This is a genomic window from Acinetobacter sp. 251-1, from assembly GCF_030329305.1.
Taxonomy (GTDB): domain Bacteria; phylum Pseudomonadota; class Gammaproteobacteria; order Pseudomonadales; family Moraxellaceae; genus Acinetobacter; species Acinetobacter piscicola_A.
The window spans coordinates 1-176,648 of the sequence record NZ_JACANS010000008.1 but is presented as its reverse complement, the minus strand read 5'-3'; the positions used below and the strand labels follow the sequence as shown (position 1 = coordinate 176,648).

Sequence of the window (176,648 nt, the reverse complement as noted above, 5' to 3'; positions counted from 1 at the left end):
CAACCAAGTCATTGTTTTATCAGAAGTTTTAATCTTCATCACCGCCGATGGATGTGCATTCTACAGTATTTCAGATATGACGCAACCCCTTTTTTGATTTATTTTTTAAAAAGCTTATCGCTTGCTTGTTTATTCTACAATTTTAGCTGTTTTTGTTATTTTTTGAGCGTACATGGCATGATATTCATTGCTTCATTCGCTTTTTTTTCGTCATTTTCTTTTTCTTGCCACTTTAAAGGACGACAATCAATGTATTCACAGTAGCCACTTTCTCCTGTTTCTTCAATTCCATCAATATTTACACAATATTTAAAACTACCGACATAACCTGCTGCTAGACCAAATTTATAATCACCACGGCTTTCTGCATGGATTTCTATTTTTCTATTTCCATTTTGAAAAGTCCAATAAAACTCTCGTGGTAAGTACATTTCTTGGTGATTAGGTGTTTTTACTTTTGGATACACTCGCAAAATTTTGAAATGAACATCTTCATCAAACATCTCAGCGATTGAAGTTTGCGCATCTCTAAAATAAATACGCGACTGTACGATTTGATTAAAGTTATTACGAATCTGTCCTAACAACAATTGACGTTGATTTTGCAGGTTAATAATTTGATAGGTAAAAAAACACAAAGGTAAATAAGGAATATTGATTGCGCGAGCATATTCAAATGAACCCATTTCATCAATGTTGTAACTTTGTCCCTTGTAACTCAGTTCACCTCGACAATGACACAGCAAAGACCAATGATTAAAAATACCTAATTTCAGTTTGGTGAAATGTGAAATGATCGGGGTAGTTTGAATTTTAAGATCAAAACTCAGCTCGTCATCTTGGCGTGTTAATCGAAAAAATGGAAAAGTACCTTGTAATATTTCTTTATTTGCAAATTGATAAAAATCTGATTTGAAGTTGCAATCATTTTCAATGGAATAAGAAGAAAAATGCCCAGCCATATGCGCACTACAACTTACAATAATCGTTGCTGTATCCAAAGCTGTAGTGTGAATCGCATCTTGATTACGTAATATAGGAATGTTGGATTGCCCAATGATGCTCAGGAAATTGAGGTAATATAAAGGTGCGGGTAGATTAGGAATCATCAATCCTTGATGAATAATTTTAAATCGTCCACGTTGTGGATGATAATCGAGCTTCAGCGGAAAAGGAGCTTGATTGAGCTGTTTGGATTCATCGATAAAATTCATGAACAACTGCATATCAAACTCCTATTTTTTTATTAGCTCACCGCATTTTTTCTAGCCAGAAAAGTGGTTATAAATCCAGACATGGCATAGATAATTGAAATAATAAGAATGCCTACAGGAATATTATAGGTCACTGCTGCCAAAATAAATACAGCGATTGGTAACACGAAAAATGGGACACGTTTACGATCAACAGTTTTAAATGAATAATATTTGATATTGGAAATCATCAATAATCCTACAGCGACAATAATCACAGCATTGACAATTTGAATACCGATATCTTTCAAATCAAAAATAGCGGGAAAATCTCGTCCAACCCAGACCAATGAAATGATCATCACAGCAGCTAATGGACTTGCAACGCCAATAAAATAGCGTTTATCGACTACACCGATTTGCACGTTAAAACGTGCTAAACGAAATGCAGCACATGCGGTATAGACAAAACATGCAGCCAAACCGATGCGACCGAGATCATGTAAACTCCAACTGTACATTAGGATTGCAGGTGCAACACCAAATGCCAGTAAGTCAGAGAGCGAATCAAATTGTTCACCAAATGCACTTTGCGCACCTATTGCACGGGCTACACGTCCATCTAAACCATCAAATAAAGCAGCAAGGAAAATTGCATAAATCGCTTGGGTAAAATCACCATTCATACTGGCAATAATTGAGTAAAAACCCGATAACAATGCAGCAGTGGTGATTAAATTTGGCCACAAGTAGATCCCGCGACGTTTGACCTTTTCCCCTTCATAGGTATGCTCCACTTCTTCGACTTCAAAGGTAATGCCGTCAAAAGCATGATCATCGTGCGAAGAAGGATTGCTTTCAGGTTTATTTATATTTGTCATTGTTCGATCCTACTGTGACCTTTTTCATCAATTTTGCTTATTCGCCAACTAACCAACGTACTGCTGCATGACCACCATTTTCACTCATACGTAAATGTGGAAATAGCCATTGTAAAGCTTCATCAGCATCTTCAGAGAATTTCCAAGGTGGATTAATCACCAATAGACCACAACCATTTAAACCTACAGGCGTGTCATCTGGCCAGACACAGACTTCACACACCAACTGACGGCGAATACCTGTTTTGATCATTTTCTTTTCAAAGCGTTCAATCATGGCACGATCTTTAATTGGATACCAAACTGCAAAAATACCTGTAGGCCATTTTTTATAAGCTGCAACTAAAAGTTCTACCAATTGAGGAAAATCTTTACGTTCCAACTCATATGGTGGATCAATCATGACCAACCCACGTTTTTCTTTCGGTGGAATCACACCAAGTAAGCCTTCATAAGCATCACGCTCATGTAAGCCTGCACGTTTGTCACGAATATTATAATAAAGCTGTTGAAATACATCTCGTTGCATTTCAAAAATAGTGGCTTTATCTGTTTCACGCATACCTTCAAGTGCAAACCACGGCGAACCTGGATATGCCCCTTTGCCTGAACCTGCACGCATATCTTCAACAATTTTAAGATATTGTTTTACGCCTTCAGGCGCATTACGCTTAATCGAGTCATCTAATTTAACCAAACGGTGAATACCATTTAAAAATTCACCTGATTTTTGTGCTTCTGCAGTCGATAAATCGTATCTACCCGCACCACCATGCGTGTCTACATAACGATATGGTTTATCTTTGCCATTTAAACGTGCCAAAATTTGCAGCAATAACACATGTTTCATGACATCAGCAAAGTTGCCTGCATGGAAATGGTGACGGTAATTCATGTTTTGATTCATTCCTAAGTTCAACAACTATTTTAGCACGAAAAAATATTTCTTCACTGTCCCGTTCTTGTTCTAAAATAAAGCCTTTATTTTTTCGTTATTTTTTGGATATGTATGGATGTGATCTTTCTCCCAAAGTCTTGGAATGTTGATCAAATTTTAGATGATTTAGATCAACACGGTTTCGCCATTATTGATGATGTTTATCCCACAGACTATTTACAAGCACTTGTACTCGAATGTACCACCCACCTTAATGAATTTCGTGCTGCTGCCGTTCAAAATGGTGTCATCAGCAATATTCGTAGTGATCATATTTTATGGATCAATGACAATTTAGACATTGCCCAACAACATATCGACACATTAAAACAACTCTCCAATACATTAAATCGTTATTTTTATTTAGGAATCAATGAAGTAGAAGCACATTTTGCTTGTTATAATGCAGGCGAATTTTATACTTTACATCGTGATAATCCACAAGGTAAAAATGGTCGAATGATCTCCGCTGTGTATTATTTACATAAGCAATGGCAAGATGATTGGGGTGGTCAATTACATCTACAAGATAAAAATAATCAATGGCACTATATCCACCCTAAACCCAATCGTCTTGCGATATTTCAGAGTGATTTATTACACGAAGTCATTGAAGCTAAACATCAGCGTTTATCCATTACAGCATGGCTGCGTTCAGATCAGCAACTATTATAAGTTTTACGCTTTGTTCTTTTTAGCTGCTCATTATCTTTAAATTTAAATATTCATCCTCATATATAGCGCTATTGAAAAATGAGGATGAAGGCGCATGTTTGAAAATACAAAACAAATCATTGCACGTATTGGTGAAACAGACCAAATGTATTTGCAAGAAAACACGCCTGAACTCGCTTTGGAACGAGCTGACTTACGCTTGCAATTGGTGGTACTTAGCCATGTACGCCAAGAACAAATTCATTTTCTACAAGAAGCCATTGTATTGCTTGAAAGTGCACGTGTGGAATATGAAGAAATGCCGATGAGTTTATATCTCAAATTGTCGCTACATTTAGCTAAAGCCTATATGTTGTATTTTGAAATTACTCAAGAAAATCGTTTTGCATTAATTACGCAGCAAATTTTAAAACCATTAACACCGCATGAGCATAATGAAATTTATTTCTTCCTTGCTTATGCCTCTGCGGTTAAAAATGAATTGGCCTTAACACGACATTGGCTCAGTAAATATGTGAAAACTGAACAATGTGATGTAGCATTATTGCAAGAACATCCTGCCTTTAAACAGGTACGTCAAAACACATGGTTTAATGATTTAATTCAAAATAAATTACATTAAGCTTTGAATTTAAAACAAAAAAAGATGGTGAAATACCATCTTTTTTTCAGTTTGAAATAAATACTTTTAAGCCGTTTGTAGTTTATAGGCATCCATGTGTAATTGTTGATTTAGTTCATCAATCCACATTGCCCAATCATCATCTTGAACCAAATGACTGATTAAAAAGTCACGTTGTGATTTATTCCAAAATGGCGCGTCATGCAAATTTTGACTAGATGTTAATTGATGAGTACGAATATAGAGCTCAATTGCAGCAGGACTATTTGCCAAACCGAGCTGAGAAAATAATAAGGCTAAAGATGGTTGAGTGTTCATGAGCTTCCTGCCCTCCCTCGGTAAATTTTTATCGTTCAAACATTTATGAAGCTTATCCAATAAATTTATATCAATAAAATTGTATTTCCTTATACAACCAACTTATAAGAATTTAGACAAAAAAAATAGTCCTAAGACTATTTTTTGTTGTTTCAATTTGTGATTAATTTTCACACACTTATAGAAAGCATAGACATTCTATTTAAAATCTAAGACTTATCTGCCAATAACTCGTTCAGTTCATCAATCACCAAAGCCCAATCGTCATCTTTACGCCAATGGCTTGCAATAAACTCACGCTGTGAATCACTCCAAAAACTCGCTTCATGTAGCATCGCCCCTTGTGGTAGCTGATGTGTTGCAACAAATTGATCAATTGAAGCCTGATCTGAATCCAATCCCAATTGATCAAATAACAATTTAAGTGTCGGTTGTTCATCAAACATATTATTTTCCTGCGTTGCTTATTGTTAAAGTTTAAATTGACGATATCATTTTTAAAATTAACTGTTTTTTATTCTAAATTCAGCATGATCTTGCTTTATTCTTGTTATTGTTTGTTAATCATTTTTATCAACGAATACCAATAAAAAGCACCCCAAAATGGAGTGCTTTTTTTAATTCAATCTAAAAGATCAACGATCTTAAAAATTCAATTATTTAACCATGTCAGCAACTGCTGCACGTTCGCCTTCTAACTCTTCTAAAGTGAAGTTGATACGTTCACGGCTGAATTCGTCGATTTCAAGACCTTGAACGATTTTGTACTCGCCATTTTCGCAAGTTACAGGGAAACCGAACATTACACCTTCAGGAATACCATAAGAGCCATCAGAAGGAATACCCATCGTTACCCATTCACCGTTTGTACCAAGCGCCCAATCACGCATATGGTCGATCGCAGCGTTTGCAGCAGATGCAGCAGAAGATAAACCACGTGCTTCGATGATCGCAGCGCCACGTTTACCAACAGTTGGAAGGAATACATCTTTGTTCCATTCTGCATCATTGATTTTGTCTTTTAAGCTTTCGCCGTTTACTGTCGCAAAACGGTAGTCAGCATACATTGTTGGAGAATGGTTACCCCAAACAGTCATGTGTTTGATGTCAGAAACTGCAACGTTCGCTTTTTGAGCAAGTTGAGTTAACGCACGGTTGTGGTCAAGACGTAACATTGCTGTGAAGTTTTTCGCAGGAAGATCTGGTGCAGATTTCATTGCGATATAAGCGTTAGTATTTGCAGGGTTACCTACAACAAGAACTTTAACGTCACGGCTTGCAACTTCATTCAATGCTTGACCTTGACCGATGAAGATTTCACCGTTCACTTTAAGTAATTCAGCACGTTCCATACCTGGACCACGTGGACGTGAACCAACTAAAAGTGCATAATCAGCATCTTTAAATGCAACTTTAGGATCATCAGTACCGATCATGCCTTCTAATAATGGGAATGCACAGTCGTCTAGTTCCATCATTACGCCTTTAAGCGCAGCTTGAGCTTTCTCAAATGGAACTTCTAATAATTGAAGGATAACTGGTTGGTCTTTACCAAGCATTTCACCACTAGCGATACGGAATAATAAGCTGTAACCGATTTGACCTGCAGCGCCAGTAACGGCAACACGAACTGCTTGCTTCATGTAATTATCTCCAATTGAGGATCGTTAATGTGATTAAAGGACTATTTCCATTTAATCGAATTATCATAAACGCCAAAGATTGTACTCCAATCTTTGGCGTTATGCATTTAAAAGAAAATGATTTTCAACAAAAGTATTATAGGAAAAATAAATAAGTGCTTTCAAAACCTTAATAGGCACCTTTTATGGAAAAACTATTTGGGCAATTTGAAACTAATTGACTTGAGCATTGTTTATATTGACCATTTACTTTGTAACAGACTTCGATTTCAGTCAAAATTGTGCTTGATCGACTGCTTTGGCAAATAAAATTCAGACTATTTGAAGGCAAACTTGGGTTCAGTTTAGTAAATTGTGCTTTTAATTGATTGTGATACACCACTCGACTGTCTGCACTGGTCAGATCAGCAGGAATTTTTAATTTTTCAGCCAAATTAATCATTGTCCTAAAATATTGGCTCGCATTCATGGGGACACACCCTCCAACACTCGCCCAAAGTTGGGTTCGTGCATTTTGATCGGGCATCACACGAGCAACAACTTTAGATTGTAGTGGCGTAAGTGTTGCAGATGAAGATGTTTGGCAATCTTTTTGTGTGGTTTCAGGGAGTAAACCTGTAATGGTCAGTGAATAGCCTTCTAAACATTTACGTTGCTTTTGTTTAGAGCTATCCAAAGCACAAACCGCTGGCGTCAACTGTATTTGCATTACATAACCTTGTGGTCGTGCGGGTGCAGCAGATGCATCCATTTTAAATAAGAAAAATCCTGTGCAGATCAATACCCACACACGAATTTTTCTTTTCAAGCGATTCAACACAACGTTCTTCATTGTAACCATGCACACAAAAATTTATTACAAAATCATCCAATTCTGTTATTCAAAAGCCCGAATGGCAATATTTGGCATACGGCTTTCAATGACTTGTGGTCCTTGCCCGAGTAACATGCCGTAATGTACCGCATTGGTCATCACATTTTTTACATAATCGCGTGTTTCATTCAGTGGAATCGCCTCAGTATATTGATCTGCGGCTAAACTGCGATCATTTGGCTGCCAACGTTTAGCACGGTTTGGGCCTGCATTATACCCCGCTGTCGCTAAAACAGGATTATTACTTAACTGTTGTTGAATCATAGATAAATAATATGTGCCATAGCGAATGTTGGTATTTGGATCACTCAGTGCGGCAGGATTATAGGTTTCACCCATTTGTCGTGCAACTTGCTTTGCTGTCCCTGGCATGATTTGCATCAGACCACCTGCCCCCACATGTGAACGAGCCGCAGTGACAAAACGACTTTCTTGACGCATCAAACCATATGCCCAAGCAGGGTCAATGCCAACATTACGACTGTGACTGACAACCAAAGATTGATGTGGTGTGGCATAACGATACGTATAGTTATGCTTTTTCTTAGTTCGATCTGCTGCATAAATTGCACGATCATACCACCCCATATTCGTCGCACGTTGTGCAGCAGCAAGCAATAAACCATCATCTTGTTTTAAATACGCTTGGCGCACTGCCCAGTTCCATTCACGATTGGTATAACTCGGATTGGCATTGATATTTTTTAAGGCAAATGCACGGCGGAAATGAATATCTTGATTCAAACGTTGCACATCGCTTGACGATGGTTGTTCCTGACTCAAACCGTCATTATATTTTTGACCAATATGATCTCTTGCTAAGAGATTATGGTAATCATCGCCTGACATTGCCAAACGTTTAAAAATTTCTTCGGCAGTCTTTTTCGAGGATTTATCACCCCGTTGTTCAGATGCACGTGCTAACCAATATTGCCAACGATCTTCTTGTTTCTGCGTGACACTCATGCTGTCTATAGCACGAATGACACTTTCCCAAGCGCCAAAACGAATGGCTTGTCGTGCATAAATCTCAGCCTCTTCTGCACTAAATGGCACACCATAACTGGCATCTAAACTTTCTAAGACTTGGCGATTGAAATTATTTTTCATCACCGTTGTCCCGCCAATATAACCGACTGTACGGTATAAATACTTTTGTACTGTATCTGGCACACCCTGAGCAAGGCGTGGCACAGACTGTAAGGCAGAGGTTAAATCAGTGTCCGCAGCACGCCCTAAAGCAAATATCATATAAGCATAATCTGTAACATTAGCTTTAGGTGCTGTCCATAAATAATTTAATGGATTGGCTTGAATCTGATTAAGTTGTGCCAATGAAAGATTAACACCGATCGACTGTGCGGTAGCAATGGCTTGTCCAGACTGCCCCGCACGAAGCTGTGCATAGAGTCGCTGTTGACGATCTTCAGCCGTCAATAACGGACTAGACAACATTAAACGACCTAAGCCATTACATGATTCAGGTTGAGAATTGGTCGCCAACCAAACATCTTTAAACTCAGCAAAGACTAAGGAATCGCCTGTTTTGGCACGTACTTGTGCCATAGCACAACTTTCTGCTTGGTCTGGATTAGACACATAAGCCAAAACAGGTTGAGCACTCGCAAAGTCGGCTTGTTTCACTTTTTCTTCGACATAATCTGCAGCAAGCTTTTCTGCCATAGCAGACTGTGGGTAACGCTGTGCAAAGCTCACAATATTTGCAGCAGGTTGAAATGCTAAATTTGAATTTAACGAGAAATATTCCGGGTAATATCCTAATGCATCATTTTGCATGCTGATACGATATTGTTCTAGGGCACTTGGATTATTGGCGTTGCGAAGCGCGTCATTGAATTGTTCTTCTACAGCCTGCGTGACTTGTAAACCTGCACATGCAACTAAACCTAAAACACACGATGTTATTTTATTTTTTTTGATTGATTTTTGATTTAACACGTTTTCTCTCACCAAGGTATTGTTATCTTGCATGGTTAACCTTTTTCAACATCGCACGAAATAACGTGTAGTTTAATTATTCTCATGCTTTTCTACTGTTCTGTTGTGTAACCTTATGATTCAACGTTATTAATTTTATCCATTTTTCGTTCTTTTTTAGCATGATTTGAATATTCATCTTACTGTATAGATTTTTATTATGGCTTTGTATGTAAATACTGTAAAATGCGCTACTTTATTGGTTTGACGAAACGTCACTCCATTTAATTTTTGGTTTTATATAGGATAAACACCTCCATGACGGTTCAAACCTTCATCCCCAATGGTGCCAAAGCTGCCTCAGAAAACACTGTTCTCCAGCCACAGCACACCCCAGCAGACGGTACAGTGAAAAAACTGTATATCGAAACGCAAGGGTGTCAGATGAATGAGTATGACAGTCATCGTATGGCAGATCTTTTAGGCGATTCACACGGTTATGTACTGACCACTGATCCTAAAGATGCAGATATTCTCCTAATGAATACCTGTTCAATTCGTGAAAAAGCACAAGAAAAAGTGTTTTCTGAATTGGGTCGCTGGCGCAAACTGAAAGAACAAAATCCAGATTTAGTGATTGGTGTCGGTGGATGTGTTGCTTCGCAAGAAGGTGACAATATTCAAAAACGTGCGCCATATGTCGATATGGTTTTTGGTCCACAAACCTTACACCGTTTACCACAAATGCTTGATCAACATCATGATCAAGTCGAAAAACCAAAAAAAGAAAAAATTAAATTGGTCGATATTTCATTTCCAGATATTGAAAAATTCGACTTTTTACCTGAGCCACGTGTGGAAGGTTTTAAAGCTTTTGTTTCGATCATGGAAGGCTGTTCAAAATACTGCTCTTTCTGTGTTGTACCATATACACGTGGTGAAGAAGTTTCTCGTCCACTTGATGACGTTTTAGCTGAAATCGCAGGTTTAGCTGAAAAAGGCGTGCGTGAAATTAGCCTTTTAGGTCAAAACGTGAATGGTTACCGTGGTGAAACCTTTGAAGGTGAAATCTGCACCTTTGCAGATTTACTGCGTTTAGTCGCGGAAATTCCAGGGATTGGTCGTCTACGTTACACAACTTCACATCCACTTGAATTTAATGATGATTTGATTCAGTGCTACCGTGACTTGCCACAAATGGTTTCACATTTACATTTGCCTGTACAAAGTGGCTCAAATGATGTGTTACAAGCAATGAAACGTAACCATACTATCGATGTTTATATCGATAAAATTGCGAAGTTACGTAAAGTTCGCCCAGATATGCATTTATCTTCAGACTTTATTATTGGCTTCCCTGGTGAAACTGATGCAAATTTTGAAGAAACTTATCAGTTTATTCAAGATTTAGATTTTGACCATTCTTATAGTTTTATCTATTCAAAACGTCCAGGTACGCCAGCATCTGAACTTGCAGATGAAACGCCTGAGTCTGTCAAGAAAGAACGCTTGGCTAAAGTTCAACAATGGATTAAACAATCCAGTATTGAAAAAACTGATGCCATGCTTGGAACCATCCAACGTGTTCTAATTGAGAGTGTTTCCAATAAAGATCCTAATTTATTGGTTGGAACTGCAGACAATACACGTTTAGTAACATTTATTGGCGATGCGAATTGGGTGGGACGCTTTGCAGAGATTGAGATCACAGAGATTAAAACCTTAAATTTAGTTTATGGTGAACTCTTGAATCTTGAGCCTGACGTGTCGTAATGTAGAGCTATCCATTAAGCTTATAAAAAGGATATCTCTTGACTGCCGAAATTCGACGTACAGTAGCTTTTCCTGGCATTTCTATGGAACGTTTAAAAAGCATGCTTGGTGCTTATAACAGCCATATGAAACAAATAGAACAACGTTTAGAGGTCAAAATCTCCCATCGAAGTGAAGCTTTTTTTATCGATGGGAAATTAGATGCTGTTGAAAGAGCAGAAATTTTATTGCAACGTTTATATGACGAAGCTGAATTTTCTGCTCAAATTAGTGCAGATACCGTTCACCTCATGATTCAAGGCAGTCAAACTGACCGAGAGTTACAAGCTGATTTATCAGATAACGAACATACAGGGCTTGAAGCCATTTGGCTGCAAACTCCTAAAGGGCGTGTTAATCCACGCGGCATCAACCAAAAACGTTATGTACAACGTATTTTACAAAGTGACATTTCTTTCGGGATTGGTCCTGCAGGTACGGGTAAAACCTATCTTGCTGTTGCTGCCGCAGTCGACATGCTTGAGCGCAACGAAATTCAAAGAATTTTACTCGTCCGTCCTGCTGTTGAAGCGGGTGAAAAGCTGGGTTTTTTACCTGGCGATTTAACTCAAAAAATTGACCCCTACTTACGCCCACTTTACGATGCCTTGTATGAAATGCTTGGCTTTGAAAAAGTCGCAAAATTAATTGAGCGTCAAATCATTGAAGTTGCTCCCCTCGCCTATATGCGTGGTCGTACTTTAAATCATTCTTTTGTTATTTTGGATGAAGCGCAAAATACCACACCTGAACAAATGAAAATGTTTTTAACGCGTTTAGGTTTTGGTTCACGGGCTGTCATTACGGGGGATATTACCCAAGTTGACTTACCACGTGGTCAACAATCAGGTCTTGCGCATGCACTGCGTGTACTTGAAAATGTCAAAGAGATTCATATCACACGTTTCCATTCTCGTGATGTTGTCCGTCATCAATTGGTGCAAAAAATTGTTGAAGCTTATGAAGGATGGGAAGGTGAACAACACCGTTTAAGTTCTGCTGCACGTGCTGAGCGTAAAGCGCTACAACAAGCCCTCATCGCAGATAATGATCTCAAAGCAGATGCACAGGACTAAAACGTTATACATGGTTAAAGTTAAGGATTCATTTTGAAACTTAGTTTATCGTTACAACAAGCGTTTGAGGCACCTGAATTGGTGCTCAAACGTGCCTATGTGAAAAAAGTCGTTGAAACGACACTGCGCTTTATTGATACGCAAAGTGATTGTGAAATTGGTATTGCCTGCGTCGATGTCGATGAAAGTCACAAACTCAATTTAGAATATCGTGGCAAAGACAAACCGACTAATGTGCTGTCTTTCCCAAGTGATTTGCCTGATGAAATGGCTCAAATCTTAGATACATTCCCCATTGGTGATTTGGTGATTTGTATTCCTGTGGTTTTACAAGAAGCGTTTGAACAAGAAAAAACACCGATTGAGCATTTCACCCATATGCTGGTGCATGGCACTTTGCATTTAATGGGTTATGACCATGAAACTTCTGAAGCTGATGCTGAGGAAATGGAAGCTTTAGAAATTGAGATTTTGGCAAAATTAGGTTTCGATAATCCTTACACCATCAAAGAAAGTTAATATCAACTTTCCTTGCAAGATAAGTAATGTCAACATTGCTTATCTTGCTTTTATTTGAGAATAGGAAAATCGTTACACTTATACGGTAAAATTACAAAAGTTAGTTCTATCACCGCAAACACCTTTTATCTATACTGTCAAAGTCCCTAAAAATATTAGATAATTCATCACTTAAATCATGTTCGACCGCCTATTCAACGAGTTTTTAGATGCCCTCAAACGCAGTATCTATTTAAGTATGGGTGCGCCAGAGAATCACGATTTAGATTGGGATATCCTTGCAGCTTCAATATTGAGCAAGCTCTTTATTGTCGTCATCTTAATCGCATTTTTTTGGCTACTGAGTCGGGTTTTACGGCTTTTTGTTCGCTATATATCTAAAAAGTTTAATACTAATCCAATCATTACAAACATCATCAACAATACCATTCACTTTTTTTGGTTACTTGCCTCAGTCATTACGATTCTTTCGCAATTTGGTTTGTCTGAAAAATACTTACAAGCCGTTTCACGCGCTGCGATTGTTTCCTTGATCTTTTATATGATTTGGATGCTATTTACCAAACTCACTATGCGTTTCTTAGATCGTTTTTATATTGATGATTCGTTAAAACAACTGTTACGTAACATTATTTCTGTGCTCCTCGTCATTTTTGGCATCGCAGCCATCATGGCACAGTTTGGCTTTAATATTATTTCGATTATGGCAGGTCTTGGGATTGTCGGGATTGCAGTGAGTTTCGCCGCTCAGTCCACATTGTCTAATTTTATTGCAGGTATTACAATTTTAATAGAACGCCCTTTTCATATTGGCGACTGGGTGCGTATTAATAAATTTGAAGGAAAAATTACGCAAATTTTACTCAGAACGACCCATATTCGTAACCGTGATAATTTATTGATTATTATTCCAAACTCAACCGTTGCCAATGCCGAGGTCACCAATTTAACTGCGCATGAAAGAATGCGTTTTGAAAGTTATTGCCGTATTTCACTGCATGAAGATATTGAAAAAGCACGTCAAGCTATTTTAATGCGTTTAGACCAAGAAGATGAATATTTAAAAACCCCTGCACCGAGTGTTGATGTGCGTGAATTTGCAGAATCAGGCATCGTGCTGATTGTGCGTTATTGGCTCGAACCCTATCAAATGGAGCGCTTACCTCGTATTCAAGAAAAGTTACTAGAACACGTCAAAGAAGCCCTGCAAGATGCCAAAATTGAAGTACCCTATCCACATCTGCAATTACTGCCTCAACCTTTTTCAAAGCAAAATGAAAATGAATGAAATACATGAATGAACAAAACACGTTAACCACATTGTGGACAATTCAAGACTATTCTTTTTATGAGCAAATTTTGCAAAATCAAACTATTTACCCATACTATTCAGACCACGTAGATCGACATTGTGTACATGGCTACCAATGGCTTATCCAGCAAATGAATATGCGTATTGGGGCTTCATCTCAATATGCCAGTTGCCCAATTTGGGCATGGTATCAATGGCAATCATCGACACAGAAGCGCCCTGATTTGAGATATTCAGGACATTTAAGCAAAGGAAGCAAAGCGGTTCGCATCGAATTTCAAAAGAAAAGCCATGAGATTTTATTGTCTGATTTTGATTTATGGCATTATCCTTATTCTTTTAAATCATATATCCCTTGTTCAACAGCAGATGAAATTCAATTTAATGAAAAATTAAAAAAATTAGGGCTAGAAGATACTGATTTTTATCAATTACCTAGAGACATTAAACAAGAGATAAAAACCAGTTGGCAACATTGTTTTGATTTAAACTTTGACCATACTGAGTACAGCCGTATCGCTGAAAATAAATGTATTCAAGCCACTCTTTGGTCACTGAGCATTGATGAAATCGTCACAGTCGATGAATTTATTGCTCGTTAAAATGTCCTCAATGCACTTCAAACTCAGATTCAGCAGGATCAAAACGCCAAGTTCGTATAATTCTCAGCTCAGAAATATCTTTCATATTGGCATCAAAATTTCCAAACGGCGCACCTTTACGCACTGAGTTTTTTGCAGCTTCATCTAAAATTGGATGCCCTGAACTTTCAATCAAACGAATCGCACGAATCCCGCCTGAAGCATTCAAGATCACCATTAAACGAACTTCACCCGATAAGCGTTGTTGTTTTGCCTCATCAGGATAATAACGGTTACCATACAATTCTACTTTGGCACGAAACTTCTCCAAATAAGCTGCTGAAGCGTCTTTTTTCGCTTGAATACCATCCACAGTTTTAATTTTTTGCTGTTTACTAAAATTTTGCTGTTTTTGTAAATATTGTGCTTCTAAACTCGCCACCATGGCTGCTTTGGCTTGAAATTGACTTTGCAGCTCATCCATGGCTTTTTTACGTTCATTTTGTTCTGCTTGTTTCTGCCAACTGAGCACAGTCATCAATACTTTTTCTTCAAACTTTAATTCACGCTTTTGCTGTACTTTTTCCAACGCTTCTAACTCTTGCTCACCAGCGCTTAGATCTTTTGTCTGTGCGGGCATATCACTCGACATACGGTGCTTTTCACGAAATACACCAGAGCCTTGTTGATCTTCTTGCGCTAAAAAGTCTGCATCTTTGACTTCATCTGCACTTGGGCGCAAGGTCACAGCAATGTCTTTGCTATGATGTAAATCATGTTCTTTGGGCTCAGCAAACTGTAATGAAATAAAAACCAGATGCAGTGCAATCGCCACTACGAAAGCACTTAAGAAGATATTGTCTTCCCACCAAGGTAAAAAAGCCTTAGATGAAATCTTCATTTTTTTAAACATGACAATTGACCGCCATTCCCCAACTGAATCAAAAATAAAACTATTTTAGCATTACACTTTTAATACTTTTCAGTGCTGCTTTTAATAGAAAATATATCATTAGAATAAAACGTTAAAATGGTGCATCTAAATTTGCTAAACTGCAAGAATAAAGCTTGGAAATTTTAAACAAATCGACAAGATACACCGAATAAAATGAAGCTGATTTGGAACTCACTTATGCCGTCGCTACTTTCTAAGATTGCTCAACGTATTCAACGTATTTACCAAAAAGCTGGGGATTTTATTGAAGAAGAACGTGAGTTCCCTATATCACAGGTTTTTCTCAATGCTACTTTTCAACGTTTTGTCACTGACAATGTTGAAATTTTAGAAGACTTACATGCTGACTTACATAATGATTGGCTACGTTTATATGCAACATTGAATGTTAAAGGCATGCATCTAGTCTTAGGCGTAGATCTTAAACTCATTCAAATGGAATTTAACAAAGACATGCAACTCATCGTCTTTGAACAAATTAGCAATACCGAAGTCATTGAAGCAACTTATCCCAATTTTTTCTATAAGCTTGGGGTTAATGCTGCATTATTTTTCTATCAAAAAATTCTAAAAAAAGACCCTTTGGGCATGATTTTAGAAAAATTTAATGTATTGACTGTCAAAGATGAACTTTTGCATTTAGACCTTAATCGTTGGCTTGGTGACAAACGCTCAATTATGGATACCCTAAACAAAGTCCATATTAATCATGCTGAACTGAGAGAAACTGAACTTGTGGTCATTGGCAATGTCAATCTCATGGCACTATTTAACAAAGTAGGGAGTAATGACTGGGATGACGACTCCGCCGAGGATGATTTTATTGAAACGGATGTCACACCAATTCAACAAAAATAGCTTAAGCCCATGTTTAAAATGAAAACTTTGAAATAGATGTATGCAAAATAAATACACAAATTCACATATTTTGCTTAAATTCTAAGTTTTTCTCCTTAATTCAGTCGCATAATAGCCACATCGCGTCAATTGCATAGGATATTCCTTATGGCAACACAATTAATGAAAAAAATGAGTCTTACCACAGGGCTTGTTGCAGCTATATGCTTCACAGGTTTTTCAAGCCATGCTCTTGCCATGAGTCCATTCCAAGCCACTTACCAATTTTCCTATAATGGTAAAAATATGGGTTCGGCTACCCGTACCTTGAGCAAAAATGGTAACAATTGGAGTTATGTATTTGCAGCTAAAGCAGCAGCCATTGCCTCTGCCACAGAAACCAGTAATTTTTCTTTAAACAATGGTCAAATCCAATCCAATAACTTCAGTCGTACCAGTAAAATTTTGGTTCATAATGACACTATGACCATCAAGTTTAATCCAAGTACCAAAACTATTAACACCAATAAAAGTAATAAAGCCCGTTCTTTTGCTTGGAAAGCAGGTGCATTGGATGAGTTAAATGCTGAGTTACAAGTTCGTGAAGACTTAAAAGGTTCAGGCTTAAAATCAAGCTACCTCATTGCAGATGCTAAAGGTTTAGACACACGTCATTTTGTCAAACAAGGTAATGAGTCTGTCAAAACCAGCTATGGGACCTTCGATACTATTAAAGTCGTACTCACTCATGATAACAAAACCAAACAATCGATTTTTTGGTTAGCACCGAAGTTGGATTACTTACCTGTAAAAATGTCACACCAAGATGGTAAGACATCTTATAATCTTTCTCTGACAGGCTATAAAAAATAAGCTATTTTCCACTTTTCGTGAAATTGAGCTTGCTTTTTTCTTGGTGCTTTTTAAAATACGCCTTTGCTTGAAAAAGCACCTTGCCCTTAGAGGATTCTTCCCGTGTACGCACTAGAACAGAAAATCTTGGCTGAAGGTATCGTTCTATCTGATCAGGTTCTGAAAGTCGATTCTTTTTTAAACCATCAAATTGATCCTGTTATGATGCAGCAAATTGGTCAGGAATTTGCGCGTCTATTTAAAGATGCAGGTATTACCAAAATTATTACGATTGAAGCTTCAGGTATCGCGCCAGCAGTAATGGCAGGACTTGAGCTTGGTGTTCCCGTGATTTTTGCACGTAAATACCAATCTTTAACGTTAAAAGATGACCTATATCGTTCTAAAGTTTTCTCATTTACTAAACAAGTTGAAAGCACCATTGCGATCTCAAAAAAGCATATCAGTGCAGGTGATAAAGCCCTTGTTATTGATGACTTTTTAGCAAATGGTCAAGCTGCTTTAGGACTTGCTGATCTTATCCATCAAGCGAATGCTGAAGTTGTCGGTATTGGCATCGTGATTGAAAAATCATTCCAATCAGGTCGCCAACTACTTCTTGATAAAGGTTACCGTGTTGAGTCTTTGGCACGTGTTGAATCTTTAGCAAACGGTACAGTTACTTTCGTTCAAGAATAACTGTAACTGTTTAAAATTGGGCGCTTTAGGCGCTCTTTTTTATTTCTGATCGAAAGGATAAATACTTTATTCATTCATTTCTTAAGTTGACTCGACTATATTATTTACAAATACAAAAATTAGGTCATCGCCAGAATGGATTCACTCACACAGCAACTGACGCATTTATTAAATGTGCAACAAATTGACCAATATCTTTTCCAAGGTCAAACCAATCAACTTTTTGGTTCACATTTATTCGGCGGACAAATTTTAGCACAAGCTTTGATTGCTGCCTCTAAAACTACAGACCGCCCTGCACACTCACTCCATGCTTATTTTATTCGTAGTGGTCGCACCGATTTACCGATTTTATTTAAAGTTGAAAATTTACGAGATGGTTCAAGCTTTTCAGCACGACAAGTTCACGCATTACAAGATGGTAAAGTCATATTTTCAGCAATGCTGTCTTTTGCGCAACCAGAACAAGGTTTAGAGTTTCAAATTTCAGCACCTGACTATCCTCACCCTGACACACTCATCCCTGAACAAGAGCATAAAATGATGATTGTGAATGATATTCCTGAAAGTCGCCGTGCCATTGTGATGCAACAATTTAACTTATTAATCCACCCTGTTGAATTTGCGAATCCATTTCACCCCATCAAAGCAGGTACAAAATATGCTGAATACTTTAGAAGTTTTGATAAAATTGAAGGTGAATTAGATACTATTGCAATGCATCAAGCCATTGCAGCTTATTATTCTGATTATAATTTACTCACCACATCTTTACGTCCGCATGGTGTAAGTTACGCCAACGGCGGTGTGCGCAGTGCAAGTTTAGATCACACCATACATTTTCATCATCATTTTCGGGTCGATGAATGGATGCTATATGACATGTATGCCACGCGCTCTAGCCAAGCACGCGGTTTAAATTTTGGTGAAATGTGGCAAAATGACCGTTTGGTATGTAGCGTTAGTCAAGAAAGTTTGATGCGTCAACGTACGTTTAGATCAAATCAGTAAAAATGATGAAAACCAAAATTATTCTTATGTCGGTGCTCTTATTGGCATGTACGGGGTTGATTGTATATTTCTTTACCCCAACCAAAACGATTTATTTACATCCTGAGGCAATAGGAACTTTGTATGATCAGCATACTAGACGCCCTTTAGCGTATAAGACGGGAGATATTGGTTATTACATAGCTGCGGATCATCGCTTCGAAAAAACCTTATCTGCTCAAGGTGCTTTTCAACTGCCTGCTTTTGAAATTCATTATAAATTTTTTAGACCCAATATGCGTAAGCTAGAAGGTCCTTTACAAATTTATATCGCCTTTGAAGGCTATGAAGGGAAAATTTATGATTATTCAGAAGTGTACTGGCAGCAAGTCCCTGATGAAAAAAATTCACCGCATATTTTCAATAAAATCAATGTCGGAAAAATTTATTTAAACCCTAAAAAATAATCAAAAATTTCTTTGTATTTGTTACATGAATGATAAAAATCAAGTGTTTGAATGAGTTACAATTTAGATGTCATAAGATTGAAATCATGACTTCAATTCAATCTAATAATGAATAGCATCAACAGAATAGACAAAGGCAAATGGACTTTATCCGAAATGAGTACTGATCAATGACTGATGAAATGGTTGTAATCTGCCCTAAATGTGGTTCAAGTGAAATCGAAACACGTAATCATGAACAACTACTGCAAAAAGCAGGTGGCGTACTGCTTAGCTCAGCGGGCGCAGCAGCAGGAACTGTCGGCGGAGCTGCTTCAGGTGCATCGATTGGCGCTGCGATTGGAACTGTTGCAGGACCATTAGGCGTGATTATGGGAGGCACGATTGGGACGTTTGTCGGTGCAATCAGTGTCGGAATCACAGGTGGATTTTTAGGACATCGCTTTGGTAAGAAAGCGGGGGTGATGGTCGACCAGAATATTTATTTAGATTATGTATGTAAAAAATGTAAGCATCGTTTTAATATAACGACCAATACAAATGCAAATCAAAAACAACTCAAATAGAGCCCCATTCAGAAAAATACTTTGTGCATTACAAGATTCAATTTTAGAAAGTGAAAGTCACTCACTTTCTAATTTCATCCAAAATGAAATGAAATGAAATTACTTTGATCTCTCTGCCTTCTATTGAATCATCGAATGAATAGCATTGATCAAAAAACCATTAAAAAGTCTTAGGATCAATTTTCATATCATTAAATTGGGTATTTTTAATCATTTTCCGATTTTCTAAATCAGCATTTTGAACATATTTTTTTGTTTTAATTCGTATTCAATACATAAAATAATGGCTCTCTAATCAACTCATATAAATACTGTAGACCAGAGAACCTTGCACACATATTAAAGTGCCATTTTTTTCACCACTTTACCCAAGCGTTTGCCTTGTGCTTCACATAAAACTTTTTCATCTTGGCTTAAACTTAAATCATGACGTGGACCACTCACATGAGTTGCACCATACGGCGTCCCCCCTGTTTTTGTATTCGACAATGCAGGCTCTGCATTGGTTAGACCCATGATCATCATGCCATGATGGAACAATGGAGGCAGCATCGTTAACAGTGTACTTTCCTGACCACCATGCATTGAACCCGAAGAAGTAAAGACACACGCAGGTTTATTATGTAAAGCACCATTGAGCCAAAGACTTGTGGTCTGATCCCAAAAATATTTCATTTCAGATGCCATATTGCCAAAACGTGTTGGTGAACCTAAGGCTAAACCTGCACAATTTTGTAAATCATCCAAAGTACAATAAATATCACCTTCTTCTGGAATACTGGCTTGCGCTTCTGTCACCACGGTTGATAAATTGGGTACGGTACGTATTTTTACAGCAACCCCTGCTGCTTCAATACCATTGGCAATTAAATGTGCCATTTCTTTGGTTGCACCATATTTACTGTAATACAGAACTAAAACATACATTTGCATAATTTTTTAAAGATGTAAAAAAGAAAACTATACGGTATTTTTCTGTATTTTTGGTTAAGCTGTAACAGTAAATCTAGATAAACATGATGAAAATAAATTGAGATAGACAAAATATGATGAATTTACTGAAAAAGCTCCCCTTTTATGACAAAACTTGGTTTCAGTTTATTCTGTTTGTGATTCGTCGTTTTGAAGCGGATCGTTGTCGTGATCAAGCAGGCTCTTTAACCTATACCACGTTATTTGCTGTTGTCCCGATGTTGACGGTTTTTCTAGTGATTATCTCCTCGATTAAAGCACTTGAACCCGCTCGACAGCAGTTGCAACAAATGATTTATAGTAATTTTTTGCCAAAAACCAGTATTGCTTTTGACAAAGCCTTTAACGTTTTTACGCAAAACTCGAGCAACTTAACCGTAATCGGGATACTTTTCCTCTTCATCACCACCGTGATGATGCTAACCAGTATTGAATCAGTCTTTAATCGTATTTGGCGTGTCCAAGAAACCCGCAATGGTATAGTCGGCTTTATGCGCTATTGGACGATTATTTCTTTAGGACCAATTTTGCTCGGCAGTGCATTTGTGATTTCATCAACTCTTGCATCAATGAATGTACTCAGTAACAACTTTGCAGGTTACCAAGTGGATGGCACAGCATTATTATGGATTATCTCTTTTGCCTTAACGGTGCTCGGCTTTTTCATTTTATATTGGACTATTCCAAACCGTAGTGTACCCGTAAAAGCTGCAGCAATTTCAGGTCTATTTAGTGCCATTGTTTTTGAATTACTGAAAAATTTGTTTGGTTTCATTATGACCAACTTTACCAGTTATACCATTGTTTATGGTGCTTTTGCCGCAGTACCTATTTTCCTATTATGGATTTTTATGTCATGGAATATTGTATTACTAGGGGTTGAAATCAGTTATGCACTTACTGCATTTCATACAGGTAAAATCCAAACTCGTCATCCTATTTTAATGTTATTAGACGTTTTAGAGTTATTTTATCAGAAGCAAAAAAGTGGCAAAGCTGTGAGTGATGCAGAAGTGCTAAAAATTTTGGGCCGTGGTGAAATTGGGCGTTGGCCTGCTTATGTCAGCATGCTAGAAAAACAAAATTTAGTGACACGGACAGACAATAACGAATATGTATTGGCACGTAATTTAGACACTATTGATTTTTGGACATTTTATACTGCCTTACCTTATCCACTACCACGCCGTCAGGACGTTGGAAATATTCACCCTGATGATGTTTGGATGCAACGTATTGGTCCTGCCTTGATTGAGTCGGATGAATACTTGGCTGCGAAATTGTCAATTCCACTTTCAACAATTTTAGAGAATAAATAGCAAAATCAAATCTCTTCTGAGATGATCCATTGTTTTAAGCTCAATGGATCTACTGGTTCCACTTTAAGCGGTATTAGTTCTTGTTTTGTTAACCATTGTTAATGATCTATACGGTGAAAAGAGGCAGCATCTAAATGATATAAATAACCATAAGTGCGACCTTGTAAACTGACCACTAAAATTGCCAATAAAAAAGGGCTGTAAAACTACAGCCCTTTTCATCTTAAAATATTGACCCATATAATTTTTCAACTATGCATTGATATGAATCACATGCTGAAAAATTATATGGCTTGCTGCTCTCGATTTTCACTCTCAAGATAAGCCTCCAAAGAGTCATCTAAAGCATATAACCACGGTGTATGATGCGGTTTCGACATTTTACCCGTCATGACAGAACGATAAGTTTTATCTCTAAAGTTCATAATGCCTTCTTTTTTATGCTTTTTCCATTGCATAAAAATATCATTTACGGCATCAATGTCAAAACTAGGATAATCGGTGGCTGCTATCAATTGTTTGATATATTCGCCTTGGAATTTCACCATTTGCTCAGGCGTTTTTAACTTACTTTCACGTGCCATCCACATTTGAGAGTGTGCTTGCATGTCAGCCGATGGAGGTAATTCAATTTTCCCCATGATAATGTCACGCACATACCAAGCTTGTGCATCGAACATATTGAAGGTATACCACTGGTCTTGCATACCCAAATAAAATAGTTTTGGATTATTTTCCCAAACCACGCCTTGATATAAAGATTGTGGATACAAGCAATTGTGCGTTTTGAGTCGTAAATCTTCCGCCATATAAGGAAAATGGTGCAAATAACCCGTACACAGGATAATCGCATCAATTTTGGCAGAACTTCCATCACCAAAATAGGCTGTATTTTCATCTACTTTTAGCAGATGCTGCTTTTCAGACCAGTTTTTTGGCCATTTATAACCCATCGGTTGACTACGATAACAACTATAAATTTGCTTTGCACCATATTTATAACATTGTGAACCAACATCTTCGGCAGAATAGCTACTTCCAACAAGCAGCACTGTTTTACCTTTAAATTCAACAGCATCACGAAAATCATGTGCATGTAGAATTCGACCATTGAATTGATCAAAACCTTCATATTCAGGAACTTTAGGTGTAGAAAAATGTCCTGAAGCAACTACCACATAGTCAAACTGTTCCGAATACACTCGATCTTGTGTGTGGTCACATACGTAAACTGTAAATTTTTCCGTTACTTGATCATATTCAACATGACGTACTGCTGTATTAAAGCGAACCTGATTTTTCACACCAGCCTTTTCAACACGTCCTTTGATGTAATCCCAAAGTACCGCACGTGGAGGATATGAAGCGATTGGCTTTTTAAAATGTTCATCAAACGTATAGTCTGCGAACTCCAATGCTTCTTTTGGTCCATTAGACCATAAATAACGATACATACTTCCGTGTACCGCTTCGCCATGTTGATCTACACCTGTACGCCAAGTGTAATTCCATAGTCCGCCCCAATCGTTTTGTTTTTCGAAACATACAATTTCTGGAACTTGTAGACCTTTGGACTTTGCTGATTGAAATGCTCTTAATTGAGCCATGCCACTAGGACCTGCTCCGATAATTGCAATTCGGGTCATTGCTATCTCCATTAGTTTTTGAGTTCTTTGAAAAAGCTCCTAAAATGATGAGTTTAGCTAGCATTCAGATGCTACAGACATCATTTTTTATGATAAAAAAATAAGAACAAATAGAATCTGAATTTCAAGATCAACATCATCTTTTAAATTAGGATGCAGAGACAAATGAATATGAGTTCTTAGAGAAAAGTACATTGTTTATCCAACAAGATATCTCTAAATAAGAATAAAACTCATACAAAGAATAGACACCATATCACAAAAATAGATTTTATTTACCGACATCCATCAATTTAATGAATAATAATTTGTTACAACAGTTTCTAAATATTTCAAATAGTTATTTTTAACAATCGTAAAAAAAGCAGATCAAGTTATACTTAATCTGCTTTTCATCCATCGAATCTGTACTGAATCAAAATCAAAACAACATCAAATTCAGATGTAATTCCAAGTTCATGAATGAATTACTTCACAAAGCTTTTCCAAACGAAATCTTGATTTTGACCATTCAATGTCATCGTCAGTTGATCACCTGAAGCCAATGCACCCACACCAGCCGGTGTACCAGTCATCACTACATCACCTGGCTCTAAACTGAAAACTTGGCTTATATCCGCAAGCAAATAACCGATGTCGAAAATTAATAACGACGTATCCCCCTTTTGACGGACTTGCTCATTCACGGCAAATTCGAAAGTAATTGCATCCCAAGCTTTGACTTCATCGACACTGACCCAATCGGCAAGTACGCATGAACCATCAAATGCTTTCGCACGTTCCCAAGGTTGACCTTTTTTCTTTAAGTCGTCTTGCATATCACGCAAAGTTAAATCTAGCCCAAGCGTGATAGCACCAATAGCTTCTAAGGCTTTCTCAGGATTAGTTTCACCCTTTAATGGCTTGTCTATACGTAAAGTTACTTCACATTCATGGTGCAAACTGCCCCAATTTTCATTCCAAGAAATACCTTCTTGTAAAGAAATCAAACTACTGGGTGGCTTAATAAATAAAACAGGACGATCTGGTGTTGCATTACCTAATTCTGCAATATGCGCTGCATAGCTACGACCGACACAGACAATTTTGGATGGACGTGTACTCATAATCTTCCCTTTTTCATATTAGTTTTGTTCGTATTAGGTTATTTTTTAAACGTATTAGCAAATCGTGTTTGATCAGCTGAGTCTGCAAAAGCACGTTTCGGTACAATAATCACAGTACGATTTTTCAACTCAATCATATAAGTTAATTTGCCTTCCAAAAAATGTTGTACATCACTATATTGGAAAGGTTTTTTAGGACGACCACTAGAAAAAATTTCTGCATGATCTTGAAATAATTCAATTCCTTGCTCACTTTTACCAAATTGGTATTTAATAAACTGGCGTTTAAACATCATGGGTAAAAACCAATAACGCATCAAGCCTTGCAGTAGCAAAAAGAATAGACCTAAAAAAACATAGTAACGTCCAACTGTTGCCATACCCAAATACACGCCATATCCTATAATTGCAATGCTGACCAAAGGCGTTAAAAAACGTGAAATTTGCTTTTTGCCTAAGGTTGCAAGCTTAAAACCGTCTTGTGATTCTTCTAGATTAAGATAATAACGTGCAGATAATGCAGGCTGAGTGTCTGACATAGTGCTTCAATACAAAATTTAACGATGCCAAGATATTACACCAGAAATGACATTTAGCACTGCGTTTTCATGTTAATTTACATGCTTAATTTTAAAGTTTAGGTCAATTCAAAAAAGATCATTTTCATGTAAAAGATAAATCTAAAAATGCAGTACAAAAATAAGGATGCAAGGATGAAAATTATTCAAAAAACCCTATGTACATTACTTTGTGTAAGTGCAAGTTCGTTCAGTTTTGCCCAACTTGTGACATGGAGCGACAACATTCCGAGCAGTCTAAAACCTTTTCAAAATAGTGCACAGCAACTTGCGAGTTATGTACAGGATGATATTTTTATCTATCCTCAAGCAGCAACCAAAACAAGTTTACCCACATTAAAAGCCAACCCGAACCCAACTGCACGCTTCACCTCTGCGGCTATTATTGTGCCTGTTAGTAGCCAAGAGGTAGCAAAAACTTTAAGCAATTACACTCAATATGTCGGCTTATTTCCAACCTTAAAAACAGCAAAGTTGCTTGAACAAAAAGGCAATGTCAGCAAAATGCAATATCGCGTATCAATTCCGACACCCATTCCTGTACTAAATTTTAACGAAGATATCGTGATGCAACATCAAGTCTCTAGCAACAGTATTTCCACAATTGTCATTGATGCACCACTCCCCTATGCAGTTGGCAAATTAGAATGGTTTAGCTTAGGGGATAAAAAAACCCTTGTGACACTGACCCAATGGGGTGACACAAATCAACCTAAAGGATTCTTATTTAAACAAATTTTAAATGCAATTCCTGAAGCCAAACTTGGGATTCCAACAGGTACAGGTGCTTTTGTTCTAGAGTCATTACGACAACGCTTTGGAACAAAAAATGTCATTGCACTGAATGCTGGACAATTACCTGAACCTAAACTGAGTGCTGCTCAACTACAGAAAATTGATGCTTTAAGTAAAAATACAGGACAACCCGTGAGCATTGTGAACATGCCGACAACCGTACCTTATACGCATGGACGGGAGATGTTACGCTTTACCACTACCTATCAATCCTTTAAAGAAACACCGCAACAATTACAAAAATGGCTACAACCCACTTCTTACCAAAGTGTTTTTCCGCGTCAAATCAAGAAAATCACCACATCATCCCTCACAGCACAAGGGCAAGATACCGATTTTAAAGTCAGCATCGGTCTCGGCGTAGTTAGCATTCCCTTTGACTTTAAAATGCATTTTAATTTTCCAAAAAGCAATGAAAATAACTTTTTCGCCAATGGCGGTGATTTACGTTATCTCAAAGGGCAAGTCCAACTCAATCCGCAAGATACAGGTACATTTATGCGTGTAACGACAGCCGTCAAAGTCGATGAAAAAGCACCTTTCTTACTCAGAGCTGCACGTAGTTTGCCATATTATGATATGTTACCTGCCGTAGGTGGAAATGCTGTATTTACTCAAAAAATTAGAGCGCAAAGCAAATCATAGGACAAAATAAACATGTTACAGGGACGCAGTCGATATTTAGTCAGCACATTCGCATTGTTATTGATTGGATGTGAAAAAATGCCTGAATATCAAGTCCCTATTACCCTTGAACCGCAATATACTTTTGTTGCACCTCAACACATACCTGAATTAGATCGGCATGGTTATCTATTATTTAATACCACCGCCTTCAGTCAGAAACCATTACATAAAATTTATGATGAATATCGCTTTCATTATGCCCACTTTAAATGCCCAATGAACGACAAATTTGAAGTGAGTGGCTCTATTGCTGCAGATGAACTGGAAGACAATCCGATCATTTATGAAAATCATCATTTTAAATATGATGTTTTATTTACGATCTGCCCTGAAAATGACGCATCCAAATTAGAATGTATCTATGACTTTAAACAATTAAAAGCATTGCCTAAAGAACTTTCTTGTCGTGTCATTTTTGGACGAATGTTTGGGCGTAGTGCTGTAATTTCAGAAAATATTAAAATGGATATTTCACAGCTTGAACATGCAAAAGTGTATGAACCACCTCAGCTTAAAGAAAATCAATAATATATTTTTTAGACACAAAAAAACCGCAATTAAGCGGTTTATTGTCAATTTAACATCTGTCGATGATCAAGTTGGTGCGCTCAGAGAGATTCGAACTCCCGACCCCTTAGTTCGTAGCCAAGTGCTCTATCCAGCTGAGCTATGAGCGCGACGTCTTGATGGGACGCATTATACGCCTTTTCACTTTATTGAAAAGACTTTTATATAACTTTTACAACTGAATGTATATGAATTAAACATTCATACAATATATTGTTGATTATTCATTCAAAATAGATTGTATGCAATAACAATTATTCCACTAACAAATCTTTCGGATTGATTGTGTCACCATAAACAGGTTTTAAGGTTTTTTCATAGGCTTGTTGGATCACACCTTCTTTAGCTAATTTCTCTAAATCTTGATTCAACCAATCTAATAATTCCTTATCGCCCTTTTTCACTGCTGGTGCAATCAAATCATGCTGACCTAAACTGGTGATTCCCACGGTATAGTTAGGGTTTTCTTTTGCCCAAGCCAAAACCAATAAATTGTCGTGTGCCAAAGCTACACCGCGACCATCTTTCAAAGCATCGAAAGTTTCCGTATTTTGTTCGTACTTCTGCAATTTGATTTCAGGATGTGACTTGGTAAAGAATGAATCTGCTGTCGTGCCTTTATTGACCAATAAAGTTTGGTCTTTCAATTGTGCCACATCTGTAATCGGTTTGGCTTTTGGAGAAACAACGCCTAAAGATACTTTCAAATATGGCTTAGAGAAATCAACCACCTCCTGACGTTCTGGTGTGACTGTGAAATTGGCGAAAATAATATCTACCTTATCCGCCTTTAGATATTCAACACGATTAGCTGCCTCAGTTAAAACAAACTGAACCTTGTTTTCGTCACCCAATAAATCTTTCGCAACGTGCTTAGCAATTTCAACATCGAAGCCTTGATTTTTCCCATGCGCATCCAAATAACCAAAAGGTGGCTTATCGCTAAATACTCCGATACGTATTACACCATTTTTCTTAATTTGCTCGATTGTTGAAACTGTTTTTTCTGTGTCTGTCGTCTTATCAGGTGAAGTAGAATTTTTATTACATGCGACTAAACCTAAACTCAATACAGAAGCGACCAAGAGTTGCATTACATTTTTTATCGCGATGTTCATTTTATTTTCCTCTTATTGATTCAAAATTATTTTGCTGTGACATCTAAAAAGACTTTTGCATCAACGCTTTCACCATAAATTGGCTTTAAGGTTTGGTCATAAATCTTCTGGATTTCACCATTTTTTTGTAGTGTCAAAATTTCTGTATTGAGCCAATTAAGCAGTTGGGTATTGCCTTTTTTCACAGCAGGTGCAATAAAGTCTTCATTGCCAATTTGTTGAATTCCTGCGGTAAATGTTGGATTTTCTGCTGCCCAAGCCAATGCATAGGTACTGTCTTGAGAAATCGCATCACCACGCCCATCCTTCAAAGCATTAAAAGCATCGGTATTTTGTTCAAATTTCAATAAATTGATTTTTGGATAATTTTTGGTGAAATAAATATCAGAGGTCGAGCCTTTATTCACAATCAAAGTTTTAGCTTCAAGCTGTTTGATATCGGTAATGGCTTTGGCTTTTGGTGAAACAATACCTAAAGCTGCTTTTAAATAGGGCTGTGCAAAATCCACAACTTCCTTACGTTCGGGCGTGACAGAAAAACTGGCAAATACCGCATCTGCTTTACCCGATTTTAGAAACTCCACCCGATTCGCCGCCTCAGTCACCACAAATTCAATTTTTGACTCATCACCTAATAGGTCTTTGGTGACTTTCTTAGCTAAAGCGATATCGAAGCCCTGCGGCTTACCTGTGCTGTCGACATAACCAAAAGGAGGGTTGTCAGCAAATACTGCGACACGAAACACACCATTCTTTTTCACTTGTTCTAAAGATTGATCTTCTGCAGATTGTTGCTTGGTCTGATGGTCTGTAGGTTTCTGACAGGCAGTGAGAGAACCTGCAAGTAAAATTGTACTTGTCCAAATACTCATCGCTTTTAAGTTTTTTAATACAGTCATTTTTACAACTCTAATTCTAGTAATTCAACATATTTAAAAATGCTTTAGCACGTTCAGTTTTCGGCTGTTCAAAGAACTGTTCAGGTGTGGCTTGTTCGATGATTTTGCCTTTGTCCATAAAAATAATCCGATCTGCAACCTTACGAGCAAAGGACATTTCATGGGTCACGATCAACATGGTCATGCCATCATGAGCGAGTTTTAACACCACATCTAAAACTTCACGCACCATTTCAGGGTCTAATGCTGCAGTAATCTCATCCAAAAGAATCACTTGCGGTTGCATCACCAATGAACGAACAATCGCAATACGTTGCTTTTGTCCACCTGAAAGTTGGCGCGGATAATCCAATTTACGATCATACAAACCCACACGTTTCAGCAGTTCATCTGCAACTTTTTCCGCTTCTGCACGACTCCTTTTTTGAACTTTCAAAGGGCCAAGTAGAATGTTATCAATCACATTCATATGCCCAAAAAGCTCATAATTTTGGAATACCATGCCAATCTTTTGACGGACATCGACCCACGGTACATCTTGTCCAAGTACACCTAAACCCTGCAACGTGATCGAGCCACTTTGGATTTTTTCTAAGCCATTTACACAGCGCAATAATGTGCTTTTTCCACAGCCTGAAGGCCCAAGAATAACAACGACCTCACCCTGTTCTACGTCCAAATCAATCCCTTGTAAAATATGACTTTCTGCAAATGATTTCTGTAAATGTTGTATAGATAACAAAGCCATAATGAATCTTTACTCCCAAACTTTTTCTAAATGGGTCGCTAAACGTGACAAGGGGTAACAAATAATGAAATAGAAAATAAAGATTAAACCGTAAATCCACAGTGAAGCATTCGGCACAATTAAAAGTGAATTTTCAATAATTTGTTGTCCCACTTTAATCACTTCAATCACACCAATAAGTACCGCTAAAGAACTGGTTTTCACCATTCTGGTAAATAAGTTGATTGCACCTGGTGTAACTCGTTTTAAGCTCTGTGGAAAAATGACATAAGTTAATGTTTGAATTGGGTTGAGTCCGAGCGCATAAGCTGAATCACGTTGATGTTGATCTATAGATGTTATTGCAGCACGGACGAGGTCGCCCATTTCCGCTGTACCCCATAGGACAAATACAACGATACAAACAACCGTTGCGGAAAATTGCCAATTAAACCAAGTAGCAAAACCAAAATAGAAAACAAAAAGCATCACTAAAATAGGAATAATACGGATGGCTTCTAAATACAGTCGGCAAATGCTTTTGACGAAAATGTTTTTTGAGGTCATGATCACCCCAAAAATTGCACCGAAAATTGCTGAAAAGAAGACTGAAATAAAGGCGATTTTCGCTGTGACCCAAAGCCCTTCGAATAATCGTTCAAGGTGTGCAGGTTGAAATAAATACTCAAATCCCATGGCTCACCTTCCGACTACGATATTCCAAATAACTACTCAGAATAGAAACAGGCAATAAAATAATGAGATAAGACATGACCAATAAAAATAAGGCTTCAGTGGTTTTGTAATCCATACCAATCAAGTCTTTAGTAAGGAATAAAAGTTCTACTACGGCGATTGCACTGACCACGGAACTTTCTTTAATCAGGAATAAACAATTCGCCCCTATGGCCGGTATTGAAACAGCAAGTGCTTGTGGGAAAATCACGTATTGAAAGACTTGAATTTGACTCAAGCCGATACTTTCACCTGAATCAATTTGTCCTTTGGCAACAGCCTGTAAACCTGCACGAAAGGCTTCAGCCATATAGCTTCCACCTAGAAAGGTTAAACCGATAACACCACAGGTAAATCCATCAATTTTTATGCCGAGTTTAGGTAAGCCGTAATAAAGGAAAAATAGCTGAATCAGTAAGGGTGTATTACGTGAGAGTTCAATATAAAATTTGGCAATTTTGTCAAATACACGAACATGATAGGTGATCAAAATACTGCAAATTAAACCCACGATGATTGCAAGTAAGATACTGATCACTGAAATTTTTAATGTGGTCAAAGTTGCTGAAACAAACTGTGGCATCACACTGTAGATATATTGCCAATTCAAAGAAGTCGTCCAAAATATTATTGTTTTGCTTTGTGCTAAAGCAGAAATAGTGATTTTGGATTATCTTACTGTGATTATTTTTACTAAAGAAATATGTTAATAGAATAAGTATTGCTAAAATAATGCAGTGCATTCACACAAGCGATATAATTTCCACAAATTCAATTTTTACCAACAAATAAAATTTTAATAAAAGGAAAAAATGAAAGATTCTGAAAATGCAGTAGATATAAAGTTAATTTTTCAATTTTTCATGTGCTGTCTCGTTGCCATTGTCTTTTTATCATCAACTTACCTAGAGTTTTCAGATTATGCTCAAACGATGCATAATTTAAAACACAATGTCTGGGTCAAAAAATCTATGAACATCACGCCCCAAATGGAAATTGAAATATTTCATTATCGAAACAATCATTCCGACATCATTTTTAAAGAGAACCAAGAAGAAATATTTTCAAAATCCTGTAATGGACAACTCGAACTGATTTGTAAATACGTTGAAAAACAAGAAATTCAAATCATTTCTTTGGACTTTTATACTTATCCAGACGAAAACACGAATACTTATAATGAATTTCTTCTCAACACTATTTCATTTAAAGACCAACTAGGACGTCTGCAATTATTTCCATATATGTCATATCCACCTAGTTCCCCTCAATATATAGCCGAAATAAAAACAGACTTTCGAAGTTTTTTCATCATGGCTTTTATTAAACATTTATTTTTTGCATTGATGTTTTTAATGTTTAACATGTCTTTCAATATATTTAAAAAATCTATCAATAAGTTGATTAACTATTTAATCATTGCCGCTTTTTCTGTGAGCTTTCTAACTTTTGTAATTCGCTATCTTTTGATTTAGTTAACTATTCAACTTAACCAGCATTCACCAACTCTAGTTGCTCCATACAGAATGCGCAGAAAATTACAGTTTCATGTTCTAAACTTTGAATTTGCAGTTCGTAAACGAAACCCGCCATTGTTCTGTTACAACCATCACACTGATGTAAGTTGAAATGACAAATAAAATCAACATGCTGGTAAATATAATATCCATCTGTATATTTTTTCATGTGCTTTATTCATCTACTAATCCTTGTTATTATTTTAAAACGATTACAGCCCAATTTCCCGTCTACTCTATACAACAACGACAAGAATCGACGCGTAATTTTTATATAAATTTAATGATACTTTAAAACGACATGAATGAACTTCCCTCTCAGCAAAACGAAGAATATAAAAAATTCTCTTCTATTTTACCTGCCGTAGTAATGTCAATTGCCTTATTCTTTTTCATTCATAGTTGGAATGATGACAGTCGCCATGAATTACATATGATCAGAGATCAAAATTGGAAAGTTGTAAGTTTTGAAATAATACCACCCTATTCCTATCAAATATCAAAAATTAAAAGTGAATATTCTTTTGAATTTTATAAAAATACCACCTACTTTGTTAATAAACTAAATTATTGAAAGTAAAAACCACAGACACAAAAAAACCGCAACATGTGCGGTTAATTCTTCAAGTTGGTGCGCTCAGAGAGATTCGAACTCCCGACCCCTTAGTTCGTAGCCAAGTGCTCTATCCAGCTGAGCTATGAGCGCATTACCTGTGTGTCGTAAACGACGTCGTTACTTTGAGAATACTTAAATTGGTGCGCTCAGAGAGATTCGAACTCCCGACCCCTTAGTTCGTAGCCAAGTGCTCTATCCAGCTGAGCTATGAGCGCATCGTAAGTATTCGTTGGCGGTGAGAGAGGGATTCGAACCCTCGATACAGTTGCCCGTATGCATCCTTAGCAGGGATGTGGTTTCAGCCACTCACCCATCTCACCGTAACGAGCCGCCATAATACAAACTAAAACATCATTCGGCAAGTCATGATTTAAAAAAAATGCAGTTTTTTTGCCTGATTACATATTTTTTAAACAATTTTTATAAATTTGTACTTTTTTTAATCCAAACAGCGCTTTAATCCAATGAATTTTTTGATAAATCTGCATAAATTTAAATTTAAAACAGTTTATTGCAATCAATTACGTGCAGTATTTGCCTGTTTGACTTATGCTAATCCTACCTTCTGACTAGAAACCACATACATGATGAAAAATTGGGTCGATCCTGAAGCGAAAGCTGAAGCCGAACGTTACGACAATCCTATCCCAAGTCGTACCCTTATCCTTGAAACGATTGAACAAAAACAAGAACCTCAATCACACGCAGATTTAGTAGATCTGTTTGAAATTGCTGATCAAAAAAGTATAGATGCGCTGAGCCATCGTTTAAGCGCAATGGTGCGTGATGGTCAGCTGATGAAAGATGGTTTTAAATACCAACTTATGGCGGATCAACCGATTTTAGATGCTACGGTATACGTTAACTCCAAAGGTTTAGGCGTTGCCAATATCGATGGTAAAAAAGAAGAATTTTTACTGCCTGAACGTGAGCTACGCCAAGTCTTCCACGGCGACCGTGTCAAAGTTCAACAGACTTCCGTAGACCGCAAAGGCAAAGCATGGGGCTATATCACCGAAGTCACGCAACGCCGTGTGAAACAGTTGATTGGTAAAGTCGCTGAGTTTGAAGATGAGTATTTCATTCAACCCGCAAATCCCAATGCACATCAACCAATCACATTAGAAAAAGAATTGATTGAGCATGCCAAAGCCAAAGTGGGTGATTCAATTCGTGTCGAAATTGATGACTATCCAACACGGGATGAATTTGCCACAGGTCATGTCATTCAATCTATGGCAGACAAAGCGGATACCGAAATCATTATTCCTCAAACCATTTTGGAATATGGTCTACCGTATGAATTTCCTGAAGAAGTGGTCAAAGAAGCTGAAAGCTTTAAAGAGCCTTCAGAAAAAGACCGTGTAGGTCGCATCGATCTACGTGATTTACCGCTTGTCACCATTGATGGGGAAGACGCACGTGACTTCGATGATGCAGTCTATGCGGAAAAACGTCCGGGTGGCGGTTATCGTGTCGTTGTGGCTATCGCAGATGTCAGTCATTATGTGCGACTTGGTCAACCTTTGGATGATGAAGCACAAGAGCGTGGCACTTCGGTGTATTTCCCACATTTTGTGTTACCAATGTTACCTGAAGCACTGTCTAATGGTTTATGTTCACTCAATCCAAATGTCGACCGTTTATGTATGGTCTGTGACTTGAATTTGAGTCGTGCAGGCCGTGTGACCAAGTTTGAATTCTACCCTTCTGTGATGCATTCAAAAGCACGTTTGACCTATACCCAAGTTGCACAGTATTTAGATGGTGACAGCAAAGCAGTACCTGAAGACCGCAATGTTCGCAAATCATTAAATACGCTTTATCAACTCTATGAAACACTCAAAGGTTTACGTGCTGAGCGTCATGCAATGGAATTTGAAACCGTTGAAACCTATATGACCTTTGATGAGTTAGGCGGAATTAAAGAGATTTTGCCTCGTTCACGTAATGTCGCACATAAACTGATTGAAGAATGTATGTTGCTTGCCAACGTGGCAGCAGCAGAATATTGCTTAAAAAATGAAGTGCCAATGTTGTACCGTGTACATGAAGCACCTGAATTTTCACGCATTCAAAAAGTTAAAGACTTTGTCAAATTACTGGGTTTACCTTTCCCTGATCAACCCACACAAGCTGATTATCAGAACGTCATTGAAGCAACCAAAGACCGTATCGATGCGCCAAGTATTCATGCCGTGTTATTACGTTCAATGATGCAAGCGTATTATGGTGCAAAAAATGTCGGTCACTATGGCTTAGCGTATGAAGCCTATACCCACTTCACATCTCCGATTCGCCGTTATCCCGACTTGTTATTACATCGTGCCATTAAAGCGAGTTTAACCAGCAAACAATATCCGCTTTCAGGTGCAGCATTGGATGATGCAGGTGAACACTTCTCTGCAACTGAACGTCGTGCCGATGAAGCATCTCGTTCTGTCACCTCATGGTTGAAATGTCACTATATGCATCAGCATATTGGTGAAGAATTTGTTGGTGTGATCAGCGCCACCGCTGAGTTTGGACTATTCGTCACCCTGAAAGATTTGTATGTGGACGGTATGGTACATGTCAGCCAACTTGGTGATGACTATTTTGTCTTTGATCAAGCGAGTCAAACCTTAGTTGGGCAAAATCGTGGACAAGTCTTTGGTTTAGGCGATGAAGTTAAAATCAAAGTTGCTGGGGTCAACCTTGAAGAACGCAAGATCGACTTCGAGCTTTTACAACAGCTTTCTCATGCAGGGCGTGTGATTCGTAGTCGTGCGCCACGTGTGGCAAAACCTGTAGCCAAAGAAGAAGTTTTCGCTGAACGTCCTGCGAAAAAGAGCAGCTCTGAATCTTCGAATGTCAGTGAAGATGGAGAACGCCCCATTCGAAAGAAAAAATCCAAAGGAAAACCTAGCACTTACAGCAAAAAGCCTGCTAAAAACACTGCAACGAAGTCTGAAACGAAGACTAAAGATAAAGTAAAGAAAAAGGCAAAAGCGAAAAAGAAAAAGTCCAATGCAAAGACGAAAAGTGAATAATTAGATGTAACAATAAGAGCGCTTCGGCGCTCTTGTTTTTTATAATTGTCCAAAATTTATTACCATATTATGGTTTTAATTTATTGCCAAAGCTTGATTTCCCCTATCAAAAGCCCTACATCTATCCATAACGAAGCATATATTTGGCATAAAGACATGACATTAGAAAAGGCGACTTTACCTGTACCCCAATTCGATCAAATCACTTTAGAGAAACTAAAACAAAATATTGAACAAGCCATTCAAGATGGACAAGATTTCTTAAATAAACTTCAGCAAGTACCTGAAACGTTACAGCAACAACTGCAAGTATTAGAAAAAATTGATACGCTTGAAAATAACATGAGTGAGTCATGGGGGATTTTGTCACACCTAAATGCCGTGATGAACAACTCAGAAACCCGTGAAGTATATCAATCGTTATTGCCGAGTCTAAGCGAATATTACACACAACTGGGTCAGCATGTTCCACTTTACCAAAGCTACCAACATGTATTTGACAATGCGATTTTTAACGACCTGCCCGCCGCTCAACAAAGTGCCATTAAACTCGCTTTACGTGACTTTAAACTGTCTGGTGTCGCTTTAGAAGGCGAAGCAAAAAAACGTTATGCAGAAATTTCAGCACGACTTTCACAACTGTCCTCAGATTTTTCTAACCATGTATTAGATTCAACCCAAGCATTTTTCTTACCGTTAAATGAACAACAACTCAAAGGTTTACCACAAAGCAGTATCGAACTATTAAAACAGTACGGTCAACAACGTGAATTAGACCAAGCTGTTGCCACTTTAGATATTCCATCTTATTTAGCCATCATGACCTATGCTCAAGATCGTGATTTACGTGAACAGCTTTATAATGCCTATACCACCCGTGCTTCAGACTTAGCAGCCGATCCACAATATGACAATGCCCCTGTCATGGTTGAAATTTTAAGTTTACGTCAAGAAATGGCAAAACTTTTAGGCTTTGACAACTATGCAGAATATTCATTAGCTTCAAAAATGGCACCTGATGTTGAAACCGTCAATCAGTTCTTGGTTGACCTCGCAGAACACGCACGTGCACCTGCTGAAAAAGAAATCGCTGAACTGAAAAGCATTGCAGCACAAGATGGCATCAGTGAATTACAAGCATGGGATACCACGTATTATTCAGAAAAACTCAAAGTTCAGCAGTTCAATCTTTCACAAGAAGATTTAAAACCTTATTTTCCAGCACCAAAAGTGATTCAAGGCTTATTTAATGTCGTGAATCGTCTCTATGGTATCGATGTGATCGAACGTGAAGCACCACTTTGGCATCCAGATGTACATTATTACGAACTTGAAGATCAAGGTTCAGTAATTGGTGGTTTCTATTTTGACCTCTATGCACGTAGTGGCAAACGTGGTGGCGCTTGGATGAGTGGTTTCCGTTCACGCATGCAAACTGAATCAGGCCTGCAAAAACCAATTTGTTATATGGTTGGAAATTTTACCCCACCTGTTGGTGATCAACCTGCTCTGCTGACACATGATGAAGTCAATACATTATTCCATGAGTTTGGACATGGCTTACACCACATGTTAACAGAAGTGGATAATATTGCGGTGGCAGGCACACACGGCGTAGCATGGGATGCTGTTGAGCTACCAAGTCAGTTTATGGAGTTTTGGACTTGGGACAAAGACAGTCTAGACCTGCTTTCTGAACATATTGAAAGCAAGCAAACCTTATCTGAAGAGTTATTAAAATCTTTACTTGATGCACGTTTCTTCCAATCTGGAATGCAAACTTTACGTCAAATTGAATTTGCCTTGTTTGACCTTAACATCCACAAACTTACACCTGCTTTGGATGCAAAACAGATTCAAGCCACTTTAGATGACATTCGCCAAAAATTTGCTGTTGCCCCTAGCACAACAACAAACCGTTTCCAAAATAGCTTTAGCCATATTTTTGCAGGTGGCTATGCCGCAGGTTATTACTCCTATAAATGGGCTGAAGTTCTTGCGAGTGATGCCTTTGATCGTTTTGAAAATGAAGGTGTTTTCAACACTCAAACGGGGCAAGAATTCCGCAAAGCCATTTTAGCAGTGGGGGGAAAAGATACTGCTCTAGATGCTTTTATCAATTTCCGAGGTCGTGAACCTAAAATTGATGCATTGTTACGTCATCAAGGTTGGACGAATGCCTCTAAAAACGCTTAAACTACGCATGTAAAATTAATTATGTGGTGAGTGTATGAATATCAAACGTCGTTTCATTGCAGGGGCTAAATGTCCAAGATGTGAGGCGATGGATCGAATCGTCATGCTCACCACTGACGATGCTGAATGGATTGAATGTATCGAGTGTGATTATTCTGAAAACCGCCCTACTTATGTAGATGCGCCTGAAGAATCTGCTGCACCTGATGAAATTGGGGTCATTCAATTCAAGCCTCGTTCTTCAAAATAAATTTGGATTAAACATGCAATTAGATACAAGAAATAATTCTAAACTGATGTGGTTTATTGCTGGGGGATTGATCATTATTGTAGCTTTAGCCAGTGCATTATTTTGGCTTAAAGCAGATCAAGATCAAACAAAAACTGTAACGCCTGCAGAAACCAAAGCACCCGCTAAGGCAGCAGCGCCACCATTGGCACAGCCTGTAGAACAAACAGCTGTATCAGAGGCAAGTACACAGACCTTGGTCGACTCCTCTATTTTACAAGAGCCTGTTTCTGAAAATGAAAGTCTTGCTAAAGAAGAAATTGCAAAACTTGATGACATTCAAACACAATTAAAAGATCAACAACAGTCTTTAGAATCACAACATGCTGATGCAGATCAATTGATTAAACTCAAAGAAGAGCAATTAAAACTACTTGAACAACAACTTGCTGCTGAACAAAAATAGTCTTAATACTCCAATTAAAAAACACTATTCAACTCCATTTGGATGGTGTTTTTTAATTGCTCACCACTTCTGCACTTTATCTTAGCACTACACTTTCCATCAAAAACAAATACAACTATACGTATTAGCCGCATCATTCCAATTACAGCTATAAACCACCTGATTTTACAGCACTGGTCCTTTGCATTATCTTAAGATCAATCATAGACATTCATTAATAAAAACTGTTTTTATACAAACGGACATGCAAGTGATGTGATCCCATGAGGCAACTTTAAAGCTTGATTTAAATAGAATCGACTGAAAACAAAAAAGCACCCGAAGGTGCTTTAATGAAATGAAGCTGTTACTTATTGGTATACCAATCAAACATATTGAGTAAGTATGGAACAAACGTCACAATCACAAGAGCAGAGAACAAGACGATCATCGGCAATAACCAACGTTCATAACGATAATAGAAGCTTGTATACTTCTCTTTCGCTTCCGCATCTGCGGCGGCGACCTCCTCATCCCCAACAGAGAGCCTCGTCAGCAAGTGGTTGAGTGCAACAGGTGGTGTCACATAACCAAACTCGAAAGCAACCAATACAATCATCCAGAAATGAATCGGATGGATGCCATTCTCATACGCTACAGGTGCAATTGTTGCAGCCACCAAAATCACCGCACCAAATGGATCTGTCGTCATACCAATAATCGCAAGCAAGATCGCAAGGAATGCCAATGAAAGCATGATGCTACCTAAATGCGTCGGTACCATTGTCACGATTTCACTACGCTCGATCAGACCACCCATACTCGCTGAAAGTGCCATTAGAATGATCAAAGCACCGATATGTCCAACACTTTCAGATGAGGCGAACCAGATCGATTGACCAAAGCTACGTTTATGTTCAGCCGCACTACCATGTGTGCGTAAATATTCAGAGTTTTTCGCATGTTCTTGTGCTAAAGCAGTATTGTACTCAGGCACAGGAACGCGGTCCCCCCAATATTTATCAAATAAAATATAAGCCAATAGCATAATTGGAAGAATCACAGGGGCTGTAAATTCATCCATTTGCGTATCTAAGCCATAGCTATAGAAACCCACAACCAATGCGGTAATCACCACATATGGAATCACAGGAACCAAAGCTTTTAACATGCCTGGGACTGCAATTTTTGGTGAATTAATACGGAATTTATCTTCTGCAAGGTATAAAGACACACCAAGGAAAATAAACGCAGTTAACCAGAAGACATAAATACCATGATTAAATAACTCATCAGAAGTAACATGACGGCTATCTAACATCGAAATCAAGATCACCAATAGACATGGACGTAATACAACACCCAGTGAACCAGACATCGCTGAGACTGCAAGTGCATACTGACGGCGTGCACCAGAGTTCCATACTTCACGATAGATAATCGCACCCGCTGCCACAACGAAGATCCCTGAAGCACCTGTATACGCTGTTGGAATCGCAGCAGCAATCAAAATGATCCAAGTTAATGTTTCTGGCGCAAGGTTCCATGGACGTAAGATCGCAAGGAATACGTCCATGATTCGTGTTTGTGTTAGTAACATACCTGCCCAAATAAATAGGGCTAAGTTCAGGAAGATTCCTGAGAATTCAACCAACTGACCAAGGTAAATACCTTGCCCCATTGGATAATCCATAAAGAAGGTAAATGCAATACCCGTAACAATCGCCATAATGGCATATAACGGAATACTGATGAGCGCAAGCCCGATATTTCCACCTTCTTTAGCAGTTTTTGGAATCGCAAAAAACTGATACAAACTAATCAATGTCACACTGACAAACAAGATCAACCATAGCCAATATCCCCAAATCGTCTCATAAGTTGACTCTACCCCTGAGCTCATAACAGACTGATATTGACTCCAGACAGAGTATGTCAATAAACCATTACCCAAAATCATGGCAATTGAATACACTCTGAAATCGAGTTTCGTTGTTGGTGGACGTAAACTAATATGATGCATTTTCAACGACGCAGTAATCGATGAAATCATGACCATAAACAGTAAGATCAAGACACGGTTTTCTGTACCGAACTTAAACAACCAGAAAAATCCCGTTTCCATCGTACGATAAGAACGAATAGAAGGATGCTGCTCCATATGCTTCATTGACTTATCATAAAATGCAAATTTTTCTTCACATTCAGTTTTAGCCGCTAAAAAAGATTGACGCACATCAGCTTCAGATGTCACCCCAAAGAAACTGGCATCTGGATCGCTTGCCTCAGCCTTCATACGCTCTTGCACAAGCGCATCAATATTTGGATTTCGTTCACAACTTGGTTTAGTGGGTTCAGCTCTTAAAAAGGAATATTGCATTCCTATTTTTTCGTCACCGTATAGACGTTCGCCTATACGTAACATTTGCCCATGAATCATTTCCCCTGTACCAATCAATAAGGTCAACAAGAGAAGTAGAAGAACGAGAAAAGTTGAGATCCCTTCTGTCCATATACGACCAATCAGCCCTAAGCCTGATTTATTTTCTGCACTATCATTCATGATAATTCCATTTTTATCTCTAATCTTATAAATCTTTTATAAGACTAATTTTTTTATAAGTTATGAGTAACGCGGAAGTCCTCATTTCCTATTTTTATGTCCACTTGCAAATCTGCATGTTTTTTTAAATTAAAAGAATGGCAGTGTTACATTTTTTTTCATGCATTTTTGTCAAGTATAAAACGATAAATGTAAATTAACGCACTTAAGTCTATGCATTAATAAGCAATTTAAGATAAAAAAACAATAGATTCGCTCCAAATAGCAGAGAAATATTTTTATTACTACCTCTTAAATACATCCTCATTTTATATAGAGCATAAATTGCAAAATAGGAGGCTTATCTTTTAAATGATCTTCGTTAAGATTTATTCTTATTTTCTATAAAAAGCTGCTGATAGAGCAAATACATTACGGCTAAAATTGCTCCCCAAAATGTACCCACCAAATGCGCCTCAACCAAAACTGGACTACCTATGAGCTGCGCTGTACCAATTTGACCAAACGTATTTTCCCAAATGAGTTTTGCAACCACCAAACATAAAACCAATACCGCAAAATTGCGCTCTTTACGAAATTTTAAATAGAAAAATGCAGCAGCAACATATAAACCATGCAATACACCCGATAGTCCAGCATAAGCTTCAATTTCAGGATAAAAATAATAAAAACTTAGGCTACATAAAGGAGCTAAAATCAAAAGCAGTAAAATAATAAAACGATTTTGAATATGCGGAAATATAAAAGGCAAACATGCAAATGCAATCATATTTAAGGCAAAATGAATCCAACCCACATGTACCCAATGTGCAGTCCACCATCGCCAAATTTCACTAAAAAATGTATAACGCCAATAAATGAAAGTGGACTGGAAAATTTGCAAACAAGCAGCAATACATATGCAACTTGCAATCAAGATCATACGTTTCTTGAGTTGTATTTCTTGCATATCCAGTTCCTCTAAAAAAACAAGAAAAGCCGAAGCTTTTCTTGAGTATAAATACAAAAATTAAATTTCAATGTGTATTTTTGCAGTTAAGGTGTTGCACTTTCTGGCGTAGCTTCTTCAGTCGGTGCAGCTGTTTCTTGTTGAGCTGGAGCAGCACCAGAATCCTCCGTTGCAGGATCACCTAATCCCTCAAATAAAGAATCATCGCCTGTTGCACCTTGCTCATCCCAGAATACAGTCATGCCATCATCTGCTGCACGCACACCTGTATGTTCAGTCCAATAACGGTCTGCAATCGCTTGTACCATTTGCCCTGCCATTGCATCAATCAATCTAAACTCTGGATTAACAGGTTTATCTTCTTCACGAGATGCAGCATAAGTTCGTAATGCTTCACGAATACGTGCATCATCACCACTGGCTTGAGCAGATACAGCATATAAAGCATGGGCTAGACGCACACCTTTTTGTTCACCGATTTGCATAGACTGTTTCAAAGTTTGATATGGATCAGGCTTACCTTCATCCGCACCAGGTAATAATGTCCAAATCACTGCACGTGTCGCCATTGGCGCACCCCAGAATTTATTATTATCCAAACACGTCATACCACGTTCGACAATTGCTGCGATATCCTTTGGAACGTTTGCTGCACCACCTGAATTAATATCATTGGTCATCGCTTGCAAACCACTAAGCATTCCCAAGAGATAAATGGTCTGATCTAAATCTTTTTTCATCGTTGGGCAAGAATCACCCAATGTATATTTATATTTGGCTTGCCAACGTTCAGCAAATAACTGATAGCCGGCATACTGACGATTTGCAGCCAATGCAGCCCAACGTTTTTGCTCTACTCGTGCATCTTGCGCTTCCGATACTTTACCGTCTTTTGAAGCACGTAAATAACGCAACTCCGCATCTAAAGCACGATTTTCAGCACACATCCCTGCCGCAGAGTACAGCAATACAGCCATACGAGTTGGATCAGCCCCCATATCTTTGGTTGCCATCACAGCGGGGGTTAAAGCACTACCGGATTGGCATGCCATATCTGCATCATTACCTGCTAAAATGGGTGGCACAATATGATTTTCACTAAAGCCTAAAGCGACATTTGCCCCAGACTTAACCACATATGAACAACCAGATAAAATGGATGAAGCAACAATGGCAGTCACCATAAATTGCCCAATTTTTTGGACTTTAGACATACTTCCTGTCCTCTATGTAATTGTGTTTATGTCCTTTTTACTTAAAATATCAGATGCTCTATTTGATGAAAAGAGCAATAACTCTAATTTTATTAATATAATTTGCCACAATACACATAGAAATGAATTGACCGCACAATAAGAACTAGCAAATTTTAGGCAAAAAAAAGTAGCATTGCGACGGTTCAGCACATGCTACTTATTAAACAATAAACCCTCAAGAGAGTTTGTTACTTTTGAGCTTTCTTTTCTCAATCTGTTCCCTCAGCACAGTTCCTAGTCTTCCTACCACAATCGCAAGAATAATTGCGACCACTAGAAACAACCATTGTTGAACTTCAGTCATCTCGAAATTCCTCATTTGCTGTTGGTAGGTTTAATGTACAGGTAAAGTTTAAAATTCATAAATAGAATTGTCTAACAATCCATTTTTTTGCTTAGTTTGTGTGATTTTAGTCTAACAATCGATTTTTTTGTACTTAATACACATTATAAGATATTATTTTTAAATAATTTTATAAAATTCAACCCAATTAAAAAATGTCCAACAATTAACCTAAGTTTGCATGTGCTTTTAACATTTTCCAGCTTTTTAAGTCACATTGATCATGCCAAATAATAATATTTGATGACTTATTGAGCGCATTAATATCCTCAAAATAGATCACAATATAAAAAAGATGATCCACCATTTTTTTGATTTTCACCTGTTGAATGACTGTGTCTTGCGTCATTTTGACCGACCAAAGATCTACATCCAACTGTTCAAATTGCTCGATTATTGCCTGCCTATGCCAAAAATACGCTGAAATAAGCAACAGAAAGACCGCAACCAACCAAATACCAAGACTCAAAATTTGAAATAAAATTATGCTAATCACAAGACCGAAAAAAAACTGAAACCCATATTTAAATCGACTAGGTTTCAGTTGAAAACACAGATAAAAATTAGAATTAACCGTGGACATATTTTTTTAATTTAATAATAAGTTGTCTTAATTCAGGTTTTGGTGGCTCAGAAACCTCCATAAACCAATCTAGCAAATCAGGGTCTTCCTGATCCACTAACTCTTTAAACAAGCCTTTCTCTGTCGCATCTGCTTGTAAATAATATTGCTTCACATAAGGATCAAAATAAACATCTATTTCTTTTAAACCACGACGTGCACGATAAATGACTTTACGCTCTTCCAAAGTTAATTCTTCAAACATTGATTTTCCCCGAAGATGATAGTGAGCAGTATTTTACCTGATTCCATCATAAATACTTGAGTATATATGTCGATTGGCGAAATATATCAATATTTAATATCAAATGAGCATTCACCTCATTGAGACTAGCTGAATGTTCACTTAATTTATAAATATTAAACAATAATTTGGAATAAAAAACATGCAATCAGGCGCAATTCGTCCATTGGCAAATATGCTACCTCGCAATTTATTTAATGCTGAACATGAAGCATTTCGTGAAACAGTCCGTAAGTTTTATGAGAAAGAAGTCGTACCCAATATCGCCAAATACGAAGAACAACAACATGTTGACCGTGATTTATGGAATAAAGCAGGCGAAATGGGCTTATTGTGTGCAACCATGCCAGAAGAATATGGTGGTTATGGTGTAGACCGTTTATACAGTATGATTTTGATTGAAGAACAAGCCTATGCAATGGATTCTTCAACAGGTTTTTCATTACATTCTGACATTGTTGCAAACTATATCAACAACTTTGGTAATGAAGAACAAAAGAAACATTGGTTACCCAAAATGGCATCAGGTGAAGCAGTAACTGCCATTGCAATGACCGAACCTGGCACAGGTTCTGATTTACAAGGTGTACGTACAACAGCCGTTTTAGATGGCGATGAATATGTCATTAATGGTTCGAAAATCTTCATTACCAATGGTTATTTATGCGACATGGCAATTGTCGTGTGCAAAACAGGCAATACAGACAAAGGTTCTGCTAACTTATCTTTGATCATTGTTGAAGCTGACCGCGCAGGATTTAGCAAAGGTAAACCACTCAACAAAATAGGGATGAAAGGTCAAGATACCTGTGAGTTATTCTTTGAAGATGTCCGTGTCCCAAAAGAAAATTTACTGGGTATGGAAGGCATGGGGTTTATCATGCTTATGAAAGAATTGGCTTGGGAGCGTATGCTCGTTGCGATTATCTGCCAAGCAGGTGCTGAAGCTGCATTTGCACATACCGTGCAATATACGAAAGATCGTAAAGCATTTGGCAAACCCATCGGTGCGTTCCAAAACACACGTTTTAAACTTGCTGAAATGCGGGCTGAAATTGACTTCTGTCGTGCTTATTTAGATCGTTGTATGGAACTACAACTTGAAGGCTCACTTGGTGTAGATGCAGCCGCAGCCGCTAAATATAAAATTTCTGAATTATTCTCAAATGTTGTCGATGAGTGCCTACAACTCCATGGTGGATATGGCTATATGCTCGAATATCCAATTGCTCGTGCTTATATCGATAACCGTGCAAACCGTATTTATGCAGGGACCAATGAAATTATGAAGGAATTGATTTCTCGTTCACTTTAAATACGGTCAATGCTGTCTTCATATAGAACTTAAAGCATCTTCCTATTAGAAGGGAGATGCATTCTCATTAAAATTTATTTTTATAAAAAAAGTGATCAGTTTACTTAATATTCACATTTAAACATTTATTCAATCGCAATATTTAAGTAATTCTTTTTAAAAATCTTTCAACCACTTCTAAAACTTCATGCTGTTTTTCTTGATGAGGAAAATGTCCACAAGCCTCAATAATCGCCAATACATTTTCACCCTGCCCTCGCTCAACGAAACGTCTCGGTTGCGCTAAAGTTGCATATTCATCATGTTCGCCATGAATCGCCAAAAGGGGACATTGAATTAAAGTCAAATACTCATCCAAATTCCATGTTACAAAATCAGGTGAAAGCCATGTTTCTGTCCATGCATCTAATACCCATTGTGTTTTGTCTGCATGGTATTTAGCTAAACGATTAAATAATTTTTCATTTTTAAAATTTTCTTTAGCTTGCCTAATCCCTGCTAAAGTCACGTCTTCTACTTGAGATTGCGCAGACACTGTGATTAAAGCTTGGCATTGCCTTGGGTAAAGTGCCGCACAAACACTAGCCATACCACCACCTACACTATGCCCCATTGCAATAAAAGTATTGATTTGAAAATGATCTAACAGAATAGGCAATATTGATTTGGCTTCTTGTGCAACAAAATCAATAGCTAAGGGATGATCTAATGCAGAGGAACAACCAAATCCTAAACGATCATAAGCAATGACACTACGCCCTGTCACCATTGCCAATTTTTCAGGAAAATCACGCCACAATTCCACACTTCCCAGTGATTCATGAAATAAAATAATCGGTGATTTTTGCTCAAAAGTGCAATCCTTATGCCAATGCTGTGCAAATAATTCAGCCTTTTCAATTTTAATTCTATGCACTGAATGTATAAGCTGCATCATGTATTCATCCTAAATTTATAATGAAAGCTGAATATTTTTAGCATATTTTATCGTAATAAAAATGAACCCTTTGGTCTTGAAAATAAAAAAGGAGCTTGCGCTCCTTTTCTGATTCCCTATTTTAATTAAGAAACCAATTTAGGCTTTTTTGCCGCTTGTGCTTCACGCTTACGAAATTTCAACACACCATCATCAAACTTAGCATGTTTCAATTCTTTACGGTCTGCAAGATAGTTGTTCGTCACTTTCCAAGGTGCATGTTTACCTTGTTTAGGCATCACATCAGCAGCACGTGCAATATAACCCGATGATAAGCTTCCCATAACGGTGTCTTCCATCAATTCAGTTGCATCACCTTGTGGAACCACCTCATCATAGCCTTTCTTATCCATATAATTGAGGAGACGAGTAATATAATCCGCTGCAATATCAACTTTAAGTGTCCACGATGCATTAATATAACCAATAATCATCGCCATATTTGGGACATCACTCACCATCACACCTTGATACAACATATGTTGTGAGGTATTTAGCGGTTTACCATCTAATGTTGCTTTAATACCACCTAAAATCTGAATTTCCAAACCTGTTGCAGAGACGATAATATCTGCATCCAAATGCTGACCTGATTTAAGTTGAATGCCTGTTTCAGTAATTTTTTCAATATGATCCGTTTCAACACTCGCTTTACCAGAACGTAAAATCTTAAATAAATCACCATCAGGCACGACGCATAAACGTTGATCCCATGGATTATAGCTTGGCGTAAAGTGTTTCATATCCACTTTACCTTTTAGCTGCATTTCAATTGATTTTAATAGCAATTTACGCAGTACTTTAGGCTGCTTTTGTGCAAGTGCATAAATACCACGTTGCATACCAATATTACGTGCTCGCGTCAATTTATAGGCTAAATCTTCAGGCAATACTTTGCGCATTTTGTCATACACAAAATCCACCGATGGAATTGATGCAATATAGGTAGGTGAACGTTGTAACATGGTCACATGACCTGCACCCCCTTTTGCCATTGCTGGAACCAAGGTAATTGCTGTTGCACCACTACCAATAATCACAACTTTTTTACCTGCATAATCTAAATTTTCAGGCCAAAATTGTGGATTAACAAACTCACCTTTAAAGTTTTCTTTACCAGGATAATCAGGCTGATAACCTTGGTCATAGTTATAATAACCGGTACAACCTACCACAAAGTTTGCTATCCAAGTCTGTAATTGACCATTCGGATCTTCAATTTCCACAGACCATTTTTTTGTTACCGAATCATAATTCGCAGTGCGTACCCGATGATTAAAATGAATTTTATCCTTAAGTTTAAATTCATCAACAACTTCAGAAACATAACCTTTAATTGAAGCACCATCTGCAAGTACATTTGCTTTTTGCCAAGGCTTAAAATTAAAACCAAAAGTCGACATATCCGAATCTGAACGAATACCAGGATATTTAAATAAATCCCAAGTACCACCAAAACTATCTCGGCGCTCAATTATTTCAAACGAACGTTGTGGCGAATTTTTAGATAAATGTGCAGCTACTCCAATACCAGAGATCCCTGCGCCTACAATGAGAATATCAACTTGCTTTTCCATTTTCTTTTTATAACCTTTTTAAGAGTACATTTTTATTAAAACATAAATTTGACAATACACAATGTCAAGTTTGACTTTTTCTGACAAAATGCATGTCACTTGAGGACATTTTTAATATTTTGTCTAACAATTATTATTCCGAAGCATAAAAAAGGTCGGTATAAAAACCGACCTTTTCAAGAACAACCGAAGTTCTTAGAGAAGTATTAGTTTACTTCACGATCTACAAGTTCTACATAAGCCATTGGTGCAGCATCACCTGCACGGAAACCAGCTTTAAGAACTCGCAGATAACCACCGTTACGTTCTTTATAACGAGGGCCTAGAACGGTAAATAATTTACCAACAGTTGCTGCTGAACGAGTACGAGCAAACGCTAAACGACGGTTTGCAACAGTATCGTTTTTAGCTAAAGTGATTAAAGGCTCAGCTACACGACGTAACTCTTTTGCTTTAGGAACAGTAGTTTTGATTAACTCATGTTCAAACAAAGAATTCGCCATGTTTTGGAACATCGCTTTACGATGACTGCTTGTACGGCCTAATTTCACACCACTATTACGATGACGCATGGTGATAGTCCTACTTAATTAACGGCTACGATAGGCAAAACGATCGTCCATACGCAAACTAGCTGGTGGCCAGTTTTCTAAACGCATGCCGAGTTGTAAGCCTTTTGAAGCCAGAACATCTTTGATTTCAGTCAACGATTTTTTACCTAAGTTAGGAGTTTTTAATAACTCAACTTCAGTACGTTGTACTAAATCACCAATGTAGTAAATATTTTCTGCTTTCAAACAGTTAGCAGAACGAACAGTAAGCTCTAGATCATCTACTGGACGAAGCAAGATTGGGTCAACTTCTTCACGAGGTTCTTGAGCCACTGGCGCTTGATCTTTCTGAAGATCAACAAAAATTGCAATTTGTTGTTGCAAGATTGTTGCCGCTTTGCGGATCGCTTCTTCTGGATCTACAGTACCATTGGTTTCAAGATCAATGACCAATTTATCAAGGTCAGTACGTTGTTCTACACGCGCATTTTCTACGGTATAAGAAACACGTTTGATTGGGCTATAAGAAGCATCTAACTGTAAACGACCCACTGGGCGAGTTTCGCCTTCAGGGAAGCGTGAGTCAGATGTTTCATAACCACGACCTTGAGCAACTTTCAAGCGCATTTTTAATGAGCCTGTAGCACTTAAAGTGCCGATCACATGTTCAGGGTTAACCACTTCAACATTATGTGGCAAACGAAGATCAGCAGCAGTTACATCGCCAGGACCTTGTTTTTCTAATGTTAAATATGCTTCGTTTTGATCGAACAGCTTAATAGACAATCCTTTTAGGTTCAGCAAGAGCTCGACGATGTCCTGCTGCAAGCCTTCTAAAGTACTGTACTCGTGCTCGACACCTTCTATTTCCACTTCAACCACAGCAGCGCCAGGCAAAGAAGATAATAGAATGCGACGTAAAGCATTCCCCAGAGTATGACCAAAGCCACGCTCTAAAGGTTCTAGAATCACTTTCGCCGAGGTCCCGCTTGCCGCTTCGACCTTGATCGCTTGCGGAGTAAGAAACTCGTTTGCAGTACGCGTCATTATTGCTACCTCAAGGATTATTTAGAATACAATTCTACAATCAAGCTTTCGTTGATTTCAGCAGGTAAATCAGAACGATCTGGTGCAGCTTTAAATGTACCTTCAAGTTTCGAATGATCTACTTCGATCCAAGGAGAAGTACCACGTTGAGCAGCTAATTCAATTGCGTTTTTAATACGTAATTGTTGTTTAGCACCTTCGTGAACTGCGATCACGTCACCCGCTTTAACTTGGATAGACGCGATATTAACGCGACGACCATTTAAAGTGATTGAACGGTGAGATACAAGCTGACGAGCTTCTGCACGTGTAGAACCAAAGCCCATACGATAAACAACGTTATCTAAACGGCTTTCAAGCAATTTCAACAAGTTTTCACCTGTTGCGCCTTTAACACGAGCAGCTTCTTTATAGTAATTACTAAATTGACGCTCTAACACACCGTACATACGACGTACTTTTTGTTTTTCACGTAATTGTAGTGAATACTCAGATTGTTTACCACCACGAGCCCCGCCATGTTGACCAGGCGCTTTAGCAGCTTTTTTAGTTTTGACGTCAAAAGGTTTAACGCCAGATTTTAATTGCAGGTCTGTCCCTTCGCGGCGAGAGAGTTTGCATTTTGGACCAATATAACGAGCCATGAATGTTTCTCCTTACACGCGACGTTTTTTAGGTGGACGGCAACCGTTGTGCGGAATTGGAGTCACATCGGTAATGCTGTTAATTTTATAACCCACTGCACCTAATGCACGAACCGCAGATTCACGACCAGGACCAGGACCTTTTACAAGGACGTCCAAGTTTTTCAAACCGTAATCTAAAGCAGCTTTACCAGCAACTTCAGCAGCTACCTGAGCAGCAAACGGAGTTGATTTACGTGATCCACGGAAGCCTTGTCCACCTGAAGTGGCCCAAGCCAATGCATTACCTTGACGATCAGTAATCGTAACAATGGTGTTATTAAAAGAAGCGTGAATGTGTGCAACACCTTCAGAGACGGTACGGGTGACCTTCTTGCGTGTGCGAGTATCTTTAGCCATCTTTTAGCTTCCAGAAATCTTATTTCTTAATAGGTTTGCGCGGACCTTTACGGGTACGTGCGTTAGTTTTGGTGCGTTGTCCGCGAACAGGCAAGCTGCGACGATGACGAAGACCGCGGTAGCAGCCTAAATCCATTAAACGTTTAATGTTCATGGAAATTTCGCGACGTAAGTCACCTTCGGTTGGAACCTTAGCAACTTCAGCACGAATCGCATCAAGCTGAGCATCATCTAATTCACGAATCTTAGTAGTTGTAGCAACACCCGCAGCAGCTAAGATAACTTTAGCAGTATGGCGACCAATACCAAAAATATACGTGAGAGAGATAACAGCATGCTTGTTATCCGGAATGTTTACACCGGCAATACGAGCCATTCAAATTTCTCCAAAAAGGCAGTAGAGATAATCAACCGCCCCACAAAAATCTTGAGGGGCGGATAATAACCTAATTAGCCTACTGAAATCAACAGGTCTTAATTAAATTAACCTTGACGCTGCTTATGACGAGGTTCAGCGCTACAAATTACGCGAATAACCCCATTACGACGGATAACTTTACAGCTACCACAAATTTTCTTTACAGAAGCTTGTACTTTCATGATGAAACCTCTAAGTGCGCTTATCCTTTAGGATGAGCAGTCGTTTTTCTCATTAACGTTTGATTGTCATATTGGCGTGAAGTGAGATGTGCTTGTAGCTGAGCCATAAAGTCCATCACAACAACAACAACGATCAACAATGATGTACCACCAAGGTGGAACGGAATACCAAAAGAACTTTGCAGAATCATTGGCATCAAACAAATCACAGTAATATAAATCGCACCAATAAACGTCAAACGATTAAGAATATGATCTAAGTAACGAGCAGTTTGCTCACCTGGGCGAATACCAGGTACATAAGCTCCGCTGCGTTTCAAGTTCTCTGATACTTCTTTAGGGCTAAATACAAGTGCCGTATAAAAATAACAGAAAAAGATAATTAACGCACCAAAGAGCACCAAATACAAAGGTTGTCCAGGCGACAATACGAGTGCCAAATCTTGAAGGCTACGTTTTACAATTCCTGCATTTGGATCAGCACTACCCAACCATTGACCTAAACTTGCAGGGAACAACAATAACGAACTTGCGAAAATTGCTGGAATCACCCCTGCCATGTTAATTTTCAATGGCAAATGTGTTTGCTGTGCAGTGAATACACGACGACCTTGCTGCTTTTGAGCATAGTTAACAGGTATGCGGCGTTGCGCTTTTTCAATAAACACAATCGCTGCAAGTACAGCAACCGAGAGCAATCCAAAAATAGCCAAACCAATTAAACTTGACTGACCATTATCTACCGAAGTAAATGCTTGAATTACTAGGTTTGGTAAGCCAGCAACAATACCTGCGAAGATAATCATCGAGATACCATTACCAATACCGCGCTCTGTAATTTGCTCACCCAACCACATTAAGAACATGGTACCCGCAACTAACGATGTTAGTGCTGGAATGTAAAATGCCAGTCCAGAAGTCAAAGTAATACCTTGACTAATTAGACCTGCACACATCCCGATACCCTGAACAAATGCGAGTAAAAGTGTGCCATATCGTGTGTATTGATTAATCTTACGCTTGCCCTGCTCGCCTTCTTTCTTTAATGCTTCCAGCGAAGGAACAACCGTTGACATTAACTGCACGATAATCGATGCAGAAATGTATGGCATGATCCCTAACGCAAGAATTGACATTCGCTCTAATGCCCCGCCTGAGAACATATTAAACAAGCCTAAGAAGGTACCCTCATTAGCCTTGAAAAAACGTTCTAAAGCGACATTATCGATACCTGGTAGCGGAATATGCGCTCCTAGTCGAAAGACCACCAATGCACCAATTAAGAACATTAATCGGCGTATAACTTCACGATATTTCACATGAAACGGTTGACCTTTCATCATATTCACATGACCTGAAGAACTAGGAGACATACTCACTCGCGATTACTCCTCGACTTTACCGCCAGCAGCTTCTACAGCAGCTTTAGCGCCTTTAGTCAAAGCAACACCTTGTACAGTGAACGCACGAGTAATTTCACCAGAAAGAACGATACGAGCACGTAACATATCTTTACGTACAACATTCGCAGCTTTCAAAGTTTCAAGTGAAACAATATCACCTTCAACTTTAGCAAGTTCTGACAAACGTACTTCAGCAGTTTTCAAAGCCAATTGGCTAGTGAAACCGAATTTAGGTAAACGACGATATAACGCAGTTTGACCACCTTCAAAGCCTGGACGAACGCCACCACTTTTACGTGATTTTTGACCTTTGACACCACGGCCACCGGTTTTACCAACGCCAGAACCGATACCACGGCCTAAACGACGGTTTTCACGTTTTGCACCTTCAGCAGGTGCAAGCTCATTTAAACGCAGAGTCATGGCTTATTCCTCTACACTAACCATATAGTAGACTTTGTTGATCATACCACGGTTAGAAGGAGTATCTACTACTTCTACAGTATGACCAATACGACGCAGACCTAAACCTTGTAGGCAAAGTTTGTGATTTTTCAAACGATGCGAAGCAGATTTAGTCTGGGTAACTTTAATCGTTTTCATGATTGATTACCCTAAAATTTGTTCTACTGAAAGACCACGTTTTGCAGCAACTTTCTCTGGAGAAGTCATATCACGCAAACCATTAAAAGTCGCGTTTACAACGTTTGCAGCGTTTGTAGAACCATAACATTTAGTCAATACGTTACGTACACCAGCAGCTTCAAGTACCGCACGCATAGAACCACCAGCGATTACGCCAGTACCTTCTGATGCAGGTTGCATGAATACACGGCTAGCGCCATGACGCGCATTGATTGGGTGTTGTAAAGTACCGTCAACAAGATCAACAGTGATCATGTTACGACGTGCAGCTTCAAGTGCTTTAGAAATAGCAGCTGGAACTTCACGTGCTTTACCACGACCAAAACCTACACGACCATTACCATCACCAACCACAGTCAATGCTGTGAAAGAGAAGATACGACCGCCCTTAACAACTTTGGCTACACGATCAACGGCAACCAGCTTTTCAACAAGACCTTCGTTTTGTTCAACTTTAGCCATGATTAGAACTCCAAGCCGTTTTCACGAGCAGCATCAGCCAAGGCTTTGATACGACCATGATATTTAAAACCAGAACGGTCAAACGCTACTTTAGTAACACCAGCAGCTTTCGCACGTTCTGCGATTAAAGCACCTACTTTAGTAGCTGAATCTACATTACCTGTAGTACCGCTACGTAAAGATGCATCCAAAGTAGAAGCTTGCGCTAATACTTTGCCACCATCTGCTGAAATAACTTGCGCATAGATGTGACGCGGCGTGCGGTTTACACACAAACGAGTCGCACCCAATGCACGAATGTGCAAGCGTGTGCTTTTTGCACGACGCAAACGGGATTGTTTCTTTTCGTTCATAAGAACCTCGCGCCTTATTTCTTCTTAGCTTCTTTACGAAGAACAACTTCGTCAGAATAACGAACACCTTTACCTTTATAAGGCTCTGGTGGACGGTAACCACGGATATCTGCAGCCACTTGACCTAAAGCTGCTTTATCAGCAGATTTAAGAATAATTTCAGTTGCAGTTGGAGTTTCAGCAGTTACACCTTCTGGAAGGTTGTAGTCGATTGGGTGTGAAAAACCAAGGTTAAGGTTAACAACGTTACCTTTAACCGCAGCTTTATAACCAACACCAATGAGTTGTAACTTGCGTTCGAAACCTTCGCTAACACCTTTTACAAGGTTGTTAAGAACAGCGCGAGCAGTACCAGCTTGCATCCAAGCGTCTTTCGACTCAGCTTTAGGAGCAATGTGAAGTTGACCTTCTTCCTGTTTTAGCTCGACCAGCGCATGCAGGTTGAAAGACAACGTACCTTTGCTGCCTTTCACTTCGACCTGCCGGCCGTTCTGAGTAACTGTTACACCATTAGGTACAGTTACTGGGGCTTTAGCCACACGAGACATGAGGAATCACCTATTAAGAAACAAAAGCAATAACTTCACCACCAACGCCCGCAGCACGTGCAGCGCGATCAGTCATGATGCCTTTGCTTGTAGAAACAATTGCAATACCTAAACCTTGCTTAACGCTAGGAAGTGCATCTTTACCGCGATATTGGCGTAGACCTGGACGGCTTACACGTTTCACAGTATCAATAACTGGTTTGCCTTCGAAATATTTTAAAGTAATAGTCAAAGTAGCTTTGCCTTCATTATCAGCAACTTCTACGTTTGAAATATAACCTTCTTGTTGAAGTACGTTCGCAATCGCAACTTTCAACTTAGAGTTTGGCATAGAAACAGTTTGTTTCTTTGCCATTTGTGCGTTACGAACACGTGTTAACATGTCGGCAACGGTATCTTGCATACTCATTTATAGTCGCTCCTTACCAGCTTGCCTTAACAACGCCCGGTACATCACCTTGCATTACTGTGTCACGTAATTTGTTACGGCTTAAGCCGAACTTACGGAAGTAACCATGAGGACGACCAGTTAAACCACAACGGTTACGAAGACGCACTGGAGATGCATTACGTGGTAATGCTTGTAACTTCATCATCGCTTCGAAACGCTCTTCATCAGTTGCATTTACATTTGCAATCGTTGCTTTTAATTCAGCACGTTTTGCAGCAAATTTTGCAACTGTTTTTTCGCGTTTCAATTCGCGATTAATCATACCTTTCTTAGCCATATCGACCTCTTATTTGAATGGGAAGCCGAAACCACGCATAAGCGCACGGCCTTCGTCATCAGTGCGAGCAGTCGTAGTGATGGTGATGTCCATACCACGAATACGATCGATCTTATCAAAATCGATTTCAGGGAACATAATTTGTTCCTTGAGACCCATAGAGTAGTTACCACGACCGTCAAATGATTTCGCAGAGAAACCACGGAAGTCACGGATACGAGGGATCGCAATTGAGATCAAACGGTCTAAGAATTCGTACATTTGTTCGCCGCGTAAAGTAACTTTACAACCAATCGGCCAACCATCACGGATTTTAAAACCAGCGATTGATTTACGAGCTAAAGTTAATACTGGTTTTTGACCAGCAATAGCTTGCATATCAGCTAAAGCGCCATCTAACAATTTCTTGTCAGCTGAAGCCGCACCAACACCCATATTAATGGTAATTTTTGTGATGCGAGGAATCTCCATCACGTTCGCCAAACCAAGTTCTTCTTTCAACTTAGCTCGGATTTCGTCGTTATAACGCGTTTTAAGTCTGGCCATAGCCTATTTCAACCTATTACTTCGCTACCGCCACTGATTCACCATTTGACTTGTAAACGCGAGTTTTCACGCCTTCAGACACTTGGTAACCAACACGGTCAGCCTTTTGGGTTGTAGCATTAAAAATTGCCACGTTTGAAATATGAAGCGAAGCTTCTTGTGTAACGATAGCGCCTTCAGCACCTGTTGCACGGTTCGGCTTTTGATGCTTCTTAACCAAGTTAAGGCCTTCTACCATAACACGGTCATTAGAAACAGACAGAACAGTACCCTGTTTGCCTTTTTCTTTACCTGCGATCACAATTACTTGATCGCCTTTTCTAATCTTAGCCATGATTGCCTCTATTATAGAACTTCAGGAGCCAATGAAATGATTTTCATGAACTGTTCAGTACGAAGTTCACGAGTCACTGGTCCGAAAATACGAGTGGCAATCGGAGCCTTGTTGTTGTTCAAAATAACTGCAGCATTGTCATCAAAACGGATCACAGAACCGTCTGGACGACGAATACCGAATTTAGTACGAACCACAACAGCATTCATCACGTCACCTTTTTTAACACGGCCACGTGGAATTGCTTCTTTTACAGTAACTTTAATAATGTCGCCAACAGAAGCATAACGACGATGTGAACCACCTAGTACTTTGATACATTGTACGCGGCGAGCACCACTGTTGTCTGCTACGTCGAGCATACTTTCGGTTTGAATCATTGCCCTACTCCAAAACCGAGTCGCATCACCGGTCGAAATTTCGAAAGGCTCAAAGAGTACTCGAAATTAACCAATGATGCAACAAGAACGTTAATTACTCAGCAGCAGCTTCAACTACTTCAACTAAAGTCCAAGACTTAGTTTTAGAAATTGGGCGGCTTTCTTTGATGCTTACTAGGTCGCCAACTTTAGCAACGTTGTTTTCATCATGAGCGTGTAATTTAGTTGAACGGCGGATTGATTTGCCATACAACGGGTGTTGAACGCGGCGTTCAATAAGAACAACAATAGACTTGTCCATTTTGTCACTTACGACTTTGCCAGTTAACGTGCGAACTGTTTGCTCACTCATTGTCCGTTCCCCTGTTTTTCGGTAAGGAGTGTCTTGATACGAGCAATAGTTTTACGAGTAAGCGCAACTTCATGCGATTTACCCAATTGACCAGTTGCTTTCGCCATACGAAGACGGAATTGGTTAAGCTGTTGCTCATCAAGCAAAGCTGTCAACTCTTCTACCGATTTTTCACGTAGATCTTTAGTTTTCATTACATCACCGTCTTAGTAACGATAGTGGTTTTGAACGGAAGTTTAGCCGCTGCAAGCGCAAACGCTTCACGAGCCAATTCTTCACTAACACCATCCATTTCGTACAAGATCTTACCTGGTTTGATTTGACAAACCCAGTATTCCACAGAACCTTTACCTTTACCCATACGAACTTCTAATGGTTTTTCAGTAATTGGTTTGTCTGGGAAAACACGGATAAAGATCTTACCACCACGTTTAACACGACGACTAATTGTACGACGACAAGCTTCAATCTGACGCGCAGTCATTTGACCACGTTCAATAGATTTAAGCGCAACAGTACCAAAAGATACAGTGCTACCGCGATGTGCTAGACCAGTGTTACGGCCTTTTTGTACTTTACGGAATTTAGTACGTTTAGGTTGCAACATGGATTATTCTCCTTTTTCAGCAGAACGATCATTGCGACGACCACGACGCTCTTGACCTTCACCACGACCACGACCACGTTTAGCTGGACGCTCTTCAGCAGGAGCAGGGTTCATGACTTGTTTCATGCCACCTAAGATCTCACCACGGAAAATCCATACTTTAACGCCGATCGTACCGTAAGTAGTCTCAGCACGCATAGTTGCGTAATCAATATCAGCACGAAGCGTATGCAAAGGTACACGACCTTCACGATACCATTCAGTACGTGCAATCTCTGCACCACCTAAACGGCCTGAAACTTCAACTTTGATACCTTTAGCGCCAGCACGCATTGTGTTTTGAACCGCACGCTTCATAGCACGACGGAACATTACACGTTTTTCTAATTGAGAAGCAATTGCTTCAGCAACTAGACGCGCGTCTAAGTCTGGACGATCAATTTCATTGATACTTACTTGCGCAGGAACACCCATAATATTGGTAAGTTCACGCTGTAATTTCTCAATGTCTTCGCCTTTTTTACCGATCACGATACCTGGACGAGCAGTGCTAATTGTTACTTTAGCAGCGCCTGTAGGACGTTCGATAAGAATATTGCTGATCATTGCATTCTTAAGTTTTTTAGTCAAAAACTCACGAACTTGCAAATCTTTAAGCAAGTATTCAGCGTATTGTTTCGGATTCGCATACCAGTTAGCGTTATGACGTTTCACAACACCTAGGCGGATACCGATTGGATGAACCTTCTGACCCATATCAAACCCCTACCTTAACGGTGATGTGACAAGTACGCTTAGTAATACGATCTGCACGGCCTTTAGCACGTGGCATAATACGTTTAAGGCTCATGCCTTCATCAACGTAAATCGTAGTTACTTTAAGATCGTCTACATCTAAACTGTTATTATGTTCAGCGTTTGCAATTGCAGATTCCAATGCCTTTTTAACCAAAACTGCAGCTTTTTTGTTGCTGAAGTTAAGGATGTTAAGCGCGTGAGCAACAGATTTGCCACGGATTAGGTCTGCAACCAAACGAGTTTTTTGTGCCGAGATAGCGGCACCGCGTAATTTAGCAGTAACTTCCATCATAGCACCTTAACGTTTAGACTTCTTGTCAACACCGTGACCACGATAGGTACGAGTTGGCGCGAATTCACCTAATTTATGTCCAACCATATGTTCAGATACAATCACTGGAACATGGTTACGACCATTATGTACAGAAATTGTTAAACCAACAAAATCTGGGAGGATCATCGAACGACGCGACCAAGTTTTGATCGGCTTACGAGAATTACTCGCTACAGCCGCTTCAACCTTAGCGAACAAGTGCGCATCGACGAATGGGCCTTTTTTCAGAGAACGAGGCATTGTCAGATTCCTTTACTTGTTACTTAACGCGACGGTCGCGAATGATCATCTTAGTCGTACGCTTATTGGTACGAGTCTTGTACCCTTTCGCTTTTTGACCCCATGGGCTTACAGGTTGAATACCTTTATTACGCCCTTCACCACCACCATGTGGATGGTCTACTGGGTTCATCGCCATACCACGAACGGTAGGACGAACGCCACGCCAGCGTGATGCACCTGCTTTACCAAGTGAACGAAGGTTGCTTTCTGAGTTAGATACTTCACCTAACACAGCGCGACATTCAACGTGTACTTTACGCATTTCGCCTGAACGTAGACGAATAATCGCGTAAGAACCGTCACGACCTAACAACTGAGCAGAAGTACCAGCAGAACGTACTAATTGTGCGCCTTTACCGATTTTAAGCTCGATGTTATGTAATGTAGAACCGATTGGCATGTTGCGAAGTGGCAAGCAGTTACCTGTACGAATTGGAGCATCGTTACCAGATTGTACTTTATCACCAGCACGAAGGCCTTTAGGTGCAATGATATAACGACGTTCACCGTCAGCATAAAGCACAAGTGCAATATGAGATGTACGGTTAGGATCGTATTCAATACGCTCTACAGTTGCAGGAATACCATCTTTGTTACGTTTAAAGTCAACAAGACGATAGTGCTGCTTATGACCGCCACCAACGTGACGAGTTGTAATGTGACCGTTGTTATTACGACCACCAGTACGTTTTTTAGCTTCTACCAACGGTGCATAAGGCGCGCCTTTGTGAAGATGGCTATGAACCACTTTCTCTACAAAGCGACGTCCTGGAGACGTTGGCTTACATTTTTGAATAGGCATAATTCTCGTCCTTACTCCGCTGCGTTTTCAGCGGTATCGCCCAAGTCAGCCATTTCAACATCTTGGCCAGCTTTCAGGGTGACGTATGCTTTTTTAACATCAGAACGACGTCCTAATGTACGACCAAAGCGCTTAGTCTTACCTTTAGTGATAGTCGTGTTAACTTTAACAACTTCCACACCAAACAATTGTTCAACTGCTTTTTTGATTTCAAGTTTGTTTGCATCAAGTGCAACTTTAAATACTTGAACACCAGCAGTCTCACCTAAAACTTGTGCTTTTTCTGAGAATACAGGTCCTTGGAGGACTTGATAGATACGTTCGTTGTTCATCCGAGTTCTACCTCAATTTTCTTAGCAGCAGCAACAGACATTACAACTTTATCGAACGCGATCAAGCCAACAGGATCGATCCCAGCAGCATCAACCACATCAACGTGTGGAAGGTTACGTGCAGCTAAATATAGATTTTCATCTACAGCTTCAGTAACGATTAATGCGCGAGTAGCGTTCAAGTCGTTAAGTTTTGCAAGCAATTCTTTAGTTTTAGGCGCTTCAACAGCAAACTCTTCAACTAATACAAGACGATCTTGGCGAACAAGTTCAGCTAAGATACATTGCATTGCACCGCGGTACATTTTACGGTTCACTTTTTGTGACCAATCTTGTGGACGAGCAGCAAAAGTTTTACCACCACCAACCCAGATTGGGCTACGAATAGAACCAGCACGAGCGCGGCCAGTACCTTTTTGACGGAATGGTTTTTTACCACCGCCAGAAACGTCTGCACGTGATTTTTGTGCTTTTGAGCCTTGACGACCACCAGCTAAATAAGCTGTAACAACTTGGTGTACAAGCGCTTCATTGAATTCACGACCAAACGCAACTTCAGACAATTCAACAGCAGAGCCGGAAACAGTATTTAAATTCACGTTATTTCCCCTCAGGCCTTGATAGTAGGACGAACAGTTACGTCGCCACCAGTAGCACCAGGAACCGCGCCTTTAACAACAAGAACTGAACGTTCAACGTCGATAGCAACGATTTCAAGACCCTGTGTAGTTACACGTACATCACCTAGGTGACCAGGCATTTTTTTGCCTTTGAATACGCGACCAGGAGTCTGGTTTTGACCTGTAGAACCGATTACACGGTGAGATACAGAGTTACCATGTGTAGCATCTTGCGTACGGAAGTTCCAACGCTTAACACCACCTTGGAAACCTTTACCTTTAGATTGACCAGTTACGTCAACAACTTGACCTACTGTGAACAAGTCTACACCGATAGTTCCACCAACTTCACGACCTTCAAGATCAGCTTCTGTAGCACGGAATTCTTGAACTAAACGACCAGCTGCAACACCTGCTTTCGCAAAGTGACCTTTCTGAGCGTTAGTTACGCGAGATTCGCGACGTTCACCAGTAGTGATTTGAATCGCTTGATAACCATCAGTTTCAAGCGTTTTGATTTGAGTGATACGGTTAGGATCAACCTCAATCACTGTTACAGGTACAGAAACACCAGCATCTGTAAAGATACGTGTCATACCGCACTTGCGACCGACTAAACCAATAGCCATGTGCATAAACCTCTAAAAAAGCGGCTTAATTAACTTAGAGCGTTAATTAACCGAAAGCCTTAACCCAATGCGATCTGAACATCAACACCAGCTGCAAGATCCAATTTCATCAACGCATCTACAGTTTTATCTGTAGGCTGAACGATATCGATCAAACGTTTATAAGTGCGGATCTCATATTGGTCACGCGCATCTTTATTTACGTGTGGTGATGTTAAAACGTTAAAACGTTCAATGCGTGTAGGCATTGGAATTGGACCACAAACTTGCGCACCAGTACGTTTTGCTGTTTCTACGATTTCTTGAGAAGATTGATCAATTAAACGATGATCAAAAGACTTAAGACGGATACGAATTCTCTGGTTAGACATACCAGTTAACTCCAAGCCAAATATATAAAGAATCACTCCTGACGCATCTCACCCCACTAAAAAGGCAAGTGTCAAGAGCAGTGAAAATCACTAAGGTCGTGATCGATGCCACGACTGTAACGATCTGGGTAACTTTCTTCGTTACCCAACCCTTCGTATTAAAGGGTCGCCCATTATAACGATTGTTTAACGCTTAAGCAAATATATTTAGCATTTTTTAATTGTTTTTAAATAGTTCATCAAAATCAATCTGCTTAAATCTCAAGCAGACTTTTTAATGTCTTAAGACATAATCAATCGCCTGATTTAAGATTTGATGACCTGCCATAAAATCATCTTTTGGCGATATTTTTAAACTCTCTAATGGCTGCACATAATGCCCTTGAAAGACTTGCTGATCTTCTTCATGTTCAATAAAGAGCCCTAAACTTTGTGGGGTAATTTCAGGATGGAACTGGAAACCCAATACATTTTTCCCAATCTGATACAGCTGATTTCTACAAATTTCGTTTTCAGCCAAACGTACAGCACCTTTAGGAATATCAAAGGTTTCACTGTGCCATTGCATGACTCGCATTTTCTCAGGCAATTGAAAACAAAACTCAGGTGTGGCCGTACTTTTATATACGGTTGTCCAACCCAGCTCTTGCATTGGATTACGATAGACATTTGCACCTAAAGCATTGGCGATCAGCTGCCCACCTAAACACAAACCAATTGCAGGTTTCTCTGTTGCCAAATATCGGCGTATCCAACGCTTTTCAATTTTTAACCAAGGATAATTCGCTTCATCATTCACACTCATTTCACCACCCATAATGATCAGCAGATCCACATCATCGACTTGAGGCAGAGCCTCTATATCTAATGCGAAATCCTTAGGTAAGGCATAAAATTCAGTTGCTGTAATGTGTGCATTTAGGGATTTTAAATAGTCATAACATGCGCCAAAATCTTCGCCTGCAATATGTCTAAAATAATGTACTTTTAATTTTTTCATCTGAGCACCATTTTTGTCATAATGTCTTTGATCATGATTTTAATTAAGCAAAAATGAAGCCAAATCCTTTTTAATTTATAAATATTCACATTTTAAAACTTTGCGCTACATGCTTTCTGTGTTTCTCTTTAATCATCTTTTATTGGTATCTAGAGCCTTGTTGTGAAACTTCATCCGCAAACTGCTTTGGTTCATGCTGAACGTAAAGCACCTCAATGGATCAACACGATTCAACCCCCAATCTATCGTGCATCTACCATTATTTTTAATGATACAACAGCATTGTTTGATCGGCATTGGACTGATCCGTATGACTATAGTTATGGTACGCACGGTACACCTAGCACGTTCACACTAGGCGATAATATTGCCCAAATCGAAGGTGGTGAATATTGTCTATTATGCCCAAGTGGTCTATCTGCAATTAATTTAGTCAATGCTTGTTTTCTAGCAACAGGAGATGAGGTCTGGGTTGCAGACAATATTTATGGTCCTAATATGGAACATTTGCGCAATTTAGAATCACGTTATGGCATTATCGTTAAAGTGTATAACGCAATTGATATTAATAGTTTTCAACCCACAGAGAAAGCCAAACTGCTTTGGTTAGAAGCAGCTGGATCAGTCACTTTAGAGTTTCCCGACCTGATCAATTTGGTAAAAAAAGCCAAAGCCAACAATATACTCACAGCACTTGATAATACGTGGGGCGCAGGTTTAGCCTTTAATGCCTTTGATTTCAGTCAGGAGCATTTAACTGTAGATATGACTGTACATGCCTTGACTAAATATCCAAGCGGTGGTGGTGATATTCTCATGGGCTCTGTGGTCACGCGTGATCAAGCTTTACATCACAAGCTGTTTCGCGCACATGCGATTCAAGGCATTGCGATTTCAGGTGATGATGCTGCACAAGTCCAACGTAGCCTAGCATCTATGCAACTTCGTTATGAAAAACAATCTCAAAGTGCTATAAAAATTTTACAATGGTTAAAAACACAAGATGCTTTTGCACAAGTGCTTCATCCTGCTGACCCTGATAATATCAGCCATGCTTTTTGGAAAGAAACTTGCCAAAATGAGCAAAGTGCGGGTTTAGTCAGTGTCATTTTTAAAGCTGAATATGACATGACTGCTATTCGTAAATTCTGTGACCATTTAAAGTTATTCAAACTCGGCTTTAGTTGGGGCGGTCCTGTGAGTTTAGTGATGTTATATAACTTAAATGATATGCGCCATTTGGAACATTCACATTTGCAAAAGGGTTTGTTGGTACGTTTCTGTATCGGCTTGGAAGATGCGGATGATTTGATTGAGGATATTGAAAATGGATTGAAGGCACTTCTAGGTTAATTTATCACACTCCTCATCCTAACCTTCTCTGAGCCACACATGGCGCAAGAGAAGGAACTTTTCATTAGCCACTCATTCATAATAAAAACAGTTTTACTACACCTTTAATTCATGGCATTTTGTATAACAACAATGAGATAAAAATTGAATTCAACAAAATACTCAAACTCAAATTAAAGCTATAGGAATAACAATGGGTACACCAATCGTCATCGCAAAAAAAACTTCAGATACTTCACAAGACATCGTATTACATTCACAATTTGCTAACCGACATGGCTTGATTGCGGGAGCAACAGGTACAGGTAAAACCATCACCTTAAAAGTCTTAGCTGAAAGCTTTTCTCGTATTGGTGTACCCGTATTTTTAGCTGATGCCAAAGGTGATGTGTCGAGTATTGCTAAAGCAGGATCAAGCAATCCTAAATTTGATGAACGTATTCAAAGCTTAAGCATTGAAAGTATTCCTTTTGCTGCATCTCCTACAATTTTTTGGGATCTCTTTGGTGAACAAGGACATCCGATTCGTACCACAGTTTCTGAAATTGGCCCTTTACTTCTTGCACAAATATTGAATTTAAATGAAACGCAAGAAGGTGTGCTCTCGGCTGTATTTCGTATTGCTGATGATCAAGGTTTACTTCTGATCGACTTTAAAGACCTCAAAGCCATCCTCAGCTATGTCAGTGAAAATGCAGCTGCGCTAAAAACTGAATACGGCAACCTCTCTCCTGCCAGTCTTGGTGCAATTCAACGAAATTTGTTAGCACTTGGTGATCAGGGCGGTGATCGCTTCTTTGGTGAACCAAGCTTAGACATTATGGATTTCATCCAAACAGATTCAAATGGACAAGGTTATATCAATTTATTGGCTGCGGATAAATTAATCAATACCCCAAAACTCTATGCAACATTCTTACTTTGGATGTTATCTGAGTTGTTTGAAAAACTACCTGAAGTCGGTGATATGGATAAGCCCAAATTGGTATTTTTCTTCGATGAAGCGCATTTATTATTCAACAATACAAGCCCTGCATTACAAGAAAAAATTCAACAAGTGGTACGCTTAATTCGTTCTAAAGGTGTCGGGATTTATTTTATCACCCAAAGCCCATTAGACATTCCAGAAGATGTACTTGGACAATTAGGTAATCGTGTACAACATGCGCTTCGTGCATTCACACCAAAAGATCAAAAAGCAGTCAAAACCGCAGCAGATACCTTCCGCGCAAATCCTGAGTTTAAAGTCGATGAAGCGATCACCGAACTTGCTGTAGGCGAGGCTTTAATTAGTTGTTTAGATGAGCAAGGCACACCTCAAGTTGTGGAACGTGGCATGGTCATGCCGCCTTACTCATCATTTAGTCCAATCACCTTAGATGAACGTAAAGCACTCATGACACAAAGTATCGTTGCCGGCGTATATGAGGCTGAAGTGGACCGTGATAGTGCCTATGAAATACTACAACGTAAAGTCGCTGAAAGTACTCAGCAACAAGCTGCTATCAAAGCCGCTGCAGAACAGGAAAAACAACAGCAGATTATAGAAAAACAACAAGCCAAAGCACAGCAACAGCAGGAAAAAGAAGAAGCCAAAGCAGCAGTGGCAAGAGCTAAAATGACTCAGGATGTACTCGGTACATTCGCCAAAAGTGCAGCACGCAGCCTAGGGGGGGCAACAGGTCAAAAAATTGTGCGTGGTCTGCTTGGCTCATTATTTGGCGGGAAATAATCCCTTCTCTTATTTTTATAATTACTGATTAAATAAGGAGTATTTAACTATTCCTTATTTACTTTATGGTTTTTATTTCAAGAAAGCTTGCTATTTCCCTCTTAAAAATGTATTTTAAATACATCTTATAAACGCAAATAAAAAAAGGCCTCCCATGACCCCTCAACATATCGAACTTGTTAAATCTACAGTGCCTGTACTACGTGAAAATGGCGTTGCCTTAACGCAATATTTTTATAACCGCATGTTGAATAATAATCCTGATCTAAAAAATGTCTTTAACATGGATCATCAAAGTAGCGGTCGCCAACCTCGTGCACTCGCTGCTGCAGTTTTAGCTTATGCAGAACATATTGAAAACCCAAGTGTTTTAGCTAAAGCCATTGAACACATTACGACTAAACATGTCAGTCTAAATATTCAAGCAGATCAATATGCAATTGTGGGTGAAAATCTTTTACATTCAATCAGTGAAGTTTTAGATGTCCCATTTGAATCAGAATTAATTGCTGCGTGGAAAGAAGCATACTTACAACTTGCAGATATTTTAATTAATGTCGAAAAAGCGAAATACGATGGCTTAGCAACACAAGAAGGCGGCTGGAAAGGTTGGCGTGAGTTTGAAATTACTGCACTAGAAAATACGGAGACAGGTAAGAAATTCACACTAAAAGCAAAAGATGGTCAAAGCCTCCCTGCTGCTGAAGCGAGTCAGTACATTTCAGTAAAAGTACAAGTGCCAAATCACAACATTCAACAACCTCAACAGTTTACTTTTGCAACAGCACAAAACAATACTGAATATCAAATTGAAGTTAAACCTGTAGAGACAGCAACTGAATATTCTGTTGCAAATATTCTATTAGAAAGTTACAAAGTTGGTGACAGCTTAGAAGTCACTGCGCCATTAAAAGGCTAAGCTAAACTTCTGTGTACTTAAATAGGTCAAACGATGTTTGACCTATTTGATTGATTTAAAAATTTATACTCTTACCCAATCATTTTTCAATATTCTATTTTGATCTCTTTTCATCATTCATTCAGTCAGATTTATTTTCAATTTTTTTGCTTTCAACAAGTTTCACGTTAACATAGTCTTAAACTCACCAACTGAAAGCGTTATGCAGTTAAATAAATTTACCGATTACGCACTTCGCCTCGTCTTATATACAGCAAGACCTAAAGATACGCCCTATACCATTGCTGAAATTGCCAAAGACTTACAAGTTTCAGAAAATCATTTGGTTAAAATTGTACATTTTATGGCAAAAAAAGATTGGCTCATCACCACGCGAGGTAAAGGCGGGGGCATTCGCTTAAATCCTAGTGTTCACAGTTTAAAATTAGGCGAGATGGTTCGCATTTTACAAGGTCAAGTCCCAATCGTAGAATGCAATACTCCGCCCTGCGTTTTACGTCGTAATTGCGGATTAAAAGGTATCTTAGATCAAGCTGTTGAGCAGTTTTATCAAGTATTAGATCAATATACGGTTGCAGATGTGTTACATCGTTCTAATGGTGCAGCGCCATCGCAAAATTCACCTATTGCATTGATTCAACTCGGATGATGCTTGTTATTTTTGAATTTATAGCAAGAAATTCGTCAGATGCAGCTTGATCATTTATACTAGGCATAATTTTTAGTTTGAAGTTGAATTATGCATCGCAGCAGTGGAAAGTCGAAAAACAGTAAAACAGCAAATGCGCCTCGGCAGAAAATTAGCTACGAAAAAAAAGTCGATTCAGCTATTTCTGAATATGCGAGTACAGCACTCAATTGGCTACGCAAAGCTGAGTTTTTAATGAGTGCACCCAAACTCGACCTATGTGTAGAAGACACGGGGTATGAGGTTGCATTTGCAGGTCGTTCAAATGCGGGGAAATCTAGCGCAATTAACGCCATCACCAACCAAAAACAACTCGCACGTGCGTCAAAAAAACCTGGTCGTACCCAAATGATCAACTTTTTTAGTTTGGGAAATCCAGATCAACGTTTGGTCGACTTACCAGGTTATGGTTATGCAGCCGTTCCCGAAGCAATGAAAATTGTTTGGCAGAAAGAATTGGAAAATTATCTGATTCATCGCAAAAGTTTACAAGGCTTAATTTTACTGATGGATATTCGCCATCCTTTACAACATTTTGATGTCATGATGTTGGAATGGGCATACTCTCGTCAGCTATTTGTGCATGTATTACTCACCAAATCTGACAAACTCAATCGTGGGCCTGCCAATAAAGCACTTTTAGAAGTGAAACAAGAATTGAAAAAAATGAAATTAAATTTTTCTATTCAATTGTTTTCATCTTTAAATAAAGAGGGCTTAGAAGAATTAGCAAGCATCATGGGTGGTCGTTTAAATTTCACGTTAAACAACCCAACAGGTTTTGACTTAGACAGCATTCCAGAGTTCTCTGATGATGAGATAGAAGAGACTGACTTAGCAAAATTTAATGAAAACTTAGTGAATAATGTAGACCAGATCAAATAATTTTGTAATTGTCTGACCAAATACATCACCTATTGATATTTGAATGTCCTAAATTGCTAATAACTATTTAGGACATTTTTTTATACTAAATATAAAATGTGTAGTAACAGATTAAAAAAATTAGGACACTGTAATGAAATTATTATCGAAATTAAAAAACAGTAAGATTGGATCGTCTATTCAGTATCATATCAAACCACGAAAGGTGAAGTTTGAATGGCAGGAAACCCCTATTGATTGGATCCCAAATCAGCCTTTTGCAAGCTATTTTATTAATGAAATTAACAATATTTTGCCTGCGGGTGAATTTTGGTTCTGCCGCCTTTATAACCGTGTATTACCTAAAGTCACTGACGAAAAATTAGCAGAAGATGTTCGTGCTTTTATTCGCCAAGAAGCCATGCATGCTCAAGCACATACATCCGCAAATAAAGAATATTTAACCGTGCGGAATATTGATATTCAACGCAACCTAGATGTGATGGACTTTCTATTTGGTAAGTTATTAGCAGATCAGCCTTTAGGTTTAAAAATTCCTGAGGCTCTTGATCATCAATGGGATCTGTTCCGTTTAGGCGTTGTCGCGACTGTAGAACACATGACCTGTGTTCTTGGTAAATACGCACTTTACAATAAAGAATGGGCACGCCTTGGTGCTGATGAAAATATGCTAGATCTTGTGAAATGGCATGGTGCTGAGGAAATTGAACATCGTACAGTCGCATTTGATTTATACCGTCATTTAGGTGGTGGTTATATTTCACGTTATTATCAAAGTGTGCTTGTGATTATTGCTGTACTTGGGCTTTGGGTCGACGGCGCAGCACATATCATGGGTCAAGACCCACGTTTTGCTGACAAGAAGCCTGCTGTCTATAAGCCTTGGGTTTGGAAAGAATGGGCGAGTATTGCTCAAAAAGATAATCGCTTATTGCCACATCCACTTTGGTTGGTTTCACAACAACTTGGTTATTTGATGCCTTGGTATGATCCTGTACATGAAGCGAAAACTGAAGATGCAATTGCATATTTAGATCAGTCTCCTGCTGCTAAGCGCGCACTCCCTAAAGTTGCCTAAACAACACAAAATCACAATTGAGTTCAAACATAAGATCTGTATGCACAAAGTATGCAGATCTTTTTTTATTGCTCGATTTAATCTATTTATAATGTTAAATTACAACAAATATCACAATAAATGAGAAATTCGTGATGAATAGCATTATTTTATTTTTCCAAAAACTCTTTGGAATATTCAAAGCCTCAAGTCAACAACTACAGGCTGAACACACATCTAACATCAATCAATCAACCTCTGCGATTTCATATTCAGAACAACTTATTCCTGCACTTAAACATGATCATCAAGCCTTGATCAACTTATATGGTCAAATTTCATACTATATTTTATCGCAAAAATATGACGCAATTCAGCAGAATCTAGATACACTCAAAACTGAGTTTAATCGTCATATCATGCAGGAAAATGTCAGTTTTTATTGTTATCTTGAGCAAAAATTTATTCAAAATCCTGAACAGCTCGAAACCATCAAATTTTATCGTAAAGAAATGAACGGTATTTCCCATGCCTTTATTAAGTTTATTAAAAAATGGCAAACAACCGCTATTTGTGATGATAATATTGAAGAGTTTCGCACTGAATATGAAACCATTGGTCAAGTATTAGCACAACGAATCAATCAAGAGGAAGACCATCTTTATACAATGTATCAACCCTCATAAGCTCTAATCATAGGATTACATTTCCCGAGTATGGCGATCTACCACCACACTGATCATCATATCGCCTTGTACATTAACCACAGTTCTCACTGTGTCCAACAAGCGATCTATTGGTAGTAAAATTGCAATTGCTTCAGCGGGTAAGCCTACTGATTGCAATACCATAATCATCGTGACCATGCCAGCACTTGGAATCCCTGGTGCTCCTAAAGATGCAATCATTGCTGTCAAACAAACAATCACTTGTTGTCCAATACTCAGATCTAACCCCATCAAATTTGCAATAAATAAGGCGGCTGCAGCCTCATATAGTGCCGTACCATCCATATTTAATTGTGTACCCAATGGAATCACAAAACCTGCTGTCTGAGGTCTCACACCTAAATTTTCCTGTGCACACTTCATCGACAGTGGCATTGTTGCTGAACTTGAACTGGTCGCAAATGCAGTAATTAATGCAGCACGTGTACCTTTAAAAAAGGTGATTGGATTCATTTTGCCAAATATCCACAGCAGTAAAGGTAAGACCACTGCCCCATGAAAAATGGTTGTTCCTGTTACCACCGCAGCAAATTCTGCTAAACGGCTCAAAATTGAAAGATCTTCAGTAGAAATCAGCTTCGCCAATAATGCAAAAATACCGATTGGTGCGAGCTTCATTACCCAACTCACAAGCAGCATCATCACTTCAAAGAATTGCAAGCTTAAGGCACGAATGCTGTTAAATTTCTCTCCACCTTTCACCAATGCCGCCCCTAAAAACAGTGCAAAAACAACAACTGCAAGAACGTTGCCCTCTGCAAATGCTTTAAAGGGATTAATTAAAGTATTTTGAATAAAATTGGTAAAAAATGAGCTTGGGGTTAGAGTATCTGGTGTTTGATGACGATTCATTGCATCTTGAAATAACGCAATGTCTACCCCTTTACCCACATCAAATAAATGAGCACAGGTGAGACCTAAAATCAGCGCTAAAGTTGTTGTCGTTACACAACATGCTAAAGTGATTTTCCATGTACGACTGAGTTGCCCACCCGCCTGTAAGTTGGACACCCCCACCACAATCGAGCTAAAAATAAGTGGCACGAGCAGCATTTTGAGTAAACCAATAAAAATACTACTGGCTATCCCTAATGCATAAATACTGGTGTCAAAAAATTGGGTTTCAGGAAATTGGTTGAGTAGAAATCCAAATGCGACTCCTAATATTGCAGCAATTAATATTTGCGTATTTAAGCTCATCTTCACTGACTATTTTTCTTGAATTAGCAGAACTATGCCATTGAAAGCATGAACAATCGAGCATTTTTTGTGACAAGTGTTGCACTAAAAACACAAAAGCCATCAAAAATTGATGGCTCTTTATATATTTTTATAAATAAAATAAAAAACTTAACGTTGCTCGATTTCACGCATACGCATCAAGCCTTCTTGCACTGTGCTACAGACCAATTCACCATTTTGCCACATACGTCCATGATTCAAACCACGAGAACTTGCAGTCACCGTTGCATCCATGTCATATAACATCCATTCATCAGCTTTGACTGGTTTATGGAAATAAATTGCATGATCAATACTGGCAATCTGAATACTTGGACTTAAATACGTCATTCCGTGTGGACGTAATGCTGTCACCATAAAGGAATAATCTGAGTAAAATGCCACAATTGACTGGTTTAAAGCCACATCATCTGCAAGTTGTTGTGGCAGCTTTTCATAGGTTTTCATATAAAATGCATTTAATGGCGCTTCAGGTTGTGGCTGAAATGGATTACCGATATTAATCGGTTTAATTTCTACCTGACGTGGGCGCATAAATGCTGCACGAATATTTTCAGGAATAAAACTGATTAAATTTTCTTTTAATTCTTGTTCCGATTTCAACTCATTAGGCGCTGGATAATCAGGTTCAGCAACTTGATAGTTCAAACCTTCTTCAGGGGTAGCAAAGGACACCATCGCTGAAAAAATGGTACGTCCATGCTGTATAGCACGCACTTGGCGACTTAAAAAGCTTTTACCATCACGCAGTTTATCAACTTCATAAATAATCGGGGCATTAATATCGCCCCCATAAAGAAAATAGGCATGCATCGAATGTGCAGGACGGTCTGCGGTATAAGATGCTGCACGCAATGCCTGACCCAGCACTTGACCACCAAAGACACGCTTACCCACAAGGTTACGACTTTGCCCACGAAAAATATGTTCTTCAAGCTTTTCCAGTGTAAGTAAATCTACGAGATCTTGGGTTAAAGCATTCATATAAAACCTATTCTTATTTGGGCTATAGTGAAGTAAAATTCCACATTGGCCTGAAACTTTAGATAATAGTGGTTATTCTGCCATAATTTCAGAGTGATTTACTAAAGTTTCATAAACAATGTCGTCACTTATTTTTTTGTTATAATTCTTAAAAATACGATTTTTAACGATAAAATTGCATACGATCGTCATGATTTATTAGAAAATGACATATTGTTTAATGGCAATTTTTTAATATTTAATGGGTTTTGACCCAATACAATATGTCTAGGTGCTAGGAGTAAATATGTCCAAGAATGGTTTTGGTCAAATGTATCGTCGGCTTTCCAGTAAGCTACTTGACCTTGTGGTCACACCACATGTTCTTGGAGAGGTTCCTACCCCAGAGACTCCCCTCTTAGCCCATGAAAATAACCAAGAGCTTGCTGTAACACCTCCCACAAAAGTTGTGTGTTACGTTTTACAAAATTATTCACGTAGTAATGCGTTAGTTGTAGATGCGGAAACACGCCGTTTAAATTTACAACCTGCACTCGACCCGATTCAACTTGAAAGTCAAAAAGAAAAAGCCGCTGTTATATTTTTACAAAATAATGATGATGTACAGTTTTTAGGACAGCACAGCCATGCTTTTCCACCTCGTCTTGTACGTTTAATTGACTTTATTGAACAACATCCTGACGTGAATGTTGAACTGATTCCAGTGACTGTGTTATGGGGACGTTCACCTGATAAAGAAGATTCATTATTTAAACTTCTATTTACAGATACATGGGCAACACCAAGTAAAGTGAAGCAGTTGGTGAATATAGGCGTGCATGGTCGTCAATCCTTTATTGAATTCCATGAAGCAAAATCTTTACGTAGCTTAGTGAACTATGCAAAAGAACAGCATCCAAATGTTTCTCCTGTTACTTATATTGTCAATCAACTGAATGATTATTTAGACCGTCAGCGTGAAGTGGTACTTGGTCCTGACTTATCAGATCGCCGTAACGTGATGCAATCTTTAATCAAATCACCCGATGTACAGGATGCCATTCGTAAAGAAAGTATCCGCTCAAAGATTAGTATGATTGAAGCAGAGCGCAAAGCGGTTGGTTTTGTCAATGAAATTGCATCTGACTATTCTGCATCAACGGTTCGTTTTGCAGAAAGAGCTTTAACACGTCTATGGACGCAGTTATATGACGGTGTAGAAGTTCATAACTTCAGTACAGTACGAGAGTTGGTTAAAGACTATGAAGTCATTTATACCCCATGCCACCGTAGTCATATCGATTACTTACTGCTGTCTTATGTGATCTATAAACGTGGCTTGATGGTGCCATATATTGCAGCAGGTGATAACCTCAATATGCCATTTGTTGGGCAAATTTTACGTGGTGGCGGTGCATTCTTTATTCGTCGTTCATTCCGTGGGAATGCGCTTTATACATCTGTATTCAAAGAATATTTATTTAATATTTTATCACGCAATACCCCATTAGAATACTTCATCGAAGGTGGTCGCTCACGTACTGGTCGTTTATTGCCACCGAAAACAGGGATGTTAGCCATGACAGTACATGGCCATTTACGTGAAAAAGCCAAACCGATTGTCTTTATTCCAACCTATATCGGTTATGAGCGTTTGATGGAAGGTGCGACCTACGTCGGCGAAATGAATGGTAAGGCTAAAGAATCTGAATCGATCTGGGGTATTATTCAAACCCTGAAAAAGATTGAGCGTATCTTTGGACGTGTACATGTCAATTTCGGTGAACCTGTTTTCTTGGATGATTTACTGAAACAACACGGCGCAGATCAGATCAAAATTGAACACAATGACGATCCGATTCCGCAAGAAATTTCCAATGCGGTCAATAGTTCTGCCAATGCGATTCTGGAAAATATCAACCGTGCCGTGGTGATCAATCCTGTTTCGTTATTGTCACTGATTTTATTAGCGACACCGAAACACACGCTTGATGAAGGTATTTGTGTTAAACAGCTCGATACGTATCGCAATTTGCTGACTGCAATTCCGTATGACGGTCGTACTCAAGTTACCCCTCTTTCGGGCAAAGAAATTATTGCTTATGGTCTAAAACTGAAATTAATTAAACGTGTTCAACACGTACTTGGCGATATTATTGCGATTGAAGACAATCAGGCTGTTTTACTGACTTATTTCCGTAATAACATTTTACATGCCTTTGTTTTACCTTCACTTATTGCTGCATTGGTTGAGCATAATGGGAAAATCAGTAAGGCTGATTTGCTCAATGTGATTCGTACGCTTTATCCATTCTTAAAAGCTGAATTATTCTTGAAATGGAAAGACAGTGAAATCAAAGCGCAAGTAGAAGAGTATGTAAATGCGCTAGCCGAAGCGAATTTGATTTTTGTCGATGATGAAGATTTTATCTACTGCCCTGTGCCAAACTCGGAAGATCATAATCAGCTTGCTGTATTGGCTGCACCTGTACGTCAAAGTCTTGAGCGTTATTACATGACTCTGGCTTTGATCACGCAACGTGGTTCTGGCAATATTTCAATTCGTCAGGTTGAAGAATTGAGCCATTTGGTCGGTCAGCGTTTGTCTGTGTTGTATGAGTTCAACTCACCTGAGTTTTTTGATAAGGCGTTGTTCCAAAGCTTTGTGAAAGTGTTGACTGAACAAGGTTATATCAAGACCAATGAAGACAATGCGATTGTATTTGATGCGCAATTCCGTAATGTTGCACAATATGCCAACTTGGTGTTGGATGATGTGACTTTGCAAATGTTGCAACATATCACGTCATTTACTGATGATGAGTTAAAAGAGGCGCTAGATGCTTTAGCTGCACAACAAGCGAAGAAGCGTTTGAAACGGAAGAAGAAGTAATTTTTTTGCGTTCCCTCTCCTCTTCAGAGGAGGGGGTTTAAAAGTAAAGTTTAGAAATATTGTTTTTATGATCAGAAACTTGAATTGAGAATTTTATATGGAAATTAATATATTTACAGATTATGGTGAAGTTGATCAAAAAATTATTGAAAATTATGCTGAAAAATTAGGATTTAAATTTCCAAAATCTTATATAGAACTTTTAAGAAAACATAATGCACTTAGACCATCCGACAATTTTTTTGAAATTTTTGATGAAAATAATAATAGCATAGCAGGAGGCAGTATCTACTTTTATGGTTTCGGTTATGAAGATTTTGAAATTTGGGATGATGAAGATCGCTTACGATATCAAAATTCTATAAAAAGCTACGATGCGATAGAATTAAATCAACCCGATGAGTGTATGTATAAAAATATGATTGTATTTGCTCAATGCGCCAATGGTGATTACATTGCGTTTGATTACAATCCTAATTTAAATTCTAATAATCCTAAAATCGTATTTCTATCACATGATGAATTCACGAAAGATATAGATGAAGAATATAAAATGTTAGCAGTGACTATTGCTAATGATTTTGAGTCATTTATGTCTTTATTAAAGAAAGATGATTTTTAAATAACTCAAAAAACAATATGGTATATCATAAATTTTTTTTACAAAGAAAGTTTCCAAATCTTTCAGTAAATTGCTGATTATCTTGAAAAAACTATCAGAACCGATTAAATCCATTTTTCATCTTTATTGCCATATAGAAGATTATGGAATATATGAATTACACAAGGCTGTTAAAGCCCCAACTTGGGCCATTGATATCTTTACGATTAAAAAGCAAATTATTGAAATTCTAGAAAATCCTGCAGAGTATATGGAAAGTATTCATAAACTGACAGGAAATGAATTTGATACACATAAAGAATTAAAAGAATGGCTCATTACAATTAAAAATGTGATTTTGTCTGTATAATTTTTAGATATCACATATTTTACAAAATCTTCCTAAACGTCAAACTCATTCTCGCCTGATTAGTTGCAAATTTAGGAATAGCATGTTGCCATTCTTTCTGTATACTTTGAGTCATATAAAGCAGACTTCCTGAAGCCAATAAATACTCTTTGTTAATTTCAGGATGACTTATTTTTCTAAATTTCAACATTCGCTCACTACCTAAAGACACGATCGCAACACCTGTTTGAGGGTACAGAATATCTGTTTGATCAGAGTGCCATCCCATACGTGCCTGACCATTTTCATAAAAATTAATCAAACAATTATTCGGCTCAAAACCCAGTACATTTTCAATCTGAACAATTAACGGTTTTAACTCCTCTAAAAAAGTCACTTCAGGATAAGACATTTGAGAATAATTATAAGCCTTACCAAAACTTGCCGTTTTACGCGCGGTCATGCGACTATCCCATACAATTTTATGACTTAAAACCTCGAATAATTTTTGTGGGTCTTCTATAAAGTTATCAATATAAAGAATATCTTTCATTTTCTTATAAACACTTGAATCTAATCATTATGAAATATCACTATAACAAGTTTAATGCTCAAACTTAAATCCTGATTAATCTAATCTCCCCGCAAAAATCCTCTTCCCCGTTTCCCTATCACTCTCCAAAACCAACTCAGGCAACCCCATCTCACGTTGAATCTTTAAAATTTTCTCATGCAAAGGCTGAGGATGATTATCGGTACAAATATATGATTTTTCAGGATGTTCCACGTGAAGCAAACGCGCTAAGAAATTGGCAAGATCATCAATATGAATCCGATTTGACCAATGAATATTCGGATAAGTTTTTGTTATTTGAGCAATTTTCACCATTCTTTCAGATGAAATCCCATAAATCCCTGTCGGACGTACAATTACACATTCATTTGGATAAGCCTGTTGCCATAAAGCTTCCATTTTTAACAGCAAATGACCTTGTTCATCACTAGGGATCGTTGGCGAATCATCATTGATGATTTCACCATTATTCTCACCATACACACGTGTAGATGACACCACGATAATTTTCTTTACAGGATGATCTTTTAAAGCATTTACAATGGGTTTTACAGAATCCACATAAGTGTGCGTGTAAGCTTCCACAGAACTTAAAGTGCTATTTCGAGATGGTGCAAGTAACACATAAACCGCATCGACAGGTTTGATTTGCGATAAATCGAGCTGATGAATGTCTTGAATCAAATGTTCAGCAAAATCATCCTCTTTCGCGCTACGGCTCACTGTGGTAATTTGGTGATCTTGTTGAAATAATTGTTTAGCAACACGCTGCGATGTTTTACCATAACCGATAAATAGAATATGCATCAAACCACCTATTCGTAAAACTGATCAATCAAGATCACTAGAACCTAAGTTGAGGGGACATGGCTGCCGTCCATCAATTGCAAGGGGTTGGCAATGCCGCCGCTGCTTTACTTGAAAAACTGAATATTTTCACAACAGATGATCTGCTGTTTCATTTACCACGTGACTATGAAGATCGTAGCACGATCATCCCGATGAACCAATTACAGGTTGGGCGTAGCTACCTCATGGAAGGCGTGGTCAAATCGATTGATATGCCACCCGGAAAGCGTAAGTCGATGGCGATTCTGTTACAGGATGATTTCGGCAAAGTCACCTTACGTTTTTATCATATTTATAAAGCCTTGATGGATCGTGCCAAAGCAGGCAACCGTTTAAGAATCTTTGGTGAAGTTCGAGTCGGCGCACGTGGTTTAGAGTTATATCATCCTGAAATACAGCTCATCACCGAACATACGCCTTTACCACAAACTGAACTCACGGCAATTTACCCTGCGACCGAAGGCTTGACGCAACCTAAACTGCGTGACTATGTCAAACAAGCACTGAACCATCATGCCGATGATTTACCTGAGCTATTGCCTGAGAAATTTACCAATGGCTACGCTATGAAACAGGCGCTTGAATATATTCACCATCCTCCTGTCGATGCCAATATGTTGCAACTGTCACAAGGTTCACACCCTGCACAGCAACGGCTGATTTTTGAAGAATTGGTGGCACACCAAATCAGTTTATTGACTCGTCGTGCTTATATTCAGCAAATTTCAGCACCATCATTTTCACCAAGTAAAACTTTTGCCAAACAACTTTTGGCAAGTTTGCCTTTTGAAATGACAGGTGCACAAAAGCGTGTGTCGAATGAAATTGCCAAAGATTTAAAACAAAACAAACCGATGTTACGCCTTGTTCAAGGTGATGTCGGCGCAGGAAAAACCTTAGTTGCAGGTGTTGCCGCCTGTCATGCTCTGGAAGAAGGTTGGCAAGTTGCCTTGATGGCACCGACTGAAATTTTAGCCGAACAGCATTATCTAAATTTTAAGAAATGGTTTGAGCCACTGGGTTTAAATGTGTCATGGCTTTCAGGCAAGCAAAAAGGCAAAGCACGTACAGCAGCAGAACAGACTATTAAAGAAGGTACGGCGAATGTCATCGTCGGGACACATGCGTTGTTTCAGGACAATGTCGAATTTGCCAAACTCGGTTTAGTCATCATTGATGAACAACATCGTTTTGGGGTCGATCAGCGTTTAGCCCTGCGCAACAAAGGTCAGGACAACACCACGCCACATCAATTGGTGATGACCGCAACACCGATCCCACGAACTTTGGCAATGTCTGCTTATGGCGACTTAGATACCTCAGTGATTGATGAACTCCCTCCCGGACGTACTCCAATTCAAACCGTGACCATCCCCCTTGATCGTCGCGAAGAAGTTTTACAACGTATTGCCAAAAACTGTGCCGAAGGTAAACAGGCGTATTGGGTCTGCACGTTGGTTGAGCAGTCTGAAACTTTGGATGCACAAGCGGCTGAAGCCACGTATGCAGAAATTAAAGAGCGTTTTCCTGAACTGAATATTGGACTTGTGCATGGCAAAATGAAAGCCGATGAAAAGCAATCTGTGATGCAACAATTTAAGGACAATGAATTACAGTTACTCATTGCAACCACAGTGATTGAAGTCGGTGTAGACGTTCCAAATGCCTCCATTATGGTCATTGAAAATGCTGAACGTTTAGGACTTTCACAACTACATCAACTCCGTGGGCGTGTTGGGCGTGGTGCAACAGCAAGTTTCTGTGCGCTTCTTTATAAAAATCCGCTGTCGCAAAATGGGCAGGAGCGTTTACGCATCATGCGTGAAACCAATGATGGTTTTATCATTGCCGAAAAAGATTTGGAAATACGGGGTCCGGGTGAATTACTTGGAACCAAACAGACAGGAGATATGGGTTTTCGTGTCGCCAAACTGGAAAGAGATGATCATTTGCTCAATCAAGCGCATCATGTCGCTCAACAAGTGCTAAAAGACTATCCTGAAAATGCAGAAGCATTACTGAAAAGATGGTTACCTGAAGCACCTAGATATGCGTATGTTTAAATACCTCTTTACAAAATAAAAGAAAAAATCACAAAGGAATTTGCTATCGCGTTAGGCGACATGGATGTCGCCGTTGGGCAAGGGCATCATGGACGTGCCCTTTGCCCAACAAAGAGGTTTTGTTACTTTTGTCCAGTCAAAAGTAAAGAATTGCCTACACAAATTCATTTAAACTTTTCACTGTAAATTAAGGCAGTGCAAACCTTAAATTTATATTACCCAACTTTGATTGAATGGTATTAGAATCAATATTCAAAAATAAAAAAGAACAAAAACATGCTCCAATTTATCAACCAAATACTCTACAAAGGCATACAAAGCATTTCTCCTTGCCTACTTTGCGGTATCGACCGTCAGCAACAGCATTCACTCTGCAATGATTGCTGGGAAAAACTTCCGTGGTTTAAACAACATACTATACGCCATGAACAAAATATCCTTTGCGCACATCACTATAATTTTCCAATCAATCGCATTATTCAAACCTATAAATACGAACAACAACTGCAATATCAAAACTTACTTGCTCACAGTCTTTTAAATTTAAGACTTCCAAAAGTCCAAGCCATCGTGCCCATGCCAATTTCTACAGAACGCTTAAAAGATCGTGGCTATAACCAAATGCTGCTCATTGCCAAAATTATGGCAAGAGAACTCAAAGTCCCTGTCTGGCAACCTGTGATTCGTGCAGCACAACATTCACAAAAAGGTTTAAGTCGGATTGAACGACTAGAAAATATTGAAAACCAATTTCAAATCATCCCCGCTGAAAAACGAAAATATAAAAAAGTATTGATTATTGATGATGTAGTGACGACAGGAAGTTCAATTCATGCACTCAACCAAGCACTAGAAAAATTAGGTTGTCAGCAGATTTATAATGTATGTATCGCTGTTGCTGGAACAAAATAGCCCTCTCTGCCTTTGAAAGATGAGAAGCATTGCTTCACAAGTAAAGAGGGTACTTAGCCAAGATTCTCCCTACACCACGGAATCACGACTTCATTGGTTAATGGAGCAAGCCAAGTTGGATCTTCATCCAAAGCAATCCATTTCATCTCTGCAATTTCAGCATCAATTTTCGGCGCTTGATCTAAGGTGACGTGATAAACATAGCTCACCAATTGATGCCCTGCTTCATTGGCTGCACGCGTTTCAAAACGACCAATAAATTGCTGAATATTTGCTTTTGTACCAATTTCCTCTGCAATCTCACGCAACATGGTGTGTTCAGGTGCTTCATTTTCTTCTAACTTACCACCCACCTGCATAAAGAAGTCAGTATTTTTCTTTCGAACCAACAGCAATTGATTTTGATCATTTAAAATAATGGCAGCAGCAACAGTAATAACGTTCATGATGACTAAAAATAAAAAAACACAATATATTGTGTTTTAGATAAATGCAAAATGTAAATAATCGCTGTGTTTTAATTAGTCAAATTTTTTATCTGCGTCATCCAATTTAACCAATTCTTCACGGTCTTTTACCCCCCATTTGGCTTCAGGTGCTTGATAATTTTCAAATTTCAATAAAATTTCATCCAAAGCATCGGAATAGATCAATTGATCTGTAAACCTTGCTTTAGAAAAACCTTTATCCGTGGTCAATTGGATAAATTTTAATAAGTCATCATAAAAACCTTCGACATTTAAAAATGCACACGGCTTTAAATGAATCCCAAGTTGTGCCCATGTCCATTGTTCAAAAATTTCTTCGACTGTACCTGCACCACCCGGCAATGCAATAAATGCATCCGCAAGTTCAGACATTTTCGTTTTACGTTCATGCATATTCTTTACAATATATAATTCAGTTAAATGTGGATGTGCAAGTTCTCGCTCAACCAAACCTTCTGGAATCACCCCAATGACTTTGCCACCAACCGCTAAAGCACTATCTGCAATAATCCCCATTAGGCCAGAACGTGCACCACCATAGACTAATGTTTTACCTTGATTGGCGATTGTTTCGCCAGTCAGTTTTGCAGTAGCTGCAAAAATTGGATCTGTACCAAGAGATGAGCCACAAAAAATTGCAATAGAATTCATGAATTTAACCTATTTTAAATTTTATTATGCAACAATTGTAAAATGTATCACAATTTTTTTTTACAAAAGAGCAATGTAATCCGTGTTTTTACTGAAATCCTTGTCTAAAATACACGCATTGATTGAACACTACAGCGCAAGGAAGAAAAGACACTATGCTTGAAGCCTTTTACGCCACTGAGCGCGGTAGCTTGGAAGATGCCACCATTAATGGTGGATTTGATCTATATCCTGAACTGGTCTGGATTGATCTTATTGCACCCTCACAAGAAGAACAAGAATGGGTTTTAGATGCTTATGAGCAAAATTTTCCAACGCTAAAATCATTGGAAGACATTTCATCATCTGCTCGATTTTATCGTGATGATGATGGGATTTTGCATATCAGTACTTATTTTTTAACGAAAAATAAAAATTATCAAGTTGAAGATGATCCTGAAGACTCATCCAACATGCTTGCCAATGTACAAACGGTTGCTTTTATTTTACATAAAGATCGTTTATTTACTTTGCGTGGCGAAAAACTTGTTGCTTTCCGTGCTTTCCGTGCACGTGCACGCCGTAATGACTACGATATTGACTACAAAGATCCAACTTGGATTTTATTGGGTTTACTCGAAGCCAAATTAGATGAACTTGCGGATATCTTAGAAGATGTCCACAAGGACTTAGAACTATATTCAACCGAAGTACTCAATGTACGTCATCGTGAACAAATTTTAGATTTGGATGACATGATTACTCGCTTAGCACAAAAAGAGGACATGATCGGAAAAGCACAACTCTGTCTCATCGACTTACGCCGAGTTTTGACCTTTCTTTCTCGTCCTCGTGCTTTGGGCAGTCATATTTATGATGCAGATATTCGAGAGCTCAGTGAAGATGTTCGCTCATTGGTTGAACATGATGCTTTCTTGTTTCAAAAAGTTCGATTCCTACTCGATACAACGTCAGGATTCATTAACACCGAACAGAATGATACGATTCGTCGATTCTCGATTCTACCTAGTATGCTTGCACCTCCGATGCTCATTGCCAGTATTTATGGAATGAACACTGAAGTTTTACCTTTTGCTCATGGTACAACGAGTTTTTATGTGGTCATTAGTATTTTGATTGCATTCTTTGTTGGACCACTGATTTACTTTAGATGGAAAAAATGGATTTGAGCAAGCTTTGAAGCATTTCTTCAAAGCGAAGCGCAAAAAACACACCGAATCTACAATCCTGTTAGTATGTTTTTACATCTATTCTATAAAGCAAACTTCAAAATGCTACAGTTGTAAAAGAAAAGCACCTTTCGGTGCTTTTCTTTTTACTTTAATAATTTAAATCAATTTTAAATCATCTTGTAAATGACAGGCTTGAATGATCTTCATCATTTTTTCAGGAACAGCTTTAAATTGTAAGCCTTGCGTATTTGGTGTATGGCGTAACCATTGCACTAAAACAGACAAAGCTAAGGTACTACCATGTTCCAACTGCGATAAATTTACAGTCATTGGAAATGTTTTCTCAGCCTGAATGATTTTCAAACCATTTAAATAATAGTTTTCAGCATTCTCATAAGCGATCTTACCACTTACATGTAATTCCTGATTTTTAAATTCAATCACTCACGACCACCTATCTTGATCTTACTTTTTATTAACTGCTGCATCTGCATCTGGTTCAAATGTCGCAATCGCTTTGTCAATATTACCGCCATTACGTTTCACATTTGCAGCAAACTGATTACGGAATTGCAAACCTAAATCAATGCCTGAAACATTGATGTTACGGATTTTCCATTGTGAACCATGATCAGCCAACTGGAATGACACAGGAATTTTTTCGCCTTTATTATTAAAGTCGATGGTCACTACAGGATTCTTACTATTCGTTGCTTTAAATGGGCGCATGGTGTACGTTTGATTGGTATATTTAGCAAAAGCTGAACCATAATTTTCAATCAATGTATTACGGAAATTTTGCTCAAACTTAGCACGTTGTGCCGCATTACTATACTGATTGGTCGCATAAGTACCCATCACAATACGTGTAAATGCTTGACCATCTACGTACGGATCAAGATTCTGACGTACAATTGCTTTTACTGCTGCAGGGTTATTTTGCAGTTTTGCATGATCTGTTTTTAAACGTGTAATCAAACCATCTGCAACACGTTTCACAAATGCTGATGGTGCTTCTGCAGGGGCTGCATTCGCAGCAGTTGCCAACATAGTTGCCAATACTGTTGCTGTAAAAGTTTGTTTCATTAAAATATTCATCTTTCAATATTTCCTCTAATGCTTATTCAACAAAAGATGTTTGAGCATCTGTCGTTTCATTTGATGCAGGTGCGTCTTGTGAACCTGATGCACCCTCTGATGATTTCCCTGCACCACCAGTAATAAATTTCGAAATAAGGTCTTCCAGATCCATTGTACCTTGGGTATTTGTGACACTTTCACCGCGTTTTACATAGTTTAAACCACCACCAGGAACAATTTTGAGGTATTTCTCACCTAAAAGACCATTGGTTGCAACCATTATGTAAGCATCTTCATCAATACTGGTAATGGATTTCATGTTACTCAATAGTTGCTGTTCCATTTCTTTTTGTTTCTTTACATCAGCAGCTTGATAATCTGAGCTATAACGCAATTCTTCTAACGCATTTTGCTGTACTGTTTTTAATTGCGCTGGGCTAAAACTGGTTAATGAACCATCAAGATCAAATTTTACAGTCGCTAAACGTGTGACAGGGTCTAAAGAAATAGATTCAACTTGACCAATTTTCACACCGCTCATGGTCACTTTGGCACGTGGTTTTAAACCATTTACATTGTCAAAGGTTGCAGTCATGCTATAACTATCTTTCAGCGTGTTGCCAACTAAGCCACTCACTTTCATCGCCAAGAAAAATAAAGCAATACCGAAGACGATGACAAAAACACCTACGGTCAACTCACTTGTACGTGATTTCACTAAACACCTCCGAACATGACCGCAGTCAACACAAAATCAAAACCTAATACACATAATGATGAATACACGACTGTACGTGTTGTCGATGTTGCAATACCTTCTGATGTTGGCTCACAAGCATAACCTTGATATACCGCAATCCATGTACAAATTAAGGCAAAAACTAAACTTTTAATAATCGTGCCATTGAGTACATCTTTGTAAAATTGGGTACTACTCATGATGCCACTCCAATAAGAGCCTTCATCTGCCCCCAAAAAGTCAACACCGACCATTTTACCACCCATGATTCCAATCGCAGCAAAAATCACAGACAGCATCGGTAAACTAATAATACCTGCCCACAAACGTGGAGAAACCACACGTTTTAATGGATCTACACCAATCATTTCCATACTAGACAGCTGTTCTGTCGCTTTCATCAAACCAATTTCAGCCGTTAATGCTGAACCTGCTCGACCCGCAAATAGCAGCGCTGCAACCACAGGTGCTAATTCACGTAACAACGTCAATGCAACAGCCGCACCCAACATCGCTTCACTACCAAAAGTGACCAAGATGTTATACATCTGCAAGCCAAGTACTGCACCGATAAACAAGCCCGATACAGCAATGATCAAGAAGGATAAAACACCGACTCGATACATTTGATAAATAAAAAGTTTCACACCTAAAATCGTAGGCATTGAAAATAAGACACGTAACAACATTTGAGTTGCAACGCCTATGCCTTGAATACGTTCTAAAACACGTCTACCCAATAAGGCAATTGCATTCATGAAATGACCTCATTGCTTAAATAGGCTTGATGGCTAAATTGATAATCAACAGGACCTTCAACCGATCCTGTCAGGAACTGACGTACAAATGGCGATGCATGTTCACGCAATTGTGCAGGTGTCCCCTCGCCTTGTACTTTCCCTTCAGCAACCACATAAATATAGTCTGCAATAGATAAAGTTTCATCCACATCATGTGAAACAATAATCGTGGTTAAATCCAAAGCTTCACGTAATGAACGAATTAAACGGGTGAGTACCCCCATCACAATCGGATCTTGTCCTGCAAACGGTTCGTCATACATAATTAAATCAGGGTCTAATGCAATCGCACGAGCTAACGCAACACGGCGATTCATCCCGCCTGATAGCTCCGCTGGCATCAACTTCTCTGCACCACGTAAACCGACAGATTCTAATTTTAAAGCGACAATTTCAGCGATTAAATTTTCTGGTAATTTTGTATGTGCTCGAATGGGAAAGGCAACATTTTCATATACGGACATATCTGTAAATAATGCACCGCTTTGGAATAACATGCCCATACGTGCGCGCGCTGCAAATAATTCACTTCGAGACATTGTAGCAATATTCTGACCATCGAGTAATATTTCACCTTGATCTGGTGTTAATTGTCCACCGATCAAACGCAGTAATGTGGTCTTTCCTGTGCCAGATGGCCCCATAATTGCGGTAATTTGTCCACGACGAATTTTTAAATTTACATTGTCATATATGACACGCTCCCCTCTCTTAAAGCTTAGATTTTTAACGTCAATTAAAGCTTGAGCATCGGGATATAATTGATTATTCATAGCTGAACGTTTTCCTGCATTCATCAGCTCGCATACTATACGCTGAAATCAAATTTTTTGTTGTAATTAAAGATAAAGAACGTATTGTATTTTTCAAATAAGAATTTGGAAACGATATTTTTATAAGAACATTGCAATGAGATTTTATTTATTCTTTCACTCATTCAAAGTATTCATGGTTATTTAAACCAAACTACTATAAATAAAATACACAATGTTGGAAATCAATAGAATCGAAAAAATATATAACATAATTTCCCCATAACTTTCTTTAATCACAGTACTGACCTAGCGTTGAATTTGTCATACTATAGCATAAATGTGATAAGAATCACAAATATTAAAATAAAAGCAAAAGAAATAGACATAAAAAAACCAGCATAAATGCTGGTTTTTAGATCTATAGGTCTTAGTCGTTAAATTTACGACGACGATCACCGCCTTCACGACGTGGTTGATCTTCACCGAATGAACGCTTAGGACGGTCATCACCAAAAGAGCGTTGTGGACGATCACCATTAAACTCACGACGTGGACGATCTTCACCAAATGAACGCTTAGGACGATCACCGAAGCTACCTTCACGACGTGGTTTGTAATCTACACGATTACCACGGTTGTCATCATTTGAGTCAAAACGTGGTTTATCATTGAAACCACCTTCACGACGTGGGCGATCATTGCTGAACTCGCGACGTGGACGGTCTTCAAAACCACCTTCACGACGTGGACGATCATTATTGAACTCACGACGTGGACGGTCTTCAAAACCACCTTCACGACGTGGGCGATCGTTGTTGAACTCGCGACGTGGACGGTCTTCACCACCGAATGAACGTTTTGGACGATCTTCGCCATAAGATGGACGATCACCACGTGGTTTATCATCGAAGCTACGACGTGGACGGTCTTCACCACCTTCACGGCGTTTGAAGTTAGATTCGCCTTCAAAACGGCGACCGCCATCACGACCACGACCGCTACCAAAGCCACGACCACCATCACGACGACCGCCACCATTGCGACCACGACCATCACGGCTACCGCGTGCAGGCGGTGGAGATGGCTCTAAACCTTCAATTTCAGAAACATCTAAACGAGTTTCTAAATAGTCTTCTAAAGCACGAATTTTGCCACGCTCACGATAAGTCGCCAAAGTAATCGCTTTACCTGTACGACCTGCACGACCTGTACGACCAATACGGTGTACATAGTCTTCGTTTTTCATTGGAAGACCGAAGTTGATCACGTGAGAAATCGTTGGTACGTCTAAACCACGTGCTGCTACATCAGTTGCAACTAAGATTTTTGCACGACCTTCACGGATTGAACGTAAACGACGGTTACGTACAGTTTGTGGCATTGCACCATGAAGCGCAACAACAGATAAACCCGCTTCTGTTAACTCTTCAGCAAGCATGTCTGTGTCTTCTTGTGTAGACGCAAATACAACGGCTTGATCCAAATCTTCTTCATTTAACCAATGGGTAAGCAATTTTTTCTTATGCTCAAAACCATCAGTCCAATGTAAAGTTTGGGTAATGTCAGTATTAGTAGAATGACCTGTTTCAATTGCAATACGTTCAGGATCATTCATCATGCGTTCAGCAAGGTTAATGATACGTGGTGCAAATGTTGCAGAGAACATTAATGTTTGTTTACGGTTAGCAGCTAAGTCGCTAATTGCTTCTAGGTCTTCAGAGAAACCTAAATCCAGCATACGGTCAGCTTCATCCACAATTAAAGAATCAACTTTATCAAGTTTGATTTGACGACGGTTTACAAGATCAAGTAAACGACCTGGAGTCGCAACAACAACTTGCGCACCTTTTAATTGTTGGATTTGTTTACCAAATGGCATACCCCCCATGATTGCAGCAATACGAACACCTTTCATGTGACGTACAAATGCAATTGCGTCTTGACATACTTGTTGTGCAAGTTCACGCGTTGGAGAGATCACCAAAATATTTGGTTGTGTTACTGCTTTCATACGTTCTTTAAAAGGAACAAAAGTGTCTTGTCCTGCTAAAGCGTTTAATGTAGGCAGTAAAAATGCAGCAGTTTTACCAGAACCCGTTTGGCTAGATACTAAAAGATCTTTACCTTCTAAAGCCGCTGGAATTGATTGTTCTTGAACAGGAGTAGGTGTAGTAAAACCAAGAGATTCGAGTGCTTTATGTAATGACTCGTCTAAAGGAAAATCAGCAAAAGTTTTGCTCATAGAGATATTCACCCCGAATGTGGGTGCTCCATTAAAAATATGGTCTGATGGACATCGGCAAAAAGCGGCACAGCAATTATCGCTGAAAATATAGAATCAGCGGCGATCCGAGAACGACGATGCGTATAACGCACATTTGATTACAGCCGCAACCTGAAGGAATCGCTTAAGCGATTGGGTGGGGCGCGAAATATTGTCCTCTCTTGGACCGGACGCGCATACACAATATAGAAGAGAATGTTCAGGTAATGAACGAAATTTAGTGCGTGGGCGGAGTATAGCAGAATTTAAAATAATGTCACGAAGTTTTATTGTTTTTTCCTGTGAAAAATGTCACCCTACCAATCGTCATAACATTAGCAATAAACATTATCTACATAAAGCCTTTATACTCATTAAAAATAACCCTATCGATGAGTTTTCTAAATGAATAAACAAGAATTACTCAATGAGATACAAAAGCTAGAATTTCCAAACACCGACTTTATTATCGTTGGTGGAGGTGCTTTAGTCATCAGAAATCTTCGAGAAACTTCTGACCTTGATATTGTCGTAACCGCTGAATTATTTGAAAAACTAAAAAAAGATCATCAATGGAGTTATACAATTCGCCCAAACGGCAAACCAAAACTCTTTAAAGATTTCATTGAAGTTTATCTTGATGTAAATACGGACGATTTCCAAAGAAACACATCACAGTTATTTGAACATGCAGACATTTTCAACCAAATACAATTTATTGATTTACAAACATTAATGCAGTTAAAGCAAAGTTATGGAAGAGAGAAAGACCTTCACGATATTGAACTTATTCAGACTTATCTTGCTACTCAAAAAATGAAATATGCATAAAAAAAGCCCTCATTCACATGAAGGCTTTTCAAAACTCAAACTACAAAAGCATAAATTACTTCGCAGCTTCACCCCAAGCAGGAACAACTTGTTGCATCAGTGGTTTTAACATTTTCATCGAACATGCGATCACTTGACCGTTTTCCATAGAATCAGAACCACCACGCGCATCAACCACTGTACCGCCCGCTTCTTTCACGATCAACTCGCCTGCTGCGATATCCCAAGGTTTCAAACCAAGTTCAAAGTAACCATCTAAACGACCAGCAGCAACATAAGCTAAATCCAATGCAGCAGAACCTGCACGGCGGTATTGCGCGCCTGCTTCAGTTACGTTTAACAATGATTCAAAATGGTTTTTCGCATAAGAAACCACTTCACCATTACGAATTTTACGGTAAGCATGACCTACGCCCATGAACGTATTTTCAAGGCTGTCTTTCACGTTTACACGGATACGGCGTTGGTTCAACATTGCACCGCGACCACGGCTTGCAGAGAATAGCTCATCTTTCACAGGGTCATAAATAACACCGTGTTGAGTAATTCCTTTATGTTGAACTGCGATAGAGACACAGAAATGAGGGAAGCCATTGATAAAGTTTAAAGTACCATCAAGCGGATCGATCACCCAACACCAATCGGCATCGTGACCTTTACCTTCTTGCATACCAAACTCTTCACCAAGGAAGCTGTGATTTTTATAACTTTTACGAAGAGTATCAATCGTCAATTGCTCGATGTAACGATCTACACGAGTCACAGGACCATCAATACCTTTTTCTTCGACTTGTAGATCGAGTTTATGACGATTTTGATGCGCTTTTAAAAGCTCTTGACCAACTAATTGAGCCGCACGCGCAGCCATCACCACCATAGGTTCCATTGAACACCCACTACAAATTTGAAGATACTGATAAAGAATAATGCATAAAAGCGCCGACATTTTAACAAATATCGACGCTTTTGGGGAAATTTTGTTTCTAAAATTTTACATTTTCAAATTTAGAAAAAATCTATCATATTTTAAACAGGTTGCGTAAGCTTTAACCAAGCCTGTTCAATTGAGTTCTGAATGCCGTTGGCATCCAAACCACAATCTTGCAACATTTCAGCATGCGTCGCTTGAGGTAAGAACTCATCAGGTAGACCTAAATTCAAAATAGGTTTAACAATTTGTGCTTGAGCAAGGAGCTCATTAACTGCACTACCCGCACCCGCCATTACCGCATGTTCTTCTACAGTGACAAATAAATGAGTTTTATCCGCTAAGTCACAAATGATTTGTTCATCCAATGGTTTTACAAAACGCATATTCACCACGCGAACTGCGATATGCAACTGAGTAGCAAGTTGTTTTGCAGATTCAATTGCAGGCTGAACACGACTACCAAAAGCTAGAATGCTAATGCCTCCTTCATACTCGGTATTAAACTCAGCAACAATTTCAGCTTTACCAATTTCAAGTTCAGTGAGTTGTTGTTGAATCTCGACACCTAAGCCATTCCCACGTGGGTAACGAACTGCTGTTGGACCTTTGTGTAGATAGGCTGTATGCAGCATTTGACGACATTCATTTTCGTCTTTTGGTGCCATGATCACCATATTTGGTACAGTGCGCATATAGGCATAATCATATGCGCCTGCATGTGTAGGGCCATCTTCACCCACCAATCCAGCACGGTCGATGCCAAACGTCACATCCAAATTTTGCAACGCTACATCATGAATCAACTGGTCATAACCACGTTGTAAGAATGTTGAATAAATTGCAACAACGGGTTTTAAACCTTCACATGCCATACCTGCTGCCAAAGTCACAGCATGCTGTTCTGCAATCGCAACATCAAAATAACGTTCAGGAAATTGTTGTGCGAACTTGACCATGCCTGAACCTTCACACATTGCAGGTGTGATGGCGAGTAATTTGTCATCTTGGGCAGCTTCATCACATAACCATTGCCCAAATACATCTGAGTACTTTGGTGCAGTGGTTTTAGAGGGTGCTGTATTTATTTTACTAATTGCATGATATTTAATTTGATCTGCTTCCGCAGGTGCAAAGCCTTTACCTTTCACTGTATAGATGTGAATTAGACGAGGACCTTTACGTTTTTTCAGTGCATTAAACACTTGTACCAATTGTTCGACATCATGACCATCAAACGGTCCAAAATAGTCAAATCCAATGGCTTTAAATAAGTTATCGGCTGCATCTGTTGCAGATTCATGCAAACGTGAGTTGTAATCCCATTCAGGACAGTCTTGCACAAATGCCTGGCCGTGTTCATCAATATTGATAAACTGACCCTGTTCCCAAATTGAAGCAAGGTGCTTTGCAAAACCACCTGTGCTTTGGGAAATTGACATATCATTGTCGTTCAAGACCACCATCAAATCTGCATTGTGGGCAACCGCATCATTCATGGCTTCAAAAGCCATTCCTGCCGTCATTGCACCATCACCGACAATAGCAACCACTTCGCGAGCTTCTTTTTGATAACGACTGGCCAAAGCCATCCCCAAGCCTGCTGAAATAGCAGTGGATGAATGACCGACACCAAAGGTGTCAAATTCAGATTCTTCACGTGCAGGAAAAGCGGCTAAACCATCTTTAGAGCGAATTGTCGTCAGTTGTTCACGGCGACCTGTTAAGGCTTTATGTGGATAGGCTTGATGCCCTACATCCCAAACTAAACGGTCTTTCGGTGTTTCAAAACAATAATGTAGTGCAACCGACAACTCGATTACACCCAAATTTGCACCAAAATGCCCGCCACTTTGACCAGCAGCATACAAAATAAATTGACGCAATTCGTCTGCGACCTGTGCCAATTGGCTTTGCTCAAGTTGACGTAATTGTTGAGGATAATGGATCCCATCCAACAATGGCGTTACAGGACGTTGACTAGGTATTTCAGTATACAACATATGTGGCAAAGCCTTCTAAAGCCTGGCAAATCTAAGCGAGGTACACGGGTTAGCATGATTGAGAAATCGAATCATATCACATTCGATCAGCCACATTTATAATGATGCGTCATTGAATTCAATCCAATGATGCAAGTATGTTCATGATCGTGATTATCCTGAATAATCTATCTCTAGATCAACTATTATTGTCTGCTTTATACAAAAAAGAAAATTTTATCGCAAAGTTATCTATAAAAACTTGTTTGACAATTCTACCAATGTCCAAGCATTACGCTATACTTTAGTCAATTTCTAAACAAAAAATGGAAAATTCTGTGCCAATAGCGTTTGTTGCCACTTCAAAATTACCTACTGCTTATGGTGATTTTAAAATTTCTGTATTTCAGGATCCTCAGACGGGCGAAGAGCATGTTGCTCTTTCTAAAGGTTTGGAAAATGCGCCTTCTGAACCCGTTTTAGTTCGTATTCATTCCGAATGTTTAACGGGCGATGCCTTCGGTTCTTTAAAATGTGATTGTGGCCCACAACTGCATAACACCATGAAAATGATGAATGACGCAGGTCAAGGCGTGATTTTATATTTACGTCAGGAAGGTCGTGGTATTGGTTTGACCAATAAAATCCGTGCTTATGCTTTGCAAGATCAAGGACATGACACTGTAGATGCCAACTTGCTGTTAAATCTACCTGCCGATGCACGGACTTATGAAATGTGTAGCATCATGCTCGATCATTTACAGGTTAAACACGTCAAACTCATTACCAATAATCCTTTGAAATTAAAGGCGTTAACTGATCTTGGCATTGATGTCATTGATCGTGTACCCTTGACCGTAGGCTTAAATGAATTTAATGCAGATTATTTAAAAACCAAACATGATCGTATGTCACATATGTATGATAAAGATGATTTTTAACTACTAGCGACTTTAAAAGCCATTTCATTTAAAAATTAGAGATTAAGCAAATAAAATTCACTTCCATTTTATTTGCTTCCTAACTTTTTATTTAACGATGAGTCAGCGAGTGAATATCGCAACACCAAAACTAAAACAATTCGTTGAGATATTAATAGCATTTAAATAACACGCTGTGATTGAGTAAATGGCTTTTCATATATAAAACATCAGCGTTACAGAAATGAAATAACATCAAAACAAATGCTTAAACTGTATGCATGATGCATATAAAATTTATGTTAAATTCGCTATTTATTTCACTGACCCACACGACAAAAAAGAAATCAGTCAAAAGCCTTACTTTTTTTATGGTTTTGTGTTTTTATATACTCAATACAGCATTTTTTGAATTCAAATCTTCCCAATGAGGGTCATCATGCAGAATCCAACTTCAGCTGATATTCAGCGTGTCCGTGAATTTCTCCTCGACTTACAAGCCCGTATCTGTGCAGGCTTAGAAACTCGTGAACTTGAAAGCGGTGGTACAGCAACATTTGAAATCGATGAATGGGAACGTCCAGAAGGTGGCGGTGGTCGTTCACGTGTTTTACAAAATGGTACGGTAATTGAAAAAGGCGGTGTGATGTTCTCACACATTAACATTTCAAAACTACCTGCTTCTGCAACAGAACGCCATCCACAAATTGCAGGTGCAAAAGCCCAAGCACTCGGTGTGTCTTTAGTGATTCATCCTAAAAATCCAAATGTCCCAACCTCTCATGCCAATGTACGTTTATTTGTCGCTGAACCTGAAGGACAAGATCCGATTTGGTGGTTTGGTGGTGGTTTTGACTTAACGCCATTTTATCCCAACGATGAAGATGTTTTAGCGTGGCATCAAAAAGCCTCTGATCTATGCGCCCCTTTTGGTGAAAATGTGTATGCTGAACATAAAAAATGGTGTGATGACTATTTCTATTTAAAACATCGTGATGAGCAACGTGGTGTAGGTGGATTATTCTTCGATGACTTAAATCAATGGGATTTCGAGAAATGTTTTGAATATATCCAAGCGGTCGGTAATGGTTATTTAGAAGCAATCTTACCTATTTTCCAAAAACGTCAAAATCAACCATTTACCAAAGCGCAACGTGATTTCCAATTGTATCGCCGTGGTCGCTATGTTGAATATAATTTAGTGTATGACCGTGGAACACTGTTCGGCTTACAAACAGGTGGCCGCATTGAGTCGATTCTCGTCAGTATGCCACCGCTTGCAGCATGGTCATATCGTCCCGAATGGGATGAAGATTCAGCAGAAAAACGCTTAACCGACTATTATTTAAAACCTAAAGATTGGCTTGCTGAATTAAAATAATTTTGATGCCAAATATAAACAGAAATCTCTTTAAGGTTTCTGTTTATGCTTGTAATGCGCTCTATTTTTGATTTCATTCTTACAAAACACACGCATATCCACATAGTTTGTCACACTTTCACTACGCCTTTGCCATCTTTTCATGCTGAAATGGCGTACACTAAAACTCACACCTAATCCCACGACATGGACAGCAAAATCAATTTTTATTTGCTATTTTGTATGCCCTACACTCAGGAAGTTGAGATGCAGACAAAACGTATTAACCTTAACTGTGCGGTATTTTGCATACTTTTCATTGCCCTCATGAGTGCGATCAGCACAGTGATTTTTTCTGAAAAGCCCTTGAATGATCATTTTGGTTTTAGCCTGATGTTCTTTGCAATTATCGGTTTATGTTTAAATATGTCTTATATTTTTATGAACACGATTCGAGATATTTGTAACCCATAATTTTTTAGTCTTTTCAATGTTCTTGTTGAGATTTAGGCTTTAGAGCAATGCGTTTTTGACGTATATTAAGCCCTCATTTTAGCCCAAGGATGTTGCAACATGCGCAAACAGTTTGCCGTTATTGGTAATCCTATCGAACAATCTCGCTCCCCTGAACTTCATCATGCTTTTGCTGAAAAAACAGGAATTGCACTCGATTATGTCAAACGTTTTGCGCCTTTAGATGGTTTTGAAGACAGTGTTCAGGCTTTTTTTGCAGATCATGGCAAAGGCATGAATGTCACTGTACCATTTAAAGAACAAGCTTTTGCCTTATGTCAGCATCTTTCTGAACGTGCAAAAATTGCGAAAGCCGTCAACACTTTATGGATGGAAAATGGCGAACTGCATGGCGACAACACGGATGGGCAAGGTCTAGTCGAAGCCATTCAGGCACTCGATTGGACATTAGACCAGACCTCAATTTTAATCATTGGTGCAGGTGGTGCGACCCGTGGCGTGATTTATCCATTGGTACAAGCTGGTGTAAAAAAAATAGTCATTGCCAATCGTACTCTTGCACGTGCTGAGCAATTAATTGCTGATCTACAAGATGCAGTTCCTGAGGCAACATTATCTGCCTGCGCTTTAGATGATCTCAATGGACAATTTGACATTGTCATCAATGCAACCTCAGCAAGCCTTTCTGGTGATGCTTTGGTTTTACCAGAAAGTTTACAGTTTAATGCAGCTTATGAAATGGCATATGGCAAAGCTTCAAGCTTTTTAGACCAAGCCAAAGCACGTGGTGTCGCAACTTCTGAAGGTTTTGGCATGTTGGTTGGGCAAGCGGTAGAAGCATTTTATATTTGGCATGGGGTGAAGCCGAATATTAAAGATTTTCTCTAAAAAATTGTTTGGATTTTTAATAAAAAGAACCTCCGTAGAGGTTCTTTTTACAGCATTTAAAATTTTATTTTAAATTTGCATCGCTCAAGGCAATGTAGGTTTCTTTAAATAGTGCATAATCAATAAATTCCACTGAATTCTCAGTTAAATTTGCAATAACATTGTCTTTAAACTTATTATTTTTCAATGCCACATAGGCTTTACCCAGCGTCTTTACCGTTTTCTTAAACTCATCTTGTTGCAATGCCTCAAGACCATTTTCTTGCTCAAATTTTTCTGCATAATAATGTGCAAATACGGCTTCTGTGGTCTTGTATTTCTTCAACAATTGCTGCATTTCAATCACGCTTTTTTGTGCCGTCATTGCTGCAACCACAACATCATCAACATCATTACCTAAATCATGGTCAAACTGCTCATCTTCTTCTAAATGATGCTTTTTCTTTAAAGCCTCAATGTGTTTTAAAGCTTGCCCTTTCGGATTGTAAATATCTTCATCGCTGTAAGAATAAGCATATACGGCAGCAATCTCTTGTAAATCTTGTGCAGAATACTGTTTTACAATCTGTGCTGAATCATGCGTAAGTTTGGCAATAAATACGGCCTTATAGGTTTTTTCATAAGACTGTGTTTGTTGATAAACTTTATTGGCTAACTGCTGTAATGAGTCAGAGAAATCAATGACTTTACCTTCTTCTGAGGCTTTTCCAAAGCCGCCAAACAATTTTTGCATTGGGCTGCCTTTAAAGACTTCTTGGAATGACTTGGCTTGATTTAAACTTTGACGATCAATTTTGTTCGCATTGCCATAATTTTTAAACTGCATATCAAATTTGACATTTAATTTACGTTGAAAATCATCTAAGTCATAGTTTAAATCATAGTCTGCTTTGACCATGCGTCCCTTTTCATCGAGTGAAACATCTATAATAAAAGGGTTACGCTTTTCTTGCGAAACTAAAACGGCATCAATCTCTTTTTGATTCTCTAGCCACAATTGCTTAAATTGCTGTGCAGTAACCAATTCATCTTTTGAACCCAATGATGCAAATTTTTCAGTTAATGCCTTATTCTTTTCAGATAACTGCATTTCGACCAAAGACGGTGCTGAAGTCGCTTCAAAGACATCTATGTCATAAGCATACTGACAATAAGTTACATCACCGATTCGTAAGTTTGTTTTATTTTGTGTTAAATCTTCACATTGTTGTGAAGTCAATAATACACCTTCTTCAGATTCCTCATCTGTTTGTGCTGACGCTTCCTCATCTTCTTCACTACTCGCCATCGCATCTGCAGCTGTTGCATCCATTGCAGCCGCTACCGCAGCATCAGCCGCTGCTGTTGCTGTTTCTGCTGTTGCGATGTCGTCATCTTCATCAGAAATATCTAAAACCGTTTTATTCACTGCTTCATAGAGTTTATACATCGCAGCAGTGGCTTCATCACGCTCCTCTTCTGCCGCATGCTCAGCCTCTGCTTCTGCAACCGCTTGTGCAGCTAAGTTTTCAATTGCTGACTGTTCTGCCGCTGCTGCATCTATGCCAAAGACAGCATGCATTAAATAATCACGATTGACCGTGCCATATAAACTTGCCTGTAAGAAAAACTCTTCAACACTGCCATTTAAACGAATTTTTTCAACAATCCCTTGCTGCTTTTCAGCCGTACTCACACGTAAATTTTGTACTTGCTTTGGGTCAGCCAAAACATAGCTTGTCGCACTTGATTGTTTTAAAAATTCAATCAGTGCCTTATTGTTTACTTTCGAAATTTGATCTTTATATTTTGAAAAATCTAAATAAGCATACTTATCTTGATCTTGTGGATTTGCCAAATAAGGCATCAATGAAAAAATTTGGGTATAAAATTTATAATCACTAAAATCAATCACTGTCGGAATTCGTACTGCAACCAATAAGTTCGGTTTTTTATACTGCGATGACAGATTAAGTGACGCTATTTTTTGCCGATAATTGACTGTCCCGTCATACTGAATATTTAAATCATTCAGCATACTTTCAACAAAACTTGAACCTTTCCCCAATACATCCGACAGGGAGGATACATCTTGCTTGGCAAGACTTTGATATAAAGCTTGCTGATCTTCATGTGTTAATTTGATCTGTTGTGCTTTTAAATACTGATCTAATTTTCTTTTAATCTCAGCATCTAAACTTAACTCTGGATTGGCATAAGTGTTTGTTTTTACATCCTGACTTTGAGCTAAATTGACCTTGACCTGACCTGAATAATCAAAACTTGGATACTCATAAATTGCGTTTAACGCCTGTGTTGCACGTATAGATGACGTTATATCTGATTGGTTAGGATTGGTTTTAATGACATGAGATGAACATGCACCCAAACTCAAACTAAAAAGACTTAAAGTTAAATATTTTAATCGCATAAGATTGTCTAACACCTTGAATAATTATAATTACCAATAGCAATATTTAAAATAATATTTTAAAAATTGATTAAAACTATAGCAAATAATTAGCTAAATGACCTGCATTATTTATAACAAATTAGCCTTTCTGACATTTTATTTATTGACAATTATCAATGTAATTCTATCTGATTTATGAATAATAAAATTATCGATCAAAGATCCACAACTATTTTTAAATTAGGATTAAAGACATGCCAGCATATAAAGCCCCGCTCCGTGATATTCGCTTCTTAATGAATGAAGTTTTTGACTATCCTGCACACTACAAAACACTTTCGATCGGTGAAAATGCCGATGCCGATACCGTAGATATGATTTTAGAAGGTGCAGCCGATTTTTGTGAAAATGTACTTTCTCCTTTAAACCAATCAGGTGATGAAGAAGGCTGTCATTTTAAAGATGGCGAAGTGACTACACCTAAAGGCTTTAAAGAAGCCTATGAACAATTTGTTCAAGGTGGTTGGCAAGGTCTGTCTTATCCAGAAGAATTTGGTGGTCAAGGCTTACCAATGTCTCTTAATCTTGTAAAATCTGAAATGATGGGGACTGCAAACTGGTCATTCACCATGTACCCAGGTTTAAGTATGGGTTGTATGAATACCATCATGCAATTTGGTACAGAAGAACAAAAAGCGACTTACATGCCTCATCTTACGGCGGGTACTTGGTCAGGCACGATGTGCTTAACTGAACCACAATGTGGTACAGACTTAGGTCAAGTAAAAACTAAGGCTGAGCCAAATGCAGATGGGACTTATGCAATCACAGGGACAAAAATCTTTATCTCTGCAGGTGAGCATGATTTAACTGAAAATATTGTTCACATCGTACTAGCACGCCTTCCAGATGCACCTGCGGGTACTAAAGGTATTTCGTTATTCATCGTACCTAAATTCATCCCAACTGCGGATGGCGGTGTAGGTGAACGTAATCCTGTAACCTGTGGTTCGATTGAACACAAAATGGGGATCCGTGCTTCTGCAACTGCTGTACTCAACTTTGACGCAGCAACAGGTTACTTGATTGGTGAAATCAATAAAGGTTTACATGCCATGTTTACCTTCATGAACACAGCACGTATCGGTACTGCGGTTCAAGGTTTAGCGCATGCTGAACTTTCTTTCCAAGGCGCTTTACCATACGCAAAAGATCGTATGTCTATGCGTGCACTTTCAGGTAAAAAAGAGCCTGAAAAAGTGGCTGACCCGATCATTCACCATGCTGATGTACGTCGTATGTTATTGACGCAAAAAGCGATTGCTGAAGGTGGTCGTTCAATGATTTATCATGCGGCTCAACTTGCAGATAAAATGGCTGATGCTCTTGCACAAAACGACCAAGCAAAATTTGATGAATATGATGACAAACTTGGTTTCTATACCCCAATCCTCAAAGGTTTCTTAACTGAAATGGGCTTGGAAGCTGCAAACCACGGTATGCAAGTCTTTGGTGGTCATGGTTATATCAAAGAACATGGTATGGAACAGATCGCACGTGATGCGCGTATTTCTACCTTATATGAAGGGACAACAGGGATTCAGGCACTTGACTTGATCGGTCGTAAAGTACTGCTTTCTTCTAAAGGTAAAGTTGTTCGTGAATATACAGGTGAAATCCTGAAATTCTGTGGTCAACATGCACGTAATAAATACATGCGCCGTTTTGCATGGGATCTAACCAAGATCTGTGCACAATGGAATGCGTTAACTGTACGTATCATGCTTGCTGCACGTAAGGACCGTGACATCGTCTCTTCTGCTTCTGTAGACTTCTTGATGTTCTCTGGTTATTCAATGATGGCGTATTATTGGGCACAGCAAGCGGCTGTTGCTTCTGAAAAATTAGCGTCTGGTACAGGTTCAGAAACTCCTGAATTCTATAAAGCAAAAATCAAAGTGGCTGATTTCTACTTTGAACAATTGTTACCACGTGCACAAGGTCATGCAGAGTCTATGGTGAATCCATCTAAGACCATGATGGCGCTTGAAGCAGATCATTTCAGCTTTGATTACTAAGTTTTGAGTCATTTGAAAATTTAAAAGACCGCTTCGGCGGTCTTTTTTTCTCATTCAGTATTCATCGAAATTTAAAATTCAAACTATTGCAAAATTATCTTTAATCACAAGTTATTTTAGGTTTACTTACTTCACTAGCGGAAACCAAATAGGTAATATCTAGTACTGAAGGATCTATAGAAGAATATAATGAAAAGTTTTTTATTTTGATCTTTGCATTTCCTTCATATAAACAACCTTTTTTACCATTTATTGGTAAATTAAGTATCTTATGAGCCTCTCTAGAATTTTTAAAACAAAAGTTGGCACTTACAGGAGATGGCGCAGCCTTAAGCTGTTTGAGTGAAAGATTAAAACAGACAGGGTTTTCTATACCCATAACTGTATAATCCTCATAATTTCTAGAATATTGCCCAATAAGAATTGCTTCCCCACTGTATAACGGCTCTTCATAATCTTGACCAACCCCTATTAATTTAAATGTTTGTGCTTGAGCAAAAACAGATATAAACGGCAATATAAAAAAAACACTAACAATATTTTTTTTCACGCTTATTCCTCTTCTTCTAAAAACTAACACAACTAAATAATTTTATTAAACCAAATAAATATAATTACATCATCATAAGTTACCTACTAAAAATTAGTCATCTTTCGGCGCAGGTTCTTTCACTGTTTTTAATAGTTTAAATTTATTATGTTCAAAGAGATAAAATCGAGTGGTGATACTCTCCACTTCCCAATTTTCATTATTATGTTCTTCTTGAGTGACCAATAGACGGCTGTTTGCCCGTGAGTCGATCACATCTTCCTGACTTCCCTCACCACCAAAACCGCCCTCCAGCAACTTTCCTGTCCGTTTATTGATAAAGGCATAACTACGGCAACTCGCACCACAACCCCACATGGTGATCACATATTCACCTGCAAAATTAGGCTTTTCTTTTAATGCATCACGTAAACGGGTGCGAAACATTCGGGCACTTTCATCCCTCATATCCAATTGTGCAGTTTTACCCGTATAAGGTTGAACAGGATAATCCTTAAATTGAGGGACATTGGTTTTAGCATAGCTCAATGTCATTCCCATCAATGAGAATAACAATGCAATCAATATTTTTTTCATTGTTATATTCCTAGTCAAACAGCATTTATATCGTTGTTTATACATTAAACATACGGAGAATATGGCTCATCCAATGTTGCTATCCAACATTGAAATGCATCTGACATTTCTTTCTTTTGTTCTTTGCTAACATTAGCATACGAATAAAATCTTTCATAATCTTTTCGATGTTGACTGCTTTCAATTCTCTTTGCCAATGCATCAATAAAAGCTCGACCATTTTTTAAATAACTTTGAATCGCCTCTTCATCCAAAACAATCGTCTTTTCATATTCTGCTACTCTCAAATCGATAATAACGTTGAGATACATCCTCGCATCATCTTTATACAACTCCCAACGATGTGGCTCTATTTCTATTAATTGCATCATTTATTTTCTCCAATACCGATTTATTAAAGAAACGCTTCTAAAACTGAATTTAAAAATAAATGTCCTTTGTTGGTACAATTTAAAATATCAGGATCATTCACCATCAACTGACGCTGTTTTAAAGAATCTAAAATCTCTAAATCTTTTAAATCCAAACCTGTACGTTCTGCATATAAATCTGCTTTTACGCCATCCATCAAACGCAGTGCATTCATCATAAATTCAAAAGGCATATCTTCATTTTCAATACGTTTAAATTGCAAATTTTCCGCAGGCACTTTGGCTAAATAGTCTTTCGGCAAACGGGTTTTCTGAAAACGATACACGCCATCCGCTTGAGTCACTTTGCCATGTGCTCCTGCCCCGATCGCCAAATAATCGCCAAATTGCCAATAATTCAGATTATGTGCTGAAGGTTGTTCTTTACGCCAAGCAGACACTTCATAGTTGATAAATCCATTGGCTTTTAAGTACGCTTCGCCCTGTTCCTGAATATCTTCCAACACATCATCGACAGGTAAAATCGGCTGTGTACGGAAAAATACGGTATTGGGTTCAATGGTCAGTTGATACCAAGAAATATGCGTTGCACCACTTTCCACCGCAAGTTTTAGATCATTTAACGCTTGTTCTAAAGTCTGTTTAGGCAAGCCATGCATTAGATCCACATTGACACGTTCAAAGCCTGCTTGTTTGGCATGTTGAATCGCCAAAATTGCATCATCATTGGAGTGAATACGTCCCAATTTTTTTAAATGCTCGGTATTAAAACTTTGTACCCCTATCGATAAACGGTTAATGCCTACATCCAGATAATCTGTAAATGGATCATGCTCCACCGTACCAGGATTGGCTTCCAACGTGATTTCACAGCCTTGTTGAAATGGAATCAGAGCTTTTAATTGGGTAAATAACCATTGATAACCCTGCGCTGAAATCAGTGAGGGCGTACCTCCACCAATAAATACGCTATGAATTTCACGTCCCTGCGCAAAATCAATTTGAGTTTTAAAGTCCTCAACCAATGCCTGTAAATATTCCTGTTCCAAATCTAAAGACAATTTTCCATCAGGCACGGCATGCGAGTTAAAGTCACAATAAGGACATTTACGCACACACCACGGCATATGAATATAGAGAGAAAGTGGAATATTTTGAGGATTTAAATCAGCCAAGGAAGAAGCTCAGAGAAATTTGGAGAATAGTGAATTTTAGCATGAGTCAGGGTGATTCAAATCAGAGAAATGAAAATGATTTTTCAGCTAAGATCTTTATAATTTAAGAAAACAATTACAAGAGCACTACAACATGGAAATCGATCATATTTTACACCACACTCCAAAATTAGAACTTAACGATGCGGTGCTATCGCAGGCGACATGGATGTCGCCGTTGGGCAAGGGTGATATGGATATCCCCTTTGTCCAACAAGGGATTTTTGTTACTTTTTATCCCTAAAAAGTAAGGCATCGCCTACGCAAAAAAATTCGAACTTTGTAATATCAATGAGGCACTGCAGAATAATATTCTACTCATTTCTTTGATGATCAAGTTAGCATACTTTTTTAGAACACCACTGATTTTAGACCACTGCTTCCACTGATTTTTTACTATTAGACTGTATCTATCATTCGCACATTGCTTAACTTTCCATTAGACTAAAATTCAGACAGGGAACACAGACAATAAAAATATGATGAAGCTCTCGAGCCAAATGCTTTTGTTATTGCCTCTTGCGATGGGCGTTGGCATTGCCATGACCTTTCAAACTGCACTGAATTCACAATTACGAGAATATTTACACTCCCCCATACAAGCTGCCCTTTTGTCATTTTTAGTTGGTACAATAGTCCTCGCTATTTTTGTGTTTTTTCAGTCTGTACCCAAACCCACATTGCAAAATTTGGGGCAAATTCCATGGTATTTATGGCTAGGTGGATGTCTAGGCGTATATGCCATCAGTATCAGCATTTATACCGCGCCCAAACTCGGCTTTTTAACCTTGTCTGGTCTGATTATTTTTGGGCAAATTTTGATGTCGATGGTTTTTGATCAATTTGGTTTACTCGGTGTCGAAAAAACACAACTCAATTGGCAACGTCTTTTAGGTGGCGTGGTGATTTTTATTGGTGTGCTTCTCACTCTACAACGCTAACCATTTTTTATTCTAAGCACATTTAAAACGAGTAATTTCTGTGTCTGAATCCATAAAAGCCACAACTACCCGCTTTGAATTAAAGCAACTGTTTCACTTGATGCTCCCGATTTTGGTCACTCAGTTTGCCTACGCAGGTTTCGGACTGATTGACACCATTATGGCAGGACATATGTCTGCCGAAGACCTCGCCGCGATTGCTGTCGGTGTCGGCTTGTGGATTCCAATCATGTTGCTGTTCAGTGGCATCATGATTGCAACCACACCTTTGGTGGCTGAAGCCAACGGCGCACGTACACCTGAAAAAATTCCGAGTATCGTGCGCCAATCCCTGTGGGTAGCTTTGGTGCTTGGTATTATTGCCATGCTGATTTTACAAGCCATGCCCTTATTGCTGCCGCTGTTTGGTGTGCCTGACTCATTATTGCCTAAAGCAAGTCTGTTTTTACATGCCATTGCTTTTGGTATGCCTGCTGTCACCATGTATGCAGCGCTGCGTAATTATTCAGAAGCATTAGGTTATCCACGTCCTGTTACATTGCTCAGTCTGATGGCTTTGGTGGTACTGATTCCGCTGAATTTTATTTTTATGTATGGCATTGGCCCCATTCCACACTTAGGCAGTGCAGGCTGTGGTTTTGCTACCGCCATTTTACAGTGGCTGATGTTTATTGTTTTAGCCATCTATGTGTTTAAAGCCAAACGCTATCAAAAGACTCAACCACTCACGCATTTTGAAAAAATTAATCCTGTTTTGATCAAACGGATTTTAAAGTTGGGTTTCCCGATTGGACTTGCGATCTTTTTTGAAGTGAGTATTTTCAGTACAGGGGCTATTGTCCTAAGTACTTTGGGTGAGGTCACTATTGCAGCACATCAGATTGCGATTTCGGTGACATCACAACTGTTTATGATTCCAATGTCATTGGCACTTGCCTTAACGATTCGAATCGGAACTTATTATGGTGAAAAGAATTGGGTGGCTATGCGTAAGGTGCAAAAAGTCGGCATGTTGACTGCTACAGTATTTGCATTCATTACCATGTTACTCATGTGGTTGCTGCGTAATGAAATTGTGGCGGTCTACACCTCAGATTATGAAGTTGCTCAAATTGCAGTGTATTTAATTTTATTCGCAATTGCCTATCAACTGATGGATGCATGGCAAGTCAGTGCTGCAGGATGTTTACGTGGCATGCAAGACACTAAAGGTCCAATGTGGGTGACGATGCTTGCCTATTGGGTGATTGCTTTCCCTGTCGGAATTTATCTAGCACGTTATACCGAATTGGGTGCTGCAGGTGTATGGACGGGCTTAATTGTCGGTTTAAGTATCGCTTGTGTGTTATTGCTGATGCGTTTGTTTATGAATAATAAAAGACTCAGTCAGCAGACCCATTAAACTTGTAATATGATTCACTCTGTGTTGTCGGATGTGGTAGCAATTATAATTTTGCCATCGCATCCTTCAATCCTAGCGGAACTTCACTGTCATCCCCCACTTCTTTCACAATGGCTTGCCCAACAATCACATTCTGACCATTAAATGTCATGGTCGGTGAACCATAAAGTTCATAGCCTTCATTCAGTGCTTTGGTGACTCTGGCACAAAAATTCACATCATCCTGACCTGTTAAATAACGATAAACTTTCATAGTCACTCACCACATTTTCAACTAAAATCATTGTAACGCGAAACAAAGCGTACACAATGAAAAATCCAAGCAATGCTGCTTTTAGAAAAATAGCAAAGTAGAAACAATATCTTAACAATTTAAAGTAGGCAGTTTAAGAATAGTCGCCTATGATCAAAATGAGAAAAAACTTCATCAAAGTTTAAGGATTTGTCTGAATGTCTAAAAATTCAAGTACACCAGGTCGTCGTTTTATGAAACTTGCAGGGATGACCGCAAGTATTGCGACCAAAACTGTGTCCAATTCCATTCGCAACTTTAATGCTGATGAAGATCAAAAAAATGAAGCTCGCAGTAAGCTGCTTCAAGACATTGGTTTACAAATTGCTGACACCTTAGGTGAAATGAAAGGTGCAGTAATGAAAGTTGGACAACTCGCTTCACAGTACAAAGATATTTTTCCACCTGAAGTGGCAAAAGCCATTGCAAAACTGCAACGCCAAGCCCCTGCCATGCCCTTTGCTGACATCAAAAAACAGGTCGAAAAAGAATTAGGCAAACCTTTAGAGCAAGTCTTTACAAGTTTCGAAGAACAACCTTTTGCCGCTGCATCTATTGGGCAAGTGCATAAAGCAACCCTACCGAATGGCACAGAAGTTGTGGTTAAAGTGCAATATCCGGGTGTAGATGAGGCTTGTGAAAGTGACTTAAAACAAGTCCGTTTGGCGCTGCGCTTAATGGGTGTGTTAAAAGTCGATAAAAAACTACAAGACCGTTTATTTAAAGAAATTCAAGACAGTTTGCATGAAGAACTGAACTATGAAATTGAGGCACAGAACTTACAAGTCTTTAAAACATTCCATCAAAGCTTAGACAACAAAATTATTATTCCTCATGTTTATCCTGAATATTCAAGTAGACGTATTCTGACGCTGAGCATGGAAAAAGGCGACAATATTGAAACTGCAAGTACATGGGACTTGGCGATTCGCAATGAAATCGGTGAACGTTTAATTCGTGCATTGGGACAGCAAATGTTCTTTTTAAAACGTTTTCACTGCGACCCACATCCTGGTAACTTTGCTTTCCGCGCCGATGGTAGCGTGATTATTTATGACTTTGGTGGCGTAAAAACCCTTTCTACAGAGATCATTAGCCATTTTAAAACTTTAGTGCGTGCAGGTCGTAAAGCTGATATTAGCACCATTGAAAATGAATTAATCGCTTTGGATGCCCTTGCTGAAAAAGGTAAATTTCCTGAAGATTTATATAAAGAATGGTTAGAAGTTTTATTACGCCCACTGACTACACATTATGATTTTGCTGAAAACTCAGCACATCATGATGGCATAAAACTGGTGAAAAAATCACTGAAATATTGGGATGTTTTCAAGCCCTCACCCGATACACTCATGGTCAATCGCACAATTTCAGGACATTATTGGAACCTGATCCAACTCAAAGTCCACGATGATTTAAGCGATGTCTTTGAAGAATTAGTTCCTCAGTAAAATTAAGATTTTATTCATGTTTGGTTAATTATTTTTTAAGCAGCTCCGATTAAAGTAAAACCATATTTTGAAGTCTAAGCAAACTATCCTCCTGCTTAGGCTTCTTTTTTTTGCCTTATTTTTTGACCCATCTTTTCAACATGGTCCTTAACAAACTTAGAATGAACTTTACATTTTAGATGTTATGTTATAACATTTCTTTTATCAAAAAAATTTATTGGAGAATAATATGCGTCCCAACATCCATCCTGAATACCGCCAAGTTTTATTCCACGACACCAATGCCAATGCGTACTTTGTGATTGGCAGTACGATTCAGACCAAGCAAATACGTGAATACGAAGGGCAAGAATATCCTTATGTGGCCTTGGATATTTCAAGTGCTTCGCATCCGTTCTACACAGGTGAAGTCCGTCAAATCAACAATGAAGGACGTATTGCAAGCTTTAACAAACGTTTTGCACGTTTTAAACGCTAATTTTCACCCACATATTTGAGTTTAATTTATTCACGGTAGCCTAAAGCACTCCTCCCTTTAGGCTTTTTTTTATTTTCCATTTAACATCATTTGAAACAGATAAAAACCGATGGCTAAACAAATAAGACCAACAATGACGCTTGAAATGGTATATGCCAAAGCAAGTGGAAATTGTCCTTGACGAATGAGCTGAAATGTCTCCAAACCAAAGCTAGAAAATGTGGTAAAACCACCCAAAATTCCGACCATTAAAAAGAGACGCGTTTCTTGCTGTAAAATTGGATATTTCTGTGTAAATGCAAAAAACACCCCTGCTAAAAAGCAACCTAAGAGATTAATCGACCATGTTGCCCATGGAAATAAACTCTGGGGTTTAACAATGATGAGTCCTGCACCATAGCGTAAGCTTGCACCGATTGCCCCCCCACATGCGACCAATAACCAATTCATTTCAATCGTCTCACGTGTGTATAAATCCAATGTTATCCACAGAATAGCACTTGACTCATCAAGAATCTAATCAGGTTTTGATTTAAAACCATGCAACTGAAACAAGAAAAATCATTTAATTTTAAGCTGTCATGCCCTTCCCATTATTTTTCTTTCTTTTTCATATCTACTGATGCATTGACCGTAGTTTCATTCGATATAGATTCAACAGGATTTTCGCCCAATACATGAAAATCTAAATGTGGAATAAAAAAGCATAAGGCTTTACTTTGAGCATCAATCCCAAACTCTGCAAGCAGTGGACAATCAATTTCTTGTATTTCTAATGGACGAATTTGTGCAAAATCACTGACAATTTGAATATTGCCCTGAGAAAGCTGTTGTGGCTGATCAACACACTCTACCCAAACATGCTCTTGTGGCACAAAAAATTCTAAAGCGTCATCCCATGTTGGAAAAACATTAGCCCAATCCCCTTTTAACGGCTGCTCAACCGTATTTTTCAGTTTTACATCTAAGCAATAACGTTCATCCATATTGATTTTGGCATGAATCTTTAAATACGCCTCGCCTTGCTCAACATGGTGTACAAAGTTTGGATCATATTGTGCGGGCATTGCATCACTCAACATACGCCCACCCATAACGTGCAACATTTTATCTACCACGATTTGCTCAAAAATCACTGTTTTAGGGAGTAAATCTGCTGCCAAATAAAAGCGCCAATTACTCTGATGTGGAGAAGGAAATATTTTCCGAGCAGGACCAAAACAATGTAAGCCAAAGTGATGGTGATGATAAAACAAAATACTAAAAATGGTTTTTCCTTGATGCTCCCATAAACGAATCGGCTCAGGAAAACGTTGCTTCACCAAATCAACATCCACCAACCATGACATATAAACGGTATCTGTTGCTTGGCTTTCTAAACGTAAAAACGGTGAAAAACGCATTAAATAACGGCGTAAAATCAACAAAATGGGAGATTGCAATAATCGTGAAAATAAGCGGAAAAATATTTTTTCTTGTTTAAATTTAAATAAATGGCGATTCATAGGGTAATTTAAAATCTTATTTGAGCGATTGCTATCCTGTTTTGATATTAACAAAAAAAGCAATGTCTATTCATTTTAATCGCAGAGCATGTCGATTTTAATACATTTTCGCTATCATAGCGCAGTATTCAATTTTAGACCCTTTTGGAAATTAAAAAATGACCCACCCACTTTTGACACAACTTGCAGCAGGCGAAGCTCAATTTTCAGATGTATTGGCATTTATTGAAGCACGCTATACACACACCCCAACTGCCTTTCAAAATGGCCAACAGCACAATGCTTCAACAGAAAACCAAGGCAGTGCAAAGGTCTTTTCATTTGCTCAGCTAAATGGCTTGGATCAGGCACAAACCTTGAGTTTATTTGCTGAACATTATGCTGCTGTTTTGGCAAGCCCTGAAGCAACAGACCACCAAAACATTCGTCAGTTTATGCAAAATGGTTGGGAAGGCATCAAATTTGAAAGTAACGCTTTAACTGCAAAATAACCCTACACAGGTTATTCCTCCCTTTTTAAAAGGCGAAAAACACTGCTTTGCAAGGGAGGAATGTAATTAAAATAAATGATGATTATGATGTGATTTGACTCTTTAATTCACCCCATTAAGGTCGTTCATCATACTGTGGCAAACCATCACAAATCGTGTCCCACTCTGCTTTATAAGCAGCAAAAATGTGCATAGTCGGCTTATGCTCAAGTGGGGTATCTAACGTCCCAATTCTTAAACGATAAGTATCAGGCGTTTCGGCTTTAATGCTGATAATCGGTGAACCACACTCAGCACAAAAACAGCGTTCTGTGGTTGGTGTAGAAGAAAACTTTTTCAGTAAAGCTTCACCTTTGACAATTTTAAAATCAGCTTTTTGAATCGGGGCGTTAGTGGCAAAGGCTGTCCCATTGGCTTTACGGCAACGCTTGCAATGACACTCGATAAGGTCACCAATTTCACCATGAATTTCATAATGAATCCCGCCACACAAACAACTTCCTGTATATAATTTTTCAGCAGACATGCCTTTCTCTCTTCATATCAAACCATTTCAAAGTAGCATATATTTGGAAAGTTAATCTAAATTTAATCTTATACAATTGCTGCATCATGGCTTAAATATTGATGTACACCTTGCCCTGCTGCACGCCCTGTCGCAAAACAAGCCGTCAACAAATAGCCGCCTGTAGGTGCATCCCAATCCAACATTTCCCCACAACAAAATACAGATGAATTGGATTTGAGCTGTAAATACTCATTCAATCCCGTTTTTCTGACACCGCCAGCACAACTGATCGCTTCCTCAATAGGACGAAAACCTGACAGCTCAATTTTCAAATGCTTAATCTCATGCGCTAACGTTTCGACTTGATTCCACAATGATTTATCGACGATTTCACGCACTAAACTGGCTTTAGCAACATCCAAACCTGCTTTACGCCAAATATTCGCAGTAGATTGTTTTTTTGAGGGTTGTAATTTTTGTATCAATTGCGCAAGGCTTAAATCAGGCAATAAATCTAAATATAGTGTTAAAGCCTGCTCCTGCTTTTGTAAAGCACGCAAAGACCGACCTTGTTTATAAATCAACCCACTTTCCAAACCATAATGGGTGATGACAATATCGCCCTGCGTCTTAGACTGTCCTTTTACCCATGCTTCAACACGTTTCAACGGTTGCCCTAATACAGGTTGCATAAACGTCGACCATGCTCTTTCAACGCCCGCATTGCTTGCTTGAAAGGGTTCTATTTCATTCGCATCTAACCATTTTTGCCATGCACCGTCACTCCCTAGGCGTGACCATGATACTGCGCCACAAGCAAGAACAATTGCATCAAAATTTTGTTCAAATATCTGTTCTGATTTTAAATTTTGAATGCTTAAAGTCTGGTGTTTTAAATCCAAAATTTGATGACGATAATGAAATTTAACCTTCTGTTCCATCAAACGTTTTAACCATGCTCGAAGCAAAGGTGCAGCTTTCATTTCAATCGGGAAGATCCGCCCTGACGTCCCGACATAAGACTCAATCCCTAAATCCTGCATCCATGCTTGAATCCAATTTGCATCCCATTGGTTGATCCAAGGACTTAACCATTGCACCTGATCATAACGTTGTAAAAATTGTGCTATAGGCTCGGCATGGGAAATATTCAGCCCTGTTTTCCCTGCCATCAAAAACTTACGTGCCGCTGAAGGCTTTTGCTCAAAGACATGTACGTCATAATCAAACGCACTGAGTACTTCCGCAGCCATTAAGCCCGCAGGGCCTGCCCCAACAATGGCAATTCGCTTATTCCCCATCGGTAAGCTCAGTCACTTGTACATTTTGACCTTGTAAAGGCTGAAAATCATCAAAGCGAGTGACATAGTTTTCAGGCTTAGAAATGACCAACTGTTGACACAATTCACCACGCTCCAGATATTTAATTTCAAAATGCGTCCGTGCTGAATCCTGAGCAATCACCTGTTTTTCATAAGGTAATTTCCAAATATCCTTGAGTTGTTGCTCTGCTTCTGCAATATATTCGGGAATATTACTTGCCAATGTCACTGTACCGTTATACTGCAAGCGTGAAATTAGAAATTCAAAAAATGGCATATTTAACCAACGTTGAGCAGGATTATGTGGCTCAGGATTCGGATATAAAATAAAGAATTGTTGTACTTGTTGTGGATACAAGGCATGTACCACCCACGGTAAAGCATCTGCATGAATTGTGGTTAAATTGGCTTGTCCTTCAAGCTGATGCTGTTTTTGCATGGCTAAAAATTTTTCTCGTGTCCTTTCAACCGCAATGAGTTTTAAATCAGGATGTTGTCCTGAAAACAGCAATGCATGTTTACCCTTGCCTGCGCCAATTTCTATACAAATAGGATTATTTTCAATCGGTTGAAAATCACGGGGAGCATGCATACGCTGCGCTTGAAATTGACGAATCGGCATAATCAGATCAAACTAAGAAAAATCGGCACAAGTCTAGCAAGTCTCACGCACTTTGCCTATTTCACTTTTCAAAATGAGGAACAAATCATGCCACGCACTTTTCCATGCCCACGTTGTGGTGAGCCAACGACTTGGGAAAATAATGAGTTTCGTCCATTTTGTTCAGATCGTTGTAAACTCATTGATCTGGGTGCTTGGGCTAGTGAAGATTATAAATTACCGACAGAAGATGCCCCGCAAGCTGAAGACTCATAAGTACGGGCAATATTTCATTACAATATAACAAGAGCAACTGATGCACTTTGTATTATAACTTAACCATATTTTCAAATTATTGCTGTTTTATTTTAAAAATAATGTGACTTCACTCGAGAAAAATTATGTCTTTCGTATTAAAAATTATTTTTATTCTTTCGCTTATTTTAAGTTTGCTTTTTATTGTCCTCGGCTTTTACGCTTCTGACGGACTCTTCTTTGTCATTGCCATACTTTTCATCATTGCAGCAGTTTTAATCGGCTTAGAGATTCGTAAAAAAAATTCCAACCCTTTTGAATAATACAGATGATAAAAAAGCTTTATTCACTCAAGGTTTATTACCAAAAAGAATAAAGCTTTTTTACGGCAAACGTAAAAGAAGAGTTTAACCCGCTTTACTTGCTACAAATGGATTATGCTGTTTTTCAAAACCAATTGTACTCATCGGTCCATGCCCAGAAATAAATTGGGTTTCATCAGGCAAACTAAAACATTCACGTTGAATCGAGTCTAATAACTGTTGATGATTGCCTTTCGGAAAATCTGTCCGCCCAATCGAACCTTTAAATAAAACATCACCCGTCCACAGTACGCCATACTTTGCATTGTAAAACATCACATGGCCGGGTGTATGTCCCGGTGCAAAGCGTACTTCAAACTCTTCATCCCCTATTTTCAGCGTTTCGCCACCTTCTAACCATTGATTGACCTGCACAAGTTCAGGGATAGGAAAACCATAGCGCGCTGATACTTCTTGAATCATATCCAACCAAAAAGCATCTTCTTTATGTGGACCAATCACAGGTACATTCCAATCTTTCACCAAAGCCCCGACAGCGCCTGCATGATCTAAATGCCCGTGTGTCAGCCACAACGCTTTTACTGTTAGACCTAAAGCTTCGACTTCTTTCTTTAATTTTTCAGGCTCACCACCTGCATCAATTAACACCGCTTCTTTAGATTCAGAATCCCACACAATTGAGCAATTTTGAGCAAATGCAGTGACGGGTACAATTTTGACTTGTAACATATTTTTTCCTCAAATCGCTTTAAATGTGGTACTGAGTGGATCTAAATTTGCTTGTAACAATTCAGCTAAAAATTCAATATGGGCAGCATCACTATTTAATGCAGGAATATATTGATACGACTGCCCGCCTGCTTGCATAAAGAGTTCTGCATTTTGCAATGCCAATTCTTCTAAAGTTTCCAAACAGTCGGCTGAAAATGCAGGACTCATAATTTGTACTGACTTCACGCCTTGCGCTGCCCAATCTTGTAATACTTGGTCGGTATAGGGTTTAACCCATTCTTGTTTACCAAAACGAGATTGGAAACTAATTTGCCATTGATCATCCGTTAAATTGAGAGCATCTGCAACTTTCTGTGCCGTCACACGACAACGCTCTGCATAGGGATCACCTTTATCTGCATAAGGCTGTGGAATACCATGAAAAGACATCAATAATTTTTCAGCGTAGCCATGCTCTTGTTGAAACCGAATGACGCTGTCTGCTAAAGCCTGAATATATGCAGGATGTTGATAATAATCACGAATAATGGTCAGTGCAGGCAAATTACGTTGTGTGGGGATCCATTTTGCAACAGCATCATACAAGGGTGCAGTCGATGTTGCTGAATATTGTGGAAAAAGTGGCAACAAAATAATTTGATCATACTTTTGCTGCTCGGCATCTTGCAGTACTTGTGTAATCCCAGGTTGACCATACGTCATCGCAGGAACAAGATGCAGATCAAGTGTTGGATTTTGTGCGATAAGTTGCTGCTTTAATAGGCTGGTTTGCTGTAACAAAATTTCTCGCATAGGAGAATCTTTTAGCCACACTTGTGCATAAGCATGCGCAACGCGTTTAGGACGAAATGGTAAGACAAAAGCATGTAAAATAATTTGCCAAATGAACTTGGGAATTTCAATCACACGCCCATCAGACAAAAACTGTTTTAGAAAGCGCCGAACAGCCACCTCAGTCGGCGCATCAGGCGTACCTAAATTTGCAACAATCACTAAAACTTTCGGTTTTGCAAGCTTCATTGTATTTTCAAATTAATTGACTTCACTATACCTTACCGAATATCTAAGCAAATGTCCTTAATTTTAGATAATCAAAGAACGTGCACCTAACATTTGTGAGTTTTCTAGAAGTCTTAAAGCTTTGCTAGTAATTTGCCATAACATACGCTGACGATCATCACGACCAATCGGTACAATCCAATCATTTTGCCGCATTTGCTGTTTAATGGTATGTAAAGCACGCACATTAATTTGCGCGCGTGCCACAGCATGTACTCTTGGCATCGAAACCTGAACATCAGCTAAACCAGATCGATTCAGATATTCATTTAATACTTTAGAAAAGCTATCTTCAGGAGTCTTTTGTCTAAACTCTACAGATAATACTTTTAAAATTTCAATCCATGTCATTTCACGGATGGGATTCATTTCTTTAAAATTGCCATCTTGATAAGCATGAACCCGATAGTCAAAATTAAACACATCATGAATAGACACTTTCGGTAGAGTCAAGAAAGGGTCTGCTTCTTTCGGCGCTTGACTGTGTTTTACCTGTGCCAATTGCGTTTTTAAACGATCAATTTCATCTTGCAACACTTGGATATTTTGTGGACGTACCCATCCCACAACAGGATAACGCTCCAACATTTGTGGCATATAAGAACGTACGCTTAATTCTAAATCTCTTAAGGTTCTATACGTCACCACTTGCTCAACTTCTCTTTGCAACTGGTTTCGAAACTCATAAAACTTTTCTTTTAATTCTGCACGTGATTCCTGCAAAGTCGCATCACGTGACTCAGGCGCTTCATGCAAAAAGACAATTACAGGTTTTTGTTTGGTCACAGCATAAATATATTCTAAATGCATATAGCTGACACCAGACACGGACTGCTCTCCGTATTGGCTTCCTAAAAGCAATAAAACGTAATCACAATCATCAATCTGACGACGTGCAAATGCTGTGCTTAAAGGTGTACGTTGCTCTAAACCCCATGAAAAAAATCCCATTCCAATGAGTGTTTGTGACACGATCATTCGTTCTGGCTGCATTTCTTTGCCAGATGTTGTAATAAAGACTTGATAACGTTTGTCGAGCATAGGTTAACCCATCCTTTTCATATAGCTTAAATATTGATCTGCCCCAAACAAATCATGAAGTTATATGCCCTACACTTATAAATATAAATAAATAAAATTAAAGTTTTCTTAATTTTATATGTTGGACTGATCTTGCAGTTTATCAAATAACATCATGAATTGACCATGATATTTTTTCTGGAATTAAATATTTTAGGACGGGTTGTAAAGTATGTGCATTATGACCACTGACATTACACATCAACTGGATTTCATGTTGCAACGGGATTTCGGATAATAACCCATTTTTAATTAAAATTCTTGCCGTTTGTCGTGCAACTGCAAAACCAGAATCCACCAAAGTCAATTGATCTGCATAAATCTGCTGAATCGCTTCTTTTAAAAATGGGTAATGCGTACATCCCAATACCAAATAATCTGCATGTTGTGCGATCACAGGGTCTAAAACTTTTTTTAAGGCTTTTTTACACTGTTCACTATTTTGTAAACCTGCTTCCACAAAAGGTACAAGTTCTAAGCACGTGACTGTGATCACATCAACGCCTGAAGGCTCAGCAAAACGTTGCACGACATCTTTAATCAATTTACCCCGAAATGTCGCAGGGGTTGCCAACACAGCAACAACTTTAGATTTAGTTTGCAATACCGCAGGTTTTAATGCAGGCACTAAACCCACGATTGGAAAATTCTCCCCATAATGTTCACGTAAATAATCCAAACTAAAAGCTGAAGCAGTATTACACGCGACTACCGCAATTTTACAACCTTGGCGATATAACCATTCAATGGCATGAGCTGTAAGCTCACGAATATTTTGGTCATCACGCGCACCATACGGCACATGTGCGGTATCTGCATAATATAAAATACGCTCATTCGGTAAATAGTTGGCAATTTCTTGAGCAACCGACAACCCACCTATGCCCGAGTCAAAAATACCAATGGGGGCATCTGCAGATGCTTTGGGCATTGGATTTTCTAAAGGATATAAAGGGAGAATGGCGCTCATCTGATCCACTACGATATGAGTCAAAAAATTATAGACTAGCTTAAACCTCAAGTGCCCAATTGCAAGTGAAAATCACCACTTTGTAGCGATAAAATCGTATCACCTTGCGCATTTTCGAGCAATGTACCGTACTCAACGAGATGGAAAAATGCGTGGCGTTGAATCAATGCATTTATTCCAAAGCGAATATGCACATAAGGTCTTAATTCACCTTGATATTGTCGCATAAAAATCGGATGTTCTGCATCGACCAAAACCACATCTTGATTGCTCGTTGTGACTTGTAAATATATTTGTCCGCCAATCTCAACTTGATCGACTTGATTCACCAATAAAGGTTCATCTTCCACTTCAATTTCAATTTGCTCAACAGGGGTTTTTAAATAAAACTTCCCGTCTTCCTTCCACAGCACTGTACTAAACAGATCTAAGAGTGCTTGACGTTTGATCAATTGACCTTCGTGCCACCATTCTCCATTGGCTTTTACCTTTAAATCCATTTTGCCACAATGCTTTGGTTGCCATTGCTGTAAAGGGGGTATTGACCTTTTGTGACCCGACTGTACACCTTTTAAGTATTGTGCAATGCTGATTAAGTTTTTATTATCAGAATCAGGCTGATTTTGAGCCTCTGATGTTGGATTATTTTGATTTACCATGGTTTATGCCTTGCTGACTAAAAAATAATACGACTCAGCCAATTGGCTAGATCAAGGTTTATAACTATACTAGCGCAAAATATATTAATGATACGAGTCCTAATTCGTATCACGGAAGTTTAGAACACTCACGGCAGCACCGATTTATTGTTGTTCGATTTAAAATTAAAGCAATGATGCACACGGTTGCCACCCTTAGAAATATGAGGAGTCCTACATGGAACACATCGAACGTGAATCGATGGAGTTTGACGTAGTGATCGTAGGCGCAGGTCCTGCGGGTCTTTCTGCTGCGATTAAAATTCGTCAATTGGCTATTGAAAACAACCTCCCAGACCTTTCCGTCTGTGTTGTTGAAAAAGGCTCTGAAGTTGGTGCGCATATCCTTTCTGGTGCTGTACTTGAACCTCGTGCTATTAATGAGCTTTTTCCGAACTGGAAAGAAGAAGGCGCACCTTTAAACGTGCCTGTCACAGAAGACAAAACTTTCTTCTTAATGTCGGCTGAAAAGTCTCAAGAAGCACCGCATTGGATGGTACCTAAAACCATGCACAATGACGGCAACTATGTCATCTCTTTAGGTAACGTGGTTCGTTGGTTAGGGACTAAAGCCGAAGAATTAGAAGTGTCTATTTTCCCAGGCTTTGCTGCTTCTGAAGTCCTTTATCATGAAGATGGTTCTGTAAAAGGCATTCAAACAGGTGATATGGGCATTGGTAAAGATGGCGAACCGACGCACAACTTTACCCCAGGTTATGAACTTCATGCCAAATACACCATTTTTGCAGAAGGCTGCCGTGGTCACTTAGGTAAACGCCTCATTGCAAAATACAACCTAGACCAAGATGCCGATCCACAACATTATGGTATTGGGATCAAAGAACTTTGGGAAATCGACCCTGCAAAACATAAGCCTGGTCTTGTCATGCACGGTTCGGGTTGGCCATTGGCTGAAACAGGTTCTTCAGGCGGTTGGTGGTTATACCATGCTGAAAATAACCAAGTGACTTTGGGTATGATCGTAGATTTATCTTACGAAAACCCACACATGTACCCATTTGCTGAAATGCAACGTTGGAAAACCCATCCACTGATCAAGCAATATCTTGAAGGTGGTAAGCGTATTTCATACGGCGCACGTGCAGTCGTAAAAGGTGGTTTAAACTCACTGCCTAAATTGACGTTCCCAGGCGGTTGCTTGATTGGTGATGATGCAGGTTTCTTAAACTTTGCAAAAATCAAAGGCTCGCATACGGCTATGAAGTCAGGCATGCTCTGTGGTGAAGCTGTATTTGAAGCGATTGCTGCGGGTGTTGAAAAAGGTGGTGAAGTTGGCTATGCACGTGTTGCTGAAGGCGAAGATTTCTTTATCAAAGAATTAACCTCTTATACAGACAAATTCAACAATAGTTGGTTGAAAGAAGAGTTACATCGTTCACGTAACTTTGGCCCTGCAATGCATAAATTCGGTTTATGGATGGGTGGTGCATTTAACTTTATCGATCAAAATATTTTTAAAGTGCCATTTACATTGCATGACTTAGTGCCTGATTTCAGTGCATTAAAAACTGTAGATGCGTCTACATTCAAACCGAACTATCCAAAACCAGATGGTAAGTTGACTTTTGACCGTTTGTCTTCTGTATTCGTTTCAAATACGGTTCATGAAGAAAATCAGCCTGCGCACTTGAAGTTAACGGATGCCTCTATTCCTGTAAATGTAAACTTACCAAAATGGGATGAGCCTGCTCAGCGCTACTGCCCTGCGGGTGTTTATGAAATCATGGAAAATGATGACGGCTCTAAGCGTTTCCAAATCAACGCTGCGAACTGTGTTCACTGTAAGACTTGCGATATTAAAGACCCTTCACAAAACATCACTTGGGTAACACCTGAGGGTGGCGGTGGTCCTAATTACCCTAACATGTAATTTCTTTTTGACATAAAAAATAAACCCGCCGAGTGCGGGTTTATTTCTTTGTATATTTAATTTAATTCTAATAACCCAACATCAAATAAAGATTGAGTAAAATTATCCCAAAATTTCTCAAAATTTTTCGGAATATGCTTATTATCAGTAAATCCAAACTCACTTTTTTCAGCTTTCCATCGCTGAGATAATTCTCTTCGAGCATCAGCCAAAATCAATTTCTTCGGGCTTAAATAGTCTTCTAAAATGATTCCATCCCGCTCACACTCAGCTTTTAAAGTTTCAATTGTAGAGAGTTGTGAATTAATATTTTTAAAAGATGAATGCTTTAACAAATAGGTTAAATCAAAAATATCTTTGAAACGAGGATTCACAATACATTGATGCAACTTCCATGCAATTTGTGTCGCTAAAGAAGGCGTTTGTGATAAGTTAAAATTCTTTCCAACCAATGGAATGTATGTCAGATTGTACTGAAAATCAGAAATTTTTAAATTGAATGAAACATCAATATTAACATCAATTTTCTGCCCATTAATCCATGCAAGTATAGAAGTACTGACTGTTGGAAAATCATCAGACATCACATAATCCAATTCCCACCAATAGTGTTCTTTTGAAAATGCTTCATAGCGAATACCATCATTCAAATCAACGGTCGTTAAATAATTCATCCACTCATTTAAATGATCTTCTACAAAACTTCGATCTACAAGCGGTTTTAGACATACCCAATCTAAATCTTGAGGCTTCCGTTCAATATATGCAGGAAAATATTGTCGAGTTAAAAAACTACCTTTCAACATAAAAGGGAAATAGTGATGACTTTTAGCAAAACGTCGAATCAGCCCTTCACATGCAAGTTGTCTCATTTCATTCATTTTAGTCTTCTTTGTTATTCAAATACTGAGCCAACCTTGATCTAAAGCGATATTACTATCATAAATACAGCACTCTACTCTTTCTTTAATGAGTTTTCTATTTTGATTGTATAATTCCGCTTTTAATTGTATTAATCTTGCCAAAAAAATCGAGGCATCACCATATTCACGCAAGGTTAAAAATCTATATTTTTCAAAATTTTTTAATGAATTATAAGACAAATGAACTCGATGAATTTCACAGAATATTTTTAATTCTAAAACATGTTTATATTCAATTTGTCCATGCCATTCATAATAATCGATTTTAAAATCATCGCTTACATCTTTAAAAAAAGGAATTTCATATTTTTTTCGAATGATGGCTATTTGATTGTGTTCAAAAAGATTAATCCAACGTTGTACGGCTTGATGTACTCGTGTTAATTGATTTTCTTGCATTTCCTTTGAAAGCATAATTTGACGTGGGTGATCACCTCTAGCAAGAATGATTTCAAGAGGCTTCGCATCCAATTCCAAACAAACTTTTTTAAATTTGAAAAATGATTCCTCATTTTTCAAATCAGCAGTCAGATGCACTTCTATTTTTTGTTTTTGCATCTATTTTCCTTAAAAAATCATCAGCCTTTTTGCACCAAATAATGAAATTCTTTATTGCCCTGCTCATCAAGTTTTTCTTCTTGCAAAAGTAGCTCATGTCCCAAATGCATACAAAACTTTGGAATATCCCAAGAGGTTGAATTATCCGTTGCAAAAACCTCAACAATATCACCTGATTTGGACTTACGAATTGCTTGATGCAACATCATCACAGGCTCAGGACAACGCAAACCACGAGTATTCAACTGTATGCTCGGTGTAGGCAACTGTTCAGACATATTCATTCTCAAAAATCAGGAAAAGAGTGATCTGATTTTAACATAAACTTCCTTGATGAATCAGCACTGTCTCTTCTCTACAAAATGACGCATAGTTTCATCGTCTCAATGCATTTATTCGATAGACATCTGTATTTTCTAAGGTATGATAAAAATTCGATTATTTGATATTTAGAGTCTTTAGGAAAGATCATGCACGAGGAATCAGGCACGTCGTGGGGAATGCGTGGCTTACGCAAATGGTTAGGTACAGCACCCGAAACTCGCGATGAATTGCTAAAATTAGTACAAGATTCACGTCGTTTTTTAGAACCCGATACCGTTGCCATGTTAGAAGGCGTTTTAGACCTTCCTGCAACAAAAATTCGTGAAGTCATGACCCCACGAACTGCAATGGTTAGCTTACAAGAAGACGACCAATTACTTGATATTTTGCATGTTTTAATCGAATCTGCACATTCTCGTTTTCCTGTATTTTCAGCCGACCAACCTGAAAATGTTGTGGGTATTTTACTTGCAAAGGACTTATTACCTTACTTAACCGATCGCACCATTAAGGTTGATGTGCATAGCATTATGCGTCAGCCTCTGTTTGTCCCTGAAAGTGCGCGTTCTGACCAAGTTTTGCGTATGTTGAAAAATACGCAAACCCATATTGCCATTGTGATTGATGAATATGGTTCTACAGCAGGTTTGGTCACTTTAGAAGATATTTTAGAAGAGATCGTGGGTGAAATTGAGGATGAACATGACAATGTCGATGAAGAAGCTCAATTTATTCTCCCCGACCCTTCACATAACACAGCCAATGCGTGGATCGTACAAGCACTTACACCAATTGAACACTTTAACAATGTTTTAGATGCTGATTTTTCTGACGATGAAGTAGAAACTATGGGCGGTCTATTGCTTCAAGAAATGGGCTTAGTAAGTGACTTACAAGGACAAGTGATTGAACTTGAATCATGGCAATTTACCATTATTGAAGCAGATGCCCGCACTATTCATCTGATTCGAGCTGTACGTAAATGAGAGCCTATTTTGACAAATTACTAAATCCGTCAGAACAACAAAAGCAAATTCCTTTTATTATTCCACTTTTAATTTGTTTGATGTCAGGTGCGGTGTTTAGTCTCGCACTTGCCCCTTTTCACTGGTGGTGGCTGGCTATTTTATCGCCTGCACTTCTTTATGCGAGTCTTAAAGGACGTAATCCCAAACAAGCATTCATTTTGGGTTGGAGCTATGGTTTTGGTCTATGGTTCGTTGGTGCTTTTTGGCTCTATACATCCATTCATACTTATGGCGATACAAATGCAGTTCTAAGCGTCCTCATGATCATGATCATGGCGCTATTAATGGGTTTATTTACAGCCGTTCAAACATGGTTATATCGACGCTTCTTCCCAGAAACGCCTTTAACCTTTGCACCGCTTTGGGTCGCATTTGAATGGGCAAAAACATGGGTATTTACAGGCTTTCCGTGGTTATTTGCAGGTTATGCCTTCACTGAACGCTTCTTAGATGGCTATGCACCGTTATTTGGTGTCTTTGCAGTGTCATTTGTCGTGATTATTCTTGCTTGTGCACTCGTTGAGATTTTGCATAAAAAACTGATTTGGATCATTCCTTCAGCCATTTTATTATTGGGTGCTTGGGGTGCTTCATTTATTCATTTTGTGCAACCTAAAGCTGAGAAACCACTTTCTGTTTCACTCATTCAAGGCAATATTCCACAAGATTTAAAATGGCTGACTGAATATCAAATCAAGACCTTACAAATTTATGTAGAGTTAACCCGTAATGAATGGGGACGTGATCTGATTGTTTGGCCTGAGTCTTCTATTCCTTTATTCCAAAGTGATATTCCTGACTTTTTACACATGATGGATGAAAAAGCCAAGCAAACAGGTTCAGCATGGGTCACAGGGATTCCTTATTGGGACTTACAAGAGTCCAAACAAGTGGGGCATCCCATGTATTACAATAGCATGATGGCTTCTGGTACAGATTCATCAGGTCTATATAAAAAGCAACGCCTTGTTCCTTTTGGTGAATACATTCCATTATCAGGTTTACTGAGTTGGGTGCTTCCTGCTCTACAAAATGACCCATCTATGAGTGGTTTCTCTCGTGGTGAAAGTGATCAAAAACCTTTTAAAATCAAAAATCATGAACTTGCAGCAGCAGTTTGTTATGAGGTGGCATATCCGAACTTGACACGTCGTAATGCGACCAATAGTGATTTTCTGGTGACTGTATCTAATGATGCGTGGTTTACAGGTACAGCAGGACCTCAACAGCATTTACAAATGGTACAAATGCGCGCCAAAGAAAATGGACGATGGTTTATTCGTGCGACGAACACAGGTGTTACTGCTTTTATTGACCATAATGGTCATATTGTGAAACAAGCACCTATGGATCAAAAGGCGGTTTTACGTGGTGATTTACCCGCAATGCAAGGTGAAACTTTGTATACACGCTTAAGTGATTGGCCAATTTTAATCTTCTCTTTATTATTATTGATTGTGGGTTGGATATATCGTCCACGTAAAGTTGATGTAAGTTTTAAGTCTAGACGTTGATTTCACTACATCAGCAACTTTATTTTAAAAATAAAAAAACCGAGCATCCAAGCTCGGTTTTTTACGTTATCGTCATCTTATTAAATTTGAGTTGCTAAATAAGACAACATACTCGCTAAAAATAGCATAGGCATATAACGATAAACTCGAACTAAAATGCCATCAAATTTAGATAAATGCTCAACATTTAATGTTGAAACTATTGCATTTAAAGCGTGATAAAAACTAATGATTGCAACTGCGCTAAAGACGCTCAAACCTAAAAAGCCCATCATAATTTGGCTACTTGCATCTAGGTCTTGCCATACATTGAATAATACTCGACTCATCGGCAATAAACTCAAAATCAAAAGAACAGATTTGAGCATAGACCAATGAAATTGATTAATTTCATCTGACAAAAATAATGCTTTCATCTTATTCTCCTTGCAATTTAGTTGCCTTTAAAGAGCATTATGCAAGCTTTTAAATAAATAAAAAGTCTATTTTTATCCATGATTTAACTTTCTTGTAACTATTAAATATGGGAATAATTCTTATTATATATCTCAATAAAATAATTTATTTATTTTTAATATTTATCATCAAGTTACATTTAAACATATAATCAAGAAACATAATCACTTCACTTCATATTTATTCATTCAACTAAGTAAAGTGATTATTTCCTTCACAACAAAGCGATTTAATTAAGGTTGATAATAAATATCCGCATCATTGCCTTCACCACCTTGCTGACCATCTGCACCAAACGAATATAAATCGAATGGACGACCTTCAGAACCTGGAATCACATATTGCACATCATTTTCCCAACTGTCTTTTGGATAACCGCCTTTCAAATACCCCCCAGGCATCCAATTTTTCGCATTGGCAGGTTGATTCACTAAAGCATCTAAACCACCTTCTTGAGTATTAGGGAAATGTCCATTGTCCAATTTATATTGGTCTAAAGCACCCGCAACACCTTTTAAAGTAATTTTTGTGGTATCCACTTTGGCTTTTTCGCCACGTCCCATCACATTCGGTACGATCAGTGCAGCCAACACACCTAAAATTACAATCACCACCATCACTTCAATCAGTGTAAAACCCGATTGTTTATTTCTATTCATTTTCCTTTGCATTTACTTACTCTCTAAAATTATTTATAAAAATAATCAAAATATTTCGCTTAAATCATATTGTTCATATTGACGATTGGCAACATCACAGCGATCACAATCACCAAAACAATACCTGCCATAAACACCAACATCAAAGGTTCAAGCAGTGCCAATAACGTTGAAATAAACGTACTCACTTCACGATCTTGCATATCTGAAGCACGCTCTAACATACGATCTAACTCACCTGATGCTTCGCCACTTTTAATCATTTGCACCATCATCGGTGGGAAATAACCACAACGCTCTAATTGAGTTGCAAGATTTCCACCTTCCGTGACTTTTTCTGCAGCAATATTCACAGCATCACGAATGATCCAATTATTACTGACGGCTGCGCCAATTTTCAGCGCATCCACCAATGGAACCCCTGATTTGGTTAAAATGGACAAGGTACTGGCAAAACGTGCCGAATTTATACCACGGGATAATTTACCAAATAATGGCAACCTGAGTGCTAAACGATCAAAAGCATAATGGCCTGCGGTTGTTTTTAAAAACCGTATTAACAAGAAAATCCCCATCACACTTGCAACCAACACAAAAGGCCATGAAGTACGAATAAAATCACTGGCTTTCATCAATGCGACCGTAATCCAAGGTAAGGCTTGTTTACTTTGATCAAAGGTTTTAACAATGTCAGGGACTACATAAGTCATCAATCCCATGACGATGCCAAACGACATGAGCATCAAAATAATGGGATAGATCATGGCACCTTGTACTTTCTTTTGCATGGCAAAACGGTTTTCGGTGTAATCTGACAATTGATCTAAAATTAAATCCAAATGCCCTGAACGCTCACCCGCAGCAACTGTGGCAATGTATAAGTCTGGAAAACTTCCCGATTGTTGCATCGCTTGTGCCAAAGAATGCCCTTCAAGCACTTTAGAGCGCACAGCTAACAGTAAGTTTTGTACATGTGTTTTTTCACTTTGTTTGGCAACAGCACGTAAAGCCTCTTCAAGTGGAATAGATGCCGCAACCAACACTGATAACTGACGCGTCATCAGTGCCAACTCATAGGCTGAAAATTTCTTTTGAAATAATCCCGTACTTTTACTTTTATCCTTTTGCTCGACAGCGTCAACGGTCACTGGAATCCATTCTTTATCCCGCAATTGTTGTCGAATTTGGCGTGCTGAATCTCCCTCTAACACACCTTTTTGTTGCTTTCCTGAAGCATCAATAGCAGTAAATTGATATGCTGGCATTATAATGCTCTAGTTTTCCCAAATTCTTGTCTCTTAGCAGTTGCATAAGACCCTTAAAATCATTCATATTCTAAGACATTATTCAAAGATCATCATGACTGCTACACTCTATCATACGCTCAACGCTACACGATACTTTTTCATTCAAGTGTAATTCATCATTTATGCCAAACTCTGTAAATGCCACCTCGCCTGTATCCGAACCCACCATCTACCGTGTACGCGTTGCTGTACCCGTATTTTTATATGACCACTTTGACTATAAAGTAACGGCAGAGCAATATGCTCAAGCAGATGTAGGTATGCGTGTCGCTGTGTCTTTTGGACGGCAAAAGCTTGTTGCCATTATTACTGAAAAATTAGCAATAGATGAACCACTTGACCCTCGTTTTCAACTTAAATTTGTCACTGAATTTTTAGATGATCGTCCAATTCTAAATGAGAAAGTTTTAAGTTTGTTGACATGGGCAGCACAATATTACCAATTTCCAATTGGTGAAGTCATGCACACGGCTTTGCCGACATTATTGCGCCAAGGTAAACCTTACAACTTACTCGCACGTGTTTGGAAAGTATTAGATTTACACGCCGAAGATAAAGTTAAACGCTCTGAAAAACAGCAAGATGCTTATAAAATTTTAAAATTACACCCTCAAGGCACACAAGAAAATATTTTAAATCTGAGCGGTATAGAAACGGCAACCTTAAAAGCGTTGGAAAAGAAAGAAATCATTGTCTGTGATTTAGAGCCACAAAACTTTAAACCTGAGCCTGTTCGTTTGGCACAAATGCCACTCACAGCAAATGATGAGCAGAAAAAAGCCATTCAAACCATTTTAAAAGCTCAAAAAAAATATCAAGCATTTTTACTCGATGGTTTGACAGGCAGTGGGAAAACTGAAGTCTATCTGCAAGTTATGCAAGAGGTCTTAAAGCAAGGCAAACAAGTACTCGTATTAGTGCCCGAAATCGGTTTAACACCGCAAACCGTCAGCCGTTTCCAATCTCGTTTTCACTGCAATATTGCGCTGTTACACTCAGGTTTAAATGATAGTAAACGCTTACAAGCATGGCAGCACACTGAAACAGGAAAAGCCTCGATTATTCTAGGAACACGTTCTGCAATTTTCACCCCCATGCCCAATCTGGGTTTGATTATTCTGGATGAAGAGCATGATCTTTCCTTCAAGCAACAAGAAGGTTTTCGTTATCACGCCCGAGATGTTGCCTTGTATCGTGCACATTTGGAAAATTGTCCGATTATTTTAGGCTCTGCGACACCAAGCATTGACAGTTATTGTTTAGTCCAACAAGGCAAACTCACTCGCTTAGAGTTAAATCAACGTGCAGGTACAGCAGTCATGCCTAAAATGCACGTCATTGATTTAAAAATCAGTAAAAAAACCGCAGGTTTAAGCGAGCAATTGATCAGTGAAATTGGTAAACGTCTAGAGAAAAAAGAACAAGTTTTAATTTTTTTAAATCGACGTGGCTATGCTCCTGTCCTGATTTGTGAAAGTTGTGGATGGCAAGCCAATTGTCCACATTGTGATGCCCATTTCACCCTGCATTTAAAACCTTATTCGCATTTACATTGTCACCATTGTGGGACGATTAATCGCTTACCTGATGCTTGTCCTGAATGTCAGCAAGAGACTTTAAAACCGATTGGCATGGGTACAGCCAAAGTGGAAGAAGCACTTAATGAGCTATTCCCTAAATATCCTGTACTCCGTGTCGATCGTGATTCGACGAGTCGGGTTGGCAGTTGGCAAAAAATCTATGATCAGATCCAAAAAAGTGAACCCACCATTTTATTAGGCACACAAATGTTGGCAAAAGGACATCATTTTCCTTATGTCACTTTAGTGGCGATTTTGGACATCGATGCAGGTTTATTGAGTGTTGATTTTCGTGCTACAGAACGCACAGCGCAGTTAATTGTACAAGTGGCAGGACGTTCGGGACGTGGTGAGAAAAAGGGCGATGTTTATTTACAAACATTAAGACCTGAGCATCCACTATTAAATATATTATTGAATGAAAATTATCGGGCTTTTGCCAAGCAAACATTGGCAGACCGAAAAATTGCTCAAATGCCGCCCTATCGTTACGCGATTTTGATCCGTTGTGAGTCAAGAGTTCAACAGGATAATCAAAGCTTTTTAACGGAAATGACCCAACAATTAAGACAACAGTCAGCGGAAAATTTAATCGATATTTGGGGACCTATTCCTGCCCCTATGGAGCGTAAAGCAGGTCGTTATCAAGCTCATGTTGTTTTACTCTCGCATGACCGTGCCAAAATGCACTTTTATGTTCGTCAATGGTGGCAATATGTACTTCAACAAAAACCTTCTCAAATGAAACTGACCATTGATGTCGACCCACAAGAGTTAAGCTAATGTTGATTTGCACACTATATAGGGTAGAGCAACAAGATAACGTTCAGCTTTATCAAGTCTAATATCTTTATGGCCATCATGTTAGAAATTTTTTTGTTACTTCTGCCCTATGAAAAATAAATTATGACCGCTCCCTCTCTCAATTGTTCAATAACATATGGGTGCTATGCCAAAAAGCCATAATTAATTTTATAGAATGATGCAAAAATACAGTACAGGTAAAACATGCAGTCTCAGTAAAACTACTGAGTGCATTTAAAAATCAAGGTACAATTTCTAAAGTAAAAAAATTAGGACAGGTCAATGTCACCGTTATTACAAATAACGCTTTTTCTAGGTGCAGCATTAATACTCGTACCTTTAGGTAAAAAATTTGGGATCGCTACAGTTCTCGGCTATCTCTTTACAGGAATCTTACTCGGCCCTAGCGTTTTTAATATTGCCAGTGATCCCGAAGAAATTATGCACCTTGCCGAATTTGGCGTGATTTTACTGATGTTTCTCATCGGGCTAGAACTACGCCCACAGCGTTTATGGGAAATGCGTCAATCCATTTTTGTCATGGGTAGCTTGCAAGTTGTTGTGACAGGCATCGTGCTCATGGGAACCGTGTTTTTACTGTTACAACAATCACTTTCTGCAAGTTTTGTCATTGGTTTTGCGCTAGCCCTGTCTTCCACAGCTTTCGTTCTACAGCTTTTATCAGAAAAACAACAACTCAATACCACACATGGTCAGCAATCTTTTTCTATTTTACTGTTCCAAGATATTGCAGCGATTCCCTTACTTGCAGTAATACCACTGCTCTCAGGGAATGAATCTACCCATCATGGTATTGCTTATTTTGCAGCGATTATTGCAACCTTTACAGGACTGTTTTTATTTAGTCGCTATGTCATGCGCCCTTTTTTCAGATTTGTGGCAAAAAGTGGCGCCACTGAACTACTGACTGCTGTGGGTTTATTTATTGTCCTTGCAGTCGTTTTACTCATGGATACGCTTGGCATCAGCACGACGCTAGGTGCATTTTTAACAGGTGTGCTGTTGGCTGATTCAGAATTTCGTCATGAAATTGAAGCCAGTATTTCTCCATTTAAAGGGCTGCTTTTAGGTTTGTTTTTTATGACCGTGGGCATGACTACGCAATTAAATTTGCTGGTGGAACATCCTCTACAAATTATCGGTGCTGCCCTGCTCTTAATCATTATTAAAATGATTGCCATGACCGCAATCGCTCGTTTTAAAAAAATGAATTGGCAAAATAGTTTGATGGTTGCAACCTGTCTTGCTCAAGGCGGTGAATTCGCTTTTGTTGTGTTAAATGTTGCCAAAAGTGAAAAAGTCATTCAGGCGGCCATTTCAGAGCCAATTACATTGGTCGTAACCTTGTCGATGGTCTTTACGCCTATCGTGTTTTGGTTGGTTTCAACATGGGTTTTACCTTTATTTAATAAAGATCAAACACCTGAATATGACGATATTCCAAATCAGCATCCACCGTTAATTATTGCGGGCTTTGGTCGTGTTGGGCAAATTGTGGCTCGTTTAGCCCATATGCAACATTTTCCTTTTACAGCCATTGACCATAACTTACAAAAAATAGACTTTGTACGGCGCTATGGCGGTACATTGTATTATGGTGATGTGACTTTGCCTGATTTATTACGTTCGGCAGGCATTGAACAAGCAAAAGTATTTGTGCTTGCCATTGATGACGTAGAAGATTCAATGAATGTGGCACGCCATATCCGTTTAAATTATCCAAATTTAACGTTATTGGTCCGTGCACGTGACCGTTATCATATGCACTTATTACGTGATTTAGGTGTTAAGCATATTTGGCGCGAAACCTATTTAACGTCTTTAGGCATAGGGTACCGTACTTTATGTGAATTGGGTTTAGACAAGTCAACTGCTTATGACAGCGTTGAGTTATTTAGAAATTATGATGAAGAACTCTTAGCACGCCAACAACGTATTTATACAGATGAACAGAAAGTATATGAAAGTTATCGTGATTTCATATCAGAACTTGAGCATTTATTTGAAAGCGATGCGCAAATCACACAACATGATGCAGACCAATTTGAAGACAATCCTGATATTGATGAGTCAGGTTTAGAACGCAAAGAGGTATTAAAACACACCGATGATCGTATCAATGTAACCCGTGATCATCAAAACTAAGCGGATATTTCTAAAAAAGTATGCTTGTGATTTACAATATCGTCACCATTTAAACAGGGATTTGGAGAATTTTATGTCTGATTTACGTCAACGTTTTTATATTGAAGATAGCCCTGTTCGTGGTGAAGTTGTGCATTTAGAAAATGCTTTACAAACAATTTTGGCACAACGTCAATATGCACCAGCAATTCAAATACTATTAGGTGAAATGCTCAGTGCAACCGCTTTGCTTGCAAGCACATTAAAAATTAAAGGGCGTATCAGCTTACAAATCCAAGCACAAGGCAGCTTTAAGTGGGCAATGGCTGAATGTAATCATTTAGGCGAAATCCGTGCGCTGGCAGATTATGAAGAAGATCCACGTTTTGCTGATGCAAAAGACAGTAGTACCGTACTCGCTACGCTCACTTCACCTGTATTATTTATTAATATCGAGCCTGAACATGGTGAACGTTATCAAGGAATTATCGCATTAGATCAACCTACTTTGGCAGGTTGCTTGATGCAATATTATGACCTGTCTGCACAAATCCCCACCCGCATTGTTTTAGCAAGTACCGCAGAGCGTTCAGGCGGCTTACTCATTCAACTCTTACCTCGTAATGATGATGAAGAACAACAATGGGTCGATGAAGACTTGTGGCCACGCCTCACCATGTTAACTGAAACACTAAAACATGATGAACTGACTGACTTAACAGCGCAAGATATCCTCTATCGTCTCTATAATGAAGAAGAAGTTCGTTTACCTGAAGCTGAGCAACTCAAGTTTTCATGTACTTGTTCACGTGAAAAATGTGCGAATGCACTGATTCAAATTGGTTTAGAAGCAGTAAAAGAAACCTTAGAAGTCAACAACCCAATCGATATGGATTGTCAATTTTGCAATAAACGCTATCAATTTACTGCAAAAGAAGCCCTCAGCTTATTTGGTGAACATTTAAGTTAGTAAAAATAAAAAATAAATTAAGTAACACTAAGTAATTTAATTTATTCATAAAATGTGTCTTGCCTTTCTTTAAAAAAAGAGTAAATCTAGATTTACTCTTTTTTTAATTATAAGATTAGGGGACACAATAATGCTAACAAAATCACTTATTCTATCAAGTCTCATTTTTTCCACACTCTGTTTTGCAGCGCCTGATTTGACGGGAAAATGGCGAACGGTAGATGATAAAACAGGTTATTCCAGAGCGGATGTAGAAATTACCAAGAACAATCAAGGAATTTATACTGGTAAAATTATTGAGATCCGCCCAATTCCAAATAAACCTTTAGAAGAAAATTGTAGTCATTGCAAAGGCACTTTAAAAAATGTGCCTTATATGAATTTGGAAATTTTAAGTGGTTTTCGTCAATCACCTAAAGAGCCGCTGTTATTTACAGATGGTCAAGTTTTAGATCCACTTTCAGGCAATGTCTATCATGGAAAGATTAAACTCAATGCCAAAGGTACACGCTTAACGATGCGTGGCTATATTGGTATTTCATTACTCGGGCGCTCTGCAACTTGGATTCGCTTAACAGAATAGAAGTCAGCTTGTCGTCACAAAATGCCTTTTCTTTTTCGTAAATATATGCACTAAGCTAATCATTTTTATCATGATTAGCTTTAATCTATAAAAATACACATCAACCCATTGTTTTGAATATCATATTTAAACAATAAAATCATATAGATAAAAAATAAAGAATATCGAATCACATATTATCATCTTTATTTTGACAGTTTTTGAAACAATATCTTAACCAAGTAACCCTTTTAACTTTGCTCAAAATGGCATATTAATGAATGAAATCAAGATCAAAAATGATATCCAAATATGGCAAAAAATTATTATGAAGAACTTGGTGTTGCAAGAGATGCAACAGCAGACCAAATCAAAAAAGCATACCGAAAATTAGCACGTAAATACCATCCTGATGTCAGCAAAGAAGCGAATGCTGAAGAAAAGATGCAAGCCATCAATGTCGCATATGACACGCTAAGCAACGAAGAAAAGAAAAAACAATATGACTTTGAACTTGACCATCCACAAGGCTTTACAGGGGGTGGTTTTGGTGGTCAAGCAGGTGCTCAAGGCTTCGATGGCAGTCAATTTTATCGTAGCAGCAGCACAGGTGATGCACAAGATTTTAGTGGTTTTGAAGATTTGTTTGGACGCTTTGGTGGCGGCTTCGGCGGTGGTCATCAACAAGATTTTGGGCAACGCCAATCTCGTCAACAGCGCAGTTATCGAGGTGAAGATCAACACGCAAGTATAGAAGTCCCCATTCAAGTGGCTTATGAAGGTTCAACACAAACTATCACCCTACAAATTCCAACCTATAATGCTTATGGTGAACCTGAAGTTCAACGTAAAACCTTACAAGTTAAAATTCCTAAAGGAATGAAAGAAGGTCAGCAAATTCGTCTGTCTAAACAAGGACAAGCTGGCATCAATGGGGGTGAAAATGGTGACTTATATATCGAAATATTGTACCAAGACACTGACCGCGTTCGTGTTGAAGATGCTGATATTTATTACACTATAGATATTACACCTTGGGAAGCAGCATTAGGAAAAAGTGTAGAAATCAATACACCTGCTGGTAAAGTTCAAGTGAATATTCCTAAAAATAGTAAACAAAGCCAACAATTACGTTTAAAAGATAAAGGAATACCAAGTAAAACTGCAGGACATTTATATCTTATTTTGAATATTGTTTATCCTAAAGCGGATACCCCTCAAGAGCAACAAGCATATCAAGACTATGCCGATGCTTTTCCAAACTTTAAAGTACGATAAGCTTGCGAGATCCTAAAGGAGCACATTCATGACTACTATACATTATCGGGAAATTATCTGTAATGGCTGTCAAGACGTTGAGATCGTTGATGAACGATTGTGTTTTGATTTAACTCACTTTGCTCAAGCATGCGGTCAAAGCCCTGAATGGGTACTGCAACTTCTTGAATATGATATTTTACCAGCAAGACCACAAGACCGCATTCATCAATTTTTTGGTGAAGATGTCACTCGTGCACGCCGTGCATACCGACTACAACGTGATTTTGAAGCGAGCTTCTCAGCCGTTGCCATGATGATGGATTTAATTGATGAAGTGCAACAGTTACGTAAGCAAATCAAACACACGCATCATTAATTTAAACTTTTATTCACTGCAAAACCCACAAAAGCAAACTAGAATATCCTTTTAGCGATATTCTAGTTTGGATATGATCAATTTAATGTTTTCACTTTAAATCCCTCACCTGATTTATTGATAAACATTCAGTAAAGCCAATTTTTTTAAAGTTTCCATCGTATTTCTATTCACAATATCCAAAGGATTGCGTTCAGGCGCATAATCTACGACTTGCGCTAACTTTCCATCAGTATTCTCTGCATTTAAAGGCAATAACATCAGCGTGTTTCCATTTCTAGACAGTATAGTCTTCTTTGAAATTACCTTTATATTGTTAGCTCTGAACTCCGCATAACCATCATTTGCATGTTTTTTATACGATGGATTAGCCACAGAATGTAATCCTAGTTTTTCTGATTGTGGATTGGCAAATTCGTCTAAATAAATTAAAAGAACATTAAATTTATTCAATAACTGTTCATCATTCATTGCTAAATCAGCAAATTTTAATGAATAATCCCAATTCAAATCTCTATCATTGTACAAAAATGAATTACTGGTTGAAGTGATTGCCTCTTTCATTTCATTGTTTAAAACTTGATAGCGATCTTGCTTATCATCATTATTATTTACCCAAAACTCCCATAACGGTGTGATGCTTGGAACAATATTTTTGACTTTTGATTCATATACCCCATTCTTATGATTCTTATCGACCGTTCCAAGCCATTTATGTGTAGGTTGCACAACCCATTCACGCCCATAAATCACCTGATAAACACCAAACATTTGTACAAATACAAGTGTAGGCACTTGTCCTTTATTATAAATATATACTGGATACCATGGCGTTTGCATCGGCGTATTTGTATAAAGACGCAGTGGATTCATTCCATTGTCATCATAAACCACTGATTGAACCACTTGATAATTTGCCGAAATATCCTTCCAAGTCATTAATTCAGGATATCCTTTGTCATTTGTACGCATTGGCATATATCCTCCTGAACCTTTCGACCAAACTTTCCCATATGCGGGATCGAGTAAAACCATCACATACTTATAGTACTCAGGAGTATTTAAAGCTTTATAAAGCTTACTTTGTGTCATCTGCTGCTCTGTGCCTAATTCTTTTAGCACCCAATCATTAAAAATCTCATTCGGAATATCTACACCTTGTTGGATGGCAATCAAAATAGTGCTATAAGCAGAATCCGTTGCAGCTTGATAAAATGTGTGGAATTTGTCCTTCATTTCCACGGATACACCACTGACAGAAATGCCTGAAAGAAAATTTAAATAGCTATCTAGACGCCCAAGTTTTTCTAAACGCATCAATAAATTGACTAAATTTGGAAAATCCGCCAATGTCCGTGCTTGCTCGCCTGGAATATTCAACTTAGGGCGCAGTTGAGGAATCACCTCATCATAGCTTAGGGTCTCAAAACTACTGGTAAATGTACCAGGAATGAGAATTTGATTACTATTATTTTGTAATAATGGTGGTTTGATATTATTTTGTCTCACATCGTTAAGCTTAGCTAACTCTTGCTGAAATTTTTGATCCATTTCCACAGAATTGTTTGCTTTCATTAGTGTATTGATTGCAACTTGCTCTGTTTCTAGATATGCCTCTTCCGCCATCTTTGCGATTGTAGATTGTTGTAAACCACTGTTCATCAAATGTTTAGCTTGTGATTCATCTGCACCATAGTAAGCTTTCCATTCCGCCAAATCTTTAAACACGGAATCAGGTGGAGTCAATTTTTTTCTAGGTTCAGTTGGCTCAGGAAGTTTAAGTTCTACTTGTGTAGGCAGTGTGCTCATCGCTGGAATTTGTACACTATCATTTTGTTGCTCTGCCATACTATTCAACATATTGGTTAAATTGGATTGCCACTCCGTTGTATTAATCGAATTATCAGGTTCTGCTTCAACATTTACGGTTATATTTTTAAAGGCTTTTGCATCTGCATTTCTTACATGATATTGATAACTTCCTGAAGCATTCCCGCCCCATGTCAATGCACTATAAGAAATCGATGCTGTTCCACCATGTTGTCGCTCTCTATTTTTTGTTGTTTTCCCCCAGTTTAATTGACCAATTCCTCGCGCACGATTAATCACATTGACTTTTGATACAAAAGAATCACCATATTGGCTATAAAAATGCTGAATAGATGCAATTATATGACCACGTAATTCCTTCATATTTTTCACCAATACTTCCCGTATTTTAGTATCAGCACAAAGCCCATATTGGGTTTGAAGTTGAGCAAATACATCCTCCATTTCAGATAAAATCTGAATATCACCATAAGGATTCATTGCATCATCACTCCATGGCTTAGTATCAATCGTCACCTCTTTAAAATAAGGCTTCTGATCACATTGACCTTCGGTTGGCATGTCTACAATGGTTTGTATTTTCTTTTTAAGCTGCTCAGATGTCAGCTCCGTCCCTCTCAGATAGCGTTCAAAATTTTCATAGCCATTAAAGTTATCAGGTAAAATTTGGATCGACTTACCCACATTCTCTCGTGTCATAATGGCTGAGATATCACCTGTTGAACTCGCATCCAAATAGGCTAAAGCATGATGTGTCGAACCCGCTACTTTTAAACCACCATACCGAACACTTGCAGAAGCATCTATCGTATGTTGACTGGATACAGAATGATTACTGGCTTTACTGCTTAACTCAAAACTACTTTTTTCTTTCCCTTGTTGCTGCTCTATATATAGGCGATCCCCAAGTGAACCTAGATCAAAGATTGAAATAGGGTGATAGGTTGAATCAAGTGTATTGACAGGATATCCGACATTCATCGATTTAATGCTTGTCGCTGTAATGGGTGTTCCTTTTCCACTTGCATTTAAATAAATATTGAAATCACTTTCATTCATATCAAAGTGTTCAGCCAACACAGGATATTGTGTAGCAAAAGATGATTGTAAAGCTTGTTCTGTTGCAGTCTCATTTTTATTTTCTGTTTCACACCCCACCAAAGGAAACAGAATAATTAACATCATAGGTAATCGATAAGCCATCCCATTTCCCATCCATTTTTTAAAATAATATATTAAAACAGTATCTTAACGACTGATATCACTGAGATTGGGTATTTTAAAGACTATTTTTTAATCAAATCTAATAAAATTATTTAGTTTTTTTTCCGCTTTAAATCAATTAGAAATCAGCTCATCATCGGGATGTTAAATACATTCGTCATTAATTTGATTAATTCATTTCAAATTGTTAAATAAGGATGACAGGTGAAGATTTAACCTGTCATCATAGTCTTCTTATCAAATCAAAACTGGTATTAAGAGGTTATTTGCACCGATGAATTCCAAAATTATGAATAAGAAAATCAAACACATGTTTCCTGAACACAGTGAACTTGTAAATACGCTTAAAGATGAGAATCCACGATTTGCCAAGCTCTTTGAAGAGCATGATGAATTAGACAGAACCATCACGCATCTAGAGCTCGACCCAATTAATCATGTACATGATGATATCGAGGTTCTAAAGCGTAAAAAACTTAAAATTAAAGATGAACTCTATCTACTTTTACAAAAAGCATCTGTATTGCCCCCCAAATAATCTTATCGTGGCTTATTTCAGTTTTGTGATTTTTTCAACTTCTTTCATGGTTTGTTTAATCGGCTCATAGTCCAAAAACCATAACAGATTGACGTGTTGATTTTTATGTTGTTGCGCCAACATGTCAATCACACTTCTTTCACCACGCCCCACTAAATGTCTACGATAAAAATAAATTAACAATGCAACAGTACAAATCAACATGGCAGAAAGCATCAACCAAAAACCGATCGGACTTTTTAAGCCTGGAATAAACTCAAAGTTCATTCCATACACCCCTGTCAGCAATGTTAATGGTGCAAAAACAGCAGTAATAATCGCCAAAATACGCATATTTTCATTGGTTTGGTTGGATATCGCTGAAAAATGTAAATTAATTGCTGCTTGTATTGCACTGCTTAAACGTGATGTATATTTTTGAATTCGCTCTACATGGCTACTTAAATCATCAACGCGTACTAACATTAAATCTTGTTTATCTGATTTTTTCTTGCCTTTAAAATGGGAATAATTATCCACGATCTCATCGCGTAACTCCTGTAAAGCATCCATTTGTTCTTCACATAAATTTTCAATCTGTTGAAAAACCATCATTTCTTGAAAAAGCTGATGCCATTTAGAAAAACGTCGATTACCCTGTAACAAATCTTGTTGCCAATACTCAACCCGTCGCGTCAGTGGCTTTCTTAAATCTAAATAGCCATCAATCATACTATTGAGTAAACGCAATGCTAAATCTAAAGGCGTCGCAGGTAGTTTTCTAGGTTTATTTTGTTCCTCAAAATCTTTAGTCATAATATTCATAATACGGTTTAAATAACTTTCAAAAGCATAGTTACCCTTTTCATGAATACTGACCAACACATGCGGTGTAATGACAAAACTGATCGGAGAAGATGTTAATCCAAATACACTTTCATGCTGTTCAACCGCGGCTTCCCCACTCAAGATATGGTCATCTGGCGTAATAAGTTTACGAAAAATCAATAAATCATAATCTTCCATAGCATCAAAAGCACATGGATGCTCAAGATTTAAAATGTCACGAATATGATATTCATTTAAATGAATCCCTGTTAATTCAAAAATCTCTTTTTGCCAATCCTCACTGCGATTCACCACATCTTCACGCGTACAATCAATCCAAATAAATTGTTGCTCTGCCAAAGAGACAGGCTGATTTTGAATACAAATATAGCTTTGTTCTAAAGGTTGAAAAAAATAAAAAGTTTGCATAAATCATATTCTCAAACACAATTTTATTGACAAAAATTGGCGCTATTTTTAGAAAATTAATTCGCATATCTTACTGTAAATTAAACACTGACTTTATGCTGAATCCATGATTTTTTGTAGAGCAATAGTGCATGTTACAAAGGTTAAAAATACAGATACCTTAAAAATCTAGACGAATCCGCCATAATCCCATAATATATTTATGGGATAAAGGAAATCTGAAACCCACTCCAATATTCAGTCCATACGCGTCAGGTACAATCAAAAACAGAACAATATTTTTTAAACCTAAGAGGACGATATATGTTTCCAGAATACCGCAATTTAATTAGTCAACTTAAGCAAGATGATGCCCATTTCTCTAGAATTTTTGATGAGCATAATAAGTTAGATCATGAAATCATTCGCTTAGAACAAGATCCTATCACTCAAGGAATTGATACGATTGATGTTTTAAAAAGAAAGAAACTCAAACTTAAAGAGGAATTATATGAAATTTTACAAAAAGCAGATCAAAATTAATCTTTTGAGATAAATTTTAAAAAATAAAAAGTCCGCATCAAGCGGACTTTTTATTCAACTTACACATTAAGCTTGTGCAATGTCTTTCATTGTTAATTTGATACGACCACGATTGTCTACATCAGCAACTTGTACTTTGATTTCTTGACCTTCAGCAAGAACATCTGACACATTAGCGACACGTTCATTTGAAATTTGAGAAATGTGAAGTAAACCGTCAGTACCTGGAAGGATATTCACGAACGCACCGAATTCAACGATACGAATCACTTTACCTGTATAAATTGTACCTGGTTCAACTTCAGCAGTCAGTGCTTGGATTTTTGCAATTGCAGCTTGAGCAGCCGCTTTAGACTCACCAAATACACGTACTGTACCATTGTCTTCAATATCAATCGCAGCTTTGGTTTCTTCTGTGATTTGACGAATGGTTGCACCACCTTTACCGATCACATCACGGATTTTATCAGGATTGATGTTGATCACTTGGAATGTTGGAGCAAACATTGAAATTTCAGGACGCGCGCGTGAAATCACTTGGTTCATTGCATTAAGGATGTGCATACGACCTGCATACGCTTGGTTCAATGCAACTTCCATGATCTCTTCAGTAATACCTTCGATCTTGATGTCCATTTGAAGCGCAGTAATACCGTTTGCAGAACCTGCCACTTTAAAGTCCATGTCACCAAGGTGATCTTCGTCACCCAAGATGTCAGAAAGAACGGCAAAACGTTCGCCTTCTTTCACTAGACCCATTGCGATACCCGCAACTGGTGCTTTAAGTGGAACACCTGCATCCATAAGTGACAATGAAGCACCACATACAGAAGCCATTGAAGATGAACCGTTAGATTCAGTGATGTCAGATACGATACGGATGACGTACGGGAAGCGGTCAGCTGCAGGAAGAACAGCTTGAACACCACGACGTGCCAAACGACCATGACCGATTTCACGGCGTTTAGGACCAGACTCACGACCTGTTTCACCTACAGAGTATGCAGGGAAGTTGTAGTGAAGCATGAAGTTATCAGTTTTCGTACCTGCAAGGGTATCGACCATCAACGCATCACGTGTATTACCTAATGTCGTTGTCACTAATGCTTGAGTTTCACCACGTGTGAACAATGCAGAACCGTGTGCACGATCCAATACACCCACTTGTACATCAAGCGCACGAACAGTTTTAGTATCACGACCATCGATACGTGGCTTACCAGACAAGATATTGTCACGTACTGTACGATATTTAAGATCTTCGAATAATTCGTTTAATTCATCTGCAATGCCAGTTTCGTCGTTTTCTGGAACGAACTGAGCTACTGCTTCAGCATGAAGTGCATCAAGTGCAGCATAACGGTCTTGTTTCACTGCAATGGTGTAGGCTTCTGAGATTTTCGCTTCAAAAGATTCTTTTAATTTCGCACGAAGGTCTTCGTTTTTCGCTGGAGCAACCCAGTCAGACTCTTTCGCACCCGCAGCAGCTGCAAATTCTTTAATCGCTTGGATCGCGATTTGCATTTCGTCATGACCGAAAAGTACTGCGCCAAGCATTTGGTCTTCTGAAAGTTCTTTCGCTTCAGATTCAACCATGAGTACTGCAGATTCAGTACCCGCAACCACTAAATCTAAATCAGATTGAGCTTGTTGTTCAAAGTTCGGGTTAAGAACATATTCACCGTTGATTAAACCAACACGTGCCGCACCAATTGGACCACGGAAAGGAGTACCTGCAATGGCAAGTGCAGCAGAAGTACCTAACATTGCAGCAATGTCAGCTTCCATAGTTTTGTCAGAAGACACTACAGTTGCAGTCACTTGAATTTCGTTATAGTAACCTTCTGGAAACAATGGACGAATTGGACGGTCAATCAAACGAGAGATTAAAGTTTCAGCTTCTGAAGCACGACCTTCACGCTTACCATAACCGCCCGGGATACGACCCGCAGCATATTGTTTTTCTTGGTAGTTTACTGTAAGTGGGAAGAAGTCTTGACCTGCTTTTGCAGTCGGTTGAGCAACAACAGCAACTAAAACGGTTACGCCCCCCATAGTAATGACAACAGTATTTGCTTGACGCGCAACACGACCCGTTTCAAGTACAACATTGTAATGACCATATTGAAATTCTTTACGAACGATATTAAACATTGACATGTATTTTTGTTTCCTGGTTCTTTTGAACAGTTATTCTAGTGGAGACCCCTAAGGTTTGGCATTCACACCACCTCAACAGCTGGCAAATGACAAAGCTTAGAAGCCGACCTCACTAGACAATCATTTTATAAAACTTACGTTTTAGACACGAAGAAGGAGCGAATATTCGCCCCTTCCATTATCTAGCCAAAGCTAGACAGACTTTAGTTTTCAGCAATACAGCATTGCTCATGCAATAATCCGAAAATAAAAGTTTAAATCGAATTAACGACGTAAACCTAAAGCAGCAATCAAATCGCTGTAACGTGTAGTATCTTTACCTTTAAGGTAGTCAAGAAGTTTACGACGTTGGTTAACCATACGGATCAAACCACGACGGCTGTGATGATCGTGTTTGTGATCTTTGAAGTGACCTTGTAAATCATTGATTTGAGCAGTCAATAATGCTACTTGTACTTCAGGTGAACCAGTGTCATTTTCTGCACGAGCGAATTTTGCAATGATTTCTGCGCGATCTGCGTTTGTTAAAGCCATTCGATTTCTCCGAGATGCTTAAATAAGTATTTGATAAAAATCAATTTAATATTAAAAATTAAATTTGACTGCCGTGCATCACTACAGCAGTCGACTATTTTAAAGGAACTGCCCTGAGATTGCAAAATTATCGTCAGGATATTTCAGTTTTATCACGTTCTCTTTGCACATTTATGACAAGGTTAAGGCAGTTCGGACACTGACAATAATGGCACACAAAGGCAGACTAAACCTTAGAAAAATAAAATGGATCCAGTCGTGAAAACATTTTCAACCAACACCTGTTATGTACCCAAAGATTTAGGCCAAATTATACAGTCCAAACATGAGGTCTCAGCCGAACTCGGTGGTATGACCGAAAAGCAAGTCGATAAAATTTGGTCAAGTATTGAATCCCTTTATAAAACAGGTAATCACCCCTTGATTAGTATATGCCTTCGACGTAATGGACAAGTCATGCTCAATCGCAGCATTGGTTACGCACAAGGCAGCACAGCTCAAGGTTTGGCTGAAAATGCCATCATTGCCACACCAGACACACCAATCTGCCTATTTTCAGCATCGAAAATGATCACAGCAATGTTGATTCATATGTTAGATGAAACAGGTGAAATCAATTTACTTGATCCGATTAGTTACTATATTCCCGAATACGCTCAAAATGGCAAACGCCGTGCCACTATTTTTCACTTATTATCACATCGTGGTGGCATTCCTCGAGTAGAAGCCGAGGTCACTCCTGAGTTACTCTTTGATAAAGAAAAAATTTTACAACAGCTCTATGCATCGAAACCGATTTCACCAGCAGGTGCACACCTTGCTTATCATGCCGTGACCGCTGGCTATATTTTAGGTGAGCTGATTGAACGAGTAACAGGACAAGATATTCGACAATTTTTACATGAGAAAATTGAAAAACCGATGGATATGCCCTTTTTCAATTATGGCTTAAAACCAGAATTTCGTGATCAAGTTGCCCTCAATAGTGCAACAGGTATCCATCCAAAATTTGGAACTGACTTATATTTGAATCATGTTTTAGGTGGCGGTTTAGAATTAGCGGTGAATGTCACCAATGATCATCGTTTTATGGACACTGTTTGTCCTGCTGGCAATATTTATACCAATGCCGAGCAAGCCAATCGTTTTTTTGAAATGCTACTCAATGGCGGACAATATCGTGGTAAACAGATCATGAGCCCACGCACAGTTTTCCGTGCCACGCTACCGACATCCACGACAACCATTGATCGTACGATTTTAGCTCCCATGCGCTATGCACTCGGTCCTATGCTAGGCAGTAATCCTGTGGGAATTTTTGGGCCACATACTGGACAAGCATTTGGACACCTCGGTTTTTCAAATATCTTATGCTGGGCAGACCCTGAACGTGACATTAGTGTCAGTATTTTAAATACTGGCAAATCTGTGGTGGGTACTCATTTGGCGGCGCTTGCTAATGTACTGTTTCAAGTTTCTACACAATGCCCAAAAATTCGCAAAGAACAACGCCGTGGTTTGTTTGGGACAGATGCAACAGAAACGGATCAGGTCTAAAGTACAAATTCATGTGAATATTTTATTGAAAAAATATGAGAGCTTATTCATTACATCTAAATGATTTAAACTTCAATTAAGAAAAAGCCCTTAGATTACTCTAAGGGCTTTTTTTGCGCTGTAGTTTCTTATTTTGTCTTTCTTGTTTTTTTATTTATTTTTATAGTGATCTCATTTCACTTATAACTATATAGTGAGTCCTTTTGTTTATATATTTCCTTATGTACATATAATGCCACAATCAAAAATATGATGAAAGTCGCATTTATCTTATATTTTTGTAAGATATAACGTACATTGTGTATGTTTTATAACATTATTGTAAATACAGAAGATATAAAAAAGCCCTGTAGTCTCTCCCAAAACTACAAGGCTTAGCGGCTGTAAGTTTCCTCTTTTATACTTACATCATGTAAGTTCGCAGTCTCTCGACTTTAAATTATTGTTATTGTGCAATTTTGCTTAGTGTTCCTTACCAAGCTTCTTTATATAACCATCATCTCAAAAACTTTGATCTAGCTCTATGCGTCAATCTCTTGAATTAGTGTAAGCAATTTCTTACAAAACCAACATTATTTAATTAAGATTAATAATTAATATAAATTTTTAATTTTTTTAATCAACCCACTCTGTCTTTGTGTTGCTACAGTTAATGCTTGATGAAAAGCACCTGCCTCGACTAATAAGCTCACTACTGATTTTGCACGGGTAATGGCGGTATAAAGCAATTCTTGACTTAACGTTTTTTGTGCTGCGGCATCCAAAATGACCATCGTATGCTGAAACTCAGAACCTTGTGATTTATGAATGGTTAAAGCAAATGCTGTTTGAATTGATTTTGGTAAACGTGAAGCGACAATCCATTTATCTAGACTTGGAAAATACACTTCAAACTGCTCCAGGTCCTGACGATGTTTAAAGCAGATCCCAATATCACCATTAGATAAGCCCAATTGATAATCATTGTAATCCATCATCACAGGTCGACCTACATACCAGTCCCCTTGTCTATAAATCTGTGGAATGGCAGACAATAAGGTATTTTCCATTTCAGCATTAATGGCTTTCAAACCAAGACCACCATGGCGAACTGCAGTTAAAATGCGATACTGATCAAAAGCTTGAATTACTTTTTCTATTTGTTGAGGTGATTCAATATCCTCTAAATATGCCTTTAAACTATTAAAATAATCTTGAAAACCAAGTGCTAACTTTTGGTAATACGCCATATATAAATCATGGGGAATCTGTTCAGGTAAGTATTCCAATTGCACCACATCACGCATCTGTGCGCTGAGTTCAATTTTTTGTATCGGCTTTTGAGTCACAATATGCTGCTCAAAATCTTGTAAAAGTTGTGATTGAGAGTGTTCTACAAGGTGACTTTGTTGAATAAAATGCGCAAATTTTCCAATGGCTGCATCTTGTTTAAAACGGTGTGTGGTCACTAAATTTACCCGATTGTCTTGTAACATCGGAACACGTTGTAAATCCGCCAAGACTGAGCCAACATCGACAGAAGCTAATTGATTAGCATCTCCCAATAAAATCAAACGACAATTTTCAGGTACGGCTTCAAAGAGCATTGTTGCGAGATTTAAATCCAACATAGATGCTTCATCAACCACAATCACATCATAAGGTAAAGGCTGCGTTAAATGAAAACGTGGCATATGTTGATTGCCCAACCCCAATAATCCATGAATGGTGACAGGCTTAAACACGTCTAAACTCAACCCAAACCCTTGTAGTTTTGGATCACTCAAAGATTTTTGTAAGGCTTCGCCCATACGTTGTGCCGCTTTTCCTGTAGGGGCTGCCATTGCAATGCGAATATTGGGCAAAGCCTGATGTAAAACAGCAATAATACGTGCCAGTGTGTAAGTTTTACCTGTCCCAGGACCACCCGTAATAATATTAAATGCATTTTGCGAAACCATATTTAACGCATTTTTTTGATGTAAATCACTCAATAAATGATCAAAATCTTGCGTTGAAATCTGCTCAATATGTTGCTGTTTTAAGCGAATCACTTGCTGCGCTAAACGCTTTTCAAGTTGCCAATAACGGTACAAATACAAATATTCATCATCAAATACAAAAGGTGCAACACGCTCTTGTTGCTGATTTTTATCATGAATTTTATTTTCATCTATAAATAGTGGTGTGAGGTTGTCTACATTTTGCCTCTCGCGTTTTAGACAACTGTCTCCTTGTAAAGAAGTCATTAAGATTTCACTGATGATTTTAAATGAATCTTCATGTAATTTCTCATTATTTAAATACTGTTGTAACAGATAATTTGTCCAGTTGCTAACCCATTGAGGTAATTCATTTTCTAAATTTTGACTATTTTCCACACAGTTATCCTCAGAGTTATCTACAGAGTTTTCAACAAATTTATCCACAACATAGTTCATTGTTTATACAGAAATTCATCTAAATATTCATGCAATATTGCCAAGTTTATCCTCAGCAAAATAACCCAATATCGCGTCAAGCCTAAGAATAAATTCTGAATCAGGTCGCCAATAATAGTACCCTTGCCCAACTTCACCATTCATGCCACGTAGGTATAAATAACTTGCGCCACCTAAATGTTGATCAATCTGATAATGCTCAAGTTTAATGCTTAAGTAACGATGTAAGGCCACCAGATACAATGCGGCTTGTAACCAATAACTTGCGGAACTCATACTATTTTGAATAGCATCAGCGTTATAATGCTGCTGGTCTGTACCTAAAAAATTACTTTTATAGTCGGCAATGTGATAACGCTGACCATCAAAAAATACAAGGTCGATTGAACCATTCAAATATCGTGCTGAATTTGCACGATTAAATTCAGGCATTTGAATCTTTTGGGTATCTTTATATTCATCAAATAAGTCATAAATACGTTGAATGGCCAAGACCCGATCTGACAGTGCCAAATAAAATGGAAACTCCGCTAAATGTTCATGTGCTTGCAATTGTCCTAAACAAAAATGATCCAATAGGGGCGTATTCAAAACATCCTGTAACCATGCCATAACCCATTGAATGAGGGTATCTTCATGCTGCTGTTGCAACGCTTCACTCGGAAATGCCTGTTGATATTTTTCAATCAGCTCCGCCCATAATCCTGCATAGTCATTTTTAAAACGGCGGTGAATCTCTAAATGCCAAAATTGTCGGTTCTGAAAATCGATATGCTCAAAAATTTCATGTAAGAAATTCCCTGCGACTGTACCTTTGGGAAAATTAGCTTTGATCCATGCAATGGGTTGCACTGGCTGTGATGGATTGGCTGGATTGTTTTGCCATCCAAAATTTGCTTTTTCAGATTGTACTTCATCCGCAGCACGGTCTTGCCCATGTTCAAACACTGCCAAATGATCCTGCGCTTTTTGTCGTACTGAATGCTGAGCCAAAGCACTGAAACTGGTTTTTCCTCGTGGATAAAAACGTTGACTTGGAAAAGCTTGGGCAACAATGACAGGCTGAATCTCTGTTTCGATCTTTTTTAAACGTGGTGGACATTCTGTCAGTAAGGGTTCAACAACACTGCCGCAATGTTCAAAAGCTGCAGCAGGATGCCCACGCCAAAACGCAAGTCCTGTGGTCGATTTGGTTTTTAATTTGCCCTTTTTATCATATTGATCAAGATCATTACGCATCACGGCATAGACACGGTGACTTGCCCGCGTCAGTGCGACATACCATAAACGGTGATGTTCAGCTAAAGCACGCTCTTTATGATGTTGTTTTGCTAAGCTTTTGTCATCTTTATCTTCGGTATTTAAAGAAATGACTCGATGTTTTTCAATTTGATGATTGTCGTGATTCAATTGTTCAGTATGGGTAAAAATCAAAGAATTATCACTATTGAGGGCTTTGTCTGCACCCAATAAAAAGACCACATTAAACTCTAAACCTTTAGAAGCATGAATGGTCATCAACCTGATCCCTGCTGCATTGGACAATTTACGTTCTAACTCCCATTCTCGCTCCATTGGTGAAGTCAGTTGTTTTAAATACCAATGATAAAGATTTTGTGCACCTTGATATTCCTCACTATGTTGACTCAGCAGCTCAGTCAAATGACGTAAATTGACCACCACACGTTCATTATCACGGCTGCGTGTTGCGACTAATTTCGTCCAGACGGAAAATTGATGCAGCGTATATTGCCATGCTGTTAAAAAGCCTTGATTCAGCCACATTTCACGAATTAAATCGAACTGTTCAATATATTGACTCAAGCCATCAGCATGTTGTTCCAATTTAATCAAATCAGACAATTGAAAACCCAATAAACGACTCAGCAAAGCACGTTTTACTTTCGCCTCGTCATAAGGGTGCATAATCGCTGTCAATACAGCCCCAACATCACGGGCGATTTGACTGTCAAATACGCTCTGTTTAGATTCTCTATTGCATAAGATGCCATAAAACTGCAATGCGTTTTGCGCTGCATCTAAGTCACTTTTGCTCGGTGCTAAAATTGCAATATCGCTTTCATCTAAAGGGCGTTGTTGTCCTTTTTCCTGAAAATATAATGTCCCTTGAATACTTTGATTGAGTAAATCTCGAATCTTCCAAGCCACTTGCTCTGCTTCTTGTTCAGGCTTTTCCAATTGTAGCCAGCGTAAAGGCTGTAAATTTTCACTTTCACCTTGCATAAGTGCAGGATGCGGACGACTACCCGCTTGTACAGGTGGGTAAATCACCTGTTCTCCAAAATCCATTTGTCGTTGAAATAAGGCATCTACTGTTTCAACTAAGGGTTTGACCGAACGATGGTTATAAATCAGGTTATATTCATGCCCGTCTTTACCAAAGACATCTTGATGTGCCTTTAAGAACGTCAACATATCACCACCACGGAAACCATAAATAGCCTGTTTACGGTCACCGACCATGATCATACAGCCTTGTTTGACACGACTGGGATGGCGCCAAATTTGTGCCAACATATCATCCTGATCTTGGTTGGTGTCTTGAAATTCATCCACTAAAATTAAGGGATAACGTGCATGTACAAAAGTCGCAAAACGTTGTCCCTGCTCACCTTGCAACGCTTCAGCCAGTGTCCGAATTTGCTGTGCAAAGGTAGTTTCACCTTTTTGTTGTAAAACTTGTGGTAAGCGTTTTTTAACTTCCTGAACCAAATGGATATTTAACTGTTCTTCTACTTTGGTTAAAGCACCTTTAAACGCATGATAAATTTCAAAAAAAATAGTGAATGCACGAATGACAGGATGAAAATTAAAATCATCATACACTTGCTGTGGAATTTTTTTGGTTTTTGCAGTACTTAACGTTTTTTGGGTTAATTTTTCTAAAAGACTGAGGGTTTGACTGTATTTTTCATCAAAAAGTACCGCATAACCGTTTTCTTTGAGTTTTTCGATCAAGAGGGGCAAGTCGTTAAACAATAAAGACTTCATCACACCTGGCTCGCTCCAAGGTTTAAGGAACTTATCCGCTGAAATACTCTCTAACTCATAATAAGGTGAAAGCTTCGAAATAGTACTCAAATCCACTGCGACCAAATCAGCAACAGCTTGTTTTAACTGATTAAAATCAATATTAACATCTTGAGATTGCAATATTTTTGCATTGCTAAAATTAAGCGTTTTATCGACAAGATCAATGTAGCCATCTTGAGATTTTAGCTTTTTATTGACGACTAAATAATCCACCACTTCTTGTGGTTGTGCTTGAATCCATTCTCGTAGCACATCGTGAATGAGTTGATGACTATAACTTTTTGCATCATCGGTAATTTCAGCCCGTTCAATCTTGCCACTTTCAAAGGCAAATTCACGCAATAACTTTTGACTAAAACTGTCCAATGTCCCCACAAATAATTCATCTAACTGATCAATAACCAATTTCAAACGCTCACAAGCATAGGCAACTTGTGTCGCAAAAGTCAGTAATAATTTGGCAAATAATGGATCTTTTTCCTTTTGTGCTTTAAGCAATATTTCTTGTTCGCTCAAGTCACGACAAGCATCAAAATAACGATACGTTTCCTGTAAACGCGCACGAATACGACTCTTTAACTCCGCTGCCGCTTTACGGGTAAATGTCGTCGCAATCACTTGGCGAGGAAGATATTTTTCAAGAAAAATCCGCACCATTAGACTCGATAATGTATAGGTTTTCCCTGTCCCTGCCGATGCTTCAATCCAATGCAAACCTGAAAAATGCAAATCTGCAATTGGTTCATTCGAAATCTTTTTATTCAGCATACTGGTCTTTATAAAACTCTGATGAACAACAGTGTTGGCAGAAGTGTGCTCAGTCATGATTATTCCTCTGCAACTTTTTGATGTTGATAAATCGGTTGATATAAGTCGTAGGCAAACAGATCACAAGCATGTTGCAGCAAAGCTGTTGCGTCTTGTTCCTGTAAAATAAACTGCCAGTCTCTGTGTTTTTTACTCGACTCTGTTCGATCCAAACTATACGTCAGGAACGCATCGCTTTTATTCCATTCTTTTAATACAGCATCAATGCTATTCAACACCCATTGCCCTGCTTCATTCCGAGTCCATTCCACTTCCTGCTCTGCATTCATCACCAATAAATCTTGGCTATTTGCTTTCTTCGTCATCAATAATTCAGCAGGTAAAACCAAAGGTTCAGCCTGACCATAAACATAGGCTTTAAACCATGCCAATAAATACGCCTTAGCTTGCGCCGAAGTTAACCCTGTGTTGACAATGGTGGCATCACTAAATATTGTAATACGTTGTAAACCCTGTGCTTGTTCACCTGCTAAATTTAAATAGCTCAGCCATAGCAAATATTCAAGCCATACTTTGGTACGCCGTGTACCCCTTGCACTTGCAGCATCCAAACTGATCCAATGCCCAGCATGTTGTTTCGGCACCGTGATATTCATCACCACATTATTTTCAATACACCATTGCCGTTGCGTAGTCGCTGTTACTTCAGCTGCATACAGATGCAAACGTTCTTTTAAACGCTCCTGTTCAACCAAACTCATTTGCCATGCACTGTATTGCACTTTACCAATCGGCAATTGATCTTGTAATAATCCAATATCAGCCATTAAATTTGATTCACAATCAACATGGTCTGCATGCACTGCATTTTGTTTTTGTAGAAAATGTCGAATTTGATATTTTGCCAAACCATCAAGCACCAAGGGTTCATTTAATGCAGGGATATCTTCCGCGCGTAGATTTTCCACACCCAAAGTTTTCAGATATAACCGTGCAGGGAATGTAACATCCTGAATCCATTGTGCTGCATCCAACACCGTGATGTTTTCTTGCACCATAGGATAAGGTGTATTCACCCAAGCTTCTCGCGGTGACAAATTTGCCGTTTGCTGAATTTTTTGTGCCACTGCAAACCATTGATCTTGATAACGTAACTGATCTGTAGAGGTAAAACCACTTGGGTCAAACGGTTGTAAGTGATGTACATGATATAAAGACTGAATTTGTTCAGGAATTTCAATACCTTCTTTTTCAATCATCCGATCAGCACGCTCAAGGGATGGTTTGTCAGATGGATCATGCCTCATATCATCAGGCGATTGTGCAATCAATGCGATATGATTGATCAATTCTTGTAATACGCTCGATGGATCACGTACTTCACCATCACTGACGTCAAAGCCATTATAAAATAACCACAGATTTTCCTGCGCAAGCAATAAAGCATCTAAAAATGCGCCTTGATCATCATCCAAACGTGAACGATCACCCAATTGTGGTTTTAAAATTTCCATTAAATCAAAAGGTAAATGAGTATTTCGATTTGGAAATTTGCCACTATCCAAATTCAACATCACAATCAATTTATAAGGTAATGGTCGAATTTGCCCAATTTGGCTAAAAGTAATCTGTCCTGTCGGTAAAGCCTGATCAAATTGTCCTTCCAACACATTTTGAATTTCATGCAACAAATAAGGCAAAGGTAGATCGATATTACGCAGCACTGCTATATCTTGCGCATCATGCTGTGGTGCATTACGCTGATCATAATAATTTGCCAAAGTCAGCATACGTTCTTGTTTTTTGACAATTTCACGCACCGATTTTAAAGCCTCAACCCCACATTGCTCAAACTCAACAATGTCTTGCATCAAACGTTTTAACCATGATTCAACATGGATTTTTTGCTGAGATAAAGTAGACGTTTCATGTGCAATCATCCACTCACGGCGCGCGGCAAAATCCTGATAAATCTCGATCAAGGTCGCAATCAGTTCAAAATCACTCGGCAATACTTGCGCATAACTTAATGTATCGCCCTGTGGATGAGAAAAAATGGTATGTTCAGGAATAGCAACACCCAATGCCAAACGATCTAGCGCATATTTAAAACTAAAGCGATAATCGGTATCGTCAGCACTTAAAGTACGCTGTAAATGCACTGCATCCAAACCACGTTTAAAGCCTGCATTAATCAATAACGCAACCATACGTTCAGTATTGGAAATGTCCAAGCCATAACGCAATTGGGTGGCATTCAAACTCAGCCAATCCGCGAAATCTTCAACACTGAAACGCCCTTGCACCAACTGAATCCGCCCCAACACTGCTCGCCATGCATTGACTGCATCAAGCTGTATAACCCCTGCAATTTTGACAGGTAAATAAACACTATCTTGGTTGGGAATATGCGGAAAAATACTGCGAACCAATGGTTCAATTTGTTTTAAATCCGGTGCTAACACCAAAATATCACTTGGACGATGTGGATTGTCCACTGTGCCCTGCGCTAACCAATGGATGAGTTGATCTTTCAATACTTCCAACTGACGCAATGCCGAATGACAAACATGAATTTGAATCGAATCATCCTCTTTAGCAATCGGATAAGCATGTGGTTCAGGTTCAACCAAATACAAAATATCGGACTGTAATTTGGTCAGTAAATTTTTCGGTTCTTCATCGACAAATGCATCAATCCACTGCCCTTCTTCACCTGAAGACAAATTGGAAAGAATCGAGAAATGGTCACGCGCTTGCTTACCAAAACGAGTCAGCAAGGGATGACGAGACTCACGAATTTCAGCATTAAAATTTAACGTAAATTCATCAAAAAACTTTTGAATATCGGCATCTGTGGCTTTGGGATATTTGGCAATAAAACGTTCTTTCACCCTTAAATCGTATTGTTTTTTCCAGTTCGGATCGACACTGTCTGCCCAATATTCTTGTGAGGGGTTGTAGTGCAAAATCACCACATCCACATATTGCCCCAAACGTCTTAAAAACTGCAACTGACTGGGTGGTAAGTCCAATAAGGTAAACACAATCAACTGGTCAGGTAATTTTTTCAGGGCTTGTGGTCGTTTCGCGGGATCATCCATAACTTGCCAAAAATCCGCATCAATCCCTTGCATTTCAACAAAGTCTTCATGAAAGGTGTGTTGCCACAACCAGCGCTGCCAATGTTCCAACTCTTGGGCTTGATTTAACGTAAAAGCCGAAACTTGTTGCTGAGTCTTAAAAAATTGTTGTTCTAAATCAAGTTCCTGACCACGCCCCCATTGCCCTAACCAATTGCTTGGACAATGACATAACTCACCGCAGCCTCGCTGACAATCCCCTCGATATTGCATATAGTTACTGAACAATTTCGAGACTTGTTCTGCAGTCCAATACAACATGCTTTGTTTTTTCAGTTGTTTTTCCAAACCATGGTCCAGCTGTGCAGCTGCATCATAAATCCGTTGAATAATACCAAATAATGGATGATCTTCTGCAAGTGTATTGTCCTCGGCAACAATAAAGCCTTTTAAGGTTTGATAAATACGCCACTTCATAATCAAACGGGGAATATTGGCTTTACGGACTTTATCTTTATCCTCCAAAACTTGCTGATATGCAAACCACTGAAAGCCACGAATACGCTGATGAAAGATGGTATTGGCACTCATGCCTTGCTGTTCTGCCATTTTTTGGCTCAGCCATTCTTCAATTGCAGGACTAGGAACAATAAAATGTTGTGGCTTTAGGACAGAAAAAGGGTCATTTGAGACAACATGGGTGCTTTTTAAAACCCCCTGAACCAAGACCTCTATTGATTGGCTTTGAATAACATGAATTGCCATAATCCCTCAACCATTTTGCTACTTATTGTTCTGTTTATGCACAAAAACATAAACATTCGCCACTATACAACTGCATCATACTATGGCATTTTTACTGCATTATTTGGAAATAACTTTATTATTTCAAGCTAAAATAATGCAACCGCATAAATACGATAAATAGTTTGAATTACAGGTAGATATTTTATGAAAATTGATAAAATCCCAGACTCCATTGACCCAAGTCTAAACCTAGAAACTGTTCGAAATGAATGTTTAGAACTCGTCAAAAAACGTGCTTATTTTTCAGCAGGTGCTGCGATTATTCCCGTCCCATTTTTTGATGTCGTGATCGATGTGGGAATTTTGTCGCAATTAATCCCTGAAATTAATGCCCGTTTTGGTTTAGCCCCTGAGCAAATCAGTGTATATGACCCAAAAACCAAACAGATTCATTGGAATGAACTACGTAAACGTGGCTTTGAGTTTTCAGGTCTAGTGGTGGCACGTACTGCGGTTAAATCCTCACTCAATAATGTTGCAGCCAAAGTCATTACCAAACAAGTGACCAAATTTATTCCTTTGGGTGGTTCAATCATTGCGGCAAGTTTGGGTTATATCGTGATGAAAAAAGTGGCTGAAGCCCATGTAGATGAATGTTATAAATTAGCAAAAGGCATTCAAAACAAACAAAAAGAAAAGATTGTGCAATATTCTTAATGTCTTAATTGAAAAAGCGGATGATTAATCCGCTTTTTTTTGCATGAGATAAAGTGTTATTCAACAGTATATTTGGCAATAGTACGATAAATATACTAGATTCAAAAACGCCTACCTAGCTCTCAATCTGCTTTCAATTGCTTTAAAATGGTCTTTAAAATTTCAATACGTGCTGTGTATTTATCATTGGTTGAAATCACATGCCACGGTGCATAAAACGTATGTGTGCGTTGCAACATATCTGCTGCGGCATTCAAATAATCATCCCAATGGCTACGATTGCGCCAATCATCTTCTGTAATTTTAAAACGCTTATGTGGTGTTTCTTCTCGTGCTTTAAAACGTGCTTCTTGTTCATCTTTGCTAATGGCAAGCCAAAACTTCACAATGACATATTGATTATCAGTTAAGTCTTTTTCAAAACGATTAATTTCATCATAGGCACGTTGCCACTCAACAGGTGTGGCAAAACCTTCGATGCGTTCGACCAAGACACGCCCGTACCATGTACGATCAAAAATCGAGATCTTCTCATCTTCCAATAATTTTGTCCAAAAGCGCCATAAATAAGGACGTGCTAATTCATATTTTTCAGGTGCTGCAATGGTATAAATGCCGTATTCTCGTGGGTCTAACTTTTTAACAATCCGCTTAATTGCCCCACCTTTACCCGCAGCATCCATCCCCTCAAAGGTAATAATCACTTTACGCCCATCAAAACGCATGGCTTCCGCGACTTTCTTGGTCAGCTTTTTCAACTCGTTTTGATAGTCTGACTCATCCATTGCATCACTTGAAACGTCAAGTAATGCTTTAGGCACTTCTGCTTGCTGCCATTTTTCTTTGACTTGTGTGGCATAGCTTGGCAAATGCTGCAAGTTTTTTAAAATATATTGCGCAAACTGCTGATCCCGCATTTCTTCATTTTCACAGTCAATCACCATCCAATCATCGGTAAAACGCTGACGTAATTTTTGCACATTGTCATATTGTTTTTTATTGCGCCAATCTAAACCGTGTAATTTGTGCCAACGTTGGTCTTCAGCATCCATTTTATCTAAGCGTTTTTGTAATGATTTCCATGACAAATCAAACCAAACTTTGATGACATCAACATGATTATTTTTTAAATCCTGTTCAAAGGCATTCATTTGTGAGACATAAGCATCGAACAAGGTATCATCCATGGGTGCAGAAACATGCAAAGCTGTGGACAATAAGTCACTGTACCAATTCCCAAACATCACTAAAATCTGCCCTTCAGCAGGAATATAACGCGCGTATGGCTGCCAAAAGGCTTGATCTTTTTGCATCATATACGGAGGATCAGCTTTGACTCGTAAATATCGAGGATCAACCCACTCACGCAGTTGTTTCACTGCTTCGCCCTTACCCGCAAGTTCAATGCCACTGACCAAAATCACCAAACTTTTGGCATTTTTTTGTCCTCGCGTATTTTTCAAAGCATATTGTGCTTCGATCAGATCCAAAGACAGTTGATTGGGATCAACCAATTCACATGCGGATTCAGTTATTTTCATAAATAGGCTCTTTTCTTATGTTTTCATTATACTTTTTTAAGTTTACAAAGATTTGCTCTGCCTGCACACATTTTTTGTATCAGTTTTTATAGCAAAATATGCCTCTTATATTTTCAATTACACTCTAAATCAAGCACCAACTGACTTAATTTCAGTCATTTTCATATCATATCGTCATGGTTGTTCAGATAAACTGTGATTATGATTTTCTTGAATATATAGAAATTGAGTTCACACATGTCTAAACTCGCAGCACTTGACCAACTTTTAGAAGAATATAAGCAGTTAAATTATCATCAAAATCCTGTACTTAAAAAACGTTTGCATGAAGCACAAGATTGGTTAAAAGCACGTATTTTAGCAACCCATACTGAGTTATTTAACCGCAAAGAAAATAAACTCATGGCAGACTATTTTATTCACCGTCTCTATGGTGGTCCTGATTTTGATGATTTAGCCATTCAAATTGAACGTTTGTTAAAATATGCACACAAAGCGGAAAAAATCATTCCTGAAAATGCCATCCAAACAGGTTTAAAATCAGTTGGTTTGGCTGTATTAGCAATGCGACTTGATGAGCAAGTTGCAGCGCAACTGTTACAAGATTATCCCATAGATCAATCGATTGATGATGAAATGATGCGCTTAACCTTAATCAAGCTTGACCAACATGATGCCCGTTTACAACAATTGGGCTTATTGGATGATTTAGGAGCTGCATTGGACAAATACATGCGTTCATTTATCATGCATACTGCTTTTAAAATGTGTAAAGGCACCGCACATAAGTATCAATTTGATTTGATGTATGACTTTATTGGTGAAGGTTTTACTGCAATGAAACCAATGAAATCTGCGGCTGATTTTATTCATGCATTTACAGTCAAAGAACGTGAAATTGTCAATAATGTACATTCAGGACAAGCCAATCCTTTTAGAATATGATAAGGTTTTATGATCGAATTGACGACATAAACGCCATATTTTCTATAATATTATTTGGGGTTTAACATTAACCTTAAATTTTGCATGATCGGCACTGTAAAAAATCACAGAATCTGTCATCATGCAAAATATGGCAAGATTTCTTATTTTTGTGTTCAGGAGTGACTCACGTGTCGGATGAAAACCAAAAGCCAAGCCAAGCAGCTGAATCGGCAACAAATACAGACAAAGTCAGTCCATTCTTAACAGAACCATTACCGCAAGGTGCGCCACAAGGTCAGCAACAATCTTTACAACAACAGTTGACCGATACCCCTGTTTCAGGAACAGTACCCAAATATAATCTGCCACGTGGTGCCAATACAGGCAATGTCGGCGCAACCACGCATTTCGGGTATCAAACCGTCAACAGTGAAGATAAAGCACAAAAAGTGGCTGAAGTATTCCATTCTGTTGCAGCCAAATACGACATCATGAATGACTTAATGTCATTTGGTATTCACCGTTTATGGAAACGCTTTGCGATCAATATGTCTGGTGTGCGCCGTGGTCAGCGCGTGCTTGATATCGCAGGCGGTACTGGTGACTTGGCTAAAGTATTTAGCCGTGAAGTCGGTCCTACCGGTCATGTGGTTCTATCAGATATTAATGAATCCATGCTCAATGTCGGTCGTGACCGTCTGATTGATGCAGGTTGTACCAATGTTGATTTTGTCTTAGCAAATGCTGAAACCTTAGAGCCATTTGAAGACAATAGTTTTGACCTACTAACCATCAGTTTTGGTCTACGTAATGTGACCGATAAAGATGCAGCCCTTGCAGCCATGTACCGTGTGCTTAAGCCGGGTGGTCGTTTACTGATTTTAGAATTTTCTAAACCTGTGTTTGAGCCATTCTCAAAATTGTATGATCTGTATTCATTCACGGCATTGCCAATCATGGGTAAAATCGTGGCGAATGACTCAGAAAGCTATAAATATTTAGCTGAATCCATCCGTATGCACCCTGACCAACGTACCTTAAAAGGCATGATGGAAAATGCAGGCTTCCAAAATACCGATTACCATAACTTAACGGGTGGAATTGTTGCGGTACACCGCGGCTTCAAACTATAAGTTTCCCCCAAATAGCATAAAGGTTGAATTATGTGGTCCATTCTGGCACTGGGTGCAGTTGAACGACTCATCAATCAATTTATCAATCTGGATGCGATCACTCGTATTCAGTTCAATCAATTACAAGACAAGTTGCTGCGTGTAGTGATTGATTCACCACAGCTGTCTGTAGATGTATTTTTTGATGAAAATAAAGTCCGTTTAGAACCGACTGTGACAGGTAAAAGTGAAACACCTTCGGTTTTTGAGCAACGTCCTTTTGATCAAAATACGGTCATCACGGAAGCAACTGCAACCTTGCATGTAAAAAGCATCGTTGAATTGGCAAAGCTATTTTTAGCTGATGATATTGGCAATATTCCATTGCAAGGTGATTATCATTTATTGCAGGATATTCAACGTATTATCCAACAGGCCGAGCCTGATTTAGCGTCACATTTAAGCCCGTGGATTGGTCCTGCATTGGCACATGAAATTGCCAAAATTCAGCTTGCACCGAAGCATTTAAAGCGTTCCCTGCAAAGTCATTTATTCTTTGCCGAGGATTTTTTAAAAGAAGACACAGGCTTATTTGCACCACGTTGGCAAATGGATGATCTGCAACAAGATACCCGTCAACTCAATCAGAATATCGATCGACTTGAAGCTAAAATTCAGCAGCTACAGCAACAACTCAACCCCACTACTCCCTCTTAACATCAGGTAATGTAATTTATGATTCCGCATATTAGCCGTTTACTCGAACTTTGGCGCATCGCCGCGCACTATAGACTCGACACACTGGTTCCTGCGGAAGAATTACCTGAAAAAGCCCGCCATGCTTTGTCGCTTATTCGTATGCACCCTGCAGCATGGTCAAGTAAAGAGAAAAAGAATCCTCTCAAGCTCAAAGAGGCTTTGGAGCAAATGGGTCCTTTGGCAATTAAAATGGGGCAATTGCTCTCAACACGCCGTGATTTAATTCCACCTGAAATTCTACAGCAATTGGTTTTATTACAAGATCGAGTGAAACCATTCGGTGTTGATGTTGCCAAAACCCGTATTGAAGAATCCTTAAAAGCCAATATTACGACACTTTTTGCTCGTTTTGATGAGCAACCTTTGGCTGCGGCATCTATTGCGCAAGTGCATACTGCGGCTTTGCATGATGGTCGCGAAGTGGTGGTCAAAGTTACCCGTCCTGACATTCGCAGCCAAATTTTAGAAGATTTTGAAATTCTCAGATGGCTCGGTGCAAGCTTAGAAAAACGACTTGAAGCTGCTCGTGCGGTTCATATTTCAGAAATTATCGAGAACTATCGTCAAGTCATTTTAAATGAACTGGATCTGACTTTAGAAGCGGATAACACACGCCGTATGCGCCATTACTTCACAGGCTCAAGCATGATGTATGTGCCTGAAGTGTATATGGACAGCAAAGATGTGATGGTGGCTGAACGCATTACAGGCGTACCAATTTCAGATATTGAAACCTTTGAAAAACTCGGCATGGATCGTAAAGATCTAGCTGAAAAAGGTTTAACCATTTTCTTTACCCAAGTGTTCCGTGACAACTTTTTCCATGCCGACATGCATCCGGGAAATGTCTTTGTTGAAACCCTGAATCCGAGCAAACCTCGTTATATTGCACTCGACTGTGCAATTATGGGTGAGTTGTCTAAGTCCGATCAGATGACCGTTGCCCGTATGTTACTTGCGGTCATGAACAGCGACTTTATGCAACTGATTCAGATTGTGCATCAAGCAGGTTGGATTCCACCGGGAACCGATCAAGATGCTTTAGCCCGTGAAATGCGTCGTACAGTTGGACCTATGGTGTCCAAACCGATGCATGAATTGGACTTTGCAGGCATCCTGATTCAGGTCATGGATATTGCACGTCGTTTCCATTTGGAAATCCCACCACAACTGATGTTATTACTGAAAACATTGGTACATGTAGAAGGTTTAGGCACAGACCTTTATCCTGATTTGGACATTTGGAGTCTAGCAAAACCGATTCTAACCGAATGGGTTAAAGCGCAAATGAATCCACAGAAAAACTTAAAAGAATTGGGACAAAAAATTCCTGATTTACTTTTAGGTGCGCAAGATTTCCCAACGCTGATGATCGACAGTTTAAATGGTTTAAAAAATCAGTCGGCATGGCATGCTAAACAGCTACATGAATTACAAATGATGCGTTTGGAAGTGGAACATCAACAAAAACGTAGTTGGATGTTCGGCAGTATCATGGCGATTTTCTTATCTATTGCGATTATTGCACCGTGGTATATTTCTATTGTGTTGATTGTATTGGCAAGTGTTTTAGCCGTTTGGCGGATTGCAAAGTAAATTAAGAAAAGCATCAAAAATCACATCAAAACTGGTGTGATTTTTAAATCAGAAATACAAAGATAATATAATATGGCTACTCATTCTAAAATAAGCATTCTCCATCCTTCCATCCAAACTATCTTAGATGAAATAAAAAAATTTTATAAAGTTACTGACCAACTCAGTTTACCTGTTGTTCAAGAATGGTATTTTCACGACTACGATAAAAAGACTGATACTATTATCGTTTCATGCAACTACAGTATTCATTGGGTTGATATTGTCTTTAATTATCATGATTTAACAGATCCTCTCATTTTTGATTTTTTAATCTATTTATCAAAAAAATATAAGACCATAATTTTACTTGGTTATCTACAAACTACTAGCGCAGATGCACAATTTATAATACTTGAAAATGGAATTATCCAATACAATATTGCACATTATTTAATTGAAGATAAAATTGTCATGACTCAAAAATTTGGCTTAGAAAATTCTAATCATATTTTTAGGTCGGACTTACCTGAAGTTGGTCAGGCATTTAATTCAGAAATACAAGAATTCTTAGATTTAGATGATTGGAATAACTTTTTTGACAGCTGTAATCGTGAATATACTTTTGACTATTCAACCCATCTCGAAGAATATTTGCATTTATGTTGGTATAAAGAAAGCCCATGACTCCCAAGTCACCCACTGAAACCTATCGCCATTGTCCTGTCACGGCTTATTCCTAAAATACTCACATCCGTTTGAGTGAATGAAACCATGACCCAAATTTTACAAAAACGCCCTGCTGCATTAACAATTCAAGCAGGCTCACTTGCCAAACAACTCATAGAAAAAGAAGGACTACAAGCACATCATGTCGACATGATTCCCGGTGCGGCAGGTGGTCCAAAAGGCATTGGTTTAATGGGTCTCGACCAAGCCATCTTTGGTGAGTTTCTTCCACAAGCCAAACAACGCCGCTTTTTAATTGGCTCATCTGTGGGTGCATGGCGTTTTGCAGGAATTGTAGCGCAAGGTGAAAAACTTGGACCTGAAAAATTGGCTGAGTTATATATCAATTTGCCCTTTAAAAAAGGCATGAAAATTGCGGATATCGAAAAAATATCACGTGATATGTTGCATGGTATTTTAGGCGATCAAACGCAAAGATTGGTTGATCATCCTGATTATCATTTGACGATCATTGCGGCGAAAGCTGAGCATCTGTTTCAAAGTGACCACAAATTTGCGCTATATAGTTCCTTGCTTGGAATTATCGGTAGCAATGCGATTTCACGTGATCATTTAAATAAATTTATGCAACGTGTCATTTGTCAGCCGACTGATTTTCCACAATTTAAAATTCAGGATGATGCGTTTAAAACCCATTATATTAACTTTAATACCGACAATGTCGCCGATTGGCTCATGGCTTCGGGTTCCATTCCTGCGGTCACCCCTGCAGTGAAAAATATTGCTGACGCACCTAAAGGGGCTTATCGTGATGGGGGTTTAATTGACTATCACATTGACCTACCTTTTGAGAGTAAAGGGATTGTTTTATATCCCCATTTCACCGACAGCATCACCCCTGGCTGGTTCGACAAGATGTTTAAATCGCGCAGAGCCAATCCACAAAATCAGGCACGTACTTTGCTGATTTCTCCCTCTCAGGATTATTTAAATTCATTGCCTTTAGGTCGTTTACCTGACCGTAAAGACTTTGTTTTAAAAGGCTTGTCTGATGCTGAGCGTAAAAAATTATGGAAGCAAACCGTGGTTGAAAGCCAACGTATGGGCGATGAGTTTTTGGAATTGGTCGAAAAGCAGAATTTTGCGGAAGTGATGCAAGGTTTGTAATTCAAAAATAAAGAATTTATGATTATACAAAGCTTTGGCAGACTTACCCTCAACATCGTCAAAGCTCGACTGCTTTTTATCACTTTTAAGTCATCTACTGACACTGTTATATCAATCTGATCATTGGTGGGCGTGTGATTTGATCTTACAGGCCCACATTGAAAATATAGATTCAAAACTTATTCTGACTTTACCACTCTTTAGATCATAAGCTGATTAAATAATTTCCAAGATTTCCCGCAAATCACTCCAAATCACGTAAACTATAGACCTCTACGTTAAAAGCGTAGCGCTCAAACCTTTTAAATTAGTAACTTGGTGAAATCCTATGAACAACTTGCAATGGCTCGATGAAGTAAAATTTAACGAACAAGGACTTATTCCTGCTATTGCACAGCATCATCAAACAGGACGTATTTTGATGGTGGCATGGATGAACCGTGAAGCACTACAACTCACCGCGGAAAAAATGCGTGGTGTTTACTTCTCACGTTCACGCAATAAACTCTGGTTTAAAGGCGAAGAGTCAGGACATTTTCAAACCGTTTATGAAATCCGTTTAGACTGCGATGCTGACGTTATTGTGTTACAAATTGAACAGGAAGGTGGTATCGCTTGCCATACTGGTCGTGAGTCTTGTTTTTACCGCAAACTTACGCCAAATGGTTGGGAAATTGTCGATGCTCAGCTCAAAGATCCGAACGCCATTTATGGTGGCAAGTCTGAAGAGAAGTCATCTAACCCACATACATTGGCAATGAATGCTTCCAATGCCCAAGCTGAACAAGTTGAAGTTTTGGGTTATTTGGGCAAAATGATGGCAGAACGTAAAAAAGCCGATCCTGAATCGTCTTATGTGGCAAAACTTTATCATAAAGGTTTAAATAAAATCTTAGAAAAAGTCGGTGAAGAAAGCTTTGAAACTGTGATTGCTGCAAAAGAATATCAAGCACATGACAATGAAGACAATAAAAATGACCTCATTTATGAAGTGGCAGATGTTTGGTTTCATACCATTGTCATGCTAGGTTATTTCGACCTAGATGTACAATTGGTGCTTAATGAATTGGCACGTCGTCAAGGTTTATCGGGTTTGGTTGAAAAGGCCAATCGCCAACACTAAAATTTTCCAATAAAAATAAGCGCAGAATGCGCTTATTTTTTTAAATCAATCTTTTAAAGCTAAAACTTAACGTTTTTGTTCAATCGCAGCACCTGCACCACCACCGATTGCACCACCAATCGCAGCACCTGCATTGCCACCGAATACGCCTTTACCAATTGCTGAACCAATCGCGCCACCTACACCACTATAGGTTGCATTACGGTTAGAACCATTTTGGGTTTTACTGCCCACTGCAGCACCTGCACCACCGCCAAGCGCAGCACCTGTACCGCCACCCACGTTATTCCCCACACCACCACCAATTGCACCACCTAAAGCAGCTGATGCAACACGTTTATCATTACTTGACATATTTTCACAACCTGCCAACAGCATAGTTGAAAGTGATGCAACTGCCAAAACTGTAATAACCTTTTTCATATTCATCTCCATCAGTCCTTTTTTAACTCTTGCCATCTTAATCTTATTTCATGAATTGAATCTTTATAGTGTGTTAAAAAACGCAACTTTTCATGCATATTTTGTAAATCCATAGCACATAAAAAAAGACGCCCTCGGGCGTCTTCTTCATTTCAAATTCTAAATGAATTTCTTAGAAAGAATCTTCATTTAAAGCTTGTGAAAATGCTTGGTCAACTTCAGAGAAGTCATTTACAAGTTCATGTTCAGCAGCTTCTGCTTCTTGACGACGACGTTCTAAGTGGTAAGCCAAACCTGTACCCGCTGGGATCAGACGACCTACAACCACGTTCTCTTTCAAGCCACGTAATTCATCTTCTTTACCTGTTACAGCCGCTTCAGTTAACACACGTGTTGTTTCTTGGAACGATGCAGCAGAGATGAATGAGTCTGTAGAAAGCGATGCTTTGGTAATACCCATCAATTGACGTTCAAACTTCGCAGGGAATTTGTTTTGAGCCGCAACCGCTTGGTTTTCGCCCACAACACGGATGTAATCCACTTGTTCGCCTTTGATGAAGCTTGTATCACCGCCATCAGTGATATCAACTTTACGCAACATTTGACGTACGATAACTTCAATGTGCTTATCGTTGATTTTTACACCTTGTAGACGATAAACGTCTTGAACTTCGTTCACGATGTAGTTGGTTAATGCAACTTCACCTTTCAAACGCAAGATGTCATGTGGGTTTTGTGGACCATCAGAAATGGTTTCACCACGGTTCACATGCTCGCCTTCGAATACGTTGATTTGACGCCATTTCGGAATCAATTCTTCGTAGATCTCAGAACCATCATCAGGTGTGATCACTAAACGGTTTTTACCTTTAGTTTCTTTACCGAAGCTGACGATACCAGACACTTCTGCAAGGATCGCATGTTCTTTCGGTTTACGTGCTTCGAATAAGTCAGCTACACGTGGTAAACCACCGGTAATATCACGCGTACGAGAGGTTTCTTGTGGTACACGACCGATAACATCACCGACACCGATTGTTTCGCCATCACGAACAGTCACAATCGTGTTTTGTGGCAAGAAGTAGAACTGTTCACCACCATCGGTTGTATCTAGCACAATCGCAGGACGTAAATCTTTACCAGAAGCTGGACGCGCTGTTACAGGTAAAATTTCAGTTGTGGTCATACCTGTTGCATCATCAGTTTTCGATGTTGCAGTCACACCATCAGCAATTTGGCTGAAGCGTGCTTTACCCGCAACTTCCGTCACTAATGGATGCGTATGTGGATCCCAAGTTGCAACAATACCGCCTCCTTCAACAAGCTCACCATCTTTAATTAAGATGGATGCACCGTAAGGAAGTTTATAACGTTCACGCTCACGACCTAAATCATCCGCAATACCAATTTCACCTGAACGTGAAACAGAGACCAAATGCCCTTTAGCATGTTGTACAGTTTTCACATTATGGAAACGTACTGTACCTTTATTACGTACTTGAACGCTATTTGCAGCAGAAGTTCGACTTGCAGCACCACCGACGTGGAACGTACGCATGGTTAACTGTGTACCAGGCTCACCAATGGATTGTGCAGCCATTACACCGACAGACTCACCTGGATTTACCAAGTGACCACGTGCAAGGTCACGACCGTAACATTTCGCACAAACACCAAATGTCGATGCACAGCTTACAACTGAACGTACTTTAACTTCGTCAACACCAGAATCTTCAAGGTATTGAGCAAGTTTTTCATCAATCAAAGTATTACGAGGCAAGATAACTTCATCTGAACCCACTTTAGTAACATCTTCAGCAGTTACACGACCTAATACACGTTGGCTCAATGGCTCAATGACATCACCACCTTGAATAAATGGTGTCATGACAAGACCATCATAAGTACCACAATCAGGCTCAGTGATGACTAAGTCTTGTGCTACGTCAACCAAACGACGAGTCAAGTAACCTGAGTTCGCTGTTTTCAATGCAGTATCGGCCAAACCTTTACGTGCACCGTGTGTTGAAATGAAGTACTGAAGTACAGTCAAACCTTCACGGAAGTTTGCTTTAATTGGGGTTTCAATGATCGAACCATCTGGTTTCGCCATCAAACCACGCATACCTGCTAACTGACGAATCTGAGCTGCAGAACCACGGGCACCTGAGTCAGACATCATATAGATACTGTTGAAGGATTTTTGTTTCTCGTCTTCACCCTGTTTATTTTTAACAGTCGTGAATGACAAGTTATCCATCATCGCTTTGGCAACTTGGTCGTTGGTACGTGCCCAAATATCGACCACTTTATTATAACGTTCACCCGCAGTTACGAAACCTTGCTCAAACTGATGTTCAATTTCACGAACTTCTGTTTCAGCTTTGTCGATAATTGCTTGCTTTTGTGGCGGAATCAACATGTCTTCCATACCCACAGAAACACCTGAACGTGTTGCTTGACGGAAGCCCAAGTACATCAATTGGTCAGCGAAGATAACTGTATCTTTTAGACCCAATTTACGGTAGCAAGAGTTGATTAACTTCGAGATGTTTTTCTTGGTCATCTCAACGTTAATTTGTTGGAAATCCATCCCTTCAGGAACAACTTCCCAAAGGAGGCAACGACCTGGAGTTGTGTCCACAACAATAGTTTGATGCTCACGGTTACCATTTTCATCAATCACAGTTTGGTGTACACGTGCTTTTACACGAGCGTGTAAGTCTACTTGACCTGTAGCCAATGCACGGTTAACTTCGTGAGTATCCGCAAACACCATGCCTTCGCCTTTGGCATTGATTGCATCACGTGTGATGTAATACAAACCCAAGACCACGTCCTGAGAAGGCACGATAATCGGCTCACCATTTGCAGGTGATAAGATGTTATTGGTTGACATCATTAACGCACGAGCTTCAAGCTGAGCTTCAAGTGTTAATGGAACGTGTACCGCCATTTGGTCACCGTCGAAGTCGGCGTTAAACGCAGCACATACGAGTGGGTGAAGACGGATCGCTTTACCTTCAATTAAAGTCGGTTCAAATGCTTGAAGACCTAAACGGTGAAGTGTTGGCGCACGGTTCAACATAATTGGATGTTGACGAATGACAGATGCAAGTACATCCCAAACTTCTGGTGTCTCACGTTCAACCATTTTCTTCGCAGCTTTAATGGTTGTTGCTTGGCCTGAAGCTTGTAGTTTCGCAAAGATAAATGGTTTGAATAATTCAAGTGCCATTTTCTTAGGAAGACCACATTGGTGCAAACGTAGTGATGGACCAACGGTAATCACCGAACGACCAGAGTAGTCAACACGCTTACCAAGTAAGTTTTGACGGAAACGACCTTGTTTACCTTTGATCATATCTGCCAAAGATTTCAGCGGACGTTTGTTTGAACCTGTAATTGCACGACCACGACGACCGTTATCTAACAATGCATCTACAGACTCTTGTAACATACGTTTTTCGTTACGTACGATAATGTCTGGCGCTGCAAGGTCAAGAAGACGTTTCAAACGGTTGTTACGGTTGATGACACGACGATACAAATCGTTCAAGTCAGAAGTCGCAAAACGACCACCTTCAAGCGGTACAAGCGGACGAAGATCTGGTGGAAGAACTGGAAGTACAGTCAACACCATCCATTCAGGCTTGTTATTTGAATCGTTGAATGCTTCCATCAATTTCAAACGTTTAGAGGCTTTTTTAAGTTTAGTCTCAGACGTTGTATTTGGAATTTCTTCACGAAGACGTGTAATTTCAGCTTCAAGATCGATGTCTTTTAACAAATCTTGAACTGCTTCAGCACCCATTTTCGCGCTGAATTCATCACCGTGTTCTTCTAACGCTGTGAAATATTCTTCATCATTCAGAAGTTGATATTTTTCAAGCGGTGTCATACCTGGATCAGTAACGACATAAGATTCGAAATACAATACACGTTCGATATCACGTAAAGTCATATCAAGTAACAAACCGATACGGCTTGGTAATGATTTCAAAAACCAAATATGTGCAACAGGTGAAGCAAGTTCAATGTGACCCATACGTTCACGACGAACTTTCGCAGTCGTTACTTCAACGCCACATTTTTCACAAATGACGCCTTTGTATTTCATACGCTTGTATTTACCACACAAGCATTCGTAATCTTTGACTGGACCAAAGATTTTGGCACAGAATAAACCATCACGTTCTGGTTTGAACGTACGATAGTTAATCGTCTCAGGTTTTTTTACTTCACCATGAGACCATGACTTAATCATTTCTGGTGACGCAAGACCAATACGGATGCGATCAAACTCTACAGGAGCATGACCGTCTGAGTCCGTCTTTTTGCGCATGATATCGAGCAAGTCTTTCAATTTTTTTCTCCGTGTGTTGTGGAGATTTTCACTCTACAACTGGGTCACAAATATTGTTTTTTAACTGAAAAATCCCCTAAGTCCCCCACTTAGTACAAATGAGGTCTTAGGGAGATTTCAATGGCTAATTAGTCACCATTTTTCAGTTCAATGTTGATACCTAAAGAACGGATCTCTTTGGTCAATACGTTGAACGATTCAGGCATACCTGGGTCCATATAATGGTTACCATCTACAATGTTCTTATAGATGCGAGTACGACCTTCAACGTCATCCGACTTCACAGTAAGCATTTCTTGAAGTGTATAAGCAGCACCATAAGCTTCAAGTGCCCAGACCTCCATCTCACCGAAACGCTGACCACCGAATTGAGCTTTACCACCCAATGGCTGCTGCGTTACTAGAGAGTAAGAACCAGTAGAACGTGCATGCATCTTGTCATCAACCAAGTGGTTGAGTTTCAACATGTACATATAACCTACAGTGACTGGACGGTCGAAACGCTCACCTGTACGTCCGTCATACAATACGGTTTGACCTGTACGTGAAATACCACCAAGTTCAAGTAAGTCTTTGATTTGTGACTCTTCAGCACCATCAAATACTGGTGTTGCTAAAGGCACACCCTTACGTAAATTACCTGATAATACCAAGATTTCATCGTCAGTTAAGCTATCAAGATCTTCTTGCTCGCCACCAACTTGGTTATAAATCTTGTCTAAGAATTCACGTAACTCAAGAATAGTACGTTGTTCTTGCAACATCTTATCGATCTTGTCACCAAGACCTTTTGCTGCCATACCCAAGTGAGTTTCTAGAATCTGACCCACGTTCATACGTGATGGTACACCTAACGGGTTAAGTACCACATCAACAGGCACACCGTTTGCATCATGTGGCATGTCTTCTACAGGTAAGATGTTTGATACAACACCTTTGTTCCCGTGACGACCCGCCATTTTATCACCCGGTTGGATGCGACGTTTAACAGCTAAATACACTTTAACAACTTTCAATACGCCAGTTGTAAGTTCATCACCTGTAGAAAGTTTGCGTTTTTTCTCTGCAAATTTCTCATCAATTTCAAGACTCTTCTCTTTCAAGAACACTTGAATTTGTGTCAAACGTTCAGCAATTGCTTCGTCAACAGGTTGGATTTCAAGCAGATCTACCAACTCTAAACTAGACAACACGTCTTCAGTGATTTTTTGACCACGTTTAGTTGTGCCACCACCATTCGACTCTTGACCATTCAACAAGCGAACCACACGCTCACGTGCTGCTTCTTCGAAGATTTTGTATTCTTCTTTCAAGTCTTTACGGTAAGCATCAAGTTGTGCTTTTTCAATTGCTTGAGCACGTTCATCTTTTTCAATGCCATCACGAGTGAAGACTTGAACATCGATGACTGTACCTTTCACACCAGACGATACGCGTAAAGATGAATCTTTAACGTCAGCCGCTTTCTCACCAAAGATTGCACGAAGCAATTTTTCTTCAGGTGTTAATTGCGTTTCGCCTTTCGGTGTTACTTTACCAACAAGAATATCACCTGCTGTCACTTCAGCACCGATATACACAATCCCTGACTCATCCAATTTAGACAGTGCAGCTTCACCCACGTTAGGAATATCCGCAGTAATTTCTTCTGCACCTAACTTAGTATCACGTGCTACACATGACAATTCTTGAATATGAATTGAAGTCAAACGATCTTCTTGAAGTACACGCTCAGAAAGTAAAATCGAGTCTTCGTAGTTGTAACCGTTCCAAGTCATGAACGCAACGCGCATGTTTTGACCGAGTGCTAATTCACCACCATCAGTCGATGGACCATCAGCAAGAACGTCACCACGACCCACTTTATCACCAAGGCTTACAAGCACTTTTTGGTTAATACAAGTGTTTTGGTTCGAACGTGTATATTTGATCAAGTTGTAGATATCTACACCTGCCTCACCCGCGATCATTTCGTCTTCATTGACACGAATAACCACACGAGAAGCATCAACAAACTCAATACGTCCGCCACGTTTCGCAATCACACACACACCAGAGTCATGTGCTACGTTTGCTTCCATACCTGTACCAACAAGTGGTTTGTCAGCAAGCAATGTAGGAACAGCCTGACGTTGCATGTTTGAACCCATCAATGCACGGTTGGCGTCATCGTGTTCAAGGAACGGAATCAATGATGCCGCAACAGATACAACCTGCTGTGCAGAAACGTCCATATGCGTCACTTTTTCAGGAGGCATACGAACGAATTCGCCTTGATGACGTACAGAAACAAATTCTTCAGTCAAATGACCATCTTGATCGATCCCTGAATCGGCCTGTGCAATCACAGTACCGACTTCTTCAATCGCAGATAAATATTCAACTTCATCTGTTACACGACCATCAATAACTTTACGGTAAGGTGTTTCCAAGAAACCGAAGCTATTACATTTCGCATACACTGAAAGTGAGTTGATCAAACCAATGTTTGGACCCTCAGGAGTCTCAATTGGACATACACGACCATAATGCGTTTGATGTACGTCACGTACCTCAAAGCCCGCACGCTCACGTGTTAAACCACCAGGCCCGAGTGCTGATACACGACGTTTGTGTGTAATTTCAGACAATGGGTTATTTTGGTCCATGAACTGAGACAATTGGCTTGAACCAAAGAATTCTTTGATTGCAGCAGCAACTGGTTTTGCATTGATCAAATCTTGTGGTGACAAATTATCTGTTTCAGCTTGGCTTAAACGCTCTTTTACAGCACGTTCAACACGAACAAGACCTACACGGAATTGGTTTTCTGTCATTTCACCAACAGAACGCACACGACGGTTACCTAAATGGTCAATATCGTCGACTTCGCCTTTACCATTACGAATTTCAACCAATGTTTTTAATACATCAGTAATGTCTTCGTTTGAAAGAATACCTTCAACTTCACGTGATTTTTGGTCAGTACCGACTTCATAAGGACGACCTAAACGACGGTTAAACTTCATACGACCCACTGGCGATAAATCATAACGCTCAGTTGAGAAGAATAAGTTATTGAATAAGTTTTCAGCAGCTTCTTTTGTTGGTGGCTCACCTGGACGCATTACTTTGTAGATTTCTACCAGTGCTTCTTCACGACCTGAAGTCGTATCTGCACGTAAAGTATCTGCAACGAATGGACCACGGTCGATGTCATTGGTATAAAGCACGTTAAACTGCTTAACGCCGCCTTCCGCAATTTTCACCATAATTTCATGGCTAAGCACTGTATTGGCAGGAATCACTTCACCATCATGTAAAGTAATATCCTGTGCAACAATACGCTCATATAAATATTCATCAGGTACAGGAAGCTTAGTTAAGCCCGCTGCTTCCATTTGACGTACATGACGCGCATTGATACGCTTACCTTGTTCAACAATCACTTTACCGTCATTGTCTGCAATATCAAACTGCGCCATTTCACCACGTAGGCGTTCTGGCACTAGGTCAATTTGATAACTGCCCATATCAAGATATACAGGAACTTTTTCATAGAACATGTCTAGAATTTGTTCGTTGCTATAGTTCAACGCACGTAAAACAACAGTCGCAAGTAATTTACGACGACGGTCAATACGTACATAAACTAAATCTTTCGCATCAAACTCAAAGTCTAACCATGAACCACGGTAAGGAATAATACGTGCTGAATACAACACTTTACCGCTTGAATGAGTTTTACCTTTGTCATGATCGAAGAACACACCTGGAGAACGGTGTAACTGAGATACGATTACACGCTCAGTACCGTTAATCACAAATGTACCGTTCTCTGTCATGAGTGGCATTTCACCCATGTAAACTTCTTGTTCACGAACGTCTTTGATTGATTTCGTTTCACGATCTTTAATGATCAAACGAATTTTTACGCGCATTGGTGCCGCATAAGTTGAGCCGCGAAGAATACATTCACGTACATCAAACTCTGGTTTACCAAGGCTATACTCAACGAATTCTAAAGCAGCATTGCCAGAATAACTTTCTATTGGAAACACTGAACGAAATGCGGCTTGGAGACCGATATCTTCGCGGTTTTTTGGAGTTTTGCCATCTTGTAAGAATGTTCTGTACGAGTCGACTTGGATCGCGAGCAGGTACGGAGCATCCATCACTTGGGGCAATTTACCAAAATTCTTACGGATCCGTTTCTTTTCGGTATATGAGTATGCCATCTGGAGTCCTCGGAAAGTAAACTAAACCCGCCTGCAGAACGGATTTAGAAGGAATTACGCAGGTCGATATGACCACCACCTTTTACAAATGCTGCAATTTTCAGTGGTATAAAACGCTTAACAATATTTTTAAAATGGAAAAATATTGTTAAGCGTTTGATTTTGTTTGCTTATTCTTAAAATTGATGATTTTTCTATCATTCAATCTAAAATCGAGCCGATTATTGTAACGCAAAAAGGCTGATAGCCCAAGAGCTATCAGCCAATTTGTGGAGTCGATTTTTAAATAATCGACCCCCTAAGCGATTACTTAAGTTTAACTTCAGCACCAGCTTCTTCAAGTTTTTTCTTAAGTTCTTCAGCTTCTTCTTTAGAAACGCCTTCTTTGATTGCAGAAGGAGCGCCTTCAACAAGATCTTTCGCTTCTTTAAGACCAAGACCAGTTGCTTCACGAACTGCTTTAATTACAGCAACTTTGTTAGCACCGAAGCTAGCAAGTTCAACTGTGAATTCTGATTGCTCTTCAGCAGCAGCAGCGCCAGCACCTGGAGCAGCAGCTACAGCTACAGCAGCAGCAGATACATTGAATTTTTCTTCGAAAGCAGAAATTAATTCAACAAGTTCAAGAACAGTTTTTTCAGCAACTGCGTTTAAGATTTCTTCGTTAGTTAAAGCCATGAGAGTAACTCCAAATGGATATTGAATGGTGTGTAAAAATGTTTAAGCTTAAGCAGCTTCTGACTCGTTTTTCTCTTTGAGCGCTGTAATAAGGCGACCCAATTTCGAAATAGGAGCTTGAAGAACGTTTGCAAGCATAGTAAGCGCTTTCTCTTGGTTTGGAAGGTTCGCGATTACGCTAACTTCAGCACCTTGATAAACTTTACCGTCAAATGCAGCAGCTTTAAGTTCAAATGCTTTATTAGTTTTAGCAAATTCTTCAAACAAACGAGCTGCAGCGCCCATGTCGTCTTCAGAAGTTGAGAAAGCTAAGATTGTTGGGCCAACAAGGTTGTCATTCAAAATATTGAATTGAGTGTCTTGAAGCGCACGTTTAGCCAAAGTATTACGTACTACACGAGTAGCAACACCTAGTTTACGCGCTTCAACACGTAGAGCAGTTAATTGCTCAACAGTTAAACCTTGGTAGTCAGCAACAACAGCAGCATACGCAGTAGAAGCAACTTCTGTTACTTCAGCTACGATCTGTTTTTTGTCTTCGATAAGAAGAGCCATTGTAAAACCTCCTAACGGTGATTTATGCACTCTAAAAAAGTGCACTCCCAATTCGTAAACCTTTCGATTTACACGCGGAGGAGGAACAAATCACACCACCGCGTCTACTCAGACTGGATTTTTAAGAAGTGGCTTCGAAAAACCACCTCGCCTGAGGTCTTTGACGCTGATAAATATTCACTTATCAATTCAAAGTTTGCCTGAGTTTGCGAGAAACTACGTTTCTTGCGAAAATTTTAAAGCGATGCTTTAAAATTTTCTCAGGGCTTTAAAATTCTTTATTTAAATAAGTTAAAACTTATTTAGAAACGTTTTGTACATCCACAGTAAGACCAGGACCCATCGTTGAGCTCAAAGTGATCTTTTGAATGTAGATACCTTTAGAAGTCGCAGGTTTTGCTTTCTTAAGGTCAGCAATAAGTGCTTCAACGTTTGAACGAACAGCTTCAGCAGTAAAACCTACTTGACCGATCGCAGCATGGATGATACCCGCTTTGTCTACACGGTAACGTGCTTGACCCGCTTTTGCATTTTTAACTGCAGTTGCTACGTCAGGAGTTACAGTACCCACTTTAGGGTTTGGCATTAAGCCACGTGGACCAAGAATTGTACCTAACTTACCAACAACGCGCATTGCATCTGGAGCAGCAATAACAACATCAAAGTCAAGGTTACCCGCTTGGATGCTTTCAGCAAGATCATCAAAACCAACAACGTCCGCGCCTTCAGCTTTAGCAGCTTCAGCAGCAGCGCCTTGAGCAAACACAGCTACACGTACAGTTTTACCAGTACCTGCAGGAAGTGTCGTCGCACCACGAACAACTTGGTCAGATTTACGAGGGTCAACACCTAGGTTTACAGCAACATCCAAAGACTCTTTGAATTTAACTGCAGGAAGACCATTAAGAACTGCAACCGCTTCTTCCAAAGTGTAAACTTTGTGTGCTTCAACAGCAGCAACGATGGCTTTTTGACGTTTAGTTAATTTAGCCATGTCTTATAGCTCCACTTCCAAGCCCATAGAACGTGCAGAACCAGCGATGGTACGAACACGTGCGTCTAAATCAGCACCAGTTAAATCTGGTTCTTTAGTAGTCGCAATTTCTTCCAATTGAGCACGAGTCAACTTACCAACTTTAGTTTTGTTAGGTACAGCTGAACCCTTTTGGATACCCGCAGCTTTCTTAAGAAGAATCGCAGCAGGAGGAGTTTTCATGATGAAAGTGAACGACTTATCGTTGTACACAGTAATCACGACTGGAATTGGAAGACCAGCTTCAAGTTTTTGTGTCGCAGCATTGAATTCTTTACAGAATGCCATGATGTTAACACCACGTTGACCTAGTGCAGGACCAATCGGTGGAGATGGATTCGCTTTACCAGCTGGAACTTGCAGCTTGATATAGCCGTCAATCTTCTTAGCCATTATCTAATACCTCTGGGTAGTAACGCCGTTAGGCTCCCCATTTTATTCACACAGCAAACATATTACTGCGATAATAACAATGCCCGATAAAATCGGGCGCTTTTCAACCAACAATGATTAAACTGTTTTTTCGACTTGACGAAATTCCAATTCAACTTGTGTTGGTCGATTAAACACGTTAATCGTTAAGGTTAAACGTGATTTATCGTATATAACTTCTTCCACCACACCTTTAAAGTCTGTGAATGGACCGTCAATAACCAATAATTCTTCGCCTGGTTCAAACATTGTCTTAGGACGAGGTGCTTCACCAGTATTGCGTACACGTGCAAGAATCGCATCAGCTTCTTTTTGCGTAATGGGTGCAGGCTTTTCTGCTGTACCACCGATGAAACCTAATACTTTTGGACATTCTTTAACAATGTGCCAAGTTTCATCATTCATTTCCATTTCAACTAACACATAGCCAGGAAAGAATTTACGCTCTGATTTACGTTTCTTACCATCCTTCATTTCCACTACTTCTTCAGTAGGAACAAGGACTTCACCAAAGCTATCAGCAACAGCGCTACGCTGGATTCGATCATTAAGTGAACGCATCACTTGTTTTTCATAACCAGAATAGGCATGAATAATGTACCAACGTTTCATAGCTCTCTTACCCGATAATAAACTTCATAAACCAACCAATAATGTAGTCAAAGCACCACAAAATGATCGCCGCAACCACTACTACCAGTAGAACTTGCCATGAAGCTGTAACTGTTTCATGTTTCGTAGGCCAAGTCACTCGACGTAATTCTAATCGAGCATCCTTCAACAAACGAACAAAGCCTTTGCCTTGATGGGTGGCGTATAATAAACCTAAAGCCACTACGATACAAGCTATAATTACCCCAATGCGCACCCAAATGCTATTTGCAGGTGCCCAATATGCTGGTAAAAACTGTGGAACCATCATTGAACCAATCAACAGAATCAATGCAAAGATCCATAACACCACATCAAATGGTGTACCAGAGCTTACAACTTCAGCAGGGTTATTTCTTTGAGGAATTGGCGCGCCGCCCATTGCGTCACGCGATTTATCATTCGACATTCTTTTACTCGTCGTAGGATTCGCGACTTATTATATGACCAGATCAGTCGGCATCAAGCTTTTTATTTAAAAATATGGCAGGTCAGGAGGGACTCGAACCCCCAACATTCGGTTTTGGAGACCGACGCTCTACCAATTGAACTACTGACCTATAAGACAAACCGAGAATCGAAACCCTCGGTTTGAGATAAAACAATTATGCAGTAACTTTAGAAACTACACCAGCACCCACTGTACGACCACCTTCACGGATCGCAAAACGTAGACCTGGG

At 38.9% G+C, this 176,648-nt stretch carries 177 protein-coding genes, 5 tRNA genes and 1 pseudogene; 70 read left to right on the top strand and 113 right to left on the bottom strand.

The window, feature by feature from the left end; all coding sequences use genetic code 11:
• Positions 1 to 155: 155 nt before the first annotated feature.
• Genes HX129_RS08690 through HX129_RS08680 form a run of 3 tightly spaced genes read right to left on the bottom strand, consistent with a single transcriptional unit; the run spans position 156 to position 2,969 of the window.
• The gene (locus tag HX129_RS08690; RefSeq protein WP_286434814.1) at positions 156 to 1,226 is read right to left on the bottom strand and encodes a DUF6670 family protein; all 1,071 of its coding nucleotides are present in this window, start codon (positions 1,224 to 1,226) and stop codon (positions 156 to 158) included.
• A gap of 20 nt (positions 1,227 to 1,246) precedes the next feature.
• On the bottom strand, positions 1,247 to 2,074 hold the full coding sequence (gene pssA, locus HX129_RS08685) for a CDP-diacylglycerol--serine O-phosphatidyltransferase (protein ID WP_130074401.1): 828 nt from the start codon (positions 2,072 to 2,074) through the stop codon (positions 1,247 to 1,249).
• 37 nt (positions 2,075 to 2,111) lie between these two features.
• Positions 2,112 to 2,969 (bottom strand): 23S rRNA (adenine(2030)-N(6))-methyltransferase RlmJ, encoded by an 858-nt coding sequence (locus HX129_RS08680; protein WP_130074400.1) that lies wholly within the window; start codon positions 2,967 to 2,969, stop codon positions 2,112 to 2,114.
• Positions 2,970 to 3,083: 114 nt separating this feature from the next.
• Between HX129_RS08680 and HX129_RS08675 the strand changes: the two genes are divergently transcribed.
• Positions 3,084 to 3,686, top strand: a complete 603-nt coding sequence (locus tag HX129_RS08675) for a 2OG-Fe(II) oxygenase (RefSeq protein WP_180047944.1) — start codon at positions 3,084 to 3,086, stop codon at positions 3,684 to 3,686.
• Between the two features lie 94 nt (positions 3,687 to 3,780).
• Positions 3,781 to 4,308, top strand: a complete 528-nt coding sequence (locus HX129_RS08670) for a hypothetical protein (RefSeq protein WP_130074398.1) — start codon at positions 3,781 to 3,783, stop codon at positions 4,306 to 4,308.
• 66 nt (positions 4,309 to 4,374) lie between these two features.
• Here the strand turns inward: HX129_RS08670 and HX129_RS08665 are convergent, their stop codons facing one another.
• From HX129_RS08665 to HX129_RS08645, 5 genes are all read right to left on the bottom strand, one after another.
• Entirely contained in the window at positions 4,375 to 4,626 is a 252-nt protein-coding gene (locus HX129_RS08665; protein ID WP_174493349.1) for a DUF2789 family protein, read from the bottom strand.
• A gap of 209 nt (positions 4,627 to 4,835) precedes the next feature.
• Complete coding sequence (locus tag HX129_RS08660; protein ID WP_130074396.1) at positions 4,836 to 5,072, bottom strand: DUF2789 family protein; 237 nt, start codon at positions 5,070 to 5,072, stop codon at positions 4,836 to 4,838.
• A gap of 210 nt (positions 5,073 to 5,282) precedes the next feature.
• Entirely contained in the window at positions 5,283 to 6,269 is a 987-nt protein-coding gene (locus tag HX129_RS08655; RefSeq protein ID WP_130074395.1) for a malate dehydrogenase, read from the bottom strand.
• Between the two features lie 169 nt (positions 6,270 to 6,438).
• Entirely contained in the window at positions 6,439 to 7,101 is a 663-nt protein-coding gene (locus HX129_RS08650; protein WP_130074394.1) for a ribonuclease T2 family protein, read from the bottom strand.
• Positions 7,102 to 7,146: 45 nt separating this feature from the next.
• Positions 7,147 to 9,135, bottom strand: coding sequence for a lytic transglycosylase domain-containing protein (locus tag HX129_RS08645; protein ID WP_286434815.1), 1,989 nt, complete (start codon positions 9,133 to 9,135; stop codon positions 7,147 to 7,149).
• A 264-nt stretch (positions 9,136 to 9,399) separates the two neighbouring features.
• Here HX129_RS08645 and miaB point away from each other — a divergent pair, with 264 nt between their 5' ends.
• From miaB to HX129_RS08620, 5 genes are all read left to right on the top strand, one after another.
• Entirely contained in the window at positions 9,400 to 10,854 is a 1,455-nt protein-coding gene (gene miaB / locus HX129_RS08640; protein ID WP_130074392.1) for a tRNA (N6-isopentenyl adenosine(37)-C2)-methylthiotransferase MiaB, read from the top strand.
• A 38-nt stretch (positions 10,855 to 10,892) separates the two neighbouring features.
• Positions 10,893 to 11,969: a PhoH family protein gene (locus tag HX129_RS08635; protein WP_130074391.1), complete on the top strand. Its 1,077-nt coding sequence runs from the start codon at positions 10,893 to 10,895 to the stop codon at positions 11,967 to 11,969.
• Positions 11,970 to 12,002: 33 nt separating this feature from the next.
• Positions 12,003 to 12,488 (top strand): rRNA maturation RNase YbeY, encoded by a 486-nt coding sequence (ybeY, locus tag HX129_RS08630; protein WP_286434816.1) that lies wholly within the window; start codon positions 12,003 to 12,005, stop codon positions 12,486 to 12,488.
• Between the two features lie 178 nt (positions 12,489 to 12,666).
• Positions 12,667 to 13,776 (top strand): mechanosensitive ion channel family protein, encoded by a 1,110-nt coding sequence (locus HX129_RS08625; protein WP_180046435.1) that lies wholly within the window; start codon positions 12,667 to 12,669, stop codon positions 13,774 to 13,776.
• Positions 13,777 to 13,781: 5 nt separating this feature from the next.
• Entirely contained in the window at positions 13,782 to 14,402 is a 621-nt protein-coding gene (locus tag HX129_RS08620) for a DUF3841 domain-containing protein (protein WP_286434817.1), read from the top strand.
• A 7-nt stretch (positions 14,403 to 14,409) separates the two neighbouring features.
• On the opposite strand, the gene HX129_RS08615 is transcribed toward HX129_RS08620, so the two are convergent.
• On the bottom strand, positions 14,410 to 15,294 hold the full coding sequence (locus tag HX129_RS08615) for an energy transducer TonB (protein ID WP_286434818.1): 885 nt from the start codon (positions 15,292 to 15,294) through the stop codon (positions 14,410 to 14,412).
• A 219-nt stretch (positions 15,295 to 15,513) separates the two neighbouring features.
• Here HX129_RS08615 and HX129_RS08610 point away from each other — a divergent pair, with 219 nt between their 5' ends.
• From HX129_RS08610 to HX129_RS08585, 6 genes are all read left to right on the top strand, one after another.
• The gene (locus tag HX129_RS08610) at positions 15,514 to 16,194 is read left to right on the top strand and encodes a hypothetical protein (RefSeq protein WP_174493354.1); all 681 of its coding nucleotides are present in this window, start codon (positions 15,514 to 15,516) and stop codon (positions 16,192 to 16,194) included.
• Positions 16,195 to 16,341: 147 nt separating this feature from the next.
• Complete coding sequence (locus tag HX129_RS08605) at positions 16,342 to 17,046, top strand: DUF3108 domain-containing protein (RefSeq protein WP_130074385.1); 705 nt, start codon at positions 16,342 to 16,344, stop codon at positions 17,044 to 17,046.
• A gap of 102 nt (positions 17,047 to 17,148) precedes the next feature.
• Complete coding sequence (locus tag HX129_RS08600) at positions 17,149 to 17,724, top strand: xanthine phosphoribosyltransferase (protein WP_130074384.1); 576 nt, start codon at positions 17,149 to 17,151, stop codon at positions 17,722 to 17,724.
• Positions 17,725 to 17,859: 135 nt separating this feature from the next.
• Positions 17,860 to 18,735 carry an acyl-CoA thioesterase gene (locus tag HX129_RS08595; RefSeq protein ID WP_286434819.1) on the top strand — a complete coding sequence of 292 codons (876 nt, stop codon included), beginning with the start codon at positions 17,860 to 17,862 and terminating at the stop codon, positions 18,733 to 18,735.
• Positions 18,736 to 18,737: 2 nt separating this feature from the next.
• The gene (locus HX129_RS08590) at positions 18,738 to 19,181 is read left to right on the top strand and encodes a hypothetical protein (protein WP_286434820.1); all 444 of its coding nucleotides are present in this window, start codon (positions 18,738 to 18,740) and stop codon (positions 19,179 to 19,181) included.
• A 170-nt stretch (positions 19,182 to 19,351) separates the two neighbouring features.
• Complete coding sequence (locus HX129_RS08585) at positions 19,352 to 19,747, top strand: hypothetical protein (protein WP_286434821.1); 396 nt, start codon at positions 19,352 to 19,354, stop codon at positions 19,745 to 19,747.
• A gap of 339 nt (positions 19,748 to 20,086) precedes the next feature.
• Here the strand turns inward: HX129_RS08585 and wrbA are convergent, their stop codons facing one another.
• Entirely contained in the window at positions 20,087 to 20,680 is a 594-nt protein-coding gene (wrbA, locus tag HX129_RS08580) for an NAD(P)H:quinone oxidoreductase (protein ID WP_286434822.1), read from the bottom strand.
• 113 nt (positions 20,681 to 20,793) lie between these two features.
• On the opposite strand from wrbA, the gene HX129_RS08575 reads away from it, so the two are divergent.
• On the top strand, positions 20,794 to 22,038 hold the full coding sequence (locus tag HX129_RS08575) for a YihY family inner membrane protein (protein ID WP_130074379.1): 1,245 nt from the start codon (positions 20,794 to 20,796) through the stop codon (positions 22,036 to 22,038).
• A 284-nt stretch (positions 22,039 to 22,322) separates the two neighbouring features.
• Here the strand turns inward: HX129_RS08575 and HX129_RS08570 are convergent, their stop codons facing one another.
• The 3 genes from HX129_RS08570 to HX129_RS08560 form a co-directional block, all read right to left on the bottom strand.
• Complete coding sequence (locus HX129_RS08570; RefSeq protein ID WP_180046441.1) at positions 22,323 to 23,684, bottom strand: trimethylamine monooxygenase; 1,362 nt, start codon at positions 23,682 to 23,684, stop codon at positions 22,323 to 22,325.
• Positions 23,685 to 24,151: 467 nt separating this feature from the next.
• Positions 24,152 to 24,790, bottom strand: coding sequence for a fumarylacetoacetate hydrolase family protein (locus HX129_RS08565; RefSeq protein ID WP_130074377.1), 639 nt, complete (start codon positions 24,788 to 24,790; stop codon positions 24,152 to 24,154).
• A 38-nt stretch (positions 24,791 to 24,828) separates the two neighbouring features.
• On the bottom strand, positions 24,829 to 25,329 hold the full coding sequence (locus tag HX129_RS08560) for a YcxB family protein (protein WP_130074376.1): 501 nt from the start codon (positions 25,327 to 25,329) through the stop codon (positions 24,829 to 24,831).
• A 174-nt stretch (positions 25,330 to 25,503) separates the two neighbouring features.
• On the opposite strand from HX129_RS08560, the gene HX129_RS08555 reads away from it, so the two are divergent.
• Both HX129_RS08555 and HX129_RS08550 read left to right on the top strand, forming a co-directional pair.
• On the top strand, positions 25,504 to 26,808 hold the full coding sequence (locus HX129_RS08555; protein WP_286434823.1) for an SRPBCC family protein: 1,305 nt from the start codon (positions 25,504 to 25,506) through the stop codon (positions 26,806 to 26,808).
• A gap of 12 nt (positions 26,809 to 26,820) precedes the next feature.
• Positions 26,821 to 27,378: a hypothetical protein gene (locus HX129_RS08550; protein WP_286434824.1), complete on the top strand. Its 558-nt coding sequence runs from the start codon at positions 26,821 to 26,823 to the stop codon at positions 27,376 to 27,378.
• Positions 27,379 to 27,450: 72 nt separating this feature from the next.
• Here HX129_RS08550 and HX129_RS08545 read toward each other — a convergent pair.
• The 6 genes from HX129_RS08545 to HX129_RS08520 all read right to left on the bottom strand — a co-directional run bounded on the left by HX129_RS08545 (position 27,451) and on the right by HX129_RS08520 (position 31,506).
• A tRNA-Arg gene (locus HX129_RS08545) sits at positions 27,451 to 27,527 on the bottom strand.
• Positions 27,528 to 27,671: 144 nt separating this feature from the next.
• Positions 27,672 to 28,535 (bottom strand): cysteine ABC transporter substrate-binding protein, encoded by an 864-nt coding sequence (locus HX129_RS08540; RefSeq protein WP_286434825.1) that lies wholly within the window; start codon positions 28,533 to 28,535, stop codon positions 27,672 to 27,674.
• A gap of 26 nt (positions 28,536 to 28,561) precedes the next feature.
• Entirely contained in the window at positions 28,562 to 29,407 is an 846-nt protein-coding gene (locus HX129_RS08535) for a transporter substrate-binding domain-containing protein (RefSeq protein ID WP_416332290.1), read from the bottom strand.
• A 43-nt stretch (positions 29,408 to 29,450) separates the two neighbouring features.
• Complete coding sequence (locus HX129_RS08530; protein ID WP_130074371.1) at positions 29,451 to 30,182, bottom strand: amino acid ABC transporter ATP-binding protein; 732 nt, start codon at positions 30,180 to 30,182, stop codon at positions 29,451 to 29,453.
• Positions 30,183 to 30,191: 9 nt separating this feature from the next.
• Entirely contained in the window at positions 30,192 to 30,857 is a 666-nt protein-coding gene (locus HX129_RS08525) for an amino acid ABC transporter permease (RefSeq protein WP_286434826.1), read from the bottom strand.
• A complete protein-coding gene (locus HX129_RS08520) occupies positions 30,847 to 31,506 on the bottom strand; it encodes an amino acid ABC transporter permease (protein WP_286434827.1) in 660 nt (219 codons plus the stop codon). The genes HX129_RS08525 and HX129_RS08520 overlap by 11 nt, the downstream gene beginning before the upstream one ends.
• A 202-nt stretch (positions 31,507 to 31,708) precedes the next feature.
• On the opposite strand from HX129_RS08520, the gene HX129_RS08515 reads away from it, so the two are divergent.
• Together HX129_RS08515 and HX129_RS08510 are read left to right on the top strand one after the other, a co-directional pair.
• A complete protein-coding gene (locus HX129_RS08515; protein WP_130074369.1) occupies positions 31,709 to 32,371 on the top strand; it encodes a hypothetical protein in 663 nt (220 codons plus the stop codon).
• Positions 32,372 to 32,714: 343 nt separating this feature from the next.
• Positions 32,715 to 32,987 carry a hypothetical protein gene (locus HX129_RS08510; RefSeq protein WP_286434828.1) on the top strand — a complete coding sequence of 91 codons (273 nt, stop codon included), beginning with the start codon at positions 32,715 to 32,717 and terminating at the stop codon, positions 32,985 to 32,987.
• A gap of 55 nt (positions 32,988 to 33,042) precedes the next feature.
• Here the strand turns inward: HX129_RS08510 and HX129_RS08505 are convergent.
• The 3 genes from HX129_RS08505 to HX129_RS08495 form a co-directional block, all read right to left on the bottom strand.
• Positions 33,043 to 33,119 (bottom strand) — tRNA-Arg (locus HX129_RS08505).
• Between the two features lie 48 nt (positions 33,120 to 33,167).
• A tRNA-Arg gene (locus tag HX129_RS08500) sits at positions 33,168 to 33,244 on the bottom strand.
• 15 nt (positions 33,245 to 33,259) lie between these two features.
• Positions 33,260 to 33,349 (bottom strand) — tRNA-Ser (locus HX129_RS08495).
• A gap of 267 nt (positions 33,350 to 33,616) precedes the next feature.
• Here HX129_RS08495 and rnr point away from each other — a divergent pair.
• The 4 genes from rnr to HX129_RS08475 all read left to right on the top strand — a co-directional run bounded on the left by rnr (position 33,617) and on the right by HX129_RS08475 (position 38,952).
• On the top strand, positions 33,617 to 36,061 hold the full coding sequence (gene rnr / locus HX129_RS08490; RefSeq protein ID WP_286434863.1) for a ribonuclease R: 2,445 nt from the start codon (positions 33,617 to 33,619) through the stop codon (positions 36,059 to 36,061).
• Positions 36,062 to 36,202: 141 nt separating this feature from the next.
• Positions 36,203 to 38,257 (top strand): M3 family metallopeptidase, encoded by a 2,055-nt coding sequence (locus HX129_RS08485; RefSeq protein WP_286434864.1) that lies wholly within the window; start codon positions 36,203 to 36,205, stop codon positions 38,255 to 38,257.
• 40 nt (positions 38,258 to 38,297) lie between these two features.
• A complete protein-coding gene (locus HX129_RS08480; protein WP_165353081.1) occupies positions 38,298 to 38,507 on the top strand; it encodes a YheV family putative zinc ribbon protein in 210 nt (69 codons plus the stop codon).
• 13 nt (positions 38,508 to 38,520) lie between these two features.
• Positions 38,521 to 38,952: a hypothetical protein gene (locus HX129_RS08475; protein WP_286434829.1), complete on the top strand. Its 432-nt coding sequence runs from the start codon at positions 38,521 to 38,523 to the stop codon at positions 38,950 to 38,952.
• A gap of 346 nt (positions 38,953 to 39,298) precedes the next feature.
• On the opposite strand, the gene HX129_RS08470 is transcribed toward HX129_RS08475, so the two are convergent.
• The 5 genes from HX129_RS08470 to HX129_RS08450 all read right to left on the bottom strand — a co-directional run bounded on the left by HX129_RS08470 (position 39,299) and on the right by HX129_RS08450 (position 44,869).
• Positions 39,299 to 41,494: a TRAP transporter large permease subunit gene (locus HX129_RS08470; RefSeq protein WP_130074363.1), complete on the bottom strand. Its 2,196-nt coding sequence runs from the start codon at positions 41,492 to 41,494 to the stop codon at positions 39,299 to 39,301.
• A 361-nt stretch (positions 41,495 to 41,855) separates the two neighbouring features.
• Positions 41,856 to 42,443: a rhombosortase gene (gene rrtA / locus HX129_RS08465; RefSeq protein ID WP_130074362.1), complete on the bottom strand. Its 588-nt coding sequence runs from the start codon at positions 42,441 to 42,443 to the stop codon at positions 41,856 to 41,858.
• 86 nt (positions 42,444 to 42,529) lie between these two features.
• Complete coding sequence (locus HX129_RS08460) at positions 42,530 to 43,657, bottom strand: hypothetical protein (protein WP_130074361.1); 1,128 nt, start codon at positions 43,655 to 43,657, stop codon at positions 42,530 to 42,532.
• Positions 43,658 to 44,208: 551 nt separating this feature from the next.
• Positions 44,209 to 44,391, bottom strand: a complete 183-nt coding sequence (locus HX129_RS08455; protein WP_174493369.1) for a hypothetical protein — start codon at positions 44,389 to 44,391, stop codon at positions 44,209 to 44,211.
• A 220-nt stretch (positions 44,392 to 44,611) separates the two neighbouring features.
• The gene (locus HX129_RS08450) at positions 44,612 to 44,869 is read right to left on the bottom strand and encodes an FAD assembly factor SdhE (protein ID WP_130074359.1); all 258 of its coding nucleotides are present in this window, start codon (positions 44,867 to 44,869) and stop codon (positions 44,612 to 44,614) included.
• A gap of 181 nt (positions 44,870 to 45,050) precedes the next feature.
• Between HX129_RS08450 and HX129_RS08445 the strand changes: the two genes are divergently transcribed.
• Positions 45,051 to 46,223 carry an acyl-CoA dehydrogenase family protein gene (locus HX129_RS08445; RefSeq protein ID WP_286434830.1) on the top strand — a complete coding sequence of 391 codons (1,173 nt, stop codon included), beginning with the start codon at positions 45,051 to 45,053 and terminating at the stop codon, positions 46,221 to 46,223.
• A 142-nt stretch (positions 46,224 to 46,365) separates the two neighbouring features.
• On the opposite strand, the gene HX129_RS08440 is transcribed toward HX129_RS08445, so the two are convergent.
• The 31 genes and pseudogenes from HX129_RS08440 to HX129_RS08290 all read right to left on the bottom strand — a co-directional run bounded on the left by HX129_RS08440 (position 46,366) and on the right by HX129_RS08290 (position 63,543).
• On the bottom strand, positions 46,366 to 47,160 hold the full coding sequence (locus HX129_RS08440; protein ID WP_286434831.1) for an alpha/beta fold hydrolase: 795 nt from the start codon (positions 47,158 to 47,160) through the stop codon (positions 46,366 to 46,368).
• 125 nt (positions 47,161 to 47,285) lie between these two features.
• Positions 47,286 to 48,776: a flavin-containing monooxygenase gene (locus HX129_RS08435; protein ID WP_174493371.1), complete on the bottom strand. Its 1,491-nt coding sequence runs from the start codon at positions 48,774 to 48,776 to the stop codon at positions 47,286 to 47,288.
• Positions 48,777 to 48,982: 206 nt separating this feature from the next.
• Positions 48,983 to 49,348: a 50S ribosomal protein L17 gene (gene rplQ, locus HX129_RS08430; RefSeq protein WP_004281488.1), complete on the bottom strand. Its 366-nt coding sequence runs from the start codon at positions 49,346 to 49,348 to the stop codon at positions 48,983 to 48,985.
• A gap of 18 nt (positions 49,349 to 49,366) precedes the next feature.
• The gene (locus HX129_RS08425; protein WP_130074355.1) at positions 49,367 to 50,374 is read right to left on the bottom strand and encodes a DNA-directed RNA polymerase subunit alpha; all 1,008 of its coding nucleotides are present in this window, start codon (positions 50,372 to 50,374) and stop codon (positions 49,367 to 49,369) included.
• A 17-nt stretch (positions 50,375 to 50,391) separates the two neighbouring features.
• A complete protein-coding gene (gene rpsD / locus HX129_RS08420) occupies positions 50,392 to 51,018 on the bottom strand; it encodes a 30S ribosomal protein S4 (RefSeq protein WP_130074354.1) in 627 nt (208 codons plus the stop codon).
• A 12-nt stretch (positions 51,019 to 51,030) separates the two neighbouring features.
• Positions 51,031 to 51,417: a 30S ribosomal protein S11 gene (gene rpsK, locus HX129_RS08415; protein ID WP_001040166.1), complete on the bottom strand. Its 387-nt coding sequence runs from the start codon at positions 51,415 to 51,417 to the stop codon at positions 51,031 to 51,033.
• Positions 51,418 to 51,436: 19 nt separating this feature from the next.
• On the bottom strand, positions 51,437 to 51,793 hold the full coding sequence (gene rpsM / locus HX129_RS08410) for a 30S ribosomal protein S13 (RefSeq protein WP_130074353.1): 357 nt from the start codon (positions 51,791 to 51,793) through the stop codon (positions 51,437 to 51,439).
• A gap of 107 nt (positions 51,794 to 51,900) precedes the next feature.
• Complete coding sequence (gene rpmJ / locus HX129_RS08405) at positions 51,901 to 52,017, bottom strand: 50S ribosomal protein L36 (RefSeq protein WP_000867907.1); 117 nt, start codon at positions 52,015 to 52,017, stop codon at positions 51,901 to 51,903.
• A gap of 20 nt (positions 52,018 to 52,037) precedes the next feature.
• Positions 52,038 to 53,357 (bottom strand): preprotein translocase subunit SecY, encoded by a 1,320-nt coding sequence (gene secY / locus HX129_RS08400; protein WP_171405093.1) that lies wholly within the window; start codon positions 53,355 to 53,357, stop codon positions 52,038 to 52,040.
• Between the two features lie 45 nt (positions 53,358 to 53,402).
• Positions 53,403 to 53,843: a 50S ribosomal protein L15 gene (rplO, locus tag HX129_RS08395; RefSeq protein WP_004869511.1), complete on the bottom strand. Its 441-nt coding sequence runs from the start codon at positions 53,841 to 53,843 to the stop codon at positions 53,403 to 53,405.
• A 3-nt stretch (positions 53,844 to 53,846) separates the two neighbouring features.
• Positions 53,847 to 54,023: a 50S ribosomal protein L30 gene (gene rpmD, locus HX129_RS08390; protein ID WP_130074352.1), complete on the bottom strand. Its 177-nt coding sequence runs from the start codon at positions 54,021 to 54,023 to the stop codon at positions 53,847 to 53,849.
• A gap of 6 nt (positions 54,024 to 54,029) precedes the next feature.
• Positions 54,030 to 54,527: a 30S ribosomal protein S5 gene (rpsE, locus tag HX129_RS08385; protein WP_065994106.1), complete on the bottom strand. Its 498-nt coding sequence runs from the start codon at positions 54,525 to 54,527 to the stop codon at positions 54,030 to 54,032.
• A 2-nt stretch (positions 54,528 to 54,529) separates the two neighbouring features.
• Positions 54,530 to 54,880 (bottom strand): 50S ribosomal protein L18, encoded by a 351-nt coding sequence (rplR, locus tag HX129_RS08380; RefSeq protein ID WP_004725713.1) that lies wholly within the window; start codon positions 54,878 to 54,880, stop codon positions 54,530 to 54,532.
• Positions 54,881 to 54,894: 14 nt separating this feature from the next.
• Positions 54,895 to 55,428 carry a 50S ribosomal protein L6 gene (gene rplF, locus HX129_RS08375; protein ID WP_174493372.1) on the bottom strand — a complete coding sequence of 178 codons (534 nt, stop codon included), beginning with the start codon at positions 55,426 to 55,428 and terminating at the stop codon, positions 54,895 to 54,897.
• Positions 55,429 to 55,441: 13 nt separating this feature from the next.
• Positions 55,442 to 55,837 carry a 30S ribosomal protein S8 gene (gene rpsH / locus HX129_RS08370; RefSeq protein ID WP_107007583.1) on the bottom strand — a complete coding sequence of 132 codons (396 nt, stop codon included), beginning with the start codon at positions 55,835 to 55,837 and terminating at the stop codon, positions 55,442 to 55,444.
• 13 nt (positions 55,838 to 55,850) lie between these two features.
• The gene (rpsN, locus tag HX129_RS08365) at positions 55,851 to 56,156 is read right to left on the bottom strand and encodes a 30S ribosomal protein S14 (RefSeq protein ID WP_130074350.1); all 306 of its coding nucleotides are present in this window, start codon (positions 56,154 to 56,156) and stop codon (positions 55,851 to 55,853) included.
• A gap of 9 nt (positions 56,157 to 56,165) precedes the next feature.
• Positions 56,166 to 56,702, bottom strand: coding sequence for a 50S ribosomal protein L5 (rplE, locus tag HX129_RS08360; protein WP_130074349.1), 537 nt, complete (start codon positions 56,700 to 56,702; stop codon positions 56,166 to 56,168).
• Between the two features lie 16 nt (positions 56,703 to 56,718).
• The gene (gene rplX, locus HX129_RS08355) at positions 56,719 to 57,036 is read right to left on the bottom strand and encodes a 50S ribosomal protein L24 (RefSeq protein ID WP_130074348.1); all 318 of its coding nucleotides are present in this window, start codon (positions 57,034 to 57,036) and stop codon (positions 56,719 to 56,721) included.
• A gap of 11 nt (positions 57,037 to 57,047) precedes the next feature.
• Positions 57,048 to 57,416 carry a 50S ribosomal protein L14 gene (rplN, locus tag HX129_RS08350; RefSeq protein WP_004725701.1) on the bottom strand — a complete coding sequence of 123 codons (369 nt, stop codon included), beginning with the start codon at positions 57,414 to 57,416 and terminating at the stop codon, positions 57,048 to 57,050.
• Positions 57,417 to 57,510: 94 nt separating this feature from the next.
• A complete protein-coding gene (gene rpsQ / locus HX129_RS08345) occupies positions 57,511 to 57,768 on the bottom strand; it encodes a 30S ribosomal protein S17 (protein WP_086178145.1) in 258 nt (85 codons plus the stop codon).
• Entirely contained in the window at positions 57,765 to 57,962 is a 198-nt protein-coding gene (rpmC, locus tag HX129_RS08340) for a 50S ribosomal protein L29 (protein WP_004650482.1), read from the bottom strand. The genes rpsQ and rpmC overlap by 4 nt, the downstream gene beginning before the upstream one ends.
• Positions 57,962 to 58,375, bottom strand: coding sequence for a 50S ribosomal protein L16 (gene rplP, locus HX129_RS08335; protein ID WP_130074347.1), 414 nt, complete (start codon positions 58,373 to 58,375; stop codon positions 57,962 to 57,964). Before rplP ends, rpmC begins: the two co-directional genes overlap by 1 nt.
• Positions 58,315 to 59,131, bottom strand: a pseudogene (gene rpsC, locus HX129_RS08330) (30S ribosomal protein S3). Before rpsC ends, rplP begins: the two are co-directional and overlap by 61 nt.
• A gap of 1 nt (position 59,132) precedes the next feature.
• Positions 59,133 to 59,462 (bottom strand): 50S ribosomal protein L22, encoded by a 330-nt coding sequence (gene rplV / locus HX129_RS08325; protein WP_065994096.1) that lies wholly within the window; start codon positions 59,460 to 59,462, stop codon positions 59,133 to 59,135.
• A 9-nt stretch (positions 59,463 to 59,471) separates the two neighbouring features.
• A complete protein-coding gene (rpsS, locus tag HX129_RS08320; RefSeq protein ID WP_004869548.1) occupies positions 59,472 to 59,747 on the bottom strand; it encodes a 30S ribosomal protein S19 in 276 nt (91 codons plus the stop codon).
• Between the two features lie 19 nt (positions 59,748 to 59,766).
• Entirely contained in the window at positions 59,767 to 60,591 is an 825-nt protein-coding gene (gene rplB / locus HX129_RS08315) for a 50S ribosomal protein L2 (RefSeq protein WP_107007577.1), read from the bottom strand.
• 11 nt (positions 60,592 to 60,602) lie between these two features.
• Positions 60,603 to 60,923 (bottom strand): 50S ribosomal protein L23, encoded by a 321-nt coding sequence (gene rplW / locus HX129_RS08310; protein ID WP_130074346.1) that lies wholly within the window; start codon positions 60,921 to 60,923, stop codon positions 60,603 to 60,605.
• The gene (gene rplD, locus HX129_RS08305) at positions 60,920 to 61,522 is read right to left on the bottom strand and encodes a 50S ribosomal protein L4 (protein ID WP_130074345.1); all 603 of its coding nucleotides are present in this window, start codon (positions 61,520 to 61,522) and stop codon (positions 60,920 to 60,922) included. The genes rplW and rplD overlap by 4 nt, the downstream gene beginning before the upstream one ends.
• A gap of 11 nt (positions 61,523 to 61,533) precedes the next feature.
• Positions 61,534 to 62,172, bottom strand: coding sequence for a 50S ribosomal protein L3 (rplC, locus tag HX129_RS08300; RefSeq protein WP_130074344.1), 639 nt, complete (start codon positions 62,170 to 62,172; stop codon positions 61,534 to 61,536).
• A 59-nt stretch (positions 62,173 to 62,231) separates the two neighbouring features.
• Positions 62,232 to 62,543: a 30S ribosomal protein S10 gene (gene rpsJ, locus HX129_RS08295; RefSeq protein ID WP_004725677.1), complete on the bottom strand. Its 312-nt coding sequence runs from the start codon at positions 62,541 to 62,543 to the stop codon at positions 62,232 to 62,234.
• Between the two features lie 274 nt (positions 62,544 to 62,817).
• On the bottom strand, positions 62,818 to 63,543 hold the full coding sequence (locus tag HX129_RS08290; RefSeq protein WP_180046753.1) for a type 1 glutamine amidotransferase: 726 nt from the start codon (positions 63,541 to 63,543) through the stop codon (positions 62,818 to 62,820).
• 162 nt (positions 63,544 to 63,705) lie between these two features.
• On the opposite strand from HX129_RS08290, the gene HX129_RS08285 reads away from it, so the two are divergent.
• The 7 genes from HX129_RS08285 (at position 63,706) to HX129_RS08255 (ending at position 70,863) form a co-directional block, all read left to right on the top strand.
• Positions 63,706 to 64,896 carry a PLP-dependent transferase gene (locus tag HX129_RS08285; protein WP_286434832.1) on the top strand — a complete coding sequence of 397 codons (1,191 nt, stop codon included), beginning with the start codon at positions 63,706 to 63,708 and terminating at the stop codon, positions 64,894 to 64,896.
• Positions 64,897 to 65,089: 193 nt separating this feature from the next.
• Entirely contained in the window at positions 65,090 to 66,628 is a 1,539-nt protein-coding gene (locus HX129_RS08280) for a helicase HerA-like domain-containing protein (protein ID WP_286434833.1), read from the top strand.
• Positions 66,629 to 66,782: 154 nt separating this feature from the next.
• On the top strand, positions 66,783 to 67,547 hold the full coding sequence (locus HX129_RS08275; protein ID WP_130074340.1) for a globin domain-containing protein: 765 nt from the start codon (positions 66,783 to 66,785) through the stop codon (positions 67,545 to 67,547).
• A gap of 202 nt (positions 67,548 to 67,749) precedes the next feature.
• Positions 67,750 to 68,196: an RrF2 family transcriptional regulator gene (locus HX129_RS08270; RefSeq protein WP_286434834.1), complete on the top strand. Its 447-nt coding sequence runs from the start codon at positions 67,750 to 67,752 to the stop codon at positions 68,194 to 68,196.
• 90 nt (positions 68,197 to 68,286) lie between these two features.
• Positions 68,287 to 69,120, top strand: a complete 834-nt coding sequence (gene yihA / locus HX129_RS08265; protein ID WP_286434835.1) for a ribosome biogenesis GTP-binding protein YihA/YsxC — start codon at positions 68,287 to 68,289, stop codon at positions 69,118 to 69,120.
• Positions 69,121 to 69,253: 133 nt separating this feature from the next.
• On the top strand, positions 69,254 to 70,198 hold the full coding sequence (locus HX129_RS08260) for a metal-dependent hydrolase (protein ID WP_286434836.1): 945 nt from the start codon (positions 69,254 to 69,256) through the stop codon (positions 70,196 to 70,198).
• A 134-nt stretch (positions 70,199 to 70,332) separates the two neighbouring features.
• Positions 70,333 to 70,863, top strand: coding sequence for a hemerythrin domain-containing protein (locus HX129_RS08255; RefSeq protein ID WP_130074336.1), 531 nt, complete (start codon positions 70,333 to 70,335; stop codon positions 70,861 to 70,863).
• A 15-nt stretch (positions 70,864 to 70,878) separates the two neighbouring features.
• Here the strand turns inward: HX129_RS08255 and HX129_RS08250 are convergent, their stop codons facing one another.
• A complete protein-coding gene (locus tag HX129_RS08250; protein ID WP_286434837.1) occupies positions 70,879 to 72,105 on the bottom strand; it encodes a dicarboxylate/amino acid:cation symporter in 1,227 nt (408 codons plus the stop codon).
• Between the two features lie 150 nt (positions 72,106 to 72,255).
• The gene (locus tag HX129_RS08245; RefSeq protein WP_130074334.1) at positions 72,256 to 73,131 is read right to left on the bottom strand and encodes an acyl-CoA thioesterase; all 876 of its coding nucleotides are present in this window, start codon (positions 73,129 to 73,131) and stop codon (positions 72,256 to 72,258) included.
• 286 nt (positions 73,132 to 73,417) lie between these two features.
• Here HX129_RS08245 and plsB point away from each other — a divergent pair, with 286 nt between their 5' ends.
• The 3 genes from plsB (at position 73,418) to HX129_RS08230 (ending at position 76,974) form a co-directional block, all read left to right on the top strand.
• Positions 73,418 to 76,003 (top strand): glycerol-3-phosphate 1-O-acyltransferase PlsB, encoded by a 2,586-nt coding sequence (plsB, locus tag HX129_RS08240; protein ID WP_130074333.1) that lies wholly within the window; start codon positions 73,418 to 73,420, stop codon positions 76,001 to 76,003.
• Between the two features lie 97 nt (positions 76,004 to 76,100).
• Positions 76,101 to 76,625, top strand: coding sequence for an SMI1/KNR4 family protein (locus HX129_RS08235; RefSeq protein ID WP_130074332.1), 525 nt, complete (start codon positions 76,101 to 76,103; stop codon positions 76,623 to 76,625).
• A gap of 82 nt (positions 76,626 to 76,707) precedes the next feature.
• A complete protein-coding gene (locus HX129_RS08230) occupies positions 76,708 to 76,974 on the top strand; it encodes a hypothetical protein (protein ID WP_286434838.1) in 267 nt (88 codons plus the stop codon).
• Between the two features lie 19 nt (positions 76,975 to 76,993).
• Here HX129_RS08230 and HX129_RS08225 read toward each other — a convergent pair whose 3' ends face one another.
• Both HX129_RS08225 and HX129_RS08220 read right to left on the bottom strand, forming a co-directional pair.
• Complete coding sequence (locus tag HX129_RS08225) at positions 76,994 to 77,506, bottom strand: alpha-ketoglutarate-dependent dioxygenase AlkB (protein ID WP_130074330.1); 513 nt, start codon at positions 77,504 to 77,506, stop codon at positions 76,994 to 76,996.
• Positions 77,507 to 77,581: 75 nt separating this feature from the next.
• Complete coding sequence (locus tag HX129_RS08220; protein WP_130074329.1) at positions 77,582 to 78,334, bottom strand: NAD(P)H-binding protein; 753 nt, start codon at positions 78,332 to 78,334, stop codon at positions 77,582 to 77,584.
• A 59-nt stretch (positions 78,335 to 78,393) separates the two neighbouring features.
• On the opposite strand from HX129_RS08220, the gene recG reads away from it, so the two are divergent.
• Positions 78,394 to 80,439, top strand: a complete 2,046-nt coding sequence (recG, locus tag HX129_RS08215; protein ID WP_286434840.1) for an ATP-dependent DNA helicase RecG — start codon at positions 78,394 to 78,396, stop codon at positions 80,437 to 80,439.
• 276 nt (positions 80,440 to 80,715) lie between these two features.
• Positions 80,716 to 81,351, top strand: coding sequence for a ComF family protein (locus tag HX129_RS08210; RefSeq protein ID WP_286434841.1), 636 nt, complete (start codon positions 80,716 to 80,718; stop codon positions 81,349 to 81,351).
• Positions 81,352 to 81,404: 53 nt separating this feature from the next.
• On the opposite strand, the gene HX129_RS08205 is transcribed toward HX129_RS08210, so the two are convergent.
• Both HX129_RS08205 and HX129_RS08200 read right to left on the bottom strand, forming a co-directional pair.
• Positions 81,405 to 81,797: an NUDIX hydrolase gene (locus HX129_RS08205; RefSeq protein WP_286434842.1), complete on the bottom strand. Its 393-nt coding sequence runs from the start codon at positions 81,795 to 81,797 to the stop codon at positions 81,405 to 81,407.
• A 75-nt stretch (positions 81,798 to 81,872) separates the two neighbouring features.
• Complete coding sequence (locus HX129_RS08200) at positions 81,873 to 82,490, bottom strand: LOG family protein (RefSeq protein WP_286434843.1); 618 nt, start codon at positions 82,488 to 82,490, stop codon at positions 81,873 to 81,875.
• 155 nt (positions 82,491 to 82,645) lie between these two features.
• Between HX129_RS08200 and HX129_RS08195 the strand changes: the two genes are divergently transcribed.
• Positions 82,646 to 83,659, top strand: coding sequence for a CorA family divalent cation transporter (locus tag HX129_RS08195; protein ID WP_286434844.1), 1,014 nt, complete (start codon positions 82,646 to 82,648; stop codon positions 83,657 to 83,659).
• 159 nt (positions 83,660 to 83,818) lie between these two features.
• Here HX129_RS08195 and HX129_RS08190 read toward each other — a convergent pair whose 3' ends face one another.
• The 6 genes from HX129_RS08190 to HX129_RS08165 form a co-directional block, all read right to left on the bottom strand.
• Entirely contained in the window at positions 83,819 to 84,106 is a 288-nt protein-coding gene (locus HX129_RS08190; RefSeq protein WP_130074323.1) for an STAS domain-containing protein, read from the bottom strand.
• A 21-nt stretch (positions 84,107 to 84,127) separates the two neighbouring features.
• Entirely contained in the window at positions 84,128 to 84,760 is a 633-nt protein-coding gene (locus HX129_RS08185; protein ID WP_130074322.1) for an MlaC/ttg2D family ABC transporter substrate-binding protein, read from the bottom strand.
• Between the two features lie 22 nt (positions 84,761 to 84,782).
• A complete protein-coding gene (gene mlaD / locus HX129_RS08180) occupies positions 84,783 to 85,460 on the bottom strand; it encodes an outer membrane lipid asymmetry maintenance protein MlaD (RefSeq protein WP_286434845.1) in 678 nt (225 codons plus the stop codon).
• On the bottom strand, positions 85,460 to 86,239 hold the full coding sequence (gene mlaE, locus HX129_RS08175; RefSeq protein WP_130074320.1) for a lipid asymmetry maintenance ABC transporter permease subunit MlaE: 780 nt from the start codon (positions 86,237 to 86,239) through the stop codon (positions 85,460 to 85,462). The genes mlaD and mlaE overlap by 1 nt, the downstream gene beginning before the upstream one ends.
• On the bottom strand, positions 86,236 to 87,054 hold the full coding sequence (locus HX129_RS08170) for an ABC transporter ATP-binding protein (RefSeq protein WP_130074319.1): 819 nt from the start codon (positions 87,052 to 87,054) through the stop codon (positions 86,236 to 86,238). The genes mlaE and HX129_RS08170 overlap by 4 nt, the downstream gene beginning before the upstream one ends.
• A gap of 409 nt (positions 87,055 to 87,463) precedes the next feature.
• On the bottom strand, positions 87,464 to 89,278 hold the full coding sequence (locus HX129_RS08165; protein WP_286436143.1) for a DEAD/DEAH box helicase: 1,815 nt from the start codon (positions 89,276 to 89,278) through the stop codon (positions 87,464 to 87,466).
• Positions 89,279 to 89,704: 426 nt separating this feature from the next.
• Here HX129_RS08165 and HX129_RS08160 point away from each other — a divergent pair, with 426 nt between their 5' ends.
• Positions 89,705 to 90,130 carry a zinc ABC transporter substrate-binding protein gene (locus HX129_RS08160; protein ID WP_286434847.1) on the top strand — a complete coding sequence of 142 codons (426 nt, stop codon included), beginning with the start codon at positions 89,705 to 89,707 and terminating at the stop codon, positions 90,128 to 90,130.
• 55 nt (positions 90,131 to 90,185) lie between these two features.
• On the opposite strand, the gene HX129_RS08155 is transcribed toward HX129_RS08160, so the two are convergent.
• Positions 90,186 to 91,016, bottom strand: a complete 831-nt coding sequence (locus HX129_RS08155; RefSeq protein WP_174493389.1) for an inositol monophosphatase family protein — start codon at positions 91,014 to 91,016, stop codon at positions 90,186 to 90,188.
• A 140-nt stretch (positions 91,017 to 91,156) separates the two neighbouring features.
• Entirely contained in the window at positions 91,157 to 93,061 is a 1,905-nt protein-coding gene (dxs, locus tag HX129_RS08150; protein ID WP_286434848.1) for a 1-deoxy-D-xylulose-5-phosphate synthase, read from the bottom strand.
• 317 nt (positions 93,062 to 93,378) lie between these two features.
• Here dxs and ribA point away from each other — a divergent pair, with 317 nt between their 5' ends.
• The 4 genes from ribA to aroE all read left to right on the top strand — a co-directional run bounded on the left by ribA (position 93,379) and on the right by aroE (position 96,682).
• A complete protein-coding gene (gene ribA, locus HX129_RS08145) occupies positions 93,379 to 93,981 on the top strand; it encodes a GTP cyclohydrolase II (RefSeq protein ID WP_130074314.1) in 603 nt (200 codons plus the stop codon).
• 418 nt (positions 93,982 to 94,399) lie between these two features.
• On the top strand, positions 94,400 to 95,341 hold the full coding sequence (gene hemF / locus HX129_RS08140; protein ID WP_286434849.1) for an oxygen-dependent coproporphyrinogen oxidase: 942 nt from the start codon (positions 94,400 to 94,402) through the stop codon (positions 95,339 to 95,341).
• A gap of 246 nt (positions 95,342 to 95,587) precedes the next feature.
• Positions 95,588 to 95,794: a hypothetical protein gene (locus HX129_RS08135; RefSeq protein ID WP_130074312.1), complete on the top strand. Its 207-nt coding sequence runs from the start codon at positions 95,588 to 95,590 to the stop codon at positions 95,792 to 95,794.
• A 99-nt stretch (positions 95,795 to 95,893) separates the two neighbouring features.
• Positions 95,894 to 96,682: a shikimate dehydrogenase gene (gene aroE / locus HX129_RS08130; RefSeq protein WP_174493392.1), complete on the top strand. Its 789-nt coding sequence runs from the start codon at positions 95,894 to 95,896 to the stop codon at positions 96,680 to 96,682.
• Positions 96,683 to 96,746: 64 nt separating this feature from the next.
• Here aroE and HX129_RS08125 read toward each other — a convergent pair whose 3' ends face one another.
• Positions 96,747 to 99,092: a hypothetical protein gene (locus HX129_RS08125; RefSeq protein WP_286434850.1), complete on the bottom strand. Its 2,346-nt coding sequence runs from the start codon at positions 99,090 to 99,092 to the stop codon at positions 96,747 to 96,749.
• Between the two features lie 236 nt (positions 99,093 to 99,328).
• On the opposite strand from HX129_RS08125, the gene HX129_RS08120 reads away from it, so the two are divergent.
• A complete protein-coding gene (locus HX129_RS08120; protein ID WP_286434851.1) occupies positions 99,329 to 101,152 on the top strand; it encodes an acyl-CoA dehydrogenase C-terminal domain-containing protein in 1,824 nt (607 codons plus the stop codon).
• A gap of 100 nt (positions 101,153 to 101,252) precedes the next feature.
• On the opposite strand, the gene HX129_RS08115 is transcribed toward HX129_RS08120, so the two are convergent.
• From HX129_RS08115 to hemW, 4 genes are all read right to left on the bottom strand, one after another.
• The gene (locus tag HX129_RS08115; protein ID WP_130074308.1) at positions 101,253 to 101,702 is read right to left on the bottom strand and encodes a hypothetical protein; all 450 of its coding nucleotides are present in this window, start codon (positions 101,700 to 101,702) and stop codon (positions 101,253 to 101,255) included.
• Positions 101,703 to 101,795: 93 nt separating this feature from the next.
• Positions 101,796 to 102,278 (bottom strand): hypothetical protein, encoded by a 483-nt coding sequence (locus HX129_RS08110; RefSeq protein ID WP_174493394.1) that lies wholly within the window; start codon positions 102,276 to 102,278, stop codon positions 101,796 to 101,798.
• A gap of 44 nt (positions 102,279 to 102,322) precedes the next feature.
• On the bottom strand, positions 102,323 to 102,649 hold the full coding sequence (locus tag HX129_RS08105; protein ID WP_227554762.1) for a hypothetical protein: 327 nt from the start codon (positions 102,647 to 102,649) through the stop codon (positions 102,323 to 102,325).
• 23 nt (positions 102,650 to 102,672) lie between these two features.
• Positions 102,673 to 103,824, bottom strand: a complete 1,152-nt coding sequence (gene hemW, locus HX129_RS08100; protein ID WP_286434852.1) for a radical SAM family heme chaperone HemW — start codon at positions 103,822 to 103,824, stop codon at positions 102,673 to 102,675.
• Positions 103,825 to 103,957: 133 nt separating this feature from the next.
• On the opposite strand from hemW, the gene HX129_RS08095 reads away from it, so the two are divergent.
• The 3 genes from HX129_RS08095 to HX129_RS08085 all read left to right on the top strand — a co-directional run bounded on the left by HX129_RS08095 (position 103,958) and on the right by HX129_RS08085 (position 106,206).
• Complete coding sequence (locus tag HX129_RS08095) at positions 103,958 to 104,107, top strand: hypothetical protein (RefSeq protein WP_171405089.1); 150 nt, start codon at positions 103,958 to 103,960, stop codon at positions 104,105 to 104,107.
• Between the two features lie 235 nt (positions 104,108 to 104,342).
• The gene (locus HX129_RS08090; RefSeq protein WP_286434853.1) at positions 104,343 to 104,804 is read left to right on the top strand and encodes a DMT family transporter; all 462 of its coding nucleotides are present in this window, start codon (positions 104,343 to 104,345) and stop codon (positions 104,802 to 104,804) included.
• A 100-nt stretch (positions 104,805 to 104,904) separates the two neighbouring features.
• The gene (locus HX129_RS08085; protein ID WP_174493635.1) at positions 104,905 to 106,206 is read left to right on the top strand and encodes an MATE family efflux transporter; all 1,302 of its coding nucleotides are present in this window, start codon (positions 104,905 to 104,907) and stop codon (positions 106,204 to 106,206) included.
• A gap of 43 nt (positions 106,207 to 106,249) precedes the next feature.
• Here the strand turns inward: HX129_RS08085 and HX129_RS08080 are convergent, their stop codons facing one another.
• The gene (locus HX129_RS08080) at positions 106,250 to 106,459 is read right to left on the bottom strand and encodes a DUF1737 domain-containing protein (protein WP_130074304.1); all 210 of its coding nucleotides are present in this window, start codon (positions 106,457 to 106,459) and stop codon (positions 106,250 to 106,252) included.
• A 197-nt stretch (positions 106,460 to 106,656) separates the two neighbouring features.
• Here HX129_RS08080 and HX129_RS08075 point away from each other — a divergent pair, with 197 nt between their 5' ends.
• Entirely contained in the window at positions 106,657 to 107,949 is a 1,293-nt protein-coding gene (locus HX129_RS08075; protein WP_286434855.1) for an ABC1 kinase family protein, read from the top strand.
• 229 nt (positions 107,950 to 108,178) lie between these two features.
• A complete protein-coding gene (locus HX129_RS08070) occupies positions 108,179 to 108,427 on the top strand; it encodes a type B 50S ribosomal protein L31 (RefSeq protein ID WP_130074302.1) in 249 nt (82 codons plus the stop codon).
• A 69-nt stretch (positions 108,428 to 108,496) separates the two neighbouring features.
• Here HX129_RS08070 and crcB read toward each other — a convergent pair whose 3' ends face one another.
• A complete protein-coding gene (gene crcB / locus HX129_RS08065) occupies positions 108,497 to 108,877 on the bottom strand; it encodes a fluoride efflux transporter CrcB (RefSeq protein WP_130074404.1) in 381 nt (126 codons plus the stop codon).
• Between the two features lie 143 nt (positions 108,878 to 109,020).
• Entirely contained in the window at positions 109,021 to 109,932 is a 912-nt protein-coding gene (locus tag HX129_RS08060; protein ID WP_286434856.1) for a DUF2071 domain-containing protein, read from the bottom strand.
• Positions 109,933 to 110,090: 158 nt separating this feature from the next.
• Between HX129_RS08060 and HX129_RS08055 the strand changes: the two genes are divergently transcribed.
• On the top strand, positions 110,091 to 110,423 hold the full coding sequence (locus HX129_RS08055) for a HopJ type III effector protein (RefSeq protein WP_286434857.1): 333 nt from the start codon (positions 110,091 to 110,093) through the stop codon (positions 110,421 to 110,423).
• Positions 110,424 to 110,538: 115 nt separating this feature from the next.
• Here HX129_RS08055 and HX129_RS08050 read toward each other — a convergent pair whose 3' ends face one another.
• The 3 genes from HX129_RS08050 to HX129_RS08040 form a co-directional block, all read right to left on the bottom strand.
• The gene (locus HX129_RS08050; protein ID WP_286434858.1) at positions 110,539 to 110,949 is read right to left on the bottom strand and encodes a GFA family protein; all 411 of its coding nucleotides are present in this window, start codon (positions 110,947 to 110,949) and stop codon (positions 110,539 to 110,541) included.
• Between the two features lie 68 nt (positions 110,950 to 111,017).
• Positions 111,018 to 112,232, bottom strand: coding sequence for a TIGR03862 family flavoprotein (locus HX129_RS08045; RefSeq protein WP_286434859.1), 1,215 nt, complete (start codon positions 112,230 to 112,232; stop codon positions 111,018 to 111,020).
• Positions 112,222 to 112,881: a class I SAM-dependent methyltransferase gene (locus HX129_RS08040; protein ID WP_286434865.1), complete on the bottom strand. Its 660-nt coding sequence runs from the start codon at positions 112,879 to 112,881 to the stop codon at positions 112,222 to 112,224. The genes HX129_RS08045 and HX129_RS08040 overlap by 11 nt, the downstream gene beginning before the upstream one ends.
• 81 nt (positions 112,882 to 112,962) lie before the next feature.
• Here HX129_RS08040 and HX129_RS08035 point away from each other — a divergent pair, with 81 nt between their 5' ends.
• Entirely contained in the window at positions 112,963 to 113,130 is a 168-nt protein-coding gene (locus HX129_RS08035; protein WP_130074296.1) for a DNA gyrase inhibitor YacG, read from the top strand.
• Between the two features lie 125 nt (positions 113,131 to 113,255).
• On the top strand, positions 113,256 to 113,432 hold the full coding sequence (locus HX129_RS08030) for a hypothetical protein (RefSeq protein WP_165353079.1): 177 nt from the start codon (positions 113,256 to 113,258) through the stop codon (positions 113,430 to 113,432).
• A gap of 84 nt (positions 113,433 to 113,516) precedes the next feature.
• On the opposite strand, the gene HX129_RS08025 is transcribed toward HX129_RS08030, so the two are convergent.
• The 5 genes from HX129_RS08025 to HX129_RS08005 all read right to left on the bottom strand — a co-directional run bounded on the left by HX129_RS08025 (position 113,517) and on the right by HX129_RS08005 (position 117,932).
• Complete coding sequence (locus HX129_RS08025) at positions 113,517 to 114,161, bottom strand: MBL fold metallo-hydrolase (RefSeq protein WP_180046809.1); 645 nt, start codon at positions 114,159 to 114,161, stop codon at positions 113,517 to 113,519.
• A gap of 9 nt (positions 114,162 to 114,170) precedes the next feature.
• Positions 114,171 to 115,184 (bottom strand): ferrochelatase, encoded by a 1,014-nt coding sequence (gene hemH / locus HX129_RS08020; protein ID WP_180046811.1) that lies wholly within the window; start codon positions 115,182 to 115,184, stop codon positions 114,171 to 114,173.
• 63 nt (positions 115,185 to 115,247) lie between these two features.
• Positions 115,248 to 116,264 (bottom strand): DUF4062 domain-containing protein, encoded by a 1,017-nt coding sequence (locus HX129_RS08015; protein WP_180046813.1) that lies wholly within the window; start codon positions 116,262 to 116,264, stop codon positions 115,248 to 115,250.
• A 142-nt stretch (positions 116,265 to 116,406) separates the two neighbouring features.
• The gene (gene murI / locus HX129_RS08010; RefSeq protein WP_130074292.1) at positions 116,407 to 117,273 is read right to left on the bottom strand and encodes a glutamate racemase; all 867 of its coding nucleotides are present in this window, start codon (positions 117,271 to 117,273) and stop codon (positions 116,407 to 116,409) included.
• Positions 117,274 to 117,320: 47 nt separating this feature from the next.
• Positions 117,321 to 117,932, bottom strand: coding sequence for a DUF1285 domain-containing protein (locus HX129_RS08005; RefSeq protein ID WP_286434860.1), 612 nt, complete (start codon positions 117,930 to 117,932; stop codon positions 117,321 to 117,323).
• 217 nt (positions 117,933 to 118,149) lie between these two features.
• Between HX129_RS08005 and HX129_RS08000 the strand changes: the two genes are divergently transcribed.
• Positions 118,150 to 119,862 (top strand): electron transfer flavoprotein-ubiquinone oxidoreductase, encoded by a 1,713-nt coding sequence (locus HX129_RS08000; protein WP_180046817.1) that lies wholly within the window; start codon positions 118,150 to 118,152, stop codon positions 119,860 to 119,862.
• Between the two features lie 56 nt (positions 119,863 to 119,918).
• Here HX129_RS08000 and HX129_RS07995 read toward each other — a convergent pair whose 3' ends face one another.
• Genes HX129_RS07995 through tusA form a run of 3 tightly spaced genes read right to left on the bottom strand, consistent with a single transcriptional unit; the run spans position 119,919 to position 121,621 of the window.
• Complete coding sequence (locus HX129_RS07995; RefSeq protein ID WP_180046819.1) at positions 119,919 to 120,743, bottom strand: nucleotidyl transferase AbiEii/AbiGii toxin family protein; 825 nt, start codon at positions 120,741 to 120,743, stop codon at positions 119,919 to 119,921.
• A gap of 18 nt (positions 120,744 to 120,761) precedes the next feature.
• Positions 120,762 to 121,343 (bottom strand): hypothetical protein, encoded by a 582-nt coding sequence (locus HX129_RS07990; RefSeq protein WP_286434861.1) that lies wholly within the window; start codon positions 121,341 to 121,343, stop codon positions 120,762 to 120,764.
• A 20-nt stretch (positions 121,344 to 121,363) separates the two neighbouring features.
• Positions 121,364 to 121,621 carry a sulfurtransferase TusA gene (tusA, locus tag HX129_RS07985; RefSeq protein ID WP_130074287.1) on the bottom strand — a complete coding sequence of 86 codons (258 nt, stop codon included), beginning with the start codon at positions 121,619 to 121,621 and terminating at the stop codon, positions 121,364 to 121,366.
• A 192-nt stretch (positions 121,622 to 121,813) separates the two neighbouring features.
• Between tusA and HX129_RS07980 the strand changes: the two genes are divergently transcribed.
• Together HX129_RS07980 and lnt are read left to right on the top strand one after the other, a co-directional pair.
• On the top strand, positions 121,814 to 122,653 hold the full coding sequence (locus tag HX129_RS07980) for a CorC family transporter (protein ID WP_217431197.1): 840 nt from the start codon (positions 121,814 to 121,816) through the stop codon (positions 122,651 to 122,653).
• Positions 122,650 to 124,209: an apolipoprotein N-acyltransferase gene (gene lnt, locus HX129_RS07975; RefSeq protein WP_286434862.1), complete on the top strand. Its 1,560-nt coding sequence runs from the start codon at positions 122,650 to 122,652 to the stop codon at positions 124,207 to 124,209. The genes HX129_RS07980 and lnt overlap by 4 nt, the downstream gene beginning before the upstream one ends.
• A gap of 80 nt (positions 124,210 to 124,289) precedes the next feature.
• On the opposite strand, the gene HX129_RS07970 is transcribed toward lnt, so the two are convergent.
• From HX129_RS07970 to gspF, 3 genes are all read right to left on the bottom strand, one after another.
• A complete protein-coding gene (locus HX129_RS07970; protein ID WP_130074284.1) occupies positions 124,290 to 124,625 on the bottom strand; it encodes a hypothetical protein in 336 nt (111 codons plus the stop codon).
• Positions 124,626 to 124,898: 273 nt separating this feature from the next.
• Complete coding sequence (gene gspG, locus HX129_RS07965) at positions 124,899 to 125,336, bottom strand: type II secretion system major pseudopilin GspG (RefSeq protein ID WP_130074283.1); 438 nt, start codon at positions 125,334 to 125,336, stop codon at positions 124,899 to 124,901.
• 47 nt (positions 125,337 to 125,383) lie between these two features.
• Positions 125,384 to 126,589 carry a type II secretion system inner membrane protein GspF gene (gene gspF, locus HX129_RS07960; protein ID WP_130074282.1) on the bottom strand — a complete coding sequence of 402 codons (1,206 nt, stop codon included), beginning with the start codon at positions 126,587 to 126,589 and terminating at the stop codon, positions 125,384 to 125,386.
• 164 nt (positions 126,590 to 126,753) lie between these two features.
• Between gspF and HX129_RS07955 the strand changes: the two genes are divergently transcribed.
• The 6 genes from HX129_RS07955 to HX129_RS07930 all read left to right on the top strand — a co-directional run bounded on the left by HX129_RS07955 (position 126,754) and on the right by HX129_RS07930 (position 134,328).
• Positions 126,754 to 128,994 carry a primosomal protein N' gene (locus tag HX129_RS07955; protein WP_286435144.1) on the top strand — a complete coding sequence of 747 codons (2,241 nt, stop codon included), beginning with the start codon at positions 126,754 to 126,756 and terminating at the stop codon, positions 128,992 to 128,994.
• A gap of 303 nt (positions 128,995 to 129,297) precedes the next feature.
• Positions 129,298 to 131,181 (top strand): monovalent cation:proton antiporter-2 (CPA2) family protein, encoded by a 1,884-nt coding sequence (locus tag HX129_RS07950; RefSeq protein WP_174493411.1) that lies wholly within the window; start codon positions 129,298 to 129,300, stop codon positions 131,179 to 131,181.
• A 73-nt stretch (positions 131,182 to 131,254) separates the two neighbouring features.
• Entirely contained in the window at positions 131,255 to 132,130 is an 876-nt protein-coding gene (hslO, locus tag HX129_RS07945) for an Hsp33 family molecular chaperone HslO (RefSeq protein WP_286435145.1), read from the top strand.
• A 130-nt stretch (positions 132,131 to 132,260) separates the two neighbouring features.
• Entirely contained in the window at positions 132,261 to 132,713 is a 453-nt protein-coding gene (locus HX129_RS07940; protein ID WP_286435146.1) for a DUF2147 domain-containing protein, read from the top strand.
• Positions 132,714 to 133,004: 291 nt separating this feature from the next.
• Positions 133,005 to 133,970 carry a DnaJ C-terminal domain-containing protein gene (locus HX129_RS07935; protein ID WP_130074277.1) on the top strand — a complete coding sequence of 322 codons (966 nt, stop codon included), beginning with the start codon at positions 133,005 to 133,007 and terminating at the stop codon, positions 133,968 to 133,970.
• 28 nt (positions 133,971 to 133,998) lie between these two features.
• Positions 133,999 to 134,328 carry a chaperone modulator CbpM gene (locus HX129_RS07930; RefSeq protein ID WP_180046833.1) on the top strand — a complete coding sequence of 110 codons (330 nt, stop codon included), beginning with the start codon at positions 133,999 to 134,001 and terminating at the stop codon, positions 134,326 to 134,328.
• A gap of 114 nt (positions 134,329 to 134,442) precedes the next feature.
• Here HX129_RS07930 and HX129_RS07925 read toward each other — a convergent pair whose 3' ends face one another.
• Positions 134,443 to 137,361 carry a hypothetical protein gene (locus tag HX129_RS07925; RefSeq protein WP_286435147.1) on the bottom strand — a complete coding sequence of 973 codons (2,919 nt, stop codon included), beginning with the start codon at positions 137,359 to 137,361 and terminating at the stop codon, positions 134,443 to 134,445.
• 295 nt (positions 137,362 to 137,656) lie between these two features.
• Here HX129_RS07925 and HX129_RS07920 point away from each other — a divergent pair, with 295 nt between their 5' ends.
• Complete coding sequence (locus HX129_RS07920; protein WP_286435148.1) at positions 137,657 to 137,920, top strand: HP1242/YdcH family protein; 264 nt, start codon at positions 137,657 to 137,659, stop codon at positions 137,918 to 137,920.
• Positions 137,921 to 137,932: 12 nt separating this feature from the next.
• Here HX129_RS07920 and HX129_RS07915 read toward each other — a convergent pair whose 3' ends face one another.
• Positions 137,933 to 139,156: a magnesium transporter CorA family protein gene (locus tag HX129_RS07915; RefSeq protein ID WP_130074274.1), complete on the bottom strand. Its 1,224-nt coding sequence runs from the start codon at positions 139,154 to 139,156 to the stop codon at positions 137,933 to 137,935.
• 303 nt (positions 139,157 to 139,459) lie between these two features.
• Between HX129_RS07915 and HX129_RS07910 the strand changes: the two genes are divergently transcribed.
• On the top strand, positions 139,460 to 139,678 hold the full coding sequence (locus tag HX129_RS07910) for an HP1242/YdcH family protein (protein WP_174493417.1): 219 nt from the start codon (positions 139,460 to 139,462) through the stop codon (positions 139,676 to 139,678).
• 66 nt (positions 139,679 to 139,744) lie between these two features.
• Here the strand turns inward: HX129_RS07910 and pnp are convergent, their stop codons facing one another.
• Together pnp and rpsO are read right to left on the bottom strand one after the other, a co-directional pair.
• Positions 139,745 to 141,832: a polyribonucleotide nucleotidyltransferase gene (gene pnp / locus HX129_RS07905; protein ID WP_286435153.1), complete on the bottom strand. Its 2,088-nt coding sequence runs from the start codon at positions 141,830 to 141,832 to the stop codon at positions 139,745 to 139,747.
• Positions 141,833 to 142,102: 270 nt separating this feature from the next.
• The gene (gene rpsO, locus HX129_RS07900) at positions 142,103 to 142,372 is read right to left on the bottom strand and encodes a 30S ribosomal protein S15 (protein WP_130074271.1); all 270 of its coding nucleotides are present in this window, start codon (positions 142,370 to 142,372) and stop codon (positions 142,103 to 142,105) included.
• Positions 142,373 to 142,630: 258 nt separating this feature from the next.
• On the opposite strand from rpsO, the gene HX129_RS07895 reads away from it, so the two are divergent.
• Positions 142,631 to 143,929, top strand: a complete 1,299-nt coding sequence (locus HX129_RS07895) for a serine hydrolase domain-containing protein (protein ID WP_180047114.1) — start codon at positions 142,631 to 142,633, stop codon at positions 143,927 to 143,929.
• A gap of 593 nt (positions 143,930 to 144,522) precedes the next feature.
• On the opposite strand, the gene recD is transcribed toward HX129_RS07895, so the two are convergent.
• The 3 genes from recD to HX129_RS07880 form a co-directional block, all read right to left on the bottom strand.
• Positions 144,523 to 146,289: an exodeoxyribonuclease V subunit alpha gene (gene recD, locus HX129_RS07890; protein WP_286435154.1), complete on the bottom strand. Its 1,767-nt coding sequence runs from the start codon at positions 146,287 to 146,289 to the stop codon at positions 144,523 to 144,525.
• Positions 146,290 to 146,376: 87 nt separating this feature from the next.
• Complete coding sequence (locus HX129_RS07885) at positions 146,377 to 150,171, bottom strand: UvrD-helicase domain-containing protein (RefSeq protein WP_286435155.1); 3,795 nt, start codon at positions 150,169 to 150,171, stop codon at positions 146,377 to 146,379.
• Between the two features lie 59 nt (positions 150,172 to 150,230).
• The gene (locus HX129_RS07880) at positions 150,231 to 154,019 is read right to left on the bottom strand and encodes an exodeoxyribonuclease V subunit gamma (protein WP_286436142.1); all 3,789 of its coding nucleotides are present in this window, start codon (positions 154,017 to 154,019) and stop codon (positions 150,231 to 150,233) included.
• A 186-nt stretch (positions 154,020 to 154,205) separates the two neighbouring features.
• Here HX129_RS07880 and HX129_RS07875 point away from each other — a divergent pair, with 186 nt between their 5' ends.
• Entirely contained in the window at positions 154,206 to 154,718 is a 513-nt protein-coding gene (locus tag HX129_RS07875; RefSeq protein ID WP_130074267.1) for a hypothetical protein, read from the top strand.
• Positions 154,719 to 154,840: 122 nt separating this feature from the next.
• Here HX129_RS07875 and pap read toward each other — a convergent pair whose 3' ends face one another.
• The gene (gene pap, locus HX129_RS07870; RefSeq protein WP_174493422.1) at positions 154,841 to 156,259 is read right to left on the bottom strand and encodes a polyphosphate:AMP phosphotransferase; all 1,419 of its coding nucleotides are present in this window, start codon (positions 156,257 to 156,259) and stop codon (positions 154,841 to 154,843) included.
• Between the two features lie 237 nt (positions 156,260 to 156,496).
• Here pap and HX129_RS07865 point away from each other — a divergent pair, with 237 nt between their 5' ends.
• The 7 genes from HX129_RS07865 to hisIE all read left to right on the top strand — a co-directional run bounded on the left by HX129_RS07865 (position 156,497) and on the right by hisIE (position 163,612).
• Entirely contained in the window at positions 156,497 to 157,204 is a 708-nt protein-coding gene (locus tag HX129_RS07865) for a DUF8198 family protein (protein WP_130074265.1), read from the top strand.
• 170 nt (positions 157,205 to 157,374) lie between these two features.
• Positions 157,375 to 158,319: a bifunctional demethylmenaquinone methyltransferase/2-methoxy-6-polyprenyl-1,4-benzoquinol methylase UbiE gene (gene ubiE, locus HX129_RS07860; protein WP_130074264.1), complete on the top strand. Its 945-nt coding sequence runs from the start codon at positions 157,375 to 157,377 to the stop codon at positions 158,317 to 158,319.
• Positions 158,320 to 158,349: 30 nt separating this feature from the next.
• The gene (locus HX129_RS07855; protein ID WP_180047125.1) at positions 158,350 to 159,015 is read left to right on the top strand and encodes a ubiquinone biosynthesis accessory factor UbiJ; all 666 of its coding nucleotides are present in this window, start codon (positions 158,350 to 158,352) and stop codon (positions 159,013 to 159,015) included.
• A gap of 18 nt (positions 159,016 to 159,033) precedes the next feature.
• Positions 159,034 to 160,653, top strand: coding sequence for an ABC1 kinase family protein (locus HX129_RS07850; protein ID WP_286435150.1), 1,620 nt, complete (start codon positions 159,034 to 159,036; stop codon positions 160,651 to 160,653).
• 72 nt (positions 160,654 to 160,725) lie between these two features.
• Positions 160,726 to 161,319 carry a hypothetical protein gene (locus HX129_RS07845; protein WP_286435151.1) on the top strand — a complete coding sequence of 198 codons (594 nt, stop codon included), beginning with the start codon at positions 160,726 to 160,728 and terminating at the stop codon, positions 161,317 to 161,319.
• An 87-nt stretch (positions 161,320 to 161,406) separates the two neighbouring features.
• Entirely contained in the window at positions 161,407 to 162,489 is a 1,083-nt protein-coding gene (locus HX129_RS07840) for a patatin-like phospholipase domain-containing protein (RefSeq protein WP_286435152.1), read from the top strand.
• A 328-nt stretch (positions 162,490 to 162,817) separates the two neighbouring features.
• On the top strand, positions 162,818 to 163,612 hold the full coding sequence (hisIE, locus tag HX129_RS07835; RefSeq protein ID WP_130074259.1) for a bifunctional phosphoribosyl-AMP cyclohydrolase/phosphoribosyl-ATP diphosphatase HisIE: 795 nt from the start codon (positions 162,818 to 162,820) through the stop codon (positions 163,610 to 163,612).
• A 66-nt stretch (positions 163,613 to 163,678) separates the two neighbouring features.
• Here hisIE and HX129_RS07830 read toward each other — a convergent pair whose 3' ends face one another.
• The 11 genes from HX129_RS07830 to HX129_RS07780 all read right to left on the bottom strand — a co-directional run.
• The gene (locus HX129_RS07830) at positions 163,679 to 164,035 is read right to left on the bottom strand and encodes a YMGG-like glycine zipper-containing protein (protein WP_130074258.1); all 357 of its coding nucleotides are present in this window, start codon (positions 164,033 to 164,035) and stop codon (positions 163,679 to 163,681) included.
• Positions 164,036 to 164,207: 172 nt separating this feature from the next.
• The gene (gene rpoC, locus HX129_RS07825; protein ID WP_130074257.1) at positions 164,208 to 168,401 is read right to left on the bottom strand and encodes a DNA-directed RNA polymerase subunit beta'; all 4,194 of its coding nucleotides are present in this window, start codon (positions 168,399 to 168,401) and stop codon (positions 164,208 to 164,210) included.
• Positions 168,402 to 168,529: 128 nt separating this feature from the next.
• On the bottom strand, positions 168,530 to 172,618 hold the full coding sequence (gene rpoB / locus HX129_RS07820) for a DNA-directed RNA polymerase subunit beta (protein ID WP_174493427.1): 4,089 nt from the start codon (positions 172,616 to 172,618) through the stop codon (positions 168,530 to 168,532).
• A gap of 306 nt (positions 172,619 to 172,924) precedes the next feature.
• Positions 172,925 to 173,296 carry a 50S ribosomal protein L7/L12 gene (gene rplL, locus HX129_RS07815; RefSeq protein ID WP_065993999.1) on the bottom strand — a complete coding sequence of 124 codons (372 nt, stop codon included), beginning with the start codon at positions 173,294 to 173,296 and terminating at the stop codon, positions 172,925 to 172,927.
• A 48-nt stretch (positions 173,297 to 173,344) separates the two neighbouring features.
• Positions 173,345 to 173,851 carry a 50S ribosomal protein L10 gene (gene rplJ, locus HX129_RS07810; RefSeq protein ID WP_130074254.1) on the bottom strand — a complete coding sequence of 169 codons (507 nt, stop codon included), beginning with the start codon at positions 173,849 to 173,851 and terminating at the stop codon, positions 173,345 to 173,347.
• A gap of 298 nt (positions 173,852 to 174,149) precedes the next feature.
• Complete coding sequence (gene rplA, locus HX129_RS07805) at positions 174,150 to 174,845, bottom strand: 50S ribosomal protein L1 (RefSeq protein ID WP_174493428.1); 696 nt, start codon at positions 174,843 to 174,845, stop codon at positions 174,150 to 174,152.
• A gap of 3 nt (positions 174,846 to 174,848) precedes the next feature.
• Positions 174,849 to 175,277 carry a 50S ribosomal protein L11 gene (gene rplK, locus HX129_RS07800; RefSeq protein WP_004813566.1) on the bottom strand — a complete coding sequence of 143 codons (429 nt, stop codon included), beginning with the start codon at positions 175,275 to 175,277 and terminating at the stop codon, positions 174,849 to 174,851.
• Positions 175,278 to 175,394: 117 nt separating this feature from the next.
• Positions 175,395 to 175,928 (bottom strand): transcription termination/antitermination protein NusG, encoded by a 534-nt coding sequence (gene nusG / locus HX129_RS07795; protein WP_111861062.1) that lies wholly within the window; start codon positions 175,926 to 175,928, stop codon positions 175,395 to 175,397.
• A 7-nt stretch (positions 175,929 to 175,935) separates the two neighbouring features.
• The gene (secE, locus tag HX129_RS07790; protein ID WP_180047449.1) at positions 175,936 to 176,376 is read right to left on the bottom strand and encodes a preprotein translocase subunit SecE; all 441 of its coding nucleotides are present in this window, start codon (positions 176,374 to 176,376) and stop codon (positions 175,936 to 175,938) included.
• A 75-nt stretch (positions 176,377 to 176,451) separates the two neighbouring features.
• Positions 176,452 to 176,527 (bottom strand) — tRNA-Trp (locus tag HX129_RS07785).
• Positions 176,528 to 176,572: 45 nt separating this feature from the next.
• Positions 176,573 to 176,648, bottom strand: a 76-nt coding sequence (locus tag HX129_RS07780) for an EF-Tu C-terminal domain-related protein (protein WP_502872623.1), incomplete at its 5' end; no start/stop codon positions are given.

Excerpts from the sequence above, each read along its gene's own strand:
- HX129_RS08610 (WP_174493354.1), top strand. The coding sequence starts at position 15,514 with ATGCCGTCGCTACTTTCTAAGATTGCTCAACGTATTCAACGTATTTAC.
- HX129_RS08425 (WP_130074355.1), bottom strand. The coding sequence starts at position 50,374 with ATGACGCGTACTGCAAACGAGTTTCTTACTCCGCAAGCGATCAAGGTC.
- HX129_RS07840 (WP_286435152.1), top strand. The coding sequence starts at position 161,407 with ATGACCCAAATTTTACAAAAACGCCCTGCTGCATTAACAATTCAAGCA.
- rpsO (WP_130074271.1), bottom strand. The coding sequence starts at position 142,372 with ATGGCTTTAACAAACGCAGATCGCGCAGAAATCATTGCAAAATTCGCT.
- HX129_RS08225 (WP_130074330.1), bottom strand. The coding sequence starts at position 77,506 with ATGAAAGATATTCTTTATATTGATAACTTTATAGAAGACCCACAAAAA.
- rpsE (WP_065994106.1), bottom strand. The coding sequence starts at position 54,527 with ATGGCTAAAGTTGAACAAAACGAAGGTCTTGTTGAAAAGCTGGTTGCC.
- HX129_RS07995 (WP_180046819.1), bottom strand. The coding sequence starts at position 120,743 with ATGAATGAAATGAGACAACTTGCATGTGAAGGGCTGATTCGACGTTTT.
- rpsH (WP_107007583.1), bottom strand. The coding sequence starts at position 55,837 with ATGAGTATGCAAGATACCGTTGCCGACATGTTAACACGTGTTCGTAAC.
- HX129_RS07885 (WP_286435155.1), bottom strand. The coding sequence starts at position 150,171 with ATGCTGAATAAAAAGATTTCGAATGAACCAATTGCAGATTTGCATTTT.
- tusA (WP_130074287.1), bottom strand. The coding sequence starts at position 121,621 with ATGTCTGAACAGTTGCCTACACCGAGCATACAGTTGAATACTCGTGGT.
- rpoB (WP_174493427.1), bottom strand. The coding sequence starts at position 172,618 with ATGGCATACTCATATACCGAAAAGAAACGGATCCGTAAGAATTTTGGT.
- HX129_RS08255 (WP_130074336.1), top strand. The coding sequence starts at position 70,333 with ATGAATAGCATTATTTTATTTTTCCAAAAACTCTTTGGAATATTCAAA.
- HX129_RS08475 (WP_286434829.1), top strand. The coding sequence starts at position 38,521 with ATGCAATTAGATACAAGAAATAATTCTAAACTGATGTGGTTTATTGCT.
- HX129_RS08235 (WP_130074332.1), top strand. The coding sequence starts at position 76,101 with ATGGAAATTAATATATTTACAGATTATGGTGAAGTTGATCAAAAAATT.
- HX129_RS08645 (WP_286434815.1), bottom strand. The coding sequence starts at position 9,135 with ATGCAAGATAACAATACCTTGGTGAGAGAAAACGTGTTAAATCAAAAA.
- HX129_RS07875 (WP_130074267.1), top strand. The coding sequence starts at position 154,206 with ATGAAAATTGATAAAATCCCAGACTCCATTGACCCAAGTCTAAACCTA.
- miaB (WP_130074392.1), top strand. The coding sequence starts at position 9,400 with ATGACGGTTCAAACCTTCATCCCCAATGGTGCCAAAGCTGCCTCAGAA.
- HX129_RS08120 (WP_286434851.1), top strand. The coding sequence starts at position 99,329 with ATGCCAGCATATAAAGCCCCGCTCCGTGATATTCGCTTCTTAATGAAT.
- HX129_RS08000 (WP_180046817.1), top strand. The coding sequence starts at position 118,150 with ATGGAACACATCGAACGTGAATCGATGGAGTTTGACGTAGTGATCGTA.
- HX129_RS08025 (WP_180046809.1), bottom strand. The coding sequence starts at position 114,161 with ATGTTACAAGTCAAAATTGTACCCGTCACTGCATTTGCTCAAAATTGC.
- rnr (WP_286434863.1), top strand. The coding sequence starts at position 33,617 with ATGAAAAATTGGGTCGATCCTGAAGCGAAAGCTGAAGCCGAACGTTAC.
- rpsQ (WP_086178145.1), bottom strand. The coding sequence starts at position 57,768 with ATGAGTGAGCAAACAGTTCGCACGTTAACTGGCAAAGTCGTAAGTGAC.
- HX129_RS07930 (WP_180046833.1), top strand. The coding sequence starts at position 133,999 with ATGACTACTATACATTATCGGGAAATTATCTGTAATGGCTGTCAAGAC.
- HX129_RS08280 (WP_286434833.1), top strand. The coding sequence starts at position 65,090 with ATGGGTACACCAATCGTCATCGCAAAAAAAACTTCAGATACTTCACAA.
- rplP (WP_130074347.1), bottom strand. The coding sequence starts at position 58,375 with ATGTTGCAACCTAAACGTACTAAATTCCGTAAAGTACAAAAAGGCCGT.
- rplV (WP_065994096.1), bottom strand. The coding sequence starts at position 59,462 with ATGGAAGTTACTGCTAAATTACGCGGTGCCGCTATCTCGGCACAAAAA.
- rplK (WP_004813566.1), bottom strand. The coding sequence starts at position 175,277 with ATGGCTAAGAAGATTGACGGCTATATCAAGCTGCAAGTTCCAGCTGGT.
- HX129_RS08260 (WP_286434836.1), top strand. The coding sequence starts at position 69,254 with ATGAAATTATTATCGAAATTAAAAAACAGTAAGATTGGATCGTCTATT.
- rplL (WP_065993999.1), bottom strand. The coding sequence starts at position 173,296 with ATGGCTTTAACTAACGAAGAAATCTTAAACGCAGTTGCTGAAAAAACT.
- hisIE (WP_130074259.1), top strand. The coding sequence starts at position 162,818 with ATGAACAACTTGCAATGGCTCGATGAAGTAAAATTTAACGAACAAGGA.
- HX129_RS08185 (WP_130074322.1), bottom strand. The coding sequence starts at position 84,760 with ATGAATATTTTAATGAAACAAACTTTTACAGCAACAGTATTGGCAACT.
- HX129_RS07855 (WP_180047125.1), top strand. The coding sequence starts at position 158,350 with ATGTGGTCCATTCTGGCACTGGGTGCAGTTGAACGACTCATCAATCAA.
- HX129_RS08030 (WP_165353079.1), top strand. The coding sequence starts at position 113,256 with ATGTCTTTCGTATTAAAAATTATTTTTATTCTTTCGCTTATTTTAAGT.
- rrtA (WP_130074362.1), bottom strand. The coding sequence starts at position 42,443 with ATGCAAGAAATACAACTCAAGAAACGTATGATCTTGATTGCAAGTTGC.
- HX129_RS08625 (WP_180046435.1), top strand. The coding sequence starts at position 12,667 with ATGTTCGACCGCCTATTCAACGAGTTTTTAGATGCCCTCAAACGCAGT.
- HX129_RS08095 (WP_171405089.1), top strand. The coding sequence starts at position 103,958 with ATGGAAATCGATCATATTTTACACCACACTCCAAAATTAGAACTTAAC.
- rpmD (WP_130074352.1), bottom strand. The coding sequence starts at position 54,023 with ATGAAAACGATTAAAGTTACCCAGACTAAATCTGCTTCGCATCGTTTG.
- HX129_RS08450 (WP_130074359.1), bottom strand. The coding sequence starts at position 44,869 with ATGTTTGAAGAATTAACTTTGGAAGAGCGTAAAGTCATTTATCGTGCA.
- HX129_RS08605 (WP_130074385.1), top strand. The coding sequence starts at position 16,342 with ATGGCAACACAATTAATGAAAAAAATGAGTCTTACCACAGGGCTTGTT.
- HX129_RS08565 (WP_130074377.1), bottom strand. The coding sequence starts at position 24,790 with ATGAGTACACGTCCATCCAAAATTGTCTGTGTCGGTCGTAGCTATGCA.
- rplF (WP_174493372.1), bottom strand. The coding sequence starts at position 55,428 with ATGTCTCGTGTGGCTAAAGCCCCAGTAACTGTACCTAATGGTGTAACA.
- HX129_RS08125 (WP_286434850.1), bottom strand. The coding sequence starts at position 99,092 with ATGCGATTAAAATATTTAACTTTAAGTCTTTTTAGTTTGAGTTTGGGT.
- HX129_RS08005 (WP_286434860.1), bottom strand. The coding sequence starts at position 117,932 with ATGGTAAATCAAAATAATCCAACATCAGAGGCTCAAAATCAGCCTGAT.
- HX129_RS07970 (WP_130074284.1), bottom strand. The coding sequence starts at position 124,625 with ATGAAAGCATTATTTTTGTCAGATGAAATTAATCAATTTCATTGGTCT.
- HX129_RS08540 (WP_286434825.1), bottom strand. The coding sequence starts at position 28,535 with ATGAACATCGCGATAAAAAATGTAATGCAACTCTTGGTCGCTTCTGTA.
- HX129_RS08075 (WP_286434855.1), top strand. The coding sequence starts at position 106,657 with ATGTCTAAAAATTCAAGTACACCAGGTCGTCGTTTTATGAAACTTGCA.
- HX129_RS08680 (WP_130074400.1), bottom strand. The coding sequence starts at position 2,969 with ATGAATTACCGTCACCATTTCCATGCAGGCAACTTTGCTGATGTCATG.
- HX129_RS08170 (WP_130074319.1), bottom strand. The coding sequence starts at position 87,054 with ATGAATAATCAATTATATCCCGATGCTCAAGCTTTAATTGACGTTAAA.
- HX129_RS08110 (WP_174493394.1), bottom strand. The coding sequence starts at position 102,278 with ATGAAAAAAATATTGATTGCATTGTTATTCTCATTGATGGGAATGACA.
- nusG (WP_111861062.1), bottom strand. The coding sequence starts at position 175,928 with ATGAAACGTTGGTACATTATTCATGCCTATTCTGGTTATGAAAAACAA.
- HX129_RS08655 (WP_130074395.1), bottom strand. The coding sequence starts at position 6,269 with ATGAAGCAAGCAGTTCGTGTTGCCGTTACTGGCGCTGCAGGTCAAATC.
- pnp (WP_286435153.1), bottom strand. The coding sequence starts at position 141,832 with ATGTTTAATATCGTTCGTAAAGAATTTCAATATGGTCATTACAATGTT.
- recG (WP_286434840.1), top strand. The coding sequence starts at position 78,394 with ATGGCTGCCGTCCATCAATTGCAAGGGGTTGGCAATGCCGCCGCTGCT.
- HX129_RS07880 (WP_286436142.1), bottom strand. The coding sequence starts at position 154,019 with ATGGCAATTCATGTTATTCAAAGCCAATCAATAGAGGTCTTGGTTCAG.
- hemF (WP_286434849.1), top strand. The coding sequence starts at position 94,400 with ATGCAGAATCCAACTTCAGCTGATATTCAGCGTGTCCGTGAATTTCTC.
- rpsK (WP_001040166.1), bottom strand. The coding sequence starts at position 51,417 with ATGGCTAAAGATACTCGCACACGCAAGAAGGTCACCCGTACCGTCTCT.
- rplN (WP_004725701.1), bottom strand. The coding sequence starts at position 57,416 with ATGATTCAAACCGAAAGTATGCTCGACGTAGCAGACAACAGTGGTGCT.
- HX129_RS08525 (WP_286434826.1), bottom strand. The coding sequence starts at position 30,857 with ATGGGATTTGAGTATTTATTTCAACCTGCACACCTTGAACGATTATTC.
- HX129_RS08575 (WP_130074379.1), top strand. The coding sequence starts at position 20,794 with ATGATGAATTTACTGAAAAAGCTCCCCTTTTATGACAAAACTTGGTTT.
- HX129_RS08045 (WP_286434859.1), bottom strand. The coding sequence starts at position 112,232 with ATGGGGAATAAGCGAATTGCCATTGTTGGGGCAGGCCCTGCGGGCTTA.
- aroE (WP_174493392.1), top strand. The coding sequence starts at position 95,894 with ATGCGCAAACAGTTTGCCGTTATTGGTAATCCTATCGAACAATCTCGC.
- HX129_RS08590 (WP_286434820.1), top strand. The coding sequence starts at position 18,738 with ATGATGAAAACCAAAATTATTCTTATGTCGGTGCTCTTATTGGCATGT.
- mlaE (WP_130074320.1), bottom strand. The coding sequence starts at position 86,239 with ATGAATGCAATTGCCTTATTGGGTAGACGTGTTTTAGAACGTATTCAA.
- pssA (WP_130074401.1), bottom strand. The coding sequence starts at position 2,074 with ATGACAAATATAAATAAACCTGAAAGCAATCCTTCTTCGCACGATGAT.
- HX129_RS08105 (WP_227554762.1), bottom strand. The coding sequence starts at position 102,649 with ATGATGCAATTAATAGAAATAGAGCCACATCGTTGGGAGTTGTATAAA.
- HX129_RS08275 (WP_130074340.1), top strand. The coding sequence starts at position 66,783 with ATGACCCCTCAACATATCGAACTTGTTAAATCTACAGTGCCTGTACTA.
- HX129_RS08620 (WP_286434817.1), top strand. The coding sequence starts at position 13,782 with ATGAATGAACAAAACACGTTAACCACATTGTGGACAATTCAAGACTAT.
- HX129_RS08245 (WP_130074334.1), bottom strand. The coding sequence starts at position 73,131 with ATGAATGCTTTAACCCAAGATCTCGTAGATTTACTTACACTGGAAAAG.
- HX129_RS08440 (WP_286434831.1), bottom strand. The coding sequence starts at position 47,160 with ATGATGCAGCTTATACATTCAGTGCATAGAATTAAAATTGAAAAGGCT.
- HX129_RS07845 (WP_286435151.1), top strand. The coding sequence starts at position 160,726 with ATGGCTACTCATTCTAAAATAAGCATTCTCCATCCTTCCATCCAAACT.
- gspF (WP_130074282.1), bottom strand. The coding sequence starts at position 126,589 with ATGCCAGCATATCAATTTACTGCTATTGATGCTTCAGGAAAGCAACAA.
- HX129_RS08270 (WP_286434834.1), top strand. The coding sequence starts at position 67,750 with ATGCAGTTAAATAAATTTACCGATTACGCACTTCGCCTCGTCTTATAT.
- HX129_RS08015 (WP_180046813.1), bottom strand. The coding sequence starts at position 116,264 with ATGCTCGACAAACGTTATCAAGTCTTTATTACAACATCTGGCAAAGAA.
- HX129_RS07980 (WP_217431197.1), top strand. The coding sequence starts at position 121,814 with ATGCACGAGGAATCAGGCACGTCGTGGGGAATGCGTGGCTTACGCAAA.
- HX129_RS08470 (WP_130074363.1), bottom strand. The coding sequence starts at position 41,494 with ATGAATGATAGTGCAGAAAATAAATCAGGCTTAGGGCTGATTGGTCGT.
- rpsM (WP_130074353.1), bottom strand. The coding sequence starts at position 51,793 with ATGGCTCGTATTGCCGGTGTAAACATTCCGGATAACAAGCATGCTGTT.
- HX129_RS08155 (WP_174493389.1), bottom strand. The coding sequence starts at position 91,016 with ATGGAACCTATGGTGGTGATGGCTGCGCGTGCGGCTCAATTAGTTGGT.
- HX129_RS08650 (WP_130074394.1), bottom strand. The coding sequence starts at position 7,101 with ATGAAGAACGTTGTGTTGAATCGCTTGAAAAGAAAAATTCGTGTGTGG.
- HX129_RS08535 (WP_416332290.1), bottom strand. The coding sequence starts at position 29,407 with ATGAGTATTTGGACAAGTACAATTTTACTTGCAGGTTCTCTCACTGCC.
- rpsJ (WP_004725677.1), bottom strand. The coding sequence starts at position 62,543 with ATGTCTAACCAGAGAATTCGTATCCGTCTTAAGTCTTTTGATCATCGT.
- HX129_RS08080 (WP_130074304.1), bottom strand. The coding sequence starts at position 106,459 with ATGAAAGTTTATCGTTATTTAACAGGTCAGGATGATGTGAATTTTTGT.
- HX129_RS07920 (WP_286435148.1), top strand. The coding sequence starts at position 137,657 with ATGAATTCCAAAATTATGAATAAGAAAATCAAACACATGTTTCCTGAA.
- HX129_RS07955 (WP_286435144.1), top strand. The coding sequence starts at position 126,754 with ATGCCAAACTCTGTAAATGCCACCTCGCCTGTATCCGAACCCACCATC.
- HX129_RS08160 (WP_286434847.1), top strand. The coding sequence starts at position 89,705 with ATGAATAAACAAGAATTACTCAATGAGATACAAAAGCTAGAATTTCCA.
- HX129_RS08595 (WP_286434819.1), top strand. The coding sequence starts at position 17,860 with ATGGATTCACTCACACAGCAACTGACGCATTTATTAAATGTGCAACAA.
- HX129_RS08515 (WP_130074369.1), top strand. The coding sequence starts at position 31,709 with ATGAAAGATTCTGAAAATGCAGTAGATATAAAGTTAATTTTTCAATTT.
- HX129_RS07935 (WP_130074277.1), top strand. The coding sequence starts at position 133,005 with ATGGCAAAAAATTATTATGAAGAACTTGGTGTTGCAAGAGATGCAACA.
- HX129_RS08210 (WP_286434841.1), top strand. The coding sequence starts at position 80,716 with ATGCTCCAATTTATCAACCAAATACTCTACAAAGGCATACAAAGCATT.
- hemH (WP_180046811.1), bottom strand. The coding sequence starts at position 115,184 with ATGAAGCTTGCAAAACCGAAAGTTTTAGTGATTGTTGCAAATTTAGGT.
- secE (WP_180047449.1), bottom strand. The coding sequence starts at position 176,376 with ATGTCGAATGATAAATCGCGTGACGCAATGGGCGGCGCGCCAATTCCT.
- HX129_RS08570 (WP_180046441.1), bottom strand. The coding sequence starts at position 23,684 with ATGACCCGAATTGCAATTATCGGAGCAGGTCCTAGTGGCATGGCTCAA.
- HX129_RS08550 (WP_286434824.1), top strand. The coding sequence starts at position 26,821 with ATGTTACAGGGACGCAGTCGATATTTAGTCAGCACATTCGCATTGTTA.
- HX129_RS07990 (WP_286434861.1), bottom strand. The coding sequence starts at position 121,343 with ATGCAAAAACAAAAAATAGAAGTGCATCTGACTGCTGATTTGAAAAAT.
- dxs (WP_286434848.1), bottom strand. The coding sequence starts at position 93,061 with ATGTTGTATACTGAAATACCTAGTCAACGTCCTGTAACGCCATTGTTG.
- rplR (WP_004725713.1), bottom strand. The coding sequence starts at position 54,880 with ATGAACGAAAAGAAACAATCCCGTTTGCGTCGTGCAAAAAGCACACGC.
- HX129_RS08085 (WP_174493635.1), top strand. The coding sequence starts at position 104,905 with ATGCTCCCGATTTTGGTCACTCAGTTTGCCTACGCAGGTTTCGGACTG.
- rplW (WP_130074346.1), bottom strand. The coding sequence starts at position 60,923 with ATGAACAACGAACGTATCTATCAAGTCCTCCAAGGACCTGTATTCTCA.
- lnt (WP_286434862.1), top strand. The coding sequence starts at position 122,650 with ATGAGAGCCTATTTTGACAAATTACTAAATCCGTCAGAACAACAAAAG.
- HX129_RS07925 (WP_286435147.1), bottom strand. The coding sequence starts at position 137,361 with ATGGCTTATCGATTACCTATGATGTTAATTATTCTGTTTCCTTTGGTG.
- HX129_RS08035 (WP_130074296.1), top strand. The coding sequence starts at position 112,963 with ATGCCACGCACTTTTCCATGCCCACGTTGTGGTGAGCCAACGACTTGG.
- HX129_RS08510 (WP_286434828.1), top strand. The coding sequence starts at position 32,715 with ATGAATGAACTTCCCTCTCAGCAAAACGAAGAATATAAAAAATTCTCT.
- HX129_RS08205 (WP_286434842.1), bottom strand. The coding sequence starts at position 81,797 with ATGAACGTTATTACTGTTGCTGCTGCCATTATTTTAAATGATCAAAAT.
- HX129_RS07865 (WP_130074265.1), top strand. The coding sequence starts at position 156,497 with ATGTCTAAACTCGCAGCACTTGACCAACTTTTAGAAGAATATAAGCAG.
- HX129_RS07915 (WP_130074274.1), bottom strand. The coding sequence starts at position 139,156 with ATGCAAACTTTTTATTTTTTTCAACCTTTAGAACAAAGCTATATTTGT.
- HX129_RS08585 (WP_286434821.1), top strand. The coding sequence starts at position 19,352 with ATGACTGATGAAATGGTTGTAATCTGCCCTAAATGTGGTTCAAGTGAA.
- murI (WP_130074292.1), bottom strand. The coding sequence starts at position 117,273 with ATGAGCGCCATTCTCCCTTTATATCCTTTAGAAAATCCAATGCCCAAA.
- HX129_RS08670 (WP_130074398.1), top strand. The coding sequence starts at position 3,781 with ATGTTTGAAAATACAAAACAAATCATTGCACGTATTGGTGAAACAGAC.
- secY (WP_171405093.1), bottom strand. The coding sequence starts at position 53,357 with ATGAAAGGTCAACCGTTTCATGTGAAATATCGTGAAGTTATACGCCGA.
- rpsD (WP_130074354.1), bottom strand. The coding sequence starts at position 51,018 with ATGGCTCGTTATATTGGTCCAAAATGCAAACTCTCTCGCCGCGAAGGG.
- HX129_RS07940 (WP_286435146.1), top strand. The coding sequence starts at position 132,261 with ATGCTAACAAAATCACTTATTCTATCAAGTCTCATTTTTTCCACACTC.
- HX129_RS08530 (WP_130074371.1), bottom strand. The coding sequence starts at position 30,182 with ATGGCTTTGTTATCTATACAACATTTACAGAAATCATTTGCAGAAAGT.
- rpmC (WP_004650482.1), bottom strand. The coding sequence starts at position 57,962 with ATGAAAACTAAAGATCTACGTGAAAAATCGGTAGAAGAGTTGACAGCT.
- HX129_RS07850 (WP_286435150.1), top strand. The coding sequence starts at position 159,034 with ATGATTCCGCATATTAGCCGTTTACTCGAACTTTGGCGCATCGCCGCG.
- rplC (WP_130074344.1), bottom strand. The coding sequence starts at position 62,172 with ATGGCTATTGGTTTAGTCGGTCGCAAGTGCGGTATGACACGTATCTTT.
- HX129_RS08690 (WP_286434814.1), bottom strand. The coding sequence starts at position 1,226 with ATGCAGTTGTTCATGAATTTTATCGATGAATCCAAACAGCTCAATCAA.
- HX129_RS08615 (WP_286434818.1), bottom strand. The coding sequence starts at position 15,294 with ATGTTTAAAAAAATGAAGATTTCATCTAAGGCTTTTTTACCTTGGTGG.
- HX129_RS07830 (WP_130074258.1), bottom strand. The coding sequence starts at position 164,035 with ATGAAAAAGGTTATTACAGTTTTGGCAGTTGCATCACTTTCAACTATG.
- HX129_RS08060 (WP_286434856.1), bottom strand. The coding sequence starts at position 109,932 with ATGAATCGCCATTTATTTAAATTTAAACAAGAAAAAATATTTTTCCGC.
- rplE (WP_130074349.1), bottom strand. The coding sequence starts at position 56,702 with ATGGCCAGACTTAAAACGCGTTATAACGACGAAATCCGAGCTAAGTTG.
- HX129_RS08070 (WP_130074302.1), top strand. The coding sequence starts at position 108,179 with ATGCGTCCCAACATCCATCCTGAATACCGCCAAGTTTTATTCCACGAC.
- HX129_RS08660 (WP_130074396.1), bottom strand. The coding sequence starts at position 5,072 with ATGTTTGATGAACAACCGACACTTAAATTGTTATTTGATCAATTGGGA.
- crcB (WP_130074404.1), bottom strand. The coding sequence starts at position 108,877 with ATGAATTGGTTATTGGTCGCATGTGGGGGGGCAATCGGTGCAAGCTTA.
- HX129_RS08665 (WP_174493349.1), bottom strand. The coding sequence starts at position 4,626 with ATGAACACTCAACCATCTTTAGCCTTATTATTTTCTCAGCTCGGTTTG.
- HX129_RS07950 (WP_174493411.1), top strand. The coding sequence starts at position 129,298 with ATGTCACCGTTATTACAAATAACGCTTTTTCTAGGTGCAGCATTAATA.
- HX129_RS08455 (WP_174493369.1), bottom strand. The coding sequence starts at position 44,391 with ATGACGCAAGACACAGTCATTCAACAGGTGAAAATCAAAAAAATGGTG.
- rpsS (WP_004869548.1), bottom strand. The coding sequence starts at position 59,747 with ATGCCTCGTTCTCTGAAAAAAGGCCCATTCGTCGATGCGCACTTGTTC.
- gspG (WP_130074283.1), bottom strand. The coding sequence starts at position 125,336 with ATGCAAAGGAAAATGAATAGAAATAAACAATCGGGTTTTACACTGATT.
- HX129_RS08250 (WP_286434837.1), bottom strand. The coding sequence starts at position 72,105 with ATGAGCTTAAATACGCAAATATTAATTGCTGCAATATTAGGAGTCGCA.
- HX129_RS08290 (WP_180046753.1), bottom strand. The coding sequence starts at position 63,543 with ATGAAAAAATTAAAAGTACATTATTTTAGACATATTGCAGGCGAAGAT.
- rplX (WP_130074348.1), bottom strand. The coding sequence starts at position 57,036 with ATGGCTAAGATTAGAAAAGGCGATCAAGTAATTGTGATCGCAGGTAAA.
- wrbA (WP_286434822.1), bottom strand. The coding sequence starts at position 20,680 with ATGCAAATGTATGTTTTAGTTCTGTATTACAGTAAATATGGTGCAACC.
- rplJ (WP_130074254.1), bottom strand. The coding sequence starts at position 173,851 with ATGGCTCTTCTTATCGAAGACAAAAAACAGATCGTAGCTGAAGTAACA.
- hslO (WP_286435145.1), top strand. The coding sequence starts at position 131,255 with ATGTCTGATTTACGTCAACGTTTTTATATTGAAGATAGCCCTGTTCGT.
- rplA (WP_174493428.1), bottom strand. The coding sequence starts at position 174,845 with ATGGCTAAATTAACTAAACGTCAAAAAGCCATCGTTGCTGCTGTTGAA.
- yihA (WP_286434835.1), top strand. The coding sequence starts at position 68,287 with ATGCATCGCAGCAGTGGAAAGTCGAAAAACAGTAAAACAGCAAATGCG.
- HX129_RS08055 (WP_286434857.1), top strand. The coding sequence starts at position 110,091 with ATGACCCACCCACTTTTGACACAACTTGCAGCAGGCGAAGCTCAATTT.
- HX129_RS08445 (WP_286434830.1), top strand. The coding sequence starts at position 45,051 with ATGCAATCAGGCGCAATTCGTCCATTGGCAAATATGCTACCTCGCAAT.
- plsB (WP_130074333.1), top strand. The coding sequence starts at position 73,418 with ATGTCCAAGAATGGTTTTGGTCAAATGTATCGTCGGCTTTCCAGTAAG.
- HX129_RS08675 (WP_180047944.1), top strand. The coding sequence starts at position 3,084 with ATGGATGTGATCTTTCTCCCAAAGTCTTGGAATGTTGATCAAATTTTA.
- HX129_RS08220 (WP_130074329.1), bottom strand. The coding sequence starts at position 78,334 with ATGCATATTCTATTTATCGGTTATGGTAAAACATCGCAGCGTGTTGCT.
- HX129_RS08195 (WP_286434844.1), top strand. The coding sequence starts at position 82,646 with ATGCTTGAAGCCTTTTACGCCACTGAGCGCGGTAGCTTGGAAGATGCC.
- HX129_RS08200 (WP_286434843.1), bottom strand. The coding sequence starts at position 82,490 with ATGAATTCTATTGCAATTTTTTGTGGCTCATCTCTTGGTACAGATCCA.
- HX129_RS08435 (WP_174493371.1), bottom strand. The coding sequence starts at position 48,776 with ATGGAAAAGCAAGTTGATATTCTCATTGTAGGCGCAGGGATCTCTGGT.
- pap (WP_174493422.1), bottom strand. The coding sequence starts at position 156,259 with ATGAAAATAACTGAATCCGCATGTGAATTGGTTGATCCCAATCAACTG.
- HX129_RS08560 (WP_130074376.1), bottom strand. The coding sequence starts at position 25,329 with ATGTCAGACACTCAGCCTGCATTATCTGCACGTTATTATCTTAATCTA.
- HX129_RS08090 (WP_286434853.1), top strand. The coding sequence starts at position 104,343 with ATGATGAAGCTCTCGAGCCAAATGCTTTTGTTATTGCCTCTTGCGATG.
- rplO (WP_004869511.1), bottom strand. The coding sequence starts at position 53,843 with ATGACTCTGCGTTTAAATGAGCTTGCACCTGCTGAAGGTGCAAAACGT.
- HX129_RS08555 (WP_286434823.1), top strand. The coding sequence starts at position 25,504 with ATGAAAATTATTCAAAAAACCCTATGTACATTACTTTGTGTAAGTGCA.
- HX129_RS07910 (WP_174493417.1), top strand. The coding sequence starts at position 139,460 with ATGTTTCCAGAATACCGCAATTTAATTAGTCAACTTAAGCAAGATGAT.
- HX129_RS08165 (WP_286436143.1), bottom strand. The coding sequence starts at position 89,278 with ATGAGCAAAACTTTTGCTGATTTTCCTTTAGACGAGTCATTACATAAA.
- HX129_RS08135 (WP_130074312.1), top strand. The coding sequence starts at position 95,588 with ATGCAGACAAAACGTATTAACCTTAACTGTGCGGTATTTTGCATACTT.
- HX129_RS08460 (WP_130074361.1), bottom strand. The coding sequence starts at position 43,657 with ATGTCTAAAGTCCAAAAAATTGGGCAATTTATGGTGACTGCCATTGTT.
- rpmJ (WP_000867907.1), bottom strand. The coding sequence starts at position 52,017 with ATGAAAGTACAAGCTTCTGTAAAGAAAATTTGTGGTAGCTGTAAAGTT.
- rplQ (WP_004281488.1), bottom strand. The coding sequence starts at position 49,348 with ATGCGTCATCGTAATAGTGGTGTGAAATTAGGCCGTACAAGCAGTCAT.
- rplB (WP_107007577.1), bottom strand. The coding sequence starts at position 60,591 with ATGCCTATTCAAAAATGTAAGCCAACGTCTCCAGGACGTCGCTTTGTA.
- HX129_RS08050 (WP_286434858.1), bottom strand. The coding sequence starts at position 110,949 with ATGTCTGCTGAAAAATTATATACAGGAAGTTGTTTGTGTGGCGGGATT.
- rpsN (WP_130074350.1), bottom strand. The coding sequence starts at position 56,156 with ATGGCTAAGAAAGGTATGATTAATCGCGAATTGAAACGCGAAAAAACA.